230 protein-coding genes, 4 tRNA genes and 1 CRISPR repeat array (1 of these 235 cut by a window edge) are annotated in these 224,553 nt (G+C 70.0%); of the genes, 101 read left to right on the top strand and 133 right to left on the bottom strand.

Features of this window, described 5'->3' with window-relative positions:
• From rplK to OHB21_RS11630, 8 genes are all read right to left on the bottom strand, one after another.
• Window positions 1-422: the 5' portion of a 50S ribosomal protein L11 gene (gene rplK / locus OHB21_RS11665; RefSeq protein WP_067506210.1), read on the bottom strand. Its footprint begins 13 nt before the window's first position; only the first 422 of its 435 coding nucleotides appear in the window; its start codon is at window positions 420-422; its stop codon lies beyond the left edge, outside the window.
• Between the two features lie 189 nt (window positions 423-611).
• On the bottom strand, window positions 612-1,403 hold the full coding sequence (nusG, locus tag OHB21_RS11660; protein ID WP_067506206.1) for a transcription termination/antitermination protein NusG: 792 nt from the start codon (window positions 1,401-1,403) through the stop codon (window positions 612-614).
• Between the two features lie 113 nt (window positions 1,404-1,516).
• Window positions 1,517-1,903: a preprotein translocase subunit SecE gene (gene secE / locus OHB21_RS11655; RefSeq protein ID WP_067506204.1), complete on the bottom strand. Its 387-nt coding sequence runs from the start codon at window positions 1,901-1,903 to the stop codon at window positions 1,517-1,519.
• Between the two features lie 31 nt (window positions 1,904-1,934).
• Window positions 1,935-2,007 (bottom strand) — tRNA-Trp (locus tag OHB21_RS11650).
• Window positions 2,008-2,252: 245 nt separating this feature from the next.
• A complete protein-coding gene (locus tag OHB21_RS11645) occupies window positions 2,253-3,323 on the bottom strand; it encodes a fused (3R)-hydroxyacyl-ACP dehydratase subunits HadA/HadB (RefSeq protein WP_067506443.1) in 1,071 nt (356 codons plus the stop codon).
• Between the two features lie 185 nt (window positions 3,324-3,508).
• On the bottom strand, window positions 3,509-3,679 hold the full coding sequence (gene rpmG, locus OHB21_RS11640) for a 50S ribosomal protein L33 (RefSeq protein ID WP_011211653.1): 171 nt from the start codon (window positions 3,677-3,679) through the stop codon (window positions 3,509-3,511).
• Between the two features lie 41 nt (window positions 3,680-3,720).
• A tRNA-Met gene (locus tag OHB21_RS11635) sits at window positions 3,721-3,796 on the bottom strand.
• Window positions 3,797-3,879: 83 nt separating this feature from the next.
• A tRNA-Thr gene (locus tag OHB21_RS11630) sits at window positions 3,880-3,952 on the bottom strand.
• Window positions 3,953-4,197: 245 nt separating this feature from the next.
• Here OHB21_RS11630 and OHB21_RS11625 point away from each other — a divergent pair.
• From OHB21_RS11625 to OHB21_RS11605, 5 genes are all read left to right on the top strand, one after another.
• Window positions 4,198-5,109, top strand: coding sequence for an ATP-binding cassette domain-containing protein (locus OHB21_RS11625; RefSeq protein ID WP_328438642.1), 912 nt, complete (start codon window positions 4,198-4,200; stop codon window positions 5,107-5,109).
• Window positions 5,106-5,879: an ABC transporter permease subunit gene (locus OHB21_RS11620; RefSeq protein ID WP_067506199.1), complete on the top strand. Its 774-nt coding sequence runs from the start codon at window positions 5,106-5,108 to the stop codon at window positions 5,877-5,879. Before OHB21_RS11625 ends, OHB21_RS11620 begins: the two co-directional genes overlap by 4 nt.
• A complete protein-coding gene (locus tag OHB21_RS11615; protein WP_067506196.1) occupies window positions 5,876-7,021 on the top strand; it encodes a sensor histidine kinase in 1,146 nt (381 codons plus the stop codon). The genes OHB21_RS11620 and OHB21_RS11615 overlap by 4 nt, the downstream gene beginning before the upstream one ends.
• Entirely contained in the window at window positions 7,018-7,674 is a 657-nt protein-coding gene (locus OHB21_RS11610; protein ID WP_328438639.1) for a response regulator transcription factor, read from the top strand. Before OHB21_RS11615 ends, OHB21_RS11610 begins: the two co-directional genes overlap by 4 nt.
• Before the next feature lie 230 nt (window positions 7,675-7,904).
• Window positions 7,905-9,803 carry an FAD-dependent monooxygenase gene (locus OHB21_RS11605; RefSeq protein WP_328438637.1) on the top strand — a complete coding sequence of 633 codons (1,899 nt, stop codon included), beginning with the start codon at window positions 7,905-7,907 and terminating at the stop codon, window positions 9,801-9,803.
• Between the two features lie 66 nt (window positions 9,804-9,869).
• Here OHB21_RS11605 and OHB21_RS11600 read toward each other — a convergent pair.
• Window positions 9,870-9,952: transfer RNA gene (locus tag OHB21_RS11600), tRNA-Tyr, on the bottom strand.
• Window positions 9,953-10,129: 177 nt separating this feature from the next.
• On the opposite strand from OHB21_RS11600, the gene OHB21_RS11595 reads away from it, so the two are divergent.
• The gene (locus OHB21_RS11595; RefSeq protein WP_067506188.1) at window positions 10,130-10,621 is read left to right on the top strand and encodes a YajQ family cyclic di-GMP-binding protein; all 492 of its coding nucleotides are present in this window, start codon (window positions 10,130-10,132) and stop codon (window positions 10,619-10,621) included.
• On the opposite strand, the gene htpX is transcribed toward OHB21_RS11595, so the two are convergent.
• Both htpX and OHB21_RS11585 read right to left on the bottom strand, forming a co-directional pair.
• Entirely contained in the window at window positions 10,612-11,496 is an 885-nt protein-coding gene (gene htpX / locus OHB21_RS11590) for a zinc metalloprotease HtpX (protein ID WP_067506185.1), read from the bottom strand. The two genes, OHB21_RS11595 and htpX, sit on opposite strands and share 10 nt — an antisense overlap.
• 94 nt (window positions 11,497-11,590) lie before the next feature.
• Window positions 11,591-12,613 (bottom strand): polyprenyl synthetase family protein, encoded by a 1,023-nt coding sequence (locus OHB21_RS11585; RefSeq protein ID WP_067506182.1) that lies wholly within the window; start codon window positions 12,611-12,613, stop codon window positions 11,591-11,593.
• Between the two features lie 157 nt (window positions 12,614-12,770).
• On the opposite strand from OHB21_RS11585, the gene OHB21_RS11580 reads away from it, so the two are divergent.
• The 3 genes from OHB21_RS11580 to OHB21_RS11570 are packed head-to-tail and all read left to right on the top strand — an operon-like array spanning window position 12,771 to window position 14,957.
• Window positions 12,771-14,033: a geranylgeranyl reductase family protein gene (locus OHB21_RS11580; RefSeq protein ID WP_067506179.1), complete on the top strand. Its 1,263-nt coding sequence runs from the start codon at window positions 12,771-12,773 to the stop codon at window positions 14,031-14,033.
• A 6-nt stretch (window positions 14,034-14,039) separates the two neighbouring features.
• Window positions 14,040-14,495, top strand: a complete 456-nt coding sequence (locus OHB21_RS11575; protein WP_195142104.1) for a helix-turn-helix domain-containing protein — start codon at window positions 14,040-14,042, stop codon at window positions 14,493-14,495.
• Between the two features lie 9 nt (window positions 14,496-14,504).
• Window positions 14,505-14,957 (top strand): VOC family protein, encoded by a 453-nt coding sequence (locus OHB21_RS11570; RefSeq protein ID WP_067506173.1) that lies wholly within the window; start codon window positions 14,505-14,507, stop codon window positions 14,955-14,957.
• Window positions 14,958-15,003: 46 nt separating this feature from the next.
• Here the strand turns inward: OHB21_RS11570 and OHB21_RS11565 are convergent, their stop codons facing one another.
• Window positions 15,004-15,510 (bottom strand): DUF2505 domain-containing protein, encoded by a 507-nt coding sequence (locus OHB21_RS11565; protein WP_067506169.1) that lies wholly within the window; start codon window positions 15,508-15,510, stop codon window positions 15,004-15,006.
• Window positions 15,511-15,550: 40 nt separating this feature from the next.
• Here OHB21_RS11565 and OHB21_RS11560 point away from each other — a divergent pair, with 40 nt between their 5' ends.
• Window positions 15,551-16,030: a DUF3592 domain-containing protein gene (locus OHB21_RS11560; protein WP_067506440.1), complete on the top strand. Its 480-nt coding sequence runs from the start codon at window positions 15,551-15,553 to the stop codon at window positions 16,028-16,030.
• Between the two features lie 102 nt (window positions 16,031-16,132).
• Here the strand turns inward: OHB21_RS11560 and OHB21_RS11555 are convergent, their stop codons facing one another.
• Window positions 16,133-16,435 carry a cupin domain-containing protein gene (locus tag OHB21_RS11555; protein WP_324192014.1) on the bottom strand — a complete coding sequence of 101 codons (303 nt, stop codon included), beginning with the start codon at window positions 16,433-16,435 and terminating at the stop codon, window positions 16,133-16,135.
• 162 nt (window positions 16,436-16,597) lie between these two features.
• Here OHB21_RS11555 and OHB21_RS11550 point away from each other — a divergent pair, with 162 nt between their 5' ends.
• From OHB21_RS11550 to OHB21_RS11540, 3 genes are all read left to right on the top strand, one after another.
• Window positions 16,598-17,740: a glycosyltransferase family 4 protein gene (locus OHB21_RS11550; protein ID WP_324192009.1), complete on the top strand. Its 1,143-nt coding sequence runs from the start codon at window positions 16,598-16,600 to the stop codon at window positions 17,738-17,740.
• Between the two features lie 90 nt (window positions 17,741-17,830).
• Window positions 17,831-18,544 carry a demethylmenaquinone methyltransferase gene (locus OHB21_RS11545; RefSeq protein ID WP_067506160.1) on the top strand — a complete coding sequence of 238 codons (714 nt, stop codon included), beginning with the start codon at window positions 17,831-17,833 and terminating at the stop codon, window positions 18,542-18,544.
• Between the two features lie 112 nt (window positions 18,545-18,656).
• Complete coding sequence (locus tag OHB21_RS11540; protein ID WP_228815328.1) at window positions 18,657-22,787, top strand: bifunctional nitrate reductase/sulfite reductase flavoprotein subunit alpha; 4,131 nt, start codon at window positions 18,657-18,659, stop codon at window positions 22,785-22,787.
• Window positions 22,788-23,462: 675 nt separating this feature from the next.
• On the opposite strand, the gene OHB21_RS11535 is transcribed toward OHB21_RS11540, so the two are convergent.
• The gene (locus tag OHB21_RS11535; RefSeq protein WP_195142102.1) at window positions 23,463-24,497 is read right to left on the bottom strand and encodes an aldo/keto reductase; all 1,035 of its coding nucleotides are present in this window, start codon (window positions 24,495-24,497) and stop codon (window positions 23,463-23,465) included.
• Window positions 24,498-24,580: 83 nt separating this feature from the next.
• On the opposite strand from OHB21_RS11535, the gene OHB21_RS11530 reads away from it, so the two are divergent.
• On the top strand, window positions 24,581-25,201 hold the full coding sequence (locus tag OHB21_RS11530) for a TetR/AcrR family transcriptional regulator (protein WP_067506153.1): 621 nt from the start codon (window positions 24,581-24,583) through the stop codon (window positions 25,199-25,201).
• Between the two features lie 226 nt (window positions 25,202-25,427).
• Here OHB21_RS11530 and OHB21_RS11525 read toward each other — a convergent pair whose 3' ends face one another.
• Both OHB21_RS11525 and OHB21_RS11520 read right to left on the bottom strand, forming a co-directional pair.
• Window positions 25,428-26,003 carry a TIGR03086 family metal-binding protein gene (locus OHB21_RS11525; RefSeq protein ID WP_195142101.1) on the bottom strand — a complete coding sequence of 192 codons (576 nt, stop codon included), beginning with the start codon at window positions 26,001-26,003 and terminating at the stop codon, window positions 25,428-25,430.
• Between the two features lie 141 nt (window positions 26,004-26,144).
• Window positions 26,145-26,599: a CRISPR direct-repeat array (repeat unit 28 nt; unit sequence GTGCTCCCCACGCACGTGGGGATGGTCC).
• 116 nt (window positions 26,600-26,715) lie between these two features.
• A complete protein-coding gene (locus tag OHB21_RS11520) occupies window positions 26,716-27,210 on the bottom strand; it encodes a DUF6998 domain-containing protein (RefSeq protein WP_195142100.1) in 495 nt (164 codons plus the stop codon).
• A gap of 128 nt (window positions 27,211-27,338) precedes the next feature.
• Between OHB21_RS11520 and OHB21_RS11515 the strand changes: the two genes are divergently transcribed.
• Window positions 27,339-27,545, top strand: coding sequence for a hypothetical protein (locus tag OHB21_RS11515; protein ID WP_067506144.1), 207 nt, complete (start codon window positions 27,339-27,341; stop codon window positions 27,543-27,545).
• A 364-nt stretch (window positions 27,546-27,909) separates the two neighbouring features.
• Here the strand turns inward: OHB21_RS11515 and menD are convergent, their stop codons facing one another.
• The 3 genes from menD to OHB21_RS11500 all read right to left on the bottom strand — a co-directional run bounded on the left by menD (window position 27,910) and on the right by OHB21_RS11500 (window position 31,261).
• Window positions 27,910-29,541, bottom strand: coding sequence for a 2-succinyl-5-enolpyruvyl-6-hydroxy-3-cyclohexene-1-carboxylic-acid synthase (gene menD, locus OHB21_RS11510; protein WP_195124642.1), 1,632 nt, complete (start codon window positions 29,539-29,541; stop codon window positions 27,910-27,912).
• Window positions 29,542-30,003: 462 nt separating this feature from the next.
• A complete protein-coding gene (locus tag OHB21_RS11505) occupies window positions 30,004-30,450 on the bottom strand; it encodes a DUF6918 family protein (RefSeq protein WP_067506137.1) in 447 nt (148 codons plus the stop codon).
• Between the two features lie 97 nt (window positions 30,451-30,547).
• Window positions 30,548-31,261 (bottom strand): PaaI family thioesterase, encoded by a 714-nt coding sequence (locus OHB21_RS11500; protein ID WP_084537431.1) that lies wholly within the window; start codon window positions 31,259-31,261, stop codon window positions 30,548-30,550.
• 116 nt (window positions 31,262-31,377) lie between these two features.
• Between OHB21_RS11500 and OHB21_RS11495 the strand changes: the two genes are divergently transcribed.
• From OHB21_RS11495 to OHB21_RS11475, 5 genes are all read left to right on the top strand, one after another.
• Window positions 31,378-32,271, top strand: a complete 894-nt coding sequence (locus tag OHB21_RS11495; RefSeq protein WP_067506134.1) for a 1,4-dihydroxy-2-naphthoyl-CoA synthase — start codon at window positions 31,378-31,380, stop codon at window positions 32,269-32,271.
• A gap of 15 nt (window positions 32,272-32,286) precedes the next feature.
• Window positions 32,287-32,679 (top strand): VOC family protein, encoded by a 393-nt coding sequence (locus OHB21_RS11490; RefSeq protein WP_067506131.1) that lies wholly within the window; start codon window positions 32,287-32,289, stop codon window positions 32,677-32,679.
• Between the two features lie 359 nt (window positions 32,680-33,038).
• Window positions 33,039-34,172 (top strand): o-succinylbenzoate--CoA ligase, encoded by a 1,134-nt coding sequence (gene menE / locus OHB21_RS11485; RefSeq protein ID WP_195142119.1) that lies wholly within the window; start codon window positions 33,039-33,041, stop codon window positions 34,170-34,172.
• 235 nt (window positions 34,173-34,407) lie between these two features.
• On the top strand, window positions 34,408-35,388 hold the full coding sequence (locus tag OHB21_RS11480) for an ATP-binding cassette domain-containing protein (protein ID WP_067506128.1): 981 nt from the start codon (window positions 34,408-34,410) through the stop codon (window positions 35,386-35,388).
• Window positions 35,385-36,221: an ABC transporter permease gene (locus tag OHB21_RS11475; RefSeq protein WP_067506124.1), complete on the top strand. Its 837-nt coding sequence runs from the start codon at window positions 35,385-35,387 to the stop codon at window positions 36,219-36,221. The genes OHB21_RS11480 and OHB21_RS11475 overlap by 4 nt, the downstream gene beginning before the upstream one ends.
• A 40-nt stretch (window positions 36,222-36,261) precedes the next feature.
• Here the strand turns inward: OHB21_RS11475 and OHB21_RS11470 are convergent, their stop codons facing one another.
• The gene (locus OHB21_RS11470) at window positions 36,262-39,714 is read right to left on the bottom strand and encodes an AfsR/SARP family transcriptional regulator (protein WP_228815326.1); all 3,453 of its coding nucleotides are present in this window, start codon (window positions 39,712-39,714) and stop codon (window positions 36,262-36,264) included.
• A 130-nt stretch (window positions 39,715-39,844) separates the two neighbouring features.
• On the opposite strand from OHB21_RS11470, the gene OHB21_RS11465 reads away from it, so the two are divergent.
• Window positions 39,845-40,300 (top strand): SRPBCC family protein, encoded by a 456-nt coding sequence (locus OHB21_RS11465; protein ID WP_067506117.1) that lies wholly within the window; start codon window positions 39,845-39,847, stop codon window positions 40,298-40,300.
• A gap of 27 nt (window positions 40,301-40,327) precedes the next feature.
• A complete protein-coding gene (locus OHB21_RS11460; RefSeq protein ID WP_067506114.1) occupies window positions 40,328-41,197 on the top strand; it encodes a 1,4-dihydroxy-2-naphthoate polyprenyltransferase in 870 nt (289 codons plus the stop codon).
• A 57-nt stretch (window positions 41,198-41,254) separates the two neighbouring features.
• Here the strand turns inward: OHB21_RS11460 and OHB21_RS11455 are convergent, their stop codons facing one another.
• The 3 genes from OHB21_RS11455 to OHB21_RS11445 are packed head-to-tail and all read right to left on the bottom strand — an operon-like array spanning window position 41,255 to window position 42,503.
• The gene (locus tag OHB21_RS11455) at window positions 41,255-41,647 is read right to left on the bottom strand and encodes a phage holin family protein (RefSeq protein ID WP_067506111.1); all 393 of its coding nucleotides are present in this window, start codon (window positions 41,645-41,647) and stop codon (window positions 41,255-41,257) included.
• Between the two features lie 59 nt (window positions 41,648-41,706).
• Window positions 41,707-42,285 (bottom strand): Clp protease N-terminal domain-containing protein, encoded by a 579-nt coding sequence (locus OHB21_RS11450; protein WP_195142099.1) that lies wholly within the window; start codon window positions 42,283-42,285, stop codon window positions 41,707-41,709.
• A complete protein-coding gene (locus OHB21_RS11445) occupies window positions 42,285-42,503 on the bottom strand; it encodes a hypothetical protein (RefSeq protein ID WP_067506105.1) in 219 nt (72 codons plus the stop codon). The genes OHB21_RS11450 and OHB21_RS11445 overlap by 1 nt, the downstream gene beginning before the upstream one ends.
• Window positions 42,504-42,545: 42 nt before the next feature.
• Between OHB21_RS11445 and OHB21_RS11440 the strand changes: the two genes are divergently transcribed.
• On the top strand, window positions 42,546-42,713 hold the full coding sequence (locus OHB21_RS11440) for a hypothetical protein (protein ID WP_328438613.1): 168 nt from the start codon (window positions 42,546-42,548) through the stop codon (window positions 42,711-42,713).
• A gap of 51 nt (window positions 42,714-42,764) precedes the next feature.
• On the opposite strand, the gene cds1 is transcribed toward OHB21_RS11440, so the two are convergent.
• Together cds1 and OHB21_RS11430 are read right to left on the bottom strand one after the other, a co-directional pair.
• Window positions 42,765-43,850, bottom strand: a complete 1,086-nt coding sequence (gene cds1, locus OHB21_RS11435) for an L-cysteine desulfhydrase Cds1 (protein WP_195142098.1) — start codon at window positions 43,848-43,850, stop codon at window positions 42,765-42,767.
• Window positions 43,847-44,170, bottom strand: a complete 324-nt coding sequence (locus tag OHB21_RS11430) for a DUF4229 domain-containing protein (protein WP_067506099.1) — start codon at window positions 44,168-44,170, stop codon at window positions 43,847-43,849. Before OHB21_RS11430 ends, cds1 begins: the two co-directional genes overlap by 4 nt.
• Window positions 44,171-44,353: 183 nt before the next feature.
• On the opposite strand from OHB21_RS11430, the gene OHB21_RS11425 reads away from it, so the two are divergent.
• Both OHB21_RS11425 and OHB21_RS11420 read left to right on the top strand, forming a co-directional pair.
• On the top strand, window positions 44,354-44,566 hold the full coding sequence (locus tag OHB21_RS11425; RefSeq protein ID WP_067506095.1) for a BldC family transcriptional regulator: 213 nt from the start codon (window positions 44,354-44,356) through the stop codon (window positions 44,564-44,566).
• Window positions 44,567-44,685: 119 nt separating this feature from the next.
• Window positions 44,686-44,877: a hypothetical protein gene (locus OHB21_RS11420; protein ID WP_067506092.1), complete on the top strand. Its 192-nt coding sequence runs from the start codon at window positions 44,686-44,688 to the stop codon at window positions 44,875-44,877.
• A 178-nt stretch (window positions 44,878-45,055) separates the two neighbouring features.
• On the opposite strand, the gene OHB21_RS11415 is transcribed toward OHB21_RS11420, so the two are convergent.
• The 7 genes from OHB21_RS11415 to hemL form a co-directional block, all read right to left on the bottom strand.
• Window positions 45,056-45,229, bottom strand: a complete 174-nt coding sequence (locus tag OHB21_RS11415) for a hypothetical protein (protein WP_157115810.1) — start codon at window positions 45,227-45,229, stop codon at window positions 45,056-45,058.
• 323 nt (window positions 45,230-45,552) lie between these two features.
• Complete coding sequence (ccsB, locus tag OHB21_RS11410; RefSeq protein ID WP_195124638.1) at window positions 45,553-46,518, bottom strand: c-type cytochrome biogenesis protein CcsB; 966 nt, start codon at window positions 46,516-46,518, stop codon at window positions 45,553-45,555.
• 2 nt (window positions 46,519-46,520) lie between these two features.
• The gene (gene resB / locus OHB21_RS11405) at window positions 46,521-48,170 is read right to left on the bottom strand and encodes a cytochrome c biogenesis protein ResB (RefSeq protein ID WP_067506086.1); all 1,650 of its coding nucleotides are present in this window, start codon (window positions 48,168-48,170) and stop codon (window positions 46,521-46,523) included.
• Window positions 48,167-49,006, bottom strand: a complete 840-nt coding sequence (locus OHB21_RS11400) for a cytochrome c biogenesis CcdA family protein (protein WP_067506082.1) — start codon at window positions 49,004-49,006, stop codon at window positions 48,167-48,169. Before OHB21_RS11400 ends, resB begins: the two co-directional genes overlap by 4 nt.
• Window positions 49,006-49,632 (bottom strand): TlpA disulfide reductase family protein, encoded by a 627-nt coding sequence (locus OHB21_RS11395; protein WP_407675178.1) that lies wholly within the window; start codon window positions 49,630-49,632, stop codon window positions 49,006-49,008. Before OHB21_RS11395 ends, OHB21_RS11400 begins: the two co-directional genes overlap by 1 nt.
• Window positions 49,629-50,246, bottom strand: coding sequence for a histidine phosphatase family protein (locus OHB21_RS11390; RefSeq protein WP_067506429.1), 618 nt, complete (start codon window positions 50,244-50,246; stop codon window positions 49,629-49,631). The genes OHB21_RS11395 and OHB21_RS11390 overlap by 4 nt, the downstream gene beginning before the upstream one ends.
• A 941-nt stretch (window positions 50,247-51,187) precedes the next feature.
• On the bottom strand, window positions 51,188-52,507 hold the full coding sequence (gene hemL / locus OHB21_RS11385; RefSeq protein WP_407675177.1) for a glutamate-1-semialdehyde 2,1-aminomutase: 1,320 nt from the start codon (window positions 52,505-52,507) through the stop codon (window positions 51,188-51,190).
• Between the two features lie 182 nt (window positions 52,508-52,689).
• On the opposite strand from hemL, the gene OHB21_RS11380 reads away from it, so the two are divergent.
• Window positions 52,690-53,076, top strand: coding sequence for a hypothetical protein (locus OHB21_RS11380; protein ID WP_067506075.1), 387 nt, complete (start codon window positions 52,690-52,692; stop codon window positions 53,074-53,076).
• 64 nt (window positions 53,077-53,140) lie between these two features.
• Here OHB21_RS11380 and OHB21_RS11375 read toward each other — a convergent pair whose 3' ends face one another.
• From OHB21_RS11375 to hemB, 6 genes are all read right to left on the bottom strand, one after another.
• Window positions 53,141-53,284: a hypothetical protein gene (locus tag OHB21_RS11375; protein WP_195124634.1), complete on the bottom strand. Its 144-nt coding sequence runs from the start codon at window positions 53,282-53,284 to the stop codon at window positions 53,141-53,143.
• Window positions 53,285-53,620: 336 nt separating this feature from the next.
• Window positions 53,621-53,923, bottom strand: a complete 303-nt coding sequence (locus tag OHB21_RS11370) for a hypothetical protein (RefSeq protein ID WP_147265843.1) — start codon at window positions 53,921-53,923, stop codon at window positions 53,621-53,623.
• 56 nt (window positions 53,924-53,979) lie between these two features.
• Window positions 53,980-54,228, bottom strand: coding sequence for a hypothetical protein (locus OHB21_RS11365; protein WP_067506069.1), 249 nt, complete (start codon window positions 54,226-54,228; stop codon window positions 53,980-53,982).
• A complete protein-coding gene (locus OHB21_RS11360; protein WP_067506066.1) occupies window positions 54,225-54,725 on the bottom strand; it encodes a hypothetical protein in 501 nt (166 codons plus the stop codon). Before OHB21_RS11360 ends, OHB21_RS11365 begins: the two co-directional genes overlap by 4 nt.
• A gap of 302 nt (window positions 54,726-55,027) precedes the next feature.
• Window positions 55,028-55,504: a hypothetical protein gene (locus tag OHB21_RS11355; RefSeq protein ID WP_228789001.1), complete on the bottom strand. Its 477-nt coding sequence runs from the start codon at window positions 55,502-55,504 to the stop codon at window positions 55,028-55,030.
• Between the two features lie 50 nt (window positions 55,505-55,554).
• A complete protein-coding gene (gene hemB / locus OHB21_RS11350) occupies window positions 55,555-56,532 on the bottom strand; it encodes a porphobilinogen synthase (RefSeq protein WP_328438602.1) in 978 nt (325 codons plus the stop codon).
• Between the two features lie 169 nt (window positions 56,533-56,701).
• Between hemB and OHB21_RS11345 the strand changes: the two genes are divergently transcribed.
• Window positions 56,702-56,974, top strand: coding sequence for a hypothetical protein (locus tag OHB21_RS11345; protein ID WP_067506057.1), 273 nt, complete (start codon window positions 56,702-56,704; stop codon window positions 56,972-56,974).
• Window positions 56,975-57,394: 420 nt separating this feature from the next.
• Here OHB21_RS11345 and OHB21_RS11340 read toward each other — a convergent pair whose 3' ends face one another.
• The 5 genes from OHB21_RS11340 to OHB21_RS11320 all read right to left on the bottom strand — a co-directional run bounded on the left by OHB21_RS11340 (window position 57,395) and on the right by OHB21_RS11320 (window position 62,932).
• Complete coding sequence (locus tag OHB21_RS11340; protein WP_067506053.1) at window positions 57,395-58,957, bottom strand: bifunctional uroporphyrinogen-III C-methyltransferase/uroporphyrinogen-III synthase; 1,563 nt, start codon at window positions 58,955-58,957, stop codon at window positions 57,395-57,397.
• Entirely contained in the window at window positions 58,954-60,054 is a 1,101-nt protein-coding gene (gene hemC / locus OHB21_RS11335) for a hydroxymethylbilane synthase (protein ID WP_067506050.1), read from the bottom strand. Before hemC ends, OHB21_RS11340 begins: the two co-directional genes overlap by 4 nt.
• Window positions 60,051-61,487 (bottom strand): glutamyl-tRNA reductase, encoded by a 1,437-nt coding sequence (locus OHB21_RS11330; RefSeq protein ID WP_067506046.1) that lies wholly within the window; start codon window positions 61,485-61,487, stop codon window positions 60,051-60,053. Before OHB21_RS11330 ends, hemC begins: the two co-directional genes overlap by 4 nt.
• A 73-nt stretch (window positions 61,488-61,560) precedes the next feature.
• Window positions 61,561-62,412, bottom strand: a complete 852-nt coding sequence (locus tag OHB21_RS11325) for a redox-sensing transcriptional repressor Rex (RefSeq protein WP_067506042.1) — start codon at window positions 62,410-62,412, stop codon at window positions 61,561-61,563.
• Between the two features lie 238 nt (window positions 62,413-62,650).
• Window positions 62,651-62,932, bottom strand: a complete 282-nt coding sequence (locus OHB21_RS11320; protein WP_067506039.1) for a glutaredoxin family protein — start codon at window positions 62,930-62,932, stop codon at window positions 62,651-62,653.
• A gap of 208 nt (window positions 62,933-63,140) precedes the next feature.
• Between OHB21_RS11320 and OHB21_RS11315 the strand changes: the two genes are divergently transcribed.
• The gene (locus OHB21_RS11315) at window positions 63,141-64,067 is read left to right on the top strand and encodes an HAD family hydrolase (RefSeq protein ID WP_067506423.1); all 927 of its coding nucleotides are present in this window, start codon (window positions 63,141-63,143) and stop codon (window positions 64,065-64,067) included.
• Window positions 64,068-64,188: 121 nt separating this feature from the next.
• Here OHB21_RS11315 and OHB21_RS11310 read toward each other — a convergent pair whose 3' ends face one another.
• The 9 genes from OHB21_RS11310 to OHB21_RS11270 all read right to left on the bottom strand — a co-directional run bounded on the left by OHB21_RS11310 (window position 64,189) and on the right by OHB21_RS11270 (window position 73,264).
• Entirely contained in the window at window positions 64,189-65,214 is a 1,026-nt protein-coding gene (locus OHB21_RS11310) for a lysophospholipid acyltransferase family protein (RefSeq protein ID WP_067506036.1), read from the bottom strand.
• The gene (locus OHB21_RS11305) at window positions 65,211-66,242 is read right to left on the bottom strand and encodes an NAD-dependent epimerase/dehydratase family protein (RefSeq protein ID WP_067506032.1); all 1,032 of its coding nucleotides are present in this window, start codon (window positions 66,240-66,242) and stop codon (window positions 65,211-65,213) included. Before OHB21_RS11305 ends, OHB21_RS11310 begins: the two co-directional genes overlap by 4 nt.
• Before the next feature lie 258 nt (window positions 66,243-66,500).
• Complete coding sequence (locus tag OHB21_RS11300) at window positions 66,501-66,602, bottom strand: 30S ribosomal protein bS22 (protein ID WP_003402602.1); 102 nt, start codon at window positions 66,600-66,602, stop codon at window positions 66,501-66,503.
• A gap of 238 nt (window positions 66,603-66,840) precedes the next feature.
• The gene (locus OHB21_RS37440; protein WP_228788999.1) at window positions 66,841-67,131 is read right to left on the bottom strand and encodes a helix-turn-helix domain-containing protein; all 291 of its coding nucleotides are present in this window, start codon (window positions 67,129-67,131) and stop codon (window positions 66,841-66,843) included.
• Between the two features lie 194 nt (window positions 67,132-67,325).
• On the bottom strand, window positions 67,326-68,147 hold the full coding sequence (gene proC / locus OHB21_RS11290) for a pyrroline-5-carboxylate reductase (RefSeq protein ID WP_067506029.1): 822 nt from the start codon (window positions 68,145-68,147) through the stop codon (window positions 67,326-67,328).
• Between the two features lie 22 nt (window positions 68,148-68,169).
• Complete coding sequence (locus tag OHB21_RS11285) at window positions 68,170-69,039, bottom strand: thioesterase family protein (protein WP_084537427.1); 870 nt, start codon at window positions 69,037-69,039, stop codon at window positions 68,170-68,172.
• Window positions 69,040-69,117: 78 nt separating this feature from the next.
• The gene (locus OHB21_RS11280; protein WP_067506417.1) at window positions 69,118-69,987 is read right to left on the bottom strand and encodes a sugar phosphate isomerase/epimerase family protein; all 870 of its coding nucleotides are present in this window, start codon (window positions 69,985-69,987) and stop codon (window positions 69,118-69,120) included.
• A 132-nt stretch (window positions 69,988-70,119) separates the two neighbouring features.
• Window positions 70,120-72,213 carry a hypothetical protein gene (locus tag OHB21_RS11275; protein ID WP_195142097.1) on the bottom strand — a complete coding sequence of 698 codons (2,094 nt, stop codon included), beginning with the start codon at window positions 72,211-72,213 and terminating at the stop codon, window positions 70,120-70,122.
• Between the two features lie 31 nt (window positions 72,214-72,244).
• The gene (locus OHB21_RS11270; protein ID WP_067506021.1) at window positions 72,245-73,264 is read right to left on the bottom strand and encodes a Ppx/GppA phosphatase family protein; all 1,020 of its coding nucleotides are present in this window, start codon (window positions 73,262-73,264) and stop codon (window positions 72,245-72,247) included.
• A gap of 67 nt (window positions 73,265-73,331) precedes the next feature.
• Here OHB21_RS11270 and OHB21_RS11265 point away from each other — a divergent pair, with 67 nt between their 5' ends.
• From OHB21_RS11265 to OHB21_RS11250, 4 genes are all read left to right on the top strand, one after another.
• Entirely contained in the window at window positions 73,332-74,186 is an 855-nt protein-coding gene (locus OHB21_RS11265) for a hypothetical protein (protein WP_067506018.1), read from the top strand.
• Between the two features lie 122 nt (window positions 74,187-74,308).
• Window positions 74,309-74,782 carry a hypothetical protein gene (locus tag OHB21_RS11260; protein WP_195124894.1) on the top strand — a complete coding sequence of 158 codons (474 nt, stop codon included), beginning with the start codon at window positions 74,309-74,311 and terminating at the stop codon, window positions 74,780-74,782.
• Window positions 74,783-74,887: 105 nt separating this feature from the next.
• On the top strand, window positions 74,888-75,346 hold the full coding sequence (locus OHB21_RS11255; RefSeq protein WP_067506011.1) for a hypothetical protein: 459 nt from the start codon (window positions 74,888-74,890) through the stop codon (window positions 75,344-75,346).
• A gap of 124 nt (window positions 75,347-75,470) precedes the next feature.
• Window positions 75,471-75,800, top strand: a complete 330-nt coding sequence (locus OHB21_RS11250) for a hypothetical protein (protein ID WP_228815321.1) — start codon at window positions 75,471-75,473, stop codon at window positions 75,798-75,800.
• Between the two features lie 107 nt (window positions 75,801-75,907).
• Here OHB21_RS11250 and OHB21_RS11245 read toward each other — a convergent pair whose 3' ends face one another.
• The 11 genes from OHB21_RS11245 to OHB21_RS11195 all read right to left on the bottom strand — a co-directional run bounded on the left by OHB21_RS11245 (window position 75,908) and on the right by OHB21_RS11195 (window position 86,628).
• Window positions 75,908-76,597: a response regulator transcription factor gene (locus OHB21_RS11245; protein ID WP_067506004.1), complete on the bottom strand. Its 690-nt coding sequence runs from the start codon at window positions 76,595-76,597 to the stop codon at window positions 75,908-75,910.
• Window positions 76,594-77,829, bottom strand: a complete 1,236-nt coding sequence (locus OHB21_RS11240) for a sensor histidine kinase (protein ID WP_067506001.1) — start codon at window positions 77,827-77,829, stop codon at window positions 76,594-76,596. The genes OHB21_RS11245 and OHB21_RS11240 overlap by 4 nt, the downstream gene beginning before the upstream one ends.
• 242 nt (window positions 77,830-78,071) lie before the next feature.
• On the bottom strand, window positions 78,072-80,123 hold the full coding sequence (locus tag OHB21_RS11235) for a CocE/NonD family hydrolase (protein WP_195124632.1): 2,052 nt from the start codon (window positions 80,121-80,123) through the stop codon (window positions 78,072-78,074).
• Between the two features lie 329 nt (window positions 80,124-80,452).
• A complete protein-coding gene (locus tag OHB21_RS11230) occupies window positions 80,453-81,199 on the bottom strand; it encodes a phosphoglyceromutase (RefSeq protein ID WP_195142095.1) in 747 nt (248 codons plus the stop codon).
• 51 nt (window positions 81,200-81,250) lie between these two features.
• A complete protein-coding gene (locus OHB21_RS11225; RefSeq protein WP_067505994.1) occupies window positions 81,251-82,144 on the bottom strand; it encodes an ROK family protein in 894 nt (297 codons plus the stop codon).
• An 86-nt stretch (window positions 82,145-82,230) separates the two neighbouring features.
• Window positions 82,231-82,722 (bottom strand): type III secretion system chaperone family protein, encoded by a 492-nt coding sequence (locus tag OHB21_RS11220; protein WP_067506411.1) that lies wholly within the window; start codon window positions 82,720-82,722, stop codon window positions 82,231-82,233.
• Window positions 82,719-84,131: a D-inositol-3-phosphate glycosyltransferase gene (gene mshA, locus OHB21_RS11215; RefSeq protein ID WP_067505989.1), complete on the bottom strand. Its 1,413-nt coding sequence runs from the start codon at window positions 84,129-84,131 to the stop codon at window positions 82,719-82,721. The genes OHB21_RS11220 and mshA overlap by 4 nt, the downstream gene beginning before the upstream one ends.
• Window positions 84,132-84,229: 98 nt before the next feature.
• Entirely contained in the window at window positions 84,230-85,051 is an 822-nt protein-coding gene (locus OHB21_RS11210) for an alpha/beta fold hydrolase (protein ID WP_067505985.1), read from the bottom strand.
• A gap of 18 nt (window positions 85,052-85,069) precedes the next feature.
• A complete protein-coding gene (locus tag OHB21_RS11205) occupies window positions 85,070-85,576 on the bottom strand; it encodes a GNAT family N-acetyltransferase (RefSeq protein WP_195142094.1) in 507 nt (168 codons plus the stop codon).
• Window positions 85,573-85,839: a type II toxin-antitoxin system TacA family antitoxin gene (locus tag OHB21_RS11200; protein WP_067505978.1), complete on the bottom strand. Its 267-nt coding sequence runs from the start codon at window positions 85,837-85,839 to the stop codon at window positions 85,573-85,575. The genes OHB21_RS11205 and OHB21_RS11200 overlap by 4 nt, the downstream gene beginning before the upstream one ends.
• A gap of 276 nt (window positions 85,840-86,115) precedes the next feature.
• Entirely contained in the window at window positions 86,116-86,628 is a 513-nt protein-coding gene (locus OHB21_RS11195) for a hypothetical protein (protein ID WP_195124630.1), read from the bottom strand.
• A 144-nt stretch (window positions 86,629-86,772) separates the two neighbouring features.
• On the opposite strand from OHB21_RS11195, the gene OHB21_RS11190 reads away from it, so the two are divergent.
• Complete coding sequence (locus tag OHB21_RS11190; protein WP_195124629.1) at window positions 86,773-87,507, top strand: SDR family NAD(P)-dependent oxidoreductase; 735 nt, start codon at window positions 86,773-86,775, stop codon at window positions 87,505-87,507.
• A gap of 141 nt (window positions 87,508-87,648) precedes the next feature.
• A complete protein-coding gene (gene mscL, locus OHB21_RS11185; protein ID WP_067505969.1) occupies window positions 87,649-88,104 on the top strand; it encodes a large conductance mechanosensitive channel protein MscL in 456 nt (151 codons plus the stop codon).
• A gap of 33 nt (window positions 88,105-88,137) precedes the next feature.
• On the opposite strand, the gene OHB21_RS11180 is transcribed toward mscL, so the two are convergent.
• Together OHB21_RS11180 and OHB21_RS11175 are read right to left on the bottom strand one after the other, a co-directional pair.
• Window positions 88,138-89,361, bottom strand: coding sequence for a L,D-transpeptidase (locus OHB21_RS11180; protein ID WP_067505966.1), 1,224 nt, complete (start codon window positions 89,359-89,361; stop codon window positions 88,138-88,140).
• 68 nt (window positions 89,362-89,429) lie between these two features.
• On the bottom strand, window positions 89,430-90,518 hold the full coding sequence (locus OHB21_RS11175) for a UDP-N-acetylmuramate dehydrogenase (RefSeq protein ID WP_407675236.1): 1,089 nt from the start codon (window positions 90,516-90,518) through the stop codon (window positions 89,430-89,432).
• 43 nt (window positions 90,519-90,561) lie between these two features.
• Between OHB21_RS11175 and OHB21_RS11170 the strand changes: the two genes are divergently transcribed.
• On the top strand, window positions 90,562-91,047 hold the full coding sequence (locus OHB21_RS11170) for a DUF2505 domain-containing protein (RefSeq protein WP_067505963.1): 486 nt from the start codon (window positions 90,562-90,564) through the stop codon (window positions 91,045-91,047).
• A 48-nt stretch (window positions 91,048-91,095) separates the two neighbouring features.
• On the opposite strand, the gene OHB21_RS11165 is transcribed toward OHB21_RS11170, so the two are convergent.
• Complete coding sequence (locus OHB21_RS11165) at window positions 91,096-91,629, bottom strand: GNAT family N-acetyltransferase (protein ID WP_195124627.1); 534 nt, start codon at window positions 91,627-91,629, stop codon at window positions 91,096-91,098.
• 154 nt (window positions 91,630-91,783) lie between these two features.
• Between OHB21_RS11165 and deoC the strand changes: the two genes are divergently transcribed.
• Window positions 91,784-92,452: a deoxyribose-phosphate aldolase gene (gene deoC / locus OHB21_RS11160; RefSeq protein ID WP_067505956.1), complete on the top strand. Its 669-nt coding sequence runs from the start codon at window positions 91,784-91,786 to the stop codon at window positions 92,450-92,452.
• Window positions 92,453-92,545: 93 nt separating this feature from the next.
• On the opposite strand, the gene OHB21_RS11155 is transcribed toward deoC, so the two are convergent.
• Window positions 92,546-93,271, bottom strand: a complete 726-nt coding sequence (locus OHB21_RS11155; RefSeq protein WP_067505952.1) for an LmeA family phospholipid-binding protein — start codon at window positions 93,269-93,271, stop codon at window positions 92,546-92,548.
• Between the two features lie 99 nt (window positions 93,272-93,370).
• Here OHB21_RS11155 and OHB21_RS11150 point away from each other — a divergent pair, with 99 nt between their 5' ends.
• The 4 genes from OHB21_RS11150 (at window position 93,371) to OHB21_RS11135 (ending at window position 96,613) form a co-directional block, all read left to right on the top strand.
• Entirely contained in the window at window positions 93,371-93,979 is a 609-nt protein-coding gene (locus tag OHB21_RS11150) for a hypothetical protein (RefSeq protein WP_067505949.1), read from the top strand.
• Window positions 93,980-94,052: 73 nt separating this feature from the next.
• Window positions 94,053-95,528: a hypothetical protein gene (locus OHB21_RS11145; RefSeq protein WP_067505946.1), complete on the top strand. Its 1,476-nt coding sequence runs from the start codon at window positions 94,053-94,055 to the stop codon at window positions 95,526-95,528.
• Between the two features lie 197 nt (window positions 95,529-95,725).
• Window positions 95,726-96,064: a hypothetical protein gene (locus tag OHB21_RS11140; RefSeq protein ID WP_147265841.1), complete on the top strand. Its 339-nt coding sequence runs from the start codon at window positions 95,726-95,728 to the stop codon at window positions 96,062-96,064.
• Between the two features lie 15 nt (window positions 96,065-96,079).
• On the top strand, window positions 96,080-96,613 hold the full coding sequence (locus OHB21_RS11135) for a hypothetical protein (RefSeq protein WP_067505940.1): 534 nt from the start codon (window positions 96,080-96,082) through the stop codon (window positions 96,611-96,613).
• A 174-nt stretch (window positions 96,614-96,787) separates the two neighbouring features.
• Here the strand turns inward: OHB21_RS11135 and OHB21_RS11130 are convergent, their stop codons facing one another.
• The 4 genes from OHB21_RS11130 to OHB21_RS11115 all read right to left on the bottom strand — a co-directional run bounded on the left by OHB21_RS11130 (window position 96,788) and on the right by OHB21_RS11115 (window position 99,708).
• On the bottom strand, window positions 96,788-97,726 hold the full coding sequence (locus tag OHB21_RS11130) for an NAD(P)-dependent oxidoreductase (RefSeq protein WP_324192005.1): 939 nt from the start codon (window positions 97,724-97,726) through the stop codon (window positions 96,788-96,790).
• Window positions 97,727-97,841: 115 nt separating this feature from the next.
• The gene (locus tag OHB21_RS11125) at window positions 97,842-98,387 is read right to left on the bottom strand and encodes a YaeQ family protein (RefSeq protein ID WP_067505933.1); all 546 of its coding nucleotides are present in this window, start codon (window positions 98,385-98,387) and stop codon (window positions 97,842-97,844) included.
• A gap of 29 nt (window positions 98,388-98,416) precedes the next feature.
• Window positions 98,417-99,217 (bottom strand): class I SAM-dependent methyltransferase, encoded by an 801-nt coding sequence (locus tag OHB21_RS11120; protein ID WP_195124626.1) that lies wholly within the window; start codon window positions 99,215-99,217, stop codon window positions 98,417-98,419.
• Window positions 99,187-99,708: a DUF2505 domain-containing protein gene (locus OHB21_RS11115; RefSeq protein ID WP_067505930.1), complete on the bottom strand. Its 522-nt coding sequence runs from the start codon at window positions 99,706-99,708 to the stop codon at window positions 99,187-99,189. The genes OHB21_RS11120 and OHB21_RS11115 overlap by 31 nt, the downstream gene beginning before the upstream one ends.
• A 151-nt stretch (window positions 99,709-99,859) precedes the next feature.
• On the opposite strand from OHB21_RS11115, the gene purU reads away from it, so the two are divergent.
• The gene (purU, locus tag OHB21_RS11110; protein WP_067505927.1) at window positions 99,860-100,750 is read left to right on the top strand and encodes a formyltetrahydrofolate deformylase; all 891 of its coding nucleotides are present in this window, start codon (window positions 99,860-99,862) and stop codon (window positions 100,748-100,750) included.
• Between the two features lie 189 nt (window positions 100,751-100,939).
• Here purU and OHB21_RS11105 read toward each other — a convergent pair whose 3' ends face one another.
• From OHB21_RS11105 to OHB21_RS11085, 5 genes are all read right to left on the bottom strand, one after another.
• On the bottom strand, window positions 100,940-101,980 hold the full coding sequence (locus OHB21_RS11105) for an alpha/beta fold hydrolase (RefSeq protein WP_067506400.1): 1,041 nt from the start codon (window positions 101,978-101,980) through the stop codon (window positions 100,940-100,942).
• 160 nt (window positions 101,981-102,140) lie between these two features.
• Window positions 102,141-102,437: a DUF2516 family protein gene (locus OHB21_RS11100; protein ID WP_113975142.1), complete on the bottom strand. Its 297-nt coding sequence runs from the start codon at window positions 102,435-102,437 to the stop codon at window positions 102,141-102,143.
• 73 nt (window positions 102,438-102,510) lie between these two features.
• Window positions 102,511-103,161 carry a heparin-binding hemagglutinin gene (locus OHB21_RS11095; protein WP_067505923.1) on the bottom strand — a complete coding sequence of 217 codons (651 nt, stop codon included), beginning with the start codon at window positions 103,159-103,161 and terminating at the stop codon, window positions 102,511-102,513.
• Window positions 103,158-103,661, bottom strand: a complete 504-nt coding sequence (locus OHB21_RS11090; RefSeq protein WP_067505919.1) for a helix-turn-helix domain-containing protein — start codon at window positions 103,659-103,661, stop codon at window positions 103,158-103,160. Before OHB21_RS11090 ends, OHB21_RS11095 begins: the two co-directional genes overlap by 4 nt.
• Window positions 103,662-103,766: 105 nt before the next feature.
• Window positions 103,767-105,089, bottom strand: a complete 1,323-nt coding sequence (locus tag OHB21_RS11085) for a DUF445 domain-containing protein (protein WP_195124625.1) — start codon at window positions 105,087-105,089, stop codon at window positions 103,767-103,769.
• 255 nt (window positions 105,090-105,344) lie between these two features.
• Here OHB21_RS11085 and OHB21_RS11080 point away from each other — a divergent pair, with 255 nt between their 5' ends.
• From OHB21_RS11080 to OHB21_RS11045, 8 genes are all read left to right on the top strand, one after another.
• Window positions 105,345-106,025 (top strand): TetR/AcrR family transcriptional regulator, encoded by a 681-nt coding sequence (locus OHB21_RS11080; RefSeq protein ID WP_084537424.1) that lies wholly within the window; start codon window positions 105,345-105,347, stop codon window positions 106,023-106,025.
• 120 nt (window positions 106,026-106,145) lie between these two features.
• A complete protein-coding gene (locus tag OHB21_RS11075; RefSeq protein ID WP_067505916.1) occupies window positions 106,146-107,636 on the top strand; it encodes an ABC1 kinase family protein in 1,491 nt (496 codons plus the stop codon).
• A gap of 32 nt (window positions 107,637-107,668) precedes the next feature.
• On the top strand, window positions 107,669-108,919 hold the full coding sequence (locus OHB21_RS11070) for a saccharopine dehydrogenase family protein (RefSeq protein WP_067505913.1): 1,251 nt from the start codon (window positions 107,669-107,671) through the stop codon (window positions 108,917-108,919).
• Between the two features lie 220 nt (window positions 108,920-109,139).
• Window positions 109,140-109,532: a hypothetical protein gene (locus tag OHB21_RS11065; RefSeq protein ID WP_067505910.1), complete on the top strand. Its 393-nt coding sequence runs from the start codon at window positions 109,140-109,142 to the stop codon at window positions 109,530-109,532.
• 187 nt (window positions 109,533-109,719) lie between these two features.
• A complete protein-coding gene (locus tag OHB21_RS11060) occupies window positions 109,720-110,364 on the top strand; it encodes a hypothetical protein (protein ID WP_232331676.1) in 645 nt (214 codons plus the stop codon).
• A complete protein-coding gene (locus tag OHB21_RS11055) occupies window positions 110,361-111,068 on the top strand; it encodes an ESX secretion-associated protein EspG (RefSeq protein WP_067505907.1) in 708 nt (235 codons plus the stop codon). The genes OHB21_RS11060 and OHB21_RS11055 overlap by 4 nt, the downstream gene beginning before the upstream one ends.
• Before the next feature lie 60 nt (window positions 111,069-111,128).
• Window positions 111,129-111,974 (top strand): polyphosphate kinase 2 family protein, encoded by an 846-nt coding sequence (locus OHB21_RS11050; RefSeq protein ID WP_195124624.1) that lies wholly within the window; start codon window positions 111,129-111,131, stop codon window positions 111,972-111,974.
• Window positions 111,975-112,163: 189 nt separating this feature from the next.
• Window positions 112,164-112,289, top strand: a complete 126-nt coding sequence (locus OHB21_RS11045; RefSeq protein WP_267466129.1) for a hypothetical protein — start codon at window positions 112,164-112,166, stop codon at window positions 112,287-112,289.
• Window positions 112,290-112,293: 4 nt separating this feature from the next.
• Here OHB21_RS11045 and lexA read toward each other — a convergent pair whose 3' ends face one another.
• The 4 genes from lexA to OHB21_RS11025 form a co-directional block, all read right to left on the bottom strand.
• Window positions 112,294-112,944: a transcriptional repressor LexA gene (gene lexA / locus OHB21_RS11040; RefSeq protein ID WP_195124623.1), complete on the bottom strand. Its 651-nt coding sequence runs from the start codon at window positions 112,942-112,944 to the stop codon at window positions 112,294-112,296.
• A gap of 118 nt (window positions 112,945-113,062) precedes the next feature.
• Window positions 113,063-113,869, bottom strand: coding sequence for an alpha/beta fold hydrolase (locus tag OHB21_RS11035; RefSeq protein WP_195124622.1), 807 nt, complete (start codon window positions 113,867-113,869; stop codon window positions 113,063-113,065).
• A 3-nt stretch (window positions 113,870-113,872) separates the two neighbouring features.
• Window positions 113,873-115,030, bottom strand: coding sequence for an FAD-dependent oxidoreductase (locus OHB21_RS11030; RefSeq protein ID WP_195124621.1), 1,158 nt, complete (start codon window positions 115,028-115,030; stop codon window positions 113,873-113,875).
• Between the two features lie 10 nt (window positions 115,031-115,040).
• The gene (locus OHB21_RS11025; protein ID WP_067505894.1) at window positions 115,041-116,375 is read right to left on the bottom strand and encodes a carboxylesterase family protein; all 1,335 of its coding nucleotides are present in this window, start codon (window positions 116,373-116,375) and stop codon (window positions 115,041-115,043) included.
• A gap of 90 nt (window positions 116,376-116,465) precedes the next feature.
• Between OHB21_RS11025 and OHB21_RS11020 the strand changes: the two genes are divergently transcribed.
• The 3 genes from OHB21_RS11020 to OHB21_RS11010 all read left to right on the top strand — a co-directional run bounded on the left by OHB21_RS11020 (window position 116,466) and on the right by OHB21_RS11010 (window position 118,496).
• Entirely contained in the window at window positions 116,466-117,041 is a 576-nt protein-coding gene (locus OHB21_RS11020; RefSeq protein ID WP_067505890.1) for a TetR-like C-terminal domain-containing protein, read from the top strand.
• 142 nt (window positions 117,042-117,183) lie between these two features.
• On the top strand, window positions 117,184-117,933 hold the full coding sequence (locus tag OHB21_RS11015; RefSeq protein WP_067505887.1) for a DsbA family protein: 750 nt from the start codon (window positions 117,184-117,186) through the stop codon (window positions 117,931-117,933).
• Window positions 117,930-118,496 carry a vitamin K epoxide reductase family protein gene (locus OHB21_RS11010; RefSeq protein WP_067505884.1) on the top strand — a complete coding sequence of 189 codons (567 nt, stop codon included), beginning with the start codon at window positions 117,930-117,932 and terminating at the stop codon, window positions 118,494-118,496. The genes OHB21_RS11015 and OHB21_RS11010 overlap by 4 nt, the downstream gene beginning before the upstream one ends.
• Before the next feature lies 1 nt (window position 118,497).
• Here OHB21_RS11010 and OHB21_RS11005 read toward each other — a convergent pair whose 3' ends face one another.
• The gene (locus OHB21_RS11005; protein ID WP_228788994.1) at window positions 118,498-118,908 is read right to left on the bottom strand and encodes a DoxX family protein; all 411 of its coding nucleotides are present in this window, start codon (window positions 118,906-118,908) and stop codon (window positions 118,498-118,500) included.
• A 10-nt stretch (window positions 118,909-118,918) separates the two neighbouring features.
• Between OHB21_RS11005 and OHB21_RS11000 the strand changes: the two genes are divergently transcribed.
• The 3 genes from OHB21_RS11000 to OHB21_RS10990 all read left to right on the top strand — a co-directional run bounded on the left by OHB21_RS11000 (window position 118,919) and on the right by OHB21_RS10990 (window position 120,998).
• Entirely contained in the window at window positions 118,919-119,566 is a 648-nt protein-coding gene (locus tag OHB21_RS11000; RefSeq protein WP_198161699.1) for an AraC family transcriptional regulator, read from the top strand.
• Window positions 119,567-119,829: 263 nt separating this feature from the next.
• On the top strand, window positions 119,830-120,462 hold the full coding sequence (locus OHB21_RS10995; protein WP_195124619.1) for a DUF3558 domain-containing protein: 633 nt from the start codon (window positions 119,830-119,832) through the stop codon (window positions 120,460-120,462).
• A gap of 44 nt (window positions 120,463-120,506) precedes the next feature.
• The gene (locus OHB21_RS10990; RefSeq protein WP_195124618.1) at window positions 120,507-120,998 is read left to right on the top strand and encodes a hypothetical protein; all 492 of its coding nucleotides are present in this window, start codon (window positions 120,507-120,509) and stop codon (window positions 120,996-120,998) included.
• A gap of 82 nt (window positions 120,999-121,080) precedes the next feature.
• Here the strand turns inward: OHB21_RS10990 and OHB21_RS10985 are convergent, their stop codons facing one another.
• Complete coding sequence (locus OHB21_RS10985) at window positions 121,081-121,668, bottom strand: ATP-binding protein (RefSeq protein WP_228788992.1); 588 nt, start codon at window positions 121,666-121,668, stop codon at window positions 121,081-121,083.
• Window positions 121,623-122,339 carry an ATP-binding protein gene (locus OHB21_RS10980; RefSeq protein ID WP_228789142.1) on the bottom strand — a complete coding sequence of 239 codons (717 nt, stop codon included), beginning with the start codon at window positions 122,337-122,339 and terminating at the stop codon, window positions 121,623-121,625. Before OHB21_RS10980 ends, OHB21_RS10985 begins: the two co-directional genes overlap by 46 nt.
• 188 nt (window positions 122,340-122,527) lie before the next feature.
• Between OHB21_RS10980 and OHB21_RS10975 the strand changes: the two genes are divergently transcribed.
• A complete protein-coding gene (locus OHB21_RS10975; protein WP_147265840.1) occupies window positions 122,528-123,451 on the top strand; it encodes a hypothetical protein in 924 nt (307 codons plus the stop codon).
• Window positions 123,452-123,527: 76 nt separating this feature from the next.
• Here the strand turns inward: OHB21_RS10975 and OHB21_RS10970 are convergent, their stop codons facing one another.
• Together OHB21_RS10970 and OHB21_RS10965 are read right to left on the bottom strand one after the other, a co-directional pair.
• Window positions 123,528-124,766 (bottom strand): AI-2E family transporter, encoded by a 1,239-nt coding sequence (locus OHB21_RS10970; protein ID WP_232331675.1) that lies wholly within the window; start codon window positions 124,764-124,766, stop codon window positions 123,528-123,530.
• Between the two features lie 66 nt (window positions 124,767-124,832).
• Entirely contained in the window at window positions 124,833-125,888 is a 1,056-nt protein-coding gene (locus tag OHB21_RS10965) for an NAD(P)-dependent alcohol dehydrogenase (protein ID WP_067505859.1), read from the bottom strand.
• A gap of 109 nt (window positions 125,889-125,997) precedes the next feature.
• Between OHB21_RS10965 and OHB21_RS10960 the strand changes: the two genes are divergently transcribed.
• Window positions 125,998-127,104 carry a S1C family serine protease gene (locus OHB21_RS10960; RefSeq protein ID WP_195124617.1) on the top strand — a complete coding sequence of 369 codons (1,107 nt, stop codon included), beginning with the start codon at window positions 125,998-126,000 and terminating at the stop codon, window positions 127,102-127,104.
• Window positions 127,105-127,155: 51 nt separating this feature from the next.
• On the opposite strand, the gene metE is transcribed toward OHB21_RS10960, so the two are convergent.
• The 3 genes from metE to aceA all read right to left on the bottom strand — a co-directional run bounded on the left by metE (window position 127,156) and on the right by aceA (window position 132,056).
• On the bottom strand, window positions 127,156-129,456 hold the full coding sequence (gene metE, locus OHB21_RS10955) for a 5-methyltetrahydropteroyltriglutamate--homocysteine S-methyltransferase (protein ID WP_067505853.1): 2,301 nt from the start codon (window positions 129,454-129,456) through the stop codon (window positions 127,156-127,158).
• Window positions 129,457-129,665: 209 nt separating this feature from the next.
• Window positions 129,666-130,535, bottom strand: a complete 870-nt coding sequence (locus OHB21_RS10950) for a 3-hydroxybutyryl-CoA dehydrogenase (protein ID WP_067505851.1) — start codon at window positions 130,533-130,535, stop codon at window positions 129,666-129,668.
• Window positions 130,536-130,766: 231 nt separating this feature from the next.
• Entirely contained in the window at window positions 130,767-132,056 is a 1,290-nt protein-coding gene (gene aceA, locus OHB21_RS10945) for an isocitrate lyase (protein WP_067505848.1), read from the bottom strand.
• 466 nt (window positions 132,057-132,522) lie between these two features.
• Between aceA and OHB21_RS10940 the strand changes: the two genes are divergently transcribed.
• On the top strand, window positions 132,523-133,650 hold the full coding sequence (locus OHB21_RS10940; protein ID WP_067505844.1) for an alpha/beta hydrolase family protein: 1,128 nt from the start codon (window positions 132,523-132,525) through the stop codon (window positions 133,648-133,650).
• Window positions 133,651-133,771: 121 nt separating this feature from the next.
• On the top strand, window positions 133,772-136,081 hold the full coding sequence (locus tag OHB21_RS10935) for an esterase-like activity of phytase family protein (protein ID WP_195124616.1): 2,310 nt from the start codon (window positions 133,772-133,774) through the stop codon (window positions 136,079-136,081).
• A 108-nt stretch (window positions 136,082-136,189) separates the two neighbouring features.
• Here OHB21_RS10935 and OHB21_RS10930 read toward each other — a convergent pair whose 3' ends face one another.
• The 6 genes from OHB21_RS10930 to OHB21_RS10905 form a co-directional block, all read right to left on the bottom strand.
• A complete protein-coding gene (locus tag OHB21_RS10930; RefSeq protein ID WP_147265839.1) occupies window positions 136,190-136,399 on the bottom strand; it encodes a hypothetical protein in 210 nt (69 codons plus the stop codon).
• Window positions 136,400-136,477: 78 nt separating this feature from the next.
• Window positions 136,478-137,377, bottom strand: a complete 900-nt coding sequence (puuE, locus tag OHB21_RS10925; protein ID WP_067505833.1) for an allantoinase PuuE — start codon at window positions 137,375-137,377, stop codon at window positions 136,478-136,480.
• Window positions 137,374-138,354, bottom strand: coding sequence for an allantoicase (alc, locus tag OHB21_RS10920; RefSeq protein ID WP_195124615.1), 981 nt, complete (start codon window positions 138,352-138,354; stop codon window positions 137,374-137,376). Before alc ends, puuE begins: the two co-directional genes overlap by 4 nt.
• A gap of 16 nt (window positions 138,355-138,370) precedes the next feature.
• On the bottom strand, window positions 138,371-139,603 hold the full coding sequence (locus OHB21_RS10915; protein ID WP_195124614.1) for a DUF6986 family protein: 1,233 nt from the start codon (window positions 139,601-139,603) through the stop codon (window positions 138,371-138,373).
• Window positions 139,600-142,425, bottom strand: coding sequence for a molybdopterin-dependent oxidoreductase (locus tag OHB21_RS10910; protein WP_195126397.1), 2,826 nt, complete (start codon window positions 142,423-142,425; stop codon window positions 139,600-139,602). Before OHB21_RS10910 ends, OHB21_RS10915 begins: the two co-directional genes overlap by 4 nt.
• The gene (locus OHB21_RS10905; protein ID WP_195124612.1) at window positions 142,422-143,270 is read right to left on the bottom strand and encodes an FAD binding domain-containing protein; all 849 of its coding nucleotides are present in this window, start codon (window positions 143,268-143,270) and stop codon (window positions 142,422-142,424) included. Before OHB21_RS10905 ends, OHB21_RS10910 begins: the two co-directional genes overlap by 4 nt.
• A 247-nt stretch (window positions 143,271-143,517) precedes the next feature.
• On the opposite strand from OHB21_RS10905, the gene OHB21_RS10900 reads away from it, so the two are divergent.
• Together OHB21_RS10900 and OHB21_RS10895 are read left to right on the top strand one after the other, a co-directional pair.
• On the top strand, window positions 143,518-144,246 hold the full coding sequence (locus tag OHB21_RS10900; protein WP_195124611.1) for a 2OG-Fe dioxygenase family protein: 729 nt from the start codon (window positions 143,518-143,520) through the stop codon (window positions 144,244-144,246).
• A complete protein-coding gene (locus OHB21_RS10895) occupies window positions 144,239-145,471 on the top strand; it encodes a M20 family metallopeptidase (RefSeq protein WP_067505808.1) in 1,233 nt (410 codons plus the stop codon). The genes OHB21_RS10900 and OHB21_RS10895 overlap by 8 nt, the downstream gene beginning before the upstream one ends.
• Window positions 145,472-145,484: 13 nt before the next feature.
• Here OHB21_RS10895 and OHB21_RS10890 read toward each other — a convergent pair whose 3' ends face one another.
• Window positions 145,485-146,195: a PP2C family protein-serine/threonine phosphatase gene (locus tag OHB21_RS10890; RefSeq protein ID WP_195124863.1), complete on the bottom strand. Its 711-nt coding sequence runs from the start codon at window positions 146,193-146,195 to the stop codon at window positions 145,485-145,487.
• A 105-nt stretch (window positions 146,196-146,300) separates the two neighbouring features.
• On the opposite strand from OHB21_RS10890, the gene OHB21_RS10885 reads away from it, so the two are divergent.
• Window positions 146,301-147,122, top strand: coding sequence for an acyl-CoA thioesterase (locus OHB21_RS10885; protein ID WP_195124610.1), 822 nt, complete (start codon window positions 146,301-146,303; stop codon window positions 147,120-147,122).
• 6 nt (window positions 147,123-147,128) lie between these two features.
• On the opposite strand, the gene OHB21_RS10880 is transcribed toward OHB21_RS10885, so the two are convergent.
• Window positions 147,129-149,948, bottom strand: coding sequence for a tetratricopeptide repeat protein (locus OHB21_RS10880; RefSeq protein WP_067505796.1), 2,820 nt, complete (start codon window positions 149,946-149,948; stop codon window positions 147,129-147,131).
• Between the two features lie 226 nt (window positions 149,949-150,174).
• Between OHB21_RS10880 and OHB21_RS10875 the strand changes: the two genes are divergently transcribed.
• On the top strand, window positions 150,175-150,537 hold the full coding sequence (locus OHB21_RS10875; RefSeq protein ID WP_170160765.1) for a hypothetical protein: 363 nt from the start codon (window positions 150,175-150,177) through the stop codon (window positions 150,535-150,537).
• A gap of 78 nt (window positions 150,538-150,615) precedes the next feature.
• On the top strand, window positions 150,616-151,509 hold the full coding sequence (locus OHB21_RS10870) for an SDR family NAD(P)-dependent oxidoreductase (protein WP_324192002.1): 894 nt from the start codon (window positions 150,616-150,618) through the stop codon (window positions 151,507-151,509).
• A gap of 8 nt (window positions 151,510-151,517) precedes the next feature.
• Here the strand turns inward: OHB21_RS10870 and OHB21_RS10865 are convergent, their stop codons facing one another.
• The 4 genes from OHB21_RS10865 to uraD are packed head-to-tail and all read right to left on the bottom strand — an operon-like array spanning window position 151,518 to window position 154,607.
• Complete coding sequence (locus tag OHB21_RS10865) at window positions 151,518-152,876, bottom strand: 8-oxoguanine deaminase (RefSeq protein ID WP_067505783.1); 1,359 nt, start codon at window positions 152,874-152,876, stop codon at window positions 151,518-151,520.
• A 14-nt stretch (window positions 152,877-152,890) separates the two neighbouring features.
• Window positions 152,891-153,787: a factor-independent urate hydroxylase gene (gene pucL / locus OHB21_RS10860; protein WP_195124609.1), complete on the bottom strand. Its 897-nt coding sequence runs from the start codon at window positions 153,785-153,787 to the stop codon at window positions 152,891-152,893.
• Between the two features lie 2 nt (window positions 153,788-153,789).
• Window positions 153,790-154,107 (bottom strand): hydroxyisourate hydrolase, encoded by a 318-nt coding sequence (gene uraH, locus OHB21_RS10855; RefSeq protein ID WP_195124608.1) that lies wholly within the window; start codon window positions 154,105-154,107, stop codon window positions 153,790-153,792.
• Window positions 154,104-154,607, bottom strand: coding sequence for a 2-oxo-4-hydroxy-4-carboxy-5-ureidoimidazoline decarboxylase (uraD, locus tag OHB21_RS10850; RefSeq protein WP_067505771.1), 504 nt, complete (start codon window positions 154,605-154,607; stop codon window positions 154,104-154,106). Before uraD ends, uraH begins: the two co-directional genes overlap by 4 nt.
• A gap of 127 nt (window positions 154,608-154,734) precedes the next feature.
• On the opposite strand from uraD, the gene OHB21_RS10845 reads away from it, so the two are divergent.
• Window positions 154,735-155,331: a nucleotidyltransferase family protein gene (locus tag OHB21_RS10845; protein ID WP_324192001.1), complete on the top strand. Its 597-nt coding sequence runs from the start codon at window positions 154,735-154,737 to the stop codon at window positions 155,329-155,331.
• Window positions 155,332-155,346: 15 nt separating this feature from the next.
• Window positions 155,347-156,402 (top strand): XdhC family protein, encoded by a 1,056-nt coding sequence (locus OHB21_RS10840; RefSeq protein ID WP_084537418.1) that lies wholly within the window; start codon window positions 155,347-155,349, stop codon window positions 156,400-156,402.
• Between the two features lie 67 nt (window positions 156,403-156,469).
• Here OHB21_RS10840 and OHB21_RS10835 read toward each other — a convergent pair whose 3' ends face one another.
• The 4 genes from OHB21_RS10835 to OHB21_RS10820 all read right to left on the bottom strand — a co-directional run bounded on the left by OHB21_RS10835 (window position 156,470) and on the right by OHB21_RS10820 (window position 160,083).
• A complete protein-coding gene (locus OHB21_RS10835) occupies window positions 156,470-157,564 on the bottom strand; it encodes an ABC transporter substrate-binding protein (RefSeq protein ID WP_067505766.1) in 1,095 nt (364 codons plus the stop codon).
• 62 nt (window positions 157,565-157,626) lie between these two features.
• The gene (locus OHB21_RS10830) at window positions 157,627-158,424 is read right to left on the bottom strand and encodes an ABC transporter permease (RefSeq protein WP_067505763.1); all 798 of its coding nucleotides are present in this window, start codon (window positions 158,422-158,424) and stop codon (window positions 157,627-157,629) included.
• 118 nt (window positions 158,425-158,542) lie between these two features.
• Window positions 158,543-159,289: an ABC transporter permease gene (locus OHB21_RS10825; RefSeq protein WP_067505759.1), complete on the bottom strand. Its 747-nt coding sequence runs from the start codon at window positions 159,287-159,289 to the stop codon at window positions 158,543-158,545.
• Entirely contained in the window at window positions 159,286-160,083 is a 798-nt protein-coding gene (locus tag OHB21_RS10820) for an ABC transporter ATP-binding protein (RefSeq protein ID WP_195124606.1), read from the bottom strand. Before OHB21_RS10820 ends, OHB21_RS10825 begins: the two co-directional genes overlap by 4 nt.
• A gap of 115 nt (window positions 160,084-160,198) precedes the next feature.
• Between OHB21_RS10820 and OHB21_RS10815 the strand changes: the two genes are divergently transcribed.
• The 7 genes from OHB21_RS10815 (at window position 160,199) to pnuC (ending at window position 166,715) form a co-directional block, all read left to right on the top strand.
• A complete protein-coding gene (locus OHB21_RS10815; RefSeq protein WP_328438523.1) occupies window positions 160,199-160,852 on the top strand; it encodes a GntR family transcriptional regulator in 654 nt (217 codons plus the stop codon).
• A gap of 126 nt (window positions 160,853-160,978) precedes the next feature.
• A complete protein-coding gene (locus OHB21_RS10810) occupies window positions 160,979-162,304 on the top strand; it encodes a nucleobase:cation symporter-2 family protein (RefSeq protein WP_067505753.1) in 1,326 nt (441 codons plus the stop codon).
• Complete coding sequence (gene atzD, locus OHB21_RS10805; RefSeq protein ID WP_067505749.1) at window positions 162,301-163,353, top strand: cyanuric acid amidohydrolase; 1,053 nt, start codon at window positions 162,301-162,303, stop codon at window positions 163,351-163,353. Before OHB21_RS10810 ends, atzD begins: the two co-directional genes overlap by 4 nt.
• Window positions 163,350-164,651: a cytosine permease gene (locus OHB21_RS10800; protein WP_067505745.1), complete on the top strand. Its 1,302-nt coding sequence runs from the start codon at window positions 163,350-163,352 to the stop codon at window positions 164,649-164,651. Before atzD ends, OHB21_RS10800 begins: the two co-directional genes overlap by 4 nt.
• Window positions 164,648-165,349 carry a biuret amidohydrolase gene (gene biuH, locus OHB21_RS10795; RefSeq protein ID WP_067505741.1) on the top strand — a complete coding sequence of 234 codons (702 nt, stop codon included), beginning with the start codon at window positions 164,648-164,650 and terminating at the stop codon, window positions 165,347-165,349. Before OHB21_RS10800 ends, biuH begins: the two co-directional genes overlap by 4 nt.
• A complete protein-coding gene (locus OHB21_RS10790; protein ID WP_170160764.1) occupies window positions 165,346-165,993 on the top strand; it encodes an alpha/beta fold hydrolase in 648 nt (215 codons plus the stop codon). Before biuH ends, OHB21_RS10790 begins: the two co-directional genes overlap by 4 nt.
• A 47-nt stretch (window positions 165,994-166,040) precedes the next feature.
• Window positions 166,041-166,715: a nicotinamide riboside transporter PnuC gene (gene pnuC / locus OHB21_RS10785; RefSeq protein WP_067505737.1), complete on the top strand. Its 675-nt coding sequence runs from the start codon at window positions 166,041-166,043 to the stop codon at window positions 166,713-166,715.
• A gap of 146 nt (window positions 166,716-166,861) precedes the next feature.
• Here pnuC and ykgO read toward each other — a convergent pair whose 3' ends face one another.
• Entirely contained in the window at window positions 166,862-166,984 is a 123-nt protein-coding gene (ykgO, locus tag OHB21_RS10780; RefSeq protein WP_067505734.1) for a type B 50S ribosomal protein L36, read from the bottom strand.
• A gap of 73 nt (window positions 166,985-167,057) precedes the next feature.
• Between ykgO and OHB21_RS10775 the strand changes: the two genes are divergently transcribed.
• Together OHB21_RS10775 and OHB21_RS10770 are read left to right on the top strand one after the other, a co-directional pair.
• The gene (locus OHB21_RS10775; protein ID WP_195124605.1) at window positions 167,058-168,071 is read left to right on the top strand and encodes a GTP-binding protein; all 1,014 of its coding nucleotides are present in this window, start codon (window positions 167,058-167,060) and stop codon (window positions 168,069-168,071) included.
• Between the two features lie 319 nt (window positions 168,072-168,390).
• Window positions 168,391-169,581, top strand: a complete 1,191-nt coding sequence (locus OHB21_RS10770) for a Fic family protein (RefSeq protein ID WP_067506373.1) — start codon at window positions 168,391-168,393, stop codon at window positions 169,579-169,581.
• A gap of 34 nt (window positions 169,582-169,615) precedes the next feature.
• Here the strand turns inward: OHB21_RS10770 and OHB21_RS10765 are convergent, their stop codons facing one another.
• The gene (locus tag OHB21_RS10765; RefSeq protein ID WP_195124604.1) at window positions 169,616-170,872 is read right to left on the bottom strand and encodes an ATP-binding protein; all 1,257 of its coding nucleotides are present in this window, start codon (window positions 170,870-170,872) and stop codon (window positions 169,616-169,618) included.
• A 68-nt stretch (window positions 170,873-170,940) separates the two neighbouring features.
• Here OHB21_RS10765 and OHB21_RS10760 point away from each other — a divergent pair, with 68 nt between their 5' ends.
• The gene (locus OHB21_RS10760; protein ID WP_195126395.1) at window positions 170,941-171,114 is read left to right on the top strand and encodes a hypothetical protein; all 174 of its coding nucleotides are present in this window, start codon (window positions 170,941-170,943) and stop codon (window positions 171,112-171,114) included.
• Window positions 171,115-171,401: 287 nt separating this feature from the next.
• Window positions 171,402-172,679: an MFS transporter gene (locus tag OHB21_RS10755; protein ID WP_195124603.1), complete on the top strand. Its 1,278-nt coding sequence runs from the start codon at window positions 171,402-171,404 to the stop codon at window positions 172,677-172,679.
• Window positions 172,680-172,709: 30 nt separating this feature from the next.
• Here the strand turns inward: OHB21_RS10755 and OHB21_RS10750 are convergent, their stop codons facing one another.
• Window positions 172,710-173,375: a TetR/AcrR family transcriptional regulator gene (locus OHB21_RS10750; protein WP_067505722.1), complete on the bottom strand. Its 666-nt coding sequence runs from the start codon at window positions 173,373-173,375 to the stop codon at window positions 172,710-172,712.
• Between the two features lie 396 nt (window positions 173,376-173,771).
• Between OHB21_RS10750 and OHB21_RS10745 the strand changes: the two genes are divergently transcribed.
• Window positions 173,772-174,704 carry a hexose kinase gene (locus tag OHB21_RS10745; RefSeq protein ID WP_232331669.1) on the top strand — a complete coding sequence of 311 codons (933 nt, stop codon included), beginning with the start codon at window positions 173,772-173,774 and terminating at the stop codon, window positions 174,702-174,704.
• 147 nt (window positions 174,705-174,851) lie between these two features.
• Here the strand turns inward: OHB21_RS10745 and OHB21_RS10740 are convergent, their stop codons facing one another.
• The gene (locus OHB21_RS10740) at window positions 174,852-174,983 is read right to left on the bottom strand and encodes a DUF3349 domain-containing protein (protein WP_228788984.1); all 132 of its coding nucleotides are present in this window, start codon (window positions 174,981-174,983) and stop codon (window positions 174,852-174,854) included.
• A 312-nt stretch (window positions 174,984-175,295) separates the two neighbouring features.
• A complete protein-coding gene (locus OHB21_RS10735) occupies window positions 175,296-176,870 on the bottom strand; it encodes an ATP-dependent DNA ligase (RefSeq protein ID WP_195124602.1) in 1,575 nt (524 codons plus the stop codon).
• 92 nt (window positions 176,871-176,962) lie between these two features.
• Here OHB21_RS10735 and ramB point away from each other — a divergent pair, with 92 nt between their 5' ends.
• The gene (ramB, locus tag OHB21_RS10730) at window positions 176,963-178,369 is read left to right on the top strand and encodes an acetate metabolism transcriptional regulator RamB (RefSeq protein WP_067505713.1); all 1,407 of its coding nucleotides are present in this window, start codon (window positions 176,963-176,965) and stop codon (window positions 178,367-178,369) included.
• 64 nt (window positions 178,370-178,433) lie between these two features.
• Here ramB and OHB21_RS10725 read toward each other — a convergent pair whose 3' ends face one another.
• Window positions 178,434-180,263: an acyl-CoA dehydrogenase gene (locus tag OHB21_RS10725; RefSeq protein ID WP_067505710.1), complete on the bottom strand. Its 1,830-nt coding sequence runs from the start codon at window positions 180,261-180,263 to the stop codon at window positions 178,434-178,436.
• 384 nt (window positions 180,264-180,647) lie between these two features.
• On the opposite strand from OHB21_RS10725, the gene urtA reads away from it, so the two are divergent.
• The 6 genes from urtA (at window position 180,648) to OHB21_RS10695 (ending at window position 186,232) form a co-directional block, all read left to right on the top strand.
• A complete protein-coding gene (gene urtA / locus OHB21_RS10720; protein WP_067505706.1) occupies window positions 180,648-181,919 on the top strand; it encodes an urea ABC transporter substrate-binding protein in 1,272 nt (423 codons plus the stop codon).
• 76 nt (window positions 181,920-181,995) lie between these two features.
• Window positions 181,996-182,880, top strand: coding sequence for an urea ABC transporter permease subunit UrtB (gene urtB / locus OHB21_RS10715; protein ID WP_067505703.1), 885 nt, complete (start codon window positions 181,996-181,998; stop codon window positions 182,878-182,880).
• The gene (gene urtC / locus OHB21_RS10710; protein WP_067505697.1) at window positions 182,877-184,022 is read left to right on the top strand and encodes an urea ABC transporter permease subunit UrtC; all 1,146 of its coding nucleotides are present in this window, start codon (window positions 182,877-182,879) and stop codon (window positions 184,020-184,022) included. Before urtB ends, urtC begins: the two co-directional genes overlap by 4 nt.
• Window positions 184,019-184,855: an urea ABC transporter ATP-binding protein UrtD gene (gene urtD / locus OHB21_RS10705; RefSeq protein WP_067505694.1), complete on the top strand. Its 837-nt coding sequence runs from the start codon at window positions 184,019-184,021 to the stop codon at window positions 184,853-184,855. The genes urtC and urtD overlap by 4 nt, the downstream gene beginning before the upstream one ends.
• Window positions 184,839-185,531 carry an urea ABC transporter ATP-binding subunit UrtE gene (gene urtE / locus OHB21_RS10700; RefSeq protein WP_067505690.1) on the top strand — a complete coding sequence of 231 codons (693 nt, stop codon included), beginning with the start codon at window positions 184,839-184,841 and terminating at the stop codon, window positions 185,529-185,531. Before urtD ends, urtE begins: the two co-directional genes overlap by 17 nt.
• Window positions 185,532-185,539: 8 nt before the next feature.
• Window positions 185,540-186,232 carry a GntR family transcriptional regulator gene (locus OHB21_RS10695; RefSeq protein WP_067505687.1) on the top strand — a complete coding sequence of 231 codons (693 nt, stop codon included), beginning with the start codon at window positions 185,540-185,542 and terminating at the stop codon, window positions 186,230-186,232.
• A gap of 169 nt (window positions 186,233-186,401) precedes the next feature.
• On the opposite strand, the gene OHB21_RS10690 is transcribed toward OHB21_RS10695, so the two are convergent.
• On the bottom strand, window positions 186,402-187,283 hold the full coding sequence (locus OHB21_RS10690; RefSeq protein WP_195124601.1) for a nuclease-related domain-containing protein: 882 nt from the start codon (window positions 187,281-187,283) through the stop codon (window positions 186,402-186,404).
• A gap of 154 nt (window positions 187,284-187,437) precedes the next feature.
• Between OHB21_RS10690 and OHB21_RS10685 the strand changes: the two genes are divergently transcribed.
• Entirely contained in the window at window positions 187,438-187,983 is a 546-nt protein-coding gene (locus OHB21_RS10685; protein ID WP_195124600.1) for a carboxymuconolactone decarboxylase family protein, read from the top strand.
• Between the two features lie 356 nt (window positions 187,984-188,339).
• Here OHB21_RS10685 and OHB21_RS10680 read toward each other — a convergent pair whose 3' ends face one another.
• A complete protein-coding gene (locus OHB21_RS10680; protein ID WP_195124599.1) occupies window positions 188,340-188,570 on the bottom strand; it encodes a hypothetical protein in 231 nt (76 codons plus the stop codon).
• A gap of 89 nt (window positions 188,571-188,659) precedes the next feature.
• Here OHB21_RS10680 and OHB21_RS10675 point away from each other — a divergent pair, with 89 nt between their 5' ends.
• Window positions 188,660-189,673: a GlxA family transcriptional regulator gene (locus OHB21_RS10675; RefSeq protein WP_067505674.1), complete on the top strand. Its 1,014-nt coding sequence runs from the start codon at window positions 188,660-188,662 to the stop codon at window positions 189,671-189,673.
• Between the two features lie 176 nt (window positions 189,674-189,849).
• Here the strand turns inward: OHB21_RS10675 and OHB21_RS37435 are convergent, their stop codons facing one another.
• On the bottom strand, window positions 189,850-190,362 hold the full coding sequence (locus OHB21_RS37435; RefSeq protein WP_369123285.1) for a type II toxin-antitoxin system antitoxin SocA domain-containing protein: 513 nt from the start codon (window positions 190,360-190,362) through the stop codon (window positions 189,850-189,852).
• Between the two features lie 192 nt (window positions 190,363-190,554).
• Between OHB21_RS37435 and OHB21_RS10665 the strand changes: the two genes are divergently transcribed.
• Window positions 190,555-190,938 carry a VOC family protein gene (locus OHB21_RS10665; RefSeq protein WP_067505668.1) on the top strand — a complete coding sequence of 128 codons (384 nt, stop codon included), beginning with the start codon at window positions 190,555-190,557 and terminating at the stop codon, window positions 190,936-190,938.
• 263 nt (window positions 190,939-191,201) lie between these two features.
• On the opposite strand, the gene OHB21_RS10660 is transcribed toward OHB21_RS10665, so the two are convergent.
• Window positions 191,202-192,047 (bottom strand): SDR family oxidoreductase, encoded by an 846-nt coding sequence (locus tag OHB21_RS10660; RefSeq protein ID WP_195124598.1) that lies wholly within the window; start codon window positions 192,045-192,047, stop codon window positions 191,202-191,204.
• 99 nt (window positions 192,048-192,146) lie between these two features.
• Here OHB21_RS10660 and OHB21_RS10655 point away from each other — a divergent pair, with 99 nt between their 5' ends.
• A complete protein-coding gene (locus tag OHB21_RS10655; RefSeq protein WP_067506370.1) occupies window positions 192,147-192,545 on the top strand; it encodes a winged helix-turn-helix transcriptional regulator in 399 nt (132 codons plus the stop codon).
• Window positions 192,546-192,586: 41 nt separating this feature from the next.
• Window positions 192,587-193,003 (top strand): PPOX class F420-dependent oxidoreductase, encoded by a 417-nt coding sequence (locus OHB21_RS10650; RefSeq protein WP_067505661.1) that lies wholly within the window; start codon window positions 192,587-192,589, stop codon window positions 193,001-193,003.
• Between the two features lies 1 nt (window position 193,004).
• On the opposite strand, the gene OHB21_RS10645 is transcribed toward OHB21_RS10650, so the two are convergent.
• From OHB21_RS10645 to OHB21_RS10630, 4 genes are all read right to left on the bottom strand, one after another.
• Window positions 193,005-193,712 carry a polysaccharide deacetylase family protein gene (locus OHB21_RS10645; protein ID WP_067505658.1) on the bottom strand — a complete coding sequence of 236 codons (708 nt, stop codon included), beginning with the start codon at window positions 193,710-193,712 and terminating at the stop codon, window positions 193,005-193,007.
• Window positions 193,713-193,887: 175 nt separating this feature from the next.
• Window positions 193,888-195,291: a dihydrolipoyl dehydrogenase gene (lpdA, locus tag OHB21_RS10640; protein WP_067511377.1), complete on the bottom strand. Its 1,404-nt coding sequence runs from the start codon at window positions 195,289-195,291 to the stop codon at window positions 193,888-193,890.
• Window positions 195,292-195,469: 178 nt separating this feature from the next.
• Window positions 195,470-196,492, bottom strand: coding sequence for a saccharopine dehydrogenase family protein (locus OHB21_RS10635; protein WP_195124597.1), 1,023 nt, complete (start codon window positions 196,490-196,492; stop codon window positions 195,470-195,472).
• On the bottom strand, window positions 196,489-197,517 hold the full coding sequence (locus OHB21_RS10630; protein ID WP_195124596.1) for an NAD(P)-dependent oxidoreductase: 1,029 nt from the start codon (window positions 197,515-197,517) through the stop codon (window positions 196,489-196,491). Before OHB21_RS10630 ends, OHB21_RS10635 begins: the two co-directional genes overlap by 4 nt.
• A 124-nt stretch (window positions 197,518-197,641) precedes the next feature.
• Here OHB21_RS10630 and OHB21_RS10625 point away from each other — a divergent pair, with 124 nt between their 5' ends.
• On the top strand, window positions 197,642-198,241 hold the full coding sequence (locus OHB21_RS10625; RefSeq protein ID WP_198161803.1) for a TetR/AcrR family transcriptional regulator: 600 nt from the start codon (window positions 197,642-197,644) through the stop codon (window positions 198,239-198,241).
• A 57-nt stretch (window positions 198,242-198,298) separates the two neighbouring features.
• Here the strand turns inward: OHB21_RS10625 and OHB21_RS10620 are convergent, their stop codons facing one another.
• Window positions 198,299-200,365, bottom strand: a complete 2,067-nt coding sequence (locus tag OHB21_RS10620; RefSeq protein WP_067511381.1) for a prolyl oligopeptidase family serine peptidase — start codon at window positions 200,363-200,365, stop codon at window positions 198,299-198,301.
• Window positions 200,366-200,407: 42 nt separating this feature from the next.
• Complete coding sequence (locus OHB21_RS10615) at window positions 200,408-200,950, bottom strand: AMIN-like domain-containing (lipo)protein (RefSeq protein ID WP_067511382.1); 543 nt, start codon at window positions 200,948-200,950, stop codon at window positions 200,408-200,410.
• A 147-nt stretch (window positions 200,951-201,097) separates the two neighbouring features.
• On the opposite strand from OHB21_RS10615, the gene OHB21_RS10610 reads away from it, so the two are divergent.
• Window positions 201,098-202,072: a dipeptidase gene (locus OHB21_RS10610; RefSeq protein ID WP_067511383.1), complete on the top strand. Its 975-nt coding sequence runs from the start codon at window positions 201,098-201,100 to the stop codon at window positions 202,070-202,072.
• Window positions 202,073-202,112: 40 nt separating this feature from the next.
• Window positions 202,113-203,519, top strand: a complete 1,407-nt coding sequence (locus tag OHB21_RS10605) for a lipase family protein (RefSeq protein WP_195126393.1) — start codon at window positions 202,113-202,115, stop codon at window positions 203,517-203,519.
• A gap of 45 nt (window positions 203,520-203,564) precedes the next feature.
• Here OHB21_RS10605 and OHB21_RS10600 read toward each other — a convergent pair whose 3' ends face one another.
• The 3 genes from OHB21_RS10600 to OHB21_RS10590 all read right to left on the bottom strand — a co-directional run bounded on the left by OHB21_RS10600 (window position 203,565) and on the right by OHB21_RS10590 (window position 205,919).
• Complete coding sequence (locus tag OHB21_RS10600; protein WP_067511436.1) at window positions 203,565-204,425, bottom strand: alpha/beta hydrolase family protein; 861 nt, start codon at window positions 204,423-204,425, stop codon at window positions 203,565-203,567.
• Between the two features lie 58 nt (window positions 204,426-204,483).
• Window positions 204,484-205,116, bottom strand: a complete 633-nt coding sequence (locus tag OHB21_RS10595; RefSeq protein ID WP_228788980.1) for a TetR/AcrR family transcriptional regulator — start codon at window positions 205,114-205,116, stop codon at window positions 204,484-204,486.
• 347 nt (window positions 205,117-205,463) lie between these two features.
• Window positions 205,464-205,919 (bottom strand): MarR family winged helix-turn-helix transcriptional regulator, encoded by a 456-nt coding sequence (locus tag OHB21_RS10590; protein WP_228788978.1) that lies wholly within the window; start codon window positions 205,917-205,919, stop codon window positions 205,464-205,466.
• Window positions 205,920-206,032: 113 nt separating this feature from the next.
• Between OHB21_RS10590 and OHB21_RS10585 the strand changes: the two genes are divergently transcribed.
• Window positions 206,033-207,007 (top strand): SMP-30/gluconolactonase/LRE family protein, encoded by a 975-nt coding sequence (locus tag OHB21_RS10585; RefSeq protein WP_195124594.1) that lies wholly within the window; start codon window positions 206,033-206,035, stop codon window positions 207,005-207,007.
• Between the two features lie 192 nt (window positions 207,008-207,199).
• Window positions 207,200-208,009 (top strand): DUF6585 family protein, encoded by an 810-nt coding sequence (locus OHB21_RS10580; RefSeq protein ID WP_228788976.1) that lies wholly within the window; start codon window positions 207,200-207,202, stop codon window positions 208,007-208,009.
• A gap of 187 nt (window positions 208,010-208,196) precedes the next feature.
• On the opposite strand, the gene groL is transcribed toward OHB21_RS10580, so the two are convergent.
• A complete protein-coding gene (groL, locus tag OHB21_RS10575; protein ID WP_067511439.1) occupies window positions 208,197-209,822 on the bottom strand; it encodes a chaperonin GroEL in 1,626 nt (541 codons plus the stop codon).
• Between the two features lie 214 nt (window positions 209,823-210,036).
• A complete protein-coding gene (locus OHB21_RS10570; protein WP_067511387.1) occupies window positions 210,037-210,339 on the bottom strand; it encodes a hypothetical protein in 303 nt (100 codons plus the stop codon).
• A 180-nt stretch (window positions 210,340-210,519) separates the two neighbouring features.
• Between OHB21_RS10570 and OHB21_RS10565 the strand changes: the two genes are divergently transcribed.
• Together OHB21_RS10565 and OHB21_RS10560 are read left to right on the top strand one after the other, a co-directional pair.
• Window positions 210,520-211,188, top strand: a complete 669-nt coding sequence (locus OHB21_RS10565) for a suppressor of fused domain protein (RefSeq protein WP_195124593.1) — start codon at window positions 210,520-210,522, stop codon at window positions 211,186-211,188.
• A 57-nt stretch (window positions 211,189-211,245) separates the two neighbouring features.
• Window positions 211,246-213,303 carry an NAD(+) synthase gene (locus OHB21_RS10560; RefSeq protein WP_195124592.1) on the top strand — a complete coding sequence of 686 codons (2,058 nt, stop codon included), beginning with the start codon at window positions 211,246-211,248 and terminating at the stop codon, window positions 213,301-213,303.
• A 4-nt stretch (window positions 213,304-213,307) separates the two neighbouring features.
• Here the strand turns inward: OHB21_RS10560 and OHB21_RS10555 are convergent, their stop codons facing one another.
• The 6 genes from OHB21_RS10555 to OHB21_RS10530 all read right to left on the bottom strand — a co-directional run bounded on the left by OHB21_RS10555 (window position 213,308) and on the right by OHB21_RS10530 (window position 218,239).
• Window positions 213,308-214,042, bottom strand: coding sequence for a Clp protease N-terminal domain-containing protein (locus OHB21_RS10555; protein WP_195124591.1), 735 nt, complete (start codon window positions 214,040-214,042; stop codon window positions 213,308-213,310).
• 65 nt (window positions 214,043-214,107) lie between these two features.
• A complete protein-coding gene (locus OHB21_RS10550; RefSeq protein WP_067511391.1) occupies window positions 214,108-215,190 on the bottom strand; it encodes an NAD(P)/FAD-dependent oxidoreductase in 1,083 nt (360 codons plus the stop codon).
• 81 nt (window positions 215,191-215,271) lie between these two features.
• Complete coding sequence (locus tag OHB21_RS10545; protein WP_195124590.1) at window positions 215,272-216,171, bottom strand: RNA polymerase sigma-70 factor; 900 nt, start codon at window positions 216,169-216,171, stop codon at window positions 215,272-215,274.
• A gap of 77 nt (window positions 216,172-216,248) precedes the next feature.
• A complete protein-coding gene (locus OHB21_RS10540) occupies window positions 216,249-217,151 on the bottom strand; it encodes a CDP-alcohol phosphatidyltransferase family protein (protein WP_067511393.1) in 903 nt (300 codons plus the stop codon).
• Complete coding sequence (locus tag OHB21_RS10535) at window positions 217,151-217,864, bottom strand: phosphatidylserine decarboxylase (RefSeq protein ID WP_195124589.1); 714 nt, start codon at window positions 217,862-217,864, stop codon at window positions 217,151-217,153. Before OHB21_RS10535 ends, OHB21_RS10540 begins: the two co-directional genes overlap by 1 nt.
• A gap of 108 nt (window positions 217,865-217,972) precedes the next feature.
• Window positions 217,973-218,239: a GlsB/YeaQ/YmgE family stress response membrane protein gene (locus OHB21_RS10530; RefSeq protein WP_067511395.1), complete on the bottom strand. Its 267-nt coding sequence runs from the start codon at window positions 218,237-218,239 to the stop codon at window positions 217,973-217,975.
• Window positions 218,240-218,435: 196 nt separating this feature from the next.
• On the opposite strand from OHB21_RS10530, the gene OHB21_RS10525 reads away from it, so the two are divergent.
• The gene (locus tag OHB21_RS10525; protein WP_195124588.1) at window positions 218,436-219,464 is read left to right on the top strand and encodes a beta-ketoacyl-ACP synthase III; all 1,029 of its coding nucleotides are present in this window, start codon (window positions 218,436-218,438) and stop codon (window positions 219,462-219,464) included.
• Between the two features lie 52 nt (window positions 219,465-219,516).
• Here OHB21_RS10525 and OHB21_RS10520 read toward each other — a convergent pair whose 3' ends face one another.
• Window positions 219,517-220,206 carry an SIMPL domain-containing protein gene (locus OHB21_RS10520; RefSeq protein ID WP_067511441.1) on the bottom strand — a complete coding sequence of 230 codons (690 nt, stop codon included), beginning with the start codon at window positions 220,204-220,206 and terminating at the stop codon, window positions 219,517-219,519.
• A 62-nt stretch (window positions 220,207-220,268) separates the two neighbouring features.
• Window positions 220,269-220,718, bottom strand: coding sequence for an SRPBCC family protein (locus OHB21_RS10515; protein ID WP_067511440.1), 450 nt, complete (start codon window positions 220,716-220,718; stop codon window positions 220,269-220,271).
• 184 nt (window positions 220,719-220,902) lie between these two features.
• Here OHB21_RS10515 and OHB21_RS10510 point away from each other — a divergent pair, with 184 nt between their 5' ends.
• The 3 genes from OHB21_RS10510 (at window position 220,903) to OHB21_RS10500 (ending at window position 224,379) form a co-directional block, all read left to right on the top strand.
• Window positions 220,903-221,097: a hypothetical protein gene (locus tag OHB21_RS10510; protein WP_067511397.1), complete on the top strand. Its 195-nt coding sequence runs from the start codon at window positions 220,903-220,905 to the stop codon at window positions 221,095-221,097.
• Between the two features lie 117 nt (window positions 221,098-221,214).
• A complete protein-coding gene (locus OHB21_RS10505) occupies window positions 221,215-222,882 on the top strand; it encodes an FAD-dependent oxidoreductase (protein ID WP_067511398.1) in 1,668 nt (555 codons plus the stop codon).
• Between the two features lie 12 nt (window positions 222,883-222,894).
• Window positions 222,895-224,379 (top strand): ATP-binding protein, encoded by a 1,485-nt coding sequence (locus tag OHB21_RS10500; RefSeq protein WP_067511399.1) that lies wholly within the window; start codon window positions 222,895-222,897, stop codon window positions 224,377-224,379.
• The last annotated feature ends 174 nt before the right edge of the window (window positions 224,380-224,553 follow it).

Below are 224,553 nucleotides of genomic sequence, written 5' to 3'. Positions count from 1 at the left end.
GTGATGCCCATCGAACGGGCGGTGCCCGCGATGATCTTCACGGCCTGGTCGAGGTCGTTGGCGTTGAGGTCTTCCTGCTTGGTCTTCGCGATCTCGCGGACCTGGTCCAGGGTGACCTTGGCGACCTTGGTGCGGTGCGGCTCGGCCGAGCCCTTCTGCACACCGGCGGCCTTGAGCAGCAACTTGGCGGCCGGCGGGGTCTTCAGCTTGAAGTCGAAGGACCGGTCCTCGTACACCGAGATCTCGACCGGGATGACGTTGCCACGCTGCGACTCGGTCGCGGCGTTGTACGCCTTGCAGAACTCCATGATGTTGACGCCGTGCTGACCGAGCGCCGGGCCCACGGGCGGGGCCGGGTTCGCCTGGCCGGCCTGGATCTGCAGCTTGATGATCCCGGCGAGCTTCTTCTTCTTGGGGGGCATCTTTCTTCCTTGGTTTCGGGTCCTTACGGTTGCCGTAAGCCTGTCGCGGGCGCGGCCCGCTTCCGGACACGCGGCCCGGTGCTCGCGGGCGAATCCGGCTGACGCCAGGGGGATCCGCGCACGAACCAACACACCTTACCGGGAGCGTGCCCTCGTCCTTCGGGTGGGGCCGGGTTGCCCGGCCCCCGATCAGATCTTCGCGACCTGGGTGAACGCCAGCTCGACCGGGGTCTCGCGACCGAAGATCGACACCAGCACCTTGAGCTTCTGCTGTTCGGCGTTGACCTCGGAGATGCTGGCGGGCAGCGTCGCGAACGGTCCGTCCATCACGGTGACCGACTCGCCGACCTCGAAGTCGACCTCGATGACCGGCTTGGGGGCCACGTCGGTGGCGGTCTCGCCCGCGGTGGCGGCGGCCGCCGCGGCGGGCGCCTTCTTCTGCTGCGAGGCCGGGACCAGGAACTTCACCACATCGTCCAGCGACAGCGCGGACGGGCGCGAGGTGGCGCCGACGAAACCGGTGACGCCGGGGGTGTTGCGCACCGCGCCCCAGGACTCGTCGTTGAGGTCCATGCGGACCAGGATGTAGCCGGGCAGCACCTTGCGGTTGACGTTCTTGCGCTGGCCGTTCTTGATCTCGGTGACCTCTTCGGTCGGCACCTCGACCTGGAAGATGTACTCCTCGAGGTCCAGGTTCTGGACGCGGGTCTCGAGGTTGGCCTTCACCTTGTTCTCGTAGCCGGCGTAGGAGTGGATGACGTACCAGTCACCGGGGGCGCGCCGCAGCGCGGCCTTCATCTCGGCGACGGGATCGGCGGGCTCGGCATCGATCGGGGCGGCGGGAGCTTCCTCGACCGCTTCGACGTCCTCTTCGACCACAGGCTCTTCGACCGCCGCGGCTTCGTCGGCCGCCTCGATGGCGGGCTCGGCCACGTCGTCGACCGGGAACTCGTCGTTGGTGCCGTTCTCCGGGGTGCTCACTGGGGCACTCGCTTCCTGTGTCGTCACGTACATCCTCTGCGTGCCGGGCCGGGCGCGGCGGAAGATTCCACCGGTCCGCCCCGGGATCGGCTACCGGCGTCGGCGTCGTACCGCTAGCCGAACAGCCAGTTGACACCCTTGATGAACGCCAGATCCAACCCGCTGATGTAGGCGACCATGAAGATCACGAACACCAGAACAACGCTCGTATAGGTGACCATCTGCTTCCGGTTGGGCCAGATCACCTTGCGCAGTTCCGCGATGACCTCTCGCAGGAACTTGATCACGCGCTTGAACGGATTGCCCGTCTCGCCGCGCTTGCCCTTACCGGCAGTCTTGTCCGTCTTCTTCAGCGAAGGCCGGTCGATCGTGGCGACCGATCCGGTGTCGGCCGAGGACGACCCCGAGCGGGTCCGCCGGGCGGACCGCTTGCCACTCGGCCGGCTCACCGCGGCGGCGTCGTCGGCCGGGTCTGCGCCGTTGCGAGTGTCGTCGCTCACGCCGATCCTCTCTCATCGCTGGCATCCAGGGCAGGGGCGACAGGACTTGAACCTGCAACCTGCGGTTTTGGAGACCGCTGCTCTGCCATTTGAGCTACGCCCCTTCGGTCGGACGAACATCGTGTCCGACCACGTTTCCCATATTCAGTTTGCCGTATCGAGCGCGAGCGCCCGGTACCGGGTTCACACAACACGCGCGCCGCTCCGGCGGTTGCCGGTCCCGAGGGTGGCGGCCGAAGCCGCCGCCTGGAACCAGCCCCTCAGAGCAGCGCGCAGCGGCTGGTGACCCCAGAGTCCCGAGTGTACTCGACCGACCGCGCCGATAGCCAATCAGGGTCGGCCGACCAGGTCAGGACAGCTGCACGGTCGCGGTGGCCCGGCCGAAGATCTTCTTGCCCGCCGACCTGGCCACGATCGCGATCACCGCGGTGCGCGTCTCGGGGTCCACCGACTTCACCTTGCCGGTGTACTCCACCTCGGCGGCCTCCTCGGAACCGACGTACACCGGGCTGGTGAAGCGCACGTTGTACTCCTTGACCGCGCCCGGATCGCCCAGCCAGGAGGTGACGAATCCGCCGCCGAGGCCCATGGTGAGCATGCCGTGCGCGACCACGTTGTCCAGGCCGACGAGCTTGACCACCTCGTCGCTCCAGTGGATCGGGTTCGCGTCGCCGGAGACGCCGGCGTAGTTGACCAGATCGCCGCGGGTGAGGCGGACCACGCGCGGGGGCAGCTCGTCACCGACGCCGATCCCGTCGAACGAGCGGGCGTGCTTGCTCGCCGCGACCTCGGGGATGGTGGTGACGGGCACCGGCGGCGCCGACACGGGCGCGGCGGTGCGCGGGTGGTGGCCCGGCTCCTCGGAGCCGATGCCGTGCATGAGCACGTTGCGCACGGCCTCGTTGAGGTTCGGGTCGATATCGCCGCCGCTGCGGCCGACGAGCGTGGTGTAGGTGGTGAGCACCAGTTCGTCGTTCTGCGCGGTGACGATGTTCTTGGTGACGATGATGTCGCCGCCGAAGGCCTGCCGGAAGGAATGCAGGTAGACGTCGCAGGTGAGCTGGTCGCCGACGCGGATGGGCCGGTGGAACTCCAGGATCTGGTCGGTCTGCATGATCTGGCTCAGGTCGTAACCGGTGACGACCTGTTCGAACAGCTTGCGCTGGGCCAGGATGCCGACCAGGGAGATGAACGTGGGGGGCGCGAGCAGGCCGTCGTAGCCGTACTCCGCGGCGACGTCCTCGTCCCAGTGCACCGGGTGGTAGTCCTGCACCGCGCGGGCGTATTCGCGGACCTTCTCGCGGCCGACTTCGTAGTAGTCGTCGACGCGATAGTGGTGACCGACCATCGCCGCGGCGTGGGCGGCGGGATCGAAATCCGCAGCGCCCGGCTGGACCGCTTCTTCTGTACCGGTGTTGATTGTCACGGGAGGACTGTACCTATCTGACCCCGCTCCCCGGGGTCGCGGAGCGTTGACCACCGCACCGGTCCGCAAACGAGATCAGGGCCGGACATATGTCCGGCCCTGCACGGCTTCACGGTCCGAGAAAGCCGGGATCGAGCTCCCGGCACCACCCTCGCGGTAGCTTCACGCGCGAGTGGGTTTCAGCGGGATTCGCGGTGCGCCCGGTGCGTGCCGCAGTTCGGGCAGAACTTCTTCAGCTCCAGCCGATCCGGGTCGTTGCGCCGGTTCTTCTTGGTGATGTAGTTGCGGTGCTTGCACTGCTCGCAGGCCAAGGTGATCTTTGGCCGGACATCGGTGGACTTCGCGGCCACGATATGCCTTCTTTCCGGTACCTGATGGGCTCGATAGGTTGTGGTAGCGATGGCCGGACTTGAACCGGCGACACAACGATTATGAGTCGTTTGCTCTACCGACTGAGCTACACCGCCACGGCGTCGCATTGCCGTGGTTCCGTGCCCAGCCCCACCACCGCGGGTGCGTTGCCGAGTCGGTCACCACCGGCAATCCGGCGAGCCCCCTAACGGAATCGAACCGTTGACCTTTTCCTTACCATGGAAACGCTCTGCCGACTGAGCTAAGGGGGCATGACTGCCTTCGCTCCGGAGACTCAGGATCTCGACCCCGGCGCGCTGAAGTCTTGAACGAGATTACACACCGAACGCACGCAGTTCCAAACCGTGTGGTCAAGACATGTTTTCGGACCCGTCGAGCGGGTCGGCGCACGGCCTGCGGGCGGCGTGCCGCACCTACCGTATCCCCCTTCCGAGCTACACCACGAACGCTCGTGCGAGGGATGTGGCGGCGGCGGGCGCGTCCCTAGCATCGAACCATGATCGAGGCGCGCGGGTTGACGAAGTGCTACGGACGCACACGCGCCGTGGACGACCTCACGTTCACGGCGGGTGCGGGCCGGGTCACCGGCTTCCTCGGCCCCAACGGGTCGGGCAAGACCACGACCATGCGGATGATTCTCGGGCTCATCACCCCGACGGGTGGATCGGTGACGGTGCGGGGCCGCCCGTATCGCGAGCTCACGCGGCCGCTGCACACGGTCGGCGCGCTGCTCGACGCGGGTGATGTGCTGTCGTCGCGCACGGCGGCGGCACACCTGCGGGGGCTGGCGGCGGCGTCCGGGATTCCGGCGCGACGCGTGGACGAGGTACTGGACACGGTCGGCCTCACCGCGGTGGCGGGCCGGCGGGTCGGCGGGTTCTCGCTGGGGATGCGCCAGCGTCTGGGGATCGCCGCCGCACTGCTCGGCGATCCGGAGGTCCTGGTGCTGGACGAGCCGGTGAACGGCCTGGACACCGAGGGCATCCGGTGGATCAGGGAGTTGCTGCGCGCGATGGCCGATGAGGGCCGCACGGTGCTGCTGTCCAGCCATCTCATGAGCGAGACCCAGCTGATCGCCGACCACCTCGTGGTCATCGGGTCGGGGCGGCTGCTGGCCGACGAACCGCTGTCGCGCTTCGTCGCGCGCCGGGACGAGCCGGTGGTGCGGGTGCGCTGCGCCGAGCCGGAGCGCCTGACCGGCGTTCTGGACCGGGAGCTCGCGTGGCGCGACGGCGCGGCCACGGTGCGCGGAATCACGTCCGCCGAGATCGGCAGGCTGGCTCTCACGCACGGCATCGCCCTCGAAGAACTCACACCCGTCACGGCCAGTGTGGAGGACGTGTTCACGCGGCTGGTGGCCGAACATGAGAACTTCGCGGCGCGCCCGGTGACGGAGCGTGCCGCATGACCGCCGTCACGGTGCCCGCGGGCACCCTCCTGGCCGATCAGATCCGTTCCGAAGTGATCAAGATCCGTTCGGCCCGCGCGCTGTGGGCGCTGCCGCTGGCCACGGCGGTGCTCGGTCCGCTGACGGCATTGTTCGTCGGGCTCACCGCGAGCATGGAGGCGGGCGACACCGTCCTCGGTGGCGCGCTCACCGGGGTCACGCTGTGCCTGGCCGCGATCGCGGCGTGGGGCGCGCTGGTGATGAGCACGGAGTACACCTCGGGCACGATCCGGCCGGTACTGGCGACCACGCCACAGCGCGGTCTCGTGCTGGCGGCGAAGGCCGTGGTGGTCACGGTGATCGCCACGGTGTGCGGGATCGTCGCGGTGACGACGGCGTATCTGATCGGCAGCGCGATGATCGAGCCCGCCGCGTACGACCCGGGCGACCCGCTGCCCGGCCTGTTCGGGATCTACTGCTGTTTCCCCGCCGTCGCGCTGCTCGGGCTCTCGCTCGGGGTGCTGCTGCGCAGTTCCGCCGCCGCGGTCGCCCTGTCCGTGCTGTACGTGGTGCTGCCGCAGGTGTCCTCGGCGCAGATCTTCGGGGAGCTGCACAAATGGCTGACGATCTTCGCGCCGAGCGCCGTGGTGGCCAAACTCGCGCAGAGTTCCGACGGGGCCGCGGAGTTGATCGGCACGCTCGGCGGGTGGCCGCGGCTGGCGATCGTGGTGGTGACCACGCTCGCGTCGGTCGCGGTGGCGTGGCGCCGGCTGGAACGGGAGGACGTGTGAGCGCCCCGGTGGGGCCGCGCTGGCTGGCACCCGTGGTGTTGGCTGCCCTGGCGGTCTTCGTCTTCGCGGTGGTCGACCACACGCTGCTGTCGGATACCGATCTGAGTGCGCGGCAGTCGGCGATCCTGGCGGCGGCGCAGGCGCTGGCGATCGTGTTGCAGGCGCGGGTGCCGCTGGCGGGGTGGGCGGTGAGCTTGATCGCCCTCACCAGCACCGCGGCGGTCTCCGACGAAACCCTCTGGGCCGATGCCGTTTTCAACTCCTACCTGTTGGTGCTGGCGATCCTGGCGTTATTGGTCGGCTGGCGCGCCACTGTGGTCGTGTGGGTGGTCACCACCGCTGTGACGGCCGTGGCGGCCATCGCCGCGCCGGGGGGCGGGCTCGCGGAATTCGTCACCTCGGCCGTGCTCACCGGGCTGGTGCTCACCGCCGCCGCGGTCACCAGGGCGCTGATCGAATCGCGCCGCGACGCGCGGACCCAGCGCCGCGAATCGGAGCGGCAGCGCGAGCGCAACGCCCTGCTCGAGGAGCGCACCCGGATCGCCCGCGAACTGCACGACGTGGTGGCCCACCACATGTCGGTGGTGGCGGTGCAGGCCGAGGCCGCGCAGTACCGGGTGCCCGATCCGCCGCCCGAACTCGTCGCGAGCCTGGACGCGATCCGCGCCAGCGCGGCCGCCGGGCTCGGCGAGATGCGGCGCATCCTCGGGGTGCTGCGCGCCGACACCGAACACGATCCCCGCCCGCAACCCGACGTGGCGGCCATCGGCGAACTCGTGGAGAGCGTGCGTGCGGCCGGCCGGACGGTGCACGTGCGGCGCGACGAACTGGACACGAACCTGCCCCAGGGCGTCTCGGTGTCGGCGTACCGGATCGTGCAGGAGGCACTCAGCAACGCGCTGCGCCACGCCCCGGGCTCCGAGCTCACCCTCGAATTGGCGCGCAGCGACACCGGACTCGCGATCGACGTCCGCAACACCCGCCCGAACTCGCATCCGACGACCACCGGCACCGGCCACGGCCTGGTCGGCATGCGCGAACGCGTCGCCGCCCTCGGCGGCGAATTCGACGCCGGACCGACCCCCGACGGCGGCTATCGAGTTAGGGCACTCCTCCCCTTCGACGAACGGCGGGCGCGATGACGATACGGGTGTTGATCGCTGATGATCAGGCGCTGATCCGGGATGGGTTGGCGGTGTTGCTCGGGGCGCAGGAGGACGTCGAGGTCGTCGGGGAGGCGGGGGATGGGGCGGAGGCGGTGCGGATGGTCGAGCGGTTGCGGCCCGACGTGGCGCTGATGGACATCCGCATGCCGATCCTCGACGGGTTGGAGGCGACCGCGCGGATCGTGGCGTCCGGGGCGGCGACCAAGGTGATCGTGCTGACCACCTACGACCTGGACGAATACGTGTTCCGCGCGCTGCAAGCCGGGGCCAGCGGGTTCCTGCTCAAGGACACACCGGCCGCGGAACTCACGCTCGGCGTGCGTACCGTCGCGCGCGGCGACGCGATGCTCGCGCCCTCGGTCACGCGCCGGCTGCTCGGCGAATTCTCCCGTCTCGGTGGACGTTTCCGCCCCGGCAACGCGGACCTGCAGAAACTGACCGAACGCGAGACCCAGGTGCTGGAGCTGGTGGCGCGCGGGCTGTCGAACGCCGAGATCGCGGGCGGCCTGTTCATCGCCGAGGAGACGGTGAAGACGCACGTCGGCCGGATCCTGTCCAAACTCGGCCTGCGCGACCGCACCCAGGCCGCGATCTTCGCCTACGAAAGCGGACTGACCGAACCCCGCTGAGCTGTGCACGACTCAGCCACCACCGCATCGCTGACGCCAATCACCGACGCCACGACCCGCCGACGCCGGCACCCGACACCACCCCGCCCACACCAACACCCCCGACAACCAGAGCCCCGCTGACGCCGACACCCGACAGCGCGCCCCGACAACAGTCCCCAACACCCACCGACACCAGCACCAACACCCCACCCGGCACCACTACCCCACCGAGCCCACGGAGGTGAATCATGACCATCCACACCCTGATCGCGGGCGCGGGCCCGACCGGGCTCACTCTCGCCATCGACCTCGCCCGCCGCGGGCTGCCGGTCCGGATCGTCGACAAGGCGACCGAGTTCTTCCCCGGATCGCGCGCGGACGGCCTACAGCCGCGCACCCTCGAGGTGTTCGACGACCTCGGCGTGATCGACGCGATCCGCGCGAAAGCCACGGCGCGGCCGGTCTTCCGGGACTTCCTGGACGGCGTGGAGGTCGGTGAACTGCGGATGGACGAGGACCTACCACCGAATCCCGCTGTGCCGTACCCGAATCCGCTGGTGCTCGGACAGTCCGACACCGAGGCCGTGCTGCGGGACCGGCTCGCGGAGTACGGCGTCGAAGTCGAACTCGGCACCGAGGTGGTGGGCGTCGAGCAGGACACGGAGGGTGTCACCGTCACCCTCGCGCACGGCGGAGACGTGCGCGCCCGGTACCTCGTCGGCGCCGACGGTGGCGGGAGCTTCGTGCGCCGCGCCCTGGGCATCGAGTTCGAGGGCCACACCGACGAGTCGATGCGGATGCTGCTGGGCGACGTGCGCGCCGACGCCCTCGATCACGAATTCGGCTATGCCCTGCGCACTTCCGCCGATCCCTTGCGCGCCGTCGCGCTGTCACCGCTGCCGGGCGGGCGGCACTTCCAGTTCGCCGCGCCGTTCACCGAGCAGGCCGAGCCCACGCTGTCGCTGCTGCAACGCCACGTGGACGACCTCGCGGGCGATCTCGCGATCCGGCTCACCGATCTGCGGTGGTCCACGGTGTGGCGGTCGAATACGCGGCTGGCGCGGCGCTACCGCGTAGGCCGGGTGTTCCTGGCGGGCGACGCCGCCCACGTGCACCCACCGGCGGGCGGCCAAGGGCTCAACACGGGCGTACAAGACGCCTACAACCTGGGCTGGAAACTGGCCGACGGCACGCCCGAGACGCTCGATTCCTATGAGGCCGAACGCCGTCCGGTCGCGGCGCGCGTCCTCGGGATCAGCACCGGCCTGCTGCGGCGGCACCTCGACGGCGACGAGAACGCCCACCGCCGCGGCACCGAAACCCACCAGCTCGACATCACCTACCGCGACCCGGACGACGAGGGAGCGCTGGTCACCGGCGACCGCGCACCCGACGCCCCCGTCCTCGACGCCACCGGAAACCCACTCCGCCTCTTCGACCTGTTCCGCGGCCCCCACGCCACCCTGCTCCGCTTCGGGGCGAACACATCGCCGAACACGCACCGCACGGAGGCCACCCGCGATCCACTCACCCTCCCCGCACCGGGGGCCGCCACACCACCAGCAGCTGTTCCCGCACCACCGGCAGCACCGACGCCGCCGAAACCCGCCCCCACACCACCGGCAGCGCCCAAACCAGCGGAGAGTTCGTCCGCGCCACCGAGCGCCTCCGTCACGCCGGACGCCATACCGCCGGCAGTTCGCCCCGAACCGGACACTTCGTCCGCGCCGGCCAACGCCACACCGAACGCCCCTGGTCCGCCGATCGTTGCCGCACCCTCGCTATCAACACCCGCCCCCACACCGCCGAACGACGCCATCGCACCGAACGCAGCGCCACCAGCACGTCCCAAAACGGATACCTCGTCCGCGCCACCGAATCCCGCCGCACCGGTCGGCCCAGACTCGCCGACTGCCACCACAACGGCACCCACGCCAGGGGAGCCCGGCGCAGCACAGGCAGCGCCCTCGTCACCCCGGCAAACCCACCCCGTCCACACCTGGACGGTCATCCGCCCCGGAGACCCGCGACCGAACACCCCCTACGTCACCGACGTCGAAGGCCACGCCTTCGCGCACTATCGCGCCCACACCGGCGACCGAATACACGTCCGCCCCGACGGACATCTGGGCCACCGGGAACGGTGAACAACCGCCCTGGAAACGCGGAAAGGGCGAGCGGTGCTGGTGCACTGCTCGCCCTTTCCGGCGGGGTGGCAGGTGTAGGATTCGAACCTACGTAGGCTTTCACCGACAGATTTACAGTCTGCTCCCATTGGCCGCTCGGGCAACCTGCCTTACGTGCGCTTCTCGGCGCGCACAGCAGAATACAACGAACCCCCGTGCCGAATGCAAACCGGCTGGCCAAGGGCCGTGCGGAGGGACTACGTTCGATGCTCGCGGGGTAGAACTTCCTCGACCGCTCGCCCCGGCGAGCGCGCCCGCGTCAACCGTCGCAGAACAGGAGCTCTTCAGTGGCCGATTCGTCGTTCGACGTCGTCAGCAAGGTGGACCGGCAGGAGGTCGACAACGCTCTGCATCAGGCGGAGAAGGAGTTGAACACCCGCTACGACTTCCGCGGGACGGGCGCGAAGATCGAGTGGTCCGGCGAGGAGAGCATCGTGATCACCGCCGAGGCCGAGGAGCGGGTGAAGGCCGCGCTGGAGGTGTTCAAGGAGAAGCTGATCCGCCGCGACATCTCGCTGAAGGCGTTCGACGCGGGCGAGCCGGTGGCCTCGGGCAAGACCTACAAGATCACCGGTTCGCTGGTGCAGGGCATCGACGCCGAGAAGGCGAAGAAGATCTCCAAGAAGATCCGCGACGAGGGCCCCAAGGGCGTGAAGGCGCAGATCCAGGGCGACGAACTACGCGTGAGCAGCAAGAAGCGCGACGATCTGCAGGCCGTGATCGCCCTGCTCAAGGGTGAGGACTTCGGTATCGCGCTGCAGTTCGTGAACTACCGGTAGTCGCGCGGGCCGCCCGCCATCTCCTCCAGCCGCGCGATGCGCTCGGCCATCGGCGGGTGCGTGGAGAACCAGCGGGCGGCGCGATCCCCGGCCCGGAAGGGGTTGGCGATCATCAGGTGCGACTGCGAGGTGAGTTGCGGCTCGGGCGGCAGCGGCGCGGCCTGCACGCCGCGTTCCAGTTTGCGCAGCGCCGAGGCGAGCGCCAGCGGGTCGCCGGTGAGTTCGGCGCCGGACTGGTCGGCCTGGTACTCCCGGGAGCGGGAGACGGCCAGCTTGATGAGGGTGGCCGCGATCGGGCCGAGCAGCGAGATGAGCAGTACGCCCAGCATGTTGGGGCCCCCGCTGCTGTCGCGGCCGCCGAACATGGAGGCGAAGAAGGCCAGGTTGGCCAAGCCGGAGATGACGGCGGCCAGGGCGCCCGCGATCGAGGAGATCAGGATGTCGCGGTTGTAGACGTGCGCCAGTTCGTGGCCGAGCACCGCGCGCAGTTCGCGCTCGTCGAGGATCTGCAGGATGCCGCTGGTGCAGCAGACGGCGGCGTGACGCGGATTGCGCCCGGTGGCGAAGGCGTTGGGCGCGTTGGTGGGGCTGATGTAGAGCCGCGGCATGGGCTGGCGCGCGAGGGTGGCGAGCTCCCGCACGATCCGGTACATCACCGGCGCCTCGAGCTCGCTGACCGGTTGCGCGTGCATGGCCTTCAACGCGAGCTTGTCGCTGTTGAAGTAGGCCCAGGCGTTCATGCCGACGGCCAGCAGGATGGCGATGACGAGAATGGTCGGGCTGCGGAACATGGCCCCGGCGAACACGATCAGCGCCGAAAGCCCGACCATCAGACCGAACGTCTTCAGACCGTTCGCATACCCGTGCCCGTGCATACGTCTCCTTGCCCACTCCCCCGTTCGTCGAGTGCCTTACGACAGGTCAACGATAGGCCGCGCGAGCGAGTTCCAGAGGTTTATGGTCGCTCGATCACCCGACGCGTTCGATGGTGTAGCGGACCAGCTGTTCGAGCGCGTCGTTGGCCGGTCCGGCGGGCAGCTCGGCCAGTTCGGCGTAGGCGAGCTCGGCGTAGCCCTGCAGCTTCTCCTTGGCCAGCACCATGCCGTGCGAGCGGGAGAGCAGCGCGATGGCCTCGTCCACGTCCTCGTCGGTCTCCAGGGGCTCGGCGAGCAGGGTGCGCAGGCGGTCGGCGTCGGCGCCGTCCTCGCGCAGCGCGTAGAGCACCGGCAGGGTGTGCACGCCCTCGCGCAGGTCGGTGCCGGGCGTCTTGCCGGACTGCTCGGAGGCCGAGGAGATGTCGATGATGTCGTCGGAGATCTGGAAGGCGGTGCCGACGGCGTCGCCGAGGCGGGCGAGGCGTTCGATGTGCTCGGGGCTCGCGCCGGAGAAGGTGCCGCCGAAGCGACCGGAGGCGGCGATGAGCGAACCCGTCTTCTCCCACACCACGCGCAGGTAGTGCTCGACCGGGTCCTGCCGCTCGCGCGCGCCGACGGTTTCGCGCATCTGGCCGGTGACCAGTTCGGCGAAGGTCTCGGCGATGATGCGCACCGCGTCGGGCCCGAGGGTGGAGGTGAGGCGGGAGGCGTGCGCGAACAGGTAGTCGCCGGCGAGGATGGCGATGTTGTTGCCCCAGCGCGAATTCACGCTGGGCGCGCCGCGGCGCATGGGCGCCTCGTCCATGACGTCGTCGTGGTAGAGGGTGGCCAGGTGCACGAGTTCGACGACGGTGCCCGCGGTGACCAGCGCCGGATCGGTCGGGTTGGGCCCGAGCTGACCGGTGAGGATCGTGAACAGCGGACGGAACCGCTTGCCGCCCGCCTTGGCCAGGTGCAGCGCCGCGTCCTGCAGGAAATCCTCCCCGTCGGACAGTTCGGCGATGAGCAGTTTCTCGACCTGTTCCAGGCCGTTGCGCACGTTCTCGGCGAGCTCCGGGTCACCGAGTTCGACCCCGGCCACCACCGTGCCCCCGCTGTTCACAGCCGATGTGCTCATCTCTTCTCCCAGCGCCGCGTCCGACCCCACGGTAGAGAACCTAGCGTGTCCCCGCCGCGCGGCCCATGAACACCGTCACTATCCGGTGTACCAGACAGTTTTCCACACACCCCTCCGCCGTCGACACCGGCTCGGCGATGCTGCCAGTATTGAGCACATGGGCTCACCGGATGACACCCCAGCGGGCGGCGCGCTGCCCGCCCGCGCAGAGGTCCTGGTCGTCGGCGCCGGACCGGCCGGTTCGGCCGCGGCCGCCTGGGCGGCACGCGCGGGCCGCGACGTGCTGCTCACCGACGCCGCGGTGTTCCCCAGGGACAAGACCTGCGGTGATGGGCTCACGCCCCGCGCCACCAAGGAGCTGGAACTGCTCGGCCTCGGCGAATGGCTGCGCGCCCACACGGTGAACCACGGTCTGCGGATGACCGGCTTCGGCCGCGAATCGCTGCTGCCGTGGCCGGGCGGCTCGTTCCCGAGCTATGGAAGTGCCGTCCCACGGACCGAACTCGACGACAAGCTGCGTGAGACGGCGGTGAAGTCGGGCGCCCGGATGCTGGACGGCACGAAGGTGGTGGATGTCACCCGCGAGGGCGACCGCGTCACCGGTGTGACCGTGCGAACCGGGGACGTGACGCGCGAGATCGCCTGCGACCTCTTGATCGTGGCCGACGGCGTGCGCTCGCCGATCGGAAAGTTGTTGGGCCGCACCTGGCATCGCCGTTTCGCCTACGGCACGGCGGCCCGCGCCTACATCAAGTCGGCGCGCAGCGACGATCAGTGGATCACCTCGCACCTCGAATTGCGGGACGAGAACGGCGAACTCGTGCCGGGCTACGGCTGGGTGTTCCCGCTGGGCAACGGTGAGGTCAATATCGGCGTCGGCTCGCTGGCCACCGAGAAGCGCCCCTCGCACATCGCGCTGAAACCGCTGCTGCGCCACTACACCGCGCAGCGCCGCGAGGAGTGGCAGTTCGAGGGCGAGCTGCGCGCGGTGGCCTCGGCGCTGTTGCCGATGGGCGGCGCGGTCTCGAATGTGGCCGGGCGCAACTGGGTTCTGATCGGTGACGCCGCCGGGTGCGTGAACCCGCTCAACGGCGAGGGCATCGACTACGGGCTCGAGGGCGGGCACATGCTCGCGGACATTCTGGACGCGGACGATTTCCGCCGCGTGTGGCCGCAACTGCTGCGCAACCGCTACGGCCGCACGTTCTCGGTGGCGCGCCGGATCGCGGGACTGGCCACCCATCCGCGCACGGTGCCACTCGGCGGGCCGCCGCTGATGCGGTCGAAGTACTTGCGGCGCACCGCGGTTCGCGTGATGGGCAATCTCGTCACCGACGAGGACGTGGACTTCACGGCACGCGCCTGGCGCACGGCGGGCCGCGCGTCGATGCGCTACGACGACCCGGCGCCGTTCGAGTAGCCGGCGATGTGCGCGCCCCGCAGGCCCCCGCTGTACCTGCTGCCGCACCTGCGCAGGGCGCGCGACCTCGCCGACCGGAACTACGCCGAACCGCTGAATCTGGACGAACTCGCTTCGGCCGCAGGCGTTTCCAAGTATCACTTCCTGCGCGCGTTCGCCGCGGTGTACGGGGTGACACCCGCGGCGTATCTCACCGAGCGCCGTATCGAACGCGCCCAGGATCTGTTGCGGGCGACGAACCTGACGGTGACCGAGGTGTGCGTACTGGTCGGCTACAGCAGTCTCGGATCGTTCAGCGCCAAGTTCCGCCGGCTGGTCGGGGTGTCGCCCACGGACTACCAGGCGAAGTTCGCCGACGGCGCGCCGCACATCCCCGGCTGCTACGTCTTCATGCACGGGTTGTCGGATCGCGCGGGCAACGGCGCAATTTTGGAGAAGCGCCGGGGCGCGGGCGGCTCCTAGCCTGGTCCCATGGCGACGATCACACACATTTCCCTGGTCACGGTGTACGTGACCGATCAGGACGAAGCGAAGCGGTGGTACATCGACAAACTCGGATTCGTCGAGGCCACGGACGTGACGATGGGTGAGGGATTCCGCTGGGTGACGGTGACCCAGCCGGATCATCCGGAACTCGAGGTGACCCTCATGCTGCCCGGCCCGCCGCTGGACGCCGACATGGCCGAGGCGATCCGGCGGTCGCTGGCCAACGGCACCAACAGCGCGCTCGGGCTGTCCACCGACGACTGTCAGAAGGCGTACGAGGAACTCAGCGCGAAGGGCGTGGAGTTCATCCAGCCGCCCTCGCAGCGGCCGTACGGCACCGAGGCCGTGTTCCGGGACAACTCGGGCAACTGGTTGGTGCTGGTGGAGCGGGCCGAATACGACCCGAACAGCGGCAGCACCGATTTCGGCACCGCCTGATCGGCGGTGTTTCCGGGCGCGGCCGCCGGCTGCGCCCGGAACGCGGTCAGGCGCTGGGGGCGGCGGTGAACCACTCCTCGAAGAACCGGCGCTCGCTGTCGATCACGCGGCGGAACAGCTGTTCGGCCAGCGGTTCGATGGCGCCGCCGACCAGCGACACCTTCACCTCGATCACGCCCGCGACCTCGATCTCGCTGCCTTCGGCGGTGGGGCGCATCTCGTAGGTGCCCGACATCGCGCTGGTGATGCCTTTGGTGCCGCCCTCGAACGTTCCCTTGGCGATCTCGCCGTCGAGCGCCTGCCAGTCGTCGGTGCGGGAGAGTTCGAGTTCGCTCTTGAGGACCTTGCGGACGATGCCGGGAATCTTGTCCTGGCTGGCCTTCTCGGTCATGTGGATGCGGAGGGTGCTCGCGCCGCCCGGATGGGAGAGATCCAGGGTCGCGGTGTCGGCGCCGGCGAAACGGGCCCGCCAGGCGTCGTCGTCGGTGAGTGCCCGGTGGAGATCTTCGACCGGAACTGTGTAGGGCACGGTGAAGCTGAATTTTCGGGACATGGGCGCACACGCTAGCCGACGCGATCGGTAGCCTGTGGCGGTGTCGGAAACCTCCCAGTCCGTAAGGCGGACGATCCGCCTGCGGCGGGCCAGGATCGGCGTGATCACCGCCGCGACGGTGGTCAGCGTGCTCATGGGACTGCTGGTGCTCGCCGCGTGGCGCAACGATTACCTGATCAGTTCCGACATGGGTGTCACCACCGGCGAAGTGCTCTCCGCGGGCCGGTTGCGGTCGGCGGTCATGTACGTGACGCCCGACGGCGAGACGCACAACCCGAAGGTCGGCGTGCTCTACCCGACGAATCTCACGGCGGGCGAACGCATCAACGTCGAATACGCCCGCAGCGACCCCGACCTGGTGCGCGTGGCGGGCCGCGACGTGCGCGTCGCGATCCAACCCGCGCTCTCGGTGATCGTGGTCGCGTGGGCGCTGGCGCTGCCCGCGTTGTGGTTCATCGCGCGGTTGGGGCGGCGCGCACCCGCGGACGAAGCGGTTTCGCTCGTCCGGCCGCGGGACTGAAAGGTTCCACTCCGCGCCCTCCCGACCAACCTCGAGGAGGGAGCCCGACAACCGACCGTTCGCGCGCCCCGACGCGCCGAAAGCGCAGCACCGGGGCGCTCCTCACCGCGCCCAGGGTGGGCTCATCGTCGACCCGTCCGCCATCGTCGCCTCGAACCCCGCCGCGATCACCACGTGCGCGACGGCCGGTTCGTCCCCCGGATTCCCCACCGCGATCGGCTCGCCCGCCGGAATCACGGCCGACTCTCCGGCCTCGAGCACCCGTCCGCAGACGTCCAGCCGACCCGCCACGACCATGAAGATCTCGTCGCGATCCAGCACGTGCGGCGCGTCCGGTTCGCGGCCCGGGGCGACGGTGAGACGCCAGGCGCAGACGTGCGCGCTGCCGCGTCTGGGGGCGGCGATGGGCAGGAATTCGATGCCGGGCAGGTCGAAACGCGGGGCATCGGCGGGGGTGACCGACCGTTCGCGGCCCGGCGCGCCACAAACACAGCAGTTCGCCCGATCTTCCCCCGCACTTCACGTCGGCGTGGCCGCTGGGCGTGCTGTCCGAGTCAGGCTGGGCTGGTGCGCGTAGCCATTGTTTCGGAGTCGTTCCTGCCGAACATGAACGGCGTCGTGAATTCCGTGCTGAGGGTGCTGGACCATCTGGAGCAGCACGGTCACGACGCGCTGGTGGTCGCGCCGGACACGGTCAAGGGGTTGCCGCCCGCGCCCCAGCAGCACGGCAGGTTCCGGGTGCACCGGGTGCCCGCGGTGATGGTGCCGAAGGTGAGTTCGCTGCCGGTCGGGTTGCCGCAGCCGGGGATCACCGCCGCCATCTCCGCTTTCGACGCCGACGTGGTGCACCTCGCTTCACCTTTCCTGCTGGGGGCCGGTGGGCTGGGCGCGGCTATGCGGTTGGATCTGCCGACGGTCGCGGTGTATCAGACCGACGTGGCAGGTTTCGCGAAGAGCTATGGGCTGGGGTTGACCAGCCGGGCGGCGTGGGCCTGGACGCGCCGCATCCACGAGAGCGCCACCCGCACGCTCGCCCCGTCCACGGCCGCCGCCGAAGATCTTGCGCGGCACGGTGTTCCGCGCATCCACCGGTGGGGGCGCGGGGTCGATATCGCGCGGTTCACGCCGTCGGCGCGGCGGACCGGGTTGCGCGAGGCGTGGTTGCGCGGCCACGACCGGCTGGTGGTGGGTTTCGTGGGCAGGCTCGCGCCGGAGAAGCACGTGGAACGGCTGGCGGTGCTGGCCGGTGATCCGGGCATTCAGCTGATCATCGTCGGCGACGGGCCGGAGCGCGCCCGGCTGGCGGCGCTCATGCCGGACGCCGTGTTCACCGGTGAACTCGGCGGCGACGAACTCGCTCAGGCGTACGCGAGCCTGGACGTGATGGTGCACGCGGGCGAGCACGAGACCTTCTGTCAGGGCGTGCAGGAGGCGCTGGCCTCGGGTGTGCCGGTGATCGGCCCCGACGCGGGCGGTCCCCGCGACCTCATCGCCCACTGCCGCAACGGTTACCTGCTGCCGGTCGACCGCTTCACCGAACTGCTCCCCAGCGCCGTCGCCGCCCTGCGCGACCCGGCCCTGCGCACCCGCTTCGCCTCCGCCGCCCGCAAATCCGTCCTCCACCGCACCTGGCCCGCGCTGTGCACCGAGCTCATGGGCCACTACGCCGACGTCACCGGGTACCGGGACCGCGTTTCCCGGACGGCCTGAGCCGCCCGAGCTCCCACCTCATCCGGCGCGCCGTCCCCCGTGTGACCGGTGTCGCGGACAGTCTCTCGAGCCGCCCGTTAGGGTCAGGGCGTGGCGAATACGAAGCAGCGGGACTCCTTCCGTGCCTCGCTGGACAAAGAACCGCACGAGGTGGCGTCGATGTTCGACGGTGTCGCGCGGCGGTACGACCTCACCAACACCGTGATCTCGGGCGGCCAGGACAAGTACTGGCGGTGGGCCACCCGCAGGGCGCTCGCGCTGCGCCCCGGTGAGCGCGTGCTGGATCTGGCGGCCGGCACGGGCGTGTCCACGGTCGAACTCGGCAAATCCGGCGCCTGGTGCGTCGCGGCCGACTTCTCCAAGGGCATGCTCGCCGCGGGCAGGCACCGGGGCGTGCCGATGGTGGCGGGCGACGCGATGGCCCTGCCGTTCGCCGACGACTCGTTCGACGCGGTGACCATCTCCTACGGCCTGCGCAACGTGGCCGACCCGGATCTGGCGCTGCGCGAGATGCTGCGGGTCACCAAGCCCGGCGGCAGGCTGGTGGTCGCGGAGTTCTCCACGCCGGTCGTGCCGGTGTTCCGCACGCTGTACATGGAGTACCTGATGAAGGCGCTGCCCGCGGTGGCGCGCGCGGTCAGCAGCAATCCCGACGCCTACGTCTACCTGGCCGAATCGGTCCGCGCGTGGCCGAACCAGCGGCAGCTGGCCATGCGAGTGGCGGCGGCGGGCTGGTCGTCGGTGAAGTGGCGCAACCTGTCGGGCGGCGTCGTCGCGCTGCACCGGGGCTTCAAGCTGGGCTGATCGTGGGATATCCCACACCTCACAGCGCCGGAGGAGGGCGGTGAGGGTGATTGTCACCTGACGATAACGCTGGGTAAATCCCGCGCAATCGGGATTCCGCATGATCGGTGACATGTCGGACGCAGTGGTGAGCACCGCGACGAGCACCGCCAGAACGGCGTGCTCGTACTGCGGGGTGGGCTGCGGCGTCACCGTCGAGGTCACGCCGGGTGAGCGGGGCGCGCCGGTGATCGCCAAGGTCAGCGGCGACAAGTTGCACCCGGCGAACGCGGGCAGGCTGTGCACCAAGGGCGCCACCCACCTCGAGCTCATGCGCACGCCGGGCCGGATGGAGACCGCCTTCCGCCGCCCCGAGCGCGGGCAGGAGCCGCAGCCGGTCCCCGTCGACGCGGCCGTCCGCGAGGCCGCCGACCGGCTGCGCGCCATCCTCGACGAGCACGGGCCCGACGCGATCGCCCTCTACGTGTCGGGGCAGATGTCGCTGGAGGCCCAGTACCTCGCGACCAAGCTGGCCAAGGGCTACCTGCGCACCGTGCACATCGAGGCGAATTCGCGCCTGTGCATGGCCAGCGCGGGCACCGGCTACAAGCAGTCGCTCGGCGCGGACGGCCCGCCCGGCTCCTACGACGATTTCGAGCACGCGGATCTGTTCTTCGTGATCGGCGCGAACATGGCCGACTGCCACCCCATCCTCTACCTGCGCATGGCCGATCGGCTCAAGGCGGGCGCGAAGCTCGTCGTGGTGGACCCGCGCCGCACCGACACCGCAGCCCGCGCCGACCTGTTCCTGCAACTACGACCCGGCACCGATCTGGCGCTGCTGAACGGCCTGCTGCACCTGCTGGTCGAAAATGGTGACATAGACACCGATTTCATCGCCGAGCACACCGAGGGCTGGGACGCGATGCCCGAGTTCCTCGCCGACTACCCGCCGACGCGGGTCGCCGAGATCACCGGCCTCGCCGAGGCCGATATCCGCACCGCCGCCCGCTGGATCGGCGAGGCGGGTGAGTGGATGTCGCTGTGGACGATGGGACTCAACCAATCCACACACGGCACCTGGAACACCAACGCCCTCTGCAACCTGCACCTGGCCACGGGCGCCATCTGCCGGCCGGGCAGCGGACCGTTCTCGCTGACCGGCCAGCCCAACGCCATGGGCGGGCGCGAAATGGGTTATATGGGACCGGGTTTGCCCGGTCAGCGTTCGCTGCTCTCCCCCGCCGACCGCGCGTTCGTGGAGACCGCGTGGGAGCTCGAACCCGGCACGATCCGCACCGAAGCCGGTCCCGGCACCATCGAGATGTTCCGCGGTATGGCCGAGGGCTCGATCAAGGCGGCCTGGATCATCTGCACCAATCCTGTTGCCTCCGTCGCGAACCGGAAGACGGTGATCGCCGGGTTGGAGGCCGCCGAACTGGTCATCGCGCAGGACGCTTACACCGACACGGCCACCAATGCCTACGCCGATCTGCTGCTGCCCGCCACGCTGTGGGCGGAGGCCGATGCGGTGATGGTGAACTCGGAGCGCAACGTCACACTGTTGCGGCAGTCCGTTCCGCCCGTGGGTGAGGCACGGCCGGACTGGCAGCTGATCGCCCAGGTCGCCTCCGCCATGGGCTTCCCCGGCTTCGAATACCGCTCCGGCGAAGAGGTTTTCGAGGAGATCCGGCAGTTCGCCAATCCCGCCACCGGCTACGACCTGCGCGGGATGAGCTACGAGGCGTTGCGCGAGGGCCCGATGCAGTGGCCCTGCGCCGAGGCGGACCGGCGGCGCAACCCGATTCGCTACGTCAACGACGGTGTCAGCCAGAACCTGTTCGTGGACGAGGACGGCCACCGCCCCCGCCTCGCCTTCGCCACACCCAGCAGGCGCGCGGTGTTCCTGCCGCGCCCGCACATGGCGCCCGAGGAGATGCCCGACGACGATTTCCCGTTCGTGCTGAATACCGGCCGCCTGCAACATCAGTGGCACACGATGACCAAGACCGGGCGGATCGCCAAACTCAACAAGCTCAACGGCGAACCTTTCGTGGAGGTCCACCCCGAGGACGCGAAACAGTTGGGTGTGGGTGCGGGCGATCAGCTCGAAATCGCCTCGCGGCGCGGGCGGGCCGTGCTGCCCGTGCGGGTGAGCGACCGGGTGCGGCCGGGTGATTGCTTCGCGCCGTTCCACTGGAACGACGAGCAGGGCGAGTACCTGACGATCAACGCCGTCACCAACGACGCGGTGGACGCGGCGTCGTTGCAGCCGGAGTTCAAACAGTGCGCCGTGGCGCTGCGGCGAGTGGCGCCGATGGTGGAACCGGCCGCGGTCGAGAATGTTCCGACCGCGCATCCGCTGGCCGTGATGCTCGGGTTGGACGGTCACGTCGCGCCGACACTCACCGAGACCGAGCAGGTGTACCTGAGCGGGTATCTGGCGGCGCTGCACTCACTTCCGGTGACCGGGCAGCCGGTGCTGCCCGAGTCGGCGCCGATCTCGGCGCGCGGCCGGACCTGGATCGACGGCCTGCTCGCGGGCATGTATTCGCGCACTACCTCGGTGCCGGTGGAATTCACGACGGAGACAATCGAATCAGCGCCGGTGACCGTGCTGTGGGCCTCACAGACCGGCAATGCCGAGGAGTTCGCCACCACCGTCGCGCAGCAGCTGGCCGAGGCCGGTCTCGCACCGCGCCTGCTGGACATGGATTCCTGCGATATCGCCGCGCTCACCGGCGACGTGCTGTTCATCAGCAGCACTTTCGGCGACGGCGGACCGCCCGACAACGGCGCCGACTTCTGGGATCGACTGTCCGAGCACGGAACTCGGCTGACGGCGCTGCGCTACGCCGTGCTGGCGCTCGGCGATTCCTCCTACGACGACTTCTGCGGGCACGGCCGCAAACTGGACGAGAAGCTGGCCGAGCGCGGCGCGACGCGGTTGGTGGCGCGGGTGGACTGCGAGCCCGACTACGACGAACCGGCGGCGCGGTGGCTCGAGGACGTCCTCGCGGCATTGGGCGCCTCGGAGCTTCCGCCGACGCCCGGCACTCCGCCTCCCGGAGGCGGTTCCGGCCCGGTGGCGCGGGCGAGCGAGGGTGGCGCGGCCGTCCTCACCCGTCCCACGCGCACCGGAGCCGCGCCGTTCACGCGCAACGCGCCGGTGGCGGCGCCGCTGGTGCGCAATGAGCAGCTCTCCCGCCCGGGATCGCCGAAAGAGGTGCGGCAGTTCGGTTTCGACCTGCGCGGCCTCGACGCCGCGTACGAGGTGGGTGATTCGCTGGGCGTGTGGCCGTCGAACTGCCCCGATCTGGTGAACGAATGGCTGGCCGCGACCGGACTGGACGGGCGGCGCTCCGTGGCGGTCGACGAGCGCGAGATGCCGCTGGCCGAAGCGCTGCGCACCCGGTACGACATCACCAAGGTGAGCCACGACCTGCTGACCTTCCTCGGTGAGCGCAACGCCAGCCAGCAGCTCGCCAAACTGCTGCGCCGCGACAACCGCAACGAGCTCGACAACTACCTGTGGGACCGTCAGGCCGTGGACGTGCTGCGCGACTTCCCGGTGCGGGCCGACCTGGTGGAGTGGCTCGGCACGCTGAAAAAGCTGCAGCCGCGCCAGTATTCGATCTCGTCCAGTCCGCTGGTGAGTCCCGACGAGGTGCAGCTCACCGTGGGCGTGGTGCGCTACGGCGAGGAGCCCGGCAGGCGCGGGGGCGTGTGCTCGACCTTCCTGGCCGACCGCGTGGCCGAGGGCGAGGTGCCGATCTTCCTCCAGCGCGCACCGCATTTCCGCCCGCCGCTGGACCCGAACGCACCCATGATCATGGTCGGCCCCGGCACCGGCATCGCGCCGTTCCGCGGCTTCCTGCACGAGCGGCGCGCACTCGGCGCGACCGGACGTAACTGGCTGTTCTTCGGCGAACAGCATGCGGCGCAGAACTTCTACTACCGCACCGAGCTGGAGGACATGTTCCGCACCGGCTTCCTCACCCGCCTCGACCTCGCCTTCTCCCGCGACCAGCGCGAACGGATCTACGTGCAACACCGCATGATCGAGCACGGGGCCGAGCTGTGGTCGTGGCTGCGCGACGGCGCCCACTTCTACGTGTGCGGGGACGCCGCGCGGATGGCCAAGGATGTGGACGATACGCTCTTGCGCATCGCCCGTATTCACGGGAAGTTGGACGAGGACGGGGCGCTGGCGTTCCGCAAACAGTTGGTTGCCGAGAAGCGGTATGTGCGCGACGTGTACTGAAAGTGGTTTGCCCGCAACGGGTTCGGTGGGGCGCGGTAGGCGGCCGATGGTTTCGGCCGCGGCCGATATGCCGGTCCTCGGTAGCAGACGTCGACGTGGCGAGGTGCGCAGGGGCGGCCGCTACCGCGCTGTTCGTATCGGAGCCGATCGTAGGCACAGGCGGGCGCAGGGTCGTGTCGGAGGCGGAAACGATCGTCTGCGGCAACTGAGCGGTGCTGCGGTTGGGCTGGTCGGTGCGGGTGGCGGGGATGGTCGTCGCAGCGGTCGGTGAGCCAGATGGCGTTGTGGACGGTGGCCTCGGTGGGAACGGTGCCCGGTTGGGTCGCGGTGGAAACGGTGGTCGATTGGGCCGCGGCGGGGGCGGTGGCCGATAGGGCCGCGGTGGGGGCCGGTTCTAGCGGTGGCCGATAGGCCACGGCAGGGGCGGCATGTCTGGCGGCCTGCGGGATGGTCTGCGGTGACCGCCGCGGGTGCGGTGGTCCGGTTGTCTGCGTAGCCGAGCGAGACGGTCTCGGCTCCCAGGCGCTGATGAGGCGACTCCGCCTGGCCGAGAAGGTGACGGTGAGAACTACCGCGCCGGGCACGACGATGTCGACGCGGCCGCGCGAGCGCCGGACCACCTCCCGGCCGACGGGCCGACCAAGGCGCACGCGGCGGCCCAAGACCGCTGATCGCTTACACCGCAGGCGGATTCAACCGGGCGAAGTCCGGCAGCCGGTAGTACGGGTAATAGGGATAGGGCGGGGTCGCGGCGCTGGCCTTGTCCAGGCGGGCGATCTGGTCGGCGTCGAGCCGCCAGCCGATCGCGCCGAGGTTCTGGCGCAACTGCTCACCGTTGCGCGCGCCGACGATGACCGTGCTGACCGTCGGCCGGGACAGCAACCAGTTCAACGCGATCTGCGGGACGGATTTGCTTGTTTCGGCGGCGATTTCGTCCAGCACGTCGACCACGTCGTAGAGCAGGTCGTCGGAGACGGGCGGGCCCGCCTCCGCGGTGCGGTGCAGTCGGCTGCCTGCGGGCAGCGGCTGACCACGACGGATCTTGCCGGTGAGCCGGCCCCAGCCCAGGGGGCTCCACACCACCGCACCCACACCCTGATCCGCTGCGAGCGGCATCAGCTCCCACTCGTAATCGCGGCCCACCAGCGAGTAGTACACCTGGTGCGCGACATAGCGAGTGAGACCGTGCCTGTCCGCCGCCGCCAGGGACTTCATGAGCTGCCAGCCCGCGAAGTTCGACGCACCCAAGTAGCGGATCTTGCCGGCGCGCACCAGAGCGTCCAGCGCGGCGAGCACTTCCTCGACCGGGGTATGCGCGTCGAACGCGTGCAGTTGGAACAGGTCGATGTGCTCGACATTCAGTCTGCGCAGCGAGGTTTCGACCGCGCCGATCAGACGTGAACGGCCCGAACCGGATTCGTCCGGCCCCGGGCCGGTCGGCAGACTCGCCTTGGTGGACAACAGCACTCGGTCGCGCCTGCCCTCGATCGCCTTGCCCAGGATCTCCTCCGACGCGCCGTCGGAGTAGACGTCGGCGGTGTCGAACAGGGTGACGCCCGCGTCGAGGGCGATGTCGACGAGGTCGCGCGCCTCGCGGGCGTCGGTGTCGCCCCACGCGGAGAACAGTTCGCCGCGCCCACCGAAGGTGCCCGCGCCGAAGCTGAGGGCGGGGACCCGCAAACCGGACGCGCCGAGCCGACGGTACTCCATGAGGACTCCTAAAGGTTCTATAGTTCCGTTAACAAGCTCCGAAGGTACACCCTCGGCGCGATAAATGGAACTGGAGTCCCGTTATGACCACTTCCGGGGATGCGGCGCCCGGCTCGATCCGGCCCGGTGGGCGCACCGCCCGCGTCCGCGACGCCGTGCTGCGTTCGGCGGGCGACCTGCTCGCCGAACGCGGTTTCGCCGCACTGGATCTCACCGAAGTAGCTGCCGCGGCGGGCGTCGGCAAGACCACCGTCTACCGGCGCTGGGGCACCCCGGCCGGGCTTGTCGCGGACCTGCTGGCCGATATGGCCGAACAGTCCCTGCCGCGCGCCGACACCGGCTCCCTGCGCGGCGACCTGCTCGCCAACGCGCGCCTGGTGGCGAAGACCCTGACCGACCCGCGCCAGAGCCGCCTGTTCCGCGCCGTCATCGCCGCCGCCACCACCGATCCCGCCTGCGCCACCGCCCTCCATCGCTTCTACGACACACGGCTCACCGAATGGGCGGCCTGCGTCACCGACGCGGTGGAGCGCGGTGAGGCTCCGGAGGGGACCGATCCCCGCGCGGTCCTCTCCGCCGTCTCTGCTCCGCTGTACTACCGGCTGCTCGCCAGCGGGGACCCGATCGAGGACGCGGCGGCGGTGGTCGCGGCCGAAGCGGCGTTGGATGCCGTCGCGGCAGGGACGTTTTCGGGCACGAAGTAGTCCCGGCCACGACCGGCACCGAATCCAGCCTCAGCAACGGCGACTGCGCGCGGCCCGCGATCGTTTCACCTGGCCGGGCAGGCACATCCTGGATGCTGGATGCGGCTGTCTTCGCCGCGCTGCGCGACCTCGGGCGAGCGTCGACGCCGAAGAGCACACGCCCTCGGGACCGCGAACCTGCGGCGGTGTCGAGTTGTGCAGCGGCACAGCACCACCGGAACTCGGCTCAGTTCGGCCAAGAGGGTTCGCGGCCGGTGAAGCCGAGGACGCGGTCGAAAAGCGGTGCGTCGGACGGGATCGGGACGCTGGGGCCGAAAAGTCCGGGAGTGCCTTCGGGTGGGGTTTCGCGGAGGAATTCGAAGAGGATGGTGGTGTCGGGGTCGGCGCAGGTGAAGTCCTGGCCGGTGGCGCGGGCCAGATCCCAGCCGTGGATGACGAGTTCGTCGAGGGCGATCATCGCCATCACGCCCGCGTCGGCCTGCACACCGCCCGCCTCGGTGTCGCCCTCCCACGCGTCCGTTTCCCGCCACGCGGCGACGAGCGCCTTCAGCTGCGCCGGGATCCGAGTGCGCCAGTCGGGGGCGAGGTTCTCGCGCCCACCGGGCGGTGGGGACGCACTGTTGCCCACCGATTCCTTGGTGGCTGCCTGGCGGAACGCCTCGGTCAGGCCGACGACATGATCGAGCAAGTCACCGACGGTCATACCGGCACAGGGCGTCGCTGCATCGAGCTGGTCGTCGCGGATACCAGCGACCACCACCGCCAACTCGTCGGCCGCGGTGTCGAGATCGAAGGGCTGCATGCGGGTCTCCTCCGTGGATGGAACCTTCCACCCATATCGACGCCGCGAGCCTCCCGAATTCATCGGGTGCCGGATCCCGATCCGCATTCTCGAGTGGTCGAAAATGCGGTTACCCACGGGTAGAGTGCCAGGTCAAGAAGTGTGCTCCCCACGCACGTGGGGATGGTCCGTCCAGGGCGGCGCGCAGAGACAGGCCCAGATGGTGCTCCCCACGCACGTGGGGATGGTCCCGCCACGTACATTCGGTCCCGCGACTGCGGCGCGTGCTCCCCACGCACGTGGGGATGGTCCTCGGTCCCATCCTGTGATACGAGTCGGATTCGAGTGCTCCCCACGCACGTGGGGATGGTCCCGCGCAAGCGTTGATCGACGCGAACCCGATACCGTGCTCCCCACGCACGTGGGGATGGTCCCTCCGAGATCCCCGGCGCGTAAGTGGCCAGCAGGTGCTCCCCACGCACGTGGGGATGGTCCGGCCGCCGGGTCGGTGACGGTCGCTTCGGGTTTGTGCTCCCCACGCACGTGGGGATGGTCCCCTCGTTCCCCCCGGCGACATGTCCGACCCGCTGTGCTCCCCACGCACGTGGGGATAGTCTCGCAGTGGTGGTGCCAGAACTCGGGGGTGAAGTGCCGCCACGCACGTGAGAATGGCGGCAGTCCCGGTTGAACCGTCGATTTACCGCCGGGTGCGGGCAGGAAGATTGGCGTGAGTTCACCCCTGGCGCAACGGGATTCGGTCAATCACCGGGACGGTGGCGTTCAGGACTCGGAGGCGGCTCAGGGAGAGTTGGGCCTGGCCGTTCGAGCCGGCGCGGCCGGCGGTGCCGGTCACCGTGCGCAAGGGACCGTTGTAGATGATCTCGTGTGGGACGCCGGGGTGGCGGGAGAGGGCGAGGACGAGGAGGGCGTCGGCGGCGGCGTGGGAGGTGGTGCGGAGTCCGATCGCTCGGCTGCCGTAGGTTCCTTTGATTTCGACCGCGCGGCCGTCGGCGTCGATCGCGTCGTGGCCGGTTGTGGAGGGAGGTTGGAGGGTGATGTCGAACAAGGCTTCCGCCGCGGCTTCCGCGAGGGCACCGACGAGGTGGCCGTCCGGGGTGAACTTCCGACCCGGGTGGAGCGCTTCGAGTTCGGCGACGATCGCGTGGAGCTGCGAGACCAGTTCGGCGGTGCGGGTGGTGCGTTCCTCGAAGGGGTCCGGTGGTGTCACCTCCGGATCGTAGGCGTGGCGGCGCGCCGGACGCGAGGTTGCCGGGAGCTCGCGGGCGGAGGATGCTCGTAGGGGCCGGACCGTTGTCCGTGCCTCGACCGAGGCACTCGCGCGGAGAGGAGCACACGATGATCGATCGCACGCCCCGCCCGTTGGAGGAGACTTCCGAGGCGGATCTCGCGGAGCAGCTGATACCCGCGTATCCGGACGACGAGGCCACCGAGGAGGCGGTGGTGAGCGAGGTCGTCGAGCGGGATACGTGGCGCGCGAACGAGGCGGACCTCATCGAGCAGGCGATTCCCGTGCCGCTCGACGACGAGGACCGCGAGGACTGACCCGCCGCTCCGGCGGACTCTGGTCGCAAACCCCCGTGACTCGGCCGAAGGTTGGGTCACCACGCTGTCGCGGGCACGGTGTGCTGGGGAGCCGCGCGAACAGGCGCACTATGTGCCGGAGAGCCACACGGCCCGGCACGCAGATGGGAACGACGCGCAAGCTGACGCGCGGGCCGCACCCGTGACACCGCGACCGCACCACTGGCACAGAGCCGGAACGGCCGCACCGCACGCTGGAGAGCCGGGCCGCCAGGCGAGCCGGAAAGGACGCGCGAACTCGACTCCTGGCACGCCGGGCTGGAACGACGCACGATGTGCTGGGGAGCCTCAGCACGCAGGGGCAACCAACCTCAGCGAGCCACGATCACGGCGCGATGCGCGCCCGCACCGTCGCGTGCAGCTCGCGCAGACTCGAACGCTCCGTGGCGACTTCCAGTACGCGCAGCCCGTGGGCGTGGCCGGCGAGCTCCGAGGCGAGTTCGTCGGGGTCGACCTGGCGGTGCGGGATGCGGTAGGCGGCGCAGAGGGCGGCCAGGTCCATGCCGTGCGGGGTGCCGAAGACGCGTTCGAAGACGCCCGCGTACTGGGGGTCGCCCTGTTCGAGGAGTTCGAAGATGCCGCCGCCGTCGTCGTTGGCGACGACGATGGTGAGGTCGGTGGGGCGGGGTTCGCCGCGGCCGATGAGCAGGCCGGACGCGTCGTGCAGGAAGGTGAGGTCGCCGATCAGCGAGATCGTGCGGCCCTCGTGCGCCAGTGCCGCCCCCACCGCGGTGGACACGGTGCCGTCGATACCCGCCACACCTCGGTTCGACAGCACCTTCACGTTCACGCGCGGATTCGCGACCAGCGCCGCGTCGCGCACCGGGTTGGACGCGCCGAGCAGCAGCTGATCACCCTCGCGCAGGGCGTCGAGCACCACGGCCGCCACGTGCAGACCCGTCGGCTTCGGGTGCTTGGCCAGTTCCGTGCGCACCACCTCGCCGGCGCGGGCGTTCAGGTCGCGGCAGTGCGCCAGCCATTCCGGACGCGGCGCGCCGGTGGTGACGGCGCGCGTTCCGGTGCCGACCACGTTGCCCGACACGTCGGGCCAGCGCGGACCGGTGGTCAGCGCGAACACGGTGACCTCGGGATCGGCGAGCACCTTCGACACCTGACGGTGCAGCGTCGGGCGGCCGGTGATGATGGCCTGCTTCGGCTTCAGCAACGGCAGCGCCAGCGGATGCAGCGCCGGGCCGTGCACGGGCGCGGTCGGCTCCGCTACCGTCGGCAGCTCCGCCAGCTCGGGGCGCAGGCCGGCGCCGTGACCGGAGATCACGACGGTGTCGGGGGTGAGGTCGATATCGAGCGGCACATCCAGCGTCGCGTACTGCGTGGACGTCCAGGCCTTGCCGCCCGCGCGGCCCTCCGGCCAGCCGTCGGCGGTCGCCAGATCGGGAACCAACGGCTCCCGCAGCGGAATGTCGAAATGCACCGGCCCCGCGTTCCCCGACCGGGTACCGCGCGCGGCGGCCAGCACCCGGCACACGGCGGAACGCCACACGCTGTTCTGCTGACCATAGGAATCGTCCGACTCGGTCTCGGCCAGACCTAGGCTGATCGCCGCCCGCACCTGGCTACCGAAAAGACCGAACTGCTCGACGGTTTGATTCGCCCCCGTGCCCAACATCTCGTACGGCCGGTTCGCGCTCAACACGATCAACGGCACGCGCGCATAATTGGCTTCCAATACGGCCGGGCCCAGATTCGCCACAGCCGTCCCCGAGGTCATCACCACCGGAACCGGATTGCCCCCCGCGATCGCCAACCCGATCGCCAGGAACCCTGCCGTGCGCTCGTCGATCCGCATATGCAGCCGCAGCCGCCCCGCCGCGTCGGCGGCCTGCAAGGCGAACGCCAGCGGCGCGTTCCGGGACCCGGGACACAGCACCACATCGCGCACGCCCCCGCGCACAAGTTCGTCAACGACAACTCGGGCCTGCGCGGTAGACGGATTCACACCCCCCAGCCTCCCAGACAGTCACCGTTTCGTCTCCGTCGGGCCGGTCACAGTGTTTTCGGCGCGCTGGTGCGCGCGGGTTCGCGGCCCTTCATGTCTCGCAACTCAGCGCTCGAGACGCGCGCTGCGCATGCGCTACGAGCGCCGAGTTGCGAGACGGCCGCGAACGGTCGGTCGTCGGGCTCCCTCCCCGAGATGGCTGGGAGAGCGCGGACGGGGCGTTCGCGGGGTGATTTGGGCCGAGGCCGGAAGCGGGGTTGCCAGCTGTGTCAGGCGCGCTAGTGGGCGGCGCGGTTCGGCCGTGGAGCGCCCTCCGACGTGGTCGGGAGAGCGCGGACAGGGGCGTTCGCGCCGCACGTCGGGTCGAACTCGGACAGCACACCGGATACGCCTGCGCGATACATCCCCCAGCGAATCCCCGGTTTCCCGCACGGGGGTTTGCGGGAAACCGGGGGTCACACCTCAGTTGGCGTGGCGCTGCACGAGGTCGCCGACGCGGGGCAGGGCCTCGATGACGTTCTTCTTCGCCGAGGAGCGCATCGAGTTGTAGACCTTCTGCAGGGCCGGGCGCGAGGAGGCGGCGGCGCGGGCGTCGGTGACCGACAGCAGAGCCTCGGCGACCTCGTCGGACTTCGAGACCAGCAGGTCGGCGAACTTGCCGGAGCCGGTCGCGGCGTATTCCTGCCAGAACGGCTCCAGCTGCTCGACCAGCTTGGGCGCCAACGACTCCAGTGCGTCCGGCACGATCGACGGGCTGATTTTCTTGACCGCGGCGTAGCCGCCCTTCACGGCCAGGCCCGACGCCCCGCCCTTGTCCGACACCTCGGCGTCCAGAACCTCCTTGGCATCGGCAAGGAAGGCCGAGCGCTTCGCGTCGTCGAGCAGGGATTCAGACAGTGCTGCAACCACTTTCAGGTTCCTCCGGATCGATGTCGATGAACGAGCGCACGCAACTATACGCACTGGTGCGCGCGGTCACAGCAGCGTCACCCGGCTGTGGGTGCGGCTACGGCTGCCCCGGCAGCAGTTCGACCATCAGACCTTCGCAATCGGCCAGCACAGCGCCCTGCTCATCGCGTAATTCGGCCACCACGAAGGTTTTGCGGCCCTCGACCCGATCCACCCGCCCGCTCACCGTCAATGGCGTCTGGAGCGGCGTGACTTTGCGGTAGTTCACGTGCAGGTAGGCGGTGCGGCTGAGGGGCCTGCCTGCGTAGTGGACGATCATGCCGAGCAGGTCGTCGAACAGCAGTGGCAGCACGCCACCGTGGGCCGCCCCGTTGCCGCCGAGGTGGTACCGGCGAAACTCCCCCGTCATGGTGATGCCCTCGGGCCCGGCTTCCACAAGCCGCCAGGGCAGCAGCAAAAGGCTGCCGCGGCCGGGCAATTCGACGACGCGCCCCGCCGGGCCTTGCAGTTCGGGGGCGCGATATGGCTCGAGCAGGTCGATCAGTTCGCGGGCCTGGGCGAGCGCTTCGCCGATCACCTCGTCGGGGGCGTCCACCGACACCGCGAGATCCTGCAAAGTGCGCATCGCTTCCACGAAGGGCCCGAAGTTCGCGCCGGCCCGCGCCCGGGTGACCTTCGGAAAGAAACGGCTGTGCCGCTCGTAGCGGGCGTGGTCCACGGCGCTGCGGTCGATGCGCGGGCGCACCGCCGTGCCGGCCCGGGACGCGACCTCGCCGTCGCCTTCTGGAACAGGTTTCACACGCTCGCTCATACCTGCACGGTATCGCGTGGTTTTACACCGTCAAGTCCCCAATCGGGAACGCGCTGGCAGGGGCCCCGCGGACCACGTGGCATCGGGCGCGGTGGCGTCCGGGCAATAATCACCGTGTGACGTTCAATCCCAAGCTGTGGCGACCGGTTCCCGGATTCGAGAACCTGACCGATATCACCTATCACCGGCACATCGAGCAGGGCACGGTGCGGGTGGCGTTCGACCGGCCCGAGGTGCGCAACGCGTTCCGGCCGCACACGGTGGACGAGCTCTACCGCGCGCTCGACCACGCGCGCATGACCTCCGATGTGGGCGCGGTCCTGCTCACCGGCAACGGCCCCAGCCCCAAGGACGGCGGCTGGGCGTTCTGCTCCGGCGGTGACCAGCGCATCCGCGGCCGCAGCGGCTACCAGTACGCCAGCGGCGACACCGCCGACACGGTCGACGCCGCCCGCGCGGGCCGCCTGCACATCCTCGAGGTGCAGCGCCTCATCCGTTTCATGCCCAAGGTCGTGCTGGCCCTGGTCAACGGCTGGGCGGCGGGCGGCGGCCACAGCCTGCACGTGGTCTGCGACCTCACCCTGGCCTCCCGCGAACACGCCCGCTTCAAGCAGACCGACGCCGATGTGGGCAGCTTCGACGGCGGCTACGGCAGCGCCTACCTGGCCAAGATGGTCGGCCAGAAGTTCGCCCGCGAGATCTTCTTCCTCGGCCGCCCCTACACCGCCGAGGAGATGCACCAGATGGGCGCGGTCAACAAGGTGGTCGACCACGAGCGGCTCGAGGACGTCGCGCTGGAGTGGACCGCCGACATCAACGGCAAATCCCCGCAGGCCCAGCGCATGCTCAAGTACGCGTTCAACCTGCTCGACGACGGACTGGTCGGCCAGCAGTTGTTCGCGGGCGAGGCCACCCGCATGGCCTACATGACCGACGAGGCCGTCGAGGGCCGCGACGCCTTCCTGGAGAAGCGCGAACCCGACTGGACCCCCTACCCCTGGTACTTCTGACGACGGGAGCGGTCAATGGAGATCCTCAGCAGCCGGGTGATTCTGCGGCCCGCGGACTACGCGAAGACGCTCGCGTTCTACCGCGACGGCCTCGGCTTGGCGATCGCGCGCGAATATCCGGGCGGCACCGTGCTGTTCGCCGGACAGTCGCTGATCGAGATCGCCGCGCACGGCGGGACGGAGGCCCCGAGCACGTTCTCCGGGGCCATCTGGCTGCAGGTGCGCGACATCGAGGACGCGTCGGCCGAACTCGCGCTGCAGGGGATCCGCATCGACCGCGCGCCGGTGCGCGAGCCTTGGGGACTGATCGAGATGTGGATCAGCGACCCCGACGGCGTGCCGGTGGTGCTGGTGCAGATCCCGCCGGAGCATCCGATCCGGCGGGATTCGCGCTGGTCACCGGACTGACGACGGCCGGGCCCCGCGCGCGCGACCGCGCGGTGAGTTGCCAACGCCTGTCGTGGCGAGGACGATAGCGCTCTAGTGACCGTCCAACCGACGATGCCGGGACGCGTCCGTCCCGCGTCCGTCCGACGAGTGGATCGCAGTCTCGATGTCTGGCCCAGCTGAGCCCCATTTCCGCGGGGCGGCCGCCGTTCGCGTGTGCCGCCCCGGCAAACCGACCCGTTCCGCGCCCGGCCGCGCGGACATGACACGATCCCTATCGTGAGGGAGCGCAGCGAGCGAATCATGAAAACAGCGCGCCTGCGCACGACGGCACCGATCAGTGAGGTCCGATCGTGAGCAACACACTGCGGACGCTGCCGATGCCCACCGGTTCCGGTGTCGGCGATGTGCTGCCGCATCTACGGGAAGCCTTGGAGGGCAACGGCCCCGCCTGGTTGCCCATTCCCACCAGCGACCGGCGTGAGGCCCGGCGGCTCAGCGACGCGCTGGCCCCGGGGGAATCCATCGACGACGACGTGGCACTGGTCGTCACCACCTCCGGCACCACCGGGGTGCCCAAGGGCGCGATGCTCAGCGCCTCGGCGTTGCGCGCCAGCGGCACCGCCACCCATGACCGGCTCGGCGGGCCCGGTTCCTGGCTGCTGGCCCTGCCGACGCACCACATCGCGGGACTGCAGGTGCTGCTGCGCAGCATCCTGGCGGGCACCGAGCCCACGGTGCTGGACGTCTCGGGCGGATTCCTGCCCGAGGCGCTGGCGGGCGCGGTGGCGGGTATGCGCGGCGAGCGCCGCTACACCGCGCTGGTGCCGACCCAGCTCATCAAGGCCATGGACCTGCCCGAGGCCGCCGCCGCGCTGGCCCGGCTCGACGCCGTGCTGGTGGGCGGGGCGGCCACCCCGCTGCCGGTGTACGAGCGCGCGAAAGACGCGGGTATCAACGTGGTTCGCACCTACGGGATGAGCGAGACCTGCGGCGGGTGCGTCTACGAGGGCGTGCCGCTGGACGGCGCGCGGGTGCGCATCGAGGACGGGCGGGTGGTGCTGGGTGGCGCGATGATCGCGCGCGGCTACCGCGGCCAGCCCGACCATCCGGCGTTCGCCGAACCCGGCTGGTTCCGCACCGAGGACGCGGGCACCTTCACCGACGGCGTGCTGCAGATCTCGGGCCGCCTGGACGAGGCCATCATGACCGGCGGCCTGCTGGTGATCCCGCAGGTGGTGGAGGCCGTGCTGGTGACACATCCGGCGATCAGCGAATGCGTGGTGCTGGGCCTGCCCGACGAGCGGCTCGGCCAGCGCGTCGCGGTCGCGGTGGTGCCCGCGGCGGGCGCGACCCCGACGCTGGAGGATCTGCGCGACCACGTGCTACGCGAGCTCGACCCGATCGCCGCGCCCCGCGAGCTCGCCGTGCTGGACGAACTGCCGCTGCACGGACCGGGCAAGCCGAACCGGGCCAAGTTGCGGGAACTGCTGAGAGCGCAGTCGGCGAACTGAGCGGTTCGACGCCCGCACGGGGCCGGTGCGGCAGGGGCCGAGCCGAGCGGGTGGGTTCCGCACGGTCGCTCGGACTCGCAGGTCCGTGGGGCGGCGCGGGTGCGCGTGGCGAGGGCCGAGTCGGGCCGTCTGGACGCGGGGGACGGCGCAGCGTGGCGTAACGGCGGGGTGCACGCAAGAGCGCACGCCAGCGCCGTGCAAGACCCGTGCAAGCCGGGTCCCGCACGGTGAGGGCATGACATCATTCGCACCCACCGCAGCGCTCGCCGTCGAGGCGGACGGCCTGGTCAAGGTGTTCGGGGAACAGCGCGCCGTCGACGGCGTCAGCCTGGCCGTGCCGCGCGGCGCGGTCTACGGCGTGCTCGGCCCGAACGGCGCCGGCAAGACCACCACCCTGCGCATGCTCGCCACCCTGTTGCGCCCCGACGGCGGCAGCGCCCGCATCTTCGGCCGCGACGTGGTGGCCGAGCCGACCGCCGTCCGCTCGCTGCTCGGCGTCACCGGGCAGTACGCCTCGGTGGACGAGGACCTCTCCGCCACCGAGAACCTGATGCTGTTCTCCCGCCTGCTCGGGCTGAGCCGCGCCGACGCGCGCCGCAAATCGGCCGACCTGCTCGAGGAGTTCGGGTTGACCGAGGCCGCGAACAAGGCGCTGAAGAACTTCTCTGGCGGTATGCGGCGCCGCCTCGACCTCGCGGCCAGCCTCATCGCCTCGCCGCCGCTGCTGTTCCTCGACGAGCCGACCACCGGCCTGGACCCGCGCACGCGGGCCCAGATGTGGGACACCATCCGCCGCTTGGTCCGTGAGGGCACGACGGTGCTGCTCACCACGCAGTACCTGGACGAGGCCGACCAGCTGGCCGACCGCATCGCGGTGATCGACCGGGGCCGGGTGATCGCCGACGGCACCGCCGACGAACTCAAGTCCTCGGTCGGCGGCTCCTCCTTGCACCTGACGCTGGCCGACCGCGCCCAACTCGAGGACGCCCGCCGCGTGGTCGCCGATTTCCTGGGCGCCCAGGCGACCGTCACGCCCGAGGCGGGCAGGCTCACCGCGCCGCTGCCGAACGCCGACGTCACCACCGATCTGCTGATCCGCTTGCGGGAGTGGGAGATTCCGGTGGATGAGATCACCGTGAGCAAGCCCAGCCTGGACGAGGTGTTCCTCACCATCACCGGCCGCCCGGCCGACGACGCCGAAAGGAGCGCGGCATGACCACCCTCACCGCGACCACCGCACCCGCCGACCGCGCACTTCGGACCGCACCCACCGCCGTCGAGCGAATCAGCTTGCGCGACACCGTGTCCACGTCCCTCACCATGGCCCATCGCGGGCTGCTGAAGATGAAGCACAACCCCGAGCAGCTGTTCGACGTGACGATCCAGCCGATCCTGTTCACCGCGCTGTTCGCCTACATCTTCGGCGGTGCGATCGGCGGTAGCGTCTCGGCGTATCTGCCCGTCCTCATCCCCGGCATCCTGGTGCAGACGGTGGTGCTGTCCTCGGTGGTGACCGGCACCCAGTTGCGCGAGGACATGGACAAGGGCGTGTTCGACCGCTTCAAATCCCTGCCCATCGCCCGGGTTTCGGTGCTGGCCGGTGCGCTGACCGCCGATATGGTGCGCTACACCATCGCCACCGTGCTCACCGTGGTGGTGGGCCTGTGCATCGGGTACCGGCCCGAGGGCGGCGTGCTCGGCGTGGTCGCGGCGGGACTGGTCATCGTGGCGTGCTCGTTCGCCGTCAGCTGGATCTGGGCGCTGGTCGGCGTCACCGGCAAGAGCGCGGCGGGCGTCCAAGGCATCTCGATGATGGTGATGTTCCCGCTCACCTTCATGTCCGGCGCGTTCGCCGTGGTGAGCACGATGCCCGGCTGGTTGCAGGCGCTCAATCACGTGAATCCCGTGTACTACATGGTGAACGCGTGCCGAGCGCTGATGAACGGCACGGCGTTCGGCACCGATCTGCTGTGGTCGATGCTCGGCTCCGTGGTGGTGATCGCCATCTTCGCGCCGCTCACCGTCCGCGCGTACATGCGCCGGGCCTGAGAACCGACCGCCGCTCCCGCATTCGGGGGCGGCGGTCTTCTCATCGGCAGTTCCGATGCGCGGCAACCTCTTCGAGCAGACGGAGGATGTCGGACGCGGCGCGATCACGGCCGCCGCGCACCTCCCGCGCGAAGGCCGCCGCCACCCGTTGCGTGCCGAGTCGGCGCTCGGCCAGGGCTCGGTGCCGGTCGAGTCGCGTCGACGGAAAGTCTTGGCGCGCATAGACGCGCGGCGCGAGGGCGAGTAGTTCCAGTGCACGATCGGTATCCCGGTCGATCGCGATCAGGAAAGATCCGATGGCGCAGGCGATTCCCCCGATCTGCGGCAGGTCCCGGTACCCGGTCAACGCGGGAAGCGCCACGTCGAGCAACCGCCACGGCAGCGGATCCGCCGGGTCGGCCCGCTCACACAGCACGCGGGCGTCGATCGCGGCCGCGGCCACCATCATCGAGTGCGGGCCGAGATCGGAGACCCCTTCCGGCCACCCGCACAGCGTGAGCGCCCGCTCGTAAACACGCAGTCCCTCTTCGGTTCTGCCCTCGGCCATAGCCAGCTCGGCCATGCTCTGCGTGACCGAACCGAGCAGGCCGTTGGCACCCGACCGCGCGTCGGGGCTCAGGTCGAGACCTTCGAACGCGAGCGCGAGTTCGCCGCGGGCCGCGTCCCATTCCGCCAGACCCGCGAGCGCGGCGGCGAGCATGCTGCGGATCTCGACGGCATCCTCGTGCGCGCCGAGCCGGGCCAGCAGGTCGAGGCTGCGCCGGTGATAAGTCACCGCGCCCGCGTAATCGGCCATCTGGCCGCGCAATTGGCCCAGATGCCGGGAGAGCATGCCCGCTGTCCACAGGTTGCCCTCGTCGATGAGCGCCAGCGCGCGCATCGCGTCGCGCGTGGAACCGCGCAGGTCGCCCAGGTTCTCGCGGAGGTTGGCGCGCAGGAGCAAGGCGGCCACCCGGCAGTCCCGGTCGTCGGAGAGCACCGCCTCGGCGAGACGGCGCGCCACCCCGGCGCCGTCGCCGCGGAACAGCATCATCGAGACCGCGAGCCGGTCGCCGGGACCGAGATCGGTTCGGGTGCGCGACAATCGGCGCACCCGCAAGCGAATCCGGGAGCATGCCCGCGCGTCCCGGCTCACATAGAGGGTGTGCATGAACATCAGGCCGTAGGCGTCGACCACCAGGTCCGAGCGCGCCGCCGGACTGTCACCGAGGTCGAAGACCGGCTCGATCCAGTGGACCAGTTCCGTGTGCGCGCCGCGCATCGCCCACAGCGCGGCCAGCACCGGGAAAACGCTGTAGGCCGTGTGGGAGTCGCGGCGATCGACGGCGTAGCGCAGCGCGGTCGTGAGATTGTCCACCTCCGCGTGCGCCCGCTGCGCCAGCGCCGCTTGGTCGCCGTGCAGGAAGTTCGCCGCGATGTGTTCGGCCAGTTCGCGGGCCCAGCAGGTCAGGCGCTCGGTCACGCGCTCCGCCTCGTCGGGATGGGCGGCCAGACCCTCCTCGCCGTACTCGCGCACCGTCTCCAACATCCGGTGGCGCGTGGACGATTCGTCGTCGAGGACGGTCAGCAGGGACTGGTTCACCAGACCCTCCACCGCCGCGTCCACGTCGCCGACCTCCGGGCCACCCGCCACGGCGCGGGCGGCGTCGAGGCCGAAACCGCCTGGGAATCGGCACAATCGGCGCAGCGCGACCCGTTGCGGCGGGTCGAGCAGATCCCAGCTCCAGTCGATCACGGCGTGCAGGGTGCGGTGGCGTTCCGGGGAGCTGCGGTCGCCCTGGCGCAGCAGCGCGAATCGGTCCGCGAGGCCCGCCTCGATCTCCGCCACGCTCATCGTGCGCACCCGCGCGGCCGCGAGTTCGATGGCCAGCGGCAGGCCGTCGAGCGCCGCGCAGAGTCGGGCGACGGCGGCCTGGTCCAGGCGCACGGCGGGGCGCACCGCCCGCGCCCGCGCGGCGAACAGATCGGTCGCGGGTGAGCCCGCCGCGTCGACGGTGAGCGGGCCCAGCGGATAGACGGTTTCGGCGGTGATCATCAGCGGCGCACGGCTGGTGGTGAGCACCGTCAGCCGGTCGGCGGCCCCGATCAGATCCGCGACCACCACCGCGACGGCCTCGATCAGATGCTCGCAGTTGTCGAGGATCAGCAGCGGCGGGCGCGCCGCCAACGCCTCCCGCAGGCGGGTGCGGGCGTCCAGCGCCATCGGCCCGCGTATGGCGGCGGCGTCGAGGGTGAGATCGCTCAGGCCGAGCACGGCGGCGATCGCCGCCTCCACCTCCGAGCGCGGATCACCGGATTCCCCACGCACCGCGGCCAATTCGACCAGCACCACCGGCCTGCCGCGTCCCACCCGCACACCGATCTCGTTGGCGACCCTCGTCTTTCCGGTGCCGCCGGGACCGAGCACGGTGACAACGCGCGATTCGGACAGGAGGGCTGTGATCGCGGCGAGGTCGTCGGCGCGGCCGAGCAGTGCGTTGGGGGCGGCGCGGAGGCCGGTGGACGCGGCGGCGAACTCGGGCGCCGACGAGTGCGTCGGATCGAACCGTGTGGCATCACCGACACCCGTGATGTCCTCGGCCATTCGCGAACTCCGCGCCGCGGGCGGTTCGGTGCGCCGCGAGCGAGCCGGATCCAGCCGCGCGGCATCACCGGCGCCCGGGCCCGCGGCGTACTCGGCCGCCGAGGTGTTCTGCGCTGCGGCCGATTCGGCGTGCTCGCCCCGCAGGATCGCGGTGTTGAGGTCGACCAGGGCTCGGCCGGGGTCGGCGCCGAGTTCGTCGGCGAGGCGCGTGCGGAAGGCGGCGAAGGTTTCCAGCGCCTCGTTCGCGCGGCCGGTCGTGGCCAGCAGGCGCAGGAGGTCGTGGTGGGCGGGTTCGTCGAGCGGGGCGTGTGTCGCGCGGCGGCGGGCGAGGGCGAGGGCGCCTTCGTGGTCGCCCGCGTCGAGTCGGGCCGCGAGTTCGACGGCGTCGAGTTCGGCGAGCCTGGCGGCGGCGAGGGCGGTGAGTTCGTCGGCCACCGCACCCGGCGGGAGGTCGGCGGCCGGGTCGCCGCGCCAGAGTCGGCGCGCGGCCTCGATCGTCGCCAGGCAGCCGGGTAGGTCGCCGTCCGCGCGGGCACGCTCGGCCCGGTGTCGCAGGTCGGCGACGAGCGCGAGATCGACCGGCGCGGTCAGTTTGTAGCCGGCGGGCCCGATCTCCAGCGCACCCGCGGGCAGCGCCGCGCGCAACCGGGAGACCTGGGTGTGCAGGGCGTTCATCGGGGAACGCGGCGGACGCTCACCCCACACGTCCTCGATGAGGGCGATCGCCGACCGGCTGCGCCCCGGGTGCAGCGCCAGGGCGGCGAGCAGCAGGCGCGACCGGGCCCCCGGCACGGCGCTCAGCACGCCGTCGCGGCGCAACGCGACCTCGCCCAGCAGGGCGACCACGATCGATGCGTCTTCCGGCAGCGTCAGGGTTCGGCGGTTCGGGCCGCCCGGATCGGGAAACATTCCACGGCCATCGTAGGCGAACCGCACGGCGCGGGTCGTCCCGGTTTTCCGCCCCCACCTGCCGAGACGGGCTCGTGCCGTCCTCACCGATACGCCCTCGCGGACGCCGTAACCGGCATACGCTGACCGCATGGCTGAGTACGAAGTGGTCAGGCGGGCCGTGGTCGCGGCCGACCCCTCCCGTGTGCACGGGCTGATCGCCAACTACCGCGAATGGCCGAAGTGGTCGCCGTGGGAGGACATAGACCCCGGCATGGAACGCGTCTACAGCGGTCCGGAATCCGGTGTGGGCGCGCGCTACTCCTGGAGCGGCAACCGCAAGGCGGGCGCGGGCAGCATGGAGACCGTGACGGACACCGAGCGCGAGATCGGCATCCGGCTCGAGTTCACCAAGCCGTTCAAGTCCACCAGCAAGCTGACCTTCCGGCTGACCCCTGCCGACGGCGGCACCGAAGTGGTGTGGCGGATGGACGGCGAACAGAAGGGCCTGATGGCCGTGGTCGGCAAGGTCATCAAGATGGATCGGTTGATCGGCAAGGACTTCGAGAAGGGGCTCGCCCGCCTGCAAGCCGCCGTGCGCGCCTGAACCGGCGGCCCGCATTAGGCTGCGAGCATGGCTACAGCAGCGCAATGGCTGGAGGGCGCCCGGCCCCGCACCCTGCCGAACGCGATCGCGCCGGTGATCGCCGGAACCGGCGCCGCCGCCTCGCTCGACGGCGCCGTCTGGTGGAAAGCCCTGCTGGCGCTGGTGGTCTCGCTGGCGCTGATCGTCGGGGTCAACTACGCCAACGACTACTCCGACGGCATTCGCGGCACCGACGACGAGCGCGTCGGCCCGCTGCGACTGGTCGGTTCCGGACTGGCCTCGCCCGCGGCCGTGCGCAACGCGGCGATCGCGAGCCTGGCGCTGGGCGCGGTGTTCGGGCTGGTGCTGGTGGCGACGTCGGCGTGGTGGCTGCTGCTGGTCGGCGCGGGCTGCCTGGCGGGCGCCTGGTTCTACACCGGCGGCAGCAAACCCTACGGCTACAGCGGATTCGGCGAGGTCGCCGTGTTCGTGTTCTTCGGCTTGATCGGCGTGCTGGGCACGCAGTTCGTGCAGGCCGAGCGCGTGGACTGGGTCGGGCTGGCGCTGGCCGTGGCGGTGGGCGCGTTCTCCAGCGCGGTGCTGGTGGCGAACAACCTGCGCGACATCCCCACCGACACCGCGTCCGGAAAGACCACGCTCGCGGTGAAACTCGGCGATCCCCGGACCCGCACCCTGCACCTGGTGCTGCTCGCCGCGCCGTTCGTCGTCACGCTGCTGCTCGTGTTCCGCACCCCGTTCGCGCTCGCCGGTCTCCTGGCGATCCCGCTGGCGATTCGCGCGAACGCCCCGGTGCGCTCCGGCGGGCAAGGTCTGGAACTCATTCCGGCGCTGCGCGATTCCGGGCTGGCGCTGCTGGTGTGGTCGGTGGTGACGGCGGTGGCGCTGGGCGTGGGCTGACAGACGAACGGGCCCGGTGGTTTCCACCACCGGGCCCGTGTCGGCCGCGGAGCCTGCTCAGTCCTTGTCGGGGACCAGCACGCCCAGCACCCAGTTGACCAGGGAGATGATGATGCCGCCGAGCACGGCCGCCCAGAAACCGTCCACCACCAGGCCGTAGTCGGGCTGGTCGACCAGTTCGGTGAGCTTGGCGGTGAGCCACAGCATCAGGGCGTTCACGACCAGCAGGAACAGGCCGAGGGTGAGGATGATCAGCGGCAGCGAAAGCAGCTTCACGATCGGCTTCACCAGCGCGTTCACCAGCGTGAACACCGCGGCGATCACCAGCACCACGACGATCTTGCCGCCGTTGCCGTTCTCTTCCGGACTCAGGATCTCGATACCGGTCACCCAGGCCGCGGCCAACCAGATGGCCACCGCGTTGATGATCAGTCGAAGCACTAGCTGCATGCGCCCATGCTAAGTGGGGGCGCCCATCCGCGCTGGCGTTGAACGCGTTTCGCCGCGCCCTACGCCGCCGGGCGGTCGAGGTGGGCGTGCACCTTCGGGCGGAGGGCGGCGATCGCGGGCGCGCCGCCCAGCAGGTCGGCCGTGGTGTCGTTCGGGGCGCGCAGGATGCCCAGCAGCACGTGTTCGACCCCGATGGTCTTGTCCTGGCGGGCCAGGGCTTCGCGCAGCGAGAGTTCCAGCACCTTCTTCGCGTCGCGGGTGAACGGGATGTGCCCGCTCGCCCTGCGCTTGCCGAACAGGCCGCGCGGGGGTGCGGGCTCGGGGCCGTCGAGGGCGTTCTCGCCGAAGGTCGTCTCCAGGGATTCGCGCACCGCGTCGAGGTCGATGCCGATCGAGCGCAGCGCTTCGGCGTCCGCGTCGCCGAGCGGTTCGCCGCGCCCGCGCTGTCGCAGCGCGGCGGTGACGCCCTCGTGCGTGAGTCCCTCCTCCGCGAGCAGCGCCTTGACGTCGGGCTCGGCGTGGGCGAGCACGCCGAGCAGCACGTGTTCCACGCCGATGGACGGTGATCGCAGGGCGCGCGCGTCCTCTTGCGCGCCCACCACCGCGAATCTGGCCGACTTGGTGAACCTTTCGAACATCAGCCCCTGCCTCTCCGGTTGTACTTCTGATGGACGGCCTGCTTGCTGACCTCGAGCGCGTCGGCGATGGCCTGCCAGGACCAGCCCTGTTCGCGGGCGTTGGTCACCTGAATGGCCTCCAACCGTTCGAGGAGCCTGCGCAGCGCCAGCACCGCGCGCAGCCCGACCTTCGGGTCGGGACTGCCCGCGGCGGCCGCCAATGTGGTTGCCTCGGTCATGCTGTCAATTTTGATTGACTGACGCGGGCGTGTCAACAAAAATTGACGATCGAGGATTTCGCCGTCGGCGAAGAGGTGGAGACGCGGCTCAGCCGGCGCGGTTCAGCGGCCGAAGTGCAGCACGCATCCCCACGGCGAATCGACCGGCTCATCCGGCCGGAGGACAGGCTCGAACGCACGCGGCGGGTGGGCGCTCGGGCGCGCACGTGACGTGGCAGGCGTGCTGCGGACCGCCGACCTGCCCGGCGACACCCCGCCTACTCAGCCGCGCCAGATACCGGACGCGTGGAATTCCTCGAGGACGGCGGTGTGCTCGTCCAGCTCCATCCCCTGCGCGGCCACCCAGTCGTCGTCGAAGTACGAGTCGGCGTACCGGTCGCCGCCGTCGCAGATCAGCGTCACGACGCTGCCGGTGCGGCCCCGCGCCAGCATCTCGGCGACGAGGTGGAACACGCCCCACAGGTTGGTGCCGGTCGAGCCGCCGACGCGGCGGCCGAGCACGCGGCTCGCGTAGCGCATCGCGGCCAGCGAGGCGGCGTCGGGCACCTCGATCATCCGGTCCACGACCTGCCCCACGAACGAGGGCTCCACGCGCGGGCGGCCGATACCTTCGATGCGCGAGGACATGCCCGTCTCGTAGCCGGCGTCGGCGGTCTCGTAGCCGCCGTAGAACGCGGAATTCTCCGGGTCCACCACCGCGAGTTTGGTGGCGTGCCTGCGGTAGCGGATGTAGCGGCCGATGGTAGCGCTGGTGCCGCCGGTGCCCGCGCCGACCACGATCCACTCCGGTACCGCGTGCGTCTCCAACCGCATCTGCTGGAAGATCGACTCGGCGATGTTGTTGTTGCCGCGCCAGTCGGTGGCGCGTTCGGCGTGCGTGAACTGGTCCATGTAGTGGCCGCCGCATTCGGCCGCCAGCCGCGCCGCCTCGGTGTACATGTCCGGTGGGCGTCGCACGAAATGACATCGCCCGCCCTGGGCCTCGATCAGCGCGATCTTGCGCGGCGACGTGCTCGCCGGCATCACCGCCACGAAGTCGAGGCCGAGCATCTTCGCGAAGTACGCCTCGCTCACCGCGGTCGACCCCGACGACGCCTCCACCACGGTGGTGCCCTCGGTGACCCACCCGTTGCAGATCGCGTACAGGAACAGCGACCTGGCCAGCCGGTGCTTGAGACTGCCGGTGATGTGGGTGGATTCGTCCTTGAGGTAGAGCTGGACGTTCCACTCCTCCGGGAGCGGGTAGCGCAGCAGATGCGTGTCGGCGCTGCGCTGGGTGTCGGCGTCGATCAGCCGAACCGCGTTGTCGACCCAGTCGCGCGGGGCACTGCGGTCGCAGGACTTCACGCCCCGTCCTCACCCCGCAGGCGGGCGCGCAACTGCGCCTTGTCCCGGCGGCGGCGTTCGTCGACGAGCGCGATGTCCTCGTTGACCTTGACGCGCAGCGTCTTGAACAGGGTGAGGGAGAGCGGCATCGCGATGATCAGCGCGAACAGGGCCGCGACCACCAGCGGAACCTCGACGTCGATGAGCCGCGCGCCCCCGAGGATCAGCGCGGTGATGATCGCGACGAGCACCAGCCGGGCCAAGGTGTACAGCGCGAGATTGATGGCCAACCTGCGACCCGGACGGGCGGTCGGCTGCTCCGGACGAGTGGAATCGCTCACGCGAACCAGGGTATGCGACGACGTTGCGGGCCCCTCGCGCACACCTCCCGCCGAGGTCGCGGACCCATCCGTTTTGTCCATTACTTCGCCTTTACCAACCGTAGATGGTTCGCGTACCTAGGGGTCGGGGTGCAACGATGACGCCATCTGATGAGGGAACTGTCGAGAACGGAGAGGTTTGCTATGAGTGCGATCACCGTCGGCGGCCAGGACACCCTGCTGACCCCGGGACAGGTTGCCGCCCTGTTCCACGTCGACCCCAAGACCGTCACGCGCTGGGCCCACGCCGGGCGCCTCGGCTCGCTGCGCACCCCCGGCGGACACCGTCGCTTCCGCGAATCCGAGGTCCTCCAGCTCCTGAAATCGCTCACCACCGAAGCGGGCACCACCCGCTGACCATCCACCGCGCGGCGCGGGCGGGGGTGCCCGCGCCTTGTGGCGTCGCACCAATTTCGTGTCCGTGGTGTGCGCGGAGGTCACTCGCGACTACCCTCGTAAGTAGGAGGTGAGCGAACGTGACGTATCTGTTGGCACTCATCGCCATCGTGGCAGTCGCGGTGCTGTGCTGGAAGGCGTTCGGACCGATGAGGACCGAAGCCCCGCGCTCCCCCCAGCAGCGCAAACCAGTCCTCGGGCCCGATGACGATCCGGAGTTCCTCTGGCGGCTCTCCCGTCAGCAGCACCGGGACGGGGAACCGCCCCAGTAGGGTTGGGCGAGTAGGTCGTGTCCGCTCGACCAGCGAGGCGCCGAATCCCGATGACCGGCTACGGCTGCGCGCCCTGCCCAGGGCCCATTGCTATGTGTCCGCAGCCGGTCTCTCGGACGTTCGCGATCCGTCATGCTGCGTGCGGTGACCACGTAGAAGCGTCCATCCATCGCCTCACTCAGCAGACATGCAGGTAGCGACCCGCATAGGTGCGGCCGAGAAGAATAGTGGTCTCCTCACGGCCCGCGAACGTATGGAACGGGCGTTGCGCAGCCTCCTGAACCTCGCTGGGATCGACATCGTGACGAGCTATATGCGCCTCGGACTCGTCGTTCCACAGGAACTCGAACACGCTCAGTCGTACTACGAACGAAATACACGACCCTTTGACAGTCCTGAGGGGCCGCCCGATCCACTCCTCGCGGTCCCCCTCGTCACGCTGACCAGGTGCGGAGTCCCGACGACTTGGCGGTGCCTACCGCCAGAGTTCGCCACGTGTCGGAAGATGTCGAGCTCGCGTTCCTGTAAGACGGTCGGCTCGATGAGGATCAGGCGAAGTCCGTCATGGCATCGATCGATGAGCTGTTCGCGAGCGCGGGACTCACTGCGTACCGAAGCCGCTCAGCCGAACCGGGCCGGCGTAGGGGACGACTCGAACGCGCTGGTAGAAGCCGTTTACGTCAGCCCCGCGTAGCTGTGCAGACCGCTGATCACCATGTTGATGATGAACAGGTTGAACAGCATCGCGACGAAGGCGGCGATGTTGATCCAGGCGGCTTTGGTGTCGCGCCAGCCCGAGGTGGCGCGGGCGTGGAGGTAGGCGGCGTAGAGGACCCAGGCGATGAAGGAGCAGGTTTCCTTGGGGTCCCAGCCCCAGAAGCGGCCCCAGGCGGCTTCGGCCCAGATGGCACCGAGGATGACGCCGGCGCCGAAGAGGGGGAAGCCGACGATGGTGGTGCGGTAGGCGAGGCGGTCGAGGGTGCGGGCGTCGGGGAGGCGGCGCGCGATGGCGCCGAGGAAGTTGGTGGATTCCGCACCCTCGGGCTGGCGCAGGCGGAAAAGGAACAGCAGGCTCGCGACGCCGGAGACGAGGAACACGCCGCTGCCGACGCTGACGATCGTGACGTGCAGCGGCAGCCAGAACGAGCGCAGCGCGGGCACCACGGGCGCGGCGTCGGCGTAGAGCACCGTGCCCGCCAGGAACATCAGGATCAGGACCGGCACCAGCAGGAACACCCAGGTGGAGCGGTACCGCTGTTCGCGCAGCAGCCAGAACCCGACCAGCACCGACGCCGCGCACGCCATCGTGACGAACTCGTACATGTTGCCGAGCGGGAAACGCCCGGTCGCGAAGCCGCGCAACACGATCGACAGGATGTGTACCGCGACGCCCACCACGAGCACCGCGAACGCCATATTGCCCAGGCGCTCCGACCACGGCTTGACCGGGCGCTCCTCGACGCGCCCCGGCACGCCGGGTGCCGCGCCGCCGCCCACGGTGACGAGTTCGCGGCCCTCGGCCTTGCGCACCTGCGCCGCCGCGTACTGGCGGATCAGGAGCACCAGCGCCAGCGTGTACACGACGATCGCCGATTTGAAGGCGAGGTCGCTGTACTGCGCGAGGGTTTCGTCGATCGGCATCGTCATTCTCCCGTGGTCTCGGCGTCCAGCACGCGCGCGCGGAGCCGGTCGAACTCGCCGCCCCACCCGGCCTGGTCGGTTCTGGCGAGCCCGCCCATTTCTACTACGGTTTGTCGTTGGTCAACGGTACCGGCAGAATCGGCCGCCGGGTAGGCCCGCACCCAGATCCGCCTGCGCTTCACCAGCAGCGAGACGAGCAGTCCCGCCATCATGGCGAGCGAACTCACCAGCACCCACTGTTGCGCCGGGTCGTGCGAGACCTGGAGGTTCACGAACTCCTTCGCGCCGTCGAAGGTGACGGTGGTGCCGTTGGCGAGCGTGGTCGACTCCCCCGGGCGCAGGTTCACGCGGGCCTCCTTGGAAAGGCGGCCCTGGCGCACCATCTCCTGGTCGAGCGCGAACAGATTTTGCGGACGGCCCGTGTCCAGGCCCGTGTCGCCCCGGTAGATATCCACGGCGACGGCCGGGTCGTTCATCGCGGGAAAGGCAGACGTGAGCAGGGTTTCGTGGAACATAGCCGTGGGCGCGAACAAGCCCTCGATGGCTACCTGATTCTTACGGCGCTCCTCGTCGGTGGCATAGCTGCCGCCGGGCGGGTCGATGCGCAGCACACCGCTGGACAGGAAGGTGCGGGCGTCGTCGGGGCGCCACTGGATCGTCTCGGTGCGTGTCTGGCCGTCGGGGAATTTCACCGTGAACGTCGGCGCGTAGCCGTGGCCCTGGAGGTAGACGCGGTCGCCCGCGACGCGCAGCGGGTGGTTGACGCGCAGCGTCGCCTCGCGCCACGTGTCGGTGCGCAGGTCGTCGCCGGCCTGGTAGGAGATGTTCGAGGTGAACATCTCGGCCTGCCCGGTGTCGAGGTAGTCGGCCTTGAAGTCCTTGACCCGCACGCAGATCGGGGTCATACCGGTGCCGTCGTTCACGTTGCCCGCGCGGAAGGAGTCGAACACCGCGGGCGAGGTGGTGCAGAAGCCGGGGCCATCGTCGGCGATGACGATCACATTGCCCTCGGTGCCGAACAGGCGGCCGACAGCGATCGACACCAATAGCCCCACCAGCGCCAAGTGGAAGACCAGGTTGCCGAGTTCGCGCGCGTAGCCCTTCTCGGCCGAGAGCGTGACTTCCCCGTCGCGCTTGCCGTCACCGGGGCGGACCTCGGTGCGCCAGCCCTTCAACTGCCCGCGCACACCGTCGATCACCTGCTCCGGCGTGCGGTCGGTGGTGTCCGAGAAGTGGTGCGGCAACCGGGAAAGGTTGCGGGGCGCGCGCACCGGGGGCGTGCGCAGGGCGCGGTAGTGATCGAACGCGCGCGGCACGATGCAGCCGACCAGCGAAATGAAAAGCAGCACGTAGATGGCGGTGAACCAGGTGCTGCCGAACACGTCGAACAGCTGGAACCGGTCCATCCACGGCCCCAGCGTCGGACGGTTGCGGATGTACTCGTCGACCTTCTGGGTGTTCAGATTCCTTTGCGGCAGCAGCGCACCCGGGATCGCGGCCAATGCCAGCAGGAACAGCAGTACCAATGCGGTGCGCATGCTGGTGAGTCCGCGCCACGTGTTGCGGACGAACGCCACCGCGCGCCCGGGAAGCGATTGGCGCGGCGGGCGCGGCGCGGCGGGGGCGGGTACGGGCTGGTCGATCACTGTCATATCGGCAGGGTCACCTCGGAGACGAACGCGTCACGCACCCACGCCACGAACACATCCCACGCCCCAGTGACCAGCGCGATGCCGACGCCGATCAGCAGAACGCCCCCGGCGATCTGGATGTTGCGCGAATTGCGGCGCAGCCAGCCGACGCCGCGCAGCGCGCTGGCGGAGCCGAACGCCAGGATCACGAACGGAAGTCCGAGCCCGAGGCAGTACGCGACGATCAGTGCCACACCGCGCGCGGCGGTCGTGCCTTCTGTTCCCGCGGCCACCGCCATCACGCCCGACAGGGTGGGGCCGAGGCAGGGGGTCCAGCCGAGCGCGAACACTCCCCCGAGCAACGGCGCACCGGCAATGCTGGTGAGGCGGCGGGGTTCCATGCGCGTATCGCGCTGCAAGGCGGGCACGAGGCCGACGAAAACGAGACCCATGAGGATCGTCACCACACCGCCGACCCGTTGCAGCAGTTCACGATTCACGTTCAGGGTCTGGATCAGGCCGAACACGGTGGCCGTCGCGAGGACGAACACGACCGTGAACCCGGCCACGAACAATCCGGCCGCGGCCGCGACGCGCATCTTGCCCGACGAGGGTGGGGCCGTGCGCTCGGCCACCGCGACCGCACCGGCGCGGTTCTTCGCCTCGGCCACCGTCGCGGGTGGCGCCTCCGCGCCGACGAGTCCGGCCAGGTAGGAGAGGTAGCCGGGCACCAGCGGCACCACGCACGGGGACGCGAACGACACCAGTCCGGCCAAGAGGCACGCGCCGAGCCCGAGCAGCAGTGGACCGTCGGCGGCCGCCTGCTGGAACGAATTCCCCACGCTCGCGAGCATCATCACGCGGCGTCCTCCGCGGCGAGACGATCGACCACCGGCTGCAGGTCCTCGGCGAGCAGGGCGCGCAGGAACACCGCGGCGACCCGGTGCTGCCGGTCCAGGATCAGCGTGGTCGGGATGACGCTGGTCGGGAAGTTGCCGCCCAGCGCGAGCAGGGTGCGCATCGACGGGTCGTAGATCGAGGGGTAGCCGACCTTGTTGTCGGTGACGAAATCCTGCGCCTTGTCGCGCTGCGGGTCGCGGACGTTGATGCCCAGGAACGCGACGCCCTTGTCCTTGCTGGCCTCGTAGACCCGTTCCAGCGCGGGCGCCTCTCCACGGCACGGGCCGCACCACTGGCCCCACAGATTGAGCACGACCACCTGGCCCGCGAAATCGGCGACCGAGATGCGCTCGTCGGTCATGAGTTCCGGGCCTGCGAGTTCGCCGATGGTGCCGCGGTCGGCGGGCGGGTCGTAGAAGATGTCGGTCTTGCCGCCCGGGGAGATGAATTCGAAGGTGCCGCCGGTGACCACCGCGTCCGACCCGGTCGAGCAGCCCGCCAGCGCGAGAATCAGCGCCAGGCAGGCGGTCAGGACCATCCCGGCCCGCGCCGGCGCGGACCGGTGGGACGCGGTGGGTCTCATGCGCCGTGCACCGTGGGGTCCGAGCCGCCAGCGGGTTCGGAGTAGACGATGTCGACGAGGGTGTCGCCCTGGTAGACCAGCGAGGTCAGCGAGGCCAGCGAGCACTGACGGTGCCGCGGGTCGTGCCACAGGCGCTGGCCCTGCAGGAACCGGCGCAGCGTCCACACGGGCAGCTGGTGCGAGACGAGCACCGCCTCGCGCCCGGCCGCCTCCACCCGCGCCTTGTTCACCGCGGCCAGCATGCGGTGCGCGATCTGCAGGTAGGGCTCGCCCCACGACGGGGTGAACGGGTCGCGCAGCTTCCACCAGTGGCGCGGTTTGCGCAGCGCGCCGTCGCCGACGGAGACGCGCAGGCCCTCGAAGGTGTTGCCGGCCTCGATGAGGTTCTCGTCGGTGCGCACGATCAGCCCGTGCTCCCCCGCGATCGGCGCGGCCGTCTCCTGCGCCCGCTGCAACGGCGAGGCGATGACGAGCGCGAGATCGTGGTCGGACAGCGCCCGCGCCACCGCCCCGGCCTGCGCGCGCCCCGCCACCGACAGCCCGAACCCGGGCAGGCGGCCGTAGAGGATGCCGTTCGGATTGTGCACCTCACCGTGGCGCAGCACGTGCACGATGGTCTCGACACCGGCGTCGACCTCGGGGAGGTCGTCGTCCTCGCGCGGGGTGGCGGTGGTGGAGGACGTCTTCGGGGCGGACTTCTCGACGGGGAGAGCGTCGGGGGTGGAGTCGGTGGACTCGTCGCCCTGGTCGTCGGCAGCCGGCACCTCGGCACTGTGGCGAGCGGCAGCCGCGGCGACGGGAGCTGCGCCGGTGTTGTCCGGCTCGGTGGCCGGGTTCGAGTCGCCGCGATCCGACGTGGGAACGGGACGCTCGGCAGCAGCGGGGACCTCGGCGGCGGCAGGAGTGGTCGCCGAGACCTTGTCGGCAGCGGGCTCACCGGCGGCGGCATGGGTCTCGGCGGCAGCAGTCTCGCCGGCGGCCGGGACGGCGGCAGGATTATGGGCAGCCGGGTCAGCGATGGCACCGGCCGAGCCGGTGGCGGACGAAGCGGCGGCGCTCGAGGTAGCGCTGGATGTCGCGGCGTTCGCGGTGGCGGACGAATCGGCCGCAGCGGAGGTGGATTCCACCACGTCGGCGGGAGACGTGGTCACCCCGGCGATATCGGCGACCACGGACCCGGCGACCGGTGCGGTGGACGGCGCATTCGTCTTCGGGGACCGCTTCGCCTTCGAGCCGGCGGAGGATTTCGCCGACTTCGGCGCGGCCACCGCAGGCGTTTCGTCGCGCTTGTCTGTCACCGGCTCGGCGGCGGGGCTGGCGGCGGTTCCGGCTGCCTTCGCCGCAGGCACAACGGTGTCCCCGGCCTGGGTCCCCGCGCTCGCCGCAGAGGTGTCCGCCGGTGCGGCGTCATCGCTGCCCGCGGGCTTCGAGGCGGCGGGTTCGGATGCCTTCGTCGCGGTCGCGGCGGCTTCCGCGGGGGCCGTGCGCTTCGGGGTTTTCTTCGGGGTGGGCGCGGGGGTGGGGGCGCCTGCGTCTGGGTTGTCGAGGTCGGAGGTCACGCGCGGGATCCTTCGGGGGTGGCGGCCGCGGCCGCTCGGGCGGCGGCTGGGAGGGCGGCGGCGATACGGTCGAAAGCGTTCTCGTCGAGCGCGGCGGAGACGAACCAGGCCTCGAACGCGCTCGGCGGCGCGTACACGCCGCCGTCGAGCAGGGCGTGGAAGAAGGCGGGGAAACGCCAGGTCTGCGCGGCCTTGGCGGTGGCGTAGTCGGTGACCGGACGGTCGGCGAAGAACACGCTCACCATATTGCCCGCGAACTGCACGCGATGCTCGACCCCCGCGGCCGTCAGCGCCTCGGTGAACAGGCCGCCGAGGCGTTCGGCGTTGCGGTCCAGCGCGGCGTAGACCTCCGCGTCGGCGGCGCGCAGCGTGGCCAGGCCCGCCGCCACCGCCACCGGGTTACCGGACAACGTGCCCGCCTGATAGACCGGGCCGAGCGGGGCGAGCTGGTTCATCACCTCGGCGCGACCGCCGAACGCCGCCGCGGGCAGGCCGCCGCTCATCACCTTGCCGAACGTGTACAGGTCGCCCGCCACGCCCTCGCGCCCGAACCAGCCCGCCGCGCTGACCCGGAACCCGGTCATGACCTCGTCCATGATGAGCAGCGCGCCGTGTTCGGTGGTGTGCGCGCGCAGGCCCTCGTTGAAACCGGGCAGCGGGGCGATCGCGCCCATGTTGCCCGCGGCGGCCTCGGTGATCACGCACGCGATCTGGCCGGGATGCGCCTCGAATGCCGCCCGCACCGCCGCGAGGTCGTTGTAGGGCAGCACCAGGGTGTCGCTCGCCTGCGCGCCGGTGACGCCGGGCGAGGTGGGCAGGCCGAGGGTCGCGACGCCCGAGCCCGCGTCGGCGAGCAGCGCGTCGACGTGCCCGTGGTAGCAGCCGCTGAACTTGATGATCTTGGACCGGCCGGTGTAGCCGCGCGCCAGCCGGACCGCGCTCATGGTGGCCTCGGTGCCGGAGTTCACCAGCCGCACGCGTTCCACCGGCGCGACGCGCTCGGCGATGAGTTCGGCCAGTTCGATCTCGGCCTCGGTGGGCGCCCCGAAGGAGAGTCCGCCGCTCGCGGCCTTCCGCACCGCTTCGACGACGGTGGGATGCGCGTGGCCCAGGATCATCGGCCCCCACGAACACACGAGATCGACGTACTCGTTGCCGTCGGCGTCGACGAGGGTGTACCCGTCGGCGGAGGCGATGAAGCGGGGCGTGCCCCCGACCGAATGGAACGCCCGGACCGGCGAGTTGACGCCGCCGGGGATCACCGAGCTCGCCCGATCGAAGAGCTGAGCGGAAACCGGCACCGATGCACTGGTCACGCGCGGAGAAGAACTCACGGCCTCCAGTGTCGCAGCACCCGCGCGGCCGGTCGACGACAGGGTGTAGGAGAGTGACGCGCACCGCAGCAACACGCCACGGACCGCGAGTTCGGTGAACCGCGCGCGGCCGCTGCGTACCCTCTTGTGATCGTCGCAGCAGCTAGCTCCCGGGAGGGCTCACCATGCGGTTCGCGCTCGTCAGCTCGGCTCTTCTCGCACTGCTCACCGCCGGATTCGCGGGCGCGGGCACGGCCGCGGCGGCCGATCCCATCGCCGAGCCCGACCAGGGGCGCGTCGGCGCGCGACTCACGCACGAGGAAACCGTCGCGCTGGCGGGTGGTCCGGTGCCCGCGGTGGTGTCGATGTTCGTGCCGCTGAACCGCATTGGCGCGGGTCTGCACGACGACACCCAGATCTATCGCGATCAGAACGGCGGCGTGCACGCGTCATTGCGTCAGGTGATCGCGGAATCCGCGAGTCACCCCGACGGGACGGTCACCGTCTACGTGAACGCCCCCGGCACGCGCAACGGACGTGTGCTCGACGTGTATCAGAACTGGACCAGCTGATTCACTAACGGTTCTGCTCGCGGCAATAACCCGACCTGCTCCGACCTCCGGATAGGGACGACCGTCAGGTCATCCGGCAGGGCAGTTCGGCGGAGAAGGTGCGCAGTGAGCAGAGAAGTCCGTTCAAGATGCCCGCCGAGCCGGTCTCCGGCACCAGGTCGGAGACGGGCACCGGGTGCGGTGCGGCCGGTTCCAAGGGCAGGCCCACGGCGGACGCAGGTGTGGCGGCGAAACCTACCGCAGCCGAAACTGCCAGGGTCGCAATGATTTTCGACGCGACACAACGCATGTGTTCCACACCTTCCCGCACCGATCGCGTCTTGGCGTGACTATCGCCGGCCCAACCATCGTAAACCCGCCCGAGCAGTCTGGATCGCGATCACTTCAAATAGTGGTGCAGGGTGCGGAGCACGGCGGACGCCCCACGTGATGCCGACGCGGAATCGAGGCCGACCCTCGGCCGCCGGGCACGCAAGAGGCGCGGGCAACCCCGAGCGGCCGGGCGGCGGCGCCGAGCAGGCAGAGCGGCAACGCCGACTCCGCCCTACGTGATGCCGACGCAGAATCCAGCCGACCCCGTGGTCACCAGGCACCCCAGCGGCGCGGGGAGCAGGCTCAGCAGGCCGGGCGGCGCGCTCGGCGCGTAGACCGGTGCGGCGACACCCTCCACCGGCAGCGTGATTTCCACGGCCGACGCCCCGGAACCACCCGGCGCACCGGCCGACACCACCTGGGGAGTCCCCGTAGATCCCGGCGCCTGCGCCGACGCCGCGGGAACCGCGACGATCACGCCGAACAGAACGCCGGCCGCCCCCGCAACGAGCTTCGCGCGACTTGTCTGGTTCATGTGGGGGATCTTCCCACCCGCCCGCGCCCTAAACGGCGCACCGGGCCGAAAGGTTCTCAGCGCGAGGTGAGTTCGCGCACGGCCCGCGCGACGGCGTCGATGGCGAACAATCCGCCCACAGCGACGAGGAACGCCGCGAGCGCGATCCAGGGGGCGACGTAGCGGGTGGCGTCGAAGGCGGGCACGTCACCGAAAGCGGCGAACGAGGTGGTGACCACACCCCGACCCCAGCACACCACGGCCAGCACCAGGCAGACGACGACCACCACCGCTTCACCGAGTGCGATCCCGACGCTCCGATTCACCCATCCGCTCCGTTCTCACCCGGTTTGCCGTCGTCCGCCCCGGTCCGCAGCGCCGCGGTGAGGGCGGTGCGCAGGCCGCGGTGGTCGCGGGCCCACGCCTGCACCAGTCCGCCGTCGCGCAGTCGCAGGCCGATGCCGGTGCGCCTGCGCGGCACGCCGGTCAGTTCGCCCAGCGCCCGCGCGGACTCCCAGTCCTCATCATTCCAGGACTGCTCGTCGCGGTCCGGCAGCACCGCGGCGATCGAGGAGAGCGGCAGCGTCTCGGCGCCTTGGCGCAGGGCGCTCGGGGTGAGTTCGACGCTCACGTGCCTGCGCCCGGCGACGACTTGCAGCGCGACGAACGCCGCGATCAGCACCGCGCAGAAGAGCAGGGCGAACCAGTGGACCTGACCACCGGTGCGGATTTCGATCAGCAGCACGACGAGGCAGATGATCGGGCCGTAGGCGACGGCACGCCAGCGCGCGCCGGGCTCGGCGAACAGGACTTCCCCGGTCACGCGGCGCTACCCCGCGGACTCGAGGGTGGGAATGGGTTCAGCCGACCAGACCGGGCAGCAGCAACAGTGCGACGGTGACCACACCGAACAGAATCAACAGGCCGAGAACGAGCACGTCTCGCCGAATGCTGTGCGGCTGCTGGATCACCACTCGCATCGATGCCTCCGATCCCCCGGAGCCATCTGGACAACGCTTGCGCAACGCTCGAACGACAACTACCGGTTCCCAGTTCCACTGTGACAACCCTCACCATACATGGCGCCATGGCGGCGACAAATTCGGCGGGGGTATGCCCGGCCGTTCACCTGCGGTTCACCTGGAAGTATGCGGAGGAATCCGGACGGTAACTCAGATACAGCGCGCCACCGGCCAGCACGCCCTGCACGATAGTCGCGCCACCGGCGATGAGCGAGGCCGTGCCCACGACCGTGTCGAGGGAGAACAGCGCGAGGAAGCCGCCCAGAATGAGCCAGATCGACCCGACGGTGAGGATCGTGCGCGCCCACGGCTTGCCGCGGCCGAACAGGTGCACCACGCCCAGCGCGGCGGCGGCCAGCGCGAGACCGGCCAGGACCATGCCGACCAGGAACAACGACACCACCAGCTCGGCGGTGGCCATGGCGTAGTTCGCGTCGCTCTGACGGCCCTGTTCGAGCACGCGCTGCTCGAGCTCGTCGCGATTCTGCAGCGACGACACCGCCGAAGCGATCAATTGGATGACGCCGAACACGACGATCACCCACCACACCTGGCGTGCGGTGCGAACATCCTCGGGCATAGGTGGGCGCTGTGGGGGCGGAGCGAAGACCATAGGTCCAGGGTGGTTCGTCACGACAACCAGTTTGCGGCCTCGGTCGCCCAGTAGGTCAGCACGATGTCGGCGCCCGCCCGCCGGATGCCGACCAGCGACTCGAGCACGGCGCCGCGGCGGTCGATCCAGCCGCGCTCGGCGGCGGCGGTGATCATCGCGTACTCGCCGGAGATCTGGTAGGCGGCGACCGGCACGGTGGAGCGGTCGGCCACGTCGCGCAGGATGTCCAGGTAGGACATGGCCGGCTTGACCATCACGATGTCGGCGCCCTCGGCCAGATCCAGTTCCAGCTCGCGCAGGGCCTCTTTGCGATTGGCCGGATCCTGCTGATAGGTGCGGCGATCGCCTTGCAGCGAGGAGCCGACGGCCTCGCGGAACGGGCCGTAGAAGGCGGAGGCGTACTTGGCGGCGTAGGCGAGAATGCCGGTGTCGGTGCGCCCGACCGCGTCCAGGCCGCGGCGGACGGCGGCGACCTGGCCGTCCATCATGCCGCTGGTGCCGAGCAGATCGGCGCCGGCCTCCGACTGGGCCAGCGCCATGTCCACGTAGCGGTGCAGGGTGGCGTCGTTGTCGACCGCGCCGTCGGCGTCCAGCACGCCGCAGTGGCCGTGGTCGGTGAACTCGTCCAGGCAGGTGTCGGCCATGATCACGGTGGCGTCGCCGACCTCGTCGGCCAGGGCGCGCAGGCCGCGGTTGAGGATGCCGTCGGGATCGCTGGCCAGGCTGCCGGTGGCGTCCTTGTCCTCGGGCTTGGGGACGCCGAACAGCATGAGCCCACCGACGCCCGCGGTGACCGCCGCGACCGCCTCCTTGCGCAGCGAGTCCATCGAATGCTGGTGGACCCCGGGCATGGACCCGATCTCCCGCGGCTCCGCCAGACCGTCGGCCACGAACATCGGCAGCACCAATTGCCGTGGTTCCAGGGTCGTTTCGGCCACGAGGCGACGCAGAGCGGGAGTTCGGCGCAACCGCCGCGGGCGGTCCATTCCGGTCATGATTCGCACGATACGCCTGCCGGGAAACCCCCGCGCGAGCGGCCGCAGGGGGTGTGCGCAAGAACCCGAGAATCCCTGTCGGGCAGGGGTTTTTGTCGGACCCCTCGCGTAGAATCGAAGATGTGTTCGAGGGGATCCACCGGGTTCCCTACCGCGAGGGGAGGACGTTTTGCCCGCGACCGCAACCACCCGTCAGACCATCACGCCCTATCGGCCGCTGGAGCGGCGGCCGCTGCCGACCGGCCGTCCGCGCCGGTGGTACGTCACGCACAACCGCAGGCTCAAGGCCATGCGGTTGAGCATCGCCCTGCTCGACTCGGGCGTCTACCTGCCCACCCAGGCGAGCAACGAAAAGATCAGGCGCACCGCCGAACTCGTCGGCATCCGCCCACCCTCCGACGCCACCTGCCGCCTGGTCCGCAACCTCATGCGCTGGCGCTAGCGCCTTCGGCGTATTGCTTGGCATTTAGAACTAGCGCCACAGGTGTGGGTTGTGGTTGCGGTCGTTGGTGGGGCCCCTTCAGGGGGCGGTGCTCCGGCTGTGTGGGCCATGTTCGGCTGTGGATCTGCAGCTGAGCATGGCCGTGACCGCTGAACACTCCAGGTGCGGCAATAGGCCGAACGTGTTTGACCGGGGCGCTCGCGTCGGTGATGCCGATGTCGTACCGGCGCGAGCGCCCCGCCGCAACCACTTGAACAGCCGCAGTTCAACCGGCCGACCCTGAGCCCCACAGCCCACACACGACCACAGCACCACCCGGAAGGCGACTATCAACCACCGAAACCACAACCCGTGCCTGTGGCATCAGTTCCAAATGCCAAGCAATACGCCGGAGGCGTTGGCTATCGCCGAAGGCGTTGGCTATCGGCTGCGGCGGCTCTTCTTGCGGGGTGGGGGCAGGAGGCCCTCGGCGCGCAGGCGGGCCGCGTGTTCGGCCAGTGCCTCGACGAGCGGGCCGACCTGGGCGACCTCGGGCTGCACGTCGACGCGCAGACCGAATTCGATGGCCGTTTCGGCGGTTTTGGGGCCGATGCAGGCCACGATGGTGCGGGCGTGCGGCTTGCCGGCGATGCCGACCAGGTTGCGCACCGTGGAGGAGGAGGTGAACAGCACGGCGTCGAAACCGCCGGTCTTGATCATCTCGCGGGTCTCCGCGGGCGGCGGCGAGGCGCGCACCGTGCGGTAGGCCGTCACGTCGTCGATCTCCCAGCCGCGGTCGCGCAGGCCCTCGGCCAGCGTCTCGGTGGCGATGTCGGCGCGCGGCAGCAGCACGCGGTTCACCGGGTCGAAAACGTCATCGTAGGGCGGGAAGTCGGCCAGCAGGCCCTCCGAGGACTGCTCGCCCGAGGGCACCAGCTCGGGGTTGATGCCGAACGCGCGCACCCGGTCGGCGGTGGCCTCGCCCACGCAGGCGATCTTCACGCCCGAGAACGCGCGCGCGTCCAGTCCGAACTCGGCGAACTTCTCCCACACCGCGCGCACCGCGTTGGTGGAGGTGAACACCACCCACTGGTAGCGGCCGTCCACCAGGCCCTTCACCGCGCGCTCCATCTGCGCGGGGCTGCGCGGCGGCTCGACGGCGATGGTCGGCACCTCCATGGGGATGGCGCCGTGCGTGACGAGCCGCTCGCTCATCTCCGCCGCCTGATCCTTGGTGCGGGGCACCAGCACGGTCCAGCCGTACAGCGCCCGCGACTCCCACCACGACATCTTCGACCGCGAGGCGACCACCTTGCCGATGGTCACCACCAGCGGGCCGACCAGTTCGGAGGCGGCGCTGTTCAGCGTGGCCAGGGTGGCCTCGATGGTGCGCTGCTGACGGGTGGTGCCGCGCACGGTGACCGCGACCGGGGTCTGCGGGGCCATGCCGTGCTCCACCAGCGCGCTCGCCGTCTCGGCCAGGTGGCCGGAGGTGGCGTGCAGCACCAGGGGGCCGGGCGCGGCGGCCAGCGCGGCCCAGTCGACCTCGCCGCGCACGTCGGCCTCGGTGTGCCCGGAGCCGAGCGCGATACCCGCGTAGCTGGGCACCGCCGAGCCGTTGGGCAGGCCGGGCAGCACCTCGAACACCATGTGCGAGCGGGTGACGGAGGTGACCTCGGTGATCACCGAATCGGTGGTCAGCGGATCGCCCGCCACCACGCGCACCACGTCGTGTCCAGCGCGCGCCTCGGCGACGAGGGTCTTGGCGACCTCGGCGGGCTCACCCAGCGCGGGGCGCACGTCGACCGGACGGTTGCCGTCCTCGTCCGCCTCGACCGCGGTGCCGATCAGCGCCAGCACGCCCTTGTCCACATCGGGATCGGTGAACGCCAGTGTGGCTCGCCCCAGCACCTCGCGCGCACGCACGGTCAGCAGGGCCGGGTCGCCGGGGCCGGACCCGACGAACAAGATCCGACCGGGGTGCTTCTTGGTGGCTCGGCTCATCGGTTGTTCTCCATTGGGCTGGGATTGCTGATACGACCGTCGGCCGCGCCCGGTCGCGGCTCTTGCGAAGGGGGCTCGGCACCGGACGGCGAGCCCTCCGCTCTCGCGTCCTCGGCGTCCTCGCCCGGGGCGCTGAGCAGATCGCGCGCCCCCAGATCGAGCAGTTCACGCGCGAGTGCCCGCCCGAGTTCGGCGGCGTCGGCGGGTGCGCCCACCACGGAGGCGCGCAGCACCTCCGAACCGTCGTGGGCGGCGGCGCAGGCGCGCAGCGACAGTTCGTCGACCACCCGGCCGTCGTCGTCGAGGGATTCGACGACCTCGGCCAGCGCGCCGATCGGCGCGGTGCAGCCCGCTTCCAGTTCGGCCAGCAGGGTGCGCTCGGCCAGCACGGCCGCGCGGGTGGCCGCGTCGTCGAGGCGGGCCAGGATCTCGACCAGATCGGGATCGTCGCTGCGGCATTCCACCGCCAGCGCGCCCTGGGCCGGGGCGGGCAGCATCTGCACCGGCTCCAGCGCCTCGGTCACCGCGTCCAGGCGCTCGATGCGGGCCAGGCCGGCGCGCGCCACCACCACCGCGTCCAGTTCCCCTTCGGAGACCTTGCGCAGCCGGGTGTCCAGATTGCCGCGCAGCGGCAGGATCTCCAGGCCCAGGCCGAGGGCGCGCAACTGCGCCGCGCGCCGGGGCGCGGAGGTGCCGATGCGGGAACCGGCGGGCAGTTCGCCCAGCACCATGCCGTCGCGGGCGACCAGCGCGTCGCGCGGATCCTCGCGCGGCGGGATCGCGGCGATCGTGAACCGCTCGTCCGGGGCGGTCGGCAGATCCTTGTACGAGTGCACCGCGATGTCGATGGCGCCCGCGAGGAGTTCGTCGCGCAGGGCGGAGGTGAACACGCCGACGCCGATCTTCTGCACCGGGTCGGAGGAGAGGTCGCCGGGGGTCTTGACCACCACCAGTTCGGCCGGGTGCCCGGCCGCGACGAGCGCGTCGCGCACGGTGCCCGCCTGGGTCAGCGCGAGCAGGCTGCCCCTGGTGCCGATGCGCCACGGCGCCCTGGTCCCGTCAGCGGTCACGTTTTCGTCTTCCTGAACGACTGTCATGCCGGCCTGCCCTCCTCGCCGAGGTGTCCCGCGGTGAAATCGTCGGCGAGGCCCGCGCCGTCGCCCGCGATCGCGCTGATCTCCATCGGCGCGGCAACCGCCTGTGCCGCACCGGGTTTCAGTTCGAACAGCTCGCGCAGCGCTTCGGCGTAGCTGTCCCCGCCCGGGGTGGAGGCCAGCTGCTTGACCCGCACCGTCGGCGCGTGCAGCAACTTGTCCACCACCCGGCGCACCGTCCGCGCGACCTCGTCGCGCTCCGGATCGGCCAGGCTCGGCAACCGCGAATCCAGCCGCATCAGTTCGGCTTCCACCACCTCGGCCGCGCGCTGGCGCAGCGCCGCGACGGTGGGCGTGACCTCGGCCATCCGCTGGCCGGCCAGGTACTTCGCGAGTTCGTCGGCGACGATCGAGCGGGCGGCGGCGGTGTCGTCGGACGCGGCGTTCGCGGCCGGATCGCGCTGCAGGGTCTCGATGTCGATCACCGCGACGCCGGGCAGGCCGGCCACGGCGTGCTCCACATCGCGCGGCAGGCCCAGGTCGCAGAAGACCAGCGGGCGCTCGGTGGCCGGGAATTCGGCCCGGTCGCGGTCGGCCAGCGCGCGGTGGGTGTCGGCCAGCGTCACGACCGAGCCCACCGCTCCGGTACAGGTGATCACGACGTCGGCGGCGGCCATGGCCTCGGTGAGCCGGGACAGTTCCAGCGCCGTGGATTCCACGCCGTGCGTGCGGGCGGTCTCGGCGAGGCGGGTGGCCTTGTCCAGGGTGCGGTTCACCACGATGATCCGGCCGATGCCCGCGCGCGACAGGTGCGCCACGGCCAGTCCGCCCATCGCGCCCGCGCCGACCACCACGGCGGTGCGGCCCTCGAGTGCCGTCTCCAGCGGCAGGTCGGTGCCCGCGCGCAGCACTTCACGCGCGCGGTCCAGCGCGACCGACACCACGGAGGCGCCGGCGCGGTCGATCCCGGTCTCGGTGTGCACCCGCTTGCCCACGCGCAAGGCGTGCTGGGCGAGTTCGTGCAGGGTGCGGCCCGCGGCGCGCTGCGCGTCGGCGGTGGCGTAGGCGCTGCGGATCTGGCTGAGCACCTGCTGCTCGCCGACCACCATCGAATCCAGGCCCGAGGCCACGGCGAACAGGTGCTCGGCGGCGGCCTCGCTGTAGCGGACGTAGGCGTGTCGGGTCAGATCCGGCATCGGCAGCCCGGAGTGCTCGGTGAGCAGCTCGCCGACCTCGGCCAGACCGCCGTGGAAGGCGTCCACCACCGCGTACACCTCGACGCGGTTGCACGTCGACACGATCATCGCCTCGGACACATGGGTGGAGGCCAGCAGCTGATCCAGGAGCTTGGGCCGGTCGGTGTCGGTGATCGCCACCTTCTCCAGCACCGCGACCGGCGCGCTGCGATGCGAAATCCCGACGAGCAGAACACTCATGCCTGCGCCTCGCTGACGCTCGGCTCCGGCATGCGCGTTGCACGCTGGCACATGATTCGCTCACTGCGTTCGCTCATGGCGTAACCACCGATCCCTTGCCTTTTGGCTCCGTTGCCGAATGCGAGGTCGAATGCTTGAGGGCGGGGTGCGCCGGTGCGCGGCGGGCGATCCGGCCCGACCCCACGTGCGCGACCTCGGGCAGCGGCTCGGGTTCGGCGTTGCGGGTCCGCTCGAACGAGAGCATCTGCATCTCCACCGCCAGGTCCACCCGGCGGACCTCCACCGTGTCGGGCGCGATCAGCCCGCACGCGGCGAAACTCAGGATCGACTGCAGCCCGGCGGCGACCAGCTGGTCGCACACGTCCTGGGCCGCCTCGTCGGGCACCGCGATGACCGCGATGGTGGGCTCGAGTTCGGCGACGGCGGCGCGCAGGCCCGCGGCGTCGCGCACGGTGAGCCCGGCCAGCGGCGCGCCGATCACCGCGGGGTCGGCATCGAAGACGCCGACGACCGTGAAACCGCGGCGCCGGAACCCGCCGTAGCCGACCAGGGCACGGCCCAGGTTCCCGGCGCCGACCAGCACCACGCGATGCCCACCGGACAGTCCGAGCACATCCTCGATCCTGGTCCGCAACTTGGCCACGTCATAGCCGACACCCCGGACGCCGTTGGGGCCGAGGAACGACAGATCCTTGCGCAGCTTGGCCGAATTGACACCCGCCGCGACAGCGAGTTCCTCACTCGATACGATGAGCACACCGTCCTCGGCGAGCGTGGCGAGCACCCGGAGGTAGGTCGCCAGCCGCGTGACGGTGGCCTGGGGAATGTCCTTCTGCAGGGAGCGCGCGCCGACGCCGTCGGGCCCGTCGCCCGGTCGCAGAGCCCTGCCGGAGACGCCGCCCGGCGCCTCATGCTGCTCTGTCACGTCGTCGGCTCCTCGTTGCGGTCCCCAGTGAGCGCGGACCGGTTCGTTCGCTCGACCTCCAGCCCGGGCGGCGGACCGGTGCCACGGTCGATGTATCGGATTTCGCGTGCGACTTGGCGTGGCCTCGGCCCGCGGGTCGCGTGCCACCACCGTAACTGCTTGTGAAGCCCTGCACAAAGTCGGTGAAATTGGCCTCATTTTCCGCCGCGACCAGCGCGGCGGGGAAATCGCGCGCCGATCAGGCCGGGCGGCGGCTCAGATCGGCGCGCAAGCGCGGTTCGTCGACGTCGAAGTAGCTGTGCTCGCGCCCGTCCAGCAGCACCACCGGCAGCCGGTCGCCGTACTCCGCGCGCAGGCCAGGGTCGGTTTTCGCGGCCTCGTCCACGTCCACCACACCCGGTTCGACGCCGAATTCGACGCAGACGGCCCGCAGCCGCGCCAGCGCGGTGGTGCACAACCCGCAACCGGCGCGAGTCAGCAAAGTCACTTCCGGCGTGGCGGGCGCTGTGGGATTGGTCATGCCTGCTATTAAATCCCCTCGCCACACCGTCACCGGTGCGCGCCGTCTCGGCGTGACTGTCGGTGAATCCGGTTACTGTGGACGTGGTTCGCGCGAACGGGCGGAGGTACTGGTGCCGGAACGATCGAGGGTGGAGAGGGCCGGATTCATCGCGGGCCGGTTCGGCGAGTTCCCGGCGCGATGGAGTTCGAGTTCGCTCGGCCAGGGGTTGCAGGATCAGCTGGCGCGCATCTCGCGCAGCCCGTTCGGCCCCAGCGAGGAAGAGGTGCGCGCCAACCTGGCCGGTGAGGCCAGCGCCGACGCCGCGCTCTCGCTGCACGAATCCGAGCTGGCCGAGGCCGCCGACACCGGTCACGAGGTGCCGCGCGACCTGACGGCGGCGGCGTTCTTCGACGTGGACAACACGATGGTGCAGGGCGCGTCCATCGTGCATTTCGCGCGCGGCCTGGCGGCGCGCAAATACTTCAAGACCAGCGACCTGGTCGACGTGGCGTGGAAGCAGGTGAAGTTCCGCGTCACCGGCAAGGAGAACAGCAGCGATATGGCCTCCGGCAAGGAGAAGGCGCTGTCGTTCATCGCGGGCCGCCCCACGGCCGAGCTGGCCGCGCTCGGCGAGGAGATCTACGACGAGATCATCGCCGACAAGATCTGGCCGGGCACACGCGCGCTGGCGCAGATGCACCTGGACGCCGGCCAGCAGGTGTGGCTGGTCACGGCGACGCCGGTGGAGCTGGCCCAGGTCATCGCCAAACGCCTCGGCCTCACGGGCGCGCTGGGCACGGTCGCCGAGAGCGTGGACGGCAAGTTCACCGGACGGCTGGTCGGCGACATCCTGCACGGCCTCGGCAAGGCGCACGCGGTGCGCACCCTGGCCGTGCGCGAGGGCCTGAACCTGAGGCGCTGTACCGCGTACTCCGACAGCCACAACGACGTCCCGATGCTCTCGCTGGTGGGCACCGCCGTCGCCATCAACCCCGACTCCGACCTGCGCGAGGTGGCCAAGAACCGCGGCTGGGAGATCCGCGATTTCCGCACCGGCCGCAAGGCCGCCAAGATCGGCGTCCCGACGGCGCTGGCCCTGGGCGCGGCGGGCGGGGCGGTCGCAGCCGCCATCACCCGCAAGCGCGAGCATTAGGGCCGCGCCTGCACCGCTCGGCGCCAACCCTCAACAGACACCGCGAGATCCGCACTACCCCAGCCGCCCCGGGGAGGGAGCCCGACGACCGACCGTTCGCGGCCCCCGGCGCGCCAAAAACTCAGCCCGTGAACGGGTTGCGGCGTTTGGTCAGCAGTTTGTAGAGCGTCTGCTGGATGGTTTCGCGCACCTGGTCGGTGACCTCGAACATGGTCATCGGGTCGTCGGCGGCCTCCGGCTCGTAGGCCGTGGTGGGGATGGGGGTGCCGAATTCGATGTACCACTTGGAGGGCAGCGGGACGGCGCCGAGCGGGCCCAGGTGCGGGAACGTGGGCGTCACCGGGAAGTACGGCAGGCCGAGCAGGCGGGCCAGCGGCTTGAGGTCGGCCAGCTTCGGGTAGATCTCCTCCGAGCCCACGATCGAGCACGGGATGATCGGCACGCCGGTGCGCACGGCGGCGGCCACGAAACCGCCGCGGCCGAAGCGCTGCAGCTTGTAGCGGTCGGAGTAGTGCTTGCCGACGCCCTTGAAGCCCTCGGGGAAGACACCGGTGAGTTCACCGGAACGCAGCAGGCGTTCGGCGTCCTCGCGGCAGGCCAGGGTGTGACCCGCCTTGCGGGCCAGCACGCCGAGCAAGGGCAGTTCGAAGATGAGGTCGGCGGCGAGCAGCCGCAGCGCGCGCTGTTTGGGGTGCTGGTCGTGCACGGCGAGCTGCAGCATCAGCCCGTCGATCGGGACGGTGCCCGCGTGGTTGGCGACGATCAGCGCGCCGCCCACCTCGGGGATGTTCTCCACGCCGCTGACCTCCACCCGGAACCACAGATCCGAGAGCGGCCGCAGCGCGGGCAGAATGAGGGATTCGAGCAGGTGCTCGTCGAGACCGAACTCGTCGACCTGGTAGTCGCCGGTGATCCGGCGGCGCGCGAATTCGGCGGTGCGGCTGATCTGCTTGCCGATACCGCCCCGGACGAGCTCGCCCAGCGACTGCGGTGACTGCGGAACGGCCGCCGCCAGTCGATCGGTCAGCGACGTGACCCGGCTCGGCGCCGTCCCCGGCGCGGACTCGGGCCAGCGGCGGACATTCGCCCGCGGCTTGAACTCGGTGTTCGGATCATGCAGTGGGATGACTTTCGCCACGTCGTTCATGAATGTGCTCCCGTACCGGCCCCGAGCAGGCCGAGCAGTTTCTTTTCTGCGGCATCGATCCACGCCGGATCGAAGACGGGCCGCAACGCTGCGCCCCCGATGAAATCGTCGAAAGCCTGGACCGTTGTCCAACGCGGTTCGAATCCGAGTTCGGTGCGCATCCGCGTCGTGTCCAGACCACAACCGAAATGAAAATAGTCGAGCTGTTCGCCGGTGAATTCCCGCATCACCGGACCCATCAGCGCGCGCCCTGCCGTGCGGAAGAACAGGAACGGCACCGGCAGTTCGAGGCGCCCGGCTCGGCGCACCGCCTGCGAGAGCGCCAGCGCCCCGTCACCCGCGATGTTGTAGGTACCACCGGGGGCCGTCCGCGCCGCGTGCGCGAGGGCGGCCACCGCGTCCTCTTCGTGCAACAGTTGCATCCGCGCGTCCCGGCCGAACACAGTGGGCGTCACGGGCGAACGAAGATACTGTACTCCGCGCCGGGCCAGGCGCGGACCGACTATCGGCGCCAAGCGCAGGATCGAGGCGGCCACGTCGGGACGGCGGCGGGCCAGGCCGCGCACGAAGCCCTCGACCTCGATCATGTCGCGCGCGAACCAGCCGCGCGGCGGCGTGCGAGCGCTCATCTCCTCGGTGAACTTCGCCGGATCCTTGGCGCTGCACCCGTACACGGCGGAGGTGGAGCGCACCACAACCCGGCGCACCGACGGGGACTTCTGGCAGACGGCGAGCAACTGCATGGCGCCGAGCACGTTGAGGTCCTTCATGACCGCGCGGCCGCCGCCGGCCGGAGGCCGCGACAGCACCGCGGAGTGCACGACGGTGTCGACTTCGTTGCCGCCGATAACTTTGCGTATCAACGGGTTACGGATATCAGCGCGGACGAATTCGGCGCGGCCCATGCGCCGTTGCAGATCTCGGCCCGGGGTCATGGTATCGACGGCGATGATGCGCTCGACGGACGGGTCGGCGGCCAGTTTGGCCACCACACTGCCGCCGAAGAAACGACTCGCGCCGGTCACCATCACCACCTTGGGAGAGTGTCCGTCTCTCAGTTCAGAACCCACCGCTGCACCGGTTCCCACCTGCCAGGCCCCCGATTGACTTTATTCGCGGTTCCCAGGGTAGCCGCTGCCGTCTGAGTCGCCGAGAGTATTAACCAGGATCTAACGATGACTTCAGTCACCGGATACACGTTTAATTTTCAAACTGAACTGTTTCAAAAAGCGAGGCCCGCCACCGGACGGTGACGGGCCTCGCTGAGCGCCTCGCGGCGCGGCGACTCACTTGCCGAGTTTGCGCCGCTGCACACGCGTGCGGCGAAGCAGCTTGCGGTGCTTCTTCTTCGACATGCGCTTGCGACGCTTCTTGATCACAGAACCCATAGGGTGTCCTCGCGTTCTCTCTACTCGGCGCGCACGCATCGCGTACGCCTAGCTGTTTACGGCGCCCGCGCCGCCCGCGGCCACCGGACACCACGAACTGGCGCCGCAGGCAGGCGAACACGAACCGGAGGACCATCCTACCGGTAGGCGCGGCGCCCTCGATCCAGGCCCCTGGAGCCATGCCGAGGCCCGGGCCGCCCGCAGCGACAGGGACGTCCCGTCCGGAACTACCGCTACCTCACCCCGCGTCGAAGTACGAAGTCTCCAGATAGTCGTGCACCGCCTTGGCGTGCACGCGGAACGACCGCCCGACGCGCACCGCGGGCAGTTCGCCCGAGTGCACGAGACGGTAGACCGTCATCTTGGAGACTCGCATCAGATTCGCCACTTCGGCGACGGTGAGAAACTGGGTGCCGCCACCGAGCACGTTCTGCCCCGGCGAACCGGAACCACCTTGCGCGCGCGGTCCGGCACGGCCCGCGGAGGGGCCGGACGCACCTGGTGACGTCCCCGAGCTGTTCGCAGACATCTTGTTGGAAGACATCATTGCACCATTGACCTCCGGCACGTCCGCGCCGCCGGCTTCCCCACCGGCGGAACAGACACGCACGTGCTCCTTGAAGCTTAGCGGGGCCAGTGGGATTACTGCGACGTGTGTGAGAAATCAGCGCTTACGCGGCGGTGGCCCGGACGCGAACCGGAGGTTTATTCCAACCGACCGGTCTATTCGGCGCTGGCGCCCTGTTCGGCCGAACGCCGCTTGGCCGCGTGCAGCGCCTCGAGGAACGCCGAGCGCACCCCGCCGCGCTCCAGTTCGCGCAGCGCGGCGGCGGTGGTGCCGGCCGGCGAGGTGACGGCCGCGCGCAGGTCGACCGCGCTCTGTCCCGACTCGTCCAGCAGGGCCGCCGAGCCGATCATGGTCTGTACCACGAGCTCGGTCGACACGTCCCTGGACAGGCCCAGCCCGACGCCCGCGTCGACCATGGCCTCGACCACCAGGAAGAAATAGGCGGGACCGGAGCCGGACACCGCGGTGACGGCGTCCATCTGCGATTCCGCCACCGTGACGACCTTGCCGACGGCCGACAGCATGTCGGTCACCAGCTCCAGCTGCTCGGCGCGCGCGTAGCGGCCCGGCGCGAGCACGCTCATGCCCTGGCCCACCAGCATCGGGGTGTTCGGCATCACGCGCACCACCGGGAAACCGGCGGGCAGCTTGGCCTCCAGCCGGGCCGTCGGCACACCGGCGGCCAGCGAGACCAGTACCTGCTCGCGATCGCCGCCGTCCAGATCGGCCTTGCCCAGCTCGGTGAGCACGGAATCGACGTCGCCGGGCTTCACCGCGATCACCAGCAGGTCGGCGCCCACGGCCGCGTCGGCGGCGTCGGGGGTGACCCGGACACCGAACCGACCCGCCAGCACCTCGGCGCGGTCGGCGTGCGGCTCGACGACGACCAGATCCTTGTTCGCCCGCCCGGACTCGAGCAGTCCGGCGACCAACGCCTCCCCGATCCGTCCACCACCGATCACCGCGATTCTCGTCATGGTGGATAAGGCTAGACGCGCGTCAGCGGCGCTGTGGCAGCAGTGCCAGCTGTCGGCTCTGGGCGACGATGGCGCCGGTGCTGTCGAGCACGAGTTGGTCCTCGTCGAACAGGCGACCGCCCACCTCGTGGGACACCGCGACGATCCGCAGCCAGCCGGGCGCGGGCCTGCGCCGCAGATACGTCGTCATCTGGACGGTCGGGGCCCAGCCGAAGTGGCCGAGGTTCATCGACACCGGCGGGCTCATATCGGCGGCCATCATCGCGAACAGCGCCGACACCTCGGGATCGGCCTGGTCGCCGGCCAGCGGGCGCATCCACAGCCGCAGCCGCGGCTCGCCCTGCGCACCGTCGAGGAACCGCGCCCAGGACTTGTCCAGGAACAGCTCGGCCCCCTGCGCGACGTGCACGATGTCGCCCATCGGCGAGCCCTGGTAGCCGAGCGCGTCGGCGGGCGGTTCGGCGGGCATATCGGTGTGCTCGGGCGCGTACAGCGGCTCACCGTCGTCGAGGTGGCCGAAGGTGAACGCGGTGCGCACGCGGTCGCGGCCGTCCTGCACGAGGGTGGTGTCGACCAGGCAGATCTGGCGGCCGATCTTGCGCACCCGCACCTCGTAATCGACCGCGCCGGGATCGGGCGCGCCGAGGAAATCGGAGCTGGCCGCGATCGGCGCCATCTCGGCGAGCGCCGGATCGGTGGCGCGCAGCAGGCGGGCGGCCGCGGCCGCGCTCGCCGCGACCATGGTGCCGCCGTGCACCTTGGTCCCGATGGTCCACACGTCGTCGATCACGCCCGCGTAGCGGCCCACGCCGTCGGCGGGCGCGGCCGTCTCGGTCAGCGTGCACACCGCGGCGAACGGCGCGAGGGTGGATTCGGTCAACTCCAGCGTCATACGGTCGGCTCCTGTCGTGCGATTCGTACAGCGTACAACCGCGCGGATGGAGTACCGATTCCCAGGCCCCCGGAGCACTCAGGCCGGGTTGACGCGGGGTGCGGCGGGCAGGGGGGCCGGGGCGTGGCCGTTGAGATGGACGCGGGCGAAGGTGAGGGTGCGGTGCAGCATGGCGGCGCGGTCGGCGGTGGTGCGGGCGTTCTGGGTGTTGATCTCGGCGACGGCGTGGCCCGCGAAACCCGAACGCACCAGCTGCGCGCACACCTCGACGCACGGCTGGGAGCCCTCGCCGGGGACGAGATGCTCGTCGTGGGCAGCGCCGCGGCCGTCGGCCAGATGCAGGTGCGCGAGGCCGGGGCCCATCCGCTTGGCCAGCGCGAGCGGGTCGGCGCCCGCCGTGGCGGTGTGCGACAGGTCGAGGGTGTAGTGCGCGAATCCGGTGTCGGTGGGGTCGTAGGACGGGCTGAACGCCGTGAGCCCCCACCCGGGCCCGCCGCGGCGCTCCAGGCGCTGCGCCGCCTTCGTCCCGCGCCCGAACAGGGTGTCGGCGCGCATCGGGAACATGTTCTCCACCGCGACCACCACCTCGCCGTGCTCCTCCAGCTCGGCGACCTGGGCGGCGAACCCCTCCGCGTAGCGCCGCTGCCAGCGGAACGGCGGATGCACGACGACGGTCTCGGCGCCGAGCGCCTCGGCGGTGCGCACGCTGCGCTCGAGTTTCGCGATCGGATCGGCGCCCCACACCCGCTGCGAGATGAGCAGGCACGGCGCGTGCACGGCCAGGACCGGCATGTCGTACTTGCGCACGTAGGACTGCACGGTGGCGATGCTCTGGCTGGCGGGCTCGGCCCACACCATCAACTCGATCCCGTCGTAACCGAGTTCGGCGGCGTAGCGGAACGCGGCCTCGGTGTTCTGCGGGTAGACCGACGCGGTGGACAGCCCCACCTGGATGATGCGGCCCGGTGGCGCGCCCGGGTCCTCGTGCCGTGTCCCGGATTCCGGCTCGATCCCCCCGATCGACCCGGTTATCCGAGTGTCGTCCGCCTGCCCGATGTTCCCCACGGCACCGCTCCCTGCTCAGCCTGTACTGAGAAGAAAGGCTAGCGGTCCGAGCGTGACGAAGACGCCCACGACCACCGCGATGCCCGTGCTGAGAATGTCGTCGGTGCGACGCAGCACCCGCACGAGCGCGACGAGTCCGAGGATCACGATCGTCGCCAGTGGCAGCGCCACCCAGGGCAGCATCTCCCACATGCGCTCGAAGCCCTTGAACAGCAACATGCCCGCTATCGCCGCGCCCGCGCTCTGCCCGCCGAGGATCATCCACTGGCGGCGGTTCTCGTCGAGATCGGGCCGCGGTTCGCGCTCGGCCGACCGCTTGCCGGCGGCCAGCGCCTTGGCGCGCAATCCCCGCGACAGCGATGTCAGCTTGCCGCGCGGTTCGGCCTCGAACTCGTCCTGATCGTCCTCGTCGTCGTACTCGTCGACGTCGGCGGTGAACGGGTCGTAGGCGTCGGTGTGGCCGTCGTCGAGATCGGCGGGCGGGCGTTTGCGACCGCGTTCGGAGCGCTCCACACCGTCGCGCAGCAGGTCGCCCGCCACCGTGGACCCGGACAGCAACTGCTGGTCCTGGCTGGCCAGCGACCAGGCGGCGGTCGGGATGCCGCCGGATTCCGGATCGGGGTCCTCGGGCGACGGCGGGCCCGGTTTGTGCCTGCGCGCCGACCACGCGGGCAGCGCGCCACCGGCCCGCGACCGCAGGGTCTCGGTGCGCGAACGCGGCGGCTCCTTCGGCCGCTCCGGCATCGGCGAGAGCGGTTTGGGTTCCGGATCGGGCGCGAATCCGTGCGGCGTGCCGGGCTCGGCGTCCGCTTCGGGGCCGAATCCGTCGCCGGCGTCGGGCGCGAACGGGCCGAAGGCGCTCGGCGGCGGCCCGAATCCGCGACCGTGCTCGGGACCGTAGCCGGGGGCGAAACCACCGCGCGGGTCGGGGCCGTAACTCTCGGGCCCGAAACCGTTGCCGGAATCCGGTCCGGGTGGGAACCCGCCGGGCTTCGGCGGAAAACCGTGCGGCGCGTAGCCCTCTGGCGCGAAACCGTTGGGGCCGAACTCTCCCGCGCCCTGTTCCGGCGCGAAACCACCGGGCGCGTAGTTTCCGCCCTGCTCCGGCGCGAAACCGTTCGGCGCGAAACCTCCGTCCGGCTCCGGCGCGAATCCGCCAGGTGCGAAACTCCCGCCGGACCCCGGCACGGGACCGTCGGAGCCGAAACCGTTCGGTGCGAAACTCCCACCGTGTCCCGGCGCGGAACCGTTGGGTCCGAACCCGTTCGACGCGAAATCGCCGTCGACCTCCGGCACGAGACCGTTCGGCCGGTATCCACCCGGTTCGAATCCCCCCGCGGCCGGGGACCACGCCGCCGTGGAAGGTCCGGCCTCCTCCTCCGCCTCGGCGGCCCGGCGACGAGCCGCGCGCCCACCGCGCGCCGCGCCCTCGTCCGACACGGAACCACCCGGAGCCGCCGCGGACGGGTCGAACTCGACGGGCTCGCGCAGCGGCGGCCCGACGACCATCGTCTCGTTCTCGTCGGGATCCTGCTTGCGCCTGCGGCCGCTGCGGCGCGCGCCGAGCGGCGGCAGCGCGGGCATCCCGCCGGACTCCTCGGGGCCGGGGGCGCTGTGCCGGGAACCGCCGGGTGGCGGCGTCTCGACCTCGGCGGGTGCGTAGGACGGCTCGGCCGGGGCGGGGCTCGAATACGCGGTGGGTTCGGCAGTGCCGTAACCGGTGGCGCTCCCATAGGGATCGCCCTGTTCGGCACCCGCCGGCGGATACGGCGCGAGCGGGTCGTAGCGCGTGATCGGCCCGGAGATCGGCGAGTAGTCCGACTCCGGTTGCGGGGGACTGTAGGAGACCTGTTCGCTCGCACCGGGTTCGAACGGCGAGGGCTGGAAGGGTGAGGATTGGAAGCCCGCCGGTTCGGGTACCTCGGGCTCGGGCGCGGCGTGCGCGGAATGGCTGCCGCCCTCCCCGATCACGGGCAGGTCGCCGGTCAGCTCGGCCACGGAGATTCCGCGCGCGCCGCGTCTGCGCCGCCCGCCGGAGGAGGTGGCGCCCTGCTGACCGTTGCGGGCCAGCAGCTCGGCCACCGACAGCTGTTTGGATTCGTCGCTCATAGTCGCGCCTCGCTGACGCACCGGGCCGCGTTCACGGCGTCGCCGCCTCGATCGGGCCCGGCTGGGGGCCGCCGGGGTCGCCGCCGCGCGCCGCGCCGGGCAGGATCGTCGCCTCGAGTCCACCGTTCATGTCGGTATCCAGTTTGCGCAGGATCAGCCCTTCCCGCAGCGCCCACGGACAAATTTCGAGGGTATCCAGCGATAGTGCCCGCATACTCGCCTCCGCGACCAATGCGCCAGCCACCAATTGCTGTGACCGATCCGAACTTACGCCTTCCAATTCTGCACGGTCGGCGGCCGTCATTCGCGAGATGAACGCGATCAGTTGCCGCAGGCCCGAGCCGGTGAGCGTACGCCGCACGCGGGGACCGGCCCCCGACGGCGCCGCGCCGGTGAGCCGCGCCAGCGAGCGGAAGGTCTTGGACGTGCCCACCGCCAGATCCGGTTTACCGGCCGCCACCAGCTCTTTCGCGGGTGCGACGAGTTCGGCGTCGAGCCAGTCGCGCAGTACGGCGACGCGGCGCTTGCCCGGCGGGTCCTCGCGCAGCCAGTCCCTGGTGAGCCGGCCGGCGCCGAGTTGCAGCGAGAGCGCCACGTCGGGCTCCTCGTCGCCGCCGGTGCTGATCTCGAGCGAGCCGCCGCCGATATCGAGGTTGAGGATGCGGCCCGCGCTCCAGCCGTACCAGCGGCGCACCGCGAGAAAGGTGAGCCGAGCCTCGTCGACGCCGCTGAGCACCTGGAGTTCGACGCCGGTCTCGGTGCGCACGCGGGCCAGCACCTCGTCGGAATTGGCGGCCTCACGCAAGGCGGAGGTGGCGAAGGGCATCAGCTCGACGCAGCGGGAGGTCTCGGCGATGCTGGCGAATTCGGCCACCGTGCTGATGAGGCGTTCGGCGCCCGCGACGGTGATGCGGCCCTCGTCGTCCATGTTCTCCGAGAGCCGCAGCGTGGCCTTCGTCGAGCTCATCGGCATCGGGTGGCCACCACGGTGCGCGTCCACCACGAGCAGGTGAACGGTGTTGCTTCCGACGTCGAGTACCCCTAGCCGCACTCCGAACACGGTACTTGGTCCCGGTGTCCGGCGGGCCAGGCGAGGTGAGCTGTTACCGTGGGCAAGTGTGACGGCAGGCGCAGCTACGAGCAGCCAGAACCCGCCCCGACCAGCGGGAAAGATCGACCCGGCACCCGAAGTCGATCTCGATTTCCCGCGCGAATGGATCGAGTTCACCGATCCGGCAAATGACGAGCATCTCATCGTCGCGGATCTGACGTGGCTGCTGTCGCGCTGGACGTGCGTCTTCGGCACGCCCGCCTGCCAGGGCATCATCGCCGAGCGCCCCGACGACGGCTGCTGCTCACACGGCGCCTTCCTCTCCGATGACGACGACAAACTGCGCCTGGCCAAGGCTGTGAAAATGCTCACACCGCAGGACTGGCAGTTCATGGACGAGGCCCGCAACGCCAAGGGCAAGGTCAGCGCGAAGCGCTTCCTCGAACTCGACGAGCTGGAGGACGAGCCGGCGCTGCGCACCCGCCGCCACGAGGGCGCGTGCATCTTCCTGAACCGGCCCGGCTTCGCGGGCGGCGTCGGCTGCGCACTGCACACCATGGCCCTGCGCCGCGGACTGGAACCGCACACGGTGAAGCCGGATGTGTGCTGGCAGTTGCCTATTCGCCGCACCCAGGAGTGGGTGGACCGCCCCGACGGCGTGCAGATCCTGCGCACGGTGGTCACCGAATACGATCGGCGCGGCTGGGGCCCGGGCGGCCTGGACCTGGACTGGTACTGCTCCGGCTCGCCCGACGCGCACGTGGGCACGCGCGCGGTGTGGCAGTCCTACGGCCCCGAGCTCACCGAGCTGCTGGGCAAGCCGGCCTACGACGAGCTGGCCAGGCACTGCCGCCGCCGCGAGGGTCTCGGGCTGGTGGCCGTGCACCCGGCCACCGTGCACGCGCGGCGCGCGCAGGACTGAACCGGCCCGCCGTCGCCTAACGGTCGCTTGTCCAATTTTGCGAAACGTCTACATTTCACACATCGACCGATTTACTGTGCGGGGTGCCCGCCTCCCCCGGCGGGCAGCACAGGAGAAACACCATGGGCAACACCCCCACCCTCGGCCGCCGCGTCGGCGTCGGCGTCGCCGGGTTCGCGACGGCCGCCGCGGTGGCCGTCTTCGCCGCCCCGCCGGCGCACGCCACCGTCGACTCGATCACCATCTCGGGTTCCGACCACGTCATCGACACCACCTACACGCTGCGGGCCCAGCTCAGCGGCGCGGGCATCGGCCTGCTCGTCTACTGGACGGCCAACGGCGAATCGATCGCCAACCCGCAGGTGCCGTGGCCGATCGGCGAATCGTCGGTCCCCTGGACCCCGCGTGAGGCGGGACAGCACCTGATCACCGCCGCGCAGGGCGGCAGCACCAAGACGATCGTCGTGAACGTGACGGACCCGAACGATCCGGGGCCGGGCGATCCGGGCGACCCCGATCCGGGTGATCCGGGCAGTCCCGGCACCGGCAGCGCGGGCAACCTGCTGCGCGGCCTCTTCGGCGGCAGCAGCCGCTGACCTCCGGCCCACTCGCCGGGTCGGGCGTCTTCTCGCAAAATTCAGAAACATTCGCGCTTCACAAAGTAGCCTGACCGCACAGCCGGTCGGCACAGGAGGAGCATCATGACAGCATTCGGCTTCACCCGGCACACGGCGGGCGCCGGACTCACGGCGTTCGCGGCGGTCGCGGCGGTGACCGTGCTCGCCGCACCCGCGGCGCACGCCGCCGTCACCTCGGTCTCGGTCGACGGCGGCAACCACAGGGTCGGCCAGACCTACACCATCACCGCGAAGGTCGGCGGCGCGTCCGGCGGCCTGCTGGTCTACTTCAGCGTCAACGGCGAGTTCATCGGCGCGCCCAAGGTGCCGTGGCCGCCCGGCACGGCGACCATCGAATGGACACCCAGCCAACCCGGCGAGCACATCATCACCGTGGAACAGGGCGGCAGCACCAAGTCGATCATGGTCGACGTGGGCAAGGCGAGCAGCGGCGGCTCCGGGAGCTCGGGCAGCGCCGGTACCGGCAGCGCGGGCACCGGCAGTGCCGGACGCTTGCTCGGCGGGTTGCTCGGCAGCAGCTGAGCACGGTCGCGGGCCGTTTCCCGGCGGCCCGCACACCGCGCGACCAGCGGTTGTGCGGTATCCGCAGCCTGCGGGACATCCCCTCGTCCTGCGCGCGTCACCGGATTGCGGTTGGATGTCCGGCATGAGGAAAGTGTTCACCCTGGCGACCGCCGTGCTCGGCGCGGGCCTGGCCGTGGCGGGCACCGCCCAGGCCGACCCCGCCGATCCCACGCAGTTCTCCGATGTCACCGCGACGTTCGTGTCGGGCTTGGACCCGGCCGCGCTGAACGCCGCGCGCGACGGCAAGAACGTCATCGTGAGTCCCTACGGCACCACGCGCACCATCGCCTGTCGCGGCAACGGCACCGAGGTCCCACTCTACGACTGCATGCAGGAAGACGACCTCGGCTGGATCACCCTGCAGAAGAACGACCTGCCCGGCATCGGCCCGGCCTGGGTCTACATCCCCTGACCCGACGAACGACGACGGCCCGGTTCCCCTCGGAACCGGGCCGCCGCGCTGTGCGGCCCGCCGCGCCGGAATCCGGTAGCACCGGACCCGAACAGCGGCGATCGGCCTCAGGCCTCCAGCTTGTAGCCGAGCCCGCGCACCGTGACCAGGTGCTCCGGCTTGGCCGGATCGGACTCGATCTTGGAGCGCAACCGCTTGACGTGCACGTCGAGCGTCTTGGTGTCGCCCACGTAGTCCGCGCCCCACACCCGGTCGATGAGCTGGCCGCGGGTGAGCACCCGGCCCGAGTTGCGCAGCAGGTACTCGAGCAGGTCGAACTCCTTGAGCGGCAACGTGACCGGCTTGCCGTTGACCAGCACCGTGTGGCGGTCCACGTCCATGCGCACCGGCCCGGCCTCCAGCACGCCGTTCTCGCTGCCGCCGTCCAGCTCGTCGCCCGCGCCGCGGCGCAGCACCGCGCGGATGCGCGCGATCAGCTCGCGCGCCGAGTACGGCTTGGTGACGTAGTCGTCGGCGCCCAGCTCCAGCCCGACGACCTTGTCGATCTCGCTGTCGCGCGCGGTCACCATGATGACCGGCACGCCGCTGCGGGTGCGCAGCTGCTTACAGACGTCGGTGCCGCTCATACCGGGCAGCATCAGGTCCAGCAGCACGATATCGGCGCCGGAGCGATCGAATTCGGCCAGCGCCGAGGGGCCGTCGCCGACCACGGTGACCTCGAAGCCCTCCTTGCGCAGCAGGAACGCGAGCGGATCGGCCAGCGACTCCTCATCCTCGACGATCAGAACACTCGTCATCTGCGTGCCTCCACACCATTCGGTCTGCCCGGTCCCGCGGGACGCGAGCCGGTTTCCTTCGTGCTCACCGTGGGCCCGTCGACGTCGTCGTCGCCGGCTGCCTCCAGGTGGGCGGGTATTCGCAAGGTGAACGTCGATCCGGTGCCGAGCTTGCTCCACAGGGTGATCTCCCCGTTGTGGTTGGCCGCCACGTGCTTGACGATAGCCAGCCCGAGCCCGGTCCCGCCGGTGGCGCGCGATCGCGCCTTGTCCGAGCGGAAGAATCGTTCGAACACCCGCTCCTGGTCTTCCTTCGCGATGCCGATGCCGCGGTCGGTGACCGCCATGGCGACGTGGTCGCCGCGCAGCGAGCGGCTCACCGACACGTGCGAGCCGGCCGGCGAGTAGGCGATCGCGTTCTCGACCAGGTTGGACAGGGCGGTGACCAGCAGCGTCTCGTCGCCGAGCACCTCGAGCCCGCTGGGCCGGTCGGTGCTCACCGTGATGCCCGCGGCCTCGGCGGCGGTGCGGGAGCGGTCGACGGCCTGCTGCACCACGGTGTCGACGTCGACGACCTCGAGCTCGGGCAGCTTCTCCGCGCCCTGCAGGCGCGACAGCGCGATCAGCTCGGTCACCATCTTGCCGAGGCGGCGCGACTCGTCCAGCACCCGCTGTCCGAAGTGGCGCACGGCCTCGGGATCCTCGGCCGATTCCAGCATCGCCTCGGCGAGCAGGCTCATGGCGCCGACGGGGGTCTTGAGTTCGTGACTGACGTTGGCGACGAAATCGCGGCGGGTGGCCTCCATGCGGGCCTGCTCGGAATCGTCGTCGGCGAACAATACGGTGAAGCCGGTCTCCTCCAAGGACAGCGGCCGGGCGACGCCGCGCACCGCGATCCGGCTGCGGCCGGGCATCGGGTTCTTGGCAGTGAGGTCGAACTCGGCGGATTCGCCGGTGCCGAGCACCTTCTCGACCGCGGCCCAGGCGCGCTCGTCGAGCAACCGGTTGCGCACCAGCCCGAGTTCCTCGGCGCGCGGATTCACCAGCACCACGTCGCGGTACTGGTCGACCACCGCGATCCCGCTCTCGGAGGCGAGCACGATGAGGTCGAGCACCTGCGACATGGTGAGACCGGAATCGGCCTGCTTGCGGGCGGCCTGACGCGCGTTGACGTACGGGATCAGGAGTCCGCCTACCGCGAGTCCGACGACGGCAGCGAGGACTGCCAACAGCACGGCCTGCGGAACACTCACACTTGAATCGTACGGTCGCCGACCGACCGGCCAACGCCGGGTACACGAAGTTTCTCGCAGGTCACGGGGCCTTACAGGCCCGTTAGCCGGGTGTTTACGCGTTGTTCGCCGTCGGCGCGCCGGAGCCGGGCGGGCGGGTGTCACCCGGGTTTTCCGGGCGGTCGCGCGGCGTTCGCGCCGTGTCCGGAAACCGCCGAAGGGCGCCCCGCACCAGCGGTGGCGCCCTTCGCGTCACGCGGGGTTCACCACCCGTGGTCGCCCCGCACCGGGATGTTCACGAAACTCGGCCGGTTCGGGTCGAGTTGCACGTGCTGCGGCTTCAGACCGGTGTCGAGCAGCATGGGCAGCACGGGCAGGCCCTTCGGGAAGTTGCCCGCGAACACGTCGACGCGCAACCGGTGGCCCGGTTTCAGCACCGCCTCGGTGGCCGAGAGAGTGATGTCGAGAGTGGTGGCCTCGCCCGGCACGGTCGGCTGCCGGTGCTCGAGCGAGGTGTAGGGGCGCGGATCGGTGTAGTCGCCGTTGGCCGAGCGGGTGCTGTTGGCCTCGTCGATCGCCCGCAGCGAGGCCATGAGCTGGCCCGAGGTGAGCACCGTCGACTGCCCGTCGGGCGCGACGTCGTTGACGGTCACCGTCCAGTATCCGTCGGCCGCGTCCTGAACGGTGTTGAGCCGCACCGCGATCGGGCCGGAGATGGTGGTCGGCCCGGCCACCGGCGCGCTGGTGAAGGTGAGCCCGTTGAGCTCGGCGACCCGAGAATCCTTGGCGCACCCGTCGATGATGGACAGCACGCCCGCACTGCCCTGCGCCGCGTCGTTGGAGCAGAGCATGGTCAGACCGGGCGCCACCGTGAGCCGCGCGGTGTCGGAGTTCGGTGCGGCCGTGAGCGATCCGTCGTACACGCTGTGCGCGGTGCCGCTGATCGCCGACGACAGATACATGCGCCGGTGGGTGGCCGCCTGGTCGCCGGTGGCCGAATCGCCGAAGCCGGTCTGGGTGATCCAGCCGCCGCCCTGCTGGCGCAGCGTCACCGGGCCGTAGTCGTCGATGCCGTTGTCGATTCCCTTGAGCCACTTGTCGAACCACGCGCGCTGCAACACGTCCAGGCGCGGCGGCAGGCCCGGCTTGCCGTATTCGTTGCCGGAGTTCACGTGATAGGTGTTGCCCATCAGCAACTGTTTCTGACCGGGCGGCAGCGGAACCTTGTTGTAGATCTTGGATTCGGAGTAGGTGAACAGATCGTGCCACCCGCCCACGACGAACGTGGGCACCCGGATCTTCGACGGGTCGCTGAGGTAGTCGCCGCGTTCGGGGCTGTTGTGGCTGAGCAGGCTGCGCAGGCGCGGATCGGCGTCCTCGAAGCGGGTCGAGGTGTAGGCGTTGAGGAACACGTCCATGAAGGTCAGCGGGGAGGCGCCGCGGTCGGCCAGCCACTGCCAGTCGAACTGCCCGGTGACGATGGACTGCACGTCGGGCACCCACTTGAGGGTGTTGATGGCGGTGAGCCACAGCGGGATGAAGTTGAACCCGAAGCCGCCGCCGGGCGCGAGCACGTCGTTCACCAGGTCGCTGCCGGGCACGACCGGGAAGATCGCCTTGAGCGCCGGCGGCTGTTTCGAGGCGGCCTGCACCTGGTTGATGCCCGAGTAGGAGATGCCGTTCATGCCGATGTCGCCGGTCGACCAAGGCTGGGCCGCGGCCCAGTCGATCACCTCGAGCGTGTCCTGCTGTTCGCGGGCGCGCAGCATGTCCCATTCGCCCTGCGAGAAGCCGGTGCCGCGCACGTCGACCACGACCTGCGAGTAGCCCGACCGGATGAGCTGGCGGTCCACGGTGAAGTTGCGCAGCTCACCGCCGCCGAACGCCTTGGTCAGATCGGTGACGCCCGACAGCGGGGTGCCGCTGAAGTCGATCTGGCGGAACAACTCGAGCAGCGCGTCGGACAGCACCGGAATGGACTGCGCGTGATCGGCGAGGTTCGACACCAGCTTGGTGTAGGGCGTCATGTTGACGATGGTGGGCGTGCGCTCGGCCACGGGACGCCCGGTGGCGTCGGCGGGACGGTAGACGTTGCCCTTGAGCACCGTGCCGTCGCTCATCGTGATCGGCACATCCCATTCGATGTGCACGTTCGGGTACTGCTGCGGCGCGTCCTGCGTCGCCGCCCACTGCGCCCCGGCGGCGCCACCGTCGGGGCCGGTGGGCACGGGCGCGGCGGTGGCGCCCGTGGTGAGGAAGGGGGCCAGCATCGCGACGGCGAGCGCCGCCACGGTGACCCGTATCGCGTACTTCATCGGACGTGATCCACCTCTCGGACTATCGGTCGAGCGGAAGTGTACAGAACCTACCTGTCGGTAAGAACTGGCGGTCACTTAATGCGGTCGCACAACCTCGGGCGACCGGTGATCACCAGCGAGAACACCACGCTGTCAACGGCTTACGGCGCACCCCTCCCTCCGTCCACCCAGGGCCGTGCGAGCACCCCGGCAGCTCGCCCTGCACACCGGCCGAATTCACCGGCGCCCCAACGGAATCATCGGGCGCCCGGCGAACACGGCCCGGCGCAACACAACGGCGCCGCGGCCGGAACATCTCCGACCGCGGCGCCGCCACATCGTCTCGGCTACTTCCCGCCCTGGCTCGCGACCGCCGCCGCGCCGGCCGCCGCCGCCTCCGGATCCAGGTACTCGCGCGCGCGCACCGGACGCAGGTTCTCGTCCAGTTCGTAGCGCAGCGGGATGCCGGTGGGGATGTTCAGCTCGGCGATCTCGTCGTCGGAGATCTGGTCCAGGTGCTTGACCAGCGCGCGCAGCGAATTGCCGTGCGCGGCCACCAGCACCGTCTTACCGGCGAGCAGTTCCTGGGAGATGGTCGACTCCCAGTACGGCACCATGCGGTTCACCACGTCCAGCAGGCACTCGGTCTTGGGGATGTCGATGCCCGCGTAGCGCGGATCGCCTTCCTGGCTGTACTCGTTGTCGTCGGCGATGGGCGGCGGCGGGGTGTCGTAGCTGCGCCGCCACAACATGAACTGCTCGTCGCCGTACTTGTCGCGGATCTGGGCCTTGTTCTTGCCCTGCAACTCGCCGTAGTGGCGCTCGTTGAGCCGCCAGTCGCGCACCACGGGGATCCAGTGCCGGTCGGCGGCGTCCAGCGCGATGTTCGCCGTGGAGATGGCGCGGCGCAGCAGCGAGGTGTAGACGATATCGGGCAGGATGCCGTGCTCGGCCAGCAGTTCGCCCGCGCGCTTGCCCTCGGCGATGCCCTTGTCGGTCAGGTGCACGTCCACCCAGCCGGTGAACAGGTTCAGGGCATTCCATTCGCTCTCGCCGTGGCGCAGCAGCACGAGGGTGTACGTCATGCCGGTCATCTTGCCACGATGGATATGTCCGGCATGTTCGGCAGGTGTGAAGTCGGGCGGTCAGGCCGCCGGGGCCAGCGCGGTGAGCAGGCCCGCCCCCACCAGCGTGGCGTGCGCACCCAGTTCGGAGGGCACCACCCGCAGGTCACCGAGGAAATCGATGCGGGCGTGCGCACCGATCGCCTCCCGCATCGGCCGCCACAGCGGCTCCCCCGCCTGCGCGAAACCGCCGCCGACCACCACCAGGTCCACGTCCAGCAGCGCCGCCGCCGACGAGATCACCTGTCCCAGCGCGATTCCCGCACGGCGCAGCGCGGCCTTCGCCACCCGGTCGCCCTCCTGCGCGTCGGCCGCGAGCTGGATTCCGGTCTCGCCCTCCCAGCCGCGCTCGCGCGCCCACCGCACCGATGCGGGCCCGCTGGCCACCGCCTCCACGCAGCCGACGCCGCCGCACGAGCAGGGATCGGTGGACCCGGGCACGATCATGTGCCCGATGTGTCCGGCATTGCCGGTGTGCCCCACCGCGACCATGCCGCCCACGATCACGCCGCCGCCGATCCCCGACGACACCGTCATCGCCAGCGCGTCCGGCGTCTCGCGCGCTGCGCCGAAATGCCGTTCCGCCAGCGCCAGGCACACGCCGTCGACGGCCAGCCGCACCGAGGCGCCCGGGAACAATTCCCGGACGGCGGCGACCAATTCGAATCCGTGATGCCACTCCGGAATGTTCAGCGGCGACACGAGGCCCGCGGGCGCGTCCACCGGCCCGCACGCCCCGATGCCGACGATCTCCACCTGCGATCCGTTGGCGGCCGCCAGCAGCAGCCCGCGCACCGCCTCCCACACCCCGGCCGGTGGCACCGCGATGCGGCCCACCTCATGCGTCACGCCGTCGGCCCCCACCAGTCCGACGGCGACCTTGGTCGCGCCGATGTCCAGTGCGAGAACGGTCATCTGGAAAACCCCCACGTCTTGATCTTGCTGTGCGAGGGCCAACGGTACTGCCTCCCGGCGCGCCGCCGTGCAGGCGGACCCGGTGATCAGTTGTTCTCGGAGGACTCCACCAGATGTTCGAACGCGCGCAGATTCTTCAGCGACTCGCCCCGCGACACGCGCCATTTCCATTCCTTGCGAATGGATTCCGCGAAACCGAGCTCGAGCAGCACATTGAAGTCGCCGTCGACGGCCTCTAGCACCTGGCCGAGCACGCGGTCGAGTTCGTCGGCGGTGACGGCGTGCGTCGACATCCGGCCGACGAGGTAGATGTCGCCAACCCGGTCCAGCGTGTAGGCCACGCCGTAGAGGCGGCGGTTGCGGCGCAGCAGGTATTTGTAGACGCCCTCGAAATTCTCGTCGGGCTTGCGGCACACGAACGACTCCACCCGCACGCCGTGCTTGCCGACGGTGAGCATGACCGTCGTCTTCAGCTTGCGCTCGCCCGGCAGGATCACCACGAAGGTGTCGTCACCGTGACGGGTGTATTCGATCTCCCGCTCGCGCAGGGTCGCCTCGATCAGCTCGGCCGTACTCATCGACGCACTCCCGTCCGGCGCCGCCACAGCGCCCGCGATCTGGCCTGCCCCACCTCACCGAGGAGGGCGGTACCGGCCAGGGTAGTGCGGGGCTGCGGACCGTCGAACACGACAGGACGGCCGCCGCCGAGAGTGGTTCGCGCGGCGCGGAATTCGCTCAGCGCCGCGGCGTAGCTGTCCAGCAGGCCGTCGGCGGTGTGCTCCCAGGAGAAGTCGGCGGCGTGCGTGACGGCCCGCTCCCCCATCTCCCGCAGCCGGGCGGGCGCGTCGAGCAGCGAGCCGAGCGCGGCGGCCCAGTCGCCGGTGCGGTGGCCGGGTACCAGCAGGCCGGTGACGCCGTCGCGCACGGCCGTGCCCAGGCCGCCCACGTCGGCCGCGAGCACCGGGGTGCCGCTGGCCTGCGCCTCCAAGGCGACCAGGCCGAAGGACTCATTGTGGCTGGGCACCGCGATCAGATCGGCCGCCCGGTACACGTGCACCAGCCGGTCCGGCGGCTGCGGCGGCAGGAACGTGACCCGCTCGGCGATGCCGAGTTCGGCGGCCAGCTCGATCAGCGCGTCGGGACGGTCCAGCCCGGTGCCCGACGGGCCGCCCACGATCAGCACGCGCAGCGAGCGGTCCGGGTCGGCGCGCAGCACCTCGGCGGCGGCGCGCACCAGCACGTCGGGGGCCTTCAGCGGCTGGATGCGGCCCACGAACGCGACGATCCGCTCGTCGGCGGGCAGGCCCAGTTCGGCGCGCGAGGCGGCCCGGTCGCCGGGACGGTAGCGGGTCAGATCCGCGCCGGGCGGCACCACGTCGATGCGCTCGCGCGGCGCGCCGTACAGCTCGACCAGCTGGCGGGCTTCCTCGTCGGTGTTGGCGACCATGCGGTCGGCCTCGGCGATGACCTGCTTCTCCCCGATCTCGCGGGTCGCGGGCTCGGGCGAATCGCCCTCGGCCAGCGCGGCGTTCTTCACCGCGGCCAGGGTGTGGGCGGTGTGCACCAGCGGCACCCGCCAGCGGTCCCGCGTCAGCCAGCCGACCTGGCCCGACAGCCAGTAGTGGGAGTGCACGAGGTCGTAGTGGCCGGGCAGGTGCCTGGCCTCCTGGCGCAGCACCTCGGCGGTGAACGGGCACAGCTGGGTGGGCAGATCGTGCTTGTCCAGGCCCTCGAACGGGCCCGCCACCACGTTGCGCACCAGCACTCCGGGCGCGGCTTCCTGCACCGGCGGCACGTTCGAGGAGGTGGCGCGGGTGAAGATCTCCACCTCGATACCGCGCCGGGCCAGCTGCAGCGCGGTCTGGAGCACGTAGACGTTCATCCCGCCCGCGTCGCCGGTGCCCGGCTGCGCGAGTGGGGAGGTGTGCACCGACAACACCGCGATTCGATCGGGCCGTAGGTCCGCACGCTGACTCACACTCTCCATAGTGCACGCACGCGCACACCCCGAAAGCACGGGTCCGGTGTGATTGAGAGTCACGCCACAGCCCGGCTGACCTGCGGTTCGAATGTATGTGCGGACGGCTACAGCGAGTCGGCGAACCCTTCGACCGCCGCCACGAAGCGCGCGCGGTCCTCCAGGAACAGGCCGTGCTGGGCGCCCGGCCAGAACTCCGCGCGCACGTCAGGAGCGGATTCGGCGATGTGGCGGCCGTTCTCCGCGAGCACCACCGGATCGTCCTCGCCGTGCAGGACCAGCACCGGGATGTCGAGGGCGCGCAGCGTGGCCGTGTTGTCGATGGTGCGGTAGAACAGCGCCTTGCGTACGGCGGGCGGAGTGGCCAGGCTCGCACCGAACAGTCGCTGCGCGTCCACGCCCTTGCCCGGTCCCGCGCCGACGTTGGCGTTGCCGAATTCGCCGAACGCGCGCGTCGCGCGGCCCGCGCTCTCCTCGAAGACGCCCGGGATCGCCGCCCGCATCGCCGGCCCCGTGGTGGCGCCGGGCACCCCGCGTCCGATGTTGACCATCGCGCCCGTGAAGACGAGTCCCGCCAGCGCCGAGGTGCCGTGCACCGTGACGTAGTCGGCCAGCACGATCCCGCCGTAGGACCACCCGAGCAGGATCGCGCCCTCGGTGATCCCCTCGGCCGCGAGCACCGCCGCGATATCGCCCGCCCAGTTCTTCGGATCGTCGTACCCGGCCTCCGGCTTGCCCGAATACCCGTGCCCCCGCAGGTCCACGGCCACCACCCGGAACCGCCGCGCCAGATCCTCGGCCGCCCCACCCCAGCACCGCAGATCCGCCGCCCACCCGTGCACCAGCACCAACGGCCGCGCCCCCACCGGCCCCGTCACCCGGTACACGATCGCCGTGCCGTCAACGCTGATTGCTTCCCGGATAGCCATGCCCGCCAGGGTAAGGCGTCAACCCACGCCGAACGCGGCCAGCGCTGTCGCCACTTTCATGACCAGGCGGTTCTCTGTGTTCTTGACCTGGATGAATCCGAACTTCGAGTAGAAGCGGGCCGCTTCGGCATCGATCGCGTCGACCACGATGAGGCGGCCGCCGGTCGCCTGAGCGGCGCCCATGATCCGCGAGACGGCGTCGACGAGCAGTTGCCCGCCGAGCCCTCGACCGTGCAGGCTCCGGTCGAGGGCGAACTTCGCCAGCAGGAACGCCGGTACGGTCTTCAGCCCGGACGAGAGGCTCTGCGAGAGCCCATCCACCTCCCGCTCCACCGACGTGGGCGCGATCGCGTAGTAGGCGCGCACAGTCGGGTCGCTCTCGGTGACCCACACGTAGGTGCGGCTGGTCCAGCGCTGCTCGGCCGGCAACGCCATGCGCCGCAGCCAGGTGTCGAGATCCGGCTTGCCGCAATCGAAGGCGTCGAGCTTGTGATCGACGGTGATCCCCGTCGAGATCCACGTCATCGCCGTGTGAAGGCGCGGGGCGCGGCCGCGGCCTTCCTCAACTCGGGCGCCTCGTCGGGCACGTCGAGGGCGGACATCATCGCGTCGAACTGGGCGGCGGGCATCAGCGTGCGGCTGGACAACGCGAGAATGCGGTCGGCGCGATCGAACGCGGCCTTGCGAATGAACTCGCTGACCCGCTCATCGACGGCATCGGCCGCCGCCGCGATCTGTTCCTGTAGATCCTTGTCGAGCCGCAGCTCGACCCGCTCCGTCTTCGTCATGGCGCTGCCTCGCTCCGTGCTGAATCGACCCGTCGACGGCGCGTCTCACACCTCGACGGCGCGTCCGGTAATCGCGCACCCACGATTGTACGGTCGATGTACGGAACTTGCGACCGAGTTGGCGCCTTCCGCACCCGCGCGCAGCTACCGCGTCCGAGCGCGAACACCCGTGAGCCGCTCCGCTGGGCTCGCACCGTCGGCCGCACGACGACGTGAGGGCCGTCAGCGCTGGTCTACTCCCGGATAGCCGTACCCGATCAGGGATGCGGGTGGATGTCAGCGCTGCCGGGGTGCGCCCTTGCGAGTCACCGCCAACAGGATCCCGGCGAGGGCGGCTTTCCACGAGGCCGGGATGGGGAGGCCGAGGAGGAGCAGGGGTAGGCCGATGATGCCGAGGCAGAGGAATCCGAGGAGGTTGGCGAACTCCTGCGCGGCCCCGGCCTTGTCGTGGTACCAGTGCGGGCGCGCGCCGAACTCCAGCAGGGGCGGGCTCGCGGTGACGATGTCGCCGGTGCGCAGCCCGTAGAGGTGGATCACGCGACCGTCGTCGATCACCCGCGCCTGCGCCGGCTTGCTGTCCCGGCCCATGGGGAACGACCCCACGCCGCTCTCGGTGACCTCCACGCGCACGTCTTCGCCGTATCCGGCGTAATAGGCGAGCACGTTGATCGGGCCGGCGAGCATGACCAACGCCCCGACGGTCAACGCCAGCCCGAGAACGAGCGCCACCACCCGCCACAGAACCTGTTTGACCGGCGAGATCTCCGGCCGCGCCTGTTCAGCGCTCACAACCCCCTCCTTCACGCCCCCACCGAGGCCGTTGGACCGCCCGCGCGGCGCAGGCACGAACCCCACCCCCGAACGGAGCGGTATTCCGTTCATCACGATCATGAAATCACGACCCCGGCGCGGGCGGGTTCTAAGCTCGGCCGCATGATCACTCGCCATGCCGTCGTGACAGGAGCCAGTTCGGGAATCGGGGAGGCGACCGCCCGGACGCTGGCCGCGCAGGGATTCCACGTGTACGTGGGGGCGCGGCGGGTGGACCGGCTGGAGAAGCTGGCCGAGGAGATCGGCGGCACCGCGCTCGCGCTCGACGTCACCGACGAGGAGTCGGTGCGCGCGTTCACCGAGGCGATCCCGGCCGTCGACGTGCTGGTCAATAACGCGGGCGGGGCGAAGGGCCTGGCCACGGTGGCCGAGGCCGACCTCGACGACTGGCGCTGGATGTGGGAGACGAACGTGCTGGGCACGCTGCGCGTCACCAAGGCGCTGCTGCCCAAGCTCATCGACTCCGGCGACGGCCTGATCGTCACCATCACCTCGGTCGCCGCGTTCCACGCCTACGACAACGGCTCGGGCTACACCACGGCCAAGCACGCCCAGGCCGTCCTGCACCGCACGCTGCGCGGCGAGCTGCTCGGAAAGCCGGTGCGGCTCACCGAGATCGCGCCCGGCGCGGTGGAGACGGAGTTCTCGCTGGTGCGTTTCGACGGCGATGCCGAGCGGGCCGCGAAGGTGTACGAGGGCATCGATCCGCTGGTCGCCGCCGACATCGCCGAGATCGTCGGGTTCGTCGCGTCCCGCCCGCCGCACGTGAATCTCGACACGATCATCGTCAAGCCGCGCGACCAGGCCGATCCGGGCCGCTTCGCCCGAAGCTCCTGACCTGGGGTTTCACCGCGCGCCACCGCGCCCTCCGCCCGGGTCCCGAGGTTTGCCGGGAATTCGCTCCGGTTGCGAGCGCCCCGCTAGCATCGGATCGTTTCGCGAGAACTCGGCTATACCCGGATCGGAGTGGTTCGACCCATGCTCAAAGGCTTCAAAGACTTCCTGATGCGCGGCAATGTGATCGACCTCGCCGTCGCGGTGGTGATCGGCACGGCGTTCACGGCCGTGGTGACTGCGGTGACCAAGGGCGTGATCGACCCGTTGCTCGCCGTTTTCGGATCCTCCGCCGAACTGGGTCTGGGCGTGCAGCTGGTCGGTGACAAGCCGTCCACCTTCATCGCCATCGGCCCGATCATCACCGCCTGCATCAACTTCCTGATGATCGCCGCGGTGCTCTACTTCGTGCTGATCCTGCCGATGAAGACGCTGAAGAACCGCTTCGGCACCACCAAGGCCGCCGAGCCCACCGAGACCGAGCTGCTCATCGAGATCCGCGACCTGCTGGCCAAGCAGAACGCCGACGCCCGCGCGGACCGCACCGCCGAGGTGCTCGCGGATCTGGACCCGACCGTGGGGTCGTCCACCGAGCGGTGAGACTCGGCGCCGCCGCGCCGGCGGGCGTACCGGTTACCGCGGCGGCGCCGGCGCGAGCGGCGTCGCCGACACCACCGGCGACGGCGCGCCGTCCACCGCCGACATCGACTGCCACGTCTCCCAGTCGATGGTCCAGTCGTAGAGATCCCCGTCGGCGGCCGACAGGTCGATGGAGGTGCCCGTCACCTCGACCGGATCGCCGTACAGTGCGGTCCCGAAGTAGGCCTGCGCGTCGGCGGGCGAGAGGTTGATACACCCGTTGGTGACGTTCGCCGACCCCTGCGCCGCAAGGGATTCCGGGTTGGCGTGGATGAATTCGCCGTTATTGGAGATGCGCACGGCCCAGCGCTCGCGAACGTTGGTGTAGTACGGGGGATTCGACATCAGGAAGTCCTCGTACTTCTCGGTCACCACGTGGATGCCCGAACGGGTGACGTTGCGCGCCTCGTTGCCCTCGCCGTAGCTGACGGCGAAATCGAAGACGGTCTGCCCGTCGCGCACCACCCGCATCCGGTGGCTCGGCGCGTCGGCCAGCACGATCTGGCTGCGGCCGATGGTGAAATCCGAGGTGAGGTCGGCGTCGCCGTAGCTGCCCTCGCCCATGTCCACGCCGTAGAGATTCGCCGCGACGTGCACCGTGGTGCCGGGCGTCCAGTACTGCTTCGGGCGCCAGTGCAACCGGGCGCCGCCGTTGTCGTCGGGGAACCAGGCCCAGGCGCCCTCGGTGGCGGGCTGGGTGGTGACCGTCAGCGCCTTCTCCACCGCCGCCTTGTCGCGCACCGGGCCCTGGAACTGGAGGATGATCGGCGCGGCGATGCCGACCTCCTGTCCGTCGCCGATGTTGAGCGTGGCGGGGACGGTGCGCTCGGGGGCCACCGTGGTGAACCGGCCGTCGATCGGCACCGGCTTGCCGTCGCTGCCGACGGCCGTGCCGGTCCAGGTGTAGGCGGCGCCGTAGCCGAGCGGTTCGGTGGCGCGGAAGGTGTGCCGGTCGGGGCTGAGTTCACCCGCCACCTGTTTGCCGCTGGCGTCGTTGGACAGCGCGATCTGGTCGATCGTGCCGTCGCTCACGCTCACCGAGACCGGTGCGGTCGGACTCACGGCGGCGTCGCCGGCGCCCGGGGTCATGGTCACCCGCGCGACCGGACCCGCCTCGCGCCCCGGCTGCCCCTCGCCGCTGTCGGCGGAACATCCGGCCACGAGCGCCACGACGAACAGCACGGCCGAGACGGCCGCGATCACTGGACGCTTGCTCACCGGATCGAATCTACGCCCGACAAACGCCCAGCTCACCCGCCCCGCGGCGGTTCGCCCGATTCGCCCGGTTACAGCGTGACGCCCACCGTCACCGGTTCCGGTTCCAGCCGCACGCCGAACCGTTCGGCCACCCCGTCGCGCACCGTACGCGCCAGCGCCACCAGGTCGGCCGCGCTCGCCCCGCCCCGGTTCGTCAGCGCCAGAGTGTGTTTCGTGGAGAGCCGGGCGGCCGCGCCGGGACCGGGGAAGCCCTTCGCGAAACCCGCCCGCTCGATGAGCCAGCCCGCGGAGAACTTCACCCCGCCCTCGGCCGGATACGTCGGGATCGTGACATCACCCACATGCGCCGCGATGGCCGCGCGCACGGCGTCGGCGCGCTCGTGCGGCACCACCGGGTTGGTGAAGAACGAGCCCGCGCTCCAGGTGTCGTGGTCGTCCGCGTCGAGCACCATGCCCTTGCCCGCGCGCAGCCGCAGCACCGCCTCGCGCACCGCGGCGGCGGGCTTCGACTCGCCGTCGGCGGCGTCCAGGGCCCTGGCCAGCTCGCCGTAGCGCAGCGGTGCGCTCATCCCGTCGGGGTTGAGCGCGAAGTCCACGGCGAGCACCACGGCGTCGTCGCGGTGCTTGAGCACGCTCGTGCGGTAGCCGAAGCCGAGTTCGGCCGGTGCCACCCAGCGCGTCTCGCCGGTGGGACGATCCAGCAGCCGCACCCGGCGCAGCAGATCGGCCACCTCCACGCCGTAGGCGCCGACATTCTGCACCGGCGTCGCGCCTGCGGAACCCGGGATGCCGGAAAGGCATTCGAGTCCGCCGAGCCCGGCGGCGACCGTCGCTTCGACCACCGAATCCCAGTTCGCACCGGCCTCGGCGACCACGCCGTCCGCGCCGATCTCCACACCGCCGGTGGCGATGCGCACCACCACGCCATCGAAGCCGTCGTCGGCGATGAGCAGGTTCGAACCGCCCGCGAGCAGCAGGACCGGGATGCCCGCCGCGTCCAGCGCGCGCACCGTCGCGATGAGCGCGTCGGTGGTGGCGCAGTCGGCGAGCACCGCGGGGCCGCCGACGCGCAACGTGGTCAGCTCGGCAAGGGCGACGCCGTCGCGCACCGTCGCGCCGGTCTCGGCCAGCACGTCACGCACCCGATCGGTCGCCACCACACGTGTAGTTCGCACGCTCCAGACGGTAGCGTGTCGAACCATGGCTACACCGCTGGCGTTCACGGCCCGCTATCCCCACCCCGTCGCCGCGGTCCGCGCGGCCATCTCCACCGAGCAGTACTGGAAGGACCGCATCGCCGAGGTCGGCGGTCCGAACGCTCGGCTGGAGTCGGTCACCGTCGACGGTGACAAGGCACGCATCGACATGGTGCAGGCCATCGCCGCCGAACTGCTCCCGCCGGCCATCACCGCCGTGCGCCCCGGCGACCTGATCATCCCGCGCGTGGAGACCTGGTCCGGCAACGACGCCACCTTCGACGTCCGCGTCGAGGGCGCCCCCGCCACCATCAGCGGCACCGTCACCCTCACCGGCGACGCCACCTCCGCCGTGGCCACCGTCACCGGCACCATCGAGGTGAAGGTCCCCCTCTTCGGCAGCAAGATCGAATCCGCCATCTCCGAACGGTTGACCGAACTCCTCCAGTCGGAAGAGGAGTTCACCAACACCTGGCTCGCCCAGAACTGAACGGCTGGTGCCGGTGTCCCGCCGACGCGGCGCGCACCGGCACCGCTCTCACAGCTCGTAAAACGGTCTCGCGTAGCGGAACTCGCCGCTGATCTCGACTTCGAATGCGGACAGCGTGCGCACTTGGAAGTGCGACGTCCAGTCCGCCACGTCGGGGACGATGCCCACGCGCACGCCCGGCACGAAGCCGAATCCCGGGTACCACTCCAGACTTCCGAGCAATCCGATCAATGGTTCGTCGAGGGCGTCGGCCGCGCCGAGGGCGGCGTGCATGAGGGCCGAGCCCGCCCCGGTGGACTGGTGGGTGGGCAGGACGCCGATGGGGCCCAGCGCCAGCACCGGGAACGGACCCACGGAGGCGCGGGTGAGGCAGAGGTGGCCGATGACGGTGTCGACCTCGGTGGCGACGAAGGAGAGGGTGGGAATCCAGCTCTCGCTCTGGCGGAGCCGGTCGACCAGCGCCACCTCGGGCGGGTCGCCGTCGAGGGGCCTGCCCTCGCGCTCGGACAGCTCGCCGAAGGCGCGGCGGTGGACCTGCGCGACGGCTGCGGCGTCGGCAGCCCGTTCACGACGGATCAGCACGGTGTCTCCTCCTGAGCGAGGGGCTCTTCCTCGCGCGGGCGAGGAGTAGGTACCAACGTCGCGGTCGCCCGCTTCCACCGACGCCTACGAGTGTGCGGTACGCCGCGCGGCCCGCGCAATCGGATTGCCTTCCCCGTGTGCCAGACTCCGGTCCATGGCAGATTCCGCGGCGCTGACCCGGGCCGACGTGGCCGGGATGATCGATCACACCCTGCTCGCCCCGGAGGCGACCGACGCCGACGTGACGGCGCTGATCGCCGAAGCGCGCGAGCTGGGCGTGCTGGCGATCTGCGTGTCGCCGTCGATGCTGCCGGTGCGCGCGCCGGGCCTGGTGGTGGCCACGGTCGCGGGATTCCCCTCCGGCAAACACCATTCGCTGGTGAAGGGCGCCGAGGCCCGCCTCGCCGTCGACCAGGGCGCCGCCGAGGTGGACATGGTGATCGACGTGGGCGCCGCGCTCGCGGGCGCCTACGACGCGGTGCTGTCCGACATCGTCACCGTGCGCGAGGCCATCGGCGACCGCGCGGTGCTCAAGGTGATCATCGAATCGGCCGCCCTGCCCGACGAGGCGATCGTGGGCGCCTGCCGCGCCGCCGAACGCGCGGGCGCAGATTTCGTGAAGACCTCCACCGGTTTCCATCCGGCGGGCGGCGCGAGCGCGCACGCGGTGCGGCTGATGGCCGAGACGGTCGGCGGCAGGCTCGGCGTGAAGGCCAGCGGCGGCATCCGCACCGCCGAAGCCGCCGCCGAACTCATCGCCGCGGGCGCCACCCGGCTGGGCCTGTCGAAATCCCGTGCCGTGCTCGAGGGTTTCCCGGCCTGACGCCGATCCCCTCGCACGCGGGCCCGGCGACCATCCGGGCAGCCGAACCCTCACTCCCGCACGCCCTTTCGGCCCCTACCGGAGAACGCCCGCTCAGCAACTCGTTTCGGACCCCGACGACGGCGGCATCTCCGCGCGCCCACCCTCCAGGTGCACGGCGATGCCGTCGTCGGTGACGGTGATCCTGGTGGCCTTCAGCCCCAGCGGATAGCTCTGCAAGCTGTCGGAGAACAGCTCGACGATGCCGGCCACCAGATCGGTCGGCAGCCCGATGCCGAGCAGTTCGGCGGAGTGCGTCCGCACGTCCACCGCGCCCGCGCTCACCTGCGGCTGCACCTGCAACTGCGCGAAGCCGCCGAGCACGTCCAGGGTGATCATGTCGTTGTTCTGCGAGGACGTGACACCGCTGACCAGCCCGCCGAGGGTGTCCCTGATGCCCTCGTTGGACCAGGTCACCTCGGCCGAGGAACTGCCGACCACGCCGCCGCCGCGGCCGTTGTCGATCACCTCGACGTCGTTGAAGGTCGCGTGCACGTCCATGCCGACGGCGGGGCCGAACTGATTGTCGAGACTGTCGACCCTGACCGAGGACACCTTGCCGTCGAGCCAGGTGATGAGCATCGGCTTGGCGCCGAAGCTCACGTCGATCTGAGAACCCATCTCGCGTTCGAACTGCGTACTGATGCACCGGGACACGACGTGGCGGGCGTACGCCTCGCCGCCGACCAGGACGGTGACCAGCAGCGTGGCGACCACCGCGAGGGCGATCACCAGCGTGCGCCTGCTGACTTTCGGCGCGGTGGACGGCTTCGTGCTCATGGGGCCGATTCTTCCGGACGTTTCTGAGTGACCTCTGTGGGCTCGGTGAGGGTCCCGATTGTGACATGTGACACAGAGTTCGGGCGTAGCCTGGTCGGTATGGCTGGCGAAGCGGCGGGCCGCGCACCCGAGACCGTGGACAAAGGGTGGCGCGTGCTGCGCAGGCTCGCCGGGCGGCACGCGGGGTATTTCACCACCCGCCAGGTGCTGCGCACCGGCTGCGAGGCCAGGGTGCGCGCGGCCCTCGGCGACGGAACGGTGACCAGGGCGGGCGTCGGGATGCTGCGGCTCACCGAATGGCCCGACGGCCCGCTGGACGAGTACGCGATGTGGGCGGCCTGGTTCGACGGCGCGGCGGCCGTGTCCCATCAGAGCGCCGCCGAACTGCACGGGCTCGGCAGGCTGCGTCCCCGGTTCCTGCACCTGTCCGTGGGCGCGGGGCGCCCGCCGGTCACACCGCGCCTTGTGGTGCTGCGCCGCAGGCTGGTGCGCGACGACGTGGAGTCGGCGGGATCGTTCCTGGTCACCACGCCGGTGCGCACGGTGCTCGACCTCGCCGAGGCCGATATCGGGCAGAGCGCCCTGGACGAGGTGGTCACCGACGCCGTCTTCCTGCACCGATGCGAGGGGGCCGAGATCCGTTCCGCGGGTGCGGGTCTGCCGCCGCGAGCCGCCGCGCGGGTCCGCCGGGCGCTGTCGGCGCTGTGAATGATCCGGTTGCGCTATCAATTCCACCGCGGTGCGGTGTTGCGGGGCGCCTGAACATGGCAGGGTTTCGAGCATGGGGACGGTAGGTGCGGGTAGGTGGGATCTCGTGTTTCCGTCCGGGGAGCCCGAACGCGTGGCCGATATGCTCGGCGCCGCCGTGATCGCCGACGCGGTGCGCCGCTACGACGCGGACATGGCGCAGTGGGTGGAGACCTGCGGGAACTGGTCGCGGCAGTATCGTGCGGTGTTCCGCGCGATGACGGCGCTGGCCGCGAGTTCGCCCGCGGCATCGGCGGGTATCGCGAGTGAGGGGTTGCGCGCGGCGCGTCATCTGTTGCGGTTCGTGTCGGGATACTCGGTGCGGCCGTTGAGCGAGGTGTCGCTGACCGAGACCGACGCCCAGGAGCTCGACTCCGGCACGGTCGAAGGACGGGCGAAAAGTCCGGGCCGCCTGGAGGTTCCGTATCACGGCGAGACGCTGACCGAGGACACGCTGTTACGCGCGCTCACCGAGTGGCGGCGGGGCGGCCTGGTCGAACCGGGATTCGCGGCCGCCGTCGAACGCGTGATCGACCATCCGGAGTGGTTGTCGCTGAGCGGTTTCCGCGTCGTGATCGCGGGCGCGAGCGAACTCGCGCCGGTGCGGCCATTGTTGCGCTGGGGCGCCGACGTGCTCGCGATCGCACGCCCGGCCCCGGCGCGGTGGCGTGAACTCACGGAGTGGGCCGCCGAAAGCGCTGGGACACTGCGCCATCCCGTCACCGACGGGCCGGGCGCGGATCTCGTGACGCGTCTGCCCGCGCTCGCGCGATGGTTGCGCGGGCAGTTCACCGACGACGCGCGGCCGGTCTTCGGCGGATACGTCACGCGCCGAGGGCCCGGGGCGGTCCGGCTGGCGGCGGCGCTGGACGCGCTCGCCACCGATCTGCTCGGCGCCCGGTCCGACGCGGCGCTGATCGGACTCGGCGCACCCACCGACAGCTACGCCGTCCCGGAAACCGTTGTCGCCCAGGCGCACACGAAACTGCACGGGCGGGGTGCGCGGGGCGTGGCCCAGGATGTGCTGCGGATACTCACCGGATCCGCGCTCTACCAGCCGAACTACGGCACCCACTGCACCGACTCCGAGGGGGCCACGTGGTCGATCGCCGACGCGCTCACCTCGTTGCAGGGACCGAACTACGCGCTCGCCCAGCGCATCCTGCGTTGGCGCGCGACCCTCGCGCGGCACGACGGGCACACTGTCTCCTACCCGGTCGCCCCGCTCACCTGGACCAGGGCCGCACGGGGCAACAGCGGACTGTCCGCGGTCTACCGGGTCGCCCCTCGATTCGGCCTGGAGGTGTTCGAGCCCGAGACCGCGGGCACCCTGCTGGCCGCGAAGGTGGTCGCCGATCTGCACGCTCCCCCGCCCGACGAGGCCAACCCGGAGTCGCTGTTCACCACCGGGGCCGCGCACGGCGGACTCTGGCATCTCCCGTTCGAGCCGCGCTCGGTATTTCCCGTCGCGCTGCTCACCGGCCGCGTCCGCGCGCTGACCGGGCACTGAAACGGCAATCAGGTAGTTATCCAACGGTCAACCACCCCGAGTCGGGGATCGCCGAATTCAAGTGACACACCGGACAGTGAAGATCACTTTTCGATGTAGATCGACTCATGCCGCCATGGACACCGGTATCGTCCATTTCTCCAGATAGATCGCTTTTCGGCAGGTGGGTTCAAGAGCAAGTCTGGAGGTCGGGTCCTATGGCAACGCAGCATTCGAAACCGGAAATGCGCGGCCTCGGCCGCATCGCCCCGTGGTCGCAGCACTGGCTCTCCCCGACATCTCTGATAACCACCGGATTGCTCCTGCTCATACCCGTGCTCATCGCGATGGGCCCGCTGGTGGCGGCGCTGCTCATCCAGCTCCACCAGGACGACGCCGGACCGCGCACCGTCGCGCTCGTGGCGGTCCTGATCTGCTCGGTGGCGCTGCTGGTGGGCGCGGCGTTCTTCTTCTCCGAGGCGTGGCGCACCAGTCACGTGTCGCGCGCCGACCACACCGCCCCGCACCGGCCGCCCGACCGTCGCACCGGTTCCTGAGCCACGGAGGCCGCCATGAGCCTGACCCTCGACCCGGTGGCGGTGTCCGCCGAAATGCCGTGCCACCACGTGCGATTGCTGGGCGTGGTCGAGCGGCCGCGGTCCTGGCGGTGCGCGGTGACGACGCTGTTCGACTCCGGGCTGCGCCGCTGGTCCGGGCGCACCGATCTGGCCGTGTTCCCGCCGCTGCGGCGGTGGAGCCGTGTCCTGCGGCAGCCGACGCCGCCCGGTCACCCCGATCTCGCGGGCGCGCTCACCGCCGCCGCGAGCGGACGGCCCCTCCCCGAGGACCCGCTGATCCGCTTCGCCACCGCGATCATGCTGCTGTCCGGATGCCCCGCCACCGCCACCGATTTCACCCCCGCGCCCACCGTGCCCGACGCGCCGCGCACCCTCGACATCTCCCTGTTCGCCCTCGCCGACGACGACCTCACCATGGCCGAGGACCTCACCACCGTCGCCCTCGCCGCCGCGGGCGCCCTCACCCTCCGCCTCGACCGCACCCTCCACCTCCCGGCCCTCCCCCTCACCTACCCCCGCGCCGCCTGACCCGTCGCGGGTGAGATCGCCCGCCGAGGCTCGGTGTGTCGCGCGCCGGTACGCGCAGTCCTGCCCTCTCCTCCTCCGGCTCGGCTTCTATTCGCGGTCCGCGCATCCGGATCACGCAGCCCTGCCGGGGATTCGCCGAAGCCGTAGCGGTGCTGGACTGTTCGGTGGGGACACCTACGACGCGGACGCCGAAGAGCCGTTCGCGGCTCGGGCCGCGTTCGGGTGCTCGCCGCGCAGGATCTGGTAGGTCGAGACCGGTTCGCCCGCCCGGTCACCGGCGGCGAGGGCGCGGTCCCAGTAGGAGGCGACGGCGGCGGCGAGGGTGGCGTCCACACCGGCGGCGGTGGCGGTGTCGAGGGCGTGGTGGGCGCCCGCAGCCATCATGCGCAGGTGGGCGGTGTCGCGCCACCCGCCCTCGGCGGCCATGGCGGCCAGCGCGAGGTAGGAGTCCGGCATCCCCGCCATGGCGCGCCGGGCGTGCGGCGCGAAACGCTCGATCGACTCACCCGAGCCCGCGATCATCGCCAGCGCCTGTTCGAAGGCGAGCAGTCCGGGCAGGAACATGGACAGGACGGCCTGGTAGTAGAGCTGCGCGGTGCCCTCGTTCGCACCGAGGTATTCGGGGCGGCCGAGCGGGCGGAGCAGATCCACGCATGCGTCGAAGGCGGCGCGGGAACCGCTGTAGAAGACGGTGGCCTCCGCGCCGCCCACGCCCGCCGGATCGGCCATCACGCCGCCCGCGAGAAACCTGCCGCCTCGCTCCCTGATCCAGGCGCCCGCCGCGCGGGTGACCTCCGGGGAGTCGGAGGACAGGTTGACGATCGTCTTGCCTGCCAACCGGTCGGCGACCGGCTCGAGCACGTCGTACATCGCGGCGTAGTGGGTGAGGCTCACGACGATCACCGCGCTCGCATCCACCGCTTCGGCCCGGCTCTCGGCGGGGATCGCACCGAATTCCCGCATGGCGTAAGCCTTCTCCACGCTGCGGTTCCAGGCGCGCACCCGCGTGCCCGCCCGGCGCAACGTGCGTGTCATCGCCTGGCCCATCGGGCCCAGACCCATCACCGTCACCGAACTCATCTGCGTTTCCCTTCCACGACGCGACCTTCGCACCGATGGTGGGCGCGCGGGCCGGGCCGGCGGAAGTACGCACCGGTGGCGGGACCTACTTACCTCGACACCCGCGACGACGTAGCGGCCGCGCCCGCGCCCCGGGGTATGGCACGGATCACTGATCGATCCGGTGTTCGGTGACCGATCCCGACAGGGACGCGCCGTTGATCTCCAGGAACAGCTGACGCTCGGTGACCGACAACGTGACGGTGTTGCGCCGGTCCACCGCGGCCACCGCCGCATCGATGAACGCGCGGTCGAAGCTGTGGAGCGGGATGTCCTCGGCGCGGTGGATGCGCTTGCCCGCGTAGAGCGCCAGCACTTTCGCGGGGTCGCGGTGCGTGTAGATCGCGACCCGTCCCGCCAGCTTGCTGCCCCGGTGCACGCGGTCGGCGTCGGGCGCGCCCACTTCGATCCACGCCGTCAGCCGGCCGGTCCGGTCCCGCACCAGCACGGCGGGCTCGTCGGTGGACGACACCCCACCGTCGCTGAAGGCGATTCCCTCCTCGTATTCGAGGCAGTACGCGAGCAGCCGCGTCACCATGAACTCCGCGGTCTCCGACGGATGCCTGGCCACCCGCAACTCCAACTCCTCGTACACCCCCCGATCCACGTCGGCCAGTTGTACCGAGAAGTTGTGCATTGTCGCGTTGAGAGCCATAGCAGAGGCAGCTTAGGGCAACGGCGGGGTCAGGGGTTCGGGGCGACCTGGGGCCAGGGGACGGAGAGGACGTTGTCGCGCATGCGGCGGCGGTAGCGACGCAGCGGGATCCCTTGGGCGTGCAGGGCTTCGACGGTGGCGCGCCAGCGGACGCGCGGGCCGAAGGGTGCCAGCGGGGCGGTGTGGGACCAGGCGCGGTCGGCGGCCGCGAGCAGGGCGTGGACGGGTTCGCCGGGGACGTTGCGGTGGATGAGCGCCTTCGGGAGGCGTTCGGCGATGTCGGAGGGGCGCTCGACGGTGAACGGATCCCACGCCAGCGTCAGCGACAGCGGGCCGGTGCGGTCCAGGAGCACCCACGCGCAGCGGCGGCCCAGTTCGTCGCAGGTGCCGTCGACGAGCAGGCCGTCCGGCGCCAAGTTCGACAGGATCGTCGACCACGCGTCGGGCACAGCGGATTCCGGATACTGGCGCAGCACGTTGAAGGCGCGCACGAGCACCGGGCGCAGCCCGGCCAGTTCGAAACCGCCGCGCGCGAACGTCACACCGTCGCGGCCGGGAACCACGCGCGCCGGGTCGATCTCGAGACCCACCACCCGCACGTCGGCGCGCACCGCGCGCAGCCGGGACGCCAGTTCGAACGTGGTCCACGGGCTCGCGCCGTACCCGAGATCCACCACCAGCGGATCGGGCGCCGCGCGCAACCGCTCCGATACCAGCGCGTCGTGCACCAACCACCGATCGCTGCGCCGCAGCCGGTTCACCCCGGTGGTGCCGCGGGTGACGGTGCCGACGGGTTTGCTCAGCTGGTCGGGTTTCGCTCTTCCAGCCACCGCACCGTTTCCTCGGCCTCGGCGCGGAACAGGTCGACCAGGTTCACCAGCATCAGCTGTTCCAGGCGCGGGCCGACCATCGGGATGAAGACCTTCGCCTCCGACGAGAACCGCACGGTCGACCCGGTCTCGGTGGGGAACAGTTTGATGGTGCCGCCCAGGCTGCCCGGCCCCGCCGGGATGGACGCCGAGAACTTGCCCTCGGCCTGCTGCCCGTCGAACGGACCCCAGCTCTCCTTGCGGGTGATGATCATGTCCTTGCGCATCACGGTCTGCGCGATCTCCGGCAGCATCTCGCGCGGCAGGGTGTGGTGCAGCACCACGTCGATCCCGGAGTCGGTGACCTCGTGGCTGACCACTTCGTTCTCCGGCGTGTACTTCCGCATCTCCTCGATGCGCGCCTCCCAGTACGCACGCGTCGTCAGCGCCTCGTACACCTCCTTGGAGGTGTGCAACGGGTAGCGAGCGGAGTAATCCAGTCGACGTGCCATTCGAGACAGGGTAATGGGTTGGTGCGCGCGGACGGTCGGCCGGGATGTGCGGGAGGCGGGGCGATGGCGGCATCCGAGGGGCGCGGCGAACTCACCGCATCCGCGCGGGGCCGCGCCGGGTCCGCGCGCGGCTGCCTGCGAGGATGGGCCCATGAGTTCCGCACCGTCCGCACCGGACGACCGCCGTTTCGTGCTCGGTCTCGGCTGCCTCGACCGGCCGGGCATCATCGCCCGCATCACGTCGTTCATCGCCGACTTCGGCGGCTCCATCGTGGAGGCCGGTTACCACTCGGACAACGACACCGGCTGGTTCTTCACCCGCCAGGCGATCAAGGCCTCGACCGTGCCGTTCGGCCTGGCCGAACTGCGCGAGCGGTTCACCGAGGTGGCGCGCGAACTCGGGCCGGAGACCGAATGGCAGCTGCTCGATTCCGGCGAGCGCCGCCGCGCGGTGCTGCTGGTGAGCAAGGACGGGCACTGCCTGCACGACCTGCTCGGGCGCGCCGCGGCGGGCGAGCTGCCCGCCACCATCGAAGCCGTCATCGGCAACCACCCCGACCTGGCCGCGATGACCGAGGCGCACGGCGTGAAGTTCCACCACGTGCCGTTCCCGAAGGACCCGGCCGAGCGCGGCCCGGCGTTCGAGGAGGTCCGCGCCCTGGTCGACGCGCACGACCCGCACGCGGTGGTGCTGGCCCGCTTCATGCAGGTGCTGCCGCCGGAACTGTGCGAGCACTGGGCGGGCCGGGCGATCAATATCCACCACAGCTTCCTGCCCTCGTTCGTGGGCGCGCGCCCCTACCACCAGGCGTTCGCGCGCGGTGTGAAACTCATCGGCGCGACCTGCCACTACGTGACGGCGGAACTCGACGCGGGCCCGATCATCGAGCAGGACGTGATCCGCATCGATCACGCCGACGAGGTGCGCGACATGGTGCGCCAGGGCCGCGATATCGAGCGGGTGGTGCTGGCCAGGGGCCTGCGCTGGCATCTGGAGGGCCGGGTCCTGGTGCACGGACGCCGCACCGTCGTCTTCAGCTGAGGTAGTCGGACCGGCGAACGCCCCGGCGACCGTCGGCACCCGCCGGTTCGGCCCAGGTCGCGCACCGGCCGGTTCGCATCGGCGCAGTGCGAGCAGCCGCCACGGCATCGTCCACCAGCAGCGCACCCTCCCCCGGACGCGCGAAACGCGGGGCGGCCCGAGATCCGCCCCGCGTCCGTTCGGCGCGTGTCAGCCGACGGCTTCGACCACCTCGACGGATTCGGTGGCCGCCGCCAGCACACGGGCCAGCTCTTCGTTGAAGCGCTCGTAGGCCTCGACGTTGCCCAGGTGGCCGGTGTCGAACACCTGGTAGCGCACCAGGTTGCCGGTCTCGGCGAGCAGCGCGGCGAGGCGCTCGGAGTGCACCGGCGGGGTCATATCGTCCTTGGACCCGGCCAGAATCGTGGTGGGCACCACCAGGTTTCGCACCGACTCGCCCAGATCCATATCGGCGAGCAGGAACCCGAAGCGGGCCCGCACGGCGGCCGGACACGACCGCACCACGGCCATGCTGTAGTCGACGAGTTCGCGGTCGGCGGCCAGGCTCATGATCTGACGGGCGAAGGCCCAGCGCACCGGCGCCAGCGGCGGGAACACGATGGGCGTGCCCAGGCCGAGGCGGCCGAACCAGAACGGCAGCGCCACGAATTCACCGAACCAGGTGCGGTTCAGCAGCGGCACCACGGTGGTCTCGGCGACCAACCGGTCGGCGGCGGTGTTGACCAGCAGCGCGGCGAGAGCCCGCTCGGTGACCTGCTCCGGGTGACGGCCGGCCCACGCCTGCATGGTCATGCCGCCGAGGCTGTGGCCGACCAGCACGGCGCGCTCACCGGGCCGCAGGGCGGCGTCGAGGACGGCGGAGAGGTCGTCGGCGAGCTGGTCCCAGGTCAGCGCCGCGGTGCCGCGCTCGCTCTCGCCGTGACCGCGCTGGTCGTAGGCGATGACGCGGTACGCACCGGCGAACTCGTTGATCTGGGCGTTCCAGTACTCGATGGCGCAGGTCCAGCCGTGCACCAGAACCACGGCGGGCGCGTCGTCCGGGCCGTAGGCGTGGACGCGCAGCTTCGCGCCGTCGGTGGCGGTGACGGGGATGACCGTGCGAGGTGCGGTCGGCGGGTTGAGGGCGGGGTTCCCAAAGGTCCGCGCCCGCAGGGCGGCGCGGTGGGCGTTCAGCAGGTCCCGAGCCTTTCCCGGCAGCTCGGTCAACGCGATCGGCGACAGTGCGCGCATCGACACTCCTTTGTGTTACTGCTCGATACAGTAACCCGAAGTAACGCGCGGCGCCAGTCGGACGGCACAAAAAAACGGCCCGATGCCTGAGCATCGGGCCGAGCGAACACGCCGCATCAGCGACCGCCCGCGAGGGGCGGCGCGGGCGCGAGAACTACCGCTACCAGCGCGGACCGCGCTGGACCTCGTCCACCTTCGGCCGCACATCGGCCAGGTAGACGCCCGTTCCGATGATCGCGACGAACGCGAGCAATCCGAGACGGCCCGGCGACAGCAGCAACAGCAGTAGCGCCACACCGAGTATGGCCAGCCAGATCGGCTTGGTCTGCTTGTCCACCGCGGTGAACGCGTCGGGCCGCTGGCGGATGGCGTGGATCAGGGCGAAGATCGCCGCGCCCAGCGCGGCGAGCCACAGCACCAGCATGATCAGCCCGGTCAACCCGTTCACGGTATTCACCCCACCATGATACGAGCGACGCCCCCGTGCGGCAGTGCGCAAGGGGGCGTCGATACGTGAAAGACCGGCGAGGTCAGGCCTTCTTGGGGGCGGCCTTCTTCGCGGGGGCCTTCTTGGCCGCGGGCGCCTTCTTGGCGGGCGCCTTCTTCGGCGCGCCGTTGGCGGCGGGCGCGGTCTCGGTGGTGACGGCGACGACCTCGGCGTCGACGACCGGCTCGGCCGGCGCGTCCTCGGTCTTGCCCGGACGGCCGATCAGGCCGTTCACGCGGTCCAGGACCTCCTCGGCGCGGGTGGCCGCGTCCTTGTACAGGGTCTCCACGCGCTCGATCTGGTCCTCGACCAGGTGGTTGGCGCGCAGCCGCTCGACGGTGTCCTCGCCGCGCTCGGCCAGGTCGGCGTACAGGTCGAGAACCTTGGTGTAGTACTCCTCGGCCAGCTTGCGCAGTTCCTCGGAGGTGAACTTCTCGCGCAGCTCGGCGAGGTCCTCGGGCAGCTCGGACGGCAGGCCGGTGAGGCGCTCGCGCAGCGAATCGAACTGGGCCTGCACGTCGGCGGGCACGTTGGCGAAGCGCTCGCGCGCCTCCTCGACCCGGCCGGTCACATCGGTGGCGGCCGCGCGCTCGCGCACCTGGGTGACGACGTCCAGGGCGGCGGTGTACACGGCATCGCCCGCGCCGACGGCGGCGAACAGGGGCTTGGTCACGGTGGCGTTCTTCTCGGTCATGGTGTTTCGTTCTCCTGGCGTGGCGGAGTGTCGGTTGTCGTGCGCGGAACGTCGCTGTCCCATTCCCCCCCTGGCTCGTTCCCTCCGTTTTCCCGGCGAAACGATTCATAGATGTCCAGCAGGACCTGCTTCTGCCGTTCACTGATGGTCGTGTCGGCAAGCAGGGCATCCCGGACCGGACTGTGCGGCCGCTGCTCGAGATAGCCAGCCCGTACGTACAGCACCTCCGAGGACACGCGCAGCGCCTTGGCGATCTGCGCGAGCACTTCGGCGGAGGGGTTGCGCAATCCGCGCTCGATCTGACTGAGATACGGATTGCTGACCCCCGCCAGCGCGGCGAGTTGACGCAGCGAGACTTGCGCGGCTTCTCGCTGTGCCCTGATGAACCCTCCGATGTCGTGCGCCGCGTTCGCGACGCGGCCCCCGCGTTCTCCGGCGTCGTCCGACAAGTCGGCCGCAGCGCCGGTGTACTCGGTGGAAACCTCGGGACGGTCTGCCATCACTCACCTTCTGGCGGTTGTACGTGTCCGATTCTAGGGGAGGGTGCTAACTATTGCAAGCACCCCTGTTAGCACGCCTTCGGCAAACCCCCGGCGCGCACCGGATCAGTGCTGGAACAGCAACTGCGAAATCGTGTAGATCACCAGTCCGGCCAGTGATCCCACGACCGTTCCGTTGATCCGGATGAATTGCAGATCGCGCCCCACCTGCAATTCGATCTTCTTGCTCGCTTCTTCGGCATCCCACTTGGCAACCGTGTCGGTGACCAGTGTGGTGATCTCGGCCGCGTAATTCGAGACGAGGTAGCGCACACCCCGGTCGAGCCAGCCGTCCACCTTGTCGCGCATCTCGGGATCGTCGCGCAGACGTTCGCCGAGCTGCTGCACATTCTCCCCCACCTTGCGGCGCAGGGTGCTGTTCGGATCGTCGGCCGATTCCAGGATGAGACGTTTGGCCGCGCGCCAGGTGGCCTCGGCCATCCCGGTGATCTCCTCGCGGCCCATGATCTGGGCCTTGATGCGCTCGGCCTTCTTGATCATGGCGTCGTCGTGCTGGAGATCCTCGGCGAATTCCTCCAGGAATCGATTGGCCGCCAGCCGCACCTCGTGCTCGGGGTTCGAACGCACCTTCCAGGTGAACTCGACCAGCTCCCGGTAGATCTTTTCTGAAAGCAGAATGTTTACAAATTTCGGCGCCCATTGCGGCGCGTCGCGCAAAACGATCCGGTCGATCGTCTCCTGGCTGCCCAATGCCCACTGGTGCGCGCGTTCGGCGAGCATGTCCAGCAGCGGCAGCTGGCGGTTGTCGGCGAGCAGTTCGGCCAGCACCCGGCCGATCGGCGGGCCCCACAACGGCTCGGCGATCCGCTTGACGATGGTGTTGTCGATGATCTGCTCGACGTCCTCGTCGCGCAGCACGCCCACCACCGCGCGCAGGATCGTCGAACTCTCCTCGGCCACCCGCGCCGCGTGCCCCGGATCGGCCATCCACCGCCCGATCCGCAGCGACACCTGCGCCGAGCGCACCTTCTCCGACACCACCTCCGGCGCCAGGAAGTTGGTGCCCACGAAACTGCCCAGGCTGGCCCCGAGCTGGTCCTTCTTCCTGCGGATGATCGCGGTGTGCGGGATCGGCAGCCCGAGCGGATGCCGGAACAGCGCCGTCACCGCGAACCAGTCGGCGAGCGCGCCGACCATGCCCGCCTCGGAAGCGGCCCGCACGTACCCGACCCAGTCACCGCCCCCGCCGCGCGACTCCAGCCAGCGGCAGAACAGATAGACGGCCGTGGCGAAGGCCAGCAGTCCCGTGGCGAAGGCCTTCATCTTGAACAGGTCGCGGCGCTTGGCGGCCTCGTCCACGAAGAACCCGTTCGGTGCCGCCGGAGCGGGCGCCGTCAGGACCGCGGGGGTGCCGAGAGCTTTCTGCATGCCCTCCATTCTGCTGTGCCCGGCGCGCTCGGCCCGCTCCCGCGCGGCCCATTTGTGTGGCGCGTACCGCATCCGGGACGGAAACTGTGTGGTTCGTACCGCATCCGGCCGCCAAAAGGGCCTATAGCACTTCCGCGGCACATAAGCTTGGTCCCACCACCCGTGCCTGGCCACGGACCACCACGAACGAGGGAGCCCACGCTGTCCGCCGAAGACCTTGTCGACATCGGTGAGCGCGCCGAGCGACCGGCTGCGGTGCGCGGCGGCCGGATGGACGGCCGCAAACGCCGCTGGCGTCAGCACAAGATCGACCGTCGCGAGGAACTCGTCGACGGCACCCTCGCCGCCGTGCGCAGCCGGGGCAGCAACGCGGGCATGGACGAGATCGCCGCCGAGATCGGCGTCTCCAAGACCGTGCTGTACCGCTACTTCTCCGACAAGAGCGATCTCGTGCACGCCACCATGCAGCGGTTCATCGAGATCACGCTGATGCCGCGCGTGTACGAGGCGATCAGCCTCGACGCCGACGAGTTCCAGCTCGTGCGCTCCGCGCTGGCCGCCTACGTCAGCACCGTCGACGAGGACCCCGAGGTCTACCGCTTCATCATGAGCGGCGGGTCGGACTCCTCCTCGCTGGCGGAGTTCGAGAAGCTGTTCGCCGAAGTGGTCGGCACCGTCATCGTGGACAAGGCGGGCTCGCTCGGCCTGGACACCACCGGCGCGATGCTGTGGTCCTACGTCCTGGTCGGCGGCATCCAGCTCGCCACGCACTGGTGGACCACCGACAAGACCATGTCGCGCGAAGCAGTCATCGACTACCTCACCATGATGGCCTGGAGCGCCATCGAGGGCATGGCGCGCGCGGGCGGGTCCCGCGAGCTGTTCAACAAGCAGAAGCACGTCATCCCCGCGCCCGTCACCGACGCCGACTCCTGATCGAACAGCTGTCTGTGACGGCCGACTCGACAACGCCGAGGGGTTGGCTAGTCTGAACGCGGGCGGTGCGCACGTGGGGTGTGCCATCGCGAGTCCGTCGGCACCAATGGAGGTACCTCGATGGCGAAGCAAGTGCCGACATCCCGGCTGGCTCGCGGCACCAAGCTCGGTGCCGTGGCGGCCAGCTCGGTACTGCGGACCCAGCGCACCAGACTGTCCATGCGGGGCAGATCCGAGGCGGTGCGGGCCAAAATGGCCGAGGAGTCGATGATCCGCACCACCGAACAGGTGGTCATGGTGCTGGGCACCATGAAGGGCGTCGCCATGAAGCTGGGCCAGATGATGTCGGTGCTGGATCTGGATCTGGTGCCCGAACCGCATCGCGAGCGTTTCCAGCAGCGGCTGGCCGTGCTGCGCAACGCCGCGCCCACCGTCTCGTTCGAGGCGATGCGCCGCGTGGTCGAGGAGGACTACGGCGCGCCGCTGGATTCGATGTTCGCCGAGTTCGAGTCCGAGCCCGTGGCGGCCGCCTCGATCGGCCAGGTCTACCGGGCCCGGCTGCACGACGGCCGGGTGGTCGCGGTGAAGGTGCAGTACCCCGGCATCGACGCCGCCGTGCGCGCGGACCTGAAGAACCTCAACATGTTCCGCAAGGTGCTCACCTCGGCGATGCCGTGGGTCACCCCCGCGGTGCTGGACGAGCTGCGCCTGAACATGGAAGGCGAACTCGACTACGAGGCCGAGGCCGCCACCCAGCTCGAGATCGCCGAACTCTACGACGGCCACCCGTTCATCCGGGTGCCGCGCTCGCTGCCCGAGCTCAGCACCACGCGCGTGCTGGTCAGCGAGTACCTGCCCGGCAAGGGATTCGACGAGCTGCGCGAGTTCCCCGACGCCGAGCGCAACCGCATCGGCGAGATCATCTATCGCTTCTACGTCGGTTCGCTGTTCACGTTCAACGAGTTCTGCGGCGATCCGCACCCGGGCAACGTGCTGCTCACCGAGGACGGCCGGGTCGGTTTCCTGGACTTCGGCCTGTTCAACCGGATGGACCCCGAGCACGTGCGCTTCGAGGCGATCTGCCTGCGCGCGGCCGCCGAGGACCGCGCGGAAGACCTGCGTGAGTTGATGATCCAGCGCGGGGTGATCGACTCCCCCGACGAGATCGGCGCCGAGGAGTGTCTGGAATACGTGCTCGCCGCTTCGGAATGGTGCCTGGTGGACGAGGAACTCACCATCACCCCCGAGCTGGCCAGCGGCGCGTTCCTGCTCGCCGTCGACCCGAGGGCCAGCGAGTTCGCCGGTATGAAGCAGCAGAACCTGCCGCCGGAGCACCTGTTCTCCCGGCGCGCCGACTTCCTCACCTTCGGCATGCTCGGCCAGCTCAACGTCACCGCGAACTGGCATCGCATCGCCCGCGAATGGCTCTACGACGAACCGCCCGCCACCGAACTCGGTGTGGCGCACCGGCAGTGGCTCGACGAGCGGCCCGTCGTGCGGCCGGCGGGGCGCAAGCGCAAAGCCGGGGCGAAGACCGCGACAGCGGAACCGAAGAAGCGCACGCCCGCCAAGAGAATCCGCCAGGCCGGGCGTTCGCGCCGCGAAGCCTGAGTACCCACATCCGATCGGGAGTTGACACACACATGGCAGACGACCGCGAGTTCGACCTCGCCCTCTTCGGTGCGACGGGCTTCGTCGGCAAGCTCACCGCGAAGTACCTGCTCGATGCGGCGCCCGCCGGGGCGCGCATCGCGCTGGCCGGCCGCTCGCTGGACAAGCTGAGCACCGTCCGCGACGAGCTGGGCCCGGCCGCCGCGCAGTGGGAGCTGCTGGTGGCCGACTCCACCGATCAGGGCGCGCTGGACGCGCTCGCGGCGCGCACCAAGGTCGTGGTCACCACCGTCGGCCCCTACCTGCGCTACGGCCTGCCGCTGGTCGCGGCGTGCGCGAAGGCGGGCACCCACTACGCCGACCTCACCGGCGAGCCGCTGTTCGTGCGCGACGCCATCGACGGCTACCAGGACCAAGCCGTCGCTACGGGTGCGAAGATCGTGAATTCCTGCGGCTACGACTCGATTCCGTCGGATCTGAGCGTCTACCAGCTCTACCGCCGCACCGTCGAGGACAACACCGGCGAACTCACCGACACCACCCTGATCGCCTCGCTCAAGGGCGGCGTCAGCGGCGGCACCATCGACTCCGGCCGCGCAATGATGGAGGCGATCGCCGCCGATTCCAGCAAGGCCTCGGTGCTGGCTCACCCGTATTCGCTGAGCCCGGACAAGGCGATGGACCCCGACGTGGGCCGCCAGTCCGATCAGGCGTTGCAGCGCGCGAGCAGCATCGACCCCAGTCTGGACGGCTGGGTGAGCACCTTCGTGATGGCGGCGCACAACACCAAGATCGTGCGGCGCAGCAACGGACTGCTGGGCTGGGTGTACGGCAAGAACTTCCGCTACCGCGAGGTGATGAGCGCGGGCTCCTCGCCCGTCGCGCCGCTCGTGGCGGCCGGTCTCGCGGGCGGTCTCGTGGCCGGGCTGGCCACCGGCGCGGTGCTCTCGCGAGTGTCGCTGGGCCGCAAGCTGCTGGACAAGGTGCTGCCGAAGCCGGGCACCGGCCCGAGCGAAGAGTCCCGGCGCAGTGGCTGGTTCCGCATGAAGACCTTCGCGCACACCACCTCCGGCGCGAAGTACGTGGCGACGTTCGCGGGCAAGGGCGACCCCGGCTACCAGGCCACCGCCGTGCTGCTGGGCGAGGCCGGGCTGTGCCTGGCGTTCGACACCGACAAGCAGCCGGAGCTGGCCGGTGTGCTCACGCCCGCCGCCGCGATGGGTGACGCGCTCACCGACCGGTTGCGCGCCGCGGGCATGACCATCGACGTGCAGCGCGCCTGACGAGCCGGGGCGTCACGCCCGAGCCGGACTTCGCGATCCCCCTGTGCCCCACCAGATCTCGCCCCGCACACCGTCGGGCGCCGCGGTTCGCCGCGCGCCGATGGTGTGCCACATCACAGCCGGGTCGGCCCTTCGAGCCGGTCCCGACCGCCGTTACCCGCGGGTAGAGTGCCGACCAGTACGGCGGTGGGTGTGGACCGAGCGGAAGGGGGCGAACCGCATGGCGATCCCGGACACGGGACAGGGGCTGGCACGGGAACTGTACGCGGCCGCGATCGGCGAAACCGGCGGCGCGCGTTTCGAACTGGACGGCGACGTGGCCGAGCACCTGGCCGCGGCGTGCGACCGGTTGGTCGAGGATCTGCACCGGGCGGTGGCGGGCGCGCACGCGCTCACCGAGGTCACCGGCTTCCCCGACCTGCCGACCGGGCACGCGCTGGCGGCCGGATTCGGCGCCAAGGGACGGGAATTCCTCGACACCGTCGCCGCTTTCCAGGAGACGGCGTTGCTGTTCAAGGCTGCCTATCTGGCGGCGGGGCGGCGGCTGGCCGAGGCCGACGCGGCGAATCGCGCCGCGCTGAGTCTGGTCACCGAGCATTTGGAGGCGCGATGAGCACCGCGCGCCGTGTCGACGAGCCGGGTATCCGCTCCGCGCACAAGCTTTTCCGCGCCGCGCCCATCACACCGACGCGGTGCGAAAACTCCCGCCGGACGAGGGGCGCGATGAGCACGCCGCGCCACACCGCCGAGCCGGGTACCCGCCGCGCACTCCGGCGTCGCCACGCCGGGAGGTGGTGACCGTGGACGCCGCCGCCCGCGCCGCCGCCGACGCGCTGACCGCCCGTCGGCGCGCCCTCGCCTCCGCCGCCGAAACATCGAGCGCCGGCATCGATTCCGCCTACGCGCCCGACCGGGAACGCTTCGGCGCGTACACCCACGCCGAGATCTGGGAGAACGTCCACGAGCGGCTGGACCCGGGGGCGCTCGGCGCGACGGCCGCCGCGTGGCAGGCCGGGGCGGACGCCGTCGGCGAGGCCTTCCAGACGTTCGCCGACACCACCGCGCGCGAATTCGCGCGCTGGTCCGGCGAATCCGCATTCGCCGCCGAGCGGGCCACCCGGACGTTCCTCGGCGTCGGCGCGCAGGCCCAGGACGTGTGCCGCGCGGTGCAGCGGCTGATGGAGCTCAATCGCGATGCGGCGCAGACAGTTCGGGCCGCGATCCCACCGCCTGGGCACTATGTCCCGCTGGACGACCCCGCCGCCGAGGCCGTCTTCGGCGGCCGCCGCAGGCTCGACCACGATCTGGCCGCGGCCGCCGAACAAGCCGACGCCGCCGACGCCATGACCTACCTGTACTCCCCGACCATGCCGGCCACCGGCGACAACGTGCCCCGGTTCCCCACCGTGGACGGCCCGGCGAGCGGCGGGAGCGGAGCACGGTGAGATGGGTTCTCACCCCGGACGAGTTCAGCCACGTCTGGGAGAGCGAAACGGGACTGGACCGCAGGCCGTATCCGATCAACATGGCGCCCGCCGCCACCGTGCGCACCGAAACCGAGTACGCCGCACTGCGATTGCCGCAGCGCTTCGCCCGGCAGGCCGATCCGGACCTGGCGGCCGCGCTCATGCTCTGCGCGCGCTCCGACGCCACCACCCTCACCGTGTCCGGTGAGCGCGGCGGGCCGGGCGGTCCCGCCGCCGACCGCATCCTCGCCTTCGCGGCCGTGGTGCACAAGCACGCGGCCGTGCTGGTCGCGACGCCCGACAAGGTCACCGTGCGGATGATGCACGCGCGCAGCCTCGGCCAGCGCCTGGTCGAGATCATCGGGCCGGCGCGGGCCGGGCGGCTCGGCCCGATGCGCGAACCGCAGGAAGCGGTGCTCACCACCGACGGTGTGGAGGCCCCCTCGCCAGCCGGAGCCGCGCGCTTCCGGCAGACGCTGCGCAAGCCGGTCGACTGCCGCGGATTCATCACCGTCACGGTGGAGCCGGACAACCCGATGTCGCCGCCCACCCGCCACCGCACCTGGCTCGACTTCAGCGGCGACGGCCGCTACCTGCTCACCACTTCCCACGATTTGATCCTCACCCCGGTGTCCGACCACGAATTCGCCGCGCAGCTATTGCGGCTGGCGCAGATCCGCTGAGAGGGCGCGCCACGCCCGAGACCACTCGTCCCCGACGGTCCGCCGTGGTAAGTGTGGGAGATGTCGAAGCACTGGACCGTTCCGGCCATGGAGGCCCTGAAAGCCGATGGTTTGCGGATCGCGGATCTGAATCCCTCCGCGACGCCCGGGTTCACCGGTGACAAGAAGTATGCCCAGGGATTGCTGGTCGAGCGCTGCGGGGTGCTCTCCGATCTACAGGAGAAGCTGTACGCCAACGGCCGCTCCGGCGACAAGCGCAGCGTGCTGCTGGTGTTGCAGGGCATGGACACCGCGGGCAAGGGCGGCATCGTGCGGCACGTGATCGGCTCGGTCGACCCGCAGGGCGTCGACCACGCCGCCTTCGGGGTGCCGACGCCGGAGGAGAAGCGCCACCACTTCCTGTGGCGCATCCGCAAAGCGCTGCCGCGTGGCGGTCAGCTCGGCGTGTTCGACCGCTCACACTACGAGGACGTGCTGGTGGTGCGGGTGCACGATCTGGTCCCGCGCTCGGAGTGGGAGCCGCGCTACGACGAGATCAACCACTTCGAGCGCGAACTCGTGGACGAGGGCGTCACACTGGTGAAGGTCGCCATGTTCGTCTCCTTGGACGAGCAGAAGGCGCGGCTGCGCGAACGCTTGGAGCGCCCCGACAAATACTGGAAGTTCAACCCCGCCGACATCGACGAGCGCGCGTACTGGCCCGCCTACCAGGAGGCGTACCAGGCCATGCTCTCGCGCACCTCCACCGCCCACGCGCCCTGGTACGTGGTCCCCGCCGACCGGAAGTGGTTCTCCCGCTTGGCGATCACCGAACTGCTGATCGAAGCCCTGGAGCGGTTGAACCTGGACTGGCCGCCCGCCTCCTTCGATATCCCCGAACAACTGCGCCGCCTCGAAAACGCGTGACCTCGTATGTCGCCCTGATCGTCTACGCACTGGGCAAGGGAGACGGCGCGGGCGTGTTCTATCGCGAAGACTTCGTGCTCGTACGCGCGGCGGATCGCGAAGAGGCGGTCCGCCGCGCGCGAGCACATCGACCGCGAGACATACGAGCCCGCCGACGGCCGCTACGTCCGCCTCCACGCCCTGGTCGACGTGAACGAGGCGACCGAGGAAATCGCCGACGCCCCGACCACCGACCTCTACTCCCGCCACTTCGCCGACCTCGAGTCCTACCGCTCCTTCGAGATGTTCCTCGGCGGCAAGGACCCGCTGGCGTAGGCGCTCACACGCGGCGCAGGACCGAGACGACCTTGCCGAGGATGACGGCTTCGTCGCCGTCGAGCACCTCGTAGGCGGGGTTGCGGGGTTCGAGGTAGATGTGACCGCCCTTGCGGCGGTAGACCTTTACGGTGGCTTCGTCGCCGAGCAGCGCGGCGACGATGTCGCCGGAGTGGGCCTCGTGCTGTTGGCGGACCACCACGACGTCGCCGTCGCAGATGGCGGCGTCGATCATCGAGTCGCCGCGCACGCGCAGCGCGAACACCGTGCCACGGCCCACGAGTTCGCGTGGCACGGTGAGGGTTTCGTCGGCGTGCTCCTCGGCGAGGATGGGGGTGCCCGCCGCGATGTCGCCGACGACGGGCACGGTGACCGCGCTGTCGGAGCTTTCCGGCTGCTGAGTTCCGCGCAGGAACAGCCGCACGTCGATGGGCCGCGCCATCCCCGCACCGCGCCGCAGGAACCCCCGCTCCTCCAGTTCGCGCAGGTGCTTGGACACCGTCGAGGTGGACCGCACCCCGATCGCGTCCGCGAGCTGCCTGGTGTTCGGCGGATACCCGCACTCGACGGCCCAGTCGCGGATCACCGCGAGGATCCGCTGCTGACGCGGCGGCAGGGTGGACGTGTCGAGATGCTCGTAGTCGTATCCGGTCACGCCGGAAATGATGTCACCCGGGTGGCGGGCGACCGGCACCGCACCGCCCGAGTCTCGCGGCGGGGCGATCCGGCTGGCGATCGGGGCTGGCTCGCGACGGTGTGGCCTGCGCGTGAGGTCAGGCCGTGCGCACAAGATCGAACAATTCGTCCGCGACTTCACCGGGGAGTTCGATACCGGGGAAGTGGGTGTGTCCGGGGAGGCGGGTGTAGGTGAACCACGGGTGGGCGCGCTGGAATTCGTCGTGGACGGCGTCGTAGTCGGAGGACTTCGGATGCGAGAACACGTGGCGCACCGGGCGCGGTTCGGCGAGCCGGTCCAGCCGCCCCATGGGCGAACCCCAAGTGGCGTAGGCCTTCTCGATCACGCGGCCCGAGCGCGACCACATGTCGAAACCGTGACCGCCCGCCTCGTAGAGCACGTGGTTCAGCACGGCTTCGTCCACACTGCCCGCCAGCCAGCTGTCCAGCAACGCGCGCTGCGCGCCGCGCCAGGTGTCCTTGCCCTGCAACGCTTGCAGGCCGCCCGCGAACTCGGGCGGCGGCGGGGTCATGATGAGGTCCATCAGCAGCAGCGCGGGCACCCGCGCCGCGCCCAGCTCGTCGGCCATGTCCATGGCCACCCATCCGCCGTGGGCGTGCGAGAGCGGGATGAAGCGGTCCACCTCGAGCGCGTCGAGCAGGCCGATGGTGTCCGAAACCTGTTCGGCCACACCGAAATCGCCGACCAGCGTGCGATCGATGCCGTGTCCGCGCCAGCACACGCGCACCACCCGGTGGTGCGGCCGCAGGTACGGCAGCAGGCGGTCGAACGCCCGGTGGTCGTGTCCCCAACCGGGCAGCAGCACGATCGCCGGCTTGTCGGGCGCGTATCCCTGGTCGTCGAAACCGATCTCGACGCCGTTGATTCGATAGGTGTTGAGCATTCCTTACTCCTTCTTCGATGAAGTGCTTCCGTTCGCGGCGGGCCGCAGCCTGGTCGCCGCGAGTTGCGCGTCGGCGAACCCGGAAGACCGTCCGGCCAGGCTCAGCAGCGGATCGCGCACGACGTCGGGCACCGCGTTGAGCAGGCGCATCCGATACGACATGCGCTGGGTGCGTTCGACATCCGGCCGCTGCTCGCGCTCCCACGCCGTCAGCGCGTCGGTGAGCGACATCCCGCGCCTGCCGACGGTCCCCGCGAGCGACACCGCGTTGGTCATGGCGGTGCCGCCGCCCTGCCCGAGGTAGGGCGGCTGGGCGTGCGCGGCATCGCCGAGCAGGGCGACCCGCCCCCGCGACCAGGACGCGAGCCGGATGTATTCGAAGGTGTCCCAGCGCAACGGGATTCCCTCGGCAGTCCGCAGCAGCGGGGCAATTCCCGGGAAACCGCGTGTCCAGGAGGTGATGTCGACGGTCGTGCCGGTGATCGACGGATCGTCCGCGTCCGCCACGAGTGCCAGGTAGATCTGGTCGGGCGTGCACGGTGTGTAGAGCAACCGGCGGCTGCCTTGGAAGTACTCGAGGTGCTTCACCCGGTCCTCGGGAGTGAAGCAGTCGTCCGTGGCGGGCACCATCAACCGAGCCGCGCCCTGGCGCATCCGCTTGCGCCGGACGGCGATTCCGAGCTGGTCGCGCAATCGGGAGTGCACGCCATCGGCGGCCACCACGAGATCGGCTGTGGCACTGCGCCCGTCGTCGAAGGTCACGGTGCCGTCCGGGTCGGCCCGCACCGCACGGGAATTCGTTACCAGCTCCACCCCCGCACGACCCGCGGCACGCACCAGCGCGTCGATCAGGCGGTCCCGCAACAGCGTGTAGCAGCGCGGCTGCCCGGGACCGTTGATGCCGATCCGGTAGAGCGTCCTCCCGGTGCGCGACCGCGCCTCCACGGCCGGGCCGATATGCGCGCCGCGGGTCGCCTCCTCGAACGCGCCGACCGCATCCAGGGCGGCCAAACCGTTGTCCCACACGTAGATTCCCGCGCCCACCGCGCGGATCTCCGGCTGACGCTCGTGCAGCCGCACCGTCCAACCGTCGATCGCCAGGGCGGTGGCGGCGGTGAGCCCGCCGATGCCGCCGCCGATGACTTCCGCATGTCGTCCCATGGGTTTCCTTTCAGGGCAGCTGCCGGGCGAAGCGCGATCCGGGCCGGTGCGGCGGCCACGCACCGTCGCCGACCGCGCCGGTGCGCACGAATTCCGCCCAGCGGCGGCGGGTTCCGATACCGGCCGCGTCCAGTCCCGCCGGGTCGAGCGGGCGCACCATCGGCGCGTCGCGCCAGTCCTCGGCCGCGCCGAAGAGCAGGGGCAGCTCGATGCAGTGGCACGCGCCGAACGGGTTGTCCGGATGCGGCGCGTGGAACCGGTGGCAATAGACCCGCGCGCCCGCCGCGGCGAGCAGGTCGGCGAACTCGAAGACGCCGTCCGCGAACACCTTTCGCCCGACCAGCGCTCCCGCCGCGGAGACGAACCGTCGACCGAGCACCGGCACCCGGCGCACGGCGTCCCACACCGGGTGCGGGCCGTCGAAGAACGCGCGCATCTCCTCGGCCGTACAGCCGACGATCACTTGTATGCCGGCCGCCCGATGCCGAACCTCGGCCCGCCACAGCGCATCCCCCGGCAATGGCTCGACGCCGGCGACCGGCAGGAACGGCGGCGCGGAGTTCAGCCCACCCGGCCCGGCCAACCGGCGAACGGCTCGCCCTTGGGCCGCCAGAACTTCCGGCACCGAGGCCGAGCGAGGATCACCGTCCAGCTCCGCCAGGAACACCGCCCCGGCCCTCTCGGCCCGCTCCGGCGTGTGGAATCCGACGCCGAACGGCGCACTCTGCACGATCGCCCGCGCGAACAGCCCGCGCGCCCGCTCCATCCCCAGCAGCGCGACCACCGAATGCGCACCCGCCGACTGCCCCGCCAACGTCACCCGCCCGGGGTCACCGCCGAACGCGGCGATGTTCTCGCGCACCCACTCGAGCGCGGCCAGCTGATCGACCAGACCGAGGTTGCCCGGCGAAACACCCTGCGCGCGAAGGTATCCCAGCACGCCGATCCGGTACGACACGGACACCACGACGATGCCCGTCTCGCGCACCAGCCGGTCGGCATCGTAGAGATTCCATTCACCACTGCCGGTGAGATACGCCCCGCCGTGCAACCACACCAGCACCGCGCGCGGCTCCCGCACGTCGGCGGGCGCGGTCACGGTGAGCACGAGGCAGTCCTCGGATTGTTCGAGCGGGGACGCGAGTCCCATCACCACCGCGAGCCGGGGCGGCAGCTGCGGAGCCGTCGTGTGCCTGCTCGTCGCGTCGATAGGCGTCTTGCTCACCGGTTCCCGTTCGGGCGGACCGAAGCGCGACGCCCGCGCGTAGCGGATGCCACGAAAGGTCACCACGCCCTCGGTCTCGATGCCGTTCCAACGCCCCGAGGGCGCGACCACGCTGTCCATGCACTCCACCTCTATCGCAAGTCGACTTGCGTTACGGCCACGGTAGGACGCGGCTGGCAATAACGCAAGAGCACTTGCGATAATCGGCGCATGGTGAACCCCACCCCGCAGTTGCGCGGCGCCCGCCTGCGCCGCGCGGTCCTCGACGCCACCGTCGCCCGCATCGAGGCCGACGGCATCGACCACGTGCGCGTCGCCGATATCGCCGCCGACGCGGGCGTGCACGAGACCTCGATCTACCGCCGCTGGAAAACCCTGACCAGGCTGCTGCTCGACGCGCTGCTCTCCCGCGTGGACGCCGATATCCCGATCCCCGACACCGGCTCGGTGCGCACCGACCTGGAGGAGTTCACGCGACGGCTGATGCGCTTCGGCGCCAGCCCGTTCGGCGCGGCCCTCATCCGGGGCGCCGGATTCGCGGGCGGCGACCCCGAGACCACCGAGACGCGCCGCGAATTCTGGATCGCGCGCCTGGCCGCCTCCGAGGAGATCGTGCGGCGCGCCATCGCCCGCGGCGAGCTCCCGCCCACCGCCGATCCGCGCATGACCTTGCTCACCCTCGGCGGGCTGGTCCACATGTACGTCACCCAGTTCGACGGCGCGATGCCGCCCGATCTGGCCGAGCGCGCGGTCGAGCTGGTGCTGTCGGGCCTGCTGCCGCGCTGAACTCGCGCCGCGACACTACGCAATCTCTCAGGTTCACCGATCATGATGACTTTCGGCCCGAACGCGGCCCCTCGCGCCGAACTAGCATCGGGAGGGCAGGGCGCGTTACCGGAAAGCGAGCGAAAGGCGTGGTGAACGCACGGTGAGCAACAACCCGGGACGGAAGAATCCGCTGCAGAAGGCGGAACAAGCCGACCGCAAGCGCAAGATCGCCATCCAGGTCGGCGTCGCCGCCGTGCTGGTCGGCCTGGTCGCCGCCATCGGCATCGGCCTGGCCGTCCAGAAGTCCGACAGCGACGATCCCGGGCCCACCCCCACCATCGCCGCGCCGCAGGCGCCCGGCGGCCTCACCGGCTCGATCACCGACAACGGGTCCATCCGGGTCGGGCAGCCCGACGCCAAGGTCACCGTGCGCCTGGTCGCCGACCTGCAGTGCCCCGCGTGCAAGGCGTTCGAGCAGGCCTACGGGCAGGTGCTCGAGGACGCCGTGAACAGCGGCACCGCGGCGGTCGAGTACAACATCATCTCGTTCCTGGACCGCGCGTCCACCACGCAGTTCTCCAGCCGCGCCGCCAACGCCTCCTACTGCGTGGCCGGCGAGGACCCGGCCAAGTACCCGACCTGGCTGCGGACGATGTTCGCCCAGCAGCCCGCCGAGGGCGGCGCCGGCCTGACCAACGAGCAGCTGATCGAGATCGCTCGCTCCGTCGGCTACACCGACGCGGTCGCGCCCTGCATCAACGACAAGTCCTACGAGAAGTTCGTGTCCGCCAAGACCGAGCAGACCTTCGCCGAGGGCGTCACCCAGACCCCGACGGTGTACGTGAACGGCAAGCAGGTCAACCCGAGCGAACTCGAGCAGGCCATCGCCACGGCGGCCGCGGGACAGTGATCGCCGCGTCGCCCCGGGCCGCCTGGCTGCTGTTGATCGGCGGCCTGGCGGGCTGGCTCGCCTCGGTGACGCTGACCGTCGAGCGGTTCAAACTGTTCACCGATCCGGGATACGTGCCCTCGTGCAGCCTCAACCCGGTGCTGTCCTGCGGGTCGGTGATGGAGACCGATCAGGCCTCGGTGTTCGGGTTCCCCAATCCGATCCTGGGCATCGTCGGGTTCTCCGTGGTGGTCACGCTCGGCGTGCTCGCGGTGGCCGGCGTCGGCCTGCCCCGCTGGGTGTGGGGCGGGCTGTGGCTGGGCACCCTCGCGGGCATCGTCTTCGTGTGCTGGCTGATCTTCCAGAGCCTGTACCGGATCGGCGCGCTGTGCCCGTACTGCATGGTGGTGTGGGCGGTGATCACGCCGCTGTTCGCGGTCGTCACCGATCAGCTGTGGGGTGGGCAGCGCGGTCCGCTCGGCATCGTCGCCGAATGGCGGTGGACGCTGGTCGTGGTGTTCTTCGCAGTGGTGCTGCTGCTGATCTTCCTGCGCTTCCAGGACTACTGGCTGAGCCTGGTGTAGCTCACCCGACGGCGATATAGCCGGCCCACAGCAGGTATCCGGCGTTGGCGGCGAGCACGGCCGCCATCCCGAGCGGGCGGTCCGCGAACCGCTCGGCTCCGGACGAGACCCGGCGCAGCGCGTCGAGCCAGACCACCAGGAAGCCGCCGATCAGGACGACGGCCGCCCAGCCGCCCGCCACGCGGGTCTGGGGCACGAAAAGCGAACCGGCGACGGCGATCTCCGCGATGCCGCTGGCCGCCACCACCGCGCCGGGCGCGGGTATCCACGCGGGCACCAGCGAGCGGAAGTACGGCGCGGCCAGGAAATGGCCGAGGCCGGTGGCCGTGAAGAAGCCACCGAGGGCGAGTGCTGCGACAGTGTGCCTACTCGGGATGATGTCCGCGCGCGTCGACTGGAGTCTTGAACGCAACGATCGCCTCGTGCGCTTCGCCTCGCTGCACGGCGTCGACGCGTACGGGGCGAGCGGCGGCGCCGCCACCACGGCGCACAGCCAGCCGGCGTGGAAGCTCGCGCTGCCGGTCGGCGGCGTCCTCACCTTCGACGGTCACGAGGTTCCCGGGGTTCTCGTCCCGCCGCAAGTGCGCCACACCTGCACGGCCTCCGAGGGTTTCGTCGCGGTGCTGCTGAACCCGTGGCTGCTCCCCCGCTCCGAGGATCCGCGCCCGCTCGATACGCTTTCCGCCGCGCGGCTTTTGGACGCCCTCGGCTCCGAGTGGGACCTCACCGCGGTCCACGACGAACTGACGGCGACCATCGGATCGCCGCCCGCCCTCGACCCACGGCTGCGCCACGCCGTCACCCACTGCGCCACGGCAACCGACCTGTCCGCGCTGGCGACGGACGCCGGGCTCTCGCCCCCGCGCTTGCGGACGCTCGCGCGGACCTCGCTCGGCATCCCGCTGCACCGCGTGCGCCAGTGGCATCGGCTCCGCGCCGCGCTGGCGTCGGCCCCGCACCACACCCCGGCCGAGGCCGCGTATCTCGGAGATTTCGCCGACCAGGCCCACTTCACCCGCACCGCCCGCGCCCTGCTCGGGCGGACACCGGCCGATCTGCGCGGACGCTGAGTTTCCGAACGGTTCGCCGGATCAGCCCGGCCCGAGTACTGCTGTGGCCCAAGCGTTTACGTGGCGTACGGACTGTGCCCTGATGCAACGATCGGCGCCGCCACGGGCACTCGCGTGGCGTGAGAATCAGTGGGAACCAGACTGCAAGTCGCCGCGTCCAAACAAGTGTGGAGCGGATGCGGCTCAGGATCCGTTCCCGCGGCTTCGGGCGGTTGACGGGGCGACCTGCGGATTGCCTGTTTGGATATAGTTGCCGCGACTGAGTGACCGTTGAACGGGAAGCGGGGGTGACGATGCGAGCCGTTACCAGGGCTGTTTGCATTCTGGGAGTGGTGGCGGCCGGGGCCGGGTTGGTCGGGTGTGGGTCGACCACCGACGGGGAGGCGCAGCCGGCCGGCGGGGGTACCAGTACGAGTGCGGAGGATGGGAAGAACTCGCTGGGGCTGGAACCGGAGGTGCCGCAGTCATTCGATCCTTGTACGGATATCCCGCAGAGTGTGCTGGATGCCGAGGATATTCATCCGGCGGTCATCCCGAACACCGCTAACGCCGACGCGTGGGGCGCACAAGTCAAGTGGCGCGGATGCGACTGGGTGCGGTCCGAAGGCCACGCGATCGCTGCCCAGGTCACCAATATGACACTCGACTTCGTACGCCAGGAGTTCTACTACGACGCACGGGAGACCACCGTCGGAGGCCGGCCCACCATCATCGCGCGACGTAACGAGAACCGGGGCACCGAGGTCTGCAACATCAACGTCGAAATGAATGGCGGCAGCCTCGAATTCCACATCGACAACCCGCCGTCGAATGATGCGACCGGTGGCATGGATGCCTGCGATCTCGGAATGTCCTTCGCCGAGAAGGTCGTGCCGCTACTGCCCGCGGGCAGCTGACACCCACCGCCCACGATGAACACACTCTCAGGAGGGGACACGCTATGAGTGAGAACGAGGCACCGTCGCCGCTGGCGAACCTGATCACCGAGGCACGGGAGGGTCGGCTCGGACTGCGAATCGAGCCGGAGGACTTCGTCTACATCGACCGCGACTGCACCCGGTTCATGGAACTCATCAGGCGGATGCAGCGTGAGGCCGAGGCCATCTCGGTTATCGAGAACAGTCAATGGGGTATCGGCGCCGACGTTGCGATGCTGACCTCTGCCCAGACACTGGTCAGCCGATTCAAGGAAAAGGCCAAGGGCTCAGACAACAGCGTCCATGCCCTTCTCGAAGAGCACTACAACATCGTCAAGGACATCCGCACCCTGCACAACGTCATCAAAGACCGCTATATAGCCGCCGACGCCGAGTTCGCACAACGCGTCAACGCCCTCCTCGAACGACTCCCCGAGAACCCCACCCCCATCCAAGCCGTCCTCAGCCAGCCCGGCATCACTCCCTCACCGCAGCCCGAACCTCTCTCCCCGTAGGGCGATTGCTGCATTACGCCGAACTCACGTCGTCCTGAGCCCCACGCCGGAGACGTCCACCGCGGCCTTCACCCACCAGTGATCAGGCGGCCCGAGTTTCCCACAGCGCACTGATCGGCATGGCCAGCATTCCGGGACCGAAGGGCAGGGTCTGCCGTCCGGTGTGGAGGACGATGCCGACGCGGAAATCGTCGCCCAGTCGTGCCGCGAGGTGGCGGAGGCCGCGAAAGTCGTTGGGGTGGACCGTGGACGCCGCCTTGACTTCGACGCCGACGACCTCGCCGCGCCGGTTCTCCAGGACCGCGCCGACTTCTACCTGGCCGCGTGTGCGGTAGTGGAAGAGTTCGGCTTCTTCCTCGGACCAGGTCAGCTGGCGAGCAAGTTCCATGAGGACGAATCCCTCCAACAGCGGGCCGAACTGGCCGGTGGGCCGGAGCAGGCTGCGCAGGTCGGCGCCGACTCGGTGTGCGGCGATACCCGAGTCGACGAACGCGAGTTTCGGCGCTGTGGTGGCACGGCTGCTCACATTGCGGGACCAGGCCGGAATCCGCTTGATGAGGAAGACTTCCTCCAACAGTGCCAAGTATCGCTTGACGGTCGCCGCAGCTGGACCCAGTTCGTTGCTCAGGGTGGTGACCGACAGCAATCCGCCGGATCTGGCGGCCGGCATGCGCACGAGATTCTGCATTCCGCGGTCCGCTCGATCTCGGTCAGCTGCTGGATGTCACGCGCGATGAGATCGCCGACATACGAATCGAAGAAGGCGCGGCGCCGACGGTCGTTGGTACGCGCGACCGCTTCGGGGAACCCGCCGCGAAGGAGCCGCTCGGCATATTCGGACCTGGCGAGAGTGGAACTGTGTCGCAGCGCATCGCCGAGGGCGAACGCGGCGTCGATGAACCCGTCGGGCCCGCTGTCGATCTCGCCCTGCGAAAACGGCCAGAGTTCAATCGTTTCCATACGCCCGACCAACGAGTCGGGCAGTGACCGCACTCCGAGCACGCGCGCTGATCCGGTGAGTAGGAATTGGCCAGGTCGCGGGTCCACGTCAACGCGGGCTTTGATCGACAACAGCAGTTCGGGCGCGCGCTGAATCTCATCGATCACCATCAGCCCGGGGAAGTCGACGAATCCGTCCGGGTCCGCCAACGCCGCCTGTCGGTTGAGGGCGGTGTCGAGGTCTCGCCATTCGGCGTCACTGTTCTTGGCGGCGAGCCGTACCAAGGTGCTCTTGCCACTCTGACGAGCGCCGTTGACAAGGACTACTCGCGTGTCCCCGAGCGCCTCGCGCACCGCAGCCTCAGCGCGGCGCGGGATTGCCGGTCCGAGCCTGGTCTGCATCGTCACCTCCGCGTGCGAACCTCGATGGATGATGGATCTGCCGCCACATCTGTGGTGGATCTGCCGCTACCTCCGTGGCGGATCTGCCGCTGGTGTCGCGCGACCGGTTCCGCGGCTTCCAGTGCCTCTGCGCGAGAGCGGACCGGCTGGACTACGTTGTAGCGGACGGTCGCGAAGAGGGGGAGAGCATGGTTCGGCGAGCTGTGGTGCTCGTGGCGCTGATGGTTGCCGTGGTCGCCTGTGACGATGGGGTGGAGCAGCAGCCCACTTCGGCGGTGCCGGGCGCGGACAAACTGAACAGGCTGCGCAGCACCGATATCTGTGCGCTGCTGCCGGAGTCCGAGCTGGCGAAGCTCGGCCCGGTCGCGGCGGTGGGCACCGACTGGCTGTACGAGTGCGAGGCGGCGATCGGGGATGATCTTTCGGACCCGGATGCTTCGGTGGAGTGGGTCGTCCGCGCGGTCGAGAACACCGAGATGGACCAGGCCACCAACATCACCATCGACGGGATGTCGGTCACCTTGCTCGGTGACCACGACGTCCTGTCGGAGGAGGAGCTCGCCGACAGGACATTCCGAATGTGCTCGGCCTACGCGCAATTGCCGACCGGAGGTTCGATAGACCTGACCGTCGAGCTGCCTCCGGGCACCGAGCCGTGCCCGGTCGCGCAATCGCTGGTGACGGTCGCGCTGTCGGAGTGGAAACGCTTTCCCAAGCTGGGAGATTCGCCGCATACCGTCCGCACGGTGGTCACCGGTGCGGATCCCTGTGATGTCCTGACCGAACTCCCGGACGCCCGGGTCGGCGACAACCAGTGGGTCGATCGTTGCTGGTTCCAGCTCGACGGGGATTCGCTCTACGTCGAGTACGGGCATTCGACCGACCGTGAATTCACGAACTACAAGTCCCTGGAGATAGATGGGCGCCGGGTCTACCGGACATCCGACGAGCCCAACGGCACGTACAAAGTGCGGGTCGGCCCCACCTTCGACCCGGTCGCCGATGGCTACGAGTTCGAGAGTGTGCCCGCCGTGAGTATCGCGGGTGCCGAGCGGGAGACGATCGAGAAGGTGACGGCGGCTGTCCTCACGCTCTTCCCCGACGCGGACTGACGGATCGCAGCGCTGGACTACGCCGGGCGCACCGCAACTGATCGGGACCGCCACCACCGATCGGCCGGCGACACCGCTACCGATCCGGGTTCGGCTTCTCTTCCGGCGCAGCGGGTTCGGGAGCTGGATTCGCACCCGTGAGGCGAATCGTCAACTGCCGGGTCCAGTTTCGTGACTTCCTGGGTTTCGGGGGTGGTGGGGTGGTGTCGGTTTCGACGTCGTAGCGGCGGATGTAGGCGCCGGCGAAGGCTTGGACGGTGGCGGTGACGGGGATGGCGAGCAGGGCGCCGGTGGCGCCGAGTAGAGCGGCGCCGGCGATGACGGAGCCGAAGGCGACGGCGGGGTGCATGTCGAGCGTGGTCGCGGTGATGCGGGGTTGCAGGACGTAGTTCTCGAACTGCTGGTACAGGATGATGAAGCCGAGGATCCACAGGGCGTCGGTGGGGTGGTGGACGAGCGCGACGATCACGGGGAGCGCGCCGGCGAGATACGTACCGACCGTGGGGATGAACTGGGAGACCACGCCGACCCAGAGGGCGAGCGCGAACGCCGACGGGATGTCGAGCCAGCGCAGCACCACGTAGTGCGCGAGCGCCGAGCACAGCGCGAGCAGGCCGCGCGAGTAGATGTAGCCGCCGGTCTTCTCGACCGCGATGTCCCACGCGCGGCGCACGTGCCGCTGCCGTTCGGGCGGCAGCAGCGAGCACACGGCGTCGCGGAACCGAGGCCCGTCGGCGGCGAAGTAGAACGTGAACAGCAGGATGCCGAGGGCCTGGAACAGCGCGCCGATCGCGGCCGTGCCGATGCCCCAAGCGTTTTCGGCGACACCGACCAGATAGCTCTCGATCTGGTCGCTCCACTGCGTCAGATAGCGGGAGATGTCCTCGCCCGACAGTTCCGCGTTGAAGGTTTCGTTGATCCAGTCGACACCCTGGTCCGCGTAGTCGGGCGCATTCTGCACCAGCGTGGTGACCTGGTCGATCAACAGCGCGCCGAGCGTCCACACGAACGCCACCACCACCGTGACGAGCCCGAGGAACACCACACCGGTCGCGAGCCCGCGGCGCACCCCACGCGCGGCCAGCCAGTTCACGGCGGGTTCGATCGCGAACGCCAGGAACAGCGAGACCAGCAGCACCGTCAGGAAGCCCTGCAATTTCTGCAGTACCCAGAACGACGCGATGAGCCCGGCCACCGTGGTGGCCGCGAGCAGGAAGGCGCGCAGCAGCCACGGCGGCGGGCCCGCGGTCAGGTTCGCGGTCACCACCGTAGCGTCGGACTTCGGTGCGGGCGGCATTTCCTCATCCTCGGACACATGCCCAAGGTAGGCGACGCCGCACGCCCGCCGCCCGCGAACATGCCGTCCGCGAGCGGAATTCCGCTACATGGTGGCCGCGTCGATGACGAACCGGTACCGCACGTCGCTGGCCACCACGCGGTCGTAGGCGCTGTCGATCTCGTCGGCGGAGATGAGTTCGATCTCGGCGCCGATTCCGTGCGCGGCGCAGAAGTCGAGCATCTCCTGGGTCTGCGCGATGCCGCCGATCATCGACCCGGCCAGCGACCGGCGGAAACCGGCCAGCGTGAACGGCTTCACGCTCATCGGGTTCTCGGGCAGGCCGAGGATCACCAGGGTGCCGTCGAGGGCGAGCAGCTTCAGGTAGTCGTCCAGCGGCAGGTCGGCTGACACCGTGTTGAGGATCAGGTCGAAGCGGCCGCGCAGTTCGCGGAAGGTCTGCTTGTCGGCGGTGGCGTAGTAGTGGTGCGCGCCGAAGCGCTTGCCGTCCTCCTGCTTGGACAGCGAGTGGCTGAGCACGGTGACCTCGGCGCCCATCGCGGCGGCGATCTTCACCCCGACGTGCCCGAGCCCGCCCATGCCGATGATCGCGACGCGCTTGCCGGGCCCGGCGTCCCAGCGCCGCAGTGGCGAGAACAGCGTGACGCCCGCGCACAGCAGCGGCGCGGCCACGTCCAGCCCGATGCCTTCGGGGATGCCCACCACGAAGTTCTCGGTCACCACGACGCGGGTGGAGTAGCCGCCGAGGGTGGTGCCGCCCGGCTGCACGGATTCGTCGACAGCCGAGTTGTAGGTCATGGTCGCGCCGCGCAGGCAGTACTGCTCCTCGTCGGCCAGGCACGGCCCGCACTTCCCGCACGAATCGACCATGCAGCCGACGCCCACGCGGTCGCCGACCGCGAACTTTGACACGGCCGACCCGACGCCCGCGACGATGCCCGCGATCTCGTGGCCCGGCACGCAGGGGTAGCGGGTGCCGCCCCATTCGTCGCGCGCGGTGTGGATGTCGGAGTGGCAGATGCCCGCGTACTTGACGTCGATCAGCACGTCGTGCGGGCCGAGCTCCCTGCGCTCGATGGTGACCTTCTCGAAGGCCCCGTCGGGAGCGGACACGGCATAGGCGGCGGCAGCGGTGCTCATGAATACATGCCTACCGTCGCATGGGCGGTTTTGTCATCCGCAGCGCCGGGGTTCCCGGCGATCTCCGGCCACAATGGAACGCGAGCCCTCAGCGGAGTCGGGAGCATCCATGGACGATGGTCGGCACACCGGGGGTGGGCGCGCGCTCACCTTGATCGTGGTAGCGGTGCTGGTCGCGGCGGGTTTCTTCGCCTACCGGGGCGAGCCGCCGAGGTGGTCGCCGTTCGCCGGAGCGGGCGACGCGACCAGGCCGGTCACCAGCACCGTGCCGCCGCCACCGCTGGATCCGGTCGCGGTCGCGGCCGCGGTCTCACCCGCGCTCGTCCACATCAGCACCTCGACGCGCGCGTTCGGGCCGGGCGCGGCCGGGTCGGGGATCGTGCTCACCGCCGAGGGACAGGTGCTCACCAGCCACCACGTGGTGAAGGGCGCGGACCGGGTGGTGGTGACGCTGGTCGACACCGGCCGCATCTTCACAGCGACCGTCCTGGGATACGACTCGTCCGCCGATATCGCGCTCCTGGAGTTGCCGGGTGCGGCCGGGCTGACCGCCGCCCAGCTCGGCAACGCCGCCGATCTGCGGATCCGCGACGAGGTGCTGGCCATCGGCAACGCGGGCGGCACGGGCGGGGAGCCGACCGCGATCGCGGGCCGGATCACGGCGCTGAACAGCACCATCGTCGCGCTGAACTCTGCGGACCTCTCGCGCAAGGCGCTGACCGGGATGCTGGAGGTGGCGGCGGCGGTGAGTTCGGGACAGTCCGGCGGCGCGCTGGCCGACCGGTTCGGCGCCGTGGTCGGGGTGATCACGGCGGCGTCGGGGGAGCGCGAGGAATCCGAGCGGCCGCGCGAGCCCAACGGTTACGCGGTGCCGATCGAGACGGCGATGCGCGTGGTGCGCCAGATCCGCTCCGGCTCGCCCACCGATTCGGTGCACATCGGCCCCACCGCGACGCTGGGCGTGCTGATCTCCGACGCCGCGCCCACCGGCGCGCGCGTGGACGTGGCGATCTACGGCAGTCCGGCCTACGCGGCGGGACTTTCGCGCGGCGAGATCGTCACGGCGGTCGACGGACGCGCGATCACCACGGCCCGCGCCCTGCGTTCCGCGATCAACGTGCGCCGGCCGGGCGACACCGTGCAGTTGGTCGTGCTAGGTACCGACGGTGAGGAACGGACGGTGACCGTGGTGTTGGCGGAGGGCACGCCCAATTAGCCGGAAAAGCAAGGCCGCCTTCCCCTTTCGGAGAAGGCGGCCCGCAACGAACTACTCGGCCGGAATCCGGCGCCGGATGCGCCGGGCCGCCGCGACGAGGTTGCGCAGCGAAGGCTCCAACTGCCAGTAGTGCCTGGTCTTCAACCCGCCGTCAGGATTGGCCCACAACCGTTGCGGCGTCACGGCTTCCGCAGCGGCCGTGAGCAGTTCGTCCAGCTCGTCGATATCGGGGATGCGCGCCGACCGCGATTCGTACACACCCGGTCCCACGCCGTGGCTGAGCCCGTGGCCCGAGGCGCAGTCCTCCTTGAGCGCCTTGAGCACCCATTCGATGGAGCGGGTGGCGACGATGGCGGTGACGTCGGCGTCGAGTTGTTCGATCGCCTCGACGATCTCCGCGCGACCGGAATACCCGATGTGCGTGTGGATCTGGGTGGCCGGGCCGACGCCGGAGGTGGCCAGGCGGAACGCCCCGACGGCCCAGCGCAGGTATTCGGCGCGCCCTTCGGCACGCAGCGGCAGCATCTCGCGGATGGCGGGCTCGTCCACCTGGATGATGGCGATGCCCGCGCGCTCGAGATCCACCACTTCGTCGCGGATGGCCAGCGCCACCTGGTCGGCGGTCTCGTACAGCGGCTGATCCTGGCGCACGAACGAGCGCGCCAGCATGGTGACCGGCCCGGTGACCATGCCCTTGACCGGCTTGTCGGTGAGCGACTGCGCGTAGCTGATCCACTCCACCGACATCGGCGCCGGACGCGACACGTCGCCGTAGATGATCGGCGGGCGCACGCAGCGCGACCCGTAGACCTGCACCCAGCCGAAGTGCGTGGTGGCGAAGCCGTCCAGCAGTTCGGCGAAGTACTGGATCATGTCGTTGCGCTCGTGCTCGCCGTGCACCAGCACATCCAGGCCGATGTCCTCCTGCAACCGGATGGTGGCCTCGATCTCGGCCTCGATCCGCTTGCGGTACTCCTCGTAGGACAGGCGGCCCTCGCCGAGGTCGTAGCGCGCCTGGCGCACCTTCGCGGTCTGCGGGAACGAGCCGAGTGTGGTGGCGGGCACCGGCGGCAGGTTCAGCCGCTCCTGCTGCGCGACGCGGCGCTGCTCGTACGGCTCGCGCGTGCGCATCTCGGGCGTGATCGCGTAAACCCGTTGGCGAACGGCGTGTTTCTGCTTGAAGTGCACCTCGGTGGGCCGCTTGCGCCACTTGTCGGACGGGCCCTCGGTGAGCGCCTTGGCGAGCGAAACCACTTCGCCCACCTTCTGTTTCGCGAAGGCGAGGCGATCGGCGACATTGCCCTCGATGTCGTATTCGACGAGCAGGTCGTAGGGCACGTGCAGCAGCGTGCTGCCGGTGGACACCACCAGGTCGGGGCACACCTTGGCCAGCTCGTTGAGGTATTCCAGCGTCACATACCGGTCGGCGCGCCACACGTTGCGCCCGCTGATGACGCCGGCGTAGAGCCGCTTGCGGCGGATGCCGGGCACGGCGGCCAGGTCCTCGGGCCGCATCCGGTAGCTGGCCAGGTCCAGCCCGATCGCCTCCACGTTGGAGGCGGCCAGGATCGGCAGCGCGGGACCGAAATCCCCGTACTGCCCGGTGACGAGCATGCGCGGGCGCAGCGCTGCGGTGGACAGCCGCTGGTAGGCGCGCTCGAACGCGGCCAGCTCGGCCTCGGTGCGCTCGCTGGTGAACACCGGCTCGTCCAGCTGCACGCAGGTCGCGCCGCGCTTGGCGAGGATCTCGAACAGTTCCTCGTACACGGGCAGCAGCTGGTCGAGCAGGGTGAGCTGATCGAACTCGGCCTCGCCCGGCACGTGGCCCGCCTTGGAGAGCAGCAGCAGCGAGACCGGGCCCAGCATCACCGGACGCAGCTCGATGCCCTGGGCCTTGGCGCGGTCGAACTCGTCGAGCAGGGCCTCGGCGTGCAGGGAGAACGTGGTGTCGGCGTCGAGTTCGGGCTGGCGGTAGTGGTAGTTGGTGTCGATGTAGCGCACCAGCTCCAGCGGCGGCAGATCGGGGCGGCCGCGCGCCATCAGGAAGTAGAAGTCCAGCGGCTCCATCACGTCCTGGTACGGCTGGAACCGCTGCGGCACCGCGCCGAACATGAGCGCGTTGTCCAGGACGTGGTCGTAGAAGGAGAAGGTGTTGCCCGGCACCTGGCTGAGGCCGGTGGCGGCCAGCTCGCTGAACTGGCGCTCCTGGATGTCGCGGCCGACGGCCAGCAGCTCGGCGCGCGGGATGTCGCCGCGCCAGTACGCCTCCAGCGCCCGCTTGAGTTCCCGGTGCGGTCCGATCCTGGGATATCCCAGGATGCTCGACCCGTAGCCGTCCGTGACGTTGACCATGCGCGAGAACTCCTTTTCGATCACGCTACCCAGCCGTATTGCACCTTATGGCCCGTGCCGTGCGGGATCCGGAACCGACCATACCCGTCGGCCCGGTGCGGCCCGGAGGAAGCGAGCGACCCCGCGCCGACCAGGTCCGCGCTCCTCGCGCGGGCACCTCGCTCGGGCATCGGGGCCGCCTGTCACAACGCGCGTCCGCGCGCCGCTCACTACTTCTTGTACTGGTAGAAACCCGCGCCGGTCTTCTTGCCGAGCAGGCCCGCCTCGACCATGCGCATCAGCAGCGGCGGGGCGGAGTACAGCGGCTCCTTGAACTCGGCGTACATCGAGTCGGCGATGGACTTGACGGTGTCGAGGCCGACCAGGTCGGTCAGCGCCAGCGGGCCCATCGGGTGGGCACAGCCGAGCACCATGGCCTTGTCCACGTCCTCCTTGGTGGCGAAACCGGACTCGACCATGCGGATGGCCGAGAGCAGGTAGGGCACCAGCAGGGCGTTGACCACGAAGCCGGAGCGGTCGGCCGAGCGCACGACCTGCTTGCCGAGCACGTCGCCGGCGAAGGCCTCGGCGCGCGCCGACACCGACTCGCTGGTCTTGAGCGTGGTGACCAGCTCGACCAGCGGCAGCACCGGCACCGGGTTGAAGAAGTGCATGCCGACGACCCGCTCGGGGTTGGCGGTGGCGACCGCGATCTTCATGATCGGGATGGAGGAGGTGTTGGAGGCCAGCACGGCGTCGGGGTCGGTGACGACCTTGTCGAGCTCGGCGAAGATGGAGGTCTTGACCTCTTCGTTCTCCAGCACGGCCTCGACCACCAGCTGGCGGTCGGCGAAGTCGCCCAGATCGGAGGTGAAGCGCAGGCGCCAGGCGGCCTGTTCCCGCTCGCGTTCGGTGATCTTGCCGCTGCTCACGCCGCGGTCGAGCGAGCGCAGGATGCGGGCGCGCCCGGCGGCGGCTAGTTCCCTGGTCTGTTCGTAGACGAGCACGTCGACGTGCGCGCGGGCGCACACCTCCGCGATTCCGGCACCCATCTGTCCGGCGCCGATGATGCCGACGCGCTGAATCTTCTCGCTGCTCACGTCCCGCTCCTGCTGGGTTGGTCTGGCTCTGGGGTGGCTGGGGTTTGGACGATGTCCAAGGTATAGGGATGCCCTCCCCCGCCGGGGCTGTTCAGCGGGGGAGGGCGGTACACCCCTACCTGAGTAGAGGATTGCCGGTATTCACGTTCGGGAACCTCTCTTCCCGAGGCGACACCCGGTGCGCGCGGGGTGCGGTTTCACGGCCGCACCCCACCCGTCACGCGAAGGGGCTCAGTGGAACTGGCCTTCTTCGGTGGAGCCCTTCAGGGCGGCCGTCGAGGTGTTCGGGTCGACGGTGGTGGCGATGGTGTCGAAGTAGCCGGCACCGACCTCGCGCTGGTGCTTGATGGCGGTGAAGCCACGCTCGGCGGCGGCCTTGAACTCGCGCTCCTGCAGGTCGACGAACGCGGTCATGCCCTCGCGGGCGTAGCCGTGCGCCAGGTCGAACATGCCGTAGTTGAGCGAGTGGAAGCCGGCCAGGGTGATGAACTGGAACTTGAAGCCCATCGCGCCGAGCTCACGCTGGAACTTCGCGATGGTCGCGTCGTCCAGGTGCGCCTTCCAGTTGAAGGAGGGCGAGCAGTTGTAGGCCAGCAGCTGGTCCGGGAACTCGCCGCGAACGGCCTCGGCGAACTTGCGGGCGACCTCGAGGTCCGGCACGCCGGTCTCCATCCAGATGAGGTCGGAGTAGGGCGCGTAGGCCTTGGCGCGGGCGATGCAGGGCTCGATGCCGTTCTTCACACCGAAGAAGCCCTCGGCGGTGCGGGTGCCGTCCAGGAACTCGCGGTCGCGCTCGTCCACGTCGGTGGTCAGCAGGGTCGCGGCCTCGGCGTCGGTGCGGGCGATGACCACGGTGGGCACGCCGGCGACGTCGGCGGCCAGGCGGGCCGAGGTCAGGGTGCGGATGTGCTGCTGGGTGGGGATGAGCACCTTGCCACCGAGGTGGCCGCACTTCTTCTCCGAGGCCAGCTGGTCCTCCCAGTGCGAACCGGCGACGCCGGCCGCGATCATGGCCTTCTGCAGCTCGTAGACATTGAGGGCGCCACCGAAGCCGGCCTCGCCGTCGGCGACGATCGGGGCGAGCCAGTTCTCGACCGAGGTGTCACCCTCGACCTTGGCGATCTCGTCGGCGCGCAGCAGCGCGTTATTGATGCGGCGCACGATCTGCGGGACCGAGTTGGCCGGGTACAGCGACTGGTCCGGGTAGGTGTGGCCGGAGAGGTTCGCGTCGCCGGCGACCTGCCAACCGGACAGGTAGATGGCCTTGAGGCCGGCGCGGACCTGCTGGACCGCCTGGTTGCCGGTGAGGGCGCCGAGGGAGTTGATGTAGTCCTCGTTATTGACGAGATCCCACAGGATCTCCGAGCCGCGGCGGGCGAGCGTGTGCTCCTCGACGACGGTGCCCTGCAGCGCCACCACCTGTTCCGCGGTGTAGTTACGGGTGATGCCCTTCCAGCGCGGGTTGGTGTCCCAATCCTGCTGGATCTCCGCAGCGGTCTTCGGGGTGCCGACTGTCGACATCTCTGACTCCACTTCTCTGTTCGGTCGATGTGCCGCACCGCGCAACGGAAAACTGCTGGGGCGGCGATTCGCAGGCTTGCTAGGCCCATGGGGTGTACTTCCACACGATTGCACACCAGGAAATAGCCGTCTACCTGTTGCTACTGTGAAATCGAGCTAGGTTTCGCAACAACTTTGCTAACTCTGCGAAATTTGCGGGCGAATTGCACGGCGGCAATCTACCGACGGGTAGCCCTGACGTGCGGTTTCAGCGTAACGCTCGTACTGTTTGCGATCGCGCGGCACCCCGGGATCGACACGCCCGTGCGCGCGGGGTTGTGAGTCGATTCACAGCCCTGCCCCCGCCCGCGCGTGTGGGCCGCGCCACGCCGGACCGGGCCGATGCGGCAGACTCGAGCGAGGAGCCAAATCTCGAGCGGTCGTCCAACTTGTCGGGAGGACCGCTCCACGTACCGAACGGAGTCCCATGCGGAAACTGTGCGTCGCCGCGGCCGTGGCCTGTGCGACCGTCCTGCTGCATCCGGCCGCCGCGAGCGCCGCCCCCGGCGCGGTGACTTCGGTGGGACCGCTGGCCGCGGTGGCCACGCCGCCCGACGCGGCGCGCGGCGCCCGGCTGCTCTACGAGTCCACCACCGTGGGCGAGGCGCCCACCACCGCGAGCGCGGCCGTCTACTTCCCGGCCGGCGAGGCGCCCGAGGGCGGCTGGCCGGTGATCGCGTGGGCGCACGGCACCGTCGGCATCGGCGACGACTGCGCCTACAGCGTCGTGGGCCCCTCGGCCGTCGAACGGGACTGGACCTACCTGGGCACGTGGCTGAACGAGGGCTACGCCGTGGTGGCCGCCGACTACGCGGGCCTGGGCACACCGGGCGAGCATCCCTACCTGAACGGCAAGGTCGAGGCGCACAACGTCGTCGACGCGGTGAAGGCGGCGACCCGGCAATACCCCGAGCTGTCGAACAAGTGGGCCGTGGTCGGGCAGTCGCAGGGCGGCGGCGCGGCGGTCTTCACCGCCCGCTACGCCACCGAGTTCGGCGGCCCCGAACTCGACTACCGCGGCGCGGTCGGCACCGGCGTGCCCGCCTACATCGAGGACATCCTGCTGCCGCTCGGCCCCGGCATGCCGCCCATGGAACTGGGTCCGCACAGCACCGCCTACGTCTTCTACATCCTCAACGGCCTGCGCACCACCCACCCGGAGCTCGCGGTGGAGTCGTACCTGACCGAGGAGGGCCGCACCTGGCTCGAGCGCGGGCGCACCGCCTGCATCGACGAGTTCGGCGAGGAACTGTCGGCGAACAACGTGGTGCTGGGCGAGATGTTCACCCGTCCGCTGGCGCAGATCCCCGATCTGCGCGGCATCCTGTCGCGCACCATGGCGCTGCCCGAGTCCGGCTACGACCGTCCGGTGTTCCTCGGCCAGGGCCTGCGCGACACCGATGTGATCACCCCGGCCACCCTCGCGTTCGCGGCGAAGCTGCAAGCGAACGGCGAACCGGTCGTGCTGCACACCTACGACGAGGACCACAGCGGCGCCGTGAACGCCTCGCTGCCCGATTCGCTGCCGTTCGTGCGGAGTCTGTTCGAGTCCTGATCCGCAGCCGAGCCGTCCCGGCCGATTCACCCGCGCGTCACGCTCGCGTCACCCCGTTGCACCAGGCTCGCCGCGTTCCCGCCCCGGCGGGAACGCGAGTCGAGTGAGGAAGGGGCCGACGATGGCCAGGATGAGGCGAAGGTGGCTCGGCGCCGCGATCGCGGCGGTGACGGTCACCGCCGTGGCCGCGTGCGGCAGCGACGACGAGGGTGCGGGCGCGCCGCCCGCACCCGCGGGCTGGGAGCACGACCCGTCGAGCAGCTACCACCGGCTCGCCACCTACCCGGTGTTCGAGAACCGGCCCGACGGCGTCGATCCGAGTGAGGAGACGGTCGCGGAGATCTCCGCCGTCACCGAGGACGGCGAGACGCTCGTCTACACCGACGCGCCGGGCAAGCGGATCGGCTTCGTGGACCTGAGCGATCCGTCGAACCCGGTGGGCGCGGGCACGTTGTCGCTGGCCCAGCTCGGCAACGCCGACGACCAGCCCACGTCGGTGGCGGTGGTCGGCGACCACGTGCTCGTCGTGATCGACAGCAGCGGTGGGAATTTCGCCGCGCCGTCGGGCCGGGTGGACGTGGTCCGGGTGAGCGACCGCACCAAGGTGCACAGCATCGACCTCGGCGGCCAACCGGATTCGATCGCCGTGAGCGCAGACGGCAAGCTGGCCGCGATCGCGATCGAGAACCAGCGCGACGAGGAGTTCACCCCCGAGGGCCGCGAGGAGGGCGATCTCCCGCAGCCGCCGACCGGTTTCGTGCAGATCCTGAAACTGGATGGCGCACCGCAGGATTGGTCGGCGCAAGCCGTGCGGTTCGACGAAGCACAGGCCGCCGCCGCTGGACTGGACACGCCGCAGGATCTGGAGCCGGAGTACGTCAGCTTCAACGGGCGCGGCGAGGTCGCGGTGACCTTGCAGGAGAACAACGGCATCGCGATCATCGACGCCGCGACCGCGACGGTGCGTTCGATCTTCTCGGCGGGCACGGCGTCGGTGAGCGGCATCGACACCGAGGACGACGGCACGATCGACCAATCCGGTGCGATCACCGATCTGCCCCGTGAACCCGACGCCATCGGCTGGATCGGCGACGATCACCTGGTCACCGCCAACGAGGGCGACTGGAAGGGCGGCACCCGTGGCTGGAGCGTGTTCGACGCACGCACCGGCGAGGTGGTGTGGGACGCGGGCGACGAGTTCGAGCGCCTCGCGGTGCGCAGCGGTATGCACATCGAGAGTCGCGCGGGCAAGAAGGGGCCCGAACCGGAAGGACTCGCGGTGACCGAACTCGACGGCACCCCGGTGCTGCTGATGGGCTCCGAACGCAGCAATTTCGTTGCGGTGTACGATGTCTCGGACCCGACTTCGCCGGTGTTCCGCCAGCTGTTGCCCACGACCATCGGTCCGGAGGGCATTCTCCCCGTCCCCTCGCGCGATCTGCTGGTCATCTCCACCGAACTGGACGACGCCGAGATCGGCATGCGCGCAGCGGTCAACATCTACGGCTATGGTGACGAGTTCGCCGGCTCGGGAGCGCCCGGCTACCCCTCCATCGTCTCCGCCGACGCCGACGGCGCCCCGATCGGCTGGGGCGCGCTGGGTGCGCTCAGCGCCGACCCGGCAGCGGCCGATCGGCTCTACACCGCCACCGACGACGCTTTCGGCCCTTCCCGCGTCCTCGGCGTGGACGTGTCCACCCGACCCGCTGTGATCGACACCGAGATACCGATCACCGAGAACGGCGAGCCGGTCGCTCTCGATGTCGAGGGTCTGGCGGCCCGCGCGGACGGCGGCTTCTACCTGGCCGTCGAGGGCAAAGAGGGCCCGCAGAACCAGCTGGTCCAGGTCTCGGCGACCGGCGCGATCGACAAGCGCGTCGCGCTGCCCGCCGATATCTCGGGCCAACTCGGCGCGCAGGGTCTCGAAGGCGTAGCCGTGCAGGGGTCCGGTGCGGACGAGACCGTCTGGGTGGTGCTGCAGCGCGAGCTGAAGTCGGACCCGAAGGGCATCACCAGGATCGGCAGGTACTCTCCGGCCGACGGCACCTGGCAGTGGTTCGGCTACCAACTGGAGACCACCGACACCGAGGGGGATTGGCTCGGCGTCTCGGAGATCGTGGTGGACGGCGACTCGCTGCTGGTGCTCGAGCGCGACAAGTTGAGCGGCCCGCGCGCGCGGGTGAAGGCCGTATACCGGGTGGCGATACCGGCGGGCGACGGCGTCACCGACGCGGCCACGCCGCCCACCGTGCTGCCCAAAACCCTTGCCGTGGACCTGCTTGCGGAACTGCGCGCCACCAACGGCTGGGTGCAGGAGAAGGTCGAGGGCATGGCGTTGAGCGACGGCACGCTGTACGTGGTCACCGACAACGACGGCACCGAGGACAACACCGGCGAGACGGTGTTCCTGCGCCTGAACGCCCCCGCCTGATCGAACACGACGCCCCCGCGACCCCAGAAAAGGATCGCGGGGGCGCCGCGCGTTCGTCCCGCTCGGCCCGGTTGTTCCCGACGACCAACCGGCGGCGGGACGAACGGCCTACTTCGCCGACAGCGACGACGAGCCGAGCGTGAGCGCCTCGAGGAAGCAGCTCAGCAGGTACGCCGTGTCCGGGCGGCATTCGATGGCCTCGGCCCGCGGTGGTTCGGCGGCGGGCGCGGCCGCGGCCATCCCGCTCCCCGACAGAACCGCCGCGCCCACGATGCCCGCGGCCACCGTCGCGCGCGCCATCGTTCGAATTTGGAACATGATCATTTCCCTCCGTTGTGCCTGGAGGGAACGTTAAGCGCGCGGGCGGCGGCGGACAACCCCCGGATTGTGGTGTGGTCAGGCGCCCGTCGCGGGGTGCTCCGCGCGCCAGTGTTCGGCGATGTCGATGCGGCGGGTGATCCACACGCCCTCGCGCGCCTGGATGTGGTCGAGGAACCGTTCCAGCGCCGCCGTGCGCGCCGGCCGTCCGACCAGACGGCAGTGCAGGCCCACCGAGAGCATCTTCGGGCTGCCCTCCGCACCCTCCCGGTACAGCACGTCGAACGCGTCGCGCAGGTGCGCGAAGAACTGGTCGCCGCTGGGGAATCCGGCCGGGGAGGAGAACCGCATGTCGTTGGTGTCGAGGGTGTAGGGCACCACCAGGTGGTCCCGCTCGCCGACGCGCACCCAGTAGGGCAGATCGTCGGCGTAGGAATCGGAGTCGTAGACGAAACCGCCGTGCTCGACCACCAATTCGCGCGTGTGCGGGGAGTCGCGGCCGGTGTACCAGCCGCGCGGCGGGGTGCCGGTCAGCTCGGTGAGTACCCGCACGGCCTCGGCCATGTGCGCGCGCTCGGTCTCGATATCGCTGAGCTGGTAGGACTTCCAGCGCAAGCCGTGCGAGGCGATCTCGTGCCCGAGCTCGAGGAAGGCCGACACCGCCTCGGGGTTGCGCTGCATGGCCCTGGCCACCGCGAAGATCGTCAGCGGCAGACCGCGCCGCTCGAAAACCCGCAGCACGCGCCACAATCCGGCCCGCGAGCCGTACTCGTACAGCGACTCCATGCTCATGTGGCGGTTCGGAAAGGGCTCGGCCGGAACGATTTCCGACAGGAACGTCTCGGCGTGCGGGTCGCCGTCGAGGACGCTGTTCTCCCCGCCCTCCTCGTAGTTCAGCACGAACTGCACGGCGATCTTCGCCCCGCCCGGCCAGCGCGGGTCGGGCGGCGTGGGCCCGTAGCCGACGAAATCCCTCATCCGCCCAGCTCCCCGTAGAGGCGCAGCCGCGCCAGCCCGCCGTCGGGGTAGATGTCCAGGCGCACCTCCTCCACCGAGGCCGCCGCGGGCGGCACCGCGAACCGGTGCCTGGTGTCGGGCAGCAGGTCGGTGCGGGGCAGCAGTTCGAGGTCGGTGCCGTCGGCGGTGCGGCCGCTCAGCCGCGCGGAGCCGGGGCTGTTGCCGAGGAAGTAGGAGGTGTCGATCTCGGCGAGCCGGATCAGGCCCGGTCCGGCCAGGCGGATGCGCACCCAGTCGTTGCCGTCGTCGCGGCGGCGCGAGGTCTCCCAGCCGTCGCCCATGCGCCGCGCCAGGCCGGGGTAGAGGATCTGGTTGGGCGAGCTGTAGAAGCGGTTGGAGCAGTCCAGCACCAGGGCGCCGTTCTCCAGCGCCGCCAGGTCCAGCGGCCCGAGGCCGAGCAGCTCCGGATCGGGCCTGCCCTCGCCGTGCACCCGCAGCCGGGCGATACCGCCGTCGGGGTGCATGGTGAGTTTGACATGGGTCCAGCGCTTTTCACTGTCGATGGCGAACGGATTGCGGCTGTCGCCCGCGACGGGCGCGTGCTCCACCAGCGGCACCCAGTCGGTGCGCGCGGCGATATCGACGGCGGGCGGATACCCCTCGATCTCGAGCGCCGACACCGACACCGCCGGCGGGTAATTGCCGGTGAACCAGGCGGTGTCCACCACGATCCCGCGGATCACGCCGGGCACGCCGAGCCGCACGATGGCGCTGTCCTCGCCGGGCACCCCGCGCCGCCGCCTGGTCTCCCAGCCGTCGTAGATCTGGCCCTTGTGCCCGAACGTGGCCGTGCGGTGCTCGGCCGGGCCGGGGTTGATCAGATTCTCCTTCTCGGCGAAGAACTCGTCGTTCGCCCAGATCACCGAACCGCCCAGCGGGCGGACGGCCAGGTCGGGCAGGAGCGTGAAATCCTCGGGCCGCCCGCTCCAGTCATCCATTCCGTCTCCTCATCTCTCAGGTCCGCCCGACCGGCTTGCGCGCCACCAGGGCGCGCAACACCTCCGTCGTGAGTTCCGGTGCCGCCGTGGCCAATTCCGCCTCCGTGCGCGCCCCGCAGCGCAGGCCGCGCAGTACGGTCGCCGCCAGCGCCTCGGCGGTGGCCGGTTCGTCGAGCACACCGGCCGGGTCCTGGTTGCGGGCCACGTAGGCGCGCAGGCGGGGTGTGGCGACGTCGATCGCCGCGCGGAAGAACTGGTAGGTCGCCAACCAGCGGGTGACCAGGTGGCCGGGGTGCATGTCCCAGCCCTGGTAGTAACCGCGCCGCAGGGCGCGCTCGACCAGCCGGTGGTGATTGCGCAGTGCCGCTTCGGGATCGGAGTCGGGCACGATCTGCGTGGAGCCGTCGCACACCCACACTCCGGTCTGCGCGGCCGCGACCTGCATGACGGCCTTGGCGAAATCGGCCGCCGGGTGGTCCAGCGCTTGGTCTGGTGCGGCTACCCCGCATGCGGCCGTGTAGTCGTAGGTGCCGAAATGCAGTCCGTGGCAGCGGGTTCCGGCGGCGCTGATCATCGCCGCGACGGGCACCGTGCCGTCCGCCGCGATCACCGCCTGCGGGCTCTCGATCTGCAACTCGAACCGCAGCGACCCGGCGGGCAATCCGGAGCCGCGCTCCAGCCCTTCGCACAGCGCCGCCAACGCCGAAACCTGGCGCACCGCGCGGATCTTCGGCACGGTGAACACGAATCCGTCCGGAACGCCGTCCAGCGCGTCGAGCACCAGCTCCAGGGTGCGGATGGCGCGCCGTCGCTCCGGGCCGCCCAAACCCTTGATCCGGACGCCGAATCCGGCCGGTCCGTCGGCGGCGTTCGCCCACTCGGCCAGGATCGTGCCCGCCGCGGTGGCGGCGGCGTCCTCCTCGGCGTCGGGGCGGAAGCCGTAGCCGTCCTCGAAATCGATGCGCAGATCCTGGATCGGCGCGCTGGTCAACCGTTCCCGCACCGCGGGCAAGGCATCGTCGCCGAGTTCGTCGAGCACGTCGCGGTGGTTGTCCAGCAGCGTCACCGCCTCGGCGCCCCATTCGCGCGGTGTCGCAGCCGAGACCCGGTCGGCGGGCACGTAGACGGTGTGGACGGGTTGGGCGCGATCCCCGGAACCCGGGTAGTGGGCGCGCAATTCGGCGTCGACCGCGTCCAGCACGGCCTCGATCCTGGCTCGGACGTTCTCCGGCAGCCGTGTGGCGGTCACCGTGGTGCTCCCTCCTGCAAGGCGCGCCAAACCCGGTCGGCCGTCATCGGCAACCCGGTCATGCGCACCCCCACCGCGTCGCGGATCGCGTTGGCCAGGGCCGGTGCGACCGGGTTGTACGGTGACTCGCTCATGGACTTGGCGCCGAGCGGCCCGAGTTCGTCGGCGGTATCGGCGAAATAGACCTCGGTCGAGGGTAGATCGGCGAACTGCGGAATGTGGTAGTGCCGCAAAGTCCGTGTCGTGACCACGCCACGGTCGACGCGCATGTCCTCGTACAGCGCGGTCCCGACGGCCTGCGCCACACCGCCTTCCACCTGTCCGCGGCACTGGGCCGGGTTGAGCACCGTGCCCGCGTCGGCGGCCTGGATCGACTGAAGGATGCGCACGGTGCCGGTCGGCGGGTGCACCGCGACGCGCACGGCGTGCACGTTGAAGCTCACCGACCGGGGGCTGCCCGCGTGCGCGCCGTGCTCCACGAGGTCGCCTTCGGCCGCCAGCTCGGACAGGCTCAGGAGTTCTTCTCCGCAGCGCACGCCGTCGCGCTCGAGCACGCAGTCGCCGCGCGGGATTCCGGTGCGCCGGGCGGCACGGCGTTCGATCGCGTCGCGCAGCGCGAGCGCGGCGGCGTGGGTGGCCTTGCCCGCCACCACGATTCCGGTGGAGCCGAACGCGCCCGTGTCGTACTCGATCAGGTCGGTGTCGGATTGGCGCAGCGCGATGCGGTCGGCGTCGGTGCGCAGGGCGTCGGCGGCCAACTGGGCGTGCACGGTGGTGGTGCCGTTGCCGAATTCAGCGGTGCCGAAGGAGATTTCGTAGTGACCACCCGAGCGCAGCGCCGCGACGGCGTGGCCGCGGTGGCCGCGCGGCGGGATGGTCGCGATCATCGACACGGCCATACCCTCGCCGGTGCGCCAGTCCGGACCCGGTGGTGCGACGCCGTTTCCGCGCCGCAGTGCGGCTTCGGCGAGGTCGAGGCACTGGTCCAGGCCGTAGCTGCCGAAGACCATATCGCCGTCGTTCACGTGCGCGCCGACGAACTGATCGCCCGGGACCACGACGTTGCGCCTGCGGAATTCGAAGGGTTCGATGCCGAGTTCGCGCGCCAGTTCGTCGAGGGCGCTCTCGATGCCGAAGATGAGTTGGCCGAGCCCGTAGCCGCGGAACGCGCCGGAGGGAATGTTGTTGGTGTAGACCGCGCGTGCGTCCACGCGCTTGTTCGCGCACCGGTACACCTCGACGGATTCCCCGACGCCGTGGAACATCACGCCGGGACTGTGGTTGCCGTACGCGCCCGCGTCGGACAGCACGTCCACGGCGAGCGCGGTGAGCACGCCCGCGGCGTCGGCGCCCGCCGTGACGGCCACCCGCATGGGATGTCTGCTGGTGGCGGAGGTGAATTCGTCGCCGCGCGTGTACTCGTAGCGCACGGGCCGGCCGGTGCGCAGGACGGCGAGCGCGAGGAGGTCTTCGACCAGCATCTCCTGTTTGGCGCCAAAACCGCCGCCCACGCGGGCCGCGATCACCCGCACGCGGTCGCGCGGCAGTCCGAACAGGTGGCACAGCTCGTCGCGCACCAGGAACGGAACCTGCGTGCTGCACCGCACGACGAGCCGGCCGTCGGCGTCCAGCCAGCCGGTGCCGCCGTGGGTTTCGAGGTGGACGTGCTGGGCGCGCGGCGAATGCCACACCCCGCGCACCACTTTCGCGGCGGCGGCCAGCCCGGCTTCGATATCGCCCACTTCGCCGTGTAGTTCGGCGACCAGATTGCGCCCGGGATCGGCGATACGGGCCGAATCCGGTTTGTCGCCGTGCAGTTTCGGCGCGTCCTCGGCGTAGGCGAGTTCGGGATCGAAGACGGCGGGCAGGATCTCGTACTCCACCCGCAGTGCCCGGCACCCGGCGCGCGCGATGTCGAGGGTGTCCGCGACCACGGCCGCCACCCGCTGCCCGGCGAACCGCACCACGCGGTCGAGCACGTAGGTGTCGTCCGGATCGTCGGTGCGCAACTCATGCCGCGCCGTCGAGAAGGGAATGTCCGGGGCGTCGGCGTGGGTGAGCACCGCCCGCACCCCGTCGATCGCCTCGGCGGCGGAGGTGTCGATCGAGACGATCCGCGCGTGCGGGTGCGGACTGGGGAGCACCGCGATGTGCAGCGGCTCGGTGGGCGGCTCGCCGGGGCCGCCGACGCCGGTGTCCATAGTGAAAGGTTCGGTGCCCGTGACGATTCGGGGTCCGGCGGGTGCGCCGAATTGGGCACCGGCCCGGCCTGCGACACCCGCCCCGGGCGCGGCACCCGCCCCAGACGTCGCCGAGTCCGGCGCACCCGACGGCGCCGCCCGGCGTTCATCGTGCTCGCATCCGGTCTCACCCGGCACATCACCCCCGCTACCCAGCGCCGCCAAGATCGGCCGATATCCCGTGCAGCGGCACAGGTTTCCCTTCATCAGTTCCGGCAGCTCCGCCGCGTCCGGCTCGGAGCCGGTGCCACAGCCGAGGCCCGCCGCCGTGACGACCATCCCCGCCGTGCAGAAACCGCATTGGAAGCCGTTCTCCGCCAGTAACTTCCGCTGCACCGGATGCGGGTCCTCCGGAGTGCCGAGTCCGGTGGCGGTGGTGACGGCGCGGTCGGCGGCGCGGAAGGCGGGGATGAGGCAGGAGTGGACGGGTGCGCCGTCGAGGAGCACCGAGCACGCGCCGCAATCGCCCGCGTCGCAGCCCTTCTTGACCGCGAAGACGCCCTGTTCGCGCAGCAGGGTGCGCAGGCACTGGCCCGGACGGGGATCGGCGTCCAGCATCCGTCCGTCGACTTCGAACTTCACGACGCACCTCCCGCCCGGAGTTCCGCCGCGACCTCGCGCGCCAGCAGCCCGGCGACGTGCGCGCGCCAGTCCGGTGCGCCGTGCGGGTCGTCGAACCACAGCGCGGGGTCGATCGCGCGCACGGCGGCGTCGACTTCGTCGTCACTCGGGGGCTCGGGGAGATCCAGCACGACGGGTCGCGCGGTCGCGGCGGTGATCGTCAGCGCGGTGCGCCCACCCGCTTCGGTGCGGCCCATCACCACCGCACTCGAGCGCCCCAGCGGAGCCAGCGCGATCTTGCGGAACGCCGTGCGCGCCAGCAGACTCCGTGTGGGAATCGTCACCGAACGCAGCACCTCGCCGGGCTGCAGCACCGAGACGCCCGCACCGAGAACGAACTCCCGCAACGGAATCCGCCGCTCGCTCGAAGCCGTCCACACCAGCGCGGTGCCGTCGAGCGCGGTGAGCGCGCCCAGCACCGCGCCCGCGGGCAGCGCGAGACACACGTTGCCGCCCACCGTCGCGGTCCGCCAGATCTTGTGCGAGGCCAGCAGCGCCCGGCACGCGCGCGGGAACAGCGCGGTCCCCGGCCACTCCGGGAAGCGCCGATCGGCTCCCAGTTCGCGACCGGGCGCGGCGCCGGCGAACTCCTCGAGTGTGCAGGTCGCGGCGATTTCCAGCCCGTCGTCCACGCGCGTGAACGGGGCCCAGCCGAGCCGGGTGATGTCCACCAGCCGGGCCAGGTGTTCCTGCGGTTCCGAAAAGAGGGAGGTGCCGCCGGCCAGCACCCCGGTCGAGCCGCCGATCCGCGCGAGGTCGGCCCGGCCCCGGGCCACCAGCACCTCCCCGATCGTGTCCAGATCCACGTCTCACCTCACTCCACAACACCTGCGGCCACAGTAAGGGCGCGGAGTTGCCGAAATGTTGCACGGCGACGCTCCACATTGCGGGCGGGTTACCGGGCCCCGCTCGCGGGCATCCGGGCGGCGCGGCGCGCTTTCCACTAGTCTCGTGGCCGCGGCGCCCGTTCGCCACACCCGGCGGTGGGCGCGCTCGCGTGCCTGAGTACTGACCCACACCGTCGGAAGGGTTCCGGCCATCAACGACAACAGGGTGCCCGAGATCAGCGCCGATCTCCGGTCCGCGCCATCGGCGGGCTCACCGTTCTGGCGGCTCGCGGCCGCCGACTTCGGCCTCACCGGCCGCGACCGCGACGTGCTGCGCCGCACGTTCCACGATGCCACCGAGCCCGACCGGTGGCTGCCGAACGGCGCCACCTACCGGCGGCGGGCGTACCAACTCTTCGATCTCAGCGTCGCCGACCTGGTGCTGCGGCCGGTGCCCGAACCGCCGCCGTACGTGCAGTCGAAGGCGGTCAACACTCTCGTCGGCGGCGTCGAGCGCCGTTTCCGGGTGATCGCTCCCGACCACCCCGCCACGGCGCCCGCCGGACGGATCGCGGCCACGGTGGCGCGCGGGCTCACCGCCGCGGGCGTGCTGTCGGCCCGCGAGGTGCCGCACTGCCTGGTGGACGCGCACTACATGAGCATCAGCGCGCCGGGCAGCCCGGCGCCGGAGGGCAAGCACCGCGACGGGCTGATCGCCGGGTCGGCGCACCTCATCGAACGGCGGAACATCAAGCGGGGCACCGGTATATCGGCCATCTACGACGGCGCGGAGCCCGATCGGGTGCTGTCGCGGTTCGAGCTGCGCGAACCGCTGGACTCCTACGTCTTCGACGACGAGCGCGTCCTGCACCACACCACCGATATCGACGCGAGCGAGCCCGGGGAACCCGCCTACCGCAACGTCCTGCTGATCGGGTTCCGCCGACATGAATGACGCGACAGCGCGGGTCATCTCGGCCCGCGCCGACCTCATGCCCGACGACGAACTGATCGCGCTGGCCGCCGCGCTGACCGCCGTCCCGTCCTTCACCGGCGAGGAGACCGCGCTCGCCGAAGTCGTGCGTGACATCCTGCGCCGCAACGACATTCCCGCATGGTTGGACGAGGTGACGCCAGGCCGTCACCAGACCATCGGGCTGCTCGGCCCCGAAACCGGCACGCCCGCATTGCTGTTCAACGGCCACCTGGACATGGACCCGCTCGGGCGCAACCACCCGGCCGACCCGTTCGTCGCGCGTCTCGACGGCGACCAGCTCTACGGTGCGGGCCTGCACAACATGAAGAGCGGCCTGGCAGCCATCCTCGGCGCGGCGATCATGGTGCGCCGCAGTGGTTTACCGCTACGGCGTGGTCTCCTGCTGGAGTTCGTGGTCGGCGAGCTGCAGGGCGGCGTCGGCACCCGGCACGCGCTGGCCGCCGGGCTCGCGGCCGAGGCGGCGGTGGTGCCGGAGCCGTATTCGGTGCGACGGGTGATCACCCGCACCGCCGGTGTGCACAAGTTCGCGCTGGTGGCGCGGGGCCGCACCGCGCACACCAGCAGGCATCACGAGGGCGTCGACGCCATCGCCGTGCTCCGCGCCGTTCTGGACCGGCTCGACACCGCCGACCTCGGGCTGCGCAACCCCGACTTCCCGCCGCTGCCGCGCCTCCAGATCGCCAGTCTGCTCGCCGGCCGGGGGGAGGGTCACGATGTCGCCGGCGTCTCGTACTGCGCTGACAAGGCCACCGCCCTCATCGACCTGCGCTATCCCCCGCCGTTCGAACCCGCCGACGTCACCGCCGCCCTCGACGCCTTCCTCACCGGCCTGCGCCCCGCCTTCCCGGACGCCGACCTCGCCCTCGAGCACCCCGTCGACCCGGCCCACCGCGTCGGCGGCACCGACATGCCGCCCATGGACGTCCCGCCCGACTCCCCGCTGGTCCACGACATCGCCGCCCTGCTCCCCCGCGTCTCGGACTTCACGGTCTCCGAAACCGGCCTCGCCCTCCCCTACTCCTTCTGCGGCAACGACACCACCCACCTCACCCGCGCCGGCATCGAATCCTGCCTCTTCGGCCCCCGCGGCGACGGCCCCGACACCGAACACCACGTCCTGTTCTCGGAAATGCGCGCGTGCGCGGACACTCTCGCGGCGCTGGCAGTCCAGCGGTGCGGGTGAGGCAGCCGCTCGCTCAAACACTCTCGGCGACAACCACGATCGCGGTCGCGTTGTCGCTCCCGCCCGCCGCCGACGCCGCGGCGATCAATCGGTCCACCGCTCGCTGGGGATCACCCACCTCGCCCAGGACCTCACGCAACACTCCGTACGGAACCTGGTCGGTGATGCCGTCGGTGCACAGCAGGTACACGTCGCCGGGGCGCACGGACAGGTTCAGCACGTCGGGTTCCGGCGCGTCCGGGTGGCCGATGTAGCGGGTGAGCTGGTAGCGGGCTCGGGCGGCCTGTTCGGAGTCGAACGGGAACCAGCCGTGCACCGCCCCGAGCCACGCCATCGTGTGGTCCACGGTGAGCAGCTCCAGCAGCTCGCCGCGCAGCCGGTACACGCGGGAGTCGCCGATCTGGACGAGCCAGTACCCGCCGCCCGCCTCGACCATCGCGGCCAGCGTGCACCCGGCCAGTTCGCGCAGCCGCGCGCCGATCTCCCCGACTCGCGCCTGTGCCGCCGCCACGGCAGCGCGCGCGGCATCCGGGGCGGAACCCGTTGGCGCACCGGCGATTCCGGCCACGAACAGATCGACGGCGGTCCGCCCCGCTGCCGCACTCCCCGCACCGGCGCCCATGCCGTCGGCCACCACCGCGACCAGCGGATCGGCGCCCAGATGCACCACGTCGAAGTTCGCGGGGTACCGCCGCCCTATGTCGCTGCCCGCCGCCGCTCGCATCCCCACCACCAGCGCATTCTGGCACAGGGCCGACCGCGCCCACGGGGGCGATACTCAACTCGTTGTATAGTCCGATTCGACCTACCGCAGCGCGCAAGGAGCCGCATGCCACCCACGATCGCCCCACCGCATCCGTTCGACACCGCGACCGCGCTCACCGCGCGCGAGCCGGGTGTGCTGCTGGGCCACACCACCGCGGCCTACGCCAACATGGTCGGCCCGTTCGGCGGCATCACCGCCGCGACGCTGTTGCGCGCCGTGCTGGATCACCCGGAGCGCATCGGCGATCCGGTCGCGCTCACGGTGAACTACGCCGCGCCGATCGCCGACGGCGAGTTCGAGGTGCGCGCGCGGCCCGCGCGGACCAACCGCAGCACCCAGCACTGGACGCTGGAACTGGGCCGCGACGGCGAGGTGAGCACCACCGCCACCGCCGTCTTCGGCGTGCGCAAGCCCGGCTGGTCCGACGCCGAACGCACGGCTCCCGACGTGCCACCCGCCGAATCCCTTCCGGTGCAGCAGTTCCCGGAGGCCATCGCCTGGATCCACAACTACGAGATGCGATTCGCCGAGGGCGGCCCCGAGGGCATGGCCACCGGCGAGCCCGCGAATTCCCGCACCGCCGTCTGGGTGCGCGACGTGCCGCACCGCCCGCTCGACTTCCCGGCACTGACCTCGCTCGCCGATATCTTCCTGCCCCGCATCATGATGCGCCTCGGCCGGATGGTGCCGGCCGGCACCGTCTCGCTCACCGTGCACTTCCACGCCGACGCCGAGATCCTCGCCGCGCAGGGCGACCGCCCGGTACTGGGCGTGGCACGCGCCTCGCGCTTCGGCGGCGGCTACTTCGACCAGTCCGCCGAACTGTGGGGCGCCGACGGCACCCTGCTGGCCACCAGCCACCAGATGGTCTACTTCAAGGCCTGACCGCGGTCACGGCTGCCCGCGCAGGTGGTCGACGCGCTGCATCCCGATGCTCTCGTAGAGGTCGAGCGCCCGGGTACGCAGGGCCTCGGCCTCGCGCGGGGCGCCGTTGCGGGCGGCGAGGTGGGCCAGCGCCCGGTAGGCGTCGGCCTGGCCGAGCGGGTCGCCGATGCGGTGGGCGATGTCCATCGACTCGGTGTAGAAGCGGCGGGCGCGATCGTATTCGTCGAAGTGGCGTTCGACGTGGCCGAGCCCGCGCAATGCGTCCACCTGGCCGAGCGGGTCGGCGATCTCCACGGCGATGTCGTAGGCCTGCTGGAACATGGCCCGCGCCTCGTCGTAGTCGCCGTCCTTGCGCGCGATATTGCCCAGGCCCCAGCGCGTCCAGCCCTCCCCGTAGCGGTCGTGGATGCGACAGGCGATGCGCAGCGCGTCCTCGAAGTTGCGGCGCGCGAGCCGCTGATCGCCGACCAGGCGTTCGATGTGGCCGAGCCCGCGCAGCGCGTCGCCTTCGAGCTTGCGGTGGTTCATCTTTCGCGCGTTGCTCAACGCCTCCTGGTACAGCTCGGAGGCCGTCTCGTGATCGCCGAGGCGGCGCACCACCTCGGCCAGACCCCACTGCGCGGTCGCGACCCGCACCGCGTCGCCGATCTCGGTGGCGATGGCCAGCGCCCGCTCCGAATGCCGTGACGCCGCACCGTAATCCGACGCCGCGCGGAACACGTGCGCGAGCCCGTGCAGGGCGTCGCACTCGGCGGGCCGGTTCCCGATCCTGCGCGAAAGTTCCAGCGCCTCACCGAAGTACCGTTGCGCGACGCCGTGATCCCCGGTGCTGCGGGCGGTCTGACCCAGCTCGCACAGCACCGCCGCCCGCGTGTGCTCGTCACCGAGCTCGGCCGCGATCGCCAGCGCCCGTTCGAATCCCGCACCGGCCTCGGCGTGATGGCCGAACAGCCGGTCGACGCGCCCCTGCCCCACCAGGGCCCACGATTCCGCGCCCCGATCGCCCACCTCACCCGCGATCCGCAAGGCGCGCGCGAACAGTCGCCGCGCCGAGGACCAGTAGCCCGTGGCGGTGAGATGGGAGGCCACGCGGCGCGCGAGTTCCGCCGCCGCGGCGGTGGGTTCGGCCGCGTGCACGCAGCTCTGCAACATCTCGCGCTCCTGCGTGAGCCAGGCGCGCGCCCGCTCGGCCGCGACGCTGTGACTCGAAAGATGTTCCCCGCCCGAGGGATCGAACACCTGGTGGGTGCTGGCCCGCCGCGCGATCTCCAGGCCCGCCTGCACCAACCGGTCCAGCACCACCGCGTCCCAGCCGGGCGGGTCCTCACGCTCGGCGTGCATGCGCGCGCACAGCCGGGTGAGGTCGTGCATGCGGTAGCGCTGCCCGTCGGCGCCGCCCGAGGACCGGTCCAGGAATCCGGACTCGAACAGCTTGCGCACCAACGCGTTCGCCTCGGCGGGCGCCACATCGGCCATCGCGGCCATGGTGTCGGCGGTGATCTCCGGTCCGGGGAACCAGCCCAGCAGCCGCACCGCGCGCTGATGCGTCGGATCGCGCAGCCGCTGATACGACACCTCGAACGCCGCGCGCAGCGACTCGTCCTCGGCGGTGAAGCGGTCCAGCAGGTGCGCCGCGCCCGACTCACCCGCCACGTGCACCGCCGACGCGCGCTTGATCCGCTCGGTGAGCGCGACGATCTCGGCGGCGGTGTCGGCCAGCATCTCCTCGCCGTGGTGGGCGATCTGGCCGCCGATCAGGCGGATCGCCAGCGGCAGCCGACCCGCCGTCTGGAGGATCTGGCGCACCGCCTGGCGGTCGTAGCCCGGCCCCAGCCCGGCCAGTTTGACCAGCAGTTCCTCGGCCTCGTCCCAGCCCATCACGTCCAGCCGCAGCGGCGCCGCGTAGGCGAGCCCGGTGAGTTTGCCGCGGCTGGTGACGAGCACGAAACAGCCCGGCGCCTGCGGCAGCAGGTCCTTGACCTGGGCGCTGTCGAGCACGTTGTCGAACACCACGAGCATGCGGCGATCGCTCATCGCCGTGCGCCACTGGTTGGCGCGCCCGGCCAGGTCGGCTTCGATGCTCTCGCGCGGCACGCCGATCTGGAGCAGCAGTTGTTCGAGCACGTCGGCGGGTTCGCGCGGTTCCCGGCCCAGCGTGTAGCCGTGCAGGTCGAACCAGATCGTGCCGTCGGGATAGTGCTTCTCGAACGCCGACACCGCGTAGCGCGCCAGGGCGGTCTTCCCGATGCCGGTGAGCCCGACGATGACGTGCACCGACACCGCTCCCCCGCGCACATGTTCCCGGACCCGTTGGCGAAGAAGGTCTTTCGCGTTCTCCCGGCCGGTGAAGTGCGGAACCTCGGCGGGCAGGTCACCGCCGGTGGGCACCGGCTGGCGCGCGACGGCGCGGCGGGCGACGGCGTCGTGGTACTCCTCGAGGTCCGCCTCCGGCATGTGGGCCAGATCGGCCACGTCGACGAGCTGGTCCCACGTGGTGCCGTACACGGCGGCAAGGACTTTCAGTACGCGCAGAGTGGGGCGAGCGCCGGATTGCGTTCCGAGCGGCCAGGATTCGTATTCGGAGATCCGGCTCGCCTTCATCGCGGCGCGGGCGCTGTCGGTGAGTTCGTTGAACCGCCGCGCCACCGTGTTCTGGGTGAAACCGTTGGCGTGGCGCCAGGCCGCTCTGGGGCGGTATCCTCGCTGCCTGAGCTCGCCCGCGAGCGGTTCCAGCAGTTGATGTTCGGTGAGCCCCAGGCCGAGCAACACCTGTCGCAGGCGTCGCCGCTCGTCCGCGCTCACGCCGCCCTCGCCGCGCCGGTTCATCGGTTCCTCCCTCCCGACCGCACTCCTCGCGAGTATGCGCCGCGCCGGGACGATCCCCGGCCCGGTTGTGAACTTTCTGCCGGTATTCTCAGTGTTTCCCCAGGTCACGAAGTCACCGGCAACCGGAAAAATCCGTCCACACCTTGGGATCGCCCACGCCCGCTCCCCCGTGACACCGTAGTAGACACGCACACGACGCTCGCGGCGACTGAAAGGGGTTCGCGCGATGGCGATTACAGCAACGGAGTGGCTTATCACGAGTGATGTTGCCCTGGAGGCGGCTTTCCGGATCGACCTGCCCGAGCCGCACAGCGGCCGGTGGGTGCTGTCGTACCTCCCGACGGCGTACCGGCTCACCCGGGCCCAGGCCCTGGCCGGCATCGTCCTGGCCGAGATGATCCTGCTCGAACAGATCCGGCCCAGTGGCGAATTCGACCGCCACATCGCGGCCCTGCACGCCGCCGAACTCGGGCTCACCGTCCAGGACGTGCTGTGCCTGCTGGCCCTGCGCGCCCCGCGCGACGGCGACCCCGCCGCACCGGACCCCGCCACCACCGCCGTCGAGGGGTCGGCGGTGGTGGCGGCCTGAGCGCCGAACCCCGCCGGCGCGATGTGACCTGCGTTACGCTGGCGGGGTATTCCGTTCGACGGCTGCCGGAGGGGTGGCGTGGCGACGATTGTGATGACCGGTGCGTCCTCCGGGTTCGGCGCCGTGGCGGCCGAACGGATGGTCGCCCAAGGCGCTCGGCTGATCTCGGGGGCGCGTGGGCCGGCGGAGGTGGGCGCCTCGATTCCGGTGGATCTGGCGGACCTCGGATCGGTGCGTGAATTCGCGGCGGCCGTGCGCGACCGGCTCGACGGTGCGGCTCTCGACGGGCTGGTGCTCAACGCCGGGCTGATCAGGCCCGATGTGGACGGGCGCAGCGCCGACGGCTTCGAGACGACCTTCGCCGTCAATCACCTCGCCCACTACCTGCTGGCGCGCCTGCTGCTGCCCGAGCTGGCCGACGGCGCGACGGTGGTGCTCACCACCAGCGGCACCCACGACCCGGCCACCGGCGCGGGCCTGGCGCCACCCCGGCACGCCGACGCGCGCCTGCTCGCCCACCCCGACCGCGATCCCGCCCTGGACGAGCGGCCGCGCAAGGCCGGGGAGCGCGCGTACACGGCGTCCAAACTGTGCGCGGTGCTGACGGCGCGGTCGCTGTCCCCGTTCGCGCCGCGTGCCACCGTGCTCGCCTACGACCCCGGGCAGGTGTTCGGCACCGGCTTGGCCCGCGACCTCGCCCTGCCGCTGCGCACCGCGTGGACGATCCTGGGCGTCCCGGTCTTCGGCCGCGCCCTGCGCACCTTCAGCCCGACCCTCAACAGCCGCACCGCCGCCGGAAAAACCTTGGCCGACTTGGCACTCGGGAACAGCCGGCCGCCGTCAGGGTCGCGCTACGCCGCCCTGCGGCGCGACCGGCTCACGTGGGGTGAGCCGTCGAACCTGGCGCGTGACGAGGCAGTGGGACGCGCGCTGTGGAGTGACAGCGCCGAGTTGGTCGGCTGGCGCGACTGAAGCATCGCTCACCCCGCCTTGGCGACGAGTTGTGCTTGGGCGCGCGCTACCTCCCGACCCACGGTTTCCTCATCCACCGTGCGGACTTCGTTGTCGCGCACGATTTCCCGCCCGTTGACGATCAGCGCGGCGAGCGGGGGCGGGTCGCCGAGAATGAGGGCGGTCACCGGGTCGTCGATGCCCTGGTGGGTGGGGGTGTCCAGGCGCCACAGCGCGAGGTCGGCGAGTTTGCCCGGTTCTATCGAGCCGATCTCGTTGTCGCGGCCCAGGATTCGCGCGCCGCCGATGGTCGCCAGTTCCAGCGCGGTGCGCACGGTCATGGCGCCGGGGCCGCCGGTGGCGCGGGCGTAGAGCAGGGCCGTGCGGGGTTCGGCGAGCAGGGCGCCGGATTCGTTGCTGGCCGCGCCGTCCACACCCAACCCCACCGGGACACCCGCGTCGAGCAGATCCGCCGTGCGGGCGATCCCGGCCCCGAGCCGTCCGTTCGAGGTGGGGCAGTGCGCGACGCCGGTGCCGGAGCGGGCCAGGGTGGCGATGGCCCGGTCGTCGAAGTGGATGCCGTGCGCGTACCAGACATCGGGGCCGATCCAGCCCAGTCGCTCCATGTACTCGGCGGGCGTGCAACCGTGCGTGGCGAGGCAATAGTCCTGCTCGTCCAGGGTTTCCGCGAGATGGGTGTGCAGCCGCACGCCCTGCTCGCGCGCGAGCGCGGCGGATTCGCGCAGCAGCTCGGGGGTCACGGAGAACGGTGAGCAGGGCGCGAGGGCGACGCGCACCATGGCGCCGAACGTCGGGTCGTGCCAGCGGGCGATGGCCTCGGCGCTCGCAGTGAGGATCGCCTCCGGCGATTCGACCACCGAATCCGGTGGCAGCCCACCGGAACTCGCGCCCAGGTCCATGCTGCCGCGACAGGGGTGGAACCGCAGCCCCACCTCGGTGGCGGCTTCGATCTCCGCGCCGATCAGGTCGCCGCCTTCGCGCGGGAAGACGTAGTGGTGGTCGGTGGTCGTGGTGCAGCCGGTGCGTGCGAGCGTGGCGAGCGCGCCCGTGGCCGCGATCCGCACGGCGTCCTCGTCGATGCCCGCCCACACGGGATAGAGCTCGCGCAACCACTCGAACAGCGTGCTGTCGGCCGCCAGACCTCGCGTGATCCACTGGTACAGGTGGTGGTGGGTGTTGACCAGTCCCGGCGTGAGCAGGCAGCCCCGCCCGTCGATCCACGTGGCGAGCATCGCGGGCGGATCACCCTCTCCCACCTCGGCGATCCGATTGCCCTGCACCACAACGTATCCGCGCCGATACTCGGTGCCGATCGCATCCACGGTCGCGATCGCGCAGTTCTCGATCACCAGACTGGCCTCGTCCATCACGTCGCCTCCTCTCAGGGCTCCCACGCCAGGCCGGCGTCGGGAGCGTCGGCACGGGCGAGGGTGGCGTGGATCAGCCCGTACGGCCGGTCGGCCGCGTAGTACACCTCGCCGTGGTTCTCCAGACCGAAACGCCCCAGGTCGTAGTCGAAGTGGTGCTTGTTGGGCGCGGTGAGGCGGATCTCCGCCAGCACCGGGAAGCGCTCCAGCACCGCGGTCCCCATGTCGAACAACGTCTGCTGCAACGCTTTCGAGTACCGGGTGGCGAACACCTCGGTCAGCGCCGCGAGCACACCCTCGTACACCGCGTCCCACGCCACGTCCGCGGTCTCGGCGAAGCGCCATCGGGCGTCGAGGGCGGTGGCGAGCATGCGGTCGTCCGTCGGTTCCAGGACGGTGAACTCGTCGGTGAGGAAGCCCGCGAACTCGGACTCGGTGGACTTCAGCAGCACCAGATCCTTGACGCCCCCGATCACCCAGGCCCGGCCCGGCTCGGCGACCGTCACCTCGGCCGTGCGCACCTCGGGGCCCCGGCGCTTCCAAGCGAAGTCGTGCTCGCGCCCGTCGATCGAAACCCGTTGCCACGCATACTCTTCGATCTCTATGCGGGCGCTGGTCACCGGGGCGATATCGGCCACGAAGTGCCCGGCGAGCGCGAGCCCGTAGTCCTCGAGGGTGTCCAGCCCAGGGTGTTTCGCGTAGGCGTAGGCGGTCTGCTTCTGCGTATCGGTCGGCAGCACCGCCGACTGGTCGCCCTCGGTGTAGGCGGCGGCGAAATCGCCGCGCAGCACCGTGGACACGTTCACGTCCCGGATCTCGTGCCGTTCTCCGCCGCGACGGATCCGCACGATCCGATTCTCGGCCTTGCCGTATCTGTTGTCGGACAACGTGATAGGACCCGTCAGCGGCATGGTCAGCTCCCTCGATAGGTGGAGAACGCGAACGGCGAGAGCAGCAGCGGCACGTGGTAGTGCCGCTCCCCGCCGACGGTGAACGAGATCGCGACCTCGGGGTAGAACGTCTCCACCCGCTGCCGCGCGAAATAGTCCCCCGACTCGAACGCGATCCGGTACACGCCGGGCGCGAGTTCACCGCCCAGCGCCGCAATCCGCCCCTCGCAGTCGGTGACTCCGGATCCCACCGTCTCGGTGCCCGAGAACAAGGTCACGGCCACCCCGACCGCGGGGGCGCCCACCACCGCGTCCAGGACGTGCGTACTCAAGGTGCTCACGAGGCACCACCGAGCATGCGCGCCAACCGGATTCGGTTGATCTTCGCCAATTCCGTTCGCATGACCTGCCTTTCGGTCGCCGGATCGTTGCCGAGCCGGGCTCGGAGCACCTCCAGCAGTTCGGGTCCGGACCGCCCCGACGCGCACACCAGGTAGAGGTGGCCGAACCGTTCTTCGTATTCGCGGTTGCCCGCGGCCAGTGCGGCGCGCACCTCGTCACCGGAGTCGGCCACACCGGCCTGCTCGCGCGCCGAGGCGGCGTTGTCCGGTGTGTCTCCGATCCGGGGGTGCCCGGCGAGGGCGGCGTCGATCTCGGATTCCGGGAGTTCGGCCAGCACCGCGTCGGCGGCCGCGAACAGCCGGTCGACGCTGCCATAGGGGCGGCCCGCCAGCACGCCGCGCGCCCACGCGGGCGAGGAGCAACACGCGAGCAGCGCGGCGGTGGCCGCGTCCTGCGCCAGCGCGTCGAAGTCACCGATGCCCACGTCGTCGTCCGTCATCGGTCCAGCATCGAATACGACCCGGCCGCGCGCCACCGGAGCGCGACAGATCACGCCCGGCGTGTCGGGCAGCGCGCACCGCCGCGCAGTAACCGTTCGGCAATATCGCAGGTCTACCGTGGTTTCCGTGCCCGAGTCCACCCCGCCGCCCGACGGCCCCTGCGCGGGCCTCGTGCTGGCCGCCGGCGCCGGGACCCGCTACGGCATGCCCAAGGCGCTGGCCGAGGGCGGCGCCTGGCTGCGCGCCGCGATCGCCGCCCTGCGCGAGGGCGGCTGTGCCCCGGTGATCGTGGTGCTCGGCGCCACCGGACCCGACCCGGCGGCCGCCGGGGTCCCGGATGACGTGACAACCGTCTGGGCGGCGGACTGGGCCACGGGCCTGTCCGCCTCGCTGCGCGCGGGCCTCGCCGCGGCCGCGCGCACCCCCGCGCGCTACGTCGCGATCATGCCGGTGGACACACCCGACGTCGGGGCGGTGTGCGTCGCGCGCGTTCTCGCCGCCGCGCGCGCGGCCGAGAGCGGGCTCGCCCGCGCTGTGTTCTTCACCACACCAGGCCATCCCGTTGTGATCAACCACAAGCACTGGACCTCGATATTCACCAGTGCGGCAGGAGATTCCGGGGCGCGTACCTATTTGCACAGCCGAGCGGATATGGTGTTCGTCACGTGCGACGATGTGGCGACGGGAATGGATCATGACGTCCCGGCCTCGACCGCACTGTGATCGGAGCAAGAACTGATGCGCGATATCGTCGACGACCTGTTGCGGGTGTGGCATTCCGGCCGGACCGGTGGTTTGGCCACCATCGTGCGGACCGTGGGATCCGGCGGGGTACCGGTGGGCTCGGCGATCCTGGTGGACGCCAACGGCGCCGTCTACGGCGCGGGGATCGGCGGCTCGGTCGAAGCGGCCGTGTACGAGGCCGCCAAGTCCGCCGCCAGGACGGGTGCGCGCACGTTGCATCGCGTCCCGGTGCCGCCCGGTGAGCCCGGCTTCGAGTCCGGCGGCATGGTCGACGTGTTCGCCGAGCCGTTCTCTCATCACGACTTCCCCGAATTCCCCACCGTGGCAAAGGAAATCGCCGCCAACCGGCGCGTGACGGTCTTCACCGTGGTGTGGAATCCCGACCCCGACCTGATCGGCCAGCACCTGATCACCGACAAGCGGCACAACACCGAACTGGTGGCGCTGCCCGAGTCGGACCTGTTCGTCGCCTCGTTCGCGCCCGCGCCGCGGCTGCTCATCTTCGGCGCCAACGCCCAGGCCGCCGCCCTCACCGTGCAGGCGCGCCTGCTCGGCTACCGGGTCACCATCTGCGACTCGCGCGCCGAGTTCGCCAACCCCGACGCGTTCCCCGGCGCCGAGGTGGTGGTCGACTGGCCGCACCGCTACCTCAACACCCTGTCCGCGGCGGGCGAGATCGACGCCACCACCGGCATCGTGGTGCTCGCCCACGACCCGAAGTTCGAGATCCCGCTGCTCACGGTGGCGCTGCGGCTGCCCGAGCTCGGCTACCTCGGAGCATCCGGTTCGTTCTCCGCGCACGCGCGCCGCATCGACGACCTGCGCGCCGGCGGTTTCGACGAGACCACGCTGGCGCGGCTGCACTCGCCCGCCGGTCTGGACGTGGGCGCGCGCACCGCGAACGAGACCGCCGTCGCCATCGCCGCCGAGCTGATCGCGGCGCGCTCGGGGCGCACAGGACGGCCGGCGCAGCGGGGAAACCAGGGTGAGAGCGCCGAGGTCATCCACGCCGCCCAGGCGTTCGGCGCGCGGACCTCGGTCGCCCTGTGAGTGGGGCTCAGCCCACGAACACCCGGCCCTCGGACGCTCAGCTCCCGAACGCTCGGCGCCCGAACACTCAGCCCTTGAGTTCGGGGTTCTCGGCGTAGATCTCCTCGAGGATCGACAGGTCGAACAGCTGGTCGGCGGTGATCTCGATCCCCGCGGTGGCCAGCGCGGCGATGTTCTGCTCGATGAGCGCGTCGGTCATGGTGAACAGGCCGTTGGCCTGCGTGTCCGCCGAGACGACCAGGTCGTTCTGCGCGATCGCCTCCTGCGTCTGCTCCTCGAGGTCGAGGTTCAGATCCTTGCCGTACACCTCGACCGCCAGGCGCGCCGACTCCGCCGGGTCGGCCACCGCGTCGCGCCAGCCCTTGATCTCGGCGGTGAGGAAGGCCTTGAGCTTGTCACGCTCGTCGTCGATGGTCGATTGCAGCACCGTGAAGGTCTCGGCGACCAGCGGCAGCCCGTAGTCGGCGAACAGGAAGTGCGAGTTCTGGAACCCCTTGGCGGCCAAGGTGATCGGCTCGTTGGTGACGTAGCTGACCCAGCCGTCGACCTCGCCGTTGGCCAGCGGCGTCGGATCGAACTGCGCGGGCACGATGGTCACGTCGCCCGGGGTCATGCCGTTGGCGGTGAGCAACGTGTTGAAGACGAGCTGGTTGGTGTCCTGCACGCCGATGCGGCGCCCACGCATGTCCTGCGGCGAAGTGATGGGCCGCGCCGCCGAACTCACGATCGCGAACGGATTCTTCTGGAACGTGGTGCCGACGATCTTGGCGGGCAGGCCTTCCAGAATGGCGGGCGCGGTGGTCTGGGGCGCGGACAGGCCGATCCACACCTTTCCGGTATCGAGACCGGCCTCCACCGACGTACTGGCCGCGCCACCGGCGATGAGATCGACCGCGCCGAATCCGGCGTCGCGGAAATAGCCGCGCGAATCGGCGAAGTACTCGCCCGCGAATTCGATGTTCTTGATCCAGGAGAGCTGCACGGCGACGGTGCCGTATTTCGACCCGTCCTGGGTCGTACCACCCGATGAGCTGCTGGAATCGGAGCCGCAGGCCGCGAGCAGACCGGCGCCGCCGAGCGCGGCGCCGGTCAGCGCGGAATAACGGAGAAAGGAGCGGCGGTTCAGGTTCGTCCCGAACGAAGAGCGATGCGCGGGTGTCATGAGGCCGAATCTAAGGGGATTCGGTTTCGTCCTCTTTACTGAAATGTTCCGAGCATTGTGCTTCAGCGGCGGCCCGCGTCGGGGCCGAAACGGGCCAGCACCAGATTCTCCAGCACGCCGACGATCGCGTACAGCAGCACCGAGACCAGCGTGACGATCACGATCGAGGCCCACAATTCGCTGTAGCGGAAGGTGGGGATCGCCCGGATCAGGCTCGCGCCCAAACCCTCTCCGCTGCCCAGCCATTCACCGATCAGCGCGCCGATCAGCGCGCCGGGCACCGAGATTCGCGCCGCCGCGAACACCGACGGCAGCGCGGCCGGAATCGCCACCATGCGCAGCGCGGTCCAGCGCGAACCGCCATATGCCGCAACCAGATCCATCGCCTGCGCGGGCGCGTTGCGCAAGCCGGTCATGATCATCACCAGCGCCGGGAAGAGCACCACGATCGCGGCCATCACGGTGACGCCGCCCAGTCCGCGCCCGAAGACGAGCACGATGATCGGGGCCAGCGCCACCAGCGGCACCGACCGCAACAGCATCGCGACCGGCATCACCGTCTGCTCCACCGCGCGGATCGACACGAACAGCGCCGCCAGCACCAGCGCCGCGCCCATCCCGACGACGAAACCGAACGCTGCGTCGCGCAACGTGATCTGGAGGTTGTCGAAGATCGCCGACCGCGCGTTCGCCGCGCCGGGCGAGGTGACCAGGTACTCCCACACATCCGCGGGCGTCTTGCCCACGCGCGGCCCGACCTGCGGGAACGCCCGCAGGAAGACCCACCAGATGAGCAGCATCAACAGCAACGAGGTGAGCAAAGGGAACAGGAAGCCGCCGACGCGGCGCAGGACTGTCATCGGGAGACCTCCGCGGTCGCCGCGGGCTGGACGCGGCTCGCGCTCGGCCGTTTCTCGGGGCCGTCCGCCCGCGGAGTCTCCGGAATCAATGCCGCCGGCACGCGGTTCGCACTCGGCTTCATCGCGCCGCCTCCGCCGTCCACGGGGCCGCCAACCGCGCCGTCAGCGCGACCACCGCGTACCCCAGCCCCGCCAGTGCGGCCGCCGCGATCGCCATGCCCCAGGTGCGCGGCACGTTGTAGGAGGTCTGCGCGGCCGTCAGCGCGACGCCGATGCCGCTGTCCACGCCGCCGAGATATTCGCCGATGATCGCGCCGAGCACCGCCGAGGGCGCGGCGATCTTCAAGGCTGCGAACGTACTCGGCAGCGCGGCGATCACCCGCACCCGGTACAGCTGCTGCCAGCGGCCACCGCCGTAGGCGCGCACCAGGTCGAGGCTGGTCGGGTCGGCCGAGCGCAATCCGCTCACCGTGCCGACCATCGTGGTGAAGAAGCAGTACATGGCGGCCAGGAACACCGTCGGCGTACGGCCGCCGAACACCACCAGGATGATCGGGCCGAGCGCGAGCAATGGTGTGCAGTACGAGAGGATCGCCAACTGGGTGGCGAGCGATTCGATCGGCGGAATGAGCATTACGAGCAGGGCCAATCCGATCGCGAGGGCATTACCCCAGAGGAAGCCCTTCAACGCACCTATCGCGGTGATCTCGAAGTTCGGTCCGTACAGGGCCCACCCGTCGGAGTACATGGTGCGCAACACTTCCCACGGACTCGGCACGGTCCCGCCCGCCACACCGATCGCCGCGAGCAGCCACCACACGGCGACCAGCCCGATGATGCCGAGCGCACCCGCGAACCTTTTCACGCCGCACCACCTTGATCCAGCGCCACACCGCCCGCGCCGAACAGCAACTCAGAGAGGAAATCGTGCAGCTTGTGGAACTCGGGAGTGCGCATCATCTCCGGGAGACGCGGGCGCGGGAGGTCTATCTCCACGAGTTCGAGGACGCGACCGGGCCGGGGGCTCATCACCGCGACGACGTCGGAGAGGAATACGGCCTCGGCGATGCCGTGGGTGACCATCAATGTGGTCGCGGGCTTCTCGGTCCAGATGCGCAGCAGTTCGAGGTTGAGCTTCTGCCTGGTCATATCGTCGAGCGCGCCGAACGGTTCGTCCAGCAGCAGCACGGTCGGCTTCACCACCAGCGCCCGCGCGATCGAAACCCGCTGCCGCATACCGCCGGAGAGCTGAGCGGGCTTGGCCTTCTCGAACCCCTCCAAGCCGACCAGTCGGATCAGGTCCTCGATCTGTCCCGGTTCCGGCTTCAGCCCCGCCACCTGCAACGGCAGCTTGATATTCGACTCCACCGTGCGCCAGGGCAGCAGCGCCGAATCCTGGAACGCGATCCCCAGTTCGTGCCCGCCGCGCAGTTCGGCGGGCGTCTCCCCGTTGATCAGCGCGGTCCCGGACGTCGGTTCCTCCAGCCCGGCCAGAATCCGCAACACAGTGGACTTGCCGCAGCCCGACGGCCCGAGCAACGACAGGAACGCCCCCTGCGCGGTGTGCAGGTCCACCGAGTCCAGCGCCGTCACCGTGCGCCGGCCGGCCCGGAACGACTTGCTCAACCCGCTGATGTGGATACCGGTCCCCGTACTCATGCCGCCACAGTAGAAGCGCCCGATTGCACCGATATTGCCGAATCCGGGGCTCATATTGCGTGGTGGTTACGGCGAGCGGCCGACCCGCCCCGCGCCGGAGATTAGGCTCGCTCCCGTGACTGTCGCTGACGAGAACGGCCGGACCGCGCCCCGGGAGGTCATCGCGCAGTCCCTCCGCGAGGAGATCTTCGCCGGGCGACTGGCGCCGGGTGACCGGCTGCGCGAGGCCGATTTGGCGCAGCGGTTCGGGGTCTCGCGCATCCCCATCCGCGAAGCGCTCTCGCAGTTGCAGAGCGAGGGATTCGTGACGATCGTGCGCTACCGGGGCGCGACGGTCTCCGCGCCGTCGGTGACGGCCATGCGCGAATTGGTGCAGATCCGCCGGGGATTGGAAGTGCTCGCGGCGCAGCTGGCGGCGCGCAACCGCGGCGGGGCGGTCGCGGACGAACTGGCCCGCGTGGTCGAACTCGGCCGCTCGGCCGCGCTCACGCACACCCACGGCGACGTCCCGCCGCTGGTCCTGCGCTTCCACACCCTCGTCGCGGAGGCCTCGGGCAATCAGCAGTTGCAGGCGATGCTCGAGCAGATCCTCCAGCGCGTCTCGTGGATCTTCGGCCAGCGCCTGGACACCCGCACCGAGATCTCCTGGAGTGATCACGCCGCCATCGCGCAGGCGATCCTGCACGGGGCGCCGGTCCAGGCGGGGTACCTCATGGACGAGCACATCACCCGGGACGAACGGCTGCTCGGCGATCTCGATCACAGCTAGTTTGTATACAAACATCCGGAGATCGGCTCGATTTAACGCGTAGGGAACGCACGGCAACGGGCTCGCAACACCATTTGTATACAACTAGCGGTGTCGTTGAAGTCGTCGAGCCGAAGGTCAGGTCCCATGTCCGCCGACGCCGCCCCCACCGAATCCCCGCCGCGCCCCGTCGCCGCGCGCCTGCCGTTCTGGCGGACCGCGCTGTTCGGCGTGCAGCACGTCCTCGTCATGTACACCGGCTGCGTCGCCGTCCCGCTCGTGTTCGGCGCGGCGCTCGGCCTCGACCAGTCGACCATCGCCACGCTGGTGAACGCGGACCTGCTGGTCGCCGGGATCATCACCGTCGTGCAGGCGCTCGGCATCGGCTCACTGCTCGGCGCGCGGATGCCCGTGGTGGCCGGCGCCTCGTTCACCGCCGTGACGCCGATGATCCTGATCGGACAGGAATACGGGCTGTCCGCCGTGTACGGGGCGATGATCGCCGCCGGGGTGTTCGGCGTACTCGTCGCGGTGCCGTTCACGCGGCTGCTCCGCTTCTTCCCGCCGATGGTGCGCGGGGCGGCCGTCACCATGATCGGCCTGTCCCTGATCGGCAAGGCCGTGTCGATGACCTTCGAGGGCGAGCCCGCGAGCGGTGCGCGGCTGGCGCTCGCCGCCGGTGTGGTGGTCACCATCGTGGCGCTCATGCGCTACGGGCGCGGGGTCGTCGCCCAGTCGGCGGTGCTGATCGCGCTGGTCCTCGGCACCCTCGTCGCGGCGGCCTGCTCGATGGCCGACTTCGGCGCGGTGGGCTCGGCCGCGTGGCTCGGCCTGCCGAATCCGTTCCTGTTCGGCGCGCCCACCTTCCCGATCGCGGGCATCGTCGCGATGTGCCTGGTGATGCTGGTGATCTTCATCGAATCCACCGCGTACCTGATGTCGACGGCCGAGACGATCGGCATGCCCGCCGAACCACGCAGGTTCGCCGGGGGCCTCGGCGCCGACGGCGTGTCGGCGGTACTGGCCGGATTCCTGACCTCGTTCCCCGACACGATCTTCGCGCAGAACGTCAGCCTGGTCCGGATGACCGGGGTGGCCAGCCGCGCGGCGGTCGCGGTCGCGGGCGCGTTGCTCGTGACGCTGGGTCTGGTGCCGAAGATGGGCGAAGTGGTCGCGAGCCTGCCCGGCCCGGTGATCGGCTCGGTCAGCCTGGTCATGTTCGCGACCGTGGCCGGGGTCGGAATCGCGACCCTCGCGAAGGTCGACTTCGCCCGCAACGACAACCTGCTGGTCGTCTCGCTGGCCATGGGCGCCGGGATGATCCCGATCGTCGCGCCCGAGCTCTACGACTCGATGCCCTCGTCGGTGAAGATCATCGCCGGCGGCGCCATCACCAGCACGGTCCTGGTGGCCTTCACGCTGAATCTGCTGTTCAACCATCTCACCCCGGCCCGGAAGGCGGAACCCGCATGAGCGCTGTCACCCTGTTCACCGTGCCCACGGCGGGGCCGGACGACCTCGGCGCGCTGGAAACTATGCGAGCCAACGGTTTTCGCTCCGAGGACGTGGTGGCCGTCATCGGCAAGACCGAAGGCAACGGGTGCGTCAACGATTTCAGCCGCACACTGTCGGCGGCGGTGTGGGAGCCGCGCCTGCCCGGCGCCGCCGTCACCGTCTTCTCCGGCGGCACGGAAGGCGTGCTGAGCCCGCATGTCAACGTGCTGGTCCGCGACGACCGCGCCCACGAGGGTTTCGATCGTGGACTGGTCGCCGCGGCGGGACGCACGCGGGTGCTGGTGCCCGCGGAGATCGGCGGCCTCGCCCAGGTGGACGCGGTCGCCGACACCGTCGGCAAACTGCTCGCCGAACTCGGGGCCGGGCCCGGCGAGGCGCATCTCGTTCTCGTGAAATGCCCGCTGCTGACCTCGGAGACGATCGCCGCGCTCCGCGCCGCCGGTCACGTTCCGGCCGCGGGCGACCCATACGAATCCATGGGGAAGTCGCGGGGCGCGAGCGCGCTCGGCATCGCTGTCGCGCTGGGCGAATGTGATCGCCACACGGCGGAACAGGCGCTGGCCGGGCTCGCGCAGGTGTCGTCGGCCCGCGCCTCCGCCAGCGCGGGCGCCGAACTGGACGACTGCCACGTGCTGGTCGTCGCGGAGAGCACGACGGCCTCGAATCCATTGCGCGCCATCCACGGACAGATGACCGACGCACTCGACCTCGCCTCCGTGCGAGCCCTGCTGGACGAGGTCGCCGCGCGGGGCGGGACGGTGCGGCAGATCTTCGCCAAGGCCGAGGCCGATCCGACCGGCGCGATCCGAGGGTTGCGGCACACCATGCTCACCGACTCCGACATCAACGCCACCCGGCACGCGCGCGCCGCCGTCGGCGGGCTTCTCGCGGCGCTGAAAGGCGATGGCGCCGTGTATGTCTCGGGCGGCGCCGAACATCAGGGCCCGCCCGGCGGCGGCAGCCTCACCGTCATCTACGAACTCCCCACGCGAAGCAGGACAGCATGAGTACCACCACCGCCGCACCGGCATCCTCCGGAATACATTCCGAGGCAGACGAATTCGAAACCACGCCGGTACCCCCGGAGCGCAGGCGCAGCCTCGCGTCGGTCTCGGCCGTGTGGTTCGGCTTCCCGATGGTGCTCACCTGCGCCGTCTTCGGCGGGCTCATCGTCTATTCGCTCGGGTTCTGGACGGGCATGCTCGCGATTCTCGTCGGCAACCTGTGCCTGATGGGCTACGTCGGCGCACTCAGCGTGATCGCCGGGCGCACAGGGAAGAACTTCGCCCTCACCGCCGCCGAAACCTTCGGCCGGGTAGGCGCTTTCGTGCCGTCGGCGTTCCTGGCCACCATCGTGATCGGCTGGTTCGCCTTCCAGACCGGCATGGCGGGGGCGATCCTGAACAGCACCCTCGGCTGGCCGGAGCGCACCACCACGCTGCTCGCCGGACTCGCGTTCGTGGGGCTCACCCTGCTCGGCATCCGCGCGCTGTCGGTGATCGGCGTGATCGCGGCACCGGTCTACATAGTGCTGGGCATCGTCGCGATCGTGCTCGCCGCCGGCGACCGTTCCGGCGCGCCGACGTCGTATCAGGGCGGTGCGGGCGCGGCGGCGATGAGTTTCGGCGCGGCCGTCACGCTGGTCATCGCCGCGTTCATCGATTCCGGCACCATGACAGCCGATTTCACGCGCTGGTCGCGCAACGGCAAGGAAGCGTTCCTGGCCGCCGTCTCGGCGTTCCCGGTGAGCAATTCACTGGCGCTGGTGATCGGCGGCGTCGTCGTCGCGCTCGGCGGCAGCGCCGATCCCGGCACCGACGGCGGCAACTTCCTGGGCCTGCTCATCGACCACGGCGGGGTGCTGGTGCCGCTCGCGGTGGCGTTCGTGTTCATCAATCTCGGCTCGGTGTGCGCGCACTGCCTGTACAACGGCGCGGTCGGCTGGAGCCAACTCACCGGCGGGCGGATGCGGCGGCTCACCCTGATCCTCGGCGCGGTGGGCGTGGCGCTGGCGGTGGCGGGCATCTGGTCGTACTTCGAGTACTGGCTGAGCCTGCTCGGCGTGATCGTGCCGCCCATCGGCGCGGTCGTCATCCTGGGCCAGCTGGTGCTGCCGAGGTTCGGAATACGGGCCCGCGCCGGGCTGCCCGCGTTCATCGCCTGGGCGGCGGGCGCGGCCGCCGCGCTGCTCGCCCACGCCTACGCCCCGTGGCTGTCGGACGCCGTGATCGGCTTCGTCACCGCGGCGGCCGTCCTCGTCCTGTTCACCCTCACCTCTCGACGCGAAAAGGAGCTGGCCGCATGACATTCGGCACCGTCGACTCCCATCCCTACGCCTGGCCGTTCGACGGCCGCATCGATCCGGCGCGCACCGCGCTGCTGCTCATCGACTGGCAGACCGACTTCTGCGGACCGGGCGGCTACGTCGACCAGATGGGCTACGACCTGTCGCTCACCCGCGCCGGGCTCGAACCGACGGCCCGGGTGCTGGCCGCCGCCCGCGCGCTGGGCCTGACCGTGATCCACACCCGCGAAGGGCACCGGCCCGACCTGTCCGACCTGCCCGCCAACAAACGCTGGCGCTCCGCGCGCGCCGGCGCCGAGATCGGCAGCGCCGGACCGTGCGGGCGAATCCTGGTGCGCGGTGAGCCGGGCTGGGAGATCGTGCCGGAGGTCGCGCCCGCACCGGGCGAGCCGATCGTCGACAAACCCGGCAAGGGCGCGTTCTACGCCACCGACCTGGATCTGTTGTTGCGCACCAAGGGAATCAGCCACCTCATCCTCACCGGGATCACCACCGACGTGTGCGTGCACACCACCATGCGCGAGGCCAACGACCGCGGCTACGAATGCCTGGTGCTCTCCGACTGCACCGGTGCGACGCAGCGCGAACATCACGAGGCGGCGCTGAGCATGATCAGCATGCAGGGCGGCATCTTCGGCGCGGTCGCCACCTCGGACCAGGTGCTGGCGGCGTTCGGCTTGGTGCCCGAGACGGCGTGAAGCGCGTCGTCCTGGTGCACGGCGCCGCCACCGACGGGCGGATCTGGGACGCGACGGTGCGGGAACTGGGCCGGGACGTGACGGTGTCGCGTCCCGACCGTCCCCAGTCCGGGGACCTCGCGACCGAACTCGAATTCCTCGAATCACGGTGCGCGGGTGCGTTTCTGGTGGGCGTGAGCGGTGGGGCGACGCTCGGTCTGGCCTTGGCGGCGCGGGGAACGCCGCTGGCGGGGGCGCTGCTGCACGAACCGGCGGCGGGGTCGTACGCACCCGGGTTGCTGGATTCCGTGGCCGAGCGGTTTCGGGTTGGTGGTGTGGAAGGGTTCGGGCGGGCGCTGTACGGGCCGCTGTGGACTCGCTCGTGTACCTCCGCGTCGGCGGCGGTGGTGGGGCGCGAACTCGCGATGTTCCGGGCGTTCGAGCCCGCGCCGCTGGGCGAGGTGGCGGACCGGGTGACGCTCACCGTCGGGGAGCGATCGCCCGCTCAGCGGCATCGCGCGGTGCGCGCGGTGGCGGAGGCGCTGGGCACGCGGGTGGTTGTCCTGCCCGGGGTCGGGCACGCGGTGCATCTGAAGAACCCGCGCGTGCTGGCCGATGCGGTGCGCGCCGCTGTTGGGGGCGCGTTCGCATCACGACGCGCGTAACCCCCGCCGCGTGGATGGAATGGGCTGACTCGCCGGTTATACGGCAGGTGAATCCGTTGACCGCGCTGCTGGACGCCGAACTACACATCGCCGGCTCGCCCATTCTGTGGCGGGAGATCATCGGCAATGTGTTCGGTGTCGCCGCGGCGGTCGGGGGGATGCGGCGGCGGGTGTGGGCGTGGCCGGTCGGCATCGTGGGCAACGCGCTGCTGTTCACCGTGTTCGTCGGCGGCGTGTTCAACACCCCGCAGCAGTTGAACATGGCCGGTCAGGCCGGGCGCCAGCTCATGTTCATCGCGGTCAGCGTGTTCGGTTGGTACACCTGGTACCGGCACGCGCGGCGCGAGACCGGGCTCGAACATCGCGGCGTGACGCCGCGCTGGGCCACCACCCGCGAACGCTGGATGCTGGTGGCGGCCATGCTGATCGGCACCGCGCTGTTCGCCCAGCTCTTCGAGGTTATCGGCTCTTATGGTCCGTGGGCCGAAGCGTGGATCTTCACCGGGTCCGTGCTGGCGACTTACGGGATGGCGCGGGGGTGGGCGGAGTTCTGGTTGATCTGGATCGCCGTCGACATCGTCGGCGTGCCATTGCTGCTGGCTGCGGGTTACTACCCGTCCGCCGTGCTGTATCTCGTGTACGCGGGGTTCGTGTTGTGGGGATTCAGTGTGTGGGTGCGCACCATGCGAGGGGCGCGGGAGGTTGCGGTGGGCGTGCGCTGAGCACGCGGCAGCGCCACCACGCCGATGGCCGTCATGTCCGCGCCGTAGAGCTGCCGATCGGAGCAAGCCGCCCGTTGTGTGCGCTGGTCGCACGCTCGCGGTCGATAGCGCGGCCGAATGACAGTGCCACCCGGCCGCGCCCGCGCTCAGCCCTGACGGCCCTTGAACCGCGGGTTCTTCTTGTTGATGACGTAGAGCTTGCCGCGGCGCCGCACGATCTGCGCCCCGGGCTGCTTCTTCAACGACCGCAGCGACTTGCGGACCTTCATCCCAGCCTCCTTATGAAAACGATTGTCGTTATACTATAGGCTCGGTCGATCGGGTGGGTGATGGGAGGTTCGGGTGCGGCAGGTGGACGTGCTGGCGGTGATCGGGACGTGCGCGCCGGAGCGCGGGCACTACGCCTCCCGTCTCGCCGAGACGACGCGGCGGACGTTCGTGCCCGCGCACCGGCTCACGACGACATCCGATCCGGTCGAGCACGCCGCAACGCTGACCTCGTGGCCGTGCGAATCGGACGGCATCCTGATCGAGTTCCCCACCACCACACCGGCGACCGAAGTGATCGGCACGTTCTCCGGCGACGCGACGACGCTCACCGGCGTGGTGTGCGTCGCCGACGCCGCGCACCTGTTGGGAGATCTGCGGCGCGACAACAACATTCACGCCGCCGGGACGAGTCCGGAGCACGACACTCCGTACGCGAAACTCACCGTGACGCAACTCGAATACGCGTCGACGATCGTCCTCGTCAACTGGACGGCCCTCCCGACCGCGACCCTGTCGACGGTGATGGGGTTGGTCAGCCACCTGAGCCCGCGCGCACGGGTCCACCTGCACCAGGATCCGCCGGAACCATGGCGGCCCGGCGAGCCTTACACGATCGCGCAGGATCGTCCCGGCTGGATCGGACTACTCAACGACGACCACGCTCCGCGCCTGACCGACCCCGGCGTCAGCGCGTTCCGCTACGAAAACGCGCGCCCGCTGCACCCCGGCCGTCTCCAGCACCTGCTCGATCGCCTCGAATCCGGAACGTTCGGCACGGTCGTGCGCTCGGCCGGATTCTGCCGCCTCGCCACCCGCCCCCACACCGTCGCCCTGTGGGACCACGTCGGCCACATCATCTCCTTCGACCCGCTCACCCGAGACGACGAACTCACCGCCGACGACGATCTCCTCGCCCTCGGCCAAGACCTCGCCTTCATCGGCCTCGACCTCGACCCCACCGCCCTCACCACCGCCCTCGACGAAACAGCGCTCACCGACGCCGAATTCGCCGCCGGACCGCAGCACTGGACCCACTACCCCGACCCCTTCCCCGCCTGGATCACCGTGGACAACGGAGCCGACTGATCGGTCCTCGCGGCCCAACCCCCTCGCCCGCGCCCTACCTCACAAGGCTCGCGCCCGAAGATTCACCGCCGGATGTGCACTACCGCCCAGAACGCGCGTACCCGCCCGCCCCGGCGCGCGCCAAAAAACCGTTACCATCTGCGGTTTTCCATCTCATCGCCGTGGATCTGCCGATCCCAACGAGACACTGCCACCCGACTCGAGCCCTGTACGGTGCGCGACAAAACCTTTAACAAGCGATCCCTTACTGTACTTTCAACCCCTCAAAGTATAGTAAGGAATCGCATACTGTACTTTAGGCACTCGAGTGGAGGTTTCCGTGCATTGGCCCGCGCATCGAACGGAGACCCGCGCCTGGACCCCTCGACAGCGGCAGGGTTCCCGTGCCGATCGCACGCTGAAGTCGATCGACGTGGCGATCCCCCCAAGGATCGCGGCGTTCGACTACCAGGCGGCCGGCGCAGTCGCCCGCGCACACGAGGATGCTGTTATCGCGGTGGCGCGTCTGGAAGCGGGTTTCGGCGAACACCTCGCACCGCTCGCGGACTTTCTGTTGCGCAGCGAGTCGGTGGCGTCGTCGAAGATCGAGCACATCGACGCCGGCTGGCGCTCGTTCGGCCGGGCGATCGCCGGCGGCAAGGCGTCCGACGACGCTCGATCTCAATTGGCCGCGGTCCGCACATTGACCGCTCTGGTGCGCACTGCCGAAAGCGGCGCGGTGTCGCTCACGGCCATACTCGACGCACACCGATTGCTGATGCAGCCCGACTACTACGCGGCACGCGATTCGGGACAGCTGCGGGATGTCCAGAATTGGATCGGCGGTAGTGACTTCACCCCGCTCGACGCGCTGTTCATTCCGCCTCCCCCCGAAATGGTGCCCGAGTTGATGGACGACTTGCTCACCTTCGCGGCACGCAAAGACCTGCCGATCCTCGCGCAGGCCGCGATCGCACACGCGCAGTTCGAGTCGATCCATCCGTTCACCGACGGCAATGGACGCATCGGACGCGCCTTGATCAGCGCGATGCTGCGGTATCGCGGCCTGACTCGGCGCATCACGGTTCCCCTCGCGTCGGCGATGCTGGCCGACACGGGCCGCTACTTCGCGAAACTGAACAGTTACCGCTCAGGGCAGGTCGACGACCTGGTCGAATACGTGTCCGTCGCGACGATCCACGCGGCCGGTGCGGCGGAGGAATCCGCCCGCAATCTCGCATCCCTACCGGCACGTTGGCGAGAAATCGCACGTCCGCGGGCGAAATCCGCCGACGAAGCGCTACTCGCCAACCTGCTGGACACACCGATCCTCAATGTCGAAACCGCTCAACAAATCACCGGAACGACGGAAGCCAGCGTCTATCGCGCCATGGAGCGCCTCACCGACGCGGGAATCCTCGAGGTTCTTTCGGAGACCAAGCGGAACCGCATCTGGGCGGCGATCGACGTCATCGCCGAACTGGACACCCTCAGCGCCGCCATCGGCCGCCGCACTCTGAGTGGGGTGTAGAGGCCCGGCTACTCGACGCCGTACTCCACTCTGATCACTCCAACAGACCTTCCTGCCGCCCCGCTGTCCATAGCGCACTGATGGGGACGCAGGACAGCCGCTCGCCGAACGGGAGTTGCTGATCGCCGCAGTACAGCACGTATCCGGCATGGAATCGTTCACCAAGGCGGTCTTGCAGGATCCGGAGGGAGCGGAAGTCGTCGGTGCGAACTGTTTCGGCAGCCTTCACCTCGATCGCGACAACGCGTCCGGCACTGTCCTCGAGCACCGCGTCGACCTCGTAGCCGTCCCGGTCCCGGTAGTGGTAGAGCCTCGCCATCGTCTGACTCCAAGTCAGCTGACGCGTCAGTTCACCGAGCACGAAAGTTTCGACCAGTCCGCCGATAGCCGCGTCATTGGTGATGCCGGTGATCAGGTGCGCCGCGATGCCGGAATCGGTGAAAACAACCTTCGGCGTGGCGATTGCCCGAGTAGTCGCATTGGCTGACCAGGCCGGGATTCGCCTGATCAGATAGACGAGTTCCAGCAGATCGACGTAATCGCGAACCGTCGTGGCGGGAACTCCGAGATCGGAGGACAGACGAGAGATATTCAGGAGCCCACCGCTCTGCGCCGCCAGCGTCGCGATCAGACGCCGCATGTCGGTACTGCGCTTGATGTCCGCCACCTGGCTGATGTCACGACTCATCAGATCGTCGAGGTAGGACTGGAAGAACTGGGCACGGCGACGCGGATTCGTTCGGCGAATCGCCTCCGGGTACCCGCCGCGCGACACCGCCGCCAGATAGTCCCGGCGGCGCAGGTCCGACGGCGCGGTCAGCGGATCACCCGAGAAGGCGACATCTATGAAGCCGTCCGGGGCTCCGCGTATTTCACCTTGGGACAGCGGAAACAGTTCGATGGTCTCCGATCTCCCGGGCAGGGCATCAGGAAGTTCGCTGAGGCCGAGCAACCGCGCGGAGCCGGTGAGCAGAAACTGGCCCGGGAGTGGGTCACGATCCACCACGTACTTGATGGACAACCACAGCTCGGGAACCCGCTGGACTTCATCGATCAACATCGTTCCCCGTGCGTCCAGAAACGCGATGGGATCGGCCTCCGCCGCGGCCCGCGTCCGCGGATCGTCGAGATACCGCTTCACGGCGTTCGGACGATCGGTCAAACACCGTTCGGCGAGCGTGCTTTTACCCGTCTGACGTGCACCGTTGATGATCACAACCCGCGTATCCGCCAACGCCTCCTCGACAAGCGTGCCGGCACGCCGCGGTAGGTAGTCGATGGCTTCGCGCATACGACGATCATAGGTGGCAACCGTGGATCTGCCGACGGGTGCACCGTGGATCTGCCGATGAACCCGCCGTGGATCTGCCGACAGGTGCGCCGTGGATCTGCCGACGGCGGAACGACCTAACACCAGGTCTGGGCACGCTGCGCCGTGAAGGTGCGCTCGCATCCGTCGCGCACTTGGTGGCGAACCTCGGCAACCCGACCTCCTCCACCGCCACCGCCACCGAGCCGGTTCAGGTCGGCTGAACGCCGCGAACGTTGCGGGCGTGCGGCGCGGCGATGATGCCACCGCAACTCGAGCAGCTTCGCATCGCTCGGCGCGGATGCGGGTAGACGTCGTAAGCCTGGCATCTTCCTACGGGTTCGACGGCGGCGATGTTCGGAAAATTGCGACTCTCCGCGCGGAAAGGAACTCAGGAATTATCTGAACACGATCACTGGCTCGGGCTTCGAGATATGGGCATGCACGCCATGATCACGCGGCGCATCGCGGGCACACGCTATCGACCGCACGGCCCACCTAGGGTGGGCGGGTGCCCGTCGACACCGACATCACACCCACCCGCCTGCCGCGCGACTTCCACAAGCTGTGGGCGGCGCTGACGGTCAGTCAGGTCGGTAGTGCGCTCGGTACCGGGGCGCTGCCGCTGGTGGCGATCCTGGTGGTGCACGCGTCGGATTGGCAGGTGTCGTTGATGGCGGCGCTGTCGGGGGTCGCGGCGGCGGCGATCGCGCTGCCGCTTGGGTCGTTGATCGAGGTTCGCCGGAAGCGGCCGGTGATGATCCAGGCGTGTGTGGCGTCCTGCGTCGCCCTGGCCAGTGTGCCGGTGGCCGCGGCGTTGGGGGTGCTGAGTTACGCGCAGTTGTGCGGGGTCGCGATGGTGCAGACGTTGTGCGCGATGGTGTTCAACGCGGCCAACGGTGCGTACTTGAAATCCATTGTGGCCGAACCACTCCGGGTTCGGGCGAACAGCCGGGTGGAGACCACGTTCTGGACGGCGGCGACGGTGGGCGCGCCGCTGGGCGGGCTGTTGATCTCGCTGTTCGGCACCGCGATCACGATCACCCTCGATGCCGTGACGTATCTGCTGGCGGCGCTCGGAATCCGGGCCATCACCACACCGGAGACGGCATCGCAGCAGCCGAAAAGACCACGGCTCACCGACATCCGCGGCGGATGGGCCTACATCTTCGGTGAGCCGACGCTGAACCGATTGTTCTGGAACGCCATGCTCTTCGGCGGCTCACTCCTGCTCACCGGACCGCTCCTGGCCCTGCTCATGCTGCGTGAACTGGGTTTCGCGCCATGGCAATACGGCCTGGCGCTCGGGCTTCCGGCGGTGGGCGGGCTGATCGGGTCGCTGTGCGCCCCGAAGCTGGTCGCGGTGTTCGATCAGCGCACCGTGCTGCTCGGGTTCGGCACGCTGCGCACGCTCTGGCTCGGACTGCTGCTGCTCGCCGGGCCCGACGCGCTCGGGTTGATCGCGATCATCGCCGCCGAGACGCTGCTCCTGCTGTGCGCGGGAGTGTTCAACCCGGTCTTCACCACCGTCCGGATGAACCACACCGCCGACACGCATATGGCGCGCGTCGGCATGGCGTGGTCGATCAGCGCCAAGTGTTTTCAGCCCGCGTTCATCGCGCTCGGCGGTGTCATCGCGGCGGTGACCAGCGTGCGCACGGCGATCGCCTGCGCGGCCGTCGCGCTGGTGGCGAGTTCGGCGCTACTGCCTTGGCGACAGCGGGATTGCGGACGGGAGCAAAGCTCGCCGAGTAACCGGCGCCATCCGATCGCCGAGCGGTCTGAGTGAACCGCACGTCGCACCAGCGAATTTCGCGGTTCACCCCGCCGCGAGGCAGGAGTTGACCACGAAGGCGATCTCGGTGCAGATCTCGTCCAGCGACACTTCGGTGCCGGGCACCGTGGTGTGGACGAGTTCCTGGGCAAGGGAATCGACCGCGCCGATGACGGCGAGAGCGAAGAGGTCGAAGCGACGGGGATTGGTTTCGCCACGGGCGACGGCATTCTCGGCTTCGGTGACGATCAGAGACGAGATGCGCCTGCGTTGTTCGCGCCGCCACTCTTCGACTGCGGGGCTGACGCCGACCACCTCGACGTAACAGACGCGCGCCGAGCGCCGGTCCGCGCAGGTCACCTCGAGGTAGGCGCGGAACCCCTCGGTGACGCGTTCCGAGAGCGGCCGGTCGTGCACGTCGCGCAGGGCTTGGGCGGCGCGCTCGACCGCGCGCGTGGTAACGCGGTCGACCAACGCGATCAGCAAGGCCTCGCGACTGCCCATGTCCTCGTAGAAACTGCGGGTGGACACGTTCGCGACGGCGCACAGCCGCTCGATGGGGGTGGCCGCGTACCCCTGGCTGCCGAACAGTTCGAGCGCCGCGTCGATGAGACGGGTCCGGCGCTGCGCGACCCGCTGTTCCTTGGTGAGACCCCCGTAGTTGCGTCCGTCCGCCGATCCACTGCCGGATTCGCGATCGCGCCGTGCCACCCGGCCAATGCTACCGCGCGGCAACGCGTCCGGCTCGGCGACGAGTACGCGATCGATCCCGCCCAGACGGCGCGGCCTGCCGTCGAAAGCACCCCAGGGACGGGTACTGGCGAGTACTCGCGACGGGTTCCGGCAACCGCTCTGCCAACTCCGCCTCGGCCGGAATCACGAGGTCGGGCCGACGAACACGACGGCGCGTCCACCCGCCTCCGCACCACTGCGGCAAGATAGATTTCCGAATACGGCGGTCACGTCGGCCTCTCGAAAGTGGCATGCTGCACAGATGCCTCGGACGACCGCCCGACGAACAGTCCGTTACCGCCGGTAACTACGCTGCGGTGATGGAACTCCGACCGACCGAGGGGGGCGTGTGCGCCGGGTAACCAGACTTGGACAGTGGTTGATGTGATCCTCACGGTGACAATGAATCCCGCCTACGACATGACCTATCGTGTCGAGCGGTTCGAACGCGGGCAGGCGCACCGGGTGCGCTCGGTCGAGCAGCGCATCGGCGGCAAGGGCATCAACGTCACCCGGGTGCTCAATCAACTCGGCAAATACGCCAGGGCCACCGGCTTCTCCGATCACGCGTTCGCGGCCGCCGCCGAACTCGAACTGCCCGTCGACTTCGTGCACGCGCTGCCGTGGGTGCGCCGCACGGTGGTGATCAGCGAGTCCGAGGACGGCACCGCGACCGCGCTGTGGGAGCCGGGCGCGCGCGTATCCAACCCGCACGCCGCCGAACAGCTCGCCATCCGCGTGTCGGGGCTGCTGCCCGATATCAACGGGCTGGTCATCGCGGGCTCACTGCCCGGCGGCGTCGATCCCGCGCTGCCCGCCGTGCTGGCCAGCACCGCCGTGGAGGCGGGCGTGCCGACCATCTGCGACGTGGACGGCGAGGCGCTGCGGCTGGCCGCGGGTGTCCCCGGCGTGGTGCTGATGCCCAACACCGCCGAACTGGTCCGGCTCACCGACCGCACGCCGACGACGCCCGCCGAAGTGGTGGCGGCCGCGCGACCGCTGGTGGATCGCGGCGTGGGCGCGATCATCGCCACGCGCGGCGCGCACGGCATGATCGCGGTGACCGGCAAGGGCGCCTGGTCGGCGACGCTGCCCGAGCCGCTGGCCGGAAACCCCACGGGCGCGGGCGATTCCGCCGCCGCCGCGGTGATCGCGGCGCTCTCCGAACGCACGGAACCGGAGTGGCCCGCGATCCTGGCCGACGCGGTCGCCACCTCGGCCGCCGCCGTCGTCATCCCGGTGGCCGGCGAGATCGACCGCACGTTGCGCGACCGTCTCGCACCGACCGTGCTGGTGGAGGAACTCTGACCCGGCGACCGGTCGGCGACCGCATCGGGGCGGGTCCGTGTCCCGGGCGGCCGTGTTATCCGCCCGCAGGTGGCCGCTGGCCCAACGTCGCGGCGGCACGCACGTCGTGAACGGCGCTCCCGGGCGGCCACCGATCACCCGCTCGGCTCACTCCGAGTCCGGATCGCCCGGCGGCAGCTCATCGGCCAGCGTCCAGCCCGCGGCCTCCAACTGCGCCGCGACGCGCTCGACGTCGGTGGGGTCGGGTTCCTCCTTGGCGAGGATTAGTTCGACGGTCACTCCCCCGCCTCTCCGCGTCTTTTCGCCGGTCGTAAGTGGCAATCGTCCATCGCGCCGGGCCGGCGGTCGGCGAAGTGGCCGGGTCTTGGACGTTCCCGGTGAGTTACCGGTGTGCTCACCCGCCTCTCCGCGTCTTTTCGCCGGTCGTGGGGTGCGGGAGAGTTCCCAGCCGGGCCGGAGATCGGCGGGCGGTCGGGTTCTGAGCGTTCCCGGTGAGTTACCCATGTGCCAACGAAATCATGGGGAGACTCCGGCAAGACAATTCGCCCCCGGAAGACAAGGCGGAACCTGCCTGGAGGCCGGGTCTGCGGCTCAGGCGTCCGAGGGTTCGGGGGAGGGTTTGCCGGGGAGCAACGCGCGGACTGTGTCGATGGTGTCGGCTTGCGATGGTTCCTTGTCGGGGCGGTAGCGGACTACGCGGGCGAAGCGGAGGGCGACCCCGCCCGGGTAGCGGGTGCTGACCTGCACGCCGTCGAGGGCGATCTCGACGACGAGTTCGGGCCACAGGTAGACGGTGTGTTCGTCGCGGGCGCGTTCGTGGCGCGGGAACTCGGCGGTCTGCCAGTGCAGGAGGGCGTCGGTGAGGCCCTTGAAGGTCTTGCCGACCATCACGTTGTCGCCGGTGCGCGGGTCGCGGGCGCCGAGGTGCAGGTTGGAGAGATAGCCGGTGCGGCGACCGTAGCCCCATTCCGCGCCGAGCACGATGAGGTCGAGGGTGTGGGTGGGCTTGATCTTCTGCCAGGCCCGGCCACGCCGGCCCGCCGCGTACGGCGCCGACAGCGATTTCACCATCACGCCCTCGTGCCCGGCCGCCAGCGCGCCGTCGAAGTACTCGGCGGCCGCCTCCTCGTCGGGGCGCAGCAGCGCGGGGATGGCGTGCTCGCCCGCGACCTGGAGCAGCGCGGCGCGGCGTTCGGCGAGCGGCGCGTCGAGCAGATCGCGGCCGTCCAGGTGCAGACAGTCGAAGAAGTACGGGTGCAGCAGCAGTTCCCGGGTCGAATTCACCCGCGGCACCGCCGATTCCACGCTCGGGTCGGCGGTGGCGAAGCGGCTCATGGTCTCCTGGAACGGGCGTGGGCGGCCCGCGTCGGTGAGCGCGAGGGTCTCGCCGTCGAGCACCACGCTGGTGCAGCGCAACCCCTGGACCAGGTGGACCAGTTCGGGCACGCCCGAGGTGATATCGCGCAGGGTCCTGGTGAACACCTTCACCTCCGCACCGTCGCGGTGCACCTGGATGCGCGCGCCGTCGAGTTTGTGCTCCACGCTGACGTCCCCGCCGAACTCCGACAGCGTCTCGTCCAGCGCGCCGCCGGGCGCGGCCAGCATCGGCTGGATCGGCCTGCCCACCTCCAGCCGGAACGCGGTCAGCGCGTCGACCCCGCCACCGAGCGCCGCCTGCGCCGTGACGGGCAGCGCGCCCGAGAGCATGTAGGCGCGGCGCACCAGATCGACCGGTACATCGGCCGCCACCGCGACCGATTCGGCGACCAGCGCGGTGAGCGCACCCTGGCGCAGTTCCCCGCCGAGCAACCGCACCAGGAAGGACTGCTCCTCGGCGGTGGCCGCGCCCCACAGCGCGCCGAGCAACTGTTTGCGGCGCTCCCCCGACCCGCGCCCGGCGATCGCCCCCAGCTCGGTGAACGCCTCGTCCACGTCGGTGACGGTGAGCGTGGCGGCGGTGGCCGGTGTGCCGTCGAGCGCGGCCAGGGTGCGCCACCCGGTGCCCACGCGCCCCTGCCGCAGCTCGCCGGAGAGCCAGGCGACCACGGGCGCGATCTCCCCCGGTTCGGCCGCGCCGAGCAGCGCGGCGATGGCCGCGATCTTCGTCTTCCGGGACCGGGTGGCGCGCACGGTCTCCGAGGTCAGCACCACATCCGCGAACAACACCCCTCGACGGTAGCGCCTGGCTGTGACATACAGCTCAGCTCTGTTGCTAATTTCGCTTGGCACCGCTGCGAATACCGCCATAAGCTGGACACATGGCCAAGACTTACGTCGGGGCGCGGCTTCGCCAGCTGCGCACCGAACGGGGGCTGAGCCAGGTCTCGCTGGCGCAGAAGCTGGAGATCTCGGCCAGCTACCTGAACCAGATCGAGCACGACGTGCGCCCGCTCACCGTGCCGGTGCTGCTGAAGATCAGCGAGGTCTTCGGCGTCGACGCGACGTTCTTCTCCTCCGCCGACGACACCCGGCTCATCGCCGAACTCCAAGAGGTCGTGATGGACCAGGAGCTCGGCATCGAGGCCGACACCCAGGAGATCGCCGAGATGGTCTCCGCGCATCCGAGCATGGCCCGCGCGCTGGTCGCCATGCACAACCGCTACCGCAACACCAGTGCCCAGCTCGCCGCCGCCACCGAGGACCGCTTCGCCGACGGCGCGGGCAGCGCCACCATCAGCAAACCGCACGAAGAGGTGCGCGACTACTTCTATCAGCGGCAGAACTACATCCACGAACTCGACACCGCCGCCGAGGATCTCACCGCCCGCATCCGCTTCCACGGCGGCGACGTGCCGTCGGAGATCGCGCGGCGGCTGCGCTCGCACGACGTGCGCATCGTCGAGCGCATCGATCTCGGCGAGGGCGTGCTGCACCGCTACGACCCCGACAACCGGGTGCTCGAGATCGCCCCGCACCTGTCCGGCGGGCAGCGCACCTTCAAACTGGCCGCCGAACTCGCTTACCTGGAATGCGCCGATCTGCTCGAAAAGCTGGTGGCGGAGGGCAATTTCGCCTCCGAGGACGCGCGCAAGCTGGCGATGCTCGGCCTGGCGAACTACTTCGCGGCGGCGATGGTGTTGCCCTACACGCACTTCCACGAGGTGGCCGAGGACTTCCGCTACGACATCGAGCGGCTCTCGGCGTTCTTCACCCAGAGTTACGAGACCATCTGCCACCGGCTCTCGACCTTGCAGCGGCCGAAACTGCGCGGGGTGCCGTTCTCGTTCGTGCGGGTGGACCGGGCCGGGAACATGTCGAAACGCCAGTCCGCCACCGGTTTCCACTTCTCCTCCAGCGGCGGCACTTGCCCGCTGTGGAACGTGTACGAGACGTTCGCCTACCCGGGCAAGATCATGACGCAGATCGCCCAGATGCCCGATGGCCGCAAGTACCTGTGGGTGGCGCGCACCGTGGAGCGCCGCGCCACCCGGTTCGGCCAGCCCAGCAAGACCTTCGCCATCGGCCTCGGCTGCGAACTGCGCCACGCGGGCCGCGTCGTCTACGCCGACGGCATCGATCTGGACCAGGTGCAGGCCACCCCGATCGGTGCGGGCTGCCGGGTGTGCGAACGCGCCAACTGCCCGCAGCGGGCGTTCCCGCCGCTGGGCAAGGTGCTCGATATCAGCGAGCACCGCAGTTCGGTCTCGCCGTACGTGCTGAAGTAGGCGAACGCCAGGGCTACGCCGCTCGGCGAATCTGTCGCGCGACAACGGATCCGCCGCCGCGCGCTCAGAACGCCGCTTCGTCCAGTTCCATGATGTCGTTGTCGATCGCGGCGAGCACGGCGCGGGTGGCGGAGAGCCCCGGCAGCACGTTCTTCACGAAGAAGCTCGCCGTCGCCACCTTGCCCTCGTAGAACGGCCGGTCCTTCTCGGCCGCGTCACCGGCCAGCGCGGCGGCCGCGATCTCGGCCTGCCGCAATAACTGCCAGCCGATGATCAGGTCGCCGACGGCGAGCAGGTAGCGCACCGAACCCAGCCCCACTTTGTACAGCTCGGCGGGTTCGGCCTGGGCGCCCATGGCGTAACCGCTGAGCGTGGCGGTCATGGCGCGTACGTCGTCGAGGGCGGTGCGCAGCAGCGCGCGTTCCCGGTCGAATCGCCCGCTCTCGCCGTCGAGGAACGCGCTGATCCGTCCGTCGACGTGCGCGAGCGCTACGCCCTTGTCGCGCAGGATCTTCCGGAAGAAGAAGTCCTGCGCCTGGATGGCGGTGGTGCCCTCGTAGAGCGAGTCGATCTTGGCGTCGCGGATGTACTGCTCGATCGGATAGTCCTGGAGATACCCGGAACCGCCGAGGGTTTGCAGGGATTCGGTGAGGTACTGGTAGGCGCGTTCGGAGCCGACGCCCTTGACGATGGGCAGCAGCAGATCGTCCACGCGGTGCGCCAGATCGGCATCGGCACCCGAAACGAGCTGCGCCACATCGACATTCTGATGCGCGGCGGTGTACAGATACACCGCGCGCAACCCCTCGGCGTACGCCTTCTGCATCGCGAGGCTGCGGCGCACATCGGGATGGTGGGTGATGGTGACGCGCGGAGCCTCCTTGTCGGTCATCCGCGTGAGATCCGCGCCCTGCACCCGCTCCTTGGCGTAGGCCAGGGCGTTCAGGTAGCCGGTGGACAGCGTGCCCGAGGACTTGACGCCCACCATCATGCGCGCGTTCTCGATCACCTGGAACATCTGCGCGATGCCGTCGTGCACATCGCCGACCAGCCAGCCCTTGGCGGGCGTGCCGTTCAGGCCGAAGGACAATTCGCAGGTGGGCGAGGATTTCAGGCCCATCTTGTGCTCGACGCCGGTGACGTACACGCCGTTGCGCTCGCCGAGGGCGAGGGTGTCGTGGTCGAACAGGAACTTGGGCACGTAGAACAGCGACAGGCCCTTGGTGCCCGGCCCCGCGCCCTCGGGACGGGCCAGCACCAGATGGAAGACGTTCTCCGCCGTGTCGCCGACGTCGCCGCCGGAGATGAACCGCTTGACGCCCTCGATGTGCCAGGAGCCGTCCTCCTGCCGGATCGCCTTGGTGCGCCCGGCGCCCACGTCGGACCCGGCGTCGGGTTCGGTGAGCACCATGGTGCCCTGCCAGCCCTTCTCGTAACCCACCGTGGCCCAATGCTTCTGCTGATCGGTGCCCACGGTGTAGAGCACCGCGCCCATCACCGTGCCCATGCTGAAGAAGCTGGCGCTGGGGTTGGCGCAGGTGATCATCTCGTTCACCGCCCACACCAGCGCGGCGGGCGCGGGCGTGCCGCCCATTCCCTCCGGCATCCCCAGCCGCCCCCAGTCGGCCTCGCGCACGGCCTGGATCGTCTTGCGCAGCGGTTCGGGCACGGTGATGTCGAAGGTCTCGGGCCGGAACACCACGGGATCGCGGTCGGCGGCGGCGAAGGACTCCGCGATGGGCCCCTCGGCCAACCGCCGCACCTCGGCCAGGATCTCCCGGACGGTGTCGCCGTCGAGATCGCCGTAGGCGCCGGAATCGAGCAGCTTGTCCAGTTCGAGCACCTCGAAGAGGTTGAACTCGATATCGCGCAGATTCGCCTGGTAATGCCCCACCTGGTCCTCCTGAGACTCAGGCCGCGGACCCCGCCGCGGTGTTCGGGTGTGCGGACGCTCCTTCGATCCGAAGCGTGCCGCACCCGCGAGACGCTACGCAACCGTAGCCACGCGGCGCCGGGTCCCCAGGTGGCACCGGCGGGCGGTGTGATCCTCACAACCGTTCACCCTCCGGTAGCCGGGAAGTTTTCACACCGCCGAAACATCGGCAACGGAGTCGTCATCGAGAGATATTCCGGCGCAACAACTCCTGTCTAGTGTTCCCACCACGAATACAGGCGCTGTATACGTCCCCGTCTACAGCCATGACCGGGACAAACGCGTGTGTTCGGTGCGGCGCAGCCAGTGCCGCGCACATCAGATGAAGTGAGAGGGAACTTCCCGATGTCCGAACCCCGTGCCGCCCGGCGGCATCGCCCCCGGCTGACCAAAGCACTGGCCGCCCCGACCGCGCTGGCGCTCGCCGGCCTGTTGCTGACCGCCTGCGGAGCCAGGGACGACGCCGAGCCCGGCGCCGCCGCGGCCTCCTGCGTCGACACCTCCTCCGACACCATCAAGGTCGGCTCGCTGCACTCGATGTCGGGCACCATGGCCATCTCCGAGGTCACCGTCGCCAACTCGGTGAAGATGGCCGTCAACGAGATCAACGCCGCAGGCGGCGTGCTGGGCAAGCAGATCCAGCTCGTGCTCGAGGACGGCGCCTCCGACCCGAAGACCTTCGCCGAGAAGGCCGAGAAACTGATCAGCTCCGACTGCGTCGCCGCGGTGTTCGGCGGCTGGACCTCCTCGAGCCGCAAGGCCATGAAGCCGAAGTTCGAGAGCCTCAACTCGCTGCTGTACTACCCCGTCCAGTACGAGGGCCTCGAGGACAGCAAGAACATCTTCTACACCGGCGCCACCACCAACCAGCAGATCGTCCCCGCCCTGGACTACCTCAAGGAGCAGGGCGTCACCTCGCTGTACCTGGTCGGCTCGGACTACGTGTTCCCGCAGACCGCCAACCGCGAGATCAAGGCGTACGCCGCCGCCAACGGCATCGAGATCAAGGGCGAGGACTACACCCCGCTGGGCTCGACCGACTTCTCCACCATCGTCAACAAGGTCCGCAGCGCGGGCGCGGGCGCGGTGTTCAACACCCTCAACGGTGACTCCAACGTGGCGTTCTTCCGCGAGTACACCAACGCGGGCCTGACCGCCCAGCAGATGCCGGTCATCTCGGTGTCCATCGCCGAGGAGGAGGTCGCGGGCATCGGCGCGCAGAACATCGCGGGCCAGCTCACCGCCTGGAACTACTACCAGACGCTGGACACCCCGGCGAACAAGACGTTCGTGGACGCCTACAAGGCCGCCTACGGCGCCGACAAGCCGACCTCGGACCCGATGGAGGCCGCCTACGCCTCGGTCTACCTGTGGAAGGCCACCGTGGAGAAGGCCAACTCCTTCGCCACCGCCGACATCCAGGCCGCGGCCGACGGCGTGAGCTTCGACGCCCCCGAGGGCAAGGTCACCATCGACGGCTCCAACCACCACATCACCAAGACCGCGCGCATCGGTGAGATCCGCCCCGACGGCCTCATCTACACGGTCTGGGAGTCCGAGGGCCCCATCGATCCGGACCCGTACCTGAAGTCCTACCCGTGGGCCGAGGGCCTGTAAATCCATCGTTTCCCGATGCGGTGCGCTCGGCTGTCCCGGGCGCACCGCATCGGCCCGACATCGGAGGAGTCCTGACGTGGACGTACTGGTCGGCCAGCTCTTCACGGGGCTGAGCCTGGGGTCCATCCTGTTGCTCGCCGCGCTCGGTCTCGCCCTGACCTTCGGTCAGATGGGCGTGATCAACATGGCGCACGGCGAGTTCATCATGGCCGGTTGTTACACCACCTACGTTGTGCAGCAGGTGATCTCCTCGGCAGGGGTGTCGCTGATCGTCTCGCTGTTCGTCGGATTCCTCGTCGGCGGCGCGCTGGGCGCGGCGCTGGAGATGGGCCTGATCCGCTGGATGTACGACCGTCCGCTGGACACGCTGCTCGTCACGTTCGGCGTGGGCCTGGTGCTCCAGCAGTTGGCGCGCGACATCTTCGGGGCGCCCGCCAAGAACGTCATCGCGCCGGAATGGCTCAGCGGCGGCGTGACCATCCTGGGCGCCGTGGTGCCCAAGACCCGCATCTTCATCCTGGTGCTGGCCGTCGTCGCGGTGACCGCGCTGGCGATCGCGCTCAAGACCACCCCGCTGGGCCGGCGCATCCGCGCGGTCGTGCAGAACCGCGGGCTGGCCGAAACCAGCGGCGTCTCCAGCCGTTTCACCGATATCAGCACCTTCTTCATCGGCTCGGGCCTGGCGGGCGTGGCGGGCGTCGCGCTCACGCTGATCGGCTCGACCAGCCCGACCATCGGGCAGAGCTACCTGATCGACGCGTTCCTGGTGGTCGTGATCGGCGGCCTCGGCCAGATCAAGGGCACGGTGATCGCCGCGTTCGCGCTCGGGCTGCTCAACTCGTTCATCGAGTACTCGACCACCGCGTCCATCGCGAAGGTGATCGTGTTCGTCCTCATCGTCATCTTCCTGCAGGTCCGTCCGCAGGGCCTGTTCACCGTCCGCACAAGGAGTTTGGCATGACCTCGTTGACGCAACGGTGGCGTGAGCACTCCTCGGCCACCGCGTGGGCCGGATTCGGCGTCGCCGCGATCCTGCTGTTCGCGGTCGCGCCCGCGGTGCTCAGCGACTTCCGGTTGAACCTGCTGGCGAAGTTCCTCTGTTTCGCGATCGTGGCCGTCGGCATCGGATTGGCTTGGGGCCGTGGCGGAATGCTCACCCTGGGCCAGGGCGTGTTCTTCGGCCTCGGCGCCTACATCATGGCCATGCACATGCAGATGGCCGACGCCGCGCGCCTGGGCCAGGACCTGCCCGACTTCATGCAGATCGCGGGCATTCGCGAATTGCCCACGATCTGGCAGCCTTTCGCCTCCGCGCCGGTCACCATCCTGGCCATCCTGGTGGTGCCCGCGCTGATCGCGGCCGTGCTCGGCTACGGCGTGTTCAAGCGCCGCGTCAAGGGCGCGTACTTCGCGATCCTGAGCCAGGCGCTGGCCGCGGCCATGGCCATCCTGCTCACCGGTCAGCAGGCGCTCGGCGGGTTCACCGGGCTCTCGGACTTCCGGGCGTTCTTCGGATTCCGGCTCTCCGATCCGGCGAACCGGCAGATGCTGTTCTTCATCGCGGCGGGCACCCTGCTCGTGGTGGTGGCCATCGCGCGCCAGCTCATGCACAGCCGCTACGGCGAACTGCTCGTCGCGGTGCGCGATCAGGAGGAGCGCGTGCGCTTCCTCGGCTACGACCCGGCCAACGTCAAGATCGTCGCCTACGTGGTGGCCGCGTTCTTCGCGGGCATCGCCGGCGCGCTGTTCACTCCGATCGTCGGCATCATCTCCCCCGCCGACATCGGCGTGGTGCCCTCCATCGCGTTCCTGATCGGCGTGGCCATCGGCGGACGCACCACGCTGCTGGGCCCGGTGCTCGGCGCGATCGGCGTGGCCTGGGCGCAGACCACGTTCTCCGAACAGTTCCCGTCGGGATGGACCTACCTGCAAGGCATCCTGTTCATCGTCGTCGTGGGCTTCATCCCCGCGGGCCTGGCCGGGCTGTGGCCCGCGCTGAAAGGCTTGCTGGACAGTAGATTCCGCCGTTCGCCGAAATCTCCGCCCAGCGCGCCGGTCGAGGTCCAGGAAGCCGTCACCGAGGAGAAGGTGGAATCGCGATGACCGCACCGAGTCACGATCCGAAGCCCGGCGGCAATGCCGGTATGGACAGCGAATACCTCGAAATCCGCGGGCTCTCGGTGAGTTTCGACGGGTTCAAGGCGGTGAGCGACGTCGACATCACCGTGCTGCAAGGCGATCTGCGCTTCCTGATCGGCCCCAACGGCGCGGGCAAGACCACGCTCATCGACGCCATCACCGGCCTGGTGCCCGCGAGCGGGTCGGCGACCAAATCCGGCACCGAACTGCTCGGCAAGAAGGTGCATCAGATCGCGCGCCTCGGCGTGGGCCGGACCTTCCAGACCGCCAGCGTCTTCGAGCAATTGAGCGTGCTGCAGAACCTCGACATCGCCGCGGGCGCGGGCCGCTCGCCGCTCACCCTGCTGCGGCGGCGCAAGTCGGTGCTGCCGAGTATCGAAGAGGCACTGGAGATCACCGGGCTCGGCGCGCTGCGCGACAAGCCCGCGGGCGTCCTGGCGCACGGCCAGAAGCAGTGGCTCGAGATCGGCATGCTGCTGGTGCAGAACGCGTCGGTGCTGCTGCTCGACGAGCCCGTCGCGGGCATGAGCGCCGAGGAGCGCGAGGAGACCGGAAACCTGTTGCGCCGCATCGGCGGTGAGCGCGTCGTGGTGGTGGTCGAGCACGACATGGAGTTCATGCGCGCGTTCGCCACCTCGGTCACGGTGCTCGCGGGCGGCAAGGTGCTCAGCGAGGGCACGGTCGAACAGGTGCAGGCCGATCCGAAGGTGCAGGAGGTCTACCTCGGCACGGCGGCGGCCATCGGCACCGAACTGGAAGACGAGACCAAGGAGTCCGCCGATGCTCGAACTCACTGACGTCCATTCGGGGTACGGCCGTACCGAGGTGGTGCACGGCGTCTCGCTCACCGTCCCCGACGACAGCGTGGTCGCCATCATGGGCCACAACGGCGCGGGCAAGACCACCCTGCTGCGCACCGCCGTCGGGCTGCTCGGCGTGAAATCCGGCCGGATCCACTTCGACGGTGAGGATGTCACGAAGTACTCGCCGTCCAAACGGGTCAAGCGCGGCATCGGGTACGTGCCGCAGGGCCAGCAGAGTTTCCCCCAGCTCACCACCGCCGAGAACCTCCAGGTGGTGGCCGACGGCCGCAAGCGCGGCAAGGCGCTGATCGACGAATCGCTCGACCTGTTCCCCGCGCTGCGAGAACTGCTGGGGCGCAAGGCCGGTCTGCTCTCGGGTGGTCAGCGCCAGCAGCTGGCGATCGCGCGGGCGCTGATCACCGAACCCAAACTGCTGATCCTGGACGAACCCACCGAGGGCATCCAGCCGTCGGTGGTGGCCGAAATCGAGCGCACCATCATCGATCTCACCAAACGCGGCGGGCTGAGCGTGCTGCTGGTGGAACAGCACATCGGCTTCGCCCTGCAAGCGGCACAGCGCTATTACGTGCTCGAGTCCGGGCGCGTGACCTCGACCGGGGAGGGCGGCGCGGAGGCGGCGAGCGCGGTCCGCTCGGCCATGGCGATCTGAGCGTCACGGTGAACGGCAAGGGGCGGGTCCCGCTGAGCGAGCGGGTGTATCGCTCGCTGCGGCGGGATCTGGCCGCGGGCGCGCTGGTCCCCACCGAACGCCTCGGCGAGGAGAAACTGGCCGAGATCTACGGCGCCTCACGCACTCCCGTGCGCGCGGCGCTGGCCCGACTGGAAGCCGACGGGCTGGTGGAGCGCCACCCCGACGGTCTCTACCCGTACCGGCCGCGCCTCGAGGAGCTGGACAACCTGTTCGAGCTGCGAATGGTGCTGGAGACCAGGGGAATTCAGCGCGTGCTCGCCGACGGTGACGCGCACGACCTCACCGTGATCGAGGCGGAACTGGAGTGGTGGCAGCGTTTCGGCGCGGAACCGGGCGAGCCCGGTCCGGCGCTGGTGGCCGCCGACGAGCGGTTCCACCTCACGCTGCTGGCGGCGGCGGGCAACGCGGCGCTCGCCGAGGCGCTGACCGCCGTGTACGTGCGGGTGCGGCCGGTGCGCACGCTCGACCTGCCCACCCCGGAGCGGGTCGCGACGATGACGGCCGAGCACATCGCCATCGCCGAACGCTTGCTCGCCGGCGAGGTGGACCTCGCGCTGCACACCCTGGTCGCCCACATCGGATCGGCCCGCCGCCACGTGCTGGCCCGCGCCGAGCAGGCGCTGAAACTGACTCGGCTCGGGCGCGCCGTCCGCGACTGACGCGGACCAGGGGTCCACACGATCGGGATTGAGGGGCTGGATCGTGTGGACCCTTTGCGCTTCGGTGTGGATCGGGGCGGACCGCACGATCGCCGATCGGACCGGCGTCGAAGGCGCCAATTCGGCAGCGCGGCAAGGTGATCGGACCGGCAGCCGCACGCGGGCGCGATCAGCAGTCGGGTTGGAACGGATAGCAGGTGCGGGGCGCGGCCGGCGGGGGTGTGGGATCGGCCGTCGTGGTGGTGACCGTTCGCTGATCGGAGTTCGAGCCCGGGGTGTCCTTGGCCACGGCCGAGACGATCACGGCCAGGACGCCGACGATGCCGACGCACGCCACGGCGAACACCGTCCACGCCGCGACGGCCGATTTCCGGGTCGGCGCCGGCGGCGGAGCGGGCGCGTGCTGCGAGGTGGCCGCGACCGGAAGGTGCGAATGCGCCGCCAGCACTTCGAAACCGTCGGCGATCAACTCCTCGCGCGAGAGTGGTTCGATGCCGAGCGCCGCGGCCGCGCCGAGGACGCGATCCGCCGACCAGGAGCGCGGGCCGGACGCGAAACGTTCGGTATAGATACGCAATTCGGTCGCGTCGGGCACATTGGCGACCACCACGTCCAGGCCCGGACGCACCGTGGTGTGCGCGGGACGCACCACCACACCCCGGAACGGGATCAGCGCGACCAATCCCGCTACGTGGCCAGGGTTCTGGAGGGCGCGTTCGAGCTGGGTGCGCACGGCGTAGACGCTCCGCTCGAGCCGATCCACGGGGTCGGCGGTGTCCTCGTCGTCGAAGTCGGCGGCGGTGTCGCTGATGGTCCACGGGCCCTCGTCGGTGAGCTTCAGAATGCCGCTCTGCCTGCGGCGGAACCCCTTCACCTCGGCCACCGCGACACCGCGCGGGGTGAACAGCACCGCGTCGACGCGGCGGGCGCCGTTGTCGCCGGCGTGCACGCCGACCGCGAGCAGGCCGGTCGAGCGGAACGAACGCAGGCAGTCGACGAACTCCTGCTCGGCGCCGGAGAGCTGCCCTCCGGACCCGACCTTCACCAGCATGTGTCTCGACCCCTGCCCGACCGGTTCGTTTCCGCGCGCCGCCGACATCCCCGGCGGCGCGCGCCGGTACTGATGATGCCGGTACACACCCGGGAAAACCACTGGAACGTCCATACGCCCCGGTAGGCTCGCTGTCGGTACGGAAGGCAGGGACATGGTTTCGACGTCGCAACCACGCATCGCGCCGGGGCGCATCAAAGAGCTCGGCCCGATCAATTGGGTTGTCTGGCAGGTGCTCTCCCGCGCGGCGGGCACCCGCGACGCCCACTTGTTCAGCACCCTCGGGCGCACCAAGGGGCTGTTCCGCGGCTGGCTGCACTACTCCGGCAAGCTCATGCCGGGCGGCAGGCTGCCCCGGCACGAATCCGAACTGGTGATCCTGCGCGTCGCCCACCTGCGCGACTGCGAATACGAGACCGACCACCACATCCGCCTCGGCCGCCGCGCCGGCGTCACGCCGGAGATTCTCGACCGCCTCCGCACCGGTCCCAGTGCGCCCGGCTGGTCGCCCAAGCACCGGGCGCTGCTCGCCGCCGTGGACCGGATGGTGGAGACCCGCGATATCGATGACGAGACGTGGGCGGAGTTGGCCGCGCATTACGACGAGCGGTCGCTCATCGAAATCGTCTTGCTCATCAATCAATACGAGGGATTGGCCGCTACGATCACCGCGCTGCGTATTCAGCGGGATGGGGTGTAGGGCTGTCAGTTCTCTTGAACGGTGGCCCGTGGACGGAATGGTCGTCTTGGACGGGGGCGCGCCGACAGGGCGGTTCGCTGATCGGGGCGGTCAGCGCAGGGAGGGAACACGGCACGGCGGTTGAGATCGGCGGCGACGCTGTGCGTTGACGGAGTGGGGCGACGAATGGGCCTCCCCCATCGAGCCGCCCATCCTGTACCAGCACGCGCAGTGCGGGGCCGACGTGCACGCGCACGTGGTCTGCGACGAGCACGGCGTGATCCCCGCGGAGGAAGTGGGGGTTCGCATCGGACCGGGAATGCCGCGGAACATCTCGCCGAGCGTCGGGGCGGCACGCGCGCCGGGTGACGGGTGCGCTATTCCGACGGGTTGCGGGCGGGGTGGCGGGGCGGGACCGGGCGGCCGTGGCGGATGCGAGAGGAGGCGTCCAGGCCGTCGGCGAGCTGGCGGACGGTCGAGCGTAGGGCGCGGAGGAACCCTTTGCCTGGCGTGGTGAGGCAGGGCGCCTGGTGCGCGGTAACCGATTCGGCGGCAACGGTTTCGGTGCGGTCGGGCGTTTCCTTGTTGATTTCGTTCGCGATGTCCATACCCCGATGGTGGCAGTGGCGGGCGGTCGGGAGGAGTGGCAGAATCGACATAAAACGATGGAAAATTGCCACCGCCAGAAAGGGGCACGATGACTCGGCCCACGATCGCGGTACCACTCGTCGACGGCATGACGTTGTTCGAGATCGGTATGCCGCTGGAGGCGCTCGGGTACGACTGGGATCCGGGTGCGGCGCCGCTCTACGACGTCCGGCTGTGCGGTGATCTGCGCGGCGTCCGCACGCACACCGGCGCGCGGCTGTCTCCGCAGTATCCGCTGCGGGAGCTCGCGGCGGCCGACACGGTGCTGATCCCGGCCGTACCGCCCGGACGTCCGGTCGGCGAACCGCTGCTGCGGGAGCTGCGCGCGGCCGCCGAGCGGGGCGCTCGTGTCGCGTCGCTGTGCACCGGCACGTTCGCGCTCGCCGAAGCCGGATTGCTCGACGGCCGCCGGGCCACCACCCACTGGCGCCACGCGCCCCTGCTCCAGCGCGTGTACCCCGAGGTCGAGGTCGACGCCCGCGCCATCTACGTGGACGACGGCGGAATCCTCACCAGCGCCGGTTCGGCGGCCGGACTCGACCTGTGCCTGCACCTGATCCGCCACGACCACGGGGAGCGCGCCGCCAACACGATCGCCCGCAACCTGGTGATCGCCGCCCACCGCGACGGCGATCAAGCCCAGTACGTCGCCGCCGAACCGCTCTCGGAACCGGCCGGATGGTTGGACGACCTGCGCTCCTGGCTCCGCGAGCACCTGCGAGAACCCGTCACCCTCGCCGACCTCGCCCGCGCGACCAACACCTCACCCCGCACCCTGGCCCGCCGCTTCGACCGCGACACCGGCACCACCCCGATGCGCTGGGTGGCCGCCGAGCGCCTCGCCGCCGCCCGCGAACTCCTCGAAACCACCGACACCCCCATCGAACGCATCGCCTTCGACGTAGGCTTCGGCTCCCCCGTCACCTTCCGCGCCACCTTCACCCACGACGTCGGCATCTCCCCCCGCCGCTACCGCGCGAAGTTCGCGAGCCCCGGACTCACCCGTGGTCATACACCTCCCCGAACTGCCGCTCGATCCACAGCACATGGAATACCTCGTTGATCCGCACACCCAGCATCGGCAACTTGCCCTTGCACCGGAACGCCACGAACTTCTCCTGATCCCGGAACCGATCCGGGATGGGCGCCCTGATCTCGCCGGGATGAGCTCCGTTCCGTTGCCGTGCCTGCCCGACTGCCCGACCTGTTGCCAACTCAGTTTCGCTCGCTGGTGCAGGGTCAGCGCGAACTGCGCCTGCGCGTCCTTGTCCCGCAACGCGGCGACGTCGAACCCCGGTTGCAGATGATGCAGGCAGAACACCGGAGTGCGGCCGAATCGGCCGGTGGCGCGGGCAGATCGAAGCGTTCGCCGGACGGCAGGGCCGACCGCGTCGCCCTGCGCCGTTCCGCTCGGCTACCGCCCACGTCGCGCGGCGAAATACTCGGCGATTTCGTCGACCGGGATCTCGATATCGCGGACGCTTGGACGAAATGCGGTTGCCACGGCGGCTCGTCGTGCGTCATATTGCGCAGTTTCCACGCCGCGATACCCCCGTAGGTGTTCCACACCTTGTTGAGAAATCGCGTGGTGTCCGGGTCGATGGCATCCCAATCGAAGGGGTCGTCCTCCGCGAGGACGTACGTCGAACCCGTGTTCGATCGCAGCCGCGGGCGGAGCCGCTGCGCCACACTCCAGGACGCCCTGACCAGGGCATGCACTCGCTCATGCCGGACCCCCGCCGTTGGGCGCATGCCGAGCCCGGCGGTCGACACGACCGCGTGGTCGCTCGCCATCCCCGACACCGAGCCTCGGTCACTCCGGCTGGATCCCAGGCGCGGGGCCGGTCGTGTCAGTGACCCACATCACATGGCAGCCCCGCGAAATCTTTCGTACAACATTCACCGCACTCAGTACGGAGTATTTGCCGAAGCCTAGGAGGCGCCGTGCGTATCACCGAGTCCACCCTTTCGCTCAATGTCGCGGATCCAGGGGCTTCGGCCCGCTTTCTCATCGATCACCTGGGGTTTTCCGAATTGATGTCGGCGGACGGCTTCGTGTCGCTGGGACATCCGGAGGCCGGGATGAGCATCGTCTACCTGCGGGTCGGGCTGTCCACCTTCAAGCCCGCGAGTGCGGCGGGGCCGGCGGGTGACGGGCTGCTGGTGGCGTTCACCGTCGAGGACATCGACGCCGAGTACGAGCGGTTGCGCGGCGCGGGGGTGGAGATCGTGACGCCGATCGAGACCGAGGAGTGGGGTGAGCGGTACTTCCAGATGCGGGATCCGAACGGGATCATCCTGCAACTGGTGCAGTGGGTGAACCGGTAAAGCTCGACGCCGAATCCCCCTGCACCCGAATGCATCTCGGAGTCAGATAGTTCCAGATCGACTCCCACGTACCAGGGCGGCATCGACGTCTCGTCGGGCGCGCCGGCAAGTCCACCTGCCGGCGCGCCCCGCGCCGCCTGTGGCCGAGCCGGCGCGGCGAACGGATGCACCTCCACGGCGACGAGGCGCGGGAATCCGGCGGCCCGACTACCCGCTCGGAGCACAGGGCGACATCGACGTAAACGAGGACCACGCATCCGATCTCAGGCCAGGGCGGCGCGGAAGACCTCGACAGGCGGCGTGGGGGCGCGGCCGATGAGCTTCTCGAGATCGCCGGAGGTGACGTCGAGCCAGCCGCCTGCCACACCGGCGTCGGCATCGGCGAGGACCTTGGCGTACGGCTCGGGCAGCCCGGCCTGCACCAGGGCCGCGGCGTAGTCGGCCTCGGACAGGTTCTCGTAGCGGACCGGCTTGCCGGAAGCCTCCGAGATCACCTGTGCCAGTTCGGAATAGGTCAGCCGATCGCCGCCGAGCTCGTACACCTGGCCCGCATGGCCGTCCGTGGTGAGCACCCGGGCGGCGGCCGCGGCGTAGTCGGCGCGGGTGGCGGCCGCGACGGTTCCGGTACCGGCGGCGCCGGACAGCACACCGGATTCGACGGCGTGCGCGAGACCGCCGAGGTAGTTCTCCCAGTACCACCCGTTGCGCAGCAACACATGCGGCACAGTCGATTCCGCGAGCACGGCCTCGGTGCCGCGATGCTCCTGCGCGAGCACCAGTGGACTTTCGGTGGCGCGCGGGATGCTCGTGTACGCGAGCAGGTCGAGGCCCGCGCGCTCGGCCGCTCGAATCACATTGGTGTGCTGCGTGATTCGCTCACCGAACTCGTTGCCGGAGATCAGCAACAGGCGGTCCACACCCGCGAGGGCGCGGTCCAGGGCTTCAGCGTCGGAGTAGTCGGCACGCCGCACGTCCACGCCCCGCTCGGCCAGGCCGGCCACCTTGTCCGGGTCGCGCACGATCGCGACGGGCGTGACGCCCGCGCGGAGCAGTTCCTCCACGACGAGACGGCCGAGCTGTCCGCTGGCTCCGGTGACGGCGACGGTCATGACTTCCTCCAGGGTTGAGTACGGTTCCGCAAGTACTAACTATTCGTAAGCACTATGCATTCCGTCATCGCTGTGGTCAAGGCCGGTACCATCGGATCCATGAGCACCCGGCAGACCGCGTCCGCCGACACCGGCGACCCGACGCTGGAGGCCGACGTCTTCGCGAGAAATTGCACGTCACGCCCCGTTTTGCAGAACGTGGCGAGCCGCTGGGGCATCCTCGCCCTTGTCGCGCTGCGCGAGGGTCCCTACCGGTTCAGCGCGCTGCGCCGCCGCGTCGACGGTGTGAGCGAACGCATGCTCTCGCAGACCCTGCAAGCCCTGGAACGCGACGGCATGGTGCATCGCGAGGTGCACGAGACCATCCCGCCCCGCGTCGAATACACCCTCACCGACCTGGGCGCGGAAGTCGCCGAACAGCTCGAAGGGCTGATCCGGGTGGTGGAGCGGAACATGCCGCGCGTGCACGAGGCGCAGGCGGCCTACCACCGGGAGTGACCGCGCGGAACGACTCGCAGCGCCGCCGGGTTGCACATCATATGGAACTCTCCGAAGGGCTCGAATTCGCGCGCACCGCTCGCCGCTCGGTGCTGGCCACGATCCGCCGCAACGGCCGCCCCCAGCTGTCCAACGTCCTGCACCTGCTCGGCGACGACGACGTCATCCGCATCTCCATCACCGCCGACCGCGCGAAGTACCACAACCTGCGCCGCGACCCGTGGGCCGCGCTGCACGTCACCCGCGACGACTTCTTCGCCTACGCGGTCCTCGAAGGCACAGTGGAACTGACCCCCATCGCGGCCGCCCCCGACGACCCCACCGTGGACGCCCTGGTCGACTACTACCGCGCCGCCTCCGGCGAACACCCCGACTGGTCCGACTACCGCCGCGCCATGGTCGAAGAACGCCGAGTCCTGGCCCGCTTCACCCCCGACCGCGCCTACGGAATGCTGTGAATCACCGCCGCAGCAGGTCGGAGATGGTGACGAAAGAGTAGCCGGCGGAGCGTAGTTCGGTGATGATGCGCGGGACGGCCGCGACGGAGTCGCGGTTCTGGGGGGCGGAGCCCATGACGTGCAGCAGGATGATGGAGCCGGGGCGGACGGATTCGACTGTCTCGGTGACGATTTCGTCGGCGCTCGCGCGCTTGCCGGAGTCGGGTTCGATGTCCCACATGACGGTGGTGCGGTCGTTCTCGGAGAGGTATCGCGGTAGGGCCCACAGCTTTTTGCCGTAGGGCGGGCGGAAGGTGATCGGGCCCGTGTAGCCGGTTTTCGCGATTTCCTCGTCGGTGCGGTCGATTTCGTCGCGCACGGTGTCGCCGGAGACGAAGACCATGCGGCGGTGGTTGTAGGTGTGGTTCCCGATTTCGTGGCCGGCCTCGGCGATCGCCCGCCCCGCCTCCGGGTGGGCGGCCAGGTCGCGGCCGTTCAGGTAGAAAGTGGCCGGGATGTCGGCTGCCGCAAGCACTTCCAGCATTTCGCCGGTGCGCTCGCTGGGGCCGTCATCGAAGGTGAGTGCGACGACTTTGTCGGAGGTGTCGACGCGATCGACGAGGCGGCCCGCGAGTTGATAGGTGCGGGAGTTCATGAGGTGGTACGTGCCGACTGCGAGCAGGATGAGCACAACCAACGCGATCGCACCCCCGATCAAACTCTTACGCATGCCCGCCTCCTTTTCCGCCTCTCCGCGTATAAGGCGGCCGGGTGAGGTCCGGGTTGGTTCGGCCTGCCGTCTCCGGTAAGGGAGGTGGTCGAGTCAGCCCATCCCCGATGAGTTACCCATGTTCTCGCCGGATCAGTTGTCGCGTATGCATCGACTGATCCGGCGAGGACGGTGCTCAGAAGTTGATCATGTGGCCCGCGAGGCCGTGGATCGCTTCCTGGAGGGCTTCGCTGAGCGTGGGGTGGGTGTGCACGTTGCGCGCCAGCTCGTTGACCGTGAGGTCCCACTTCTGGGCCAGGGTCAGCTCCGGGAGGAGTTCGGAGACGTCGGGGCCGATGAGGTGGCCGCCGAGGAGTTCCCCGTACTTGGTGTCGGCGATGAGCTTGACGAAGCCGGTGGCGTCACCGAGGCCGTGCGCCTTGCCGTTGGCGGTGAACGGGAAGGTGGCGACCTTCACGTCGTAGCCCTCGTCGCGGGCCTGCTGCTCGGTGAGGCCGAAGCTGGCGACCTGCGGCTGGCAGAAGGTGGCGCGCGGCATGAACCGGTAGTCGCCGAGCGTGACGGTGGGGGCGCCGCCGATGGTCTCGGCCGCCACCACACCCTGCGCCTCGGCGACGTGCGCCAGCTGGAGCTTGGCGGTGACGTCGCCGATGGCGTAGATGTGCGGCACGTTGGTGCGCATGTAGTCGTCGATCGCGATGGCGCCGCGGTCGGTGAGCTGCACACCGGTGTTCTCCAAGCCGTAGCCCTCCACGCGGGGCGCGAAGCCGACGGCCTGGAGCACCTTGTCGACGGTGACGGTCTCCACCGAACCGGACTTGTTGTCCTTGATGGCGACGGTCACCTTGCTGCCGTCGTCGTCGATGGACTGCACGGCCGCACCGGTGGTGATGGTGATGCCGAGCTTCTTGTACGCCTTGGTGATCTCCTTGGACACGTCGGCGTCCTCGTTGGGCAGCGCGCGGTCGAGGAATTCGACGATCCGCACGTCGACGCCGTAGTTGCGCAGGACGTAGCCGAACTCCATGCCGATGGCGCCCGCGCCGACGATGAGGATCGAACCCGGCAGGTCACGGGTGAGGATCTGCTCCTCGTAGGTGACCACGTTGGCGCTGAGCTGGGTGCCGGGCAGCAGCTTGGTGACGGTGCCCGTGGCGATGATCACGTTGTCGAACGTGACGGTCTCGGTGCCGCCCTTGCTGAGCTCGACCGACAGCGTGTTCGCGTCGACGAAGGTGCCCTTGCCGTCGAACTCGTCGATCTTGTTCTTCTTCATCAGGAAGTGGACGCCCTTGACGCGGCCGTCCGCGACCTTGCGGCTGCGGTCGAACGCGGCCCCGAAGTCGAAACTGGCTTCACCGGAGATGCCGAAGGTCTTGGCCTCCTTGGTGAAGATGTGCGCGAGTTCGGCGTTGCGCAGCAGCGCCTTCGACGGGATGCAGCCCACGTTCAGGCACACACCGCCCCAGTATTTCTGCTCGACGATCGCTGTTCGCAGGCCGAGTTGAGCGGCGCGGATAGCGGCGACATATCCGCCGGGACCAGCGCCGAGGACGACGACATCATAGTGAGAAGTCACGCCACCGAGCCTAACTCCGCCGCCCCGACTTCACCCACCGTCCCCCCGCATCGGTGAGATCGGCGACGGCGGGCGGTGACGATCCGGCGAACGAGACCGTTTCATACGCAACAGCTATTGACGGGCAATCGGGGCGCGCGTCTCCGGATTGCGGACGGCGCCGTGGGCGGTGTTGCACTCACACCGGCTGGGTGAGCCGCTCGTCGACCCGGACCGACACGCCGAACTCCCGCAACCCGTCCAGCAACCGTGGCGAGTCGACCAGGGTCTCCGGCAGGTACAACCCCGGCGCCGGCGGCGTCTGCCCATCCAGCCCGAGCAGCCGCTCGATGGCGAAGGCGATGCCGCGCGCGCTCAGCGACGCGTACCCCTCCGGGTCCACGATCTCGTAGCGGAATCGGCCTCGCCCGCCGGAGCGGTGTTCGCCTTCGATCTCGATGACCGCCTCGTGCGACGGGCTTCCCCCGGTGCGCGAGGTAGTCGACAACCCCTCGGCCAGGTCGATACGCACCGAGGTCGCGGTGCTGCCCGCGCCCAGGCTGAGCACGTCGAGCAGGCCGGCCGCGTGACCTTCGTACTCGGTGCCGTCCACGCCGGCGAACCGGCGGGTGGCGAATTCCGGTCCGGTCCAGTGCCAGCGGCCGTCCCGCACGATCAGCGGCAGCGGGCCGACGCGCTGGATGTACTCGAGATCCACCGCCGAGACGGGCCCGAAGGGATCACCCGGATCGAACAGCAGGCCGATCTCGATCGCGTCGACGATGCGGAACTCCTTCGCGAAATGCAGTGCGGCGACCAGGGGTACACCGCCGTCGCTGTGCCCGAGCAGCACCACGGGCACGGCCGGGTTGTGCAGGTGGTGCGCCACGGTGGGCCCGATCTCGAACACGCCGTCCGACAGCGCGAGATACGGAATCCCCTGTGCCTGCGCGAATTTCAGCGTGTTCGGCGACCGGTCGCGCACCGCCGTGACCACCACGCCGAACCGTGGGTCCGCGCCGAGCCCGAGATCGGCGCGATCCAGATCCACGGTTGTGGTTGTCGCATAGCCGATTTCGGCGGCCAGCGCCTCGGCCCGGTCGATATTGCGGGCGGCGAGGGTGATCGGCAGGTCGGGGTGGAGCTTGCGCAGCAACCGGGCCGTGCGGGAGCCGAGACTGCCGGTGCCGCCGAGCAGGAGAACGGGAGCCTGGTTCGTCATGCCGACACCGCCTCGTCCGAGCTGGTCGCGACGGTGGCGCCGAACTCTTCCATGCGCCGCACGAAATCGACCGGCGCCAAGATGTTTTCGGGCAGATACAGGCCCGGTTCGGGCGCGGGCCGCCCGTCGAGTCCGATCAGCCGCTCCACCGCCAGCGTCACGCCCAGCGCGGTGAGCGGGGCCTGCCCCTGCGGGTGGACGATCTCGGCGTGGACGCGCGCCCGCGTGCCGTCCTTCCTGACACCGGACAGGTCGGCGATGATCTCCGTGGAGAACGGTTCGCCGCGCCGCGTGCTGGCCGAATCGCCGAAGGCGAAGTCGAGCCGGATGTCGCGCGCGTCGGTGGCGGCGTGCAGGCCGATGATGTCGAACGGCGAGTACGCCTGCCCCTCCAGCTCGACGCCGTCGACGCTGCGCACGGTGGCCGCGGCCTCGTCGCCGGTCACCCAGGTGACCTTGCCGTCGCGAATGGTGAGCGCGGCGGGCGCCACGGTGGTGAGGCGCTCGTAATCGTCGGCCGCGGCCTGTCCGCCCATGTCCTGGCCGTCGAGCACCACGCCGATGCGGATGTCGTCGACCCGCTCGAAGTCGGCGGCCAGCTTCAGGACCGGGAAGATCGCCGCGCCGGCCAACCAGTGGCTGCCGAGCACGACCGCGGACCGGCCGGGGTGATGGATGTGCAGCGCGACCTCGGGGCCGATCTCGTAGGTGCCGGTGGAGACGCTGATGTAGGGCAGCCGGTGGGTGAGCGCGTAGCGCAGCGAGTTCGTGGTCGCGTCCTTGACGAAGACGGCGACCGCGCTGAACGCGGCGTCGGCGGGCAGGCCCAGGTCGGGGCGCGCCAGGTCGACGGTGACGCCGACGGCGTTGCCCACCTCGGCGGCGACCGCTTCGGCGCGGGCGAGATCGCGCCCGCCGATGGCCAGCGGCAGGCCGGGATGCAACCGGCGCAGCTGGCGCGCCGTGAGCGACCCCACCACCCCGGACCCGCCGATGATCAGCACCGGATCGTTGCTGTTGGACATGGCCGAACTCCTTACCTCGCGGGACGCATCGTCCCTACTATCCGTAACCTACGATTGGTAGGTTACGGATAGTAGGTTATAAACGAGAAGGCGCTGCCGTCAAGTCCGATGAGGAGGTTCCGTTGTGACAGCCCCCACCCGGCCGCCGAGCAAGCGGATGCCGAAAGCCGAACGGCACGAACAACTCCTGGAAACGGCGCTGGCGATCATCGGCGAACAGGGCGCCGACGCGCTCACCCTCGGCGTGCTCGCCGAACGGGCGGGCGTGAGCAAACCGGTGACCTACGAGCACTTCGGCACCCGCTCGGGCCTGCTGATCGAGCTGTACAAGCGCATCGACGACCGGCAGGCCGCCGATATGACCGAGGCGCTCGCGCACGCGCCGCGGGAATTGGCCGCGGTGGCGCGCGTGATCAGCGTGTCCTACCTGACCTGCCACATCACGGCAGGCCCGGAATGGCACGCGATCTCGGCGGCGCTCAAGGGCAACGCGGAGATGGCCGCCGTCCAGCAGGAACTGGTGGAGCGCTGCATCGAGATCCTCCGCGACGCGCTGGCGCCCTTCTCGGCACTGCCCGCCGGCGAACTGCACGTGCGGTGCGTGGGCCTGATCGGGGCCGCCGAGGCGCTGTCCCAGCGGATCGCGCGCGGACTGCTCGGGGAGGCGCGCGCGATCGACAACCTCACCGCGCTGATCGTCGGCGGCATCGACGCGAAGAACTGAATCCCCCCAGCGAAATTCGGCGCCGACGCGGCGTAAGCCGCGTCGGCGCCGTGGTTTTCACTCCTCCCCGGTGCGCCCCTCCATGAGCATCTGGGTGAAGAACTCGTAGATGAGCGCGGCCTGGAAGGCCATCTGCTTGTTGTCGGCCGCGCCGCCGTGGCCGCCCTCGATGTTCTCGTGGTACCAGAAGGTGTGGCCCTGCTCCTCCAGCAGCGCCGCCATCTTGCGGGCGTGCCCGGGGTGCACGCGGTCGTCGCGGGTGGAGGTGGTGATCAGGATCGGCGGATAGTCGGCGTCGGCGCGCGCGTTCTGGTACGGCGAGTACTTCGAGATGTACTCCCACTCCTCCGGCTTGTCCGGATCGCCGTACTCGGCCATCCAGGAGGCGCCCGCCAGCAGCAGGTGGTAGCGCTTCATGTCCAGCAGCGGCACCTGGCAGACGATGGCGCCGAACAGTTCCGGGTAGCGGGTCAGCATCACGCCCATGAGCAGGCCGCCGTTGGAACCGCCGACGGCGCCGAGCCGGCGCGGCGTCGTGATGCCCCGCGCCACAAGGTCTTTGGCGACCGCAGCGAAGTCCTCATAGACCTTGTGGCGGTTGGCCTTCTGCACCGACGTGTGCCACTCGGGTCCGTACTCGCCGCCGCCGCGGATATTGGTCATCACCCAGGTGCCGCCACGCTCCAGCCAGCCCATGCCCGACGCGCCGCTGTAGGCGGGGGTGCGCGACACCTCGAAACCGCCGTAGCCCGACATCACCGTGGGGCCGGGCGCGCCGTCGTGGTCGCGATGGCGGATCACGAAGTACGGCACCCGCGTTCCGTCGTCGGAGCGGGCGAAGAACTGTTCGGTCTCCACGCCCTCGGCGTCGAAGAACGCGGGCTCCTGCTTGAGCCGGGTGGTGGTGCCGCCGACCGAACCCGCCAGCAGCGTGGCCGGGGTGGTGAATCCGCTGGTATTGAGCATGAATTCGTCGCCGCCCTCGAGCGGGTCGAGGTTCATCACGCTGGTGGTAGCCATCGGCGGCGCGTCGGCCAGCGGTTCCACGGCCCAGCCGTTCGGGCCCGGGGTGAGCACGTGCAGTTTGGTCTGCACGTCCTGCAAGGTGATGAGCAGCAGGTGGTTCTCGGTCCAGCCGTACCCGTGCAGCGAGGTGTGCGCGTCGGGGGTGAACAGCACGTCGAAATCCCGCTCGCCGTCGAGGAAGGCGGCGAAATCGGTGCCGAGCAGCGCGCCCGCCGGGTAGCTCACGCCGCCCACCTCCCACGGCGACTTCAACCGGATCAGCAGCCAGTCCTTGTACCAGGATTCGCTCGCGTCGGTCGGCACGTCCAGGTGCCGCAGCGACCCGTCCTCCTCGAACAGGTACACCTCTTCGTTGAAGAAATCCGTTGCGCGCCCGACGAAGTGGCGCTCGTAGCCGGGGGTGCGGTCGTAGCCCGCCGAGACTGCCACATCGGTCGCCTCGCCCTCGAACACCGTCTCGGCCGCCGCGAGCGGCGTGCCGCGCAGCCAGCGCTTCGCGATGCGGGGGTAGCCGGAGTCGGTGAGCGAGCCGGGCCCGAAGTCGGTGCCCACATACACCGAGTCGATATCGATCCAGCGGATCTCCGACTTCGCCTCCGGCAGGTAGTAGCCGCCCTCCGACGGGTCGACGAACTGTCTTGTCTCCAGGTCGAATTCGCGCACGACCTTGGCGTCCGCGCCGCCCCGCGACAGACTGATCAGCGCGCGCGACTGCTCGGGACGCAGCACGGCCGCGCCGCCCCACACCCAGTTCTCGCTCTCCGCCGCGCCCAGGGCGTCCAGGTCGATGAGCACGTCCCACTCCGGGGACTCCTTGGCGTACTCGGCGAACGTGGTGCGCCGCCACAGCCCGCGCGGGTGCGCGGCGTCGCGCCAGAAGTTGTACAGCCACTGCCCGCGCCGGCCCGGATAGGCGATCTTGGTGTCGGTGTCGAGCATGTCGAGGATCCGCCGCTCCAGTTCGGTGAACCGCTCGGTGGCGGCGAAGCGCCGTCCGACCACCTCGTTGTGGGCGCGAGCCCAGTCCAGGGCCCGATCGTCGGTCACTTCTTCGAGCCAGAGGTACGGGTCGGTCACGTTCTGTGGGGCGCCGGTCATGCTCCACATTGTTGCCCAGCCTCGGTCACATCGCGTGCGCGGTTACCAGAAGTGTGCGACGTCGATCACGACCCGCGACCCGGCGCCCGGCCCGTCCAGGGTGAACACCCGCACCGGCAGCCGGGCCCGCACCCCGAGCCCCAGCGTGGTGCTGCCCTCGAACGAGCCCGCCCACGCGACCTGGCGGAAGGTCGCGTACCCCGCGACCGCCGCCAGTTCCGCCCGGTCGGCGGGCGAATAGGTGGCGCGGCCCGCGTGGTCGTAGGACGGCGCGTGCGCGGTGACGACCAGGAACGCCCCGCCGCGCAGCGGCACCGGCTCGCCCGAGCCGTCCTTGGTGACCGCGTCGGTGTAGGCCACGTGATAGCCGGGCGCGGGGCCCGCGAGATCGACGACGAGCCGGTCGAAGCAGTCGTGACGGCCGGCGCGCACCCCGGTCACCGTGGCCGCCGAATGCTTCGGCACCGATTTGTCGAGCGAGCCCCAGACCAGGCCGCAGTAGGGAGACGCGCCGGCGGCACCGGGGACGAGCAGGAGCCCCAGTGTCGTCGCGAGCGCGGAGATCAGGACGAGTACGCGACGCACGTCGCACCGCCTTCGGCAGAGAATGGTCGATCACCTGGTCCATCGGCCGGCGGAAAGTCGGTGTTAGGCACGGTTGTGTCGCGGAACCGTCTCGGATCGATGGCTTCGTAGGATCAAAGATCCGAGACAACACCCGAGGAGTCCGCCGTGGCACCCTTCTTATGGGAACAGCACTGCTGTCTGCCCTTGCTGCCGAGCGCGGACATCGCCGAGCTCGCCCGGTACCCGCGCGGGTCGTACCTGTCGGTGAACGTCGGGTACTCGCTGCACGACACCGAGCGGGCGCTGGCGCTGGTGCGCCAGTTCCGGCGGGATGCGTTGGTGGACGGACGATTCCGTCTCGTCGACGGGGTGGACGACCTCGGCGACCCCGACACCATCGCGCTGGCCTTCGATCTGGAGGACTCCCGCCCGCTCGGCGGCGACCTGGCCAACGTCGAGGTGTTCGCCGAACTGGGCGTGCGCTCGCTGCTGCCGGTCTACAACCACGCCAACGCCGCGGGCTGCGGCTGCCTGGACACCGACGACACCGGATTGACCGCCTACGGCAAGGATCTGGTGCGCGCGCTGAACGAGGCGGGCGTGTTCGCCGACGGCGCGCACTGCTCGCGGCGCACCGGCCTGGACATCGCGGCGCGCACGCAGGTGCCGATGATCTACAGCCACGCGAATTTCGCGGGCCTGTGGGCCCATCCGCGCAATATCACCGATGAGCAGGCCAGGGCGTGCGCGGAGACGGGCGGCGTGATCGGGGTGAACGGCGTGGGAATCTTCCTGGGGCGCAACGGCGCCGACGAAAGCGTCGAGCGGGTGGAGGCGATGGCCGACCACGTCCAGTACGGCGCGGAACTGGTGGGCATCGACCACGTCGGCATCGGCTCGGACTACTCCTTCGACGGCGACGACTTCAACGCCGAGATCGCCGCCCACCCCGAAGCGTTCTCCGAGGAGTACACGAAGTACGGCCCGCTGCAATGGACCCCGCCGGAGGATCTGATCGGCACCGACTCGGCGCCGGGCCTGGACGAGGTGCTGGCGGCGCGCGGGTTCACGCCGGCGGAGATCGCGGCGGTGTTCGGCGGGAACTTCCTGCGCGTCGCGAAACAGGTCTGGCGCGGCTGATTCGGCCCACCGGAACTAGAACACGTTCTACGATCGAGCGGTGATCAATTCGACTCGAAGAGCACGACGTGGATCCGCCAGGGGGACGCACCGATCTCCGTACCGGCGATTCCTCGGATACATCACCGCCGCCGCCGTCGCCCTCGGCGTCTCGATGACGACCGGCGCGCCCACCGCCTCGGCGATCCCCGATACGACCGACCCCTTCTACACGCCACCCTCGACGCTGGCGCAGGTGCCGCCGGGCACCATCCTGCGGGTGCGCGAGATCCAGTCCAGCGCACTGCAATTGGTGCCGATGCAGGTGCGCGCGTGGCAATTGCTCTACCGCACCACCGATTCCGAGGGCAATCCGTACGCCGCGGTCACCACCGCCCTGGCCGGGCCCGGCGCGCCGACCGCGATCCTGTCGTTCAACAGCATGATCGACGCCATCGCGCCCGATTGCATGCCCTCGCGCACCCTGCGCACCGGCTCGGGGTGGCTGGACCCGGCAAAGTTCGGCGGGCCGGTCATCCTGTCCACCACCGCGAACGAAGCGCCGATGATCGCGGCCGGGCTGCAACAGGGATGGGTGGTGTCGGTCCCGGATCTCGGTGGTGTGCAGAACCGTTTCCTCACGCCGAGGGAACCGGGGTACGTCGCGCTCGACGGCGTGCGCGCGGTGCGGAACTTCACCGCGCTCGGGCTGCCCGCCGATATCCCCAGCTTGTTCTGGGGGTACTCCGGCGGCGGCATCGCGACGGCGTGGGCGGCCGAACTCCAGCCCACCTACGCGCCGGAACTGAACGTGGCCGGGATGGCGGTGGGCGCACCCGTCGCCGACCTGGCGACCGCGCTGTACAACGGAAACGGTTCTCCGGTGGCGGGATTGGTCGGGATCGGCGTGGCCGCGCTGCGCCAGGACTCACCGGAACTCGCCGCGCTCGTCGACCGCTCGACCACGCCGGAGGGCAAGCACCTGATCGACCTGGCGGCGGCGAGCTGCACCCCGCAGAACCTGCTGAACTTCATGCTCCGCGATGTGAATACGCTGCTCACCGTGCCGCTCTCCGACCTGGTCGAGCACCCGATCACCCGCGGCCTGCTCGCCGAACGCCAACTCGGCCGCGGCGCGCCCACCGCACCGCTCTACGTGTACAACGCCGTGGACGACGAGTTGAGCACGATCGCCTCGGCCGACGCGCTGGTCGAAAGGTACTGCGGCACGGGCACACCCGTCACCTACCGGCGCGACGTGATCCCGTCGGCGGTGTCGGCGCACGTGTTCGGCTGGGGCCTCGGGGCGCCGGGCGCCTACGCCTGGCTCAAAGAGCGCGCCGCCGGGCCCCGTCCGGCCGGGTGCGACGTGCGGACGATGTCGACCCCGCTGAGCGCGCCCGCGCTCGGCACGCTCGGGCCTGACTATCTCGCCGGACTGTTCGCCGCGATCACCGGGGTGCGCTGATCGCGCGCCGCCGGGTCCGGACACATCGGGCCCGGCGGCGTGAAATCAGCGGTCGCGCAACCACTTCTCGATGCGGTCCACCGTGGAGTCCGGGTCCGGAATCCAGCCGTTGTGGCCGAGCCGTTCGGGCTGGCGCCAGGTGGTGATGTCGGCGTCGGGCATCTTGCCCAGCAGGTGTTCGGCGGAGCCGCGCGGGGTGAGTTCGTCACCGGCGATGGTGATCGAGAGCACCGGCAGCTTCAGCCGGGCGATGCGCTCCTCGTAGTCGATATCCGCGCCGACCGGGACGAACCGGCCGGTGCGGGCCAGGCGCGCCCAGTCCGAGACGAGCACCTTCGACTGCGGGCCGAACCCGCCGACGGTGATCTTGTCGCCCGGCCAGAACCCCGCGACGCTCGCGGCCAGCGAGGCCGCCGTGGTGCCGAAAAGCATTCCGGGCGCGAATAACCCGCGATAACCGCGGTAGTAGGGCGTGCCGGAGGCGATGAGGATCAGCCCGCCCAGCCTGCCGCGCACGCGCGCCGCGTACAGGACGGCGAGCTGGCCGCCCATGCTGTGCCCCAGCAGGTAGGGGGTGCTGGCCGGGAACCGGTCGCGCACCACCTGCATCATCGCCGGGAAATCGACGGAGACGAGTTCGTGGTAGCCGTACGTGCTGGTGGGGCTCGGCCGCGGGCGGCTGTCGCCGTTGCCGCGCAATTCGCCTATGGCGGCGTCGAATCCGCGCGCGGCCAACCGCTTGGCGACGAGTTCGTAGTAGGCGCCGGGCACCCCGAGACCGGGCACGATCACCACCACCGGACGCGGCGCGTCGGGGGTCACGGGATGGCGATGCTCGCCCCGCGCCGCGACCAGGCGCACCGGAATGGTGCTGCCGTCGGGCACCTGGATCGGCACTGTCTGCATGCCGCGCACCGTACCCCGCGCGGCGCCGGACTCTCCACGCACGTCGCGGCCGCCGGGATCAGGCGCCGACCGCGCCCATGATCACCCGGCTCAGCACCCGGATGACGTCGTCGAGCGGGGGGCGCGGGTCCGATCCGCTCCAGGAGTCGACCACGTAGTTGACCGCGCCGATGATGGCCAGCACCCGCATCTCGTAGTCGCCCGGCGGGATCTCGCCGTGCATGGCGGCGTCCTCGGCGGCGCTGGCCAGCAGCGCGCCCCAGACGCGGCGCAGCTCCAGGCGGAACTTCTCCACCTTGGGCCCGGCGCCGACGACCTCGACGAGGGCGACCCTGGCCTTGCGCGGGTCGGCGCCGATGGTCTCCACGTAGGCGCGCACGGCGGCGTCGATGATCTCGAGCGCGCCGGAGTCGGCCTTCTTCGCCAGGGCGGCGGTGACCGCCTCGCGCGATTCGCGATCGATCTGCTCGTACAGTTCGAGCAGCAGCGATTCGCGTCCGGTGAACTCCTCGTAGAACTGGCGCGAGGAGAGCCCGGCGTCCTTACAGATTGCGCCCACCGAACTGTTGGCGTAGCCGTCGCGAGCGAAGACCGTCAGACCGGACTCCAGAAAACGCGCACGCCGCTGGCGCTGCCGGTCCTCGACGGGCTGCCCGGCGTACATACGTCCCGTATTCGCATCCTGTGACATTGGGGCAGACAATACCGAAGCGCCCGATCCCCTCGTCATGGATCGGGCCCTTCGTCTCGCGCCTCAGCCGGCAGCGCGTTAGCCGAAAGTTGGCAGAGGGGAAGGCGATGCCGCCCCGACGCCGCGGAACCGGAGCCGAGCACCGTCGTGTCGACTCGCACCAGCAGCACGAATAGGAAGCCGTTCCCGCGACCACTCCGATTCGTCCTCGGCCATTTCGGTGTCACTGATGATTTGCCGACACGGGAGGTTCCGAGCGTGGCAGCGCCCGCCGAGGCGTGAAGCCGACCCGCTGCGTCCGGCACCGTCGCGCCTGGTCGTAGCGCCGGCGGCGTCGGTTATCGGCGCTAGCGGCCGGACTCCGCGAGGCGGGCCGCGTCGAAGGCGTCGGCGCAGCGGGTGAGCAGGTCGAGGAGGGTGTCGCGCTCGGCGTCGGTGAAGGCGGCGGCGACGGCGCGTTCGACGCGGATCGCGCGGGCGTCGGCGTCGGCCATGACGGCGTTGCCGCGCTCGGTGAGGCGGGTCTCCAGGACGTTGCGGTGCCAGGCGTGCGGCGTGCGCTCGATGAGCCCGCGGTCGGCGAGGTTGGCCAGCACCGTGTTGATGGTCGGCGGGGTGACACCGCACAGCCGGGCCAGCGCGGCGGCCGAGATACCGGGGTTCTCCGAGAGGTGCAGCAGCGCGGCGTACTGCGCGACCGTGACGCCCGCCGGTTTCAAGGCCGCGTGTTTTGCCGTGGCGAGGGCCTGTTCGGCGCGTTTGACATACGAACCGATGCGGTCCTCGGCGGGCATGGACGTCATGGAGGCATCGTATCCACCCTCCGATTCATTCGAATCTTGACGATCATTAGAACTCTAATCTAAATTCGTGCCGACATGTAAGACAGAGTTCTATTGATCGCAAGGGGTCACCCATGTCGGCCACCCGACTCACCGCCGTAGCCGTGCTCGCGGCCGTCCTCGCCGCCTGCGGCAGCGCCGAACCGGAAGCGCGGGTCCAGACCGCGTACGAATTGCCCGGCGACCGCGTCTATCCCGAGGGCATCGCGCTGGAGCCGAACACCGGCGTCACCTACGTCGGGTCCTACGAGGACGGCTCGGTGTACCGGGCCGAACCCGGCGCGCCGCGCGCCGAGGTCTTCCTGCCCGCGGGCGCGGACGGGCGAGCGACCGCCAACGGGTTGGCCGTGGACCCGCAAGGGCGGCTCTGGGTCACCGACTCGACCAAAGGGGTCACCGTCTACGACACGACCAGTCGCACGGCCTTGGCCCGGTTCGACGTCCCGGATGACGATCCCCGCTTCGTCAACGACGTGACGATCACCCCCGACGGCACCGCCTACCTCACCGACAGCGTGCGCGCCGTGCTCTACCGCGTCACCCCCGACCAGGTGCGCGAAGCCGCGGCGCAGGGCGGAAGTGGCGCGCTCACACCGGCATTCGACCTCACGCCCGAACTCGCACCGCGCGAGGCCGGCGCGGCCAGCCTCAACGGCATCGTGGCCGCGGAGTCCGGGCGGCACCTGCTGGCGGTCGACATGATCGCGGGCCACCTGTACCGCGTCGACCTCACCGGGGCCGCGCCCGCGATCCGCCGCGTCGCGCTGGACGGCGGCGACCTGCGCAACGGCGACGGGCTGGCCCTGCGCGGCGACACCCTGTGGGTGGTGCACAACATGGACGAGATGGTGTCGCGCTGGACCCTCACCGACGACGCCGCCGCGGCCCGGCTCGACGACCGATTCACCGACGAAAGCCTCGACGTGCCAACCACACTCGTGCGCAGCGGCGACCGGCTGCTGGTGGTGGCGTCGCAGTTCGACAAGGGCGGGCCCGCCGGGCCGGGGACGCCGGGACCGTTCCGCGTTGTGACGGTGGACGGGATCTGAGGGGGGTTGCGTGTGGCGCGCGCGAGATGCGCGGCCGCCGGGCCGGCCTCGGATGCGGATGCGGATGCGACCGTAGGTGAGCCCGGCGCGATAGCGAGGACACATGGCGGACAACGGCTGCGGGCGGGGTGGCGGTATTCGGCCGGGTGGCATACGCTTCGCGCGGATGAAAACCGCCTCATGGAGGGACGATTGACCACTCCGACCCTGCCGGACGACGGTGCGGACGGAACCGAGGTCCGGCGCACGGTGCCGCTGACGCAGCTGGTGCACCTGATGGCCGAGTACGAGAAGCTCGGCGCCCACCGCCAGACCTTCCTGGCCGCACCCGTCAGCGACACGTTCGTGCGCGGCTGCGGGATCGTCGCGGGCGGGCTCGCCGCCGTCGGAATCATCAGCGCCGCCGCGGGTTCCCCGGCCGGCGGGGCGGCGATCTGGCTGGTCGCGCTGGTGCCCGCCGTCATGGCGCTGCTGCGCGGCAGGCAGAACCGGCGCAACCGCGCCGCGCGGCTGGACCTGTTCGACAACGGCATGACGGTGTACCGCTCCGGTGAGCGAGTGGCCGGATTCCGGTGGGACACCGCCGAGGTGCGCCAGCAGGTGATCCCCTTCCAGAACACCGCCCGGGTGGACTACGCCATGGAGCTCACCGGGCCCGGCGGCGTCAAGGCCGCTTTCGACGACACCGAGTTCGCCGAGGCGCGCGAATGGGGCCGCGCCATCCAGTCCGCCGTCACCGGCACCCAGCTCCCCCGCGCCGTCGCCACCATCGACGGCGGCGGCAGCGTGCTGTTCGGCGACCTCGGCCTGGACCTGCACGCGCTCACCTACCGCGACCAGTTCTACCCGTGGGAGCGCATCCAGCTCATCGACGCCCGCGGCGGCCTGGTCCGCATCAAGGTCGACGGTACCTGGATCTCGCTGACACCCGTCGCCACCATCCCCAATTTCTACATCTTCAACGAACTCGCCGAGCGCCTGCGCCTGCCCGCCACCGCGTGAATCGCCCGCGGCGACAACGGCTCCCGCACCACACCCGGCGAATTCCCCACCGCGACAGCGCGAACCGATTCCAGCGCGCCAATCCCGAGCTACCGCACCGCAATCCCCCGAACGCGACGAAGGCCGGTCCACTTCGAGAGTGGACCGGCCTTCGCTACCAGCGAGAGCTAGCGAACTTCCGAGGGGATCAGAAGTCCATGCCGCCCATGCCACCGGTCGGGTCGCCCGCGGGAGCAGCGGCCTTCTCCGGCTTGTCGGCCACGACGGCCTCGGTGGTGAGGAACAGCGCCGCGATGGACGCCGCGTTCTGCAGGGCCGAACGGGTGACCTTGACCGGGTCGGCGACGCCGGCGGCCAGCAGGTCCTCGTACTCGCCCGAATCGGCGTTCAGGCCGGAACCCGCGGGCAGGTTCGACACCTTCTCGGCGACCACGCCGGGCTCGAGGCCGGCGTTGAAGGCGATCTGCTTCAGCGGAGCCGACAGCGCGACACGCACGATGTTCGCGCCGGTCGCCTCGTCACCGGTCAGGTTCAGCGCGTCCAGCGCCGGCGCCGACTGCAGCAGGGCCACGCCACCACCGGCGACGATGCCCTCCTCGACGGCCGCCTTCGCGTTGCGGACGGCGTCCTCGATGCGGTGCTTGCGCTCCTTGAGCTCGACCTCGGTGGCCGCGCCCGCCTTGATCACCGCGACACCGCCGGCCAGCTTGGCCAGGCGCTCCTGCAGCTTCTCCCGGTCGTAGTCCGAGTCCGAGTTCTCGATCTCGGTGCGGATCTGCGCGACCCGGCCCTTGATGGCCTCCGCGTCGCCCGCGCCCTCGACGATGGTGGTCTCGTCCTTGGTGACGACGACCTTGCGGGCCTGGCCCAGCAGCTCGACGCCGGCGGTCTCCAGGGAGAGGCCGACCTCTTCGCTGATGACCTCGCCACCGGTGAGGATGGCGATATCGGCCAGCTGCGCCTTGCGGCGGTCGCCGAAGCCGGGGGCCTTGACGGCGACCGACTTGAAGGTGCCGCGGATCTTGTTCACGACCAGGGTCGACAGGGCCTCGCCCTCGACGTCCTCGGCGATGATCAGCAGCGGCTTACCGGCCTGGATGACCTTCTCCAGCAGCGGCAGCAGGTCCTTGACGGTGGAGACCTTGGAACCGACCAGCAGGATGTAGGGATCCTCGAGGACGGCTTCCTGGCGCTCCGGATCGGTCACGAAGTAACCGGAGATGTAGCCCTTGTCGAAGCGCATGCCCTCGGTGAGCTCCAGCTGGAGACCGAAGGTGTTGCTCTCCTCGACGGTGATGACGCCTTCCTTGCCGACCTTGTCCATGGCTTCGGCGATCAGCTCGCCGATGGACGCGTCGCCGGCCGAGATACCGGCGGTGGCAGCGATCTGCTCCTTGGTCTCGACCTCCTTGGCGGTGTCGAGCAGCTTGGCGGTGACGGCCTCGACGGCCTTCTCGATGCCGCGCTTGAGGCCCAGCGGGTTGGCGCCGGCGGCGACGTTGCGCAGGCCCTCGCGCACCAGCGCCTGGGCGAGCACGGTGGCGGTGGTGGTGCCGTCACCCGCGACGTCGTCGGTCTTCTTGGCGACTTCCTTGACCAGCTCGGCGCCGATCTTCTCGTACGGGTCCTCCAGCTCGATCTCCTTGGCGATGGACACACCATCGTTGGTGATCGTGGGGGCGCCCCACTTCTTCTCCAGGACAACGTTGCGACCCTTGGGGCCCAGCGTCACCTTGACCGCGTCGGCGAGGCTGTTCAGGCCGCGCTCGAGGCCGCGGCGGGCCTCTTCGTCATACGCAATTGTCTTGGCCATGGCGTTTTTGAGATCCTCCATGTGGATGGCTGACACACGGGGCGACCGCAGGTCGGATCACCCCATATACGCTGGCCAGGTTCGGTGCCCGCGACGGACGACCGAGGGTGTCGATGGAACCCGGTCTCACCGTCCCGACCTGGCACTCACAGGTCGAGAGTGCCAAAGCCATTTCTAGCACTCTGGGGTGCCGAGTGCAAGGTCCGGGCGGCGCTCAGTGCCGGTCGTCGATGCGCAGCACCAGCGCGACGAACGCGTCGGTGCGCCGCTCCTCGGGGGTGCGCGGTTCCTCGTTGTCGACGGTGACGAGCTCGGCGTCGTGCAACAGCAACTCCGCCTCCACCCGCATGACGGCCCGGATGAACGGTGGCGCCACCTCCGGCGGCAGATTCCCGTTGACGATGTACTCCCCGTCCGGCCCCGCCTCGGTGGACACGTACGACAGCGCGAGCAGCAGATCCGCGCGACTCTCCCCCGCGACTAGGTCGGAATCCGTATCACCAGATTGATCCACCATTGCTATAGGTTACCGGGCAAACCCCCGGCAGCGGTGGTCACGCGCCCAGTACGGCGGCGGTTTCCCGCGGGTCGTCACGGCCCGGTTCCGAGGACCGGCCGGGCAGGCGACCGTCGTCCGGCGGGGCGACCGGGCCACCGACGCCGGGAAGGACCGCTTTACGGGGCATAAAGTGGCCGGGTGAGTGATGGAGCCGGCTGGGACGCGATCGACGGCGCCCTGGCGCAGTTGTACGGCGGGCAGGCACCGGTGCACTGGACGGTGGGGCATCCCTGGTCGCTGGGTGGCCCCGACCCGCTGGAGGGGATCAGCGCGTATCGGCGGGACGACCCGGTGCCGCACTGGCACTACGTCGGATACGGCATGAGCGAGCTGGGTGAAAAGGAATGGGACGACCCCGAGGTGTCGGGGTGGGGGTTCGAGTTCACCTTCCGGTTGGCCACCGACGCGGAGCAGCCGCCGGTGTGGCCCGCGAACTTCATGCAGAACCTCGCCAAGTACGTCTTCCAGTCCGGCAAGTGGTTCGAACCGGGGCACACGATCAAGGCGAACGGCCCGATCGCGGCGGACCGGCCGGATTCGGCGATCCAGGCGGTGGGTTTCGTTCCCGATCCGGAGCTGGGGACCATCGCCACCGTCAACGGGCGGGTGGCGTTCCTGCAGATCGTCGGGCTGACCATGACCGAATACCGCGCCGCGCTCGGCGGCAAACTGCTCGGCCTGCTGGACGGGCTCGCGCCGCGGCTGCCGCTGTTCGTCACCGATATCGACCGCTCGTCGCTGGTCGCCGAGCCCAGACCACAGGCCACCTGGCCGAAATGGGGCGGCGGACTGCGCGGGCGGCCGTGACCGAGGCGTAGATTCCGCGGTGGATCATGATCGCCCGAGATCCCCGAGGGGGACGAGATGACCACACCGCCGTTCGATTCGCTCTACCGGCACGGTTTCGCGCGGGTCGCGGTGGCCGTGCCCCGGGTGCGGGTCGCCGATCCCGCCTACAACGCCGAGGAGACGCTCGCGCTGGCGCGCCGGGCCGCCGCCGACGGCGCGGTGCTGACGGTGTTCCCCGAACTCGGCCTGTCGGCCTACTCCTGCGACGACCTGTTCCACCAGGACGCCCTCGACGACGCCGTGGACGCGGCACTCACCCGGCTGGTGGCCGAGAGCGCCGGCATCGACACCGTGCTGATCGTCGGCGCGCCGGTGCGCGATCAGGGCCGATTGTTCAACTGCGGCATCGCGATCTGCCGCGGGCAGGTGCTGGGCGCCGCGCCGAAGAGCTACCTGCCGAACTATCGCGAGTTCTACGAGAAGCGCCAGTTCGCCGCGGCGCGGGAGAACCTCTCGGGCACGGTGACCATCGCGGGACAGCGGGTGCCGTTCGGGGCGGATCTGCTGTTCACCGCGACGAATCTGGAGGGCTTCACCTTCCACCTGGAGATCTGCGAGGACGGCTGGGTTCCGTTGCCGCCCAGCGGATACGCGGCACTGGCGGGCGCCACGGTGCTGGTGAATCTGTCGGCCAGCAATATCGTCATCGGCAAGGCCGAGTACCGGCGCGCGCTGTGCACCTCGCATTCGGCGCGGTTCCTGGCGGCATACCTGTATTCCGCTGCCGGGCACGGGGAGTCGACCACCGACTTGGCCTGGGACGGGCAGGCGCTGGTATGCGAGAACGGCGAATTGCTCGCCGAGGGTGAGCGTTTCGGCGACCACCCGCGACTGGTGACCGCCGATGTGGACCTGCGCCGCCTGGCCGCCGACCGCCTCCGCACCACCAGCTTCGCCGACAACGTGCACGACCACCGCGAGCGGCTGAGCGCGCTGCGGCGGGTGGACGTCGACCTGCCGGTCCCCTCCGGCGCGGTGGAGTTGCGACGCGAAATACCGCGCTTCCCATACGTTCCCGCCGATCCGGCCGCCCGCAACGAGCGTTGCGCGGAGGTGCACCACATCCAGATCGAGGGCCTGAGCACCCGGCTGCGCGCGACCGGGTTGCAGCGGCTGGTGATCGGCGTGTCCGGCGGACTGGATTCCACGCAGGCGCTGCTGGTGGCGGCCGGGACGATGGACCGCCTCGGCCTGCCGCGCACGAACGTCCTCGCCTACACCATGCCGGGTTTCGCGACGAGCGCGCGCACCCGCACCGACGCGCACCGGCTCATGGCGGCGCTGGGCGTGACAGCGAACGAGATCGACATCCGCCCGTCCGCCACCCAGATGCTGCGCGACCTGAATCACCCTGCGGCCGAGGGTGTTCCGCAGTACGACGTGACCTACGAGAACGTACAGGCGGGTGAGCGCACCTCGCACCTGTTCCGGCTGGCCAATCAGCACGGCGCGCTGGTGGTCGGCACCGGCGATCTGAGCGAATTGGCGCTGGGCTGGTGCACATTCGGCGTCGGCGACCACATGGCGCACTACAGCGTGAACGCGTCGGTGCCCAAGACCCTGATCAAGTACCTCATCGCGTGGGCGGCCGAGCGCGAGCGGTTCGGCGCGGCGGCGAGCGAAGTGCTGGAATCCATTCTGCGCACCGAGATCTCACCGGAGCTGGTGCCCTCCGACGATCAAGACAGCGAGGGCCCCGGCCAGAGCTCGGAGGCCGTGGTGGGCCCCTACGAGCTCCAGGATTTCCACTTGTACTACCTGTTGCGCTTCGGCTACCGGCCCAGCCGCATCGCGTATCTGGCGCGGCACGCGTGGGCGGACCCGGCGCGCGGGGCGTGGCCGGATCTGATCCCGGCCGACCAGCGCAACGCCTACGACTTGCCCGCGATCAAGCACTGGCTGGCGGAGTTCCTGCGCCGGTTCGTGCAGACCAGCCAGTTCAAACGCTCGACGCTGCCGAACGCGCCGAAAGTCGGTTCGGGCGGCTCGCTCTCGCCACGCGGCGACTGGCGCGCACCGAGTGACGCGTCGGCCGCCGCGTGGCTGGACGAACTGGCACGCAACGTGCCCTGAGGACTCACCCCTCCTGGGTTTTCGCGGCCAGGATCGAGGCCAGCGCCTCCTGGAGATTCGCCTCCAGGCGGTCCTTGTCCAGTCCGAGACCGGTGAGCAGTCCCTCGCCGTTCTCGCGCTCGAGCAGGGCCAGCAGCACATGCTCGGTGCCGATGTAGTTGTGGCCCAGGCGAAGTGCTTCGCGGAAGGTGAGTTCGAGGACCTTCTTGGCCTCCGCGTCGAAGGGGACGAGTCCGGCCGGGGCGTCGGAGCTCTCGGCGGGCGGGATCGCGGCGGTGGCGGCCTCGCGGACCGCGTCGAGGGCGAGTCCGGTACCGATGATCTGTTGCGCCGCAAGCCCTTCCGGCTCGGCGAGCAGGCCGAGCACCAGGTGCGCCGGGCTGATCCGCTGGTTGCCCGCGGTGCGCGCGGACTCCTGCGCGGCCATCACCACCGCGCGGGCGCGCGGGGTGAACTTGGCGAAGCCGGCGTTGGGGTCCATGGCGGCCGCGTCGGCGGGATCCTTGGGCACGAACCGCTTCTGCGCGGCCTGCTTGGAAACGCCCATGGATTCGCCGATGTCGGTCCAGGACGCGCCGGCGCGGCGCGCCTGGTCGACGAAGTGGCCGATGAGATGGTCGGCCACCTCGCCCAGGTGGCCCCCGACGACCACGGCGTCGGAGAGTTGCTCGAGCACGTTGTCGGGGCGAGCCTTCTTGATGCCGTCGATGAGGTCGTCGAGGCGAATGGAGGAAGTCATGCGTCAACCATAGGTTGACGATCTGGGAATCGTCAACCTATGGTTGACGCTTGGCGGAAACCCGCCTATTTCGCGCCCGCCGACGCCGCCGCGAAGCGCACGATCCGCTCCTTCACCCACGCGCCCGTGCGGCCGCGCAGCACGGTGCCGCGCGGGCTGTCGTCGGCGCGCACGAACTGAACCAGTCCGTCGTGCCTGCCCAGGCTCAGGCATTGCAGGACGTAGCGGAAGCCGAGCCCGCGCGGCTCCCGGCCGGCCAGCCGCGCCAGGGCCGCGTCGGCCGCGTATTTACCGGTGGGCAGCGCGGTGGCGCAGGCCATCCGCAGCTCCCGGTCGCCGGGGCCCGCGACGACGGCGCTGTCCCCGGCCGCGTACACGTTCGGGTGTGAGACCGAGCGCAGCGACGAGTCGGTGCGCACGCGCCCGGCGGCGTCCACCGCGAGTCCCGAGCGCGCCGCCAGATCCGGCACGCCGAACCCGGTCGTCCAGACGGTCACGTCGGTGGGCACGACCTCCCCCGAGGCCAACCGCACGCCGTCGGCGAGCACCTCGGTGACCTTCGCGTCCGGCCGGATCTCGACGCCGAGACGCTCCAGCACGCGGCGGATGTGCGCGACGGCCTTGGGCGAGAGCCACGCGCCCGGCTCGTCGGGGCTGAACAGCGTCACGCGCGAATCCGGCAGCGACTCGGCCAGTTCCGCGGCCAGTTCGATGCCCGTCGCGCCCGCGCCGACCACCGCGATCCGGCCCGCGCCCGCCGTCCAGGTCAGATCCTCCGGTGTGGCAACGAATTTCGCGTGTTCGGCCGCACCGGGCACCCCTGCGGTGTCGGCGATGCTGCCGAGCGCGTAAACGAGCGTGTCGTAAGCGAGCGTGGCGCCGTCGTGCAGCCGCACCTGTCCGGCGGCGGTGTCGATGTGTTCGGCGCGGGCGTGGACGAAGCCGATCCCCTTGCCCCGCAGCAACTCCGCGAGATCCCAGCGCCGCACCGACTGCCCCGCCGCCACCTGATGCAATCGCACCCGCTCGACGAACTCCGCGCGCGCGTCCACCACGGTGACCTCGGCGCCCTTGCCCGCGAACCGGCGCGCGGCCGACAACCCCGCGTAACCCGCGCCGAGCACGACGATCCGATGCTGTCCGGTCATGATGTGGCTCCTCTCGATTGGCCTACACCAGTTCGACCGGACAGCCCCGCGATCCCTGACAGATCCCCGGCGTGACCCGCGTCACCCGAACCCGGACTCGGACTCCCCGGCCCGCGCCAGCCGCGCGAGCTTGTCGGGATTCACCACCAGGTACAGCGCCGACACCGCGTCGTCGGCCAGCTCGTAGGCGATCACGATCAGCGGTGCACCACCGACGCGCACCACCAGGCCGGGCGCGCCGTTGAACTCCTCGATCGCGAAGTCCATCTCCGGCACCGCCCAGCGCCACAGCCCGACCAGGTAGCGCGCGACTTTGCCGGCCCCGTGCACCGGCCGCCGCGCCGCGTTGACCTTCCCGCCGCCGTCGGCCACGGCGATGACATCGGCGGCGAGCACGCTCTCCAGCTTCTCGACGTCCCCGTTGCGCGCGGCCTCGAGAAAACGCTCGATGAGGGCGGTGGCCTGCGCGGGCGGCACGGTGAACCGCGACTTGCCATCGCGCACACGCTGACTCGCGCGGCGGTAGGTCTGCTGGGAGTTGGCCTCGGTGAGCGAGAGCATGTCGGCGATCTCGCGGTGGGCGTAACCGAACGCCTCACGCAGCACGAACACGGCGCGCTCCACCGGATTCAACCGCTCCATCGCGGCCAGCAGGGCCAGCGAGACGAGTTCGCGCTCCTCGGCCGTCTCCAGCGGGCCCAGTTCACCGCCCGAGGTGGGCACCGGCTCGGGCAGCCACACGCCCACGTAGGACTCGCGACGGGTGCGCGCCGACACCAGCCAGGTGCGACACAGATTCGCGAGAACGGTGGTGAGCCACGCCTCGGCCGAGCCGATCGCGGCGCGGTCGGCGGATTCCCAGCGCAGGTAGGTCTCCTGCACCGCGTCCTCGGCCTCGGCGGCCGAGCCGAGCATCCGGTAGGCGAGCGCGTACAACCGGGGGCGGTGCGCCTGGAACGCGCTCAATCCGTCGGATTCCACGCCTCACCTCTTCCGCGGTACCGGGGCACACCCCGTTCGGCCTCGCCGCCGAAGCGAAGGGTACCCGCCCACGGCGACTACCTCGTGACGTCGTCGGATTGCTCCCGCTTACCGCCCGGCCTGCGCAGCCGCAGCCGGGCGGTGGACCCGCGCGCACCGGACCGCACCGCCGGACGACGCCGCTGCGCCCGCCGCTGGGCGCGGCGCTCGGCGGGCTTGTGCTGCCAGGTCTCCGGACGGGCCGCGACCCAGCGCTGCGAATGCCAGGCGAACGGGATGTGCGCCAGGTACAGCGCGACCAGGACGAGCAGCAGGACGATCGGGTAGGTCACCAGCAGCGCGGCCGCCAGCGCGACCAGCACCAGCAGGCCCGCGGCCGCCTGCGGCGCCACCGACACCGACTTCATGGCCAGCGTCGGGATGGTGCTCACGCACAGCGCCGCCGCGAACACCGTCCACGCCGCCACCTCGTAGAACCCGACCCACCAGCCGTCGCCGAACTGCACGTACAGCGCGATCGGCACCAGCGCGATCAGCGCGCCCGCGGGCGCGGGCACGCCGACGAAGTACTCGCGCGCCCAGTCCGGGCGGGTGTCGTCGTCGAGCAGGGTGTTGAACCGGGCCAGCCGCAGCACGATGCTCACCGCGAACAACAGCGCGATGATCCAGCCCGCGCTGTTCTCGTCGAGCAGCGTGACGTAGAGGACCAGCGCGGGCGCCACACCGAAGGAGATCGCGTCGGACAGCGAGTCCAGTTCGGCGCCCATCTTGGTGGTGGCGTCGAGCATGCGCGCCAGCCTGCCGTCGAGGGTGTCGAGCACCGCGGCCGCGCCGACCATGGCCAGCGTCAGGTCGAGCCTGCCGTCGAGGGCGAACTTCACCGCCGAGAGTCCCGCGCACAGCGCGAGGATCGTCACGATGCTCGGGAGCAACCGGACGCTGCGTCGCCTGCGCCGCTGCGCGGGCACAGCGGCTTCCATCATGACAACTCGGCCAGGACGGTCTCGCCGCCTATGGTGCGCTGGCCCGGCTGGACCAGCAGTTCGGTGCCCGCCGGGAAGTAGGTGTCCACGCGCGAGCCGAAGCGGATCAGCCCGTAGGTGTCGCCGATGGTGACCTTGTCGCCCACCACGGCGTCGCACACGATGCGGCGGGCGAGCAGACCGGCGATCTGGACGACCACCAGGCGCCTGCCGTCGGCGAGTTCGAGCACGAGGCTGGTGCGCTCGTTGACCGCGCTGGCCTCGGGCAGATCGGCCGAGCGGAACTGGCCGTCCTGGTGGCGCACGTCGACGACGGTGCCGGAGAACGGGATGCGCTGCACGTGCACGTCCAGCACGGACAGGAAGATGCTGACCCGGGGCAGCGGCTGCTCGCCCAGGCCGAGTTCGGCGGGCGGCACAGCGGTGTCGACGAGCGCGATCTCGCCGTCGGCGGGCGCGACGACCACGCCGGCGCGGTTCGGGGGCACCCGGTTCGGGTGGCGGAAGAAGGTGGCGCAGGCCGCCGCGGCGACCAGGCCGGTCCGGCGGACCCACTTGCGTTTGCCGCCGAGCACGGCGACGGCCAGCGGCGCGGCGACGAACGGCAGCCCGGCGGGGTGCAGCGGCGGAATGGTGCTGCGGACCAGATCGATGACATGCCCGATTCCGGTGGTCTCGGGCGTGCCGGGCGGGGTGGGACGGCGTGCCACAGGCTCCTCTTTCGTGCTGGTTCGTGGTCGGTTACGCCACTCCACGATAGGTCCGGCGTAAGCGATCACACACTACGGGAAAGGAGCCCGTGGCACGCGGGTCAGCCGTCAGGCCCTGCGGCCGGTCACCAGCTTGACCAGGAACAGCAAAATCACAGCGCCGCCGAGGCAGGTGAAGAAGCTGAACCACAGGCCGCCGCCCTCGACGTCCACGCCGAGCAACTTCAGCAGGAAGCCACCGAGCAGGCCGCCGATCACGCCGACCACGATGTTCAGCACGATCCCCTGCTGAGCATCCGTTTTCATGAACTTGCTGGCGATCCATCCGGCGAGGCCGCCGATGATGATCCAGCCGATGATCCCGAGACCGAGCATTGATTCCTCGCATCACTAGTTGGGGGCGCGCCGAACAGCAATCGATGCGCTATCCGCAGGTATACCCGGGAAAAGTGACCATACGCACGCCCGCCACGCCGCTGCGAGCTAATATGAGGGGGCCTCATGTCTACGCTCACGTAGCTTCGCCGGGCCTCCCCGGCCGGCAGCGCCGCAGGTTATTAGGAGACGCATCATGTCTGCTCGACTCGCCCAAACCATCGGGGCAGAGCACACCGCGATCCTCGGGCTCGGCGTTTATCGCCCCGCCCGGGTGGTCACCAACGACGAAGTGGCGGGTCCGATCGACTCGAGTGACGAGTGGATCCGGACCAGGTCGGGCATCAAGACCCGCCGATTCGCCGCCGAGGACGAGACGATCCAGAGCATGAGCGTGGCCGCCTCGCGCGGCGCCCTGGCCTCGGCGGGGGTGGACGTCGACCAGGTCGACTGCGTCATCGTCGCGACCTCCACGCACCTGCTGCTCACGCCCGCCGCCGCTCCGCGCATCGCCACCGAGCTGGGCATGACCGGGGCCGCCGCCTTCGACATCTCCGCAGGTTGTGCCGGGTTCTGCCACGCCCTGGCGCTGGCCTCGGACCTGGTGCGCGCGGGCACCTCGAAGAACGTGCTGGTGATCGGTGTCGAGAAGCTGACCGACACCATCAACATGACCGACCGCTCCACGGCGTTCCTTTTCGCCGACGGCGCGGGCGCGGTGGTGGTCGGCCCGTCCGACGAGCCGGGCATCGGCCCCACGGTGTGGGGATCGGACGGCACCCAGCACCACGCCATCCGCCAGGACAAGGACTGGATGGAGTTCTTCGCCGAGATCGAGGAGAAGGGCCTCGACGCCGTGCGGCCCTACCTGACCATGGAGGGCACGGCCGTGTTCCGCTGGGCCGCGCACTCGCTGGAGAAAGTGTGCCGCGACGCGATCGACCGCGCGGGACTGGCCACCGAGGACATCCAGGCGATGATCCCGCACCAGGCCAACGGCCGCATCATCGAGATCATGGCCCGCGTGCTCAAGCTCTCCGAGGACTGCGCGCTGGCCAACGACATCGAGGAGACCGGCAACACCTCCGCCGCGTCGGTGCCGCTGGCCATGGAAGCGCTGCTGCGCAAGGGCGAGTCCAGGCCCGGCGACACCGCGCTGCTCATCGCGTTCGGCGCCGGGCTCTCCTATGCCGCGCAAGTGGTGACGATGCCGAACTGGGCCTGACGACCCCAACCCGGTTCGGCCCGCCGCGCGCTGCCGGGCCGAACCGGGAAGGTCAGCCCAGGCCCCAGGTGACCGTGACGGTGAACGTCACCGTCCGGGTGCCGGGTTCCAGCGCGAACGAGTCGGCGGCGGCGCCGCGTTCCGGGCGGACCGGATCGCCGCTGGTCGATTCGGTGATCGTGATGACGTCCTTCAGATCGTCCCCGGAGAGGTCGGCGTACTGCTGGGCCCGCGCCCGCGCGTCCTCGAAGGCGCGGGTGCGGGCGTCGGCGAGCAGCTGCGAATCGTCGTCCAGATCGAAGGAGACCGAGCGCAGCCGGGTCTCGTCGCCGCCCGCCGCCACCGCGGCGTCCAGCACGGCCGAGGCCTTCGGCAGATCGCGCACCACCACGCGCACCGAGTTGGCCGCGCGGTAGCCGGTGACGGTGCGGCCGTCGCCGTCCGGGGCGTAGACCGGGGTGATGGTGACGTCGGTGGTGGTGATGTCCTCGCGGGGGACGCCCGCCGCGACCACCGCGTCGGTCATCGCGCTCGCGCGCTCGTTCGCGCGGCCGATCGCGGTGGACACGTTGTCGGCGGTGACTTCCACACCGAGATCGGCGGTGAGGATGTCGGGGGCGCCGCGCACCTCACCGGTGCCGACGACGGTGACCTCACGGGCGGGCGAATCCGAGGAACCGCAGCCGGTGAGCAGGACGGCCAGCGCGGCGGCGGCCGCGGCGCAGGGGATCGAAGGTCGCATGACCGGCAACCTACGCACCGCGGGCGTCGTCCGGCGGGCGAACACGCCGGACGACCCGCCGCTCACCCCTCGGCGGCGACCTTGATCTTGGCCAGCGTCTCGTTCATCCCGCGCACCAAGTTGTCCTCGAACGCGGGCTCCCCGCCGAGCACCACATCGATGACCTTGCGGACCACGGGGTTCACGCCTTGGGGCACCGACCGGCGCTCGGTGAGCTTGGTGCCGGTGGCGGTGGGCTCGAGCAGGTAGCTCCAGACGGTGAAGTTCTCGTTCATGCGGAACGCGAACTCGCGGTTGGGCTCCAGGCGCACGATGCGGGAGGTGGTCGGCCAGCGCTTCCAGCCGTCCTTGTTGAGGTTGACCGTCCAGGTGCCCACCTTCACCGAACCCAGCGGCTGCATCCGGACCGTCATGGGACTGAATTCGGGCATCCGCTTCAGGTCGGAGACGATCGCCCAGACCCGCTCCGGGGGCGCGGCGATATCGATGGTCGCTTCGAGATTGTTCGGCAACACTGCCTCCATGGTGCGGCCCGGTCGTCCGAGCTGGTGGGTACGACCAGCCATCCTATCGGTGTCCGGGACAGCAATCTCGGTCACATTCGGCAAATATTCCTTGGCACCCTCCGTAATACGGCGCGCACAATGACGGATAGACGAAGCAGTAGGCGATATCCGTTCGGTGAGGTGATCGGCCGTGAAACTTCGCTCGTTCTTACATCGGCGGCAGCCGGGCAAGGTCCCGCTGCTACCCTCCCTCGGACCCGACGACGGGCAACCGGTCCACGGCGCGGCCACGCGCCGCGCGCCGCGGGCGTTCGCCCAGGAAGAACGCCTGGAGCGGCTGCTCACCCCGTCGGAACTGGAATTGGTGCGCGAGCACAAGGTCTGACCTGCGCCGACATAGGTGCGACGGAGTCCGGCGCGGTCCGGACGCGGGGGTCGGGGTGACGGGGGCCGGGGGAATACATCGGCGACATCGGGGCCGCCGAAGCGACATACTCGTGGGGTGACTGCACCCGCTGCTACGAAGCCGGCGATTCTGAGCGTGGACGACGATCCGGGCGTCTCGCGCGCGGTCGTGCGCGACTTGCGCCGCCGGTACGGCGCCGACTACCGGATTCTGCGGGCGGAATCCGGCCCGCAGGCGCTCGACGCGCTGCGCGAGATGAAACTGCGCGGACAACAGGTCGCGGTGCTCATCGCGGACTATCGCATGCCCGGGATGGACGGCATCGAGTTCCTCGAGCAGGCCATGGACCTGCATCCGTACGCGCGCCGCGTCCTGCTCACCGCCTACGCCGACACCGACGCCGCGATCGACGCGATCAACGTGGTGGATCTCGACCACTATCTGCTCAAGCCGTGGGACCCGCCGGAGGAGAAGCTGTACCCGGTGCTGGACGGACTGCTGGAGGCGTGGCGAAGCAGCGAGCACCGGCCGGTCACCGAGACCAAGGTGGTGGGCAACCGGTGGTCGCCGCGCTCCTCGCAGGTGCGCGAGTTCCTGGCCCGCAACCAGTTGCCCTACCGCTGGTACCTGGCCGATGAGCCGGAGGGCGCGCGGCTGCTGGAGGCGGCGGGCGCCGACCCGGAGCGATGTCCGGTGGTGATCACCTCCGAGGGCGAGGCGCTGGTGCAGCCCAGCGACAGCCTGCTGGCCGAGAGCGTGGGCCTGACGGTGAATCCGGCGGGCGATTTCTACGATCTGATCGTCGTGGGCGGCGGCCCCGCCGGACTGGGCGCGGCGGTGTACGGCGCGTCGGAGGGCCTGCGGACCGTGCTGGTCGAGCGCACCGCCACCGGCGGGCAGGCCGGGCAGAGTTCGCGCATCGAGAACTATCTGGGTTTTCCCGACGGACTGTCCGGCGCGCAGCTGGCCGACCGGGCCCGCCGCCAGGCCGCGAAGTTCGGTGCCGAGGTCATCACCACCCGCGAGGTGGTGGGACTGGAGGTGAACGGGTCGGCGCGCACGGTGCGCTTCGCCGACGGCGGACGGCTGTGCGGGCACACCGTCATCATCGCGACGGGCGTGGACTACCGGCGTCATCCGGCGCCCGGTGTGGACGAATTCACCGGGCGCGGTGTGTATTACGGCTCGGCGATGACCGAGGCGTCCGAATGCGCCGGCCACGAGGTGTACATCGTGGGCGGGGCCAACTCGGCCGGGCAGGCGGCGGTCTTCCTCTCCCGCAACGCGCGCACGGTGCATTTGGTGGTGCGCGGCGATTCGCTGGAGAGGTCGATGTCGCACTATCTGATTCAGCAGATCGAGCAGATCCCCACCATCGTGGTGCACACCAACACCGAGGTCACAGCCGCGCACGGCGACGAGCATCTGGGCCATATCGTGTTGCGCGACAACGTCTCCGGTACCGAAGAGAAGGCCGAGGCCGAGCGGCTGTTCCTCTTCATCGGCGCGGCCCCGCAGACCGACTGGCTCGACGGCGTGGTCAAGCGCGACGAAGCCGGTTACGTCCTGGCCGGGCCCGACCTGATGGTGGAGGGCGCGCGCCCGGCCGGCTGGGAGCTGCCGCGCCCGCCGCACCACCTGGAGACCAGCGTGCCCGGGGTGTTCGTGGCCGGCGACGTGCACGCCGAATCCGCCAAACGCGTGGCCTCCGCGGTCGGTGAGGGGGCCATGGCCGTCATGCTCGTCCACCGCTACCTGGCCTGATCGGAGACGCCGATGTCCGAGGAAACCGCCACGCGCACCACGCATCTGGTCTGCGATCCGGAAGAGCTGCGCCGGATGTTCCTGTTCGAGAAGCTGAACGACGAGCAGCTGGCCCGGCTCTGCGCGGAGGGCCGCATCGAGTACATCGAACCGGGACCGGTGTACCGGGAGGGCGATCCGGCGACCTGCTTCTACGTGCTGATGGACGGCGAGGTGCGCCTGACGAAGTTGTCCGGCGGCACCGAGATCGAGCTGACGCGCACCGATCACACCGGCTCCTACGCCGGCGCGTGGACCGCCTACCTGGGCGACAAGGCCGAGCAGAACTACTCGGGGTCGATGTACGTCACCCGCAAGTCGCGGTTCTACGTGCTGGATGCGGGCGCCTTCTCCGGCATGATGCACGACTGGTTCCCGATGGCCGTGCACCTGCTCGAGGGCGCGTTCTTCGGCAACCGCAGCGCCCACGAGCGGGTGGCCGAACGGGAGCGGCTGCTCGCGCTGGGTTCGCTGTCGGCGGGCCTGACCCACGAGCTGAACAACCCGGCCGCCGCCGCGGTGCGCGCCACCTCGGGCCTGCGCGAACGCGTCGCCGGGATGCGGCACAAGCTGGCGATGATGGCCGACGGACGCTTCCAGCCCGACATGCTGCTGACGCTGGTGCGGTTGCAGGAGGAGGCGGCCGCGCAGGTCGCCAAGGCCCCCGAGCTGACGCCGATGGAGGCCGCCGACCGCGAGGACGCCGTGGGCGACTGGCTCGAGCAGCACGACATCGCCGACGGCTGGGCGCTGGCGCCGAACTTCGTGCAGGCCGGCCTCGACGTGGACTGGCTGGAACGGGTGCAGGGCACGCTGGAGGGCTGTCCGGAGAAGGTGTTCGAGGGCGCGGTGCGCTGGCTCAACTACACCATCGAGACCGAGCTGCTGATGAACGAGATCGCCGACTCCACCACCAGGATCTCCACGCTGGTGGACGCGGCCAAGCAGTATTCGCAGATGGACCGGGCCCCGTTCCAGGTGGTGGATCTGCACGAGCTGCTCGACAGCACACTGGTGATGCTCAACCGCAAGCTCGGCGAGGGCGTGCGGGTGGTGAAGGAGTACGACCGCACCCTGCCGCCGGTGCCCTGCTACGCCGCCGAGCTGAACCAGGTGTGGACCAACCTGATCGACAACGCCGTCTACGCCATGCGCGGCGAGGGCACCCTGACCCTGCGCACCGGCCGCGACGACGACTGCGCGTTCGTCGAGATCGGCGACACCGGCCCCGGCATCCCCGAGGACATCCGCCGTCGCATCTTCGAACCGTTCTTCACCACCAAACCCGTCGGCGAAGGCACCGGCCTCGGCCTCGACATCTCCTTCCGCATCGTGGTCAACAAACACGACGGCGACATCCGCGTCGACTCCGAACCGGGCAACACCCGCTTCACCGTCCGCATCCCCCTCCAGAGACGCAACGAGTCCGAACAACCATTGAGCCCCCCGAACCCATGAGCGCCTACGCACGATCCGCACTCTCCCAGCCACCTCGGGGAGGGAGCCCGACGACCGACCGTTCGCGGCCGTCTCGCGTCCCAGCGCTCGAAGCGCATGCGCGCAGCGCGAGTCTCGAGCGCTGGGACGCGAGACAGGAAGGGCCGCGAACACGCGCGCCCCGGCGCGCCAACA

This window comes from Nocardia puris, from assembly GCF_036051655.1.
Classification (GTDB): domain Bacteria; phylum Actinomycetota; class Actinomycetes; order Mycobacteriales; family Mycobacteriaceae; genus Nocardia; species Nocardia puris.
This window is presented reverse-complemented; position numbering and strand designations above follow the sequence as displayed.

Bases quoted from the DNA above. Each gene is read 5' to 3' on its own strand.
- OHB21_RS11400 (WP_067506082.1), bottom strand. From the start codon at position 49,006: ATGATGCTCGCGAGCGTGGGGAATTCGTTCCAGCAGGCGGCCGCCGAC.
- OHB21_RS11300 (WP_003402602.1), bottom strand. From the start codon at position 66,602: ATGGGTTCTGTGATCAAGAAGCGTCGCAAGCGCATGTCGAAGAAGAAG.
- OHB21_RS11480 (WP_067506128.1), top strand. From the start codon at position 34,408: ATGACATCATTCGCACCCACCGCAGCGCTCGCCGTCGAGGCGGACGGC.
- OHB21_RS10650 (WP_067505661.1), top strand. From the start codon at position 192,587: ATGGAACTCTCCGAAGGGCTCGAATTCGCGCGCACCGCTCGCCGCTCG.
- OHB21_RS11095 (WP_067505923.1), bottom strand. From the start codon at position 103,161: ATGACCGAGAAGAACGCCACCGTGACCAAGCCCCTGTTCGCCGCCGTC.
- OHB21_RS10875 (WP_170160765.1), top strand. From the start codon at position 150,175: ATGGCGATTACAGCAACGGAGTGGCTTATCACGAGTGATGTTGCCCTG.
- OHB21_RS10690 (WP_195124601.1), bottom strand. From the start codon at position 187,283: ATGCTGGTGAAGGTCGGGTCCGGAGGGCAGCTCTCCGGCGCCGAGCAG.
- OHB21_RS11170 (WP_067505963.1), top strand. From the start codon at position 90,562: ATGGCTACACCGCTGGCGTTCACGGCCCGCTATCCCCACCCCGTCGCC.
- OHB21_RS11105 (WP_067506400.1), bottom strand. From the start codon at position 101,980: ATGCGCGCACTGTCGCCGATCGCGTTGACCGAGCTGCCGGGAAAGGCT.
- OHB21_RS37435 (WP_369123285.1), bottom strand. From the start codon at position 190,362: ATGCGCCCAACGGCGGGGGTCCGGCATGAGCGAGTGCATGCCCTGGTC.
- OHB21_RS11135 (WP_067505940.1), top strand. From the start codon at position 96,080: ATGAGCCTGACCCTCGACCCGGTGGCGGTGTCCGCCGAAATGCCGTGC.
- OHB21_RS11370 (WP_147265843.1), bottom strand. From the start codon at position 53,923: ATGAACCAGACAAGTCGCGCGAAGCTCGTTGCGGGGGCGGCCGGCGTT.
- OHB21_RS10890 (WP_195124863.1), bottom strand. From the start codon at position 146,195: ATGCGAGCGGCGGCGGGCAGCGACATAGGGCGGCGGTACCCCGCGAAC.
- OHB21_RS11570 (WP_067506173.1), top strand. From the start codon at position 14,505: ATGGCGACGATCACACACATTTCCCTGGTCACGGTGTACGTGACCGAT.
- OHB21_RS10830 (WP_067505763.1), bottom strand. From the start codon at position 158,424: ATGACAGTCCTGCGCCGCGTCGGCGGCTTCCTGTTCCCTTTGCTCACC.
- OHB21_RS11625 (WP_328438642.1), top strand. From the start codon at position 4,198: ATGATCGAGGCGCGCGGGTTGACGAAGTGCTACGGACGCACACGCGCC.
- OHB21_RS11250 (WP_228815321.1), top strand. From the start codon at position 75,471: ATGAGGAAAGTGTTCACCCTGGCGACCGCCGTGCTCGGCGCGGGCCTG.
- OHB21_RS11470 (WP_228815326.1), bottom strand. From the start codon at position 39,714: ATGTTTCCCGATCCGGGCGGCCCGAACCGCCGAACCCTGACGCTGCCG.
- atzD (WP_067505749.1), top strand. From the start codon at position 162,301: ATGAGCGCTGTCACCCTGTTCACCGTGCCCACGGCGGGGCCGGACGAC.
- OHB21_RS11150 (WP_067505949.1), top strand. From the start codon at position 93,371: ATGGCTGGCGAAGCGGCGGGCCGCGCACCCGAGACCGTGGACAAAGGG.
- OHB21_RS11090 (WP_067505919.1), bottom strand. From the start codon at position 103,661: ATGGCAGACCGTCCCGAGGTTTCCACCGAGTACACCGGCGCTGCGGCC.
- OHB21_RS11145 (WP_067505946.1), top strand. From the start codon at position 94,053: ATGGGGACGGTAGGTGCGGGTAGGTGGGATCTCGTGTTTCCGTCCGGG.
- OHB21_RS11475 (WP_067506124.1), top strand. From the start codon at position 35,385: ATGACCACCCTCACCGCGACCACCGCACCCGCCGACCGCGCACTTCGG.
- OHB21_RS10590 (WP_228788978.1), bottom strand. From the start codon at position 205,919: ATGACGTCCATGCCCGCCGAGGACCGCATCGGTTCGTATGTCAAACGC.
- hemB (WP_328438602.1), bottom strand. From the start codon at position 56,532: ATGACCGGAATGGACCGCCCGCGGCGGTTGCGCCGAACTCCCGCTCTG.
- OHB21_RS11235 (WP_195124632.1), bottom strand. From the start codon at position 80,123: ATGAAGTACGCGATACGGGTCACCGTGGCGGCGCTCGCCGTCGCGATG.
- OHB21_RS11515 (WP_067506144.1), top strand. From the start codon at position 27,339: ATGATCGATCGCACGCCCCGCCCGTTGGAGGAGACTTCCGAGGCGGAT.
- menE (WP_195142119.1), top strand. From the start codon at position 33,039: ATGCCCACCGGTTCCGGTGTCGGCGATGTGCTGCCGCATCTACGGGAA.
- OHB21_RS10685 (WP_195124600.1), top strand. From the start codon at position 187,438: ATGGTTTCGACGTCGCAACCACGCATCGCGCCGGGGCGCATCAAAGAG.
- OHB21_RS10960 (WP_195124617.1), top strand. From the start codon at position 125,998: ATGGACGATGGTCGGCACACCGGGGGTGGGCGCGCGCTCACCTTGATC.
- OHB21_RS10885 (WP_195124610.1), top strand. From the start codon at position 146,301: ATGCCACCCACGATCGCCCCACCGCATCCGTTCGACACCGCGACCGCG.
- OHB21_RS10540 (WP_067511393.1), bottom strand. From the start codon at position 217,151: ATGGAAGCCGCTGTGCCCGCGCAGCGGCGCAGGCGACGCAGCGTCCGG.
- OHB21_RS11530 (WP_067506153.1), top strand. From the start codon at position 24,581: ATGACCACTTCCGGGGATGCGGCGCCCGGCTCGATCCGGCCCGGTGGG.
- proC (WP_067506029.1), bottom strand. From the start codon at position 68,147: ATGACGAGAATCGCGGTGATCGGTGGTGGACGGATCGGGGAGGCGTTG.
- OHB21_RS10895 (WP_067505808.1), top strand. From the start codon at position 144,239: ATGAATGACGCGACAGCGCGGGTCATCTCGGCCCGCGCCGACCTCATG.
- OHB21_RS11525 (WP_195142101.1), bottom strand. From the start codon at position 26,003: ATGCAGCCCTTCGATCTCGACACCGCGGCCGACGAGTTGGCGGTGGTG.
- OHB21_RS10880 (WP_067505796.1), bottom strand. From the start codon at position 149,948: ATGAACCGGCGCGGCGAGGGCGGCGTGAGCGCGGACGAGCGGCGACGC.
- OHB21_RS10975 (WP_147265840.1), top strand. From the start codon at position 122,528: ATGGTTCGGCGAGCTGTGGTGCTCGTGGCGCTGATGGTTGCCGTGGTC.
- OHB21_RS11035 (WP_195124622.1), bottom strand. From the start codon at position 113,869: ATGCTCAACACCTATCGAATCAACGGCGTCGAGATCGGTTTCGACGAC.
- urtD (WP_067505694.1), top strand. From the start codon at position 184,019: ATGACCGCACCGAGTCACGATCCGAAGCCCGGCGGCAATGCCGGTATG.
- OHB21_RS11275 (WP_195142097.1), bottom strand. From the start codon at position 72,213: ATGAGCGACGAATCCAAACAGCTGTCGGTGGCCGAGCTGCTGGCCCGC.
- OHB21_RS11465 (WP_067506117.1), top strand. From the start codon at position 39,845: ATGGCTGAGTACGAAGTGGTCAGGCGGGCCGTGGTCGCGGCCGACCCC.
- OHB21_RS11085 (WP_195124625.1), bottom strand. From the start codon at position 105,089: ATGCAGAAAGCTCTCGGCACCCCCGCGGTCCTGACGGCGCCCGCTCCG.
- OHB21_RS10820 (WP_195124606.1), bottom strand. From the start codon at position 160,083: ATGAGTACGGGGACCGGTATCCACATCAGCGGGTTGAGCAAGTCGTTC.
- OHB21_RS11210 (WP_067505985.1), bottom strand. From the start codon at position 85,051: ATGGCTATCCGGGAAGCAATCAGCGTTGACGGCACGGCGATCGTGTAC.
- OHB21_RS11540 (WP_228815328.1), top strand. From the start codon at position 18,657: ATGTCGGACGCAGTGGTGAGCACCGCGACGAGCACCGCCAGAACGGCG.
- OHB21_RS11320 (WP_067506039.1), bottom strand. From the start codon at position 62,932: ATGACCAATCCCACAGCGCCCGCCACGCCGGAAGTGACTTTGCTGACT.
- OHB21_RS10630 (WP_195124596.1), bottom strand. From the start codon at position 197,517: ATGTCCAACAGCAACGATCCGGTGCTGATCATCGGCGGGTCCGGGGTG.
- OHB21_RS11395 (WP_407675178.1), bottom strand. From the start codon at position 49,632: ATGAGACCCACCGCGTCCCACCGGTCCGCGCCGGCGCGGGCCGGGATG.
- htpX (WP_067506185.1), bottom strand. From the start codon at position 11,496: ATGCACGGGCACGGGTATGCGAACGGTCTGAAGACGTTCGGTCTGATG.
- OHB21_RS11155 (WP_067505952.1), bottom strand. From the start codon at position 93,271: ATGAGCACGAAGCCGTCCACCGCGCCGAAAGTCAGCAGGCGCACGCTG.
- aceA (WP_067505848.1), bottom strand. From the start codon at position 132,056: ATGTCGACAGTCGGCACCCCGAAGACCGCTGCGGAGATCCAGCAGGAT.
- OHB21_RS11565 (WP_067506169.1), bottom strand. From the start codon at position 15,510: ATGTCCCGAAAATTCAGCTTCACCGTGCCCTACACAGTTCCGGTCGAA.
- OHB21_RS10865 (WP_067505783.1), bottom strand. From the start codon at position 152,876: ATGGACGAGGCCAGTCTGGTGATCGAGAACTGCGCGATCGCGACCGTG.
- OHB21_RS10810 (WP_067505753.1), top strand. From the start codon at position 160,979: ATGTCCGCCGACGCCGCCCCCACCGAATCCCCGCCGCGCCCCGTCGCC.
- OHB21_RS11460 (WP_067506114.1), top strand. From the start codon at position 40,328: ATGGCTACAGCAGCGCAATGGCTGGAGGGCGCCCGGCCCCGCACCCTG.
- OHB21_RS11620 (WP_067506199.1), top strand. From the start codon at position 5,106: ATGACCGCCGTCACGGTGCCCGCGGGCACCCTCCTGGCCGATCAGATC.
- OHB21_RS10660 (WP_195124598.1), bottom strand. From the start codon at position 192,047: ATGACCGTCGCCGTCACCGGAGCCAGCGGACAGCTCGGCCGTCTCGTC.
- hemC (WP_067506050.1), bottom strand. From the start codon at position 60,054: ATGACAGTCGTTCAGGAAGACGAAAACGTGACCGCTGACGGGACCAGG.
- ccsB (WP_195124638.1), bottom strand. From the start codon at position 46,518: ATGCCGATCGACGAAACCCTCGCGCAGTACAGCGACCTCGCCTTCAAA.
- groL (WP_067511439.1), bottom strand. From the start codon at position 209,822: ATGGCCAAGACAATTGCGTATGACGAAGAGGCCCGCCGCGGCCTCGAG.
- OHB21_RS10555 (WP_195124591.1), bottom strand. From the start codon at position 214,042: ATGACTTCCTCCATTCGCCTCGACGACCTCATCGACGGCATCAAGAAG.
- urtC (WP_067505697.1), top strand. From the start codon at position 182,877: ATGACCTCGTTGACGCAACGGTGGCGTGAGCACTCCTCGGCCACCGCG.
- OHB21_RS11445 (WP_067506105.1), bottom strand. From the start codon at position 42,503: ATGACCGAGGCAACCACATTGGCGGCCGCCGCGGGCAGTCCCGACCCG.
- OHB21_RS11065 (WP_067505910.1), top strand. From the start codon at position 109,140: ATGGCGATCCCGGACACGGGACAGGGGCTGGCACGGGAACTGTACGCG.
- OHB21_RS10500 (WP_067511399.1), top strand. From the start codon at position 222,895: ATGTCCGAGGAAACCGCCACGCGCACCACGCATCTGGTCTGCGATCCG.
- OHB21_RS10675 (WP_067505674.1), top strand. From the start codon at position 188,660: ATGACTCGGCCCACGATCGCGGTACCACTCGTCGACGGCATGACGTTG.
- OHB21_RS11500 (WP_084537431.1), bottom strand. From the start codon at position 31,261: ATGAGCGAGCGTGTGAAACCTGTTCCAGAAGGCGACGGCGAGGTCGCG.
- OHB21_RS10990 (WP_195124618.1), top strand. From the start codon at position 120,507: ATGAGTGAGAACGAGGCACCGTCGCCGCTGGCGAACCTGATCACCGAG.
- OHB21_RS11305 (WP_067506032.1), bottom strand. From the start codon at position 66,242: ATGGTGACCGGCGCGAGTCGTTTCTTCGGCGGCAGTGTGGTGGCCAAA.
- OHB21_RS11245 (WP_067506004.1), bottom strand. From the start codon at position 76,597: ATGACGAGTGTTCTGATCGTCGAGGATGAGGAGTCGCTGGCCGATCCG.
- OHB21_RS11610 (WP_328438639.1), top strand. From the start codon at position 7,018: ATGACGATACGGGTGTTGATCGCTGATGATCAGGCGCTGATCCGGGAT.
- OHB21_RS10655 (WP_067506370.1), top strand. From the start codon at position 192,147: ATGAGCACCCGGCAGACCGCGTCCGCCGACACCGGCGACCCGACGCTG.
- OHB21_RS11575 (WP_195142104.1), top strand. From the start codon at position 14,040: ATGTGCGCGCCCCGCAGGCCCCCGCTGTACCTGCTGCCGCACCTGCGC.
- OHB21_RS11310 (WP_067506036.1), bottom strand. From the start codon at position 65,214: ATGAACGACGTGGCGAAAGTCATCCCACTGCATGATCCGAACACCGAG.
- OHB21_RS10570 (WP_067511387.1), bottom strand. From the start codon at position 210,339: ATGGTGGATCAATCTGGTGATACGGATTCCGACCTAGTCGCGGGGGAG.
- OHB21_RS10560 (WP_195124592.1), top strand. From the start codon at position 211,246: ATGACCACACCGCCGTTCGATTCGCTCTACCGGCACGGTTTCGCGCGG.
- pucL (WP_195124609.1), bottom strand. From the start codon at position 153,787: ATGCCGCTGACGGGTCCTATCACGTTGTCCGACAACAGATACGGCAAG.
- OHB21_RS11020 (WP_067505890.1), top strand. From the start codon at position 116,466: ATGGTGAACCCCACCCCGCAGTTGCGCGGCGCCCGCCTGCGCCGCGCG.
- mshA (WP_067505989.1), bottom strand. From the start codon at position 84,131: ATGGAGAGTGTGAGTCAGCGTGCGGACCTACGGCCCGATCGAATCGCG.
- OHB21_RS11075 (WP_067505916.1), top strand. From the start codon at position 106,146: ATGGCGAAGCAAGTGCCGACATCCCGGCTGGCTCGCGGCACCAAGCTC.
- OHB21_RS11025 (WP_067505894.1), bottom strand. From the start codon at position 116,375: ATGGACAGCGTGGTCGCGCCCTCGGGGCGTTGGAACGGCATCGAGACC.
- OHB21_RS10620 (WP_067511381.1), bottom strand. From the start codon at position 200,365: ATGACCGGCGCCCCACAGAACGTGACCGACCCGTACCTCTGGCTCGAA.
- OHB21_RS11285 (WP_084537427.1), bottom strand. From the start codon at position 69,039: ATGACGCTGGAGTTGACCGAATCCACCCTCGCGCCGTTCGCCGCGGTG.
- OHB21_RS11220 (WP_067506411.1), bottom strand. From the start codon at position 82,722: ATGAGTACGGCCGAGCTGATCGAGGCGACCCTGCGCGAGCGGGAGATC.
- urtE (WP_067505690.1), top strand. From the start codon at position 184,839: ATGCTCGAACTCACTGACGTCCATTCGGGGTACGGCCGTACCGAGGTG.
- OHB21_RS11585 (WP_067506182.1), bottom strand. From the start codon at position 12,613: ATGAGCACATCGGCTGTGAACAGCGGGGGCACGGTGGTGGCCGGGGTC.
- OHB21_RS11355 (WP_228789001.1), bottom strand. From the start codon at position 55,504: ATGCCCGAGGATGTTCGCACCGCACGCCAGGTGTGGTGGGTGATCGTC.
- OHB21_RS11490 (WP_067506131.1), top strand. From the start codon at position 32,287: ATGGAGATCCTCAGCAGCCGGGTGATTCTGCGGCCCGCGGACTACGCG.
- OHB21_RS10550 (WP_067511391.1), bottom strand. From the start codon at position 215,190: ATGACCGGACAGCATCGGATCGTCGTGCTCGGCGCGGGTTACGCGGGG.
- OHB21_RS10530 (WP_067511395.1), bottom strand. From the start codon at position 218,239: ATGCTCGGTCTCGGGATCATCGGCTGGATCATCATCGGCGGCCTCGCC.
- OHB21_RS10985 (WP_228788992.1), bottom strand. From the start codon at position 121,668: ATGCCGGCCGCCAGATCCGGCGGATTGCTGTCGGTCACCACCCTGAGC.
- OHB21_RS11030 (WP_195124621.1), bottom strand. From the start codon at position 115,030: ATGGGACGACATGCGGAAGTCATCGGCGGCGGCATCGGCGGGCTCACC.
- OHB21_RS10520 (WP_067511441.1), bottom strand. From the start codon at position 220,206: ATGCGACCTTCGATCCCCTGCGCCGCGGCCGCCGCCGCGCTGGCCGTC.
- OHB21_RS11115 (WP_067505930.1), bottom strand. From the start codon at position 99,708: ATGGCACGTCGACTGGATTACTCCGCTCGCTACCCGTTGCACACCTCC.
- OHB21_RS11190 (WP_195124629.1), top strand. From the start codon at position 86,773: ATGATCACTCGCCATGCCGTCGTGACAGGAGCCAGTTCGGGAATCGGG.
- alc (WP_195124615.1), bottom strand. From the start codon at position 138,354: ATGGATGACTGGAGCGGGCGGCCCGAGGATTTCACGCTCCTGCCCGAC.
- puuE (WP_067505833.1), bottom strand. From the start codon at position 137,377: ATGAGGGATTTCGTCGGCTACGGGCCCACGCCGCCCGACCCGCGCTGG.
- OHB21_RS11070 (WP_067505913.1), top strand. From the start codon at position 107,669: ATGGCAGACGACCGCGAGTTCGACCTCGCCCTCTTCGGTGCGACGGGC.
- OHB21_RS11260 (WP_195124894.1), top strand. From the start codon at position 74,309: ATGGGCAACACCCCCACCCTCGGCCGCCGCGTCGGCGTCGGCGTCGCC.
- OHB21_RS11330 (WP_067506046.1), bottom strand. From the start codon at position 61,487: ATGAGTGTTCTGCTCGTCGGGATTTCGCATCGCAGCGCGCCGGTCGCG.
- deoC (WP_067505956.1), top strand. From the start codon at position 91,784: ATGGCAGATTCCGCGGCGCTGACCCGGGCCGACGTGGCCGGGATGATC.
- OHB21_RS11050 (WP_195124624.1), top strand. From the start codon at position 111,129: ATGTCGAAGCACTGGACCGTTCCGGCCATGGAGGCCCTGAAAGCCGAT.
- OHB21_RS10840 (WP_084537418.1), top strand. From the start codon at position 155,347: ATGCGCGATATCGTCGACGACCTGTTGCGGGTGTGGCATTCCGGCCGG.
- OHB21_RS37440 (WP_228788999.1), bottom strand. From the start codon at position 67,131: ATGTCTGCGAACAGCTCGGGGACGTCACCAGGTGCGTCCGGCCCCTCC.
- OHB21_RS11225 (WP_067505994.1), bottom strand. From the start codon at position 82,144: ATGACCGTTCTCGCACTGGACATCGGCGCGACCAAGGTCGCCGTCGGA.
- OHB21_RS11450 (WP_195142099.1), bottom strand. From the start codon at position 42,285: ATGTTCGAAAGGTTCACCAAGTCGGCCAGATTCGCGGTGGTGGGCGCG.
- uraD (WP_067505771.1), bottom strand. From the start codon at position 154,607: ATGACGGACGACGACGTGGGCATCGGTGACTTCGACGCGCTGGCGCAG.
- OHB21_RS10635 (WP_195124597.1), bottom strand. From the start codon at position 196,492: ATGACGAACCAGGCTCCCGTTCTCCTGCTCGGCGGCACCGGCAGTCTC.
- OHB21_RS11205 (WP_195142094.1), bottom strand. From the start codon at position 85,576: ATGACGTGGATCTCGACGGGGATCACCGTCGATCACAAGCTCGACGCC.
- OHB21_RS10680 (WP_195124599.1), bottom strand. From the start codon at position 188,570: ATGGACATCGCGAACGAAATCAACAAGGAAACGCCCGACCGCACCGAA.
- ramB (WP_067505713.1), top strand. From the start codon at position 176,963: ATGGCCAAGACTTACGTCGGGGCGCGGCTTCGCCAGCTGCGCACCGAA.
- OHB21_RS10585 (WP_195124594.1), top strand. From the start codon at position 206,033: ATGTCGGCCACCCGACTCACCGCCGTAGCCGTGCTCGCGGCCGTCCTC.
- urtA (WP_067505706.1), top strand. From the start codon at position 180,648: ATGTCCGAACCCCGTGCCGCCCGGCGGCATCGCCCCCGGCTGACCAAA.
- metE (WP_067505853.1), bottom strand. From the start codon at position 129,456: ATGGTCAACGTCACGGACGGCTACGGGTCGAGCATCCTGGGATATCCC.
- OHB21_RS10595 (WP_228788980.1), bottom strand. From the start codon at position 205,116: ATGTCACAGGATGCGAATACGGGACGTATGTACGCCGGGCAGCCCGTC.
- OHB21_RS10645 (WP_067505658.1), bottom strand. From the start codon at position 193,712: ATGCGTAAGAGTTTGATCGGGGGTGCGATCGCGTTGGTTGTGCTCATC.
- biuH (WP_067505741.1), top strand. From the start codon at position 164,648: ATGACATTCGGCACCGTCGACTCCCATCCCTACGCCTGGCCGTTCGAC.
- OHB21_RS11255 (WP_067506011.1), top strand. From the start codon at position 74,888: ATGACAGCATTCGGCTTCACCCGGCACACGGCGGGCGCCGGACTCACG.
- OHB21_RS10980 (WP_228789142.1), bottom strand. From the start codon at position 122,339: ATGCAGACCAGGCTCGGACCGGCAATCCCGCGCCGCGCTGAGGCTGCG.
- OHB21_RS10600 (WP_067511436.1), bottom strand. From the start codon at position 204,425: ATGCAGACAGTGCCGATCCAGGTGCCCGACGGCAGCACCATTCCGGTG.
- OHB21_RS11125 (WP_067505933.1), bottom strand. From the start codon at position 98,387: ATGGCTCTCAACGCGACAATGCACAACTTCTCGGTACAACTGGCCGAC.
- OHB21_RS10940 (WP_067505844.1), top strand. From the start codon at position 132,523: ATGCGGAAACTGTGCGTCGCCGCGGCCGTGGCCTGTGCGACCGTCCTG.
- OHB21_RS11200 (WP_067505978.1), bottom strand. From the start codon at position 85,839: ATGACGAAGACGGAGCGGGTCGAGCTGCGGCTCGACAAGGATCTACAG.
- OHB21_RS11140 (WP_147265841.1), top strand. From the start codon at position 95,726: ATGGCAACGCAGCATTCGAAACCGGAAATGCGCGGCCTCGGCCGCATC.
- OHB21_RS10930 (WP_147265839.1), bottom strand. From the start codon at position 136,399: ATGTTCCAAATTCGAACGATGGCGCGCGCGACGGTGGCCGCGGGCATC.
- OHB21_RS10800 (WP_067505745.1), top strand. From the start codon at position 163,350: ATGAGTACCACCACCGCCGCACCGGCATCCTCCGGAATACATTCCGAG.
- OHB21_RS10765 (WP_195124604.1), bottom strand. From the start codon at position 170,872: ATGCGCGAAGCCATCGACTACCTACCGCGGCGTGCCGGCACGCTTGTC.
- OHB21_RS11425 (WP_067506095.1), top strand. From the start codon at position 44,354: ATGAGTGCGATCACCGTCGGCGGCCAGGACACCCTGCTGACCCCGGGA.
- OHB21_RS10965 (WP_067505859.1), bottom strand. From the start codon at position 125,888: ATGAGCACCGCTGCCGCCGCCTATGCCGTGTCCGCTCCCGACGGGGCC.
- OHB21_RS11605 (WP_328438637.1), top strand. From the start codon at position 7,905: ATGACCATCCACACCCTGATCGCGGGCGCGGGCCCGACCGGGCTCACT.
- OHB21_RS11535 (WP_195142102.1), bottom strand. From the start codon at position 24,497: ATGGAGTACCGTCGGCTCGGCGCGTCCGGTTTGCGGGTCCCCGCCCTC.
- OHB21_RS11230 (WP_195142095.1), bottom strand. From the start codon at position 81,199: ATGACCGGCATGACGTACACCCTCGTGCTGCTGCGCCACGGCGAGAGC.
- OHB21_RS11340 (WP_067506053.1), bottom strand. From the start codon at position 58,957: ATGAGCCGAGCCACCAAGAAGCACCCCGGTCGGATCTTGTTCGTCGGG.
- OHB21_RS11580 (WP_067506179.1), top strand. From the start codon at position 12,771: ATGGGCTCACCGGATGACACCCCAGCGGGCGGCGCGCTGCCCGCCCGC.
- OHB21_RS11380 (WP_067506075.1), top strand. From the start codon at position 52,690: ATGCGGTTCGCGCTCGTCAGCTCGGCTCTTCTCGCACTGCTCACCGCC.
- OHB21_RS10525 (WP_195124588.1), top strand. From the start codon at position 218,436: ATGTCTGCTCGACTCGCCCAAACCATCGGGGCAGAGCACACCGCGATC.
- resB (WP_067506086.1), bottom strand. From the start codon at position 48,170: ATGACAGTGATCGACCAGCCCGTACCCGCCCCCGCCGCGCCGCGCCCG.
- mscL (WP_067505969.1), top strand. From the start codon at position 87,649: ATGCTCAAAGGCTTCAAAGACTTCCTGATGCGCGGCAATGTGATCGAC.
- OHB21_RS10935 (WP_195124616.1), top strand. From the start codon at position 133,772: ATGGCCAGGATGAGGCGAAGGTGGCTCGGCGCCGCGATCGCGGCGGTG.
- OHB21_RS11455 (WP_067506111.1), bottom strand. From the start codon at position 41,647: ATGCAGCTAGTGCTTCGACTGATCATCAACGCGGTGGCCATCTGGTTG.
- OHB21_RS10835 (WP_067505766.1), bottom strand. From the start codon at position 157,564: ATGACACCCGCGCATCGCTCTTCGTTCGGGACGAACCTGAACCGCCGC.
- ykgO (WP_067505734.1), bottom strand. From the start codon at position 166,984: ATGAAGGTCCGCAAGTCGCTGCGGTCGTTGAAGAAGCAGCCCGGGGCG.
- purU (WP_067505927.1), top strand. From the start codon at position 99,860: ATGAGTTCCGCACCGTCCGCACCGGACGACCGCCGTTTCGTGCTCGGT.